Raw genomic sequence first — 230,686 nt, 5'->3', positions numbered from 1 at the left:
TTACTAAATCCGTTGCTTTGGATAATACTTTTTTTCTGCCATTCTTTTTTGCATAATAAAGGCCATCCCAAAGATTTTTTTCAAATAAATCACATAATATTGGTTCAATTTTTGAAAATAAATTCCATTTGAAAATGAATTTTAAAAGATATTCAAAACATAATAATTTGTCTAATCCATTATTATATTTTCCTAATTTTTCAATTTTTCTTTTTGAGGTTAATCCCATAATTGAATTATCTCGTATCGTGTAGTTATATAGCTTTTCATTCATAAAATACACTTTATGAGAAACTAACATGTATGACCAAAAAAAAGGATTGTCTTCGTATAACAAACCATTAGGAAAGCTGATTTTATATTCTTTTATAAGCTCTTGCTTGTAAATTTTATTCCATGCACACACATCCATATTTTTTAAAATCTCGGGAGTTAAACTAATAATCCCATGATATTTATGGATATAATATTTTTCCTGATTCGCATCAGTACATTGAGATTCAAATACTAAATTAGTTGAAAAATAAACTGCATCTATATCATCTGAGTTGAAGTGTTGGAGAGCTAATTCATAAGTATTTATTTCGATATAATCGTCAGAATCAACAAATGTAATAAATTTTCCTGAAGCATTTGATATACCAACATTTCTAGCTACAGATAAACCTTCATTTTGTTTCGAAATGATTTTGATTCTATGATCTATTTCTTGATATTTTTCTAAAATAGATAAAGAATCATCGGTAGATCCGTCATTAATACATATTATTTCAATATCATTTATTGTTTGATTAATGACGCTATCTAAACATCTTTTTAAATAATTAGCTGTATTATATACAGGTATAATCACAGTAAGTATTGGAAACACATCCATAAATTTATCAAAATTTATCTGAGCTAATTAGATTAAACATTATTTTACCTCAATTTCCTGAAATAATCCTTTCAAACCTACAGGGTTAACAGAAACTATTTCAGTATCTGGATAAACATGATTAGCAAAGGTTTTGAAATTTTGCCAACCTTGTAAAATATTTGGCAAATCACCTTTTAAAGAAGGTGATATTGATTTTTTATTATCATCAAAGTAACCATCTTCACTACAATCACATCCAACTAAATAAATTTTCTTAGGATTGGTATATAGGGCAAATGCTAGAGCAGCAAAAACCACCGAACCGAAATCCGGTAACAAGCAAGAAGAAATATCCCTCACAAATGGTGTATGCATTCCACCCGTATAATAACGCTTTGCACCATATTTAATTAAATAGCTTTCAGGTATTGCACAAGTTTCCATTGTTAGTACATCGCCATAAAATTTCTGACATTTACCTTGGCCATACTGATTTATGTTTGCAATTTCATCTTTTAATCCGGAAATATCCTGGATAAATAAAAAATCAAAATCTACTTTATCAAATTTGTACGCTCTATTTACTCCAATGTGGATCACATTAGGGATAGGTACATAATGATTCAAAGATGGACCTGTAGCAAGTATTGCAATTTCTTTACCATTAAACATATTTTTATATGGTAAGAAAGTTTTTTGATGAGTGATAAACACAGAATTATTAATACTTATTTTTTTATCTAAACCCTGCATTCGAACAGTTAGACTTTGTTTTGTATCTAAATTATCAGCTACAAGTTTATTAACTTCAGTTTCAAGGTTTTTATTCAATGAAGCAAAATTTTCTAAACTATTTTTTGATATCAAATCGAACTCATTTTTAATGTCAATAAATTTGTCATTTATATCATTGATTTCATTTTTAATATTTTCAAATTTAGAATTTAATAATTGGTTATATTCGTCATTCATTGTATTTGTTGGATTATCAGAATTATTAATCGCTAAATGAATATCATCTCGCAATCCTTGTAATTGACAATCAACATGATGCATCAATTTATCATATAACCAATCAGCTCTATTTTTTGAGTCTTGAAAATGCCAATTCATGACGTTTTTCACATCTTCAATTTTGAATTCAAACATTTTCTGCAAATTGATTTTTTTAAATTTCAGTCCTAAAATTCGGTAGCATTTGAAATAAGAATTTACTTGTTTCTTAGAATACAAGCGTATACCTAAAAAGTAATATTTTTTCTCATTATATTTAATCTTTTTCTTAAACAGCGGAATAAAATTAAATAATTTAAAAGTTGAACATGAGTTATTTGGATTATTAAGGTTTTTATGCTCATCAGAATTATTTGTATTTGGCGTTGTATTTATTAATTCCTCATGATAGATTTCTTCCGGTTCAGGCTCTGGCAAATCTGACCATGGAGATAAATGACAATATCGCCACCATACTGAATAAAAAAATCTAACTTTTCGATTTATCCAAGGCTTGTTAGCTCCACCATAGTGATAGATCCTAGGATGATTGAAGGCTTCTTGGATATCTTTCTTATCGTAAAAAGCATCATAGTATAAATCAATGTCGTGATGCATATCACAAAACACATTATATGAAGGAGGAAAATGTTCTAATAAGTGTGGATGAGTCTGACCAACAATATAATTAAGTGTATCTTGATCTGCGTACGGAGGATTTGGGTGATTATCTAAAAATTCAAAAGCTTTTTTGAATAATTCTAATTCTTTTGCTTTTTTAACATTTAATAAAAAGAAACCAGCATTGAAATAAGGATATTTTAATGGATTATTCTGAAAATTTTTTAGATCTTTCCATTCCATAAAATGTTTTAAAATACTATCTCTATATTGCATAGCAAGTATTTCAACAACAGCACCCATAACGTTTTCTTCATCAAACTTATCATATAAATAAGAAAGATCAGAATCAATAATCATATCACCATCAATATAAAAACATTTATCAACATCATCTGGTAATATATCTAGCATTAATAATCTATAATAAACAACAAGATTAACATATTGCAAAACAAATTTACTAGTATCGATACAGTCAAAAAGATGAATGTAATCTTCCATCTCGACAAAAATGATTTCGCACGGCCTCACTTTTTTTACATCTTCAAGCCGCTTCTTATCATCTTTAGTAAAACCTTGAACAAATACAAAAAAACGTGCTCGTCTATTCTCAGCTAGGTTAAGCAGAATAGAAGTCATACAAACACCTAATGGAGCTACATAATTATTATCACCAGTTAAAACAAAATTTATATAACTACTTTTCATCGTTAATGTTTTCCTAAAAATTGATATTTTTATCGATAATATTTCTTAGTAATTGTTAAAATAGGTAGGTTGAAAGCATAATATTTCATTTTGTTCTTCTTTTCTTTCCTTTTATAAACCGGAATATATTTGAACAAATGATAATTGATACGCTTATTTTCCTTATTAATTGTTAAGATTGGCAGATTAAAGAAAAAATATGATGATACATTCTTCTTAGATAATTTTTTTAAAACGACTAAATTAGCTATTTTGAATTTATTTTTGATCTGAATTTTATTCTCATATTCAAAATTATACCATTCTTTACAGATTGGAACATATTTTTCATGATTAAAATCAAAAGCATGATTGACATTAGCAAGCATCTTTTTATCTTTTGGAGTGGAAACAGAGCAAAAAATATTTACCCAATCGAAAATATTTTTCCACGTAATGAATGGATTCCAATTTGGAAATGAAGACAATAAATCCTTCGCAAATTCTACTATACCTTCAGACAGAACAGGATAAATTTCACTACGAATTTTGTCATTATTATCTGGCTTTTTATAGATTGGGTTTCCATTTCTAAAATCTTTGATTGGCGGTTCAGGTGATGTCATAAAAAATTCCATGACATCCCAATCTTTTATCCATGAAAATTTATCTTCTCGATAAGCTCTTAATATATAATCATCTAGATTAATATTTGTATTTTCATTAGCTTGTAACAAAAAGTAGTATCCATAAAGTTGCTTCCCTATTATTTTTTCAATCAATCTTTGCGATGATAAATTAATTGAACAGGTATCGATAATAGCGAGATTTTCTTTTAAAGATAAATTTTCTATATAATCTTTATAAGATTTAGTTTCCTCTTCAGCAAGTTTCTTGTATATATCAATATGTTGCTCAATAAAAGCGACACCTTCTTCAGTTGAAGTGATATTAGGTGTTTTTTCTTTTAAAATATCATTTCGTTCTTTATAGTGAGATAATATATTTTTGACTGCTGAAAATTTTTCATTGGGATCAATATACTTATTTTGATTAAAATCTAGATAAAACAGAGTACTCAATACCCTCGGTGCATAAATATAACTCGATTTAACTTCATCATCATTCATTAGATCAAACACTTTTTTTAATGAATATCCATCTCTAGCAACGAAAAGTGCATTATTTATATTATCTTTTTCGAATGACTTTTTTAACCAATAAACATATGAAAATACGGTCGGTCCGGCGTAATTATAACCAAAGTTTTTCCAATAATTTTTATCAAATTTTAGATGATTATAAGCAAGTAATCCAAGCAATATTGAGGCACCAACATCATTAGGATTTTGATCATAGTACATTTTAGTACGTATATTGCTTTCAAATAACTGATCTATTGCTTTTTTGTAATGATAAGCATCAATTCCTTTCTCTATCGCTCTTTCATAATCTGAATAATAATTATCCCCAATATGTAATAGTGTATTAGGAGCAGTTATATTTAAATCATTTAAAATAAGTGTATAAAGTGTGCCATTGTGTTTTGTAACTAAAGTTTCAGAAGATAAATAAAAATGATCATATTTGTTATAACCATTTTTATGTAAAACATTTATTAATATATCTTTTGGCAAGTACATGTCTGAAGTGATAATTATTTTCTTTTTTTTCTTCAAGGCATATTTGTAAACTTGATAAATATCTTTATTGACTTTTAAAGCCGCTATTTCATGCTCTATTTCTTTACATTTAAAGGTTCGGAAATAATCTGGTAATTGTTGATATATCTCATCTAATGTTATTTCTTCTGCTGAAGTGTGGGCTCTAGCATTAGTTTCAGCCGCTATTCGAGCTTTAAAAAAACCAGGAATATTATAAAGCTTTTCCATATGCAAAAATAAATCTGTAGGTTTTGCATATATTCTTAATAATAGAGTGTCAAAAATATCAAACGAAATTATTTCATGAGTGTCAATTAATTTTTTTACTTTATCTAGCATAAGTATTTAAAACCTTTTAAATGTATAAAAATGATATGCATACATATTCTGTTTATGACAATAAGCAATATATATTTGTATATTTAATGTAAATAATTTATATGATTTTGGTAAGTATATCTTTTTAAAATTACTCTGTCATCTTAAGAAAATACATTACTCAAAAACAATAATACACAAAGTAATGCTTAAACTAATTTCTATAAATTATAATTAACAGAATAATGTTTCTAAAAAACGGCAATTTATTTAAAAAGGCATGAAGTAAGAATTTGAGCTGAAACTATTTTCATCATACTCTTACAAATTCACTTAAAAACGATAAATTTTTTCAAACCTATCTCACACTATTATTAAGAAAATAGAGCTTCACTTTTAACAGTGTCGTGAATAAATTTTAACATTATACACACATATTGAAATTGAAACATTAGGTAATCTAAAATTCATCCTATTATTTGTTTGCTATTTAAATATGCTATAACCGTCTTCCTCAACCCACTTTCGAAGTCCTCTTGAGGTTGCCAACCTATTTCTTTCGTTATTTTAGATGAATCGATAGCATATCGATAATCATGGCCCGGTCTGTCAGATACAAATTGAATTAAATCCCGATATTTTATTATTGAACTTTTATATTGGGGAGCGAGTTCATCAAGTATTTTACAAAGTTTTTCAGCTAATGCTATATTGGTTGATTCGTTATTAGCACCAATATTGTATGTTTCGCCTATTTTACCATTGATTAAAACGGAATATAAAGCTTTAGCATTATCTTCCACATAAATCCAATCACGCATTTGCAAGCCTTCACCATAGATAAGTATCGGTCTACCGGCAAGTGCATTTGCAATGACTGATGGAATTAACTTTTCAGGATGTTGGAATGGACCGTAATTATTTGTACTGTGCGTGATGATTGTTGGCAGACCATAGGTTTTATACCAAGATCTGACTAGATGATCGCTTGATGCCTTTGATGCTGAATACGGGCTATTTGGTGCATAAGGGGTTGATTCAGTAAATTTACTCTCGTTTTGTTGCAGTTCGCCATATACTTCATCGGTTGAAACATGAATAAAGCGAAAAGTTTCTTTCAAGTCTTTAGCTAAGTTTTGCCAATAATGATAAGACGATTCTAGCAGTGTGAAGGTTCCAATAACATTGGTTTCAATAAATTTAGCCGGATGATTAATTGAGCGATCTACATGACTTTCAGCCGCCAAATGTATGATTGCATTTGGTTGATACTGCTCAAAAATATGGTCGAGTGCGTGTCGATGACAAATATCCACTTTTTCAAAAAAATATCTGTTGTTGGTGGATACTGATTGCAATGCTTGCAAATTGGCCGCATAAGTCAGTTTATCAAGATTAATAACTTGATGCGCTGTCTGCTCGATAATATATCGAATAACCGCTGAGCCAATGAATCCTGCACCACCCGTTATCAAAATTTTTTTGCTGTCAGACAAAATTATCGCCCTATTCCATAATCTCTTAACTTATTGGCAATCGCTGTATGTGATACCCCTAACCTTTTGGCCAGTTTTCTTGAGCTAGGGTACTTATCATACAGCCTTAATAAAATCTCTTTTTCAAACTGCTTAGTCATTTCATCAAGTGTTTTATTTTCAATATTATTGATCCAAGATAATTGTGACGTAGTTGGAATCGGTAGCACAATATCTTTTGTTGTTAAAACAGATGAAGTAAGTTGAGCTAATGCTGAATAAAGAACATTTTTAAGCTGACGTACATTACCCGGCCAAGAGTAACGAGTTAAAAACTCTATCACATTGTCATCGATCGTTGGTGGGGTGATCCCTTGTTTGTTGGCAAATTCATCGACAAAGATTTTCGTTAAAGGTGCGATATCATCTTGGCGTTCTTGTAATGAAGGTAGATTCAGCGATAAGACATTAAGCCGATAATAAAGATCTTTTCTAAATTTGCCCTGTTCAACTAAACCGGCCAAATCCACTTTAGTGGCACAAATAATTCTTACATCGACATAAACTTCGTTATCATCCCCAACTCGGCGAAAATAACCGTCATTGATGAATCGTAATAATTTTGTTTGCATTTGAAATGACATTTCATCAATGCCATCAAGTAATACCGATCCACCATTCGCCTGCTCAAAAAAGCCTTTTTTACTTTCAGTTACCCCCGGATAAGCACCGGCTGCGTGTCCATATAATTCACTTTCAACGACATCATCGGGCATGGCTGCACAATTTAGCGCTAAGAAGGTTTGATCTCCTCGTGGACTATATTGATGACAAGCATGAGCAAGTAAATCTTTGCCCGTCCCTGTTTCGCCCGATATTAAAAGTGGTTCACGTTGCATTGAAAAAGCTTTAGCTTGTGCAATGAGTTTTTTCATTACCAAACTTTCTGTTGCGAAAATATCAAATGCATGCCGCCCAACAACTTGTATTTTAGATAACCTTTTTTTCAAATATTCAATAGATTGTAAAATAAAGATCGTTTTAGATTGTTCATCGACTTTTTGTAACAGGAAGTATTGAGAATTTAAAACAATTATCGTGTCATCATGGATATCTAAATTTGACGATTCATCTAAATTGAATACTTTTTTATAATTAAATGGTTGATTCAATACTAACGTATTGTGCGTAAATAAAGCTTTTGCTGCACTATTATAGGCAACTAAAAGTTGGTTATTATTAATTTCAATGATTGCCGCTTGCATGATCTGCCCACTTTTCGTTTAGTTTCATTAAATTATTGTGACGAAGTTGCCAATCACGATTATGGATTAATTCATCGTAAGTTACTTTGGTATCGGTCAGTAAGCGTTTAGCTTTTTCTGACTGCAAATTATGCTTTTTATTTAATTCAGCTAGCTGCTGTAAAATAGCTAAAGTACCTTGCCTGTTATTACAAGCTAACAGCAGATCACAGCCGGCCTCTAATGCTGCCTTTGCTCGCTCAGCATGATTCCCCATAATAGAGGCGCCTTCCATTGATAAATCATCGGAAAAGATGATCCCTTTAAACTGCAATTGCTGCCGTAATACCGTTTTAAGCCAGTAAGATGACCCACTTGCAGGTTTATTATCAAAGGCGCTGTAGATAACGTGAGCTGGCATAATAGCGTCGAGTTTGTCATCGGCAATGAGTTTGGCAAAAATTTGCATATCTTGCTCAATAAGCGATTTATCACGATTATCTATTGGTGTTTCTTTATGTGAGTCAGCAATTACATGCCCATGTCCGGGAAAATGCTTACCGGTTGTTTTCATGCCCGCTGCATGCATACCATCAATCATGGCAGAAGCAACTTGATAGGCAATATCAGCATCTTGATGAAATGAGCGAGTCCCAATGGCTAAACACTCGTGCCCGAGATCTAGCACAGGCGCAAAGCTAAGATCGATATCAAAAGCGATTAGCTCCATTGCCAGTACCCAACCCGCATCAAATGCCTGTGATTTGGCTTGTGGTAAATCATTTAAAGCGGCAAAAGATTGTGCCGGAGGAATCAGCGTAAATCCCTGTTTAAAACGCTGAACACGACCACCTTCATGATCGACAGAAATTAAAAGGCGTTGCGAAGAATTATCACGAATCTGTTTTATCAATTCTTTTAACTGATTAGGTTCTTGATAATTGCGACTAAATAAAATCACTCCAGCAAGCAACGGATTTTGCAAAAGTTCTTTTTCCTCTTGGGTTAACGATGTGCCTTCAACATCGATCAACAGCGGTCCCATTATTGATTTACCCCTGTAGTTGTATTGGTTGTAGTTGCATCGGACGTAGTTGGGGCAGAAATTGTTGTATTCGTTTCAGGTTGAGTTTTTGGCTGAGAAGGAAAATCTTTTGATGTGGCACGAGTTAAAATCTCGCCACTTTGGGTTGAAAGAAGTTCCATAGCAACATTGGCATTATCGGTATCAGTCGGTAATTTATAAATGGTGGTAAATAGGACATAACCAGCACTTAATGATTTAGCCAAACCAATCATTTTACTACGTGAAACAAGTTTATCATCGGCTGAAATACCCAATGTTTGTTTAGCTTGATTAACAGCCTTTTTATCTACAACGGTATAAGTATTTTGTTTGCTCATCAATTGATATAAAGCATTATCGATTTGATTAGTAGCAAGATAATCACCACTACGATTTTGGATATCACTAATTAAGATCAAGTTATTAGCGCTTCCGGCTTCTGATGAGTGTAATATCTTATCCACAAACGGAGATAAAATCTGATTCCAGTTTGTCTCTTTAACAATCTTCGGTGGTGTATCAACCACACCAGTACCATCTGGCGTTCTATTAATAATTGGCGGGCTAACTCTGACGTTATCTTTTTGCCCCAAAAGGTGGCAACCTGCTAATAAAAGAATTATTGGACCAATAATGAAAACCTGTTTGATTTTATTCATATTATTAACCTATTAATCGACCTAAATTTTTTCCGCCTAACAAATGCATATGAATATGGAAAACTTCTTGCCCCGCATCTTTATTACAATTCATGATTAAACGATAGCCCGTTTCGTCAATGCCTTCTTGTTTGGCAATTTTAGCAGCGACAAGCATCATATGCCCTAGGGTTGCTTCATCTTCTTCTTTTATATGGTTAATGGTTGGAATAAGTTTATTAGGAATAATTAATATATGTGTGGGAGCTTGAGGAGAGATATCACGAAATGCCGTTACTTTATCATCTTGAAAAACGATATCAGCAGGGATTTCTCGTCGGATGATCTTACTAAATATAGTTTCCTGTGTCATTAAAGTTCTCCTTTCTTTTTTATAAGGCTAATATTTACAAACTGACAATTATTATTGAGCAAGCATACCATATTTTAACAACAATAATGTATAGATATCGTTACATTTTACAGTTAGCGAATGATTTTTTGACAAGAAGTTTCAGAAAATGTATACGTTTCAGTATAAAAAGCGATTATTTACATTATCTAATTAAACTTGTCATATTCATTTGTCAATCAGAATAAGTTGATATATAATGCCCCGTCGATTTCAACCGCCTAATTTTCATGTTCCTTGCTTTCAATGGGTTGCGGTTGCCCCGACAGAAAGCTGATTAATCCGTAGGGAGCGATAATGCGTCATTACGAAATTGTATTTATGGTTCACCCAGATCAAAGTGAACAAGTACCGGGTATGATTGAACGTTATACTGGTACATTAACCACTGATGGTGGAAAAATCCATCGTTTAGAAGATTGGGGTCGTCGTCAATTAGCCTATCCTATCGAAAAACTGCACAAAGCACACTATGTGTTAATGAATGTTGAAGCAACTCAAGAAGCTGTTAATGAACTTGAAGATAACTTCCGTTTTAATGATGCAGTCATTCGCAGTTTAATTATGCGTACTAAACATGCTGTAACTGAAACTTCACCAATGTTAAAAGCTAAAGATGAGCGTCGTAACGCTGAAGATGATTTTAGTGAAGTAAACATGGACGATGATTCGGAAGAATAATCGTTTGGTGTTATCGGGCGTTGTTACCAAAACCCCGATAAGAAAAATGAGTCCAAGTGGGATTTCACATTGCCAATTTTATTTAGAACACGTTTCTGAGCAAATTGAAGCAGAACTCACAAGGCAAGCATGGTGCATAATGCCCGTCATTGCCAGTGGACAACAAGAGTTAAGTTACATAAAAAAAGGCAGCAAAGTTTTAGTTAGTGGTTTTATAAGCACTCATACTAAACGTAATAAAACAAGCCAACTTGTTTTACATGCTGACCAAATTAAACTATTAGGAGAATAGCCAAATGGCACGTTATTTCCGTCGTCGCAAATTCTGCCGTTTTACAGCAGAAGGCGTTAAAGAAATTGATTATAAAGATGTTTCTTTATTAAAAAGCTATATCACAGAAAGTGGTAAAATTGTACCAAGCCGTATCACTGGTACTAGCGCAAAATATCAACGTCAATTAGCTCGCGCTATAAAACGCGCTCGTTACTTGGCATTATTACCATACACTGACAACCATCAGTAATTAGCAACAGAGGGAACATATAATGCAAATTATTCTACTCGATAAAGTTGCTAATTTAGGCAGCTTAGGTGATCAAGTTAATGTTAAAGCGGGTTACGCACGTAACTTCTTAATTCCACAAGGTAAAGCAGTACCGGCAACTAAAAAGAATATCGAATTCTTTGAAGCTCGTCGTGCTGAATTAGAAGCAAAACTTGCTGAAACATTAAAAGCAGCTGAACAACGTGTAGCTGAAATCAATGCTCTAGCTAAAGTGACTATTGCTTCTAAAGCAGGTGACGAAGGCAGATTATTTGGTTCAATTGGTACTCGTGATATCGCTGATGCAGTTAAAGCTCGTGGCGTTCAAGTATCAAAAAGCGAAGTTCGCCTACCAAATGGTGTATTGCGTACCACTGGTGAGCACGAAGTGTTCTTCCAAGTACACAGCGAAGCTTTTGCTAAACTTATTGTTGATATTATCCCAGAATAATTATCAATTAATAATTTTAAAAACCCGTCCACATGGCGGGTTTTTTTATACTTATCATTTAACCTTTTCAGTCAGATAGGATTTAGGGTGTAAAATGCGATATAAGTTAATTATCTATTTTACTATCATTGCTTTACCTCTACCCCGTACATCTGACACAGCTTGAGGTTTATTATCAGTAATTTTTATTACTTGAATATCACCATTAAAATCTTGTTGTTCAAATTGATATCCCATTTGTTCAAGTTTACTCTTTATTGGCTGTGGAACTTTACTTTGAAAAGGTTCGATAAAAATGACATTGCTTGGCAGCAATTGATGATGATAACGTGGTGCATCCACAGCCTCTTTTAATGGCATGTGATTATCAAAAACATTAGTAACCACTTGAAATATTGAAGTAAATATTCTTGAACCACCGGGCGTACCAATGACCATTACAACCTGATTATTTTGAGTAAAAATGCTTGGTGACATCGATGATAATGGACGCTTATTCGGCTCGATTGCATTCGCATCCTTTCCAACGACACCAAACTGATTCGCAACGCCTTGCTTACTACTAAAATCATCCATTTCGTTATTCATTACAATCCCTGTGCCTTCTATGACCACAGCCGATCCAAACCAGCCATTTAGCGTATAAGTATTTGAAACAGCATTTCCCCATTTATCAACAATTGAAAAATGAGTAGTTTGTAGCTTTTCATTCTCATTATCTAACCCTGGTCTAACTTGGTCTGTTGCTGTAATCGCTTTGGCATTAATTTGTTTCGCTCGTTGCGAGAGATAATTGGCATCCATTAAGCGTTCAACCGGCACTGTCACAAAGTCAGGATCGCCCATATATTCTGCCCGATCAGCAAATACACGTTTTTCAATCTCAGCAATTAGATGTATATATGGAGCAGAATTAACCGTTACACCTTTAAATTCATTTGCTAAATCTTGCTTCATTAACAACAATTGAATTAAACCCACGCCTCCAGAGCTCGGCGGTGGTGCGGTAATGATTTGCATATTTTGCCAATTTGCAATTAGCGGAGTTCGCCATTTAGCTTGATAATTGGCTAAATCATCTTCGGTAATTAAGCCGGCATTTTTTGTCATCTGTTTGGCAATTAATTGAGCTGTTTCACCTTTATAAAAACCGTCGCTTCCTTTATCTGCAATACGAGCTAATACTTTCGCTAGTTCAGGCTGCTTAAAAGTTTCGCCTGTTCGCATCGTTCCAAAGTAATGTTTGAAATAACCATTAGCAGGCGCCAAAGCTTCGGCTTCTTGATAGCGCTTGACCAATTGTTTGTCTACCGTGAAACCCTCTTGAGCAAAACGTATCGCCGGTGCCATAACCGCTTTCCAATCCAATTTACCAAAACGTTGGTGTACAGCCCACATCCCGGCAACAGTGCCGGGAACACCGGAAGCTTGATGAGAATATAAGCTTAAATTAGGGATCACATTTTTATCTGCATCAAGATACATATCCTTAGTCGCTTTGCCAGGTGCTACTTCCCGGTAATCAATAAAATAAGGTTTGCCGTCCATCCACAGCGTCATAAATCCTCCACCACCAATATTACCTGCTTCAGGATAGGTGACGGCGAGTGCAAATGCAGTCGCAACAGCTGCATCCACCGCATTTCCGCCTTTAGCTAACATCTCTTGAGCCGCTATAGCGCCGTAATAATCGGGAGAGGCAACTGCGCCAGCTTCAAATAACGGTGGTTTTTGTAAAGTCGCACTAACATGCTGGCTTATGATTAAAAACAATAAAAACCAACAATGTTTTAATGATTTAAGATAAAACATGTTACACCTCCTTAAATTGCTCGTCGCCTTCACGATATAAAAACTAATTAAATACTTGAGCAAAAAAATTATGTAAAGCGTGAAGGAAATCTCAATATAGCATAGAAATGCGGAGGTGGATAAATAATAAACACTCAGGTGGAAATTGCTAAATTTGATGCAAATTCAATGATTATAAAAAAGAGTGTAAATCTTTTAAATCAAAGATCTACACTCCTGTTATAAATGATATTGTTAAGCGGTTTGTTCTTCTACTATCGGTTTACCCTGTTCATCTTTATAAAGTTTATTGTCATATAACTTAATAAAAGGTAAATAAATTAATAGCGCTAAAATAGCCGAAAGAATTGCAACAAAAGCCGCTTTAATATCCCCACCAGTTCCGATGAAGGCACCAAGTCCCATTGGTGATGGCCAAGGAACTAATGCGATAATTGGGTTAATCAGCCCCGAATTAATGGCAAAATAACCTAAAGTACCACATGCCATAGGCGCTAAAAAGAAAGGGATTGCTAAATAAGGATTATAAACAATTGGCATACCAAAAATGATAGGCTCATTGATGTTAAAGATTGCCGGTACAGCTGAAGCACGGCCGAGTATTTTTAGTTGACTGGATTTGGCAAAAAAGGCAATAAAGAACGTCATTAATAGTGTTGATCCCGATCCCCCTAAAATAACCAGTGAATTATTAAACTCACCGGCAAACGGAATATGTGCCCCTAATACGTTTTCATCCATATTGGTTAACATAATTGGGGTAATAAACGCACCAATAATACTTGCACCATGGATCCCAACAACCCATAAAGCGTGAATCAAAAACAGTATTACCATTACACCCAACCAGCTTTTGGTTAAATTAGTAACAAAAGTAAATGGAACTCCAACAATATTAAAAATATCCGTACCTAAAAAGATTAAAATACCATTGAGAATGATTACCGTAAAAGCGATAACAAAAGTTGGTATTAGTGCGGTAAACGATCGCGAAACGCCTAGTGGCACAGTTTCAGGCATTTTAACCACCCAATTGCGTCGAACACATAAAAAGTAGAGATGAGTCGCTAAAATCGCCATGACAATCGCAATAAATATGCCAGAAGTGCCTAAACGAAAAACAAAAGGTTGTAAGCGAAGACCATTGTAAACTGTATTAGGTTCATCTGTGAGTAGCGAAATAATGCCATTTTGCATGACTAATTCGGGTATTGTCATAAAAAAAGCAAAAACAGATAGCATAGCACCATTAAGCGCATTGACTTTAAGCCCGGTCTCTTCAGCTTCAATTTTAGTCAGTTCATAACCGACAACAAAATTAAAATACAGCGCCAAAATACCAATTGTCGCAGTATTCGCAATCATGTACAGGTCACTAACTCTAAAAAAGGTATTTTCAAAAAAGCCTTCTAACCCGGTAAATGTTAATGGTAATGTATTGAATACGAGAAACATTGATCCGACGATTGAAAAAGGAACTGAAGCCATACCTGCCGCCATGACAGCTCTTACAATTTTAAATTGCGAAATTTTTGCCATTGGCGCCATTAAAAATTTCTGCAATATTACAAATCCTGTATTCATTTTGTTATCCTCATTTAATTAATAACCTGTTGGTAAGCCTGAATTTTCTGATAAAGTCGGTCCTCATTACGCTGAATTTTTTTAATCTTTCTGATAATCAAAAAGCTAATTAATAAGCAAGCCGATAGAACTAACATAATTGTGTTTAAAACCTGTTGAGTATTTTTGAAAAATGGAAAAAAGAAATGAAATAATGAGGTATTAACCACAATCATCAAAAAAACACTGGCAATAAAAACCGCAGAGAAAAAGACGTTTGCATAGGGAAGACGATTATCATGATTACGGTACAGCTTAACTTGTTCAAAAGCTGTTAAAGCACCCAGCAAAAACAACGCCACCGGCAAAATACCTGCAATTGAGAATGAACCAAGTAGAAAAACAGACCAATACAGATTAAGAAATAAGAAAAAGGCAGTACTATAACGAATAGCTAAAAACCGATTATAGTAAAGGTTGGTTAAACTAACTTTTTGTTGCATTTTCAATTGTTTCGACGTCATTGCGTTCACCTCGCTAGTTTTTCTGCAAGCTCGTAGTTTTGCTGGTATAGATTAGCCATCTCAATAGCGATTTCTCGCATTGTCATTGTTGTCATTAAATGATCTTGAGCATGAACCATGATAATTTCCATATTGATCTGCATGCCATTGGCATAATTTTGCAGCAATCCTGTCTGCGATTTATGTGCCTCCAAAATTTCCTCATTAGCTTGCTCAAGTAATTGGTTTGCGGTTGTGAAATCAGCTTTTCTCATCGCCTTAAACGCTTCATGGATCTTTGTTTTGGCATTACCACTGTGCAAAATAATATTAAATGCGATAAGTTGAATTTCCTCGGTGCTCATTTCCTCGTTCATAACTATGCCCCTTTTTCAATGAGTTGAATAAAAAGTTGTTTAAATTGGTCAAAATTTTGTGTCTTTAATAATTTTTCTTGCATTTGTTGATCATCAATCAAGTTAACGATGGCTTTAGTCATCATAGCTAGATTGGTATTTTGATAAATTGATGGCGAAATCATAAATATGAAATGAATATTAGGATGATGTTCATCCCAACTTAGACCATTTGGTAAGACGGCGATGCCAATTTTAGATAACCGGCCTACAGCAATTGCCGGATGCGGAACGACAATAGTTGGACTAAAAAATATATCACCTAATGTCATACGATTTTCAATTTGCTTTATCATTTCTTGCCTGTAGCCACATGCTTCATTTACCGCCAACCGATCAAGTAATCGATTAAGTATCTGCTCTTTATTTTTAGCTTGATGACAACATATAAAGTAATCTGCCAATAAATCATCGACAATTTGTTCTATATGTACTAAATGTTCCGGTGTGCTGGTTGGATTAGATGTTGCAATTAGATCTTTACGTGCCGATATTTGCACTCTGCGTGATGCAAGATAGCGGCGAATTTGTTGTACATCTTGTTCGGTTAAAAAGACTGAAACGTGAAATACCGGAACTTTAAAAACTTTTGATGAGAGATCAACCGATGAAATAATAAAGTCAATTTCATCAAGCATTTCTGGCTCTATTTCATAGTAACCACGGGTAGCAACAATTTTAATACGTTCATCAAACTCGTTCTCAATCCGATTTTTGAGTAATTGCGCACTGCCTAAACCGGTAGCGCAAATAATCAATACTTTTGCTTTTTGTTCATTTTTGAGTTTTTCAATGGAAGCTAAAAAGTGCAGTGTTAAATACCCCCATTCATCATCATGAATGGTATAGCGAGCTAAATTACTCAATTGGCTAAGGTAGTGTTTTACCAGTTCAAAGAGCTCCGGCGAACTGGCTTTAATTTCATTTAGCAATGGATTTTCTAACTTAATTTTCTGCTCTAATCGGACTAACATTGGCTTTAAATGTTGAATTAGCCCTTTTTTTAACTGTTCATCTTTATAAAACAGATAACCGGTCTCTTGTTGAATCTTAATAAGTAAATTGCTAAGCGATAAATAGAGTTCTGAATCTAAATCTTGCTGAATTAAATTTGACTTACTCATTAAATGTAAAGTCAAATACATCTGCTCTTCTTTTGGAAAATGAAAACCGATAACCGTTTCAACCCTATCAATAATTTTTTTAGCAACTTGATATTCTAAGCTCTCTTTAGCTTTATCTGGCAGATCAAGATTTTGTATTGAAAGTCCTGATTGTAAACGTTTAATACTCAGTGACAGATGAAGTACAATGTTTTGCATCATAACATCAGATAATTTGATATTCGCTTCACGACATTCATCTAAGATGATAATGGTTAAGGTATCAAAGCAAATTGCATCACCAAACTTATTGAAATACGTTAAGCGTTGCAAAAAGTTAATCGACTCTTCATGAAAAAAATAGCTCATAATAAAGTGTCTTTTTGCTTTTTCGTCGCCTTCAACAGAAAGCAAAGATTTACTCTTTTTTATGGTAAGCTCAAAAGATTGGAGTTGATTTTTAATTTCTTGGATATCTTTATTTAACTGCGATGAACTAATAAATAATTGTTCGGATAAAGTCTCGATATCAATTTTTTGGCATTCTAATAAAAGCAGATTAAGAATATAGTGTCTTCTTTGACTCAATTCACGGTAATTTGATTGTTCCTCACTGCGATCTAACAAATGGTGTTCAATTAAAAATTGATTAAATGCAGTTCTATCTTTAATTTGCAGCTGGTAACCATAACCTTGCTTACTGATTATCAATCCACCATTTTTTTCAATGAGTGATTTAAGATCATTGAGATAAGTACGTACAGTCCGATCGGATAATGATAATTCACTTGCCAATGTAGCACTGCTCTTAAAAAGGTTTTTAGAACGAACTAATAAACTTATAAGATCACGTTGTTTATTTTTGATCATTATCATCCATACCTATAGTCACTAAAACGATATTATCAATAATATTGCAATTACTCTTATCGTTAAGATAAGTTCTCACATCCAGTAAGATAATCAGGCACTGCTATGAAGCATCATCAATAGACAGTGCCCAAATCCTATCGTTAAACTGATAGGATAGTGACAAAGAATTATTTAAGATTTTCCTCTGTTAATTTAGCCAGTTGCTCAATACCTGATTGAATTGGTATATAAGCTTGGAAAGGAATGCTTACCACCGGCTTACCTGCTTCATCTCCCATTTTTTTAAATTTATCGAGCATCATCATCGTTTGGGGGCTAATTAAAAAGAGCGAAAAATCACTGTCTTTAATCATATTTCCACCTTCCGTGGCAGATACTGCGTCCAATACGATTTCTTTGCCTTGACTGGCAAAATATTCTGTTACTTTTTTAGCCATTAATGAGGAAGACATGCCTGCGGCACAAATAATTAACGCTTTTTTCATAGTTTCTCCTAAAAGAGTGATCCATTATAAGATTTCGCCGTTTGATTCAATGACTTTCTTGTACCATGCAAATGAATCTTTACGGCTACGTTTTAACGTTCCATTACCTTTATTATCTTTATCAACATAGATAAATCCGTAACGTTTTTCCATTTCGCCCGTTCCGGCTGATACTAAATCGATGCATCCCCATGGGGTATAGCCCATTAGATCCACGCCGTCTTCTTCCACCGCTAATTTCATTTGTTTAATGTGTTCACGTAAATATTCAATCCGATACGTATCATGGACACTACCGTCGGCTTCGACTTTATCATAAGCACCAAAACCATTTTCCACAATGAAAAGCGGCAAGTGATACATATCAGTTAGCCAGTTTAATGTGTAGCGCAAACCTTCCGGATCGATCTGCCAACCCCAATCAGATTTTTTAACGTATTGATTACCAATTAAATCGGTTTTTTCGTTATATTCATAGTTATCTGATTTTTTTCTAATCGCATTAGACATGTAATAACTAAAACCAATGTAATCGACTGTACCGTTTTCTAATACTTCGAGATCTTGGCTTGTCACGTCTAATTTAAAGCCTTTGCGTTGCCAGTATTTGATAATATGATTAGGATATTGACCATGAACATGAACATCAGTAAAGAAATACTTACGTTCCATGACTTTTTGAGCCATTAAGATATCACCTGGTTTACAGGTTTCCGGATAGATTGGAACAACGGCAATCATACAACCAATTTGAAAATCAGGATTGATAGCATGACCAATTTGGACAGCTTTTGCACTAGCGACCAATTCATAATGTGCTGCTTGATACATTATTTGTTCACGATCATCGCCAGCTTTATAGTAGATACCAGAGTTAGTAAACGGGGCAAAGTCTTCATCAAAATTGGCTTGATTATTGATTTCATTAAACGTCATCCAATATTTGACTTTATTTTTGTAACGATCAAAGCAGACCTCTGCAAAGCGCACAAAGAAATCAATTAATTTACGATTACGAAAACCACCATACTCCGTAACTAAATAGTAAGGTAATTCAAAATGTGAGAGGGTAACAACTGGTTCAATATTGTATTTTAAACATTCATCAAATAAATCATCATAAAATTTTAGGCCTTCTTCATTGGGTGCCAGTTCATCACCTTTAGGAAAAATTCGAGTCCATGCAATCGAAGTTCTAAAACATTTAAAACCCATTTCAGCAAATAGCTTAATATCTTCTTTATAATGATGATAAAAATCGATAGCTTCATGATTGGGATAATACTCACCTTCTATTATCCCTTCGGTAATTTTTCGATAACTTTTTGGGGAACCAACAGTCATGACATCAGCAACGCTGATACCTTTTCCTCCGGCTTGCCATGCGCCTTCTAATTGATGTGCAGCAACCGCACCACCCCATAAAAAATCCTTTGGTAAACCTTTATTATTCATGATCAAATACCTGTATTAAATGAGAGATTAAATTCAGTATAAAAGGAAAAAATTTGAATTACTAACCAACTTTTTCCGTATTGATCAGGAAAATATAAGCAAAGAAAATAGATATAAAAGCGTGATGCTTAAAAAAATTAAATTGCGCTTACCGTAATTATTAACTAAATAAATTGTTCAAAACCAGTGGTATATTTGGACGGTACAAATTCGATAATATCGTACTGGGCAATTTGCTGAATATAAAACGGATCTTTTTGCATTATAGTTAACGCTTGTTCTTTATTCTCAGCAGGACAAAGTATCACACCACCAGTACGTGGCACTTTTCGGCCTGAAGCAATAAAATGTCCCAATCGATAATTCTCTTCAAGGTAATCGATATGCTGCTGTAAAAATTTTTCAACTTCATTAATGGGTTTAATATAAGTGAGGGTGAATATAAACATAATAATTCTCCATATAAAAAACCAGCTTAATAGCTAGTTTTTATTGACTATTCATATTGATAATAAACCCATATCTATAATAACTTAGTTGTGGACTTGAAAGCATTTATAGTATTGAGTTTTTACTTGCGTTCCCATTGACCATTTTCATTTTTGCGGTAAACCTTTTCTACAGCTGACCACGCCACTCTAAATGCGATTTGCTCTGGCGAACTTTTATCTCGTCTTTTCTTGGGATCTTGGTACTCTTTTATGGCATTGTTAAAAGCTTCTTTAAAAATATCTTGAGCATGTTCGGGTAAAACATGGCGTACAGATTCGGGTAAATCATCTCGTGTTTGATATGGCATATAACATTTCCTCTATAAATTAGTCATACATGAATGAAAATTTAAAAACGGTAAAAGTTAAAACTGCTACTAAATCAAAATACGTTTAAAATTTAGTCTCTTTTTGGCGAGAATACAAGTTTTAATTTGCTTTGATTAATCACCCTATCTTTTTCTTTTATCAGCTAGCTCACCATTGCGATATTTTGGCCAAAAATAAGATCCAAATAGCTAACCTTTAGTGTAATTAACAAAACTAGCCAATTGAATAGTTGAAAATGACCAACACATGCAAAGTAGCTAAATACTTGACAGTAAATAATTTAGCTACCATGTTTTGCATAGGTGACGATTTTGCTAATCATAGAAAACCAACAAATCTAAATAAAAAATGAATTACGTTCAATAAAACAGCAAAAATCTGTGTGAAATTCAATATAAAGTTATTTTATTTGTTCACATCTACCACAAAACGACCTTTTGTTTGGCCTGCTATCATGTTCTGCGCAGTATCAACACACTCGTCTAAACGAATAGTATTGCCTATATGAGCCAAAGTTTTATCATCTAAATACTGAGCTAATAAGTTCCATGCGGCAATACGATTATCATAACTTGCCATTACGCTGTCGATACCTGCCAATGTTACCCCGCGCAAAATAAAAGGTGCGACAGTTGCCGGGAAATCCATTCCTTGTGCTAGCCCACAACAGGCTACAATACCACCATATTGAGTTTGGGCACATACATTAGCTAAGGTATGAGAACCAACCACATCGACAACAGCTGACCACTGTTCTTTTTGTAGAGGTTTACCCGCCTCTTTCAACTGTTTACTATCAATAATATTGCTGGCACCAAGTTTGTGTAAATATTCTTTGTCAGTTAATTTACCTGTTGATGCAGTAACTCGATAACCCAATTTGCTTAATAAAGCTACCGCAACTGAGCCAACTCCGCCACTCGCCCCTGTCACAAGTACCGTTCCGCTCTGCGGTTTTATCCCAAAATCAACAATACGTTTTACACATAATGCAGCAGTATATCCGGCGGTGCCAATAATCATCGATTGGTAGGGTGTGATATTTTGGGGTAATGGAATTAACCAATCTGATTTTAAGTAAGCATATTGCGCCAGACACCCCCAATGGGTTTCACCACATCCCCAACCATTTAAAATAACAGCATCACTAGCATGATAACGATCATTGCTAGATTCAATAATTGTACCGACACCATCAATACCCGGCACCATAGGCCATTGCCTAACAACAGGACTTTTATTGGTTAACGCCAAAGCATCTTTATAGTTAATACTTGAATATAGCACCTTAATCAAGGTATCGCCTTGTTGAGTAACAAGGTGTTGTTTATCAATTGTTTTTATAGAGGCCGAAAAACCGGTAGTATCATTTTTATCTAACAAAATAGCTTTAAATGACATGCTTACTCCTTATTACATATCTAAATGTAAAGTTGGTTCATTTGCTTAATTCATCAAGTTAAATATTGAACTAACCTGATGATTTTCCTTATAGACGATCGGTCTAGGAATTATAGACCGATCGTCTAGTAAAAGACAATACAGTAAAAACAATTTATTTCACATAGCGATAGGAATAAACATAACATTCAAAAGATGTATTAAGAAATTATTTTATTTAGAAAAAGCTCTATAAAAAGATCGAGTGGTGTTGAGTTTTTGACCAATTTACTACGCGTTACTGCCCCTTCCCAACCAATCCAAAAAAAAGCGGCCAGTGCTTTACAATCAGTATGAGTATTAATTTCTCCTGATTGCTGCGCAAGTAATAAACAATTTTCAATCTTAGTTTGCCAGCTTTGTAAGATTTGCTCCAACAGCAAAGCATAACCACTGGGAAGTAATGATTCTTCTTGAATCAGTTCACCAATCAAACAGCCTCGATTAAAATCATATTTTTCCATTCCCTTTTTAGCATCTTCATAAAAGGCATGAATTCTTGCTAATGGGGAGTTAATTGACATATTTGTTAAATGTTTATCTAATTTATGAGCAAAAAAGCTATCATAACTGGCTATTATCGTCCGTCCAAATTCTTCTTTACTTTTGAAGTAATAATAGAAAGATCCTTTGGGAACACCGACTTGTTTTAAGATACTTTCAATATTCGATGAAACATAACCGTAAGTTGTCATCATCTCGACACCGCTTCGAATCAATGCCGCTTTTGTTCCATTTTCTTTTTTTGTGGTTGATTGAAATGACATGACAAATAAGATCCACTATCAATAATAATCTTGCGCTCAATAATAAATAGTCACTTTAGCAAAAGCAATGAGTTTATTTATTACCATAAAATGAAGAAGAATTTTGAGTAAAGTTATTACAATGATAATGTTGATAAGCTCTTAAATTAAAGATTGAACGATATTAAAAATGTATTTCAAAATCATTCAATCTTATTAATTGTGATACTATTTTTCGGCGACTTTTTTATTTTTTGATGCTTCGGATACTGCACCAATAAAAACTACATCGCTTGAAGAATTCAGTGCGGTTTCAACCGAGTCTTGAATAACACCAATTGCAATACCGATACCGATAACTTTGGCAGATATTTCATTTGGTATACCGAACATACTACAAGCGACCGGAATCAACAATAATGACCCGCCCGCTATACCAGATGCGCCACAAGCACAAATTGCAGTAATAATACACAGCAATACCGCAGAATAGATATCAACATGAATGTTAGGCATTGAATTAACAGTTGCTAAAGTCAAAACAGTAATGGTTATTGCAGCGCCTGACATATTGATTGCAGCTCCCAAAGGCACGGCTACTGAATAGGTATCTTCATCCATTTTTAATCGTTTACAAATTTCAATATTAACCGGAATATTTGCCGCAGAGCTACGGGTAAAAAATGCAGGTATGGCACTTTCTTTTAATGATGTAAAGACCAATGGGTAAGGGTTTTTACGCATGACTAAGAATGCTAAAAGTGGATTAATCACCAACGCAACAATAAACATACATGATACAAGCACAATTAATAAATGCGCATATTTATATAACTCATCAAAACCGGTTTCTGCCAATGTGGATGAGACTAATCCAAACACACCTAAAGGTGCAAAACGAATAATAATTCTAACAATAAATGAAATGGCATATGAGAGATCATTCATCATGATTTTTGTTGATTCGCTTGCATGTCTTAATGCAAGTCCAATACCGACGCCCCAAATGATTAAACCAATATAATTTGCATTAACAAGCGCATTAACCGGATTATCTATCATTTTATCTAACAAAGTTATTAAAACATCTTTGATGCCACTAGGAGGCTTTAATTTAATTTGCTCAATGTCATTACCTAATGTAATTTGAGATGGAAATAAAAAACTTGCTAAGGTGGCTAATAGCGCAGCATATATCATTCCAGCGAAATAGAGTGATAAAAGTGTCCCCATATTCGCTTTTTTGCCATGTTGATGGTTTGATATTGAAGCGATAACTAAAATCAATACCAATATTGGCGCAACTGATTTTAACGCATTAATGAAAAGCCCACCGAGTAACGACATGTTTAAGGCAGTATCTTTGGAAAAAAAAGCCAGTGTTATACCTAAAATCAGGCCCAATAAGATTTGAGGAATCAACCCTACTTTAAAGTAAAAACGTATCAAAGGATTGGTTGAGTGAGTCATGGTATTTCCCTATTTTTCTAACATGAAGCTCAAACCTTAACACAAATAAGATATAAACTTGTAGAAAAAAAAATTTATCATAATCTTTTTTTATATATAACTTTGGTTAATTATTAAGATTAATTACCTTAAATATGGATCAATAAAAAAACCGATACCTTAATTATATAAAGTATCGGTCAGTTAGATTAAAAACTTAGCTTGCTAGTTATGTTACCAGTTAGCTCTAATACCTATTGAACCATTAATTGGCGCTTTCACATTTGCATCACCACTATTAGACCAAATATGACCAATTTCCGTATAGGCACTGACATCACGATTAAACTCATAACTTCCACCTATAGCAAGTTCCGTACTGGTGTAACCGGCACCACTATTAAACTTAGTAGCAACACTTGGACTTTCAAACGTTACACGATCAGCCCCATCGGGTGAATAGTATAAATTTATACGAGCATAAGGACGCAACGTTCCAGATTCTGTCTGAAAATGATTTTCAAGTCGCGCGCCCACTCGAAAAAGCCAAGAATTGTTATGACTTTGTTTAACGGTAGTGTTACCACTGATATGACTATTATTAATATCTAGCCATTGATGAATAATTTGTAATTGAGGTTCAATTCGCCAATCATAATAATTCAAATTAAATGGTTTACCTGCTTCAGCAGAAACACTTATACCGTAACCTTTTTCAGAGCTGTTCTTGTTGCTATTTGGTTTGATGTCAACTTTATGACGACTGCCTTGTAAGACCAAATCTAAATATGTTCCGTCATCATCCATGTAGTTACCATACGCACCTAAGAAATAGGAATTTAATTTATTCTTGCCTGCATGACCGTTAATAGTACTAGCAAAACCATTTATATCTAAACTACCATGTAAAAATCCGAAATATCCCCCAGCTCGCCAATAACTATTTTCATCTTTCCAAATATCACTACCAACTTGTAATCCGGCGTAATTGCCTTTACTATGGGAATTTGCAATGCCGTTTTGTTTTATATCAGTTCTCTCAGTGATAATTCGCCCCCAACTAATACGAGAATCCCCTAATAAGGTATTACCTATACGTTGATGCATGTTCGCTTGCATAATCAAATCAGCTTGACGTAATTGTGCAGCAACAGCTGCAAACATTGGCACTTCCTTACGATAAGCAACCTTGCTCGGTGAAACCGGGTTAATCGGTGGTTCTGGTTTATCCGGATTAACCGGTGGTTCTGGTTTATCTGGATTTACTGGTGGGTTTGGTTTATCTGGATTTACTGGGTTAACTGGATTTACTGGGTTAACTGGATTCACCGGGTCAACTGGATTTACCGGGTTAACTGGATTTACTGGATTTACTGGATTTACTGGATTAGTTGGATTGGTTGGATTGGTTGGATTGGTTGGATTAGTTGGTTTGTAAGAACGTAAATACCAATTGTTATTTTCTTGATTAATATCACCTTTATGTAAATAGTATTCATAAGCGCCGACATCTAAATGTGTCCCATCTAAATTAAAAGCATCGTTCGAACTCACTCCATTTACATTGACAATTTCAATACCATTAGTTGTGCCTGTATCTGCACCTAATCCACCAATATTGGTTATTTTAACTAATGTGTTTCCTGAAGCATTTCCACCAATTATTAACTTATCGGTTAAGCTATTACTATCTTGCACCACTGTATCAAGCAAAAGCTGTCCATTATCACCAATATAATTACCTGTTATAGTAAGATTATCGCCAGTATAGTTATTATTCAGCGCGATAGTACCACTATTATAAACATCGCCACTTACTGTAGCTTGATGTAACGTTGGGACAAAATCTAAAATAGAGTTCGAACTTAGTGTAAGTTTATCAGTATTTAAATTACCAGTTAATGATAATCTGCCGTTTGTACCAACATTAATATTTTCCCAATCAAGAATCGCTATATCGCCACGGCTACCTACTGAATCAGAAGATCCTGTCAGATGAGTGCTAAAGTTAAGTATATCTATTTCATTTGATGAACCAGCTCGAATATATTGATGCCCACCATCAATCTTGGTTAATTCTGAGATATCGGAGCCTTCATTGATATTAAGCGTATCATTACCGGTTCCTAGCAAAATTTTACCGCTAACTCTAGAACCATTATTAAGATTAATTATAGAATTGGTAACTTCATTTTTTATCGCTGTCCCAAGAACTGAATAAACATTAGCGCCATTGTTAAGGTTAATATTGGTTGTTGTATCCGATTTACCTGTTGTATAGATACCCGCATCGAGATTATTGGCAGCATCTGTCCCATTTGCATATACATTACCATTAATATTAATATTTGTTGAACCTAACCCATTGTTATTAATTTTAATGCCATTGTTTTTACCATAAATTACACCTGCTTTTTGATCAACCTCGATATCATGACTCAAGTTACTGTGAGTTATAACGATACCTGACTCATCTTGACCGATGACGACTCCGCTATGTGCAATAAATTTAGTTTGACCTAATCCTGAGTTTTCAAGTTCTATACCATTTTTTTTTCCTTTGATTAACTCAGTTCCTGTTTGAGAAACTAGCAAGTCAGTTGTATTATTCTGATTTGAAACATAAATTGCATCATCTAGCTCGCCTTCAACTCTATTCGCAATGGCAACTACGGTTTGAGCCGATCCTTTATTAATCAGATTAATACCTTTGCTATGACCTTTTATATAACTATTACTTAAGGTCTCCAGATGTAATTGACCCGTAGTTATATCATTCTCAACAACAATCGCATCAGCATTTTTACCTATAATATTACCGGCCAGAGACAGAGAAGTAGTAGAAATACCCTTGTTAGTAAAATTTAGTCCATTATAATAACCAGAAATCGTACCAGACTGTTGCTCATAAGATAGATTAAGACTGTTGGCTGCATTTACAACAGACATACCATGTTGCTGAATACTTTCAATGACACCCGATGTTGATATCTGGGTTGAGCCAGTACCTCCATTTATAAGTGAAACACCATTTAACATACCGGTGACAATACCAGACGCTTGTATAAAGATTAATTTATTAGCTTCTATGCCATTTTGGACTATTAAACCTTCATTTACTTGACCAGTGATATTACCAAATAAGTTAATATTAGTATTACCTGTCCCACTATTATGAAGGTTAACACCTCTTAATCTACCAGTAATATTACCGGAAGGTTGAATAAAATTTAAATCTCCTGTTTTGTCAGCGTTTACTGCCACGATACCATCGTTTGAAGCGCCAATAACATCCTTAGAAATCTCAAGTGAAGTGATACTACCTTGACCATTATTGACTAGATTTATACCATTTAGGTTACCATGAATTTTACCATTCGACTGAATAATAGATACACCATTCAAGGTTTGACTACTGTTGATAACTTTAATTCCGTCGTTTTGCTCTCCCTCAACAGTTCCTGAAGTTGAGATAAAAGTTGATTTTGTTCCATTATTAAGGATATTTATGCCATTATTATGACCTTTGATCGAGCCTGATGTTTGATTTAATCTTATATTACCGGAATTTGCCGCATTTTGAGCAATAATACCGTCTTGCTGCTCGCCTTGGATACTATTTTTCGTTAAAATGCCAATATCGCCATTACCATTATTCAATAAATTAAGTCCGTTTACATGACCGAAAATACTACCACTCAATTGTTTTAAAGACATAGCCGTTGTAGTATTAGCCTGATTTTTCGCTACAATACCATCTATTTGCTCGCCTGTTACCGAACCAGAAATTGTTATATCGCTAGCTCCCAGGCCATTATTCATAATATTTATACCGTTATTATGACCTTTAATTACAGAATCAACCATTTGTGTTAGAAAAACATCTGAGGCTGTACTAGTCGACTCTGAATAAATAGCATCCATATTACGTCCTTCAACATTACCGGCAATAGTGATATCGGTTTGTTGATTACCATTATTATACGTTGCTAAACCATAACTTTGACCACTTACATTACTATCGTCATATTGATTGATTGTAATATTTTTACTGCCTGTGTTATTTTTTACAAATATACCTTCATTACTTAAACCATTTACTTTACCCGAAACAATAATTTCGGATATACCTTGGCTGTGATTTTCAACACTTATCCCACGATTATGACCTTCAATATTCCCATTTGACTGATTAACCGTCACATCAGATGCTTGATTGCCATTGAGTACAGATATACCATTATCTTGATTACCCACAACTGTACCTGAAGTATTAATGATTGTTGAACCTCTACCGTTATTAGTTGCCGCTATACCGGATTTACTTCCTCTCGATTCACCATTAACTAATTGAGTTATTTTGATATCTTGTGAATTACTACTATTTTGGGCATTAATCCCATCCCCTCCGTTACCAAATATTTTCCCCAGCGTATTGATAGTCAAAATACCATTGCCTTGGTGAATAATCTCGACTCCATTTTGACTACCTGTAATAGAGCCATTAGATTGAATAAAAGTAAAATTTGTGACATTAGAAGGGACTGTATTTTCATATCCATTGCCGTTGGTATTATTTACATCACCTGTACATGCCTGATTATTTGGATCATTAGTTATACATTGAGCAAAACTTGGGTTGGTCATCGCTAATGTAATGCTTGTTGTAGTAATGAAATTAAGTAAAAAAGCTTTGCTTTTAGATTTTGCCTTCCCTGAATTGTCAACAGCACATTGACAACGTGCGCTCCAAATTAACTTATTTATTTTATTCATATTCCCTCTCACTGAATCTTATATTGGTTATGATCCAATTTTTAATTTAAAAACATGAAAAACTGAATTAATTGAATTTTTTGAATAATGTGATCCCTTTAATTTCAAAATAAATACTGGATTTATTTTTTAAGTCACTTGGATAACACGTATATAGATAAAACAATCATTACTTTATTGATAAACAAAGCTCAAAATCATTTATAAACATTAAAGATGGAAAAAAGAAAAGCTAATGACAGTCCAGCAAATAACGGGGGAACTAAACATTTTAAAAGATGAACTATCGGTTAATATTTGTACCATATACCGATAAAAACCGCAATAGAATTATAAAAATTTACATATGATTGTGTAAATTTCGTTTTAATAAACGTGAAAGATCCTATATTTAATTAAACTAGAATATTAAATAAAGATTGATTTAACTTATCGTTGAGCTGAAATAAGCTAACCTGTATGTTTCACTATACCAAGGCTAAAACAGACAATTAGTGACTTTTTATTAAGAATAAAAGGGAGAAAAATTGGCATGAAATGAACTTTCATGCCGATAATTAAAACAAGAAATTATTATAATTATTATTGTCGTCGCTAAACAAACTATTAATAAAAATTAATCAATCTGAGCAATCTTGCAGTCAGCGTTAATATACTCACCTTCTTTGATTGCTTGTTTTAAAGTTCCTGAACGATGAGCAATAACGGTTACTTCCATTTTCATTGCTTCCATTATAGCAATAACTTCGCCTTCATTAACAATTTGCCCATCCTCAACGACCCATTTAAATAAGTTTCCTGAAACAGGTGATACCACAATAATACCGTTATACTTTACATCTAAATGCTCAGAACTGGCAATAGTTGAATTAGTTTGAAATGATAAGCCTGTTAGCAATTTTGATGGTACCCCCAGTTTACAGCGTTTGCCATCAATTTCTATAAAGGTATGCGTTATACTTTCTTCATTTTGCGGGATTTGTCTTTTAGCCGGTTGAATTTCATTATTAAACTCAGTTTCAATCCAACGAGTGTGTACATTAAATTGTTGGCAAAAATCTGGATGTTCAATGACCGCTTGATGAAAAGGTAACACTGAAGCCACTCCTTCTATGTTAAACTCAGTCAAAGCTCGACGTGCTCGTGCAATTGCTTGCTTACGATCATTCCCAGTAATAATAAGTTTAGCCATTAAAGAGTCGAAAGTAGCAGGAATCGTTGAACCTGTTTTAACACCACTATCTAAACGTACTCCAGGACCAGATGGCGGTTCAAATAGGCTTATCATACCTGAAGTAGGTAAAAAACCGTTACCCGCATCTTCAGCATTTATTCGGAATTCAATTGCGTGTGACCGGGGCTTCGGTGTTTGATCTATACTCAGCGGTAAACCTTGTGCGATGCGTAGTTGCTCAACAACGAGATCAACACCTGTCGTTTCTTCAGTTACAGGGTGTTCAACTTGTAAGCGCGTATTTACTTCTAAAAATGATAATTTACCTGACTGGCTTAATAAAAATTCGACAGTACCCGCTCCGAAATAATTAGCTTTGACACAAATGTCTTTCGAAGCTTTAATAATTTGTTGCTCAAGTTGTTCAGAAATAAAAGGTGCAGGAGACTCTTCAATAAGTTTTTGATTACGTCTTTGCAATGAACAATCTCGTGTACCAACGACAACAACATTACCCAATGTATCAGCAAGTATCTGAGCTTCGATATGTCGAGGGTGATATAGAAATTGTTCTAAAAAGCACTCTCCTCGGCCAAATGCAGCTGTCGCTTCACGTACCGCTGAGTGATAAAGCTCTTCAACTTCTTCAATTTGCCATGCAACTTTTAACCCGCGACCACCACCGCCAAAAGCAGCTTTGATCGCAATAGGTAATCCATACTCTTGAGCAAACGCCAATACTTCTTTTACATCTTTAACTGGTTGCTTGGTGCCAGAAACTAACGGAGCACCAACAGATAGGGCTATCTGCCTTGCCTGAACTTTATCACCGAGCATTTCAATTGTTTCAGGATTTGGCCCAATCCATATTAATCCAGCTGCTTGTACCGCTTTGGCAAATTCGGCTCGTTCGGATAAAAAACCATATCCGGGATGCACCATAGTTGCACCGGATTTTTTAGCGATAGTAATTATTTTTTCAATGTTTAAATAACTTTCACTGGGTAAAGTCCCGGATAAACCATAAGCTTCATCTGCCATTTGGACATGTAATGAATCTATATCATTATCAGCATAAATAGCAATCGACTTAAAGCCCAAATCTCGACACGCACGAATAATACGAGTCGCGATTTCACCACGATTAGCAATTAACACTTTATGTGTGATTTTTTTGTAATCAGACATGATCAGAACAACTCCCAATAAATTCTTTAAACATTCCAATAGGATTAAATTTTATTTTAGCATTAACAGGAATTTGACCTGCTAAGTCTAAATGATAATTACAAACTGCACCAATGACGGGATAACCTCCTGTCAATGGATGATCATTCAAAAATAGAACTGGCTGGCCATTAGCTGGAATCTGAATTGCGCCAATACAAGTCCCTTCGCTTGGTAATTCTTGCTGGATTTTACGACTCAATGGCTCTTCACCTAATAATCGTAGCCCAATACGATTAGATGCCGGCGTAACATGCCATAGCTGTGAACAAAGCTTTGTTATCGCCTGTTGAGTAAACCAGTCAGTACGAGGGCCTAATACAATATCTAATTCAACCACATCATCTGAAGTAGGATAATTAACTAAAGGTAATTGAGTTAATGATACAGCATTTAATCGTTTTTTGTGTCTAAGTGCTAAATATTGATTATTTTTCAGTGGTGAAGGTCCCACTTGTGCCAACGTGTCATATGAACAACTGGTTAGAAGAGGGGCTATTTCAAATCCACCACGTACAGCAAAATAACTACGGACGCCACATTGACAATTTCCTAGCTCAATAATATCCCCTTTTTCTAATTGAATCGGCTCATACATTCTTGAGTGATATTTTTCTTGCTTAGCAGTAGTAATCGTAATGTCACATGTAGCACCTGTTACAGCAACTAGCATGGCGCTGTTTATCTGTGCCTTAAATCCACCTTGAGTGATTTCTAAAGCCGGAGTGTTGATTGGATTACCGACTACTCGATTCACGCTATGTAGCGCACTTTTATCCATAGCTCCGGACTCGGAAATGCCTAATGCTGCTTGACCAATTCGACCATCATCTTGCCATAATGTTTGTAAGCCAGTCTGTAGAATTTTAATATCGTGTTGTAGATGATCGGTTTCTTCGACTTTTTTAGATATCGGTAATGAGTATATTTTCCCAGATTTACTGGCATCAATAAAATTAACTCGACTACCGGGCTTTAGTAATGCAGGTTCTTTTCGATGTAGATCCCATACCGCAACATGAGTAATTCCAATTAATTGCCACCCACCAGGACTAGTCTTTGGATAAATACTGCTAAATTCTCCCGCTAAGGCTACCGAACCAGCCGGAATGCGGATACGTGGCGATTGGCGACGTGGCACATTAAGATTAGCACCTTTTGATACCATATAAGCAAAACCAGGCGCAAAGCCACAAAAAGCGACTTGATATTCGTGCTCAGTGTGTCGCTCAATAACGTCACTAATCGTGATACCTAAATAATTAGCAACGTCCGCTAAATCCTCGCCTTGATACTGTACAGGTATAGTAATTAACTCACCTGAAGGCATGACTCCCGCTGAAATATCAAGTTTTGCAACATGTTTGGCAATTGTAGAGGCATTAGTAAGAACAGGATTGAAACGAATCAATATCGTTCTCGCTGCTGGCACAATTTCTTCGATATGCCATTGTTTGAACATATTATGCAACAGATCAGTTAACGCCATTGTTTGTTCAAGGCTATTTAGTTCTACCATTAGTGCATCTAAATTAACCGGTAAAAAACGCATCATACACTCCTAGTGCCTAAAACTGAAAATCCATCAATAATTAAAAGCCAAAATATATAAGGTCGCAGTTTAGATACCTTAAGGAATCTAACCATAAATAATCTAAACAAACGAAGAAACAGTTATACCATTTTGTTGAAATTTATCACGAACACTTTGCGCTATCGCTAACGCAGCAGGACTATCGCCATGAACACAAATTGAACTGGCATCAATCGAAACAAATTTTCCCTCAATTGACATCAGACCACCTTCGTTCACCAATTGTAACATACGTTCGGCTACTAATTGAGGGTCATGCAATACTGCATTTTCTTCATGGCGAGAAACTAAAGTTCCATTAGCATGATATGCACGATCAGCAAACGCTTCGGCTACAACATTTAAACCTTTTTCCTTTGCCCAATTAATAAGTGGAGATCCAGCCAGAGCCACCAGAACAAGATTAGCATCAAGTGAACAAATAGCATCAATGACAGCCATTGCCTGACGCTTATCATGCGCCATAGTATTATACAATGCCCCATGGGGTTTTACATAGTCAACGCTGGTACCAATTGAAGTTGCTAATCCTTTGAGCGCACCAATTTGATAAATCACATCAGCGGTTAATTCGTCTGATGCGATATCCATATTACGCCGACCAAACCCGACTAAATCAGGATAAGCGACATGTGCACCGATCTTAACATTATTGGCTTTAGCAGCTTTAAGCGTCTTTAAAATTCCTTCCGGGGATCCTGCATGAAAACCACATGCTACATTGGCACTACTGACAATTTTGAGTATCGCTTCATCATTACCCATTTTCCATTGACCAAAACTCTCACCAAGATCACTATTTAAATCTATCAATTTATTAACTGGCATGCTGATCCTTTATTTTAAATAATTAAAGATAGTTACAACTGACATTGCGCCCATATACCAAGTCATAATACAAACAATTAAACCAGACCATAATAACCATCTAGGATAATGATAGCCAGACATAAGATCGGATCGCTTCCAACCAATATAAATAAATATTGTTAAGCCTAGTGGTAAGACTAAACCATTAAAACCACCGGCAAAAACCAATAGTGCAACAGGTGCAGTGCCCATTATTAAATAAACAGCCAAAGAGCTGATAATAAATACAATGGTAGCCATTTGACGTTGTTTTTTCGTAATGTTACGTTTAAACGGTGTGATAAATGTCATTGAAGTATAAGCTGCTCCAATAATACTGGTTAATGCCGCAGCCCATAGTATTAAACCAAAAATACGCAAACCAAGCTCACCTAAAGCAGCTTGAAAAGCCTGCGATGCAGGATTGGCAGCGTAACTTGAAATATCGATTGTCACCCCACTTGCCACAACGCCTAAAATTGCTAAAAACAAAATGTAACGCATAATGCCAACAACAATTATACCTCGGGTTGCCGCCGTCGATACTGGCTTAATATTATGCACACCACCCATATTTTTATCCAACAAACGATGTGCGCCGGCATAAGAAATATAACCCCCGACAGTACCACCTACAATGGTTGTAATCGATGCAAAATCAATATTACTAGGAAAGACTGTTTGCGTTAAAGCTTGCCCGATTGGCGGATGCGCTGCAAAGAGCACAAATAATGTTAAGCCAATCATTAATAATCCTAAACCTATCATTAATCGATCAATAAAATGACTGGCCTTACTTGATGAAAAGATATAAACAGCCAATAAAGCACTTATTGCCCCACCCCATTTAGGATCAAGACCAACCAGTGCATTTAAGCCAAGACCTGCTCCAGCGATGTTACCAATATTAAAAACCAAGCCACCAAATATCACCAACACAGCCAATAGGTAACCACTACCGGGAATTGTCGCGTTAGCAATATCTGAAGAGTACATTTTAGTTAACGATACCACTCGCCAAATATTTTGTTGCACAACAAAATCAATAATAATTGATGCCAAAATTCCGAATCCAAAAGCACTACCTAATGTTACGGTAAAAGTGGCGGTTTGCGTGATAAAACCAGGGCCTATAGCCGAGGTTGCCATTAAAAAAATAGCACTGATTAAAGAAGCCCGACGATTTTTTACAAAAGCGGCTGCACTATGGCTATTTTGATTTTCCATATGCCTGTTCCTTCTATAGTTGCTTTGCTTGTTAACAAATAATTGCAATTACCATACCATAGTTATCGCCAATAACTATGAAAATGGTTAACAATGAGTATTGATATAAATTATTAACCACATTGAAGGAATTAACAGCATTTATTAGCTAAAAAACATTCCAAACACTCAATGAAAGCCTACAAAACAGTTTAATTGTAGCCCTGAAAAGCGGCAATAAATATCATTATTTAAATTTTGGTGCAATATTGCTTGTAGAAAGTGCAAAGTAATTTTTTATAACTTTACTCATCCGAAAAGTTATTATAGAAACTTCCCTCAAAAAAACCAGTTTCGAATGTTCATATATTGAAAATTAATAGACAAAATTAATTCAACTATCATTTTTATAATCAATATTTAGAAAGGCTTACACACACACCTAAAATACTAGAAAGAGACATGATGTAAAATTAATGCAAAAACTCATCTCATTTCATCTAAGTGTTTCCAGGAGACCTCGAAAATAATGGTCGTTTTTATAATCAAAATTTTATACACTCAAAAAGTTGTATTAATGACTATTTATATATCTATAAGAACTAAACAAAAATTATAATTAAGGAATATGGGAAATGAAGCATTATTTAGAGTTTAAAGATACCTTGTCGAATAAATTTTGGTATATCACCCAACAAGACGAATCCCTAACAATCGTATTTGGTAAGATAGGTACAAAAGGACAAACACAAGTTAAAATGTTTTCTTCGCCTTACGATGCGGAAAAAGAAGCCAACAAACTGATCAAATCGAAAATCAAAAAGGGCTATGAGGAAAAAGCGATCCCACCAACGCTTGAACAATCAACCTGCACAGAAAAAACAATCATCAAAATGCCCGATGCCCCAAAACCGAAATATCACCCAAAACCGATTCCTCCCAAAGATGTGATTGATGACGGTAAAGAAAAACCATGGTTTTACCTCGACGAATGGGTTGGTGAAGGTCAACCTAACCCATTTGATTTTGACGAGTTACGTAAAATTCCGCCTAAAAAAGTTGCTCCAGTTAAACAACCACCAAAACAAAGTGATGCGCCGATCAAAAAAGAGACAGTCACTAAAACACCACAAGAACAAGAATTTGATAACTTAAAAGTTTTGTTACGAAAATATATTAAAGACGGTGAGCAGTTCGATATCGAAGCGACGTTTGAACAATTAAAAGTGTTGAGTCCAAGTACTAAGGTATTTCAAACGTTAGTTAAAGATACTTTAGAAGTTATTTTTTCAAAATTCATCAATAAAATATCCTCAATGCATTTTGATTGTATAACCTATCTTTTAACAATCAAAGATACCAACATTGTAGTGAAAGATTTTTATGCTCAAGGGGTATTAAAATATATTTATGACAATTATCAAACCCGTCCCGATTCAATTCATCGCCTGGCTGAAGAATATCTTAACGATTATCCAGTACAAATGGCAGATAAAATAGCCAGTACGTTACAACACATTGTTGACTCTATTCGAGCTGGTGGTGAAGATAATATTCCAGCTTTCAAATTACCGAATCATACCTATGGTTTTTATATCACCTTCGATGAAAAATATCTGAAAATATACGCTTTAAATCGAGATAGAAACCCAAAAAGTTATCAATCATTTGCTATTAGTGATATTGAGTATAATGAGCCTCAGTATAGTGATCAGATAAATAATCAATATTTTGTGCCACTACTTACCGAAAAACTCCAGAAAATGCTGGATAATGGTTTTTTTGAAGGTATTACAGATCATTATTTTAGAATTGCTTTTTGCGATGAGGACAATATTTTCATTGAAACACCAATAGAACAAACCTACCGACAAACCAAGATACTTGAGCTTGAAAGAGACCTAAAATATCTGGAGCAATCAGAAGAATATCATGCAGATTTGCTAACTAACACGGTTGAGGAATATTTTGCCTTCAATGGCATTATTGATCATTATGATACCGATAGAATTTTAGCATTATTAAAAAAATATCTTTATTCAGGTGAAAAAGAGGCTGAATCTAAAGGACGTTCTCTGTTATGGAAACACACCCATGTTGATTTTAAAAAATGGTGGTTAGTTTATTTACAGTTTGAATGGGAAAATTTTGGATTTAAATATGCTGATATACATATTCAAGACTTAGTTGATAAAGGATATGAACCAGCAATGCTACAAAAACAAGCGTGGGATAAGTTGGGCATTAGAGATAGCAAGCCAGAAAAAAAAGACGATTCAGACAATCAATCAGAAACCGAACGTTTTTATGATACTTTTATTGAAACTGATGTATTTTGTGAAACTGACACCATTATCGCCAGAGCCATGCCAACGGGTGGTGAAATTTACTTACGCTTCAAACAAGAAAGTGAACAGGCCTATTCGGACGCGCTTGATTATTTAAATGGTCTAATGGCAAAAGGTTATTCAAATATATTTGAGGGGCATTGGCTTCATATTTATTTTATTGCCAAGCCTGAATACTATTCTGAATTCGCTAAATACGTTGAAGAATATGAAGACTTTGAAGAATTAGAGCTAGGGGCAGGAGGAATAGCTTGTTGTTCACATGTTTTTTTCCGCAAAGCAGCGATGTACGAAAGTTTACATGATAAAATTCGAGAGTTTGTTGACTTAACCATGTATGAATTTGATTATAGTTTTGATTTACAAGATGAATATAATTCAGTCGCCGGGGCATTTGCTGCTATTGCCCTGGCAATGACGGATGTGAAACATATGGATTTGGCTATTAAATTTGCACTTGAAACCGATGGTGACCATGAATATTTGGCAGGTAATTTTGGTATTGTTCTTGAAAAATATTGGGGTATTACGCCCGAAACTGCGGTTGCGATTGCTTTATTGCAATTAACTCAAGGTCAACATATGTCTGAATTATCCAGTCAATTTTATAAAATTCCGCAAAATTTAGCTAGTTTGACGGATTATTACAGTATGAACGAGCCAAAAAATCCATATTGTAAATTGACTTATTTAGTAAAATATCTTTTTGGTGAACCTCGTTATAGTCTTAAAAAGTTAAAAAAATTATTTAATAATGCGACGGATCCGCAAGAAAAGTTGATATATGCAGATTTTCATGATTTAGCTTTAGAAGCTCTTAAGGAAGAAGGAGAAGGTAGCGGTCAACCAATTATTTATAATATCTCACCTAAACCAGAAAGCGATTCCGAACCGCTAATCATTAATGAGCAAGATTTTATCGAAAATCCACCTTGTGTCATTACGCCATTGGAAGCTAAAAAACGCGGGTTTGATCTCGATGAATTAGATTCTGATGGTTCATCGTGTGAAGCGTTTGTTTTTGCCCCATTAACGATAACTAATCCTTATCTATTTGACCATCTGATTGAATTTATTAAATCTAGGAAAAAAATAACCGCTAACTCATCTATCATCTGGGGCGCTGGACAAGCGTACCGTTTTGGTAAAAAGGTTGTGATTGATTTCAGTGGCACCCCCTATCAAGTGGGTATGGGAATTTATGGTAAAAACCAAGCTCAGCTAATTTATGGAGTAATGGATTTTGCTAAGATTGCAGATGCAATGAACAAAAAAGAGCCCGATAAAGAAAAATTATACGCACTGCGAAAACAATACTATTACTTCGATAGTCCCAAAGGAAGCCCAAACATTGATTACTCTAAGCCCGGTATGATGTATTTGGATGAGGCTTTAGGCGCTGGGGTTTTGAAGGATGATAATTATCGGGCAATCAAACAGCTTGAAAAAATCACCCCAGATATGGACGAAGTCTATGATGCCTCACTACTGTTTAGGGCATATATGCAGCAAAAAAAACTAGATTATGCCATGGAGAAACTGCAAAGAAAACTCGATACTACTGAACTAAAACAGGTGTACCAAACAGCGCAAAAACGCCTGCCACAATATCAAGAATACTGGCAGGAAAAGTTAGCGAAATTATAAAAAATAGGATTATAGAAAGGGGCTTATGCCCCAAAAAAACAATAGGATAAATTTAATTTATTCTGATAAATATAAAAAAGATAAGTATTAGGAAAACATAACACAATGAAAAAGTATCTAGAATATAGCGATTTACAATCAAACAAATTTTGGTATATCGAGCAAAAAGATAACCTTTACACGGTGCTTTACGGTGCGGTTGGAACCGAAGGGCAAAAGAACACTAAGACCTTTGCCTCGCAGGCGGAAGCAGAAAAAGAAGCTGTCAAAATAATAACATCAAAAATAAAAAAGGGTTATCAAGAAAAAACCATACCAGCAACCCTATTGCCCGCGATAGCCCGATTGAGTCAAATTGTCAAAATGCCTGATGCCCCAAAACCGAAAAACCACCCAAAACTCACACCACCCAAAGATGTGATTGATGACGGTAAAGAAAAACCATGGTTTGATCTTGATGAATGGGCTGATGAAGGTCAACCTAACCCATTTGATTTTGATGAATTACGTAAGGTTCCGCCTAAAAAAGTTGCTCCAGTTAAACAACCACCAAAACAAAGTAATACCCCGATTAAAAAAGAAACAGTCACCAAAACACCACAAGAACAAGAATTTGATAACTTAAAAGTTTTGTTACGAAAATATATAAAGCAAGGTGAGCAGTTCGATATTGAAGCTAAGTTCGAACAATTAAAAGCGTTAAGTCCAAACAATAAGGAATTTCAAATTTTCATCAAAGATATGCTTCAAATGATATTTTCAAAATTTATGAAGAAAATATCACCGATTCACTTTGATTGCATTCCTTATCTTTTGAGAATCAGAGATCCAGAAATTCTTTTCCAAGAAATCTTTGCGCAAGGTGTGATGAAATATATTTATGACCGTTATCAGACTCATGCCGAATCAATCCATCAGCTGGCTGAACAATATCTAACCGATTATCCAATACAAATGGTGGATAAAATAGTTAACGCATTACAGAGTATTTTTGAAACTACCCAGACAGAAGAAAATGAAAAAAATACTCCAGCTAACAAATTCCCTGAAAATGTTTGTGGCTTTAATATCACCTTTGATTATAAAACGCTGGAAATATATGCTTTATTCAATGAACGAAATTCCAAACGCTATTATTCAGAAAGTCTAAATGAGCTAGAATATGATGGGACTAGTTATGGCGTTGAGATAAATAATCAATACTTTGTTCCATTACTTACCAAAAAACTCCAGAAAATGCTGGATGATGGTTTTTTTGGTGGTATGACTGATAAATATTTCAGAATTGCCCTTTTCCAAACAGATAATATTCTTATTGAAATACCACTAGAACAAACCTACCGACAAACAAGGATATTTAAGCTTGAAAGCGACCTAAAATATCTCGAGCAATCAGATGAATATTATGCAGATTTGCTAACTGACACGGTTGAGGAATATTTTGCCCTTAATGGCGTTATTGAGCAATACGATACCGATAGAATTTTAGCATTACTAAAAAAATATCTTTATTCAGGTGAGAAAGAGGCTGAATCGAAAGGACGTTCACTGTTAAGGAAATACGACGATTTTGATTATAACAAATGGCATTTAGTTGATTTACAGTTTGAATGGGCTAATTTTGATTATAGATATGCTTATAACAGTGTTGAATGCTTAGTTGATAAAGGATATGAACCAGCAATTCTACAAAAACAAGCGTGGGATAAACTGGGCATTATTGATAACAAGCCTGATAGCAAGCCAGAAAAAAAAGACGATCCAGACGATCAATCAGAAACCGAACGTTTTTATGATACTTTTACTGAAACTGATGTTTTTTGTGAAACTGAAACCATTATCGCCAGAGCCATGCCAACTGACGGAGAAATTTATTTACGCTTTAAACAAGAAAGCGAACAGGCATATTCCGATGCGCTTGATTATTTAAATAACTTAATGGCAAAAGGTTATTCAAAAATATTTGAGGGGCATTGGCTTCATATTTATTTTGTTGCCAAGCCTGAATACTATTCTGAATTCGCTAAATACGTTAAAAAATATGTACACTTTGAAGAATATGAACTAGGGATGGGGATAGCTTGTTGTTCACATGTTTTTTTCCGCAAAGCAGCGATGTACGAAAGTTTACATGATAAAATTCGAGAGTTTGTTGACTTAACTATGTATGAACTTGATTATAGTTTTGATTTACAAGATGAATATAGTTCAGTCGCCGGGGCATTTGCTGCTATTGCCCTGGCAATGACGGATGTGAAACATATGGATTTGGCTATTAAATTTGCACTTGAAACCGATGGTGACCATGAATATTTGGCAGGTAATTTTGGTATTGTTCTTGAAAAATATTGGGGTATTACGCCCGAAACAGCGGTTGCGATTGCGCTATTGCAATTAACTCAAGGTCAACATATGTCTGAATTATCCAGTCAATTTTATGAAATTCCGCAAAATTTAGCTAGTTTGACCGATTATTACAGTATGAACGAGCCAAAAAATCCATATTGTAAATTGACTTATTTAGTAAAATATCTTTTTGGTAAACCTAGTGATAGTCTTAAAAAGTTAAAAAAATTATTTAATAATGCGACTGATCCGCAAGAGAAATTGATTTATGCTGATTTTTATAATTTAGTTTTAGAAGCTCTTGAGGAAGAAGGAGAAGGTAGCGGTCAACCAATTATTTATAACATCTCACCTAAACCAGAAAGCGATGCCGAATCGCTAATCATTAATGAGCAAGATTTTATCGAAAATCCACCTTGTGTCATTACGCCATTGGAAGCTAAAAAACGCGGGTTTGATGTTGGTGAATTGGTAACATATGATTCCTCATGGAGAGCAATTATTTTTGCGCCATTAACGATAACCAATCCCTACATTTTCGACGCTATTATCCAATTTTATAAAGTGCAAAATAACATAGGTGTCCGCTCTGTTATCATTTGGGGCACTGAACAAGCGTACTGTTTTGGTAAAAGGGTCGTGATTGATTTTAGTGGCACCCCTTATCAAGTGGGTATGGGAATTTATGGTAAAAACCAAGCTCAGCTAATTTATGGAGTAATGGATTTTGCCAAGATTGCTGTTGCAATGAACAAACAAGAGCCCGATAAAGAAAAATTATACGCACTGCGAAAACAATACTATTACTTCGATAGTCCCAAAGGAAGCCCAAACATTGATTACTCTAAGCCCGGTATAATGTATTTGGATGAGGCTTTAAGCGCCGGGATTTATAAGGATGATAATTATCGGGCAATCAAGCAGCTTGAAAAAATCACCCCGGATATGGGCGAAGTGTATGATACCTCACTATTGTTTATGGCATATATACAGCAGAAAAAACTAGATTATGCCATGGAGAAACTGCAAAGAATCGATACTACTGAACTAAAACAGGTATACCAAACAGCACAAAAACGCCTGCCACAATATCAAGAATACTGGCAGGAAAAGTTAGCCAAATTATAATTAATAAAAAGGCTTACTAATTGGGGCTTAAGCCCCAATTAACAGAATAAATTCAAATTATTCTGATAAATATAAAAAAGATAAGTATTAGGAAAACATAACACAATGAAAAAGTATCTAGAATATAGCGATCTACAGTCAAACAAATTTTGGTATATCACCAAACAAAACGAATCACTAACAGTCGTATTTGGTAAGGTAGGGGCAAAAGGACAAACACAAGTTAAAACGTTTTTATCGCCTGCCGATGCGGAAAAAGAAGCCAACAAACTGATCAGATCGAAAATCAAAAAGGGCTATGAGGAAAAAGCAATCCCACCAGCGTTTGAACAATCAACCTGCATAGAAAAGCAAAGCCAAACAATCATCAAAATGCCCGATGCCCCAAAACCGAAATACCACCCCAAACCCACACCACCCAAAGATGTGAAGGATGACGGTAAAGAAAAACCGTGGTTTAATCTTCAAGGATGGTCATATGAAGGTCAACCTAACCCATTTGATTTTGAAGAGTTACGTAAGGTACCTCCCGTTCAACAACCAACAAAAGAAATTAATAACCCGGTTGAAAAAGAAACTTTAACCAAAACAGCACAAGAACTAGAATTTGAAAATCTTAAAAATATGGTTCAAAAACATATTAGACAAGGTGATCAATTTGATGTCGTAGCTACTTTCAATAAACTTAAAGTTCTTAGTGCATCAGAAACAGTATTTCAAACTTTAATAAAAAATATACTTGAAGCTATTTTTTCTGATTTTGTTATTTTGGTTTCTCCAATTCATTTAGATATCTTAGCTTATCTTTTACCTATTAAACATTCAAATATATTGATAAAAGAACAGAATGCTAAGGGAGTTTTGAAATACATTTATGACAATTATCAAAGCAATTTAACAGGTATTCATGGTTTAGTTGATAAATATCTAACCGCTTTTTTTAAAGATGTAGCTGAAGAGGTGGTGATTCAAGTTAAAAAATTAGTCGAGACAATTCGCTCTGGTGGAAGTGAAAATATCCCTGCCTATAAACTTCCCAATGCTACTTACGGATTTTTCATCAGAACGTTCAGTAAAGGATGTTTTAAAATTTGTAGCCTGAACTATGACAATCGCTATATTGATTATACAGAACACAATTGTGATATGCAGTATCATAATTCAATACTTATCATCCAATATTTAACACAATTTTTAAAACCTAAATTACAACAAATGGTTGATCAAGATTTTTTTGATGGTCTTACGGAAAATTACTTTAAAATTGCATTTTTCAATCAATTTCAACCATTAGCGGATAAACGCTTGAATGAGGATCACCTTAATGAATTAGCAAAAAATATAGAGGCAAATCTTCAAAAACTTGAAAAATCGGATGAATATGATATCGAACTCTTATCTGATACAGTTAAAGCGTATTTTGCTTCAGATGGCGTTATTCTGCATCTTAAAACGGATAGAATTTTAGCATTATTAAAAAAATATCTTCATTCTGGTGAAGCAAACCCCCAAAAAATAAGTATAAGTCTTATAGAAGAATATGCTGATTTTGACTTTAATAAATGGCATCTGGCTAACCTCCAATTCAAATGGAAAGATTTTGATTTTAAAGTTGCTTACAAAGGATTAAATCCTCTAATAAATGCTGGATATGAGCCAGCAATAATACAAAAACAAGAGTGGGATCAGCTGGGTGAAATTCATTACACACCCCGTGTAATAGAAGATTCAATAAATCAACATGTAAATACATATTCTTATAACTCTTTTACTGAAAATGATGTTTTTTGTGAAACAGATGCTATTATTGCTAGAGCTATGTCAACAAATGGCAAAATCTATCTGCGTTTCAAAGAAGAAAGTGAGAAGGCATATTCACAAGCACTTGATTATTTAAATAGCTTAATGGCAAAAGGCTATTCTAAAAAATTTGATGGTTATTGGCTTAATGTTTATTTTGTTACCAAGCCTGAATACTATCCTGAATTTGCTCGCATCATCAAACAATATCCTGATCTAGCCAGTAATTCTCATGCTTTTTTCTGCAAAGCAGCGATATACGAAAGTTTACATGATAAAATACGAGAGTTTATTGAATTAACAATGGAGAAATTTCACCATTGTTTAGATCTCCAAGATGAAGATAATTCTGTCGCAGGTACATTCGCTGCCATTGCTTTGGCAATGACGGATGTAAAACATATGGATATGGCAATAAAATTTGCACTTGAGACCGATGATGAACACGAATTTTTGGCAAGTTATTTTGGCAAAATATTGCAAAGACATTGGGGGATTACCCCAGAAACAGCAGTTGCGATTGCATTATTGCAATTGAGCTATCAAGAACAACCTAATTTATCCAGTCAATTTTATATAATACCGCAAAATCTTGCTACGCTAACTGATTATTTTAATGACTGTGATATCCCCTATAAAAGTCGCAAAATCATTACTCTCGCTGCGAGCCTTTTTGGTAACGGAAAATATAGCTTAAGAAAACTAAAAGAGTTGTTTAGTGATGCGACTGATCCTTTGGCAAAAGAGATTTATGCTAATTTTCATAATTTAGTTTTAGACGCTCTTGAGGATGAAGATGAAGTTACCGGCCAACCAATTATCTTTAACATCTCACCTAAACCAGAAAGCGATTCCGAACCGTTAATCATCGATGAACAAGATTTTATCGAAAACCCACGTTGTATCATTACACCATTGCAAGCTAAAAAACGCGGGTTTGATGTTGGTGAATTGGAAACCTATGATTCCTCATGGAGAGCAATTATTTTTGCGCCATTAACGATAACCAATCCCTACATTTTCGACGCTATTATCCAATTTTATAAAGTGCAGAATAAAATAAATCCCAACTCTACTCTTATTTGGGGTGCAGAACAGGCGTATTGCTTTGGAAAAAAAATCGTGATTGATTTCAGTGGCACCCCCTACCAAGTGGGTATGGGAATTTATGCTAAAAACCAAGCTCAGCTAATTTATGGTGTAATGGATTTTGCAAAGATTGCTGTTGCAATGAACAAACAAGCGCCCGATAAAGAAAAATTATACGCACTGCGAAAACAATACTATTACTTTGATAGTCCAAAAGGAAGCCCAAACATTGATAAATCTAAGCCCGGTATAATGTATTTAGATGAGGCTTTAGGAGCCGGGATTTATAAGGATGATAATTATCGGGCAATCAAACAGCTTGAAAAAATCACACCGGATATGGGCGAAGTCTATGATACCTCACTATTGTTTATGGCATATATGCAGCAGAAAAAACTAGATTATGCCATGGAGACACTACAAAGAAAACTCGATACTACTGAACTAAAACAGGTGTACCAAACAGCACAAAAACGCCTGCCACAATATCAAGAATATTGGCAGGAAAAGTTAGCGGAATTATAAAAAATAAAATCATAAAAAGGGGCTTATGCCCCAATAAACAGGATAAATTCAAATTATTCTGATAAATATAAAAAATTAACCATAAGGAAAACATAAAACAATGAACCAATATTTTGAATGCATTGATGAAGTGAATAATAAATTTTGGTATATCGAGCAAAAAGATAACCTTTACACGGTGCTTTACGGTGCGGTTGGAACCGAAGGACAAAAGCACACGAAGACCTTTGCCTCGCAGGCGGAAGCAGAAAAAGAAGCCTGCAAAATAATAAAATCAAAAATCAAAAAGGGTTATCAAGAAAAAACCATACCAGCAACGCTATTGCCAGCGATATCCCGATTGAGTCAAATTGTCAAAATGCCCGATGCCCCAAAACCGAAAAACCACCCCAAACCCACAACACCCAAAGATGTGATTGATGACGGTAAAGAAAAACCATGGTTTTACCTCGACGAATGGGTTGATGAAGGTGAACCTAACCCATTTGATTTTGACGAGTTACGTAAACCCTCTGTAAAAAAAAACATATCAAAATCAACCAATACATCGGTTAGTCCATCATCCGCAAAATCTGTGATTGAGTCGCCGCCAATACACGTGAGTCAATCACCCAAAAGTAGCAAAGAATATCTGGATTTAAGAGAATTATCTCGAAACTATATAAAACAGGGCGTGAATTTTGATGTGGTAGCAACATTTAAAGAATTGAAAACATTAAGTCCGTCTATAGAAGTATTTAATACCTTAGTCAAAAATACTGTAGGAATTATATTTTCAAAATTTATAGAGAAAATAGCTCCGATACATTTTGATTGCATTACTTATTTTTCAACAATTCTTGATCCAAATATTCAAATAGCTGAACGAGAATCTAAAGGTGTATTAAAATATATTTTTAATCGTTATCAAACCTGTCCTGTTTCTATTCATCATCTGGCTGAACAATATCTTACCGATTATCCGGTACAAATGGTGGATAAAATAGTTAGCGCATTACAACACATTGTTGACACAATTCGAGCTGGTGGTGAAGATAATATTCCAGCTTACAAATTACCAAATCATGTTTATGGTTTTTATATTACCTTCGATGAAGGATATCTAAGAATACTCGCTTTAATTCGAGGCGAGAATCCCAAAAGTTATCGATCGTTTGCTATCAATGATCTAGAGTATAATGCGCTTCAGTATAGTGATCAGATAAATAATCAATATTTTATCCCACTACTTACCGAAAAACTCCAGAAAATGCTGGATAGTGGTTTTTTTGAAGGTATTACAGATCATTATTTTAGAATTGCTTTCTGCAATAAGGACAATATTTTTATCGAAACACCAATAGAACAAACCTACCGACAAACCAAGATACTTGAGCTTGAAAGAGACCTAAAATATCTGGAGCAATCAGATGAATATGATGTAGATTTGCTAACTGACACGATTGATGAATATTTTGCCTATAATGGCATTATTGATAATTATGATACCGATAGAATTTTAGCATTAATAAAAAAATATCTTTATTCAGGTGAGAAAGAGGCTGAATCGAAAGGATGTTCTCTGTTAACAAAATACTGCAATCTTGATTATAACAAATGGCGTTTAGTTGATTTACAGTTTGAATGGGAAAATTTTGCATTTAAATATGCAGATGTACATATCAAATACTTAGTTGATAAAGGATATGAACCAGCAATTCTACAAAAACAAACGTGGGATAAGCTGGGCATTAGAGATAGCAAGCCAGGAAAAAAAGACGATTCAGACAATCAATCAGAAACCGAACGTTTTTATGATACTTTTACTGAAAATGATGTTTTTTGTGAAACTGAAACCATTATCGCCAGAGCCATGCCAACGGGTGGTGAAATTTACTTACGCTTTAAACAAGAAAGTGAACAGGCATATTCCGATGCACTTGATTATTTAAATAACTTAATGGCAAAAGGTTATTCAAATATATTCGAGGGGCATTGGCTTCATATTTATTTTGTTGCCAAGCCTGAATACTATTCTGAATTCGCTAAATACGTTAAAAAATATGTACACTTTGAAGAATTAGAGCTAGGGGCAGGAGGAATAGCTTGTTGTTCACATGTCTTTTTCCGCAAAGCAGCCATGTACGAAAGTTTACATGATAAAATAAGAGAGTTTGTTGACTTAACCATGTATGAACTTGATTATAGTTTTGATTTACAAGATGAATATAATTCAGTCGCCGGAGCATTTGCTGCTATTGCCCTGGCAATGACGGATGTGAAACATATGGATTTGGCTATTAAATTTGCACTTGAAACCGATGGTGACCATGAATATTTGGCAGGTAATTTTGGTATTGTTCTTGAAAAATATTGGGGTATTACGCCCGAAACTGCGGTTGCGATTGCTCTATTGCAATTAACTCAAGGCCAACATATGTATGAGTTATCCAGTCAATTTTATAAAATTCCGCAAAATTTAGCTAGTTTGACCGATTATTACAGTATGAACGAGCCAAAAAATCCATATTGTAAATTGAGTTATTTAGTAAAATATCTTTTTGGTGAACCTGGTGATAGTCTTAAAAAGTTAAAAAAATTATTTAATAATGCAACGGATCCGCAAGAAAAGTTGATATATGCAGATTTTCATGATTTAGTTTTAGAAGCTCTTAAGGATGAAGATGAAGTTAGCGGTCAACCAATTATTTATAACATCTCACCTAAGCCAAAAAGCGACTCCGAAACGTTAATCATCGATGAGCAAGATTTTATCGAAAATCCACCTTGTATCATCACGCCATTACAAGCTAAAAAGCGGGAGTTTGATGTTAGAGAATTATATACTTATGATTCATCATGGAAAGCAATTATTTTTGCACCATTAACGATAACGAATCCCTACATTTTCGACGCTATTATCCAATTTTATAAAGTGCAGAATAAAATAAATCCCGACTCTACTATTATTTGGGGTGCAGAACAGGCGTATTGCTTTGGAAAAAAAATCGTGATTGATTTCAGTGGCACCCCTTATAAGGTGGGTATGGGAATTTATGGTAAAAACCAAGCTCAACTAATTTATGGTGTAATGGATTTTGCTAAGATTGCTGTTGCAATGAACAAACAAGCGCCTGATAAAGAAAAATTACTCGCCCTGCGAAAACAATACTATTACTTCGACAGTCCCAAAGGAAGCCCAAACATTGATTACTCCAAGCCCGGTATAATGTATTTAGATGAGGCTTTAGGTGCCGGGATTTATAAGGATGATAATTATCGGGCAATCAAACAGCTTGAAAAAATCACCTCGGATATGGGCGAAGTCTATGATGCCTCACTGCTGTTTATGGCATATATGCAGCAGAAAAAACTAGATTATGCCATGGAGACACTACAAAGAAAACTCGATACTACTGAACTAAAACAGGTGTACCAAACAGCACAAAAACGTCTGCCACAATATCAAGAATATTGGCAGGAAAAGTTAGCGAAATTATAATTAATAAAAAGGCTTACTAATTGGGGCTTATGCCCCAATAAACAGGATAAATTCAAATTATTCTGATAAATATAAAAAAGATAAGTATAAGGAAAACATAAAACAATGAATCAATATTTTGAATGCATTGATGAAGTGAATAATAAATTTTGGTATATCGATCAAAAAGACAATCTTTACACAGTGCTTTATGGTGAAATTGGAACCGAAGGACAAAAGCATACCAAGACCTTTGCTTCGCAGGAGGAAGCAGAAAAAGAAGCAATAAAAATAATAAAATCAAAAATTAAAAAGGGCTATCATGAAAAAACCATACCAGCAACGCTATTGCCAGCGATTGCCCGATTAAGTCAAATTATCAAAATGCCCGATGCCCCAAAACCGAAATATCACCCCAAACCCACACCACCCAAAGATGTGATTGATGACGGTAAAGAAAAACCGTGGTTTGACCTCGATGAATGGGCTGATGAAGGTGAACCGAATCCATTTGATTTTGAAGAGTTACGTAAAACAAACATTAGCAATACGTCTAATTCAACTAATAGTCGAAATATTAATGAATTTAAAAATCTAAAAAATAAAGTACAAATACATATAGAAGAAGGTAATCGCTTTGGTTATCAATTCGAAGTCGTTGCTACTTTAGACAGGCTTAAAGCGTTAAGTTCGTCGGAAAAAGAATTTCAAAATTTAATTAAAGAATTTCTTGAAATGATATTTTCTGATTCTATTTGGCGGGTTTGCCCAATCCATTTAGAGCTATTAGCTTATCTTTTACCACTTAAAGAAGCAAATATTATGGTAAAAGGAAAAAATGCGCAAGGAGTTCTGAAATATCTTTTCTCTCATAATCCAAGCGATTTGAACATGATAAATATGTTGATTGAAGAGTATTTTAAAGGATTATGTGAAAATATTTCCGCTCAAATAATTCACTTTTTGAAAGAAATAGTGAATTGCATCCGCTCGGGAGGAAAAGGTAATATCCCCCCTTATAGACTTTCTAAAAAAAGCTATGGTTTCGGTATAAAAATAGAAAATTTCAGGGATAGTGGTATTTATAATTTAGTTCATAAGAACGATCCAACTTGCTATGCTCAATTCAGCTGTGATACACAAAATCATGAGTCGAAGTTAATTATAAAATATTTAACCCCTATACTTAAACATAAACTTGAAACTATGCTTAATGAAGGCTTTTTTGATGGATTAGCGACAAATTATTTTAAAATTACATTTATAGGCGAAATAGAGCCATTAATTGAAAAACGCATTAACGAAAGTTATCTCAAAGAGCAGTTAGAAAAAATAGATGAATATCTTCAACAACTCGAAAAATCCGATCTGTATGATGTGACGCTATTGTCTATATTATTGAGAAAATATTTAGATACTTCCTGCCTTATTCAAAAATCTTTTACCGATAGGATTCTAGCGTTATTAAAAAAATATCTTTATTCAGGCGATGAAGGTATAGAACACCATACGTGGTCTTTAATACCGACTTATGGATACTCTCAAACAGATTTTGCTAACGAGCTCAAACTCATTTCAGCTCAATATTTGTGGGAAAATTATCGATATGATTATGCTATAATGGAAATTAATGAGCTGGTTCAACGAGGATACCTTCCAGCAATTTATCAAAAAAGAGCATGGGAAAAAAAATTCATCACCGATGGATATAATAATTATAATTATGCTAATCAATCTGAAATAATGTATGATTATGAATCGTTGATAGAACAAGATATTTTTTGTGAAACGGATGCTATTATCGCTCGAGCCATGCCTGATGGTAATATCTATTTACGCTTTAAGTCAGAAAGTGAACAAGCATATTCAGAGGCACTTGATTATTTAAATAGCTTAATGGCAAAAGGCTATTCAAAAATATTTGAGGGTTATTGGCTAAGAATTTATTTCGTCGCAAAACCTCAATTCTACAGTGCATTTAACAATATTATTGAAGAATACCCAGCATTAGCCAGTGACTCTCATGCTTTTTTCCGCAAAGCAGCCATGTACGAAAGTTTACATGATAAAATACGAAAATTTGTTGAATTAACAATGGAGAAATTTCACCATTGTTTAGATCTCCAAGATGAAGATAATTCTGTCGCAGGCACATTCGCTGCCATTGCTTTGGCAATGACGGATGTGAAACATATGGATATGGCAATAAAATTTGCACTTGAGACCGATGATGAACACGAATTTTTGGCAAGTTATTTTGGCAAAATGTTGCAAAGACATTGGGGGATTACTCCAGAAACAGCGGTTGCGATTGCATTATTGCAATTGAGCTATCAAGAACAACCTAATTTATCCAGTCAATTTTATAAAATACCGCAAAATCTTGCGGCGCTGACTGATTATTTTAAAAGTGATGATATCCCTCATAAAAGTCGTAAAATTATTACTCTCGCTTCGAGCCTTTTTGGTAACGAAAAATATAGCTTAAAAAAACTAAAAGAGTTGTTTAGTGATGCGACTGATCCATTGGCAAAAGAAATTTATGCTGATTTTCATAATTTAGTTTTAGACGCTCTTAAGGAGGAAGGAGAAGCTAGCGGTCAGCCAATTATTTATAATATTTCACCTAAACCAGAAAGCGATTCCGAATCGCTAATCATTAATGAGCAAGATTTTATCGAAAATCCACCTTGTATCATTACACCATTGCAAGCTAAAAAGCGCGGGTTTGATGTTAGAGAATTGGAAACTTATGATTCCCCATGGAGAGCAATTATTTTTGCACCATTAACGATAACGAATCCCTACATTTTCGACGCTATAATCCAATTTTATAAAGTGCAGAATAAAATAAATCCCGACTCTACTCTTATTTGGGGTGCAGAACAGGCGTATTGCTTTGGAAAAAAAATCGTGATTGATTTCAGTGGCACCCCCTATCAAGTGGGTATGGGAATTTATGGTAAAAACCAAGCTCAGCTAATTTATGGTGTAATGGATTTTGCTAAGATTGCTGTTGCAATGAATAGACAATCCCCCGATACGGAAAAATTATTTGCACTGCGAAAACAACACTATTACTTCGATAGTCCTAAAGGAAGCCCAAACATTGATTACTCTAAGCCCGGTATAATGTATTTAGATGAGGCTTTAGGTGCCGGGATTTATAAGGATGATAATTATCAGGCAATCAAACAGCTTGAAAAAATTACGCCGGATATGGGCGAAGTGTATGATGCCTCACTACTGTTTAGGGCATACATGATGCAGAAAAAACAAGATTATGCCATGGAGAAACTGCAAAGAAAGCTCGATACTACTGAACTAAAACAGGTATACCAAACAGCACAAAAACGCCTGCCACAATATCAAGAATATTGGCAGGAAAAGTTAGCCAAATTATAATTAATAAAAAGGCTTACTAATTGGGGCTTATGCCCCAATAAACAGGATAAAGTCAAATTATTCTGATAAATATAAAAAAGATAAGTATTAGGAAAACATAACACTATGAATCATTTTTTTAAATGCATTGATGAAGTAAATAATAAATTTTGGTATATTAAGTAATAAGATAATTTAAATACGGCGCTTTAAGGTTGTAATAAGTTTCAACAGAACAGCCCTTTCTAAAAAATTGTTCTTGACATAATAAACATGTAAACAATAAGCAGTAAAATAGCTTCTATCCTCTCAAAATAAAAAAATAAGTTTATCGAAATTCAATTAAATAATACAAACTAATATAATTATTAAAATTTTAAAAAATTTCAGTAAATTAACTCACAATTAAAACTTTCAGTTCTATATATTTCAGAAAATATTTAAGTAGATTTGTATTTTAACTTAAATACAAGACTTATTTTCTAAATCATAAAAAATTCAAGAGAAAGACCCTATAAATAAATTTGTGTATTTGCCTATTTTTGAACTACTCTAACGAGTAAAAAATGGGTAGATATAAATGGACGAAAAAAACTAAGAGAAATGGCCGCAGAGCTCGCCAAAGGCATTAAAACTCAGGAAGATTTAGGCAAATTAACGGGCTTTATGAATAAATTGGTGATTGAAACGGCGTTAAATGAAGAAATGGCACAGCATTTAGGTCATGAAAAACATCAGAAAAAACAAGGTAGCAATACTCGTAACGGTTATAGTAAAAAAACGGTTATAAGTGATGATGGTGAATTAGAGCTAGCCATTCCACGAGATAGTGAAAGTCGTTTTGAACCTCAGCTGGTCAAAAAGCATCAAACACGCATCGATAAAATTAATCATCAAATTCTCTTTTTGTATGCCAAAGGTATGACAACAAAAGAAATTACCAACACATTCAAAGAGATGTATGATGTTGATATCTCTCCGACTCTGATTTCTAAAGTGACAGATTCAGTAAAAGAGCAAGTGGTCGAATGGCAAAATCGCCCACTTGAGAATCTGTATCCAATTATTTATTTGGACTGTATTGTGGTCAAAGTGAAACAAGATGGAAGTATCATCAATAAATCCGTTTTTCTTGCTCTAGCCATCAATATGGAAGATAAAAAGGAACTGCTTGGCTTATGGATGGCAGAAAATGAAGGTGCCAAATTCTGGCTGTCAGTACTCACAGAACTTAAAAATCGAGGTGTTGAAGATATCTTAATTGCTTGTATAGATGGATTAAAGGGCTTTCCGGATGCGATTAATGCAGTGTATCCTGATACTAAAATTCAACTCTGTATCATCCATATGGTGCGAAGTAGTTTGAAATTTGTGAGTTGGAAAGATTACAAAGAACTCACCAAAGATTTAAAGATGATATATCAGGCTTCAACCGAAGAACAGGCATTACAGGCACTGGCTCATTTTGAGGAGAATTGGGATGATAAGTACCCGTATATTGGTCAATCTTGGCGCAGACACTGGGAAAATCTCAGTACCTTCTTTGTTTATCCTCAGGATATTCGCAAAGCGATTTATACCACCAATGCGATAGAGTCTTTAAATAGTGTTATTCGTCATGCTATCAAGAAAAGAAAGGTATTCCCGGCTGATGACTCAGTTAAAAAGGTCATCTATTTAGCGATACAACAAGCATCTAAAAAATGGACTATGCCTATTCAAAACTGGAAGAGTGCGATGAATCGATTTATTATAGAATTTGGTGACAGAATGACTCGCCACCTCTAAATGGCAAATACACAAAATTTAGGATAGGGTCTTCTTTTGTTATTAGTCTTTTTCTTATATCTTTATCTTCAAAACAACTTATTAATCTTTTATTAACTAACTGGTATGCAAGTTGTTGACTTATATTTAGTATTTTCGCAATCTGTGGAATAGTAAAGTACTTGTCACTATAGTTGGTAGCTTGAATCCAGTTATTAAGTTCTTTTTTGGATACCGCTAATGCTTTTATATTATTGTAGTTATTACACTGTACTACCGCTATTTCTTGAGTTCTTATTTTATTTAATAGCTTTGGTAGGGGATTTTCTATTCTTGAACCTATTATTCGCATAGCTTGAGCAATAGTTACTGTTTCTTCTTCTATATCTACATGAACGTCTAGCAATTCTTTTAAATACTTTGATATATCAATTAAAGAAAACAACCATTGGGAACTATAGTCTTTCTTAGGCGGTATTGCTTTAGGAAAATGTCTTTCTATGATTAATTGATTAAGCTGTTTTTTAGTTATACCCTGTATTTGTATTGCCTGTTTAAAGCTTAATTTATCCTTTATTTCTTTTATATTTAATTCGATTGACGGTTTGTATAGTAATATGTATTTCCTAGTTACTTTTTGCTCTTCTAATATGGTAATTAATTTGTCTTTAATTGCCCACCTAATTTCTAATGGACTGATTTTAAATTCTTTAACTGCCTGATCAATGGGTATCCAAGGATGATTTTTTATTAAACTAAGACTAAATAGAATATTTCTATTCGTTAATTGCTTTTTCCAAAATTTCTTTATGTACTTCTCTATTAGGACTTTAAATGGTAAAAACTTATCATCTGTAAACTTTTTATAAAAAAGTTGATAAAATTTTATGAATACCAAGTTGCCCAGCTGATTTTCTAACCTATATTTTTTGTCTAACTTATTTAGTTGATCAATCAAACACCAGAACCCAGAAGCACCTTGTATACACATATCTGCAAAGACTATTATCTGTTCTCTTAATTGATCTAGAGTAAATTTAGTTCGTATATGACTATCTCTTATCTGTATTATAGCTTGTGGCAACCAGCGTAAAATAAATAAACAATAGTCCGTTCTTTCTGTAATTGTTAAGTTCAGGTCTTGTATAAAAGAATTTTTTACTAAGGCCGTTGTATCTAACTTATTTCCAAACAAATAATGTTGTAATACATTGACATTTTTAGGTGCTTTTATTACTGGCTGATACATTAGTTCCACACCGCAAGAACATTTACCCAATAAACCTATACTGTATTTAATATCTCTTTTACAAGAAGGACAGGTATCCATTAACCATACTTGATGTTTTAAACAAATAAATGCTGTTTTCATTTGCCATACTAGACGAAAATAATTATTTTCTTTAAGACATAAAGAGCAATACCGAATACTATTTAAACTCAAGTTCTCAATGGGATAATGATAGATTTTGTTATCTTTAATTACTTCATGAAACCCTGTCCAAGAAAGGTCTTTTAATATATTACAGGCTTCTATATGGCTCAGTATTTTGTTATAGGTAATTAAGCCACCTATAACGATTAACCTTCTGTAGGTATTATAACCATTAATTTCAGCTAATCTAATGAGATACCCCATAGGAGACTCATCTTGATAGCAGGTTGGACTAATAACAGGCTTAAAAATACTAAGTCTGCAACGCTCTTCTATACTTCCCATAAACTACCCTTTTGTTTTGGAATAGATTGCTTATAGAAAGGCATATCTTTTTTATCTAGTCGTTGCCATTTAAACTGGTGATTAAACGGATTAAGCTGTTCTTTACCCTGTATCCAAATACGTTCTGTAAACGCTTGTTCTAAGCAGTATTGAGTAATAGCCAGTAAGTTTTTATCTAGTGCTATCTCAAAAGCACCTAGTAGCAGTTTTACCATATATCTAAGTTGTTTATATTGGTTTTAGATACATTATCAAAACTAGTGTCACCATGCGCTACAAGCTCATAGGTCCCTTTTTGTTTTTCATTTTCTAATTCAAAATAACTGGATAATGTGGGCTGTGTATCTAAATCGATAAGCAGTACTTTCTTACCTACCCCACCCTTGGTTGAAACAATGGAAATAACTTTTGCACGGTTAGTGCTAGATAAAATTGTATTTTGCATGGCTCATGTCTCAATAAACAAATATAAAATTTGTATATTGAGTTTTTCATTACAAATCAAACACATACACTATATCAAATATAATGTACTAGAACAGTTGACTCTTAATCAATTGGTCATAGGTTCGAACCCTGTACGACCCACCAACTGCTACTCTTGACTTTCACGGGATTGCACTCCTGTGAAGTTAAATGAAAGATGTACGTGCGCTCACAATTTACGTACTCTTTCGGAATATACCGCCTACAGAAATTTTGCAAGATATTTCTTGTAATTTTTTTGTAGGCGTTGTTCTTTTCTCTTCTTTTATATCTAGCTAATTACTTACAATAACCTACTACTTATCTGTTATCTAAAGTGTAAGTTTTGGGTTGTATAGGATTCGAACCTATGATCAATTGGTAAAAGGTAACTGCTCTACCAACGGAGCTAACGACCCACATCTGTTTTGATTTGGTTGGAGTAGAAAGACTCGAACTCCAGACATCCTGCTCCCAAAGCAGGCGCTCTATTAAGTGCACTATAACCCACAATAATTCTGCAAACTATTTTTAAATACTTGATAATGAAAAGATGTATTATCCAATACAATTGATTGTAATAGATATAACTTTCCCTTTGTTAACACAAATACATTACCTAATACAATACACTCAAAGTTAAACAACTATGTTCATTACAAATATAGTTAATTAAGAAATTATCATTTTCTAAATAATTCAATGTTAAGTTTTTCAACAGCTTTATTTCCAATACACCTGATCTATTATCTCCTTGTTGGTTGATTATTTTAGCATCAGTAAAATCAAAAAATTGTTTTGCTTTAGGATAAAGCATTTTATATAAAGTTTCTTTGGCTGAAAAAATTAGGGTAACTTTTTTAGTAAAACTAAAATCAACATTAACGTTATTTAATTCCTCTGCTAAACAAATATTGGGCTGAATTTGCGAGGCTACTTCAGGCGTTAACCAACACTCTAAATCAAGCCCTAAACTATTTGCTTGGGTTATCGGTAATACTGCACAAGCGGCAATACCTTTAGCATGCGTAATAGAGCCAACAAAACCTGCTGGCCAAGCGGGTGATCTATCTTGCAAAATATCGACTGACTGCGTGCAACTATATTCTGCTAATAACTGTTTAGCTAACACACGCCCTGCCACAAACTCTGTTAATCTTTTTGGTACAGCATTCTTAAGCTGCGTTGGCATAGTAATTTGATAGATTTTAAATAACTCTTGTTGCCATCGTTCTGGGTAATAATGGCAACGCTTAATTTTTATTTGTTGAATAGTTATCTCATTAAACTGTTCAAGAAACATGGCATTCATTATGGTTATTGCTCTTTATTATCCTTAATATAATCAGCTAACCCAGCAATAATTATCGCTATTTGAAACTCAAAAAACTTTTCAAAATCTAACTGCTGCATTTGTGTGACCAATAAATTATAAGCTGGCTTATCAGCATTGCTGGGTATTGTAAACTGCTGCATTTGCTCAATAACTTTCGCAAAGTTAGCAGGTTGGCGGTAATACTCATACTCCCTACTAACAAAATCTTGCACCGCTTGTGCTAATAAAAAGAATGATTGAACTACAATCTTTTGCGGAAAACCTAATTTAGCTAAGCTTTCTAAACATTGGGTGATAAAATCAGTAGCAGCCCCCGCCACTGGGCCAACCATTTCTACCAACTGCAACCTAATAGGCTCTGCTATTAACCAACCCCTAAACTCATAAGCAAAACCTTTGCACCATTGTTGCCAAGTATCAGCAACGGGTACCCGTAAATCCCACGTTATTTTTTCCACCATTAAAGAGCGTAATTCATCAATGCTTTGAATATGGTAATACAAGGTCGGTGGTTTCACGCCTAAAGCAGCCGCCACACTAGTCATGCTTAATTGTTGTGAGGGTAACTTCATCGCTGCTTCGATAATTTTCTCGCGATTGATCCGTGTTGGCCTGCCCCTTGGCTCTTGCGGTAACTGTTGCTCATTAAGTTCGTATTTAGCCATTTATCTATTATTTTCTATCATTTTTCTAATGTCGTTCTAATGATAATATTTCTCATTATTATCTACAACCTATTTCTTTATGGCAAGCAAATATAGAAGGAGCTACTCCCTTGAAGACAATTATTAATGCTATTCTTCGCTATAGGGTTTTATGTCTTGTTATGGTAGCCATCATAACTGCCCTCGCTTTTCCACAACTTAGCAAGTTAGAAATAGACAACTCGAACGAAAGCTTCTTTCAACAAAATGACCAAACCAAAGTTCGCTTAGAAGAATTTAAAGAAACCTTTGGTAATGACGATTTTATTTTTATTTTAATCGATACCAAACAACCTATCCAAACCCAACACTTAAACCGCATTAAAGAGTTAGTGAGGGAACTGAATGATAAAGTCCCCTACTTAGATAAAATTACTTGGATAGGTAATGTCGAATCCATTACTGGCCAACAAGATACTATTAGTATTAAACCCCTAATTGATAACTTTAACTTATCTCAGCAGGAAATGCAGCAGCTAAGGGATAGCATAATAACTGACCCTGCTTATCATGATCGGTTAATTGCCAAAGATGGAAATACCGTTGGCATTTTACTTGAATTTATAAACTACCCTGACGACAGTGTTAACCCCCGCAAAGAAACACCGCCTATTGTTGAACAGGTGGTGGCTAACTATCCAGACCTAACCACTTATATTGTGGGTGCGCCTGTGATGAGCTATCAAATAGATGCTGATACCGCACAGGAAGGCCCCATCTGGTTACTGATTGCTTTAATAGCGATGACTTGTGTGCTCGCCTTTACCACCCGCAGTGTTATTGGTGTAGTTATTCCATTAATTACGGTGTTTATTGCGATTATTTGGACAATGGCCTTAGTGGCAATATTTGGCTTTAAACTTAATATGTTAATTATTATGCTGCCTACCCTATTACTTTGTGTAGGTATTGGCGATACCATGCATGTGATTGCTGAGTTTATGCATTTTTATCTACAAGGCACTACTCCACACGAAGCTATTCAAAAAACTTTAGCAATTATTTATAAACCACTTATTCTAACCACGGTTACTACAGCGGTTGGTTATTTATCTTTTGTATTTACTGACTTAATTCCCCTTAAGGAATTAGGTTTTCAAGCAGCATTAGGCGCCTTTATTGCGCTATTGGTTACCTTTATTTTTGCGTTACCTTTATTGTCTTTTACAAGGCTAAAACCTTCGAATAAAACCATTGTGGTGGATGGTAAAACTAAACGTTCAAAAGATTTCTTTGATCGCTCGTTAATCTTGATGTGCAAAATGGTTTTGCTCTACCCTAAATCAATTATCATTGGCTTTACTATAGCTATTTTATTGGCTGTCTTTGGTCTAACACAATTAAAAATAGAAACTGCCTTCATTCACGATTTGCCCACAACAGACCCATTACGCCAGTCTTTTGAGTTTGTGGATGAGCGTATGGGTGGCTCCATGTCCATTGAGTTTATGGTTAAAACCCATAAAGAAGATGGCGTAAAAGAATTAGCCACCATAGCAGATATTGAAAAACTACAGCATTATCTCAATAGTCATCCAATGATTATGCAAACCTCTAGTTTTTTAGATCAGCTGAAACAAATGAATCGAGCAGTTCACGAAAACCAACAAGACTTTTATAAACTTCCCCTATCCCAAGCACAAGTAGCAGAATACTTATTACTCTATGAATCAGGCGGTGGCAAATTATTAGATCAGTTTGTTAGTTTTTCTTTTGATATGGCACGTATTCAAGCACGCACTAAGTCACTAAAACTAACCGATATTCAAAAACTAGAAAATGATGTTAACCATTTTGTACAACAGCAAATGCCCAATAGAATGATTGAAGCAACGGGTGGTTTAAGTATTCTTAGTGCAGTAGCCGATTATTTAGCATGGGGGCAATTATTTAGTTTTACCTATGCATTTATTGCCATTGCTATTGTGATGTCGCTGGCATTACGCTCGATTAAATTAGGTTTAATTGCAATGGTGCCTAATTTACTGCCTATTTTATTTAGTCTTGGCCTTATGGGATTAACGGGCGCTAAACTGAATATGATTATGGTAACACTCGCCCCACTTATTCTAGGGGTTTCTATTGATGACACTATCCATTTCTTTAGTCGCTATCAATACTACTTTAAAAAATATGGTTGCTATAAAGAAGCCTATTTGCATACGGTTTCCAGTGTTGGGCGCGTATTATTTTTCACTACTCTAGTGATAAGTGCTGGCTTTATTGGCTTTGCTTACACTAAATATGATGGGCCTTTTATCTTTGCCCTTATCTCTATCTTCGCCTATAGCACCGCATTAGTTACTGATTTTTTAGTAACCCCTCTTTTATTTTCTATTTTTAAACCATTAGGCGCTGAAACCCAAGATAACCAACTTTCAGATAAAGCTTCCCTAGAGCAGCTTGTTATTAATCACTCATAGGAATCAACATGAAAAAATATTTACTTATCTTAATAGCTGTTTGTTTTTCTTTATCTTGTTATGCAGATAACTTAACAGGCCGAGATATTGCGGTATTAGTGGATAATGCGGATAGTTCAAAAGATACCCATCGTTATGCAGTGATGATGATAGAACGGGGTAATCAAAAGCTAATTCGTAAAATGGAAATGTGGGTAAAAAAGTACGGTAAAAACCGACATTCACTTAATAAGTTTATAGAACCGATTGATATTCAAGATACTCAATTTTTATCTTGGTCATATGATGACCCTAAAAAAGAAGATGATTTATGGGTCTACTTTCCTTCAGAAAATATGGTAAGGCGTATTAGTGGTGGTGGTAAAAAAAGTGCCTTTATGCGTAGTGATTTTGCTTTAGAAGATATGGAGTATCGCCATGTAGACAGCGACACCCATCAGTTTATTAAAATGGATACTATCAACAACAGACCAGCTTATGTTATAGAATCCACAGCTATCCCCGAAAAACAACATGAAACTAACTACAGCAAAAGACGTATTTGGGTCGATAAAGAATATAACCTACCAGTAAAAATAGAATATATCGACCAAAACAATAGACTAACCAAAACCCTGCAACAGGGTGATTTTAAACAAATAGATAATATTTGGACGCCCACCAAATTAGTGATGCAAAACAGCTTACGTAATACACGTACCCTTATGCAATATTCAGATACACAATACAACACCAATATTGCGGATAATATTTTTGATCAAAATAAACTAAAACGCTAAAGGAATCGTAATGGTGCTTTGCAAACGACTGCCTTTATATAGTTTTTTTATCTTATTAATAAGCTGTTTTACTGTTTATGCAGATGATACCTTTGATTTTAATTTAAACGAGCAAACAGAATTTAAAAAAAATTGGCGCTTCTCTAATACCCTAGAAAGTCGTAATAGAAAATTTACTAATCAACAGCGTTGGCTATCTACGAGGCAACGCTTAAACAGCAGCTTATTGTATGAGCAAGAGACATGGAAAGCTTATATCAATACTTACCTTGATTACGACCCTAGCACCTATCGTTATCAACCAACCACGCGCGCTGATTTAAATGAAGCCTATATGGTTTTTCATGGTTCAGCTATTGATTTACCTGCTACCCAATTAACCATTGGCAAACAAAGAATCACTTGGGGTACAACAGATGGACGCAGTACTATTGACCTACTAAATGCCACCTATCTACGGGATCCTATTGCCAATGGTAGAACCATTCAAAAGCGCCCTTCCTGGTTAATGCGTTTAGAACAACAGTTTTCCTTTGGTGCAGTTGACTTAGTGGTTATGCCCTTTGGTCGTGAACGCAAACTGCCTAAATACGGTAGCCCTTGGGAACCAGATTCTTTCCACCAGTTAAGAGAATATGAAAAATCAGGTTTAATCCAATTAACTAAAAAATATAACCCCCATAAACCCGAACTAGGAGCTAGATTTACCCAATATAATCAAGGTTATGATTGGGGCTTTGCCTACTTTGAAGGTTATTCTGATTTACCCTCAGCTAAAGTAAAAGGCAACAACCATATTTTATTAGAACCCACTAAACAACGTACATGGAATATTAATGCCGCCATCAGTCAAAATAGTAATACCTACCGTATTGAAGCGGCTTATACAGACCAACTGCCCGTTTATGATAAGCAAGGATTACTTTATTTTTCTGAACTACAGCAAGTTATCTTAGGTTGGGATAGAAACTTTAATGATAATCTGTACGCTAATATTCAATTATTTTGGGATCACTACCCTAACTATAAAGATAACTATGGCGCTACCTTTGCTGTTAATAAACCCTTTTTTAATGACACATTAACATTGGGTGTTAGCGGCTTTTACGGTTATAACAATGAACACTCAGTAGAAACTTATGCGGAATACGCTTATAACGACCATTGGACCTTTATTGCTCGCCTCTATGTACTGGGTGGTGGTCATTCACAAAGCCTATTCCGCTCCTATTCCAATAATGATTTTATTGAACTAGGTTTTAGATATTTCTTTTAAGCAACTGAACTTATCACTTGCTTACTTATCATTTCCTTATCGGGTAATTCTTGTTGTAATTGAGTGATAACTAGAGCCAAAGCATCGGCCACATCAATACTCGGTTGATCTGAACCGATTAATGGATAAAAAGTTAAATATAAGCGATTACTATTGGATAAAGAAGTACAGGCGATAATTTTATTATTCATCATAGCCCCCATTAAATCTAGCGGCTCAGAATTAATAGAGGCAATCATTTCAATAAAAGTAGCCCCTATTAATGTGTTTACTTTTTTAAATAAACGCCTGTTATTAAATGAGGTATGGGTAAAAGAAATAGGATCATCTTTTTTCCCCACTAACTTTTTAGCAATAGCAAACTCTAAAAAACTATACTGACTAACATCTAATTTAGTATCGCGAAATTCCTTTACCCATGCATCTATATTTTGTGCAATATCTATTAATGATTGATTAGCATTCATGGTTACGGGTACATAAGCAATATAGTTACCTAAATACTGGTTACGCATTTTGGGCGTTAAAATATCTGATAACATTCGATAACTAATCATCTCAGCATTGGCTAATTGCTTTTTATGCACATTAAGCCAATAAAAAGTTTTTACTAATAATGCACTAATAAGGCTATTAGTGTTTACGTTAGGATAATATTTTTTGTAGTAATTGATTAAAGAATTTACATCATAGTAACGCATGATAGGGTTACGTAATTTTTGCTGATATTCTGCTAAGTTCTGCTTAATTTGCTCATAAGAAATAGAGTAATTGCCCGTATCTTTTATTTTATAAGTAATAATTTTAAATAGATTAGCCACATGTTTATACCATGGCATTTTTATTAAACAATCTGCCTTAGCAAAGCTATAAACATTCTTACTGGCTAAGGTAGTTAAATTATTTAACTTAGTGATTATTTTTTGCTGCCCTTGTAAATTACCTTCTACTAAGGCGTTATAATAATCTATTAACCAATTTATAATTAGCTCTGCTGCCCTTGCATCACAATAAGTATGATTAACTGTTTGAGCAAAAATATAATTTTTTTCATCGCCATTAGTATCACTTTCTAATAACGTAAAAAACATTGGGAACTCATCAAACTCTTTAGATGTATTAAAAATAGAAGCAGAAAACTCAGCAAAGCGTTGTTCTATATCTGCGCATTGCATATTGATTAATGGGGGTATGTTTATTGATGTTTTTTGCCATAATGGTTCACCATTACTAGCAACTGTGATTTTATATTGAAACTTATTGATGGCACCCAGTATTGCCGTACTACTTTGTTGTAACTTCTGTTTATCAATGGTTCCTTTAAAACGATAACCTTTAGAAAATAAAATACCACAATGGTGCATCATTGCTTCTAAATAAATCTTCCCTACAGCCATAGTTGCTCCCTAGTGTTTACTTGCTATTTAATGATTAATACTTTGAGCTTGCCAGAGTTGTTGATATAACTGGTTATGTTGTAATAGATCGTCGTGCTTACCACAACCAACTATTCTGCCCTGATCCAATACAATAATTTGCTCGGCATAACGAATAGTGTTTAAGCGGTGCGCTATCATTACTACCGTTCGCCCTTGGGCTAATTTGGTAAGTGCTTGCTGAATTTCATATTGCGCAATTGGGTCTACTGAAGCAGTCGCTTCATCTAATAATAAAATAGGGGCATCTTTTAATAATGCTCGAGCTATCGAAATACGTTGTCTTTCGCCACCTGATAAACCACTGCCCGTTTCACCAATAGCTGTTTGATATCCATGCTCAAGATTATTTATAAAACTGTCACAATAAGCCGCTTTACAGGCTTGCTCTATTTGCTGTTGGGATGCAGTAGGATTACCAATGGCCACATTCTCTAAAATACTGCCTTGATGTAATAATACTTGTTGAAAAACTATACTAAGACATTGGTAAAGTCCTTCTGTACCAATGTCACCAATAGCTACCCCACCTATGTTAATTGTCCCCTGTTGTGGTTCATAAAAGCGTGCTAATAAGTTTAATAACGTGGTTTTTCCCGAACCTGATGGACCAACAATAGCCGTTAAAGTACCCTGTGGTACAGTAAAACTTATATCCTGTAAGATTGGTTTTACCTCATAACTAAAACTGACATTTTCTAAGGCTATAGTAAAATCACTAACTTGTTTAGGTGTTTGTGGCTCTTTTAAGAGTGGTGTATCTAACATCTGTTGTAGGCGAGTTTCACTTTCAATCGCATAACGAAAAATAGTAATGCTTTCGGGTAAGGTTAATAGCGGTTGCAGTAGTTTATGGGCAATTAAAATAAATAATAACCAATCCAATGGTGTTATTTGTTTAGCGGTAATTAAGTAAGCCATCACTACTAGCAGAGCTACTAAGCCAAACTCAACCAGTAACCTAAATAACATAACAGCACCACCACCGAAGGCTTCTACCTGCAAATTACTGTCTTTTAATTTAATAAATTGTTGGTTGAGTTTATTAAGCCATAGTTCTGATTTATTAAATAAGCGTAAAGTTCTAATACCCATGATAAACTCAACCAATAAGCCAGAAATCTGCGCAAATAGTTGTTGTTTTTGTTTGCTCTGAATTAAAAAATACTTTTTAACTTTTTCTAAAATAATAACTGCTACAGGCAGAGGGATAATTAAGGCTAATGCCAATTGCCAGTTATAGCAGGCTAATACCATAAACATTACTAAACTGGCACAGCTAGCCGATAAAATATCTGCCACTGAATGGGTGAAAATACCTTCTAACTTTTTAACATCACTGGTTACGACTTCGGTTAATTCACCTACTCGCTGGTTTTGTATTTCACCTAGTGGCATCGCATGTATTTGATCGATTATTCTTTCTCGATAGCCTGCAATAATATGGTAACTACCCACAAAAGATTTTAAATAGCCATAATAACTCGCTAGTAACTGCACTATTAAAACCACTACCAAACTAATTATTACAACCACCAAACTGATAATCAATTGTTGTTGAGTCATACCATTTAGATGCTGATAGATATAGCTAAACCATAGGTAAGCAATAAAGAAAGGCAGTAAATCAAAAATACGTTCTGCTATACGCAGTAATACGCCTTGATAAAACATTTGTGGTTTTCTACCACTGTATTTAATAACACGTTGTAACGGGGTAAACCATTTTATAATCATTGCTGTTTACCCTCTTGACTAACAATACTCCAATCCATTACCGTTTGCTGTTGTTGCCACATGGTTTGATAAAAGGGATTATGGGCGATTAATTGTTGGTGTTGACCTACTTCTTGTATATGCCCTTTTTCCATAATAATAATTTGCTCAGCAGATTCTGCCCCATAGCTATTATGGGCGATAATTAAAATGGTTTTGTGGGGATAATAAGTGCGTAATGCCTGATAAAAGTTCTTTTGGGTAATATTATCAGCAAAGGCGGTAGCTTCATCTAATATCAAAATATTAGTATCCATCAATAATGCCCTTGCAATAGCTAAACGTTGCCGCTCACCTCCCGATAGCTTTAAGCCTTGCTCATTCACTACCGTTTGATAGCCATCAGGTAAACTATTAATTAATGACTCAGCTTGCGCTACTTTTATAGCAGTCGCTAATTGCTGTTCACTAATCTCTTTATTAGCAAAACACAGATTATCTAAAATGGTTCCTTGAAAAAGAAAAGGTTCTTGAGTAACTAATCCTATCAGCTGTGATCGTTGTTGATCAGATAACTGTTGTAGTGGCACACCTGCAATGGTTACTTCTCCCTTGCTAGGTATTAACAAACCTGCCATCAATTGCGCAACGGTAGATTTACCAGAGCCAGAACTACCCACTAATACAGTCACTGTAGCAGGTGCTAACACTATGTTTACATCAGTAATGACTTGCTGTTGTTGATAGCTAAAACTAACATTTGATAACTGCAAGCTAATAGGTTCAGCTAATGATAAAGTGGTGTTATTATTAGCTGATTTTAAGGATAAAATAGGTATTAAACGCCTTAAACCTGCTAATACTTCGGTTAATTCCGAACTAAGCTGATTAACTTTCATTAGCGGTCTTAAAATACCTGCCCCTAACATAATGGTTAAGGCAATGGCTGATAACTCAATATCACCACGGATAAATAAAACAATACCAACAGGTAAAATAAACAGCACATTAGCACTTAACAAAGAGGCAAATACTGACCAGCCACCAATAATTTTATGGGTAATCACTTGGATGGTTTGATAATAATTAGCTAACCGATTACGCATCTGCTCAAAGTGCTTAACGTTTAAATTAAACACTTTCATTACCGCAATATTACGCACATACTCCACAGTGGCACTGTCTAACTCGGCGGCCATGCCCATATAGGTATCGTAATCCTTACTCATACCACGCATTATCCAATTAGAAATTAACATTACCACAGGGGCAATAACTAACGCTGCCAAGCCTAAACGCCAATCAAAATAGAACAGAAAAATACTACTCACCAAAGGGCATACTATTGCAGCAAGTCCCTCTACCGTATGGTGAGCTACAAAAGTTTCAATACGTTCTACATCTTGAATGATGGCTTGTCGTAACTTGCCTGATGGATGCTGTTGTAACCAAGGTAATGAGGCATAAGCGAGTTTATTTACCAGCTTGTAACGTAGCTTAGTAAGGATTGAATAAGCCGCTTGATGGCTAAGGTAATAAGCAATGCAATAAAAAATATAACGCAGTAAAACTACCCCTGCCATAACTAACGACAACTTAATTAAATAATAAGCAGTTACTGGCTGGTAATTGATAATTGCACTAAATACCTTATACAAAATTAAAAAAGGTAGCAACTCTGCAATAGCTGCCAAAATAGTTAACACTACTGTCCACAGTAGATATTTCTTTTGCGAGTTTAATAGCGTAATAGCCTGTTGTTTATCTTGTGATAAACCAGAAATCAACATGATAGGTAATAACCTTAGTAAGACAAAAATAAGCTAAAAAATAGCCCTTTCTAAATAACCATTACTACCCTAAAAAGATTAATTATTATCCAAATCAGAATAATTCTTATTTATAAAATATTTTCAAAAAAATTTATTGTTAAAAAATAATCACTTAAAAACAGAAAAGATATACGCCTTAAAAAAATAGAACCGATAAGGATATTTTTGACTGATAGGGGGAGAACTTTTTTAACGAAACCTTTACCTTATAAATGATAACTATTCTCATTTATAAAATATCTAATTAGCCTAATCAAATGGAATGTTAAATAAATAACGGCTTATTAAATAAAGGTTACCCCTATGACTCAATTATTAGAAGTAACAACTTGGAGTGCAGAGCAGCAAACGCAGTACTTATCACTTGGTTATTGGCATAAACTTTCGCTTAGTGCTGAGTTAACTAATTGGTGTAAACAATATACAGATAATATAGCCATTATAGCTGGTAACAGACAGCTTACCTATCAAGCACTTGGACAGCAGGTTGAGCTATTAGCCGCTGGTTTTTATCAACTAGGCGTTAAACCAAAAGATCGTGTGCTATTACAACTGCCTAATTGCATAGGTTTTGTTACTAGCCTATTTGCCTTAATTCGCATAGGTGCAGTACCTATTCTAGCTATGCCATCACAACGACAACAAGATATTCATGCGCTTTGCGAATTGGCTGAACCAAAACTTTATATTGTTCCTAATAAATTTTTAGGTACTGATTACCAACCATTAGTAGACGATATAACAAGCAGTTTTCCTACCATTCAAGTTATCAATATAGATACTGAGCAAGACCCTGAAATAACGCTAACAAACTATCATAGTTCTCTACCTTATGAAGTTACTGAAGCTTATTATTTAGACCCCGCTATTCTATTATTATCAGGTGGTACTACAGGTACACCAAAACTTATTCCCCGTACCCATGCAGATTACTGCTATAACGCTAGAACCATGGCGGATATATGCCAAATTGATAGTCATAGTGTTTACCTAAATGTGTTACCTATTGCCCACAACTTTTCTTTATCATGTCCTGGTTTATTAGGTGTGCTGTCAAAAGGCGGTAGCATTGTGTTAAGTAAAACCACTAGCTTTGATGAAGCCTTTACCCTAATTGAACAGCATAAAGTAACCATTACCGCGGTAGTGCCTCCCCTCGCCCAACTATGGGCTAATGCGCGCGAGTGGGATGATACAGATATATCCAGTTTGCAACTTATCCAAGTAGGTGGCTCACGTTTAGAAGCCAGTATTGCTAAGCAAATCAAACAGACAATGAACTGCCAACTGCAACAAGTATTTGGTACGGCTGAAGGGCTTATTTGTTGCACCCGCTTAGATGATAGCGATGAAGTTATTTTCAACACGCAAGGTCGCCCTATTTCTCCCCATGATCAAATATTGATTGTTGATGAACATGATCAGCCAGTTGCAGCAGAGGCAACTGGTGAGATGATCACCAAAGGGCCTTATACCATTCATGGCTACTATCGTGCTGCTAAACATAATAAAACCAGTTTTACTAAAGATCATTATTATCGCATGGGGGATTTGGTCAGACTTACCTCAGAAGGCAATGTGGTTGTTGAAGGACGCATTAAAGAACAAATTAATCGTGCTGGTGAAAAAATTGCCGCCGCCGAAATCGAACAAAAATTAATAGATCATCCACAAATAGAAAGTTGCGCGGTTGTCGCTGTGAAAGATGAGCGATTAGGTGAACGCACTTGTGCCTTTATTATTACTGATAACAAACAAATTACTTTAACAAATATTAGAGATTTTCTAAAACAACAGGGAATGGCTCTCTATAAATTACCTGACCAATTAGAGCACCTGACTAGCTGGCCACTGACCTCTGTAGGAAAAATTGATAAACGTCGCTTATCTACTATTGGTGAACAACAAATGAAAATTAATGAATCACAACATTATTTTGAACAAACTATTAACTTAACCACCCCCCCCCTCGATATAGCTGTCGCCCTTATTAATACCAATCTAAATCAACAATATGCAGTTTATGAACACAATGGCGAATGGTCAGTAGGTCTAGGCAATGCCGCTCAACTAATCGTTTATCCCGATAAAACTATTCTGCACTATGATGGGCAACAACAGCAATGGAACAAACTAGAAATTATTGACAATATTAATGATGCACTTGCCACATTACCTATTGCAAACTGGCGGGCCTATGGTGCTAGTAAATTTGAATTAGCACATATTTTTCACGACCCAGATTATCTACCAAATAATGATGAAATAGTATTACAGCTATTTATTCCCGAGCAGGAAGCAAGATTCACCCAAGGCCAAACCCTACTAAGAAGCTTAACAGAGCAAGGCTTAAGCCAATTAACTGCCACCCTTGAGCAGATAGATAAACAAAATCACTCAGCTAGTGATGCTAAAAATACCTTTGCTGATAGTGAAACGACTATTCGCCAAACTGATGCAGCGCTTTATAAAGAAAAAGTAGCTATAGCAGTTAATGAGATCAAAACAGGGCAATATCAAAAAATTATCCTTTCCAGAAAAGTACCTATTCCTGCAGATATTGACTTAATAGCTAGCTACCAACTGGGACGTAAACACAATACCCCTGCTCGCTCGTTTGCTATTAATTTTAATGATCTACAGTTAATCGGCTTTAGCCCAGAAACCGTAGTGGAAGTTAACCACCAAGGCATAGTGACCACCCAACCATTAGCAGGCACTAGAGCCTTAATAAAAGATGATCCTGAACAATCGAATAGGCTTTACAACGAATTAATTAACGATACTAAAGAAATTGCTGAACACGCTGTTTCAGTAAAACTAGCCTTTGAAGAATTAGAACCTGTTTGTGAACAACAAACAGTGACTGTTCCCCAATTTATGACTGTCTCTAAACGAGGCACCGTACAACACTTAGCCTCTCGAGTTAAGGGTAAATTAAAACCTAACTTAACCGCTTGGCACGCTTTTAAATCACTATTCCCCGCAGTTACCGCCTCCGGCATACCGAAGCGTGAAGCACTTGCAGCAATCCGCCAACACGAAACCACTAAACGTGGCTCCTATAGTGGCAGTGTAATGATTGTAGATAGTAATGGTAGCTTAGATGCCGCCTTAGTACTGCGCAGTCTTTATCATCAAAATGGGCAAGTTTGGCTACAGGCAGGTGCAGGGATTATTGACCAATCACAACCTGAGCGTGAATTAGAAGAAACCATAGAAAAACTAAGCTGTATCTCGCGCTACTTAGTAGTCAAGGAGCAACAAGTAATGACAGGGACGGAGGGTTAATTATGTCAATATCACCGATGGATATTAGTTCTGAGGGAATCTACCAACAAATAAAAGGTTTGCTACCACAGGGAACTACTATTATTACAGATACTGACAATCTTATTGAAAGTGGTTTAGATTCGTTACATATCATGCGCCTTGTTAGCCAATGGCGCAAAGTAGGCTATAAAATTACTTTTGCTGAATTAATAGAACAACCTACTTTAAGCCAATGGCAAATATTATTAACTAAAGCTAATAAGCAACCAGCAACTACTACGACTGCCTCCCTATTAGTACCATTAGTGAATAACGAGCCTTTTCCATTAACGGATGTGCAATATGCGTACTGGATTGGTCGGGAAGATAACCGTGAGCTAGGCGGTGTAGCCTGCCATGCTTATTTAGAAATAGATGGTACTATTAATGATGCTGAACGCCTTAACTTAGCCTTTAACCAGTTAATTGCCCATCATCCTATGTTAAGGGCGAGCTTTACCGACAATGGTCAACAACTGATTAATGTAGAAAATCATAACGATCCTCTACAAGTTCACGATCTTCGGCAATTAACAGATGAGCAACGTGAATATAGCTTAAGCGGAATTCGGAAGCGGCTTTCTCACCGCAAACTAGCTATTGAACAAGGCCAAGTAATTGGCCTTGAACTTTCCCTATTAGCTGATAATAAATCCAGACTACACTTTGATGTTGATTTATTGGTGGCTGATGTACAAAGTTTAAATATCTTACTAAGAGATCTAGCTCAGCTTTATCAACAAAATACGCCTTTACAGGCACCACAAGACTGGAACTTTGCTGCTTATTTAACGACTGAAAGCACACGTAAACAAGATGACTACAATAACGCTAAAAGCTATTGGCAAAATCGTCTAGCAGAGTTACCGCTTGGGCCACAACTGCCTGTACTTAATAAACAAATCTCCAAACCAACCTTTAAGCGGCGCACCTTTACCCTAAGTCACCAACAATGGCAAAACCTAAAACAACAATCAGCAAAAGCCAAAGTAACCCCAGCTATGACGTTAGCTTGTGCTTATGGTTATGTATTGGCACGCTGGAGTAATCAGCCTAAATTTTTACTGAATATCCCTTTATTTGATCGCAATACTGAACAACAAACTATTGAACATATAGTTGCAGACTTTACTAACCTGTTATTACTAGAATGTGACTTTTCTAAAAAGCAAAGTTTTGCTGAGCAAGTTAGCCAACTGCAAAAGCAATTTCATAAAGACGTTGCCCATGCCAGCTACTCAGCCGTAGAAGTGCAAAGAGAGATGGCACGCTATAACCAACAACAAGGCATTATCGCGCCTGTAGTTTTTGCTTGTAACCTTGGTACATCCTTACTTGATAAAACAACCGAACAAACCTTAGGTAGCTTGCACTATATGATTTCACAAACTCCACAAGTTTGGTTAGATCATCAAGTTTATGAAATGAGTGATGGTTTACTACTGGCATGGGATAGTGTCGATGAATTATTCCCAGAGGGTTTAATCGATGATATGTTTAATACTTATACTAATTTATTAATCTCACTTAGTGAACAAACAGAAAGCTGGCAACAATACCCTCTTGAACAAATACCTACAAAACAACAACTAATAAGGCAGCAGCTAAACTCAGTTACTGCGCCCTTGCCTACTAAGAGCTTAATTGAGCCTATTTTTGAATATGCTACTAATAATCCGCAACAAGTAGCCCTTATCTTTAATGAGCAGGAATTTAATTATCAACAACTAACAATGCGTGCTCTGCAAATAGCTAATTTATTGCTTAGTTATGGTTTACAACAGGGTGAACCCGTTGCCATTTCCTTACCTCGTGGCCCTATGCAAATTATGGCTGTATTAGGCGTGCTTGCTGCAGGTGGTGCTTATGTACCTGTGTCAGTTACCCAACCTGCTTCAAGACAGCAAAAGATTTTTAATACGGCTGATATTAAATTGGTGTTATGTAATGAGCCTTTATTTGAGGACGGTAATTTAAAATTCTTATCACCTATATTGGCTTTAGATTTAGAACCATTAGCTAAGCCTGTGGCGGTTGATTGTCAGTCGTTGGCTTATATTATTTTTACTTCTGGCTCTACAGGTGAACCTAAAGGGGTAGAGATTAGTCACCAAGCAGCTTTAAATACTATAGTGGATATTTGTCAGCGTTATGCTATTAACTCTGATAGCTGTGCCTTAGCTGTTTCTGCTTTAGATTTTGATTTATCTGTATTTGATATTTTTGGCTTATTAGGTGTTGGTGGACGCTTGGTATTAATCAACGAAGATGAACGTCGAGATGCTGCTAGTTGGTTGCAGTTAGTCCATGAGCATAATGTATCAGTGTGGAACTCAGTACCTATTTTACTGGATATGTTATTGGTAGTAGCTAGCCATGATACTCGTAGCTTACCTTTAAAAACAGTTCTTCTATCAGGCGATTGGATTGGATTAGATTTACCAACTCGGCTTGCGGAATGTTGTAGTGGTCTACCTAAATTAGTAGCTATGGGTGGCGCTACTGAGGGTAGTATCTGGTCAAATGCCTTCGAGATAACTCTTCCTTTACCTAAAGAATGGTCTTCTATCCCTTATGGTTACCCGTTAACGAATCAGTGTTATCGAGTGGTAGATACTTTAGGTAGAGATTGCCCTGATTATGTAGCAGGTGAACTTTGGATTGGTGGGACTGGCGTTGCGCTAGGTTATTGCGCTGCACCTGAATTAACTGCTGAACGCTTTATACAAGCAAATGGACAACGTTGGTATCGCACAGGTGATAGCGGTCGCTATTGGGCAGATGGTACATTGGAGTTTTTAGGGCGCTTAGATCATCAAGTTAAGGTAAGAGGCCATCGTATTGAATTAGGCGAGATTGAATCAGCTCTAGCTAGTCTACCTGAAATTGATAGAGCTATTACAGTAGCGGTTGGTTCGCCTGCTCATTTAACAGCCGCTATTCAACTACAGGAGGATATAACCACTTCAGAACACTATATCAAACAACAATTACAACAACTGCTACCTGATTATATGGTACCTAGTAGCTTAGTTATTTATCAATACTTACCGTTAAGTGCTAATGGTAAAGTTGATCGTAAAACTATTATCGAACAATTAACCACCCAAATAATAAATAGTGAAACCATTTTTGAAGCACCACAAACAGATACTGAACAACGAGTGGCTAAGATATGGCAAAAGGTGCTTAAAGTTTCACAAGTAGGACGCTTTGATAGTTTCTTTGGTTTAGGCGGTGATAGTTTATTAGCAACGCAAGTTATTAGTCAGTTAAAGCAATTAGGCTTAACCACTGAACAACCCTTACGACAACTATTTGCCAAACCCCAATTAGCAGAATTTGCTGCTACGTTAACGGTGAATGAGCAAATTGAACAACAGCAACAGGTGGCAGCTGATTTAGCTAATCGCTACCAACCATTTCCACTCACTGAGGTACAACGTGCTTATTGGATGGGGCAATCGCCTGGTTTACTGTTAAGTTGTGGTACTCACTATATGGTAGAGCTAGATGGGGAAAATGTAGATCTCGCTAAATTTAACCATACATGGAATCAGTTGGTGCAATACCATGAAATGATGCGTGTAACTATAGATAGCGAAGGTAACCAAACTATATTACCCCAAGCTGAGTCTATACAACTGCAAGCGATAAAACTAGCAACCCACGCCCCACAAGAAGCGCAACAAGTTTTATATAAATACTGGCAACAACATCAGTCAGACAAAGATTATCAGCACCATTTATATGCTATTGAATATGCTAATAACCGCTGTCGGATAGGTATTATTTTTAACTACCTAACCCTAGATGGCTTTAGTATTAAACTTATTCTGCAACAACTTGCTGCACTTTATGAAAATAGTGCTACACCACTACCAGCACTTGATGTTTCCTTTAGAGATTATATTACTCAAATAGCAACAGATACTGCTAGCCAAGCCAAAGCTAAAACATTCTGGCTAGAAAAATTAAAGACGTTACCCTTAGCACCACAGCTACCCACTGCACAACAACCTGAACAATTAAAGCAGGTTATTTTCAAACGACGTAGTCATCGGTTGGCTAGTGGGCAATGGGCATTACTAAAAACAAAAGCTAGACAACATCAGCTAACCCCCTCGGTTATTTTATTGGCAACCTATGCCAATGTTTTAGCACAATGGTCAGCTAATCAACCGTTAGCTATTAATTTAACATTGTTTGATCGGGCTAGTGTTCACCCACAAATCAACCAAATAGCTGGCGATTTTACTACCCTTGCTCCTGTTGGTTACTATCCAAATAACCAACAGTCTGTTATTGAACATGCCAAAGCCCTACAGCATGAAATAGCCGATGCTTTAGAGCATAAAGAAATCTCTTCTATTTGGGTACAAAGAGAACGTTCTAAAACAATGGGAATAACTGCTGCTGCATTACCTGTAGTATTCACCAGCACCCTTGGATTAGGCGAAGGTTTATTTGAAACAGCTAATAAAAACTTCCCCGCTTTTGTTAGCGGTGGCCTTTCTGAAACACCACAAGTGTGGTTAGACCATCAGCTATATGAGTTTCATGGTGAACTCGAACTTTCATGGGATGCAGTAGAAGACTTGTTCCCTACTGGCTTACTTGATGAAATGTTTGCTAGTTATATACAACTGTTAAATCAGTTAATAGAGCACGATTGGCAACAACCTTTAGTAGCTCAACTACCTACTTCTCAGCAACAAGTAAGAACTAGGCTTAACTCTATTACTGCACCACTACCTACTACTAGCTTAATTGAGCCTATTTTTGAATATGCTAATCATAACCCACAACAAGTAGCTCTTATCTTTAATGAGCAGGAATTTAATTATCAACAACTAACAATGCGTGCTCTGCAAATAGCTAATTTATTGCTTAGTTATGGTTTACAACAGGGTGAACCCGTTGCCATTTCCTTACCTCGTGGCCCTATGCAAATTATGGCTGTATTAGGCGTGCTTGCTGCAGGTGGTGCTTATGTACCTGTGTCAGTTACCCAACCTGCTTCAAGACAGCAAAAGATTTTTAATACGGCTGATATTAAATTGGTGTTATGTAATGAGCCTTTATTTGAGGACGGTAATTTAAAATTCTTATCACCTATATTGGCTTTAGATTTAGAACCATTAGCTAAGCCTGTGGCGGTTGATTGTCAGTCGTTGGCTTATATTATTTTTACTTCTGGCTCTACAGGTGAACCTAAAGGGGTAGAGATTAGTCACCAAGCAGCTTTAAATACTATAGTGGATATTTGTCAGCGTTATGCTATTAACTCTGATAGCTGTGCCTTAGCTGTTTCTGCTTTAGATTTTGATTTATCTGTATTTGATATTTTTGGCTTATTAGGTGTTGGTGGACGCTTGGTATTAATCAACGAAGATGAACGTCGAGATGCTGCTAGTTGGTTGCAGTTAGTCCATGAGCATAATGTATCAGTGTGGAACTCAGTACCTATTTTACTGGATATGTTATTGGTAGTAGCTAGCCATGATACTCGTAGCTTACCTTTAAAAACAGTTCTTCTATCAGGCGATTGGATTGGATTAGATTTACCAACTCGGCTTGCGGAATGTTGTAGTGGTCTACCTAAATTAGTAGCTATGGGTGGCGCTACTGAGGGTAGTATCTGGTCAAATGCCTTCGAGATAACTCTTCCTTTACCTAAAGAATGGTCTTCTATCCCTTATGGTTACCCGTTAACGAATCAGTGTTATCGAGTGGTAGATACTTTAGGTAGAGATTGCCCTGATTATGTAGCAGGTGAACTTTGGATTGGTGGGACTGGCGTTGCGCTAGGTTATTGCGCTGCACCTGAATTAACTGCTGAACGCTTTATACAAGCAAATGGACAACGTTGGTATCGCACGGGTGATAGAGGTCGCTATTGGGCTGATGGTACGTTGGAGTTTTTAGGTCGTTTAGATCATCAAGTGAAAGTACGAGGCCATCGTATTGAATTAGGCGAGATTGAATCAGCTCTAGCTAGTCTACCTGAAATTGCTAGAGCTATTGCGGTAACGGTTGGTTCGCCTGCTCAGTTAGTAGCAGCTATTCAACTCCAAGAAAACTTAGATACCTCTGAGCAACATATCAAAGAACAGTTACAGCAACTATTACCTGATTATATGGTGCCTATGCATTTGGTAATTTATGAAACTTTACCAACTAGTGCCAATAGTAAAGTTGATCGTAAAACCATTATTGAAGAACTAGCAAACCAAATAAGCCATATCGAAACTATTTTTGAAGCACCACAAACAGACATCGAACAACAGGTGGCTGATATATGGCAAAAAATATTAAAAACTGAACAAGTAGGACGCTCTGATAGTTTCTTTGCTTTGGGTGGTGATAGTTTATTAGCCACCCAAGTTATTAGCCAACTAAAACAATTAGGCTTAACCACTGAGCAACCATTACGACAATTATTTGCCAAACCACAGCTTGCTGAATTTGCTGCTACGTTAACTGTTAATGAGCAAATTGAACATCAGCAACTAGTGATAGCTGATTTAGCTAATCGCTACCAACCATTTCCACTCACTGAGGTACAACGTGCTTATTGGATGGGACAATCACCAGGCTTACCTTTAAATTGTGGCACTCATTATTTGGTAGAGTTAGCTGGCGAAAATATTGATTTACAACGGCTAACCGTAGCGTGGAATAAGTTAGTGGCTCGCCACGATATGTTACATGCCACAGTTACTGAGCAAGCAGAACAACATATTTTGCCTGAGTGGCCGCTTTATACCATTCCACAATCACAACATAACGATCTAGCAGAGATAAAAAGCAAAGTAACTGAATGGTGGCAGCAACAGCAAGCTAAAAAACATTCGCTACCCTTTGCTATGCATGCATTTAATTATGCTGAGCAAGGTTGCTATTTAGCTATTATTTTTAACTATATGAATTTGGATGGCTTTAGTATCAAGTTGCTACTTAAAGAATTAGCAAGTTTTTACCAAGACCTCGATATTCAGTTACCTAAATTAACCCTTTCCTTTAGAGATTACGTTACTCAAGTAAGCCATGCTCCACAAGCAATCCAACGAGCAGAAAGTTACTGGCGTGAACGCATGGCAACTTTACCAGCTGCTCCACAATTACCTGTAGCTATTGATCCGCAACAACTTAAACAAGCAAAATTTATTCGCAAAAGCGCTAAACTCAGTCGTCAAAATTTAGCCACTTTACGCAATATCGCCAAAAATTATGGACTAACCCCCTCCGCTATTATTATGTTGGCCTATGCCGAAGTGTTAAGTCAATGGAGTGGTGGCCAAGTGATCACTATTAATATGACATTGTTTGATAGACAAGAGGTACATCCAGAAATCTATCAAATAACAGGGGATTTTACCTCTTTATTACCTATTGCTTATCATCCTAATGTTAATAAGTCTTTATTAGAACAAGTACAGTCTCTACAACAAGAGCTTGCTAGCGCTTTAGATCATCGCGAAATATCTTCTATTTGGGTGCAACGAGAGTTAGCACGTAATAAAGGGATTAATTCCGCCTCTTTACCCATAGTCTTTACTAGTACCTTAGGAATTGCAGATGACTTACTGGCAGATAGTGAGCAACAAGGTTTCTTACAGCTAGCAGGGGGTGGCCTCTCAGAAACGCCACAAGTTTGGTTAGACCACCAACTTTATGAACATCAAGGTGGTTTATTAATCTCTTGGGATGCAGTAGAAGAGCTATTTCCTACGGGTTTACTTGATGCAATGTTCGATAGTTATATGCAACTGTTAAATCAGTTACTAGAACACGATTGGCAACAACCTTTAATAGCGCAACTACCTACTACTCAACAACAAATTAGAAAGCAAGTTAACTCAGTTACCGCTCCGTTACCTACCACTAGCTTAATTGCGCCTATCTTTGAGTATGCTGCTAATAACCCACAACAAGTAGCCCTTATCTTTAATGAGCAACAGTTTAGTTATGAAGAACTAACAATGCGTGCTTTGCAAATAGCTAACCTATTGCTTAGTTATGGTCTACAACAAGGTGAACCTGTCGCTATTTCATTGCCTCGTGGCCCTATGCAAATTATGGCAGTATTAGGTGTGCTTGCTGCGGGTGGTGCTTATGTACCTATATCAATCACTCAACCTCCTGCAAGACAGCAAAAGATTTTTAATACTGCAGGGATTAGCTTAGTTCTATCTAATCAACCTCTATTTGAAAGTGATAACTTTAAATTTATATCACCATTCTTAGCAATGGATTTAGAGCCACTAGCTAAACCTATAGCAGTAGCAACCAATTCATTGGCTTATATTATCTTTACCTCTGGCTCTACGGGCGAACCTAAAGGGGTAGAGATTAGCCACCAAGCGGCTTTAAATACTATTGTCGATATTAATCAGCGTTATGCCATTGACGACAATAGCTGTGCCTTAACTGTTTCAGCGCTTGATTTTGATTTATCAGTATTTGATATCTTTGGCTTATTGGGCGTTGGTGGACGGTTAGTGTTAATCAGTGAAGATGAACGCCGAGATGCTGCTAGTTGGTTGCAGTTAGTCCATGAGCATCAAGTATCGGTTTGGAACTCAGTACCTATTCTACTTGATATGTTATTGGTAGTGGCTAGCCATGATAGTCGCTGTTTACCTTTAAAAACAGTATTACTTTCAGGTGACTGGATTGGTTTAGATTTACCTGTGCATTTAGCTGAGTGTTGTGATGGTCTTCCTAAACTAATCGCTATGGGTGGTGCTACCGAGGGTAGTATCTGGTCAAATGCCTTTGAGGTAACCCTCCCCTTACCGAAAGAGTGGTCTTCTATTCCTTATGGTTACCCTTTAACTAACCAATGCTACCGAGTAGTAGATGCATTAGGTAGAGATTGCCCTGATTATGTAGCAGGTGAACTTTGGATTGGGGGTGCTGGGGTTGCCTTAGGTTATTGTGCTGCTCCTACGTTAACCGCTGAACGCTTTATAGAAGCAGATGGACAACGTTGGTATCGCACTGGTGATCGTGGTCGCTATTGGGCTGATGGTACCTTAGAATTTTTAGGGCGTGTTGACCATCAAGTAAAAGTGCGAGGCCATCGGATTGAATTAGGCGAGATTGAATCCGCCTTAGCGAGTTTACCTGAAATTGCTCGAGCTATTGCGGTAACGGTTGGCAATCCCGTGCATCTAGCAGCAGCTATTCAGTTACAACAAGATGTGACCATAGCAGAGCAGCATATCAAGGAGAAGTTACAGCAATTATTACCTGATTATATGGTGCCTACTAATTTAGTGATTTACCAAACTTTACCGCTGAGTGCTAATGGTAAAGTTGATCGTAAAACCATTATTGAGGAATTAGCTAACCACAGCACCTTAACCCTAGTTAAAGAACCTCCTCGAGATGAACTAGAACAGCAAATAGCTAATTTGTGGCAAGAAGTATTAAATTGCCACACCTTATCACGTGATGATGATTTCTTTTTAAATGGTGGCGATAGCTTAACCGCTACCCAAATCGTACAACTACTGCATAAACGCCATATTACTCCAGAGCTTATTCCACTAAGGGTACTTTTTTCTGCGCCAACTATCGCCAGTTTAAGTGACTATATTAAACAACAATGGCAAACCAATACATTCGACGAAGACAATTTATTTGAGGAAGGAACGCTATGAATAAAGCAATAATGGTAGAAACATTAGTAACAGAATTATCCTCGCAAGGTGTTTTACTCTGGGCAGAAGGTGAACAGCTAAAATTTAAAGCGCCAGCAGGGGTGATTACTGACCACCACAAACAACATTTAACTGCCAATAAACTAGCCATTATTGAATATCTACAAAATATCAATAACAGCGCTATTGTGCATGATGCTGACGGGCGCTATCAACCCTTCCCGCTCACTGATCTCCAGTTAGCCTATATGGTGGGTCGCAGTAATCTTTATGAATATGGTGGTGTAGGTTGCCATAGTTATATTGAACTAGCCTTGCCGAAAACAGATGCTAGCAAACTACAAGCAGCTTGGCATGGCCTTATTATGCGCCATGATATGTTAAGGGCGATTATTCTGGCTGATGGTACCCAACAAGTGTTAGCTGAAGTCACCCTGCCCCCATTAATTGAAAATGATTTTACTCAGCTAGACACACAACATACCGAACAGCAGTTATTAACTATTAGAGAACAACTTTCTCATCGCTGTTATGACCCTGCTAACTGGCCATTGTTTGACTTGCGCTTAAGCCATACCGCAGAAGGTGCTATTTTACATTTTTCTATCGACTTATTAATTGCCGATTTTGCTAGCATTCAAGTTTTACTGGCTGAACTTGGTGAGGCTTATCAACATGGAGTTGCAAGCTTACCAGAACTACCCATTACTTTTCGTGATGTAGTATTGGCTAAAAAACAAGCCTTTAATAACCCCCTCTATAAACAGCGTTATGAAAAACATCAACAATACTGGCTTGAGCAATTAGCTACTATGCCTCTTCCGCCAGAATTACCTGTAACCACTAATAACAAACAACAAACTGACCCCGTACGCTTTGATCGCTATCACTTTGCATTAACCAATCAACGGTGGCAAGCGCTTAGCCATAAAGCTACTAGCCGTAAGCTCACTCCCTCAAGTGTGGTATTAACTGCTTTCACGGATATATTGGCGCGCTGGTCACGCCATCCAGAGCTTTGTATTAATCTAACCTTATTTAATAGACCCATTGATTACGCAGGGGTACATAATATTGTTGGTGACTTTATTGCAGTTAATGTACTGGGTGTTAGAAATGACCCCCAACAGAGTTTTAGCGAGCGCAGCCAGGTCTTGCAACAGCAACTATGGCAAGATCTTGAGCATAACGAATTTACAGGGATAGATGTACTACGGGCAATGAACCAACAACGGCAACAGAATATCTTAGTGCCTGTAGTTTATACCAGTACCCTAGGCGTTAAAGCAGACAAACTCTCAGCCAATGAATTTATGCAGAATGCTAAACTGCATTATGGCATTACCCAAACCCCACAAGTATGGCTAGATTGCCAAACCACTGAACGCTATGGCACCCTACAGCTTGATTGGGATGTTAGGCAAGGTATTTTTCCAGAAGGAATGGCCGAAGCAGCCTTTAGCGCGCTAACCGAGCTATTAAATAATCTAGCTGACGATGATAGCTTATGGCAGCAAAGCTCGGTAGTTAAATTACCAAGTGCCATGCAACAGCGCCACACGCAATTAAACGATACCTTTACCGCCTATCAACCACAATTGCTACATGCTGACTTTTGCCAACAGGTATTGATTAGACCTAATGCAATAGCCGTTATTGCAAGTGACTATCAGCTCACCTATTTACAACTGGCAGAACAGGCGCTAGCAGTTAGCCAGGAGCTACAACAAGCAGGTTGTCAAGCAGGTGATAATATTGCCATTGTAATGGAAAAATCAGCCGCGCAAATAGCGGCGGTACTAGGCGTATTACTAGCAGATGCCACTTATGTGCCTATTGAAAGCCACCAACCCATGGCACGAAAACAAGCTATTTTAGAAGATGCTACTATAAAATTAATTATCACCAATAGTAACCACCTTGCTGAAAGCTGGCCAACTAATATTAAGCCGCTATTAATTACTCAACCAAAAGCCATGGCTGATATTGACCAAGCAACTATTACTAGCGCCTTTAAACAATTTATAAACAACTACCAACAACAACCCGAAGCTACTAAAAGAACGGGCTATATTATTTTTACCTCAGGCACCACGGGTAGACCTAAAGGGGTTATGGTTAGCCACTTTGCGGCGTGGAATACGGTAGCTGAAATTAATAAACGTTTTGCTGTTAACCATCAGGATAAAACTCTCGGCCTTGCCAGTTTTAGTTTTGATTTATCGGTATGGGATATATTCGGCACTTTAGCAGCAGGCGCTTGTTTAGTGTTACCTAATGCTGAGCAAAGAACTAGCCCAGAACATTGGGGCAAGTTAATTGAACAGCATCAAATTACCCGTTGGAATTCTGTACCTGCACAAATGCAGATGTTAATTAACTGGTTGGAATGGGATGCCCATTTAAATTTAAGCAGTCTGCATAGTGCATTTTTATCAGGCGATAAAATCCCTGTTACGTTGCCTGCCTTAGTTAATGAATATTTACCAAAACTACAACTGATTAGTTTAGGTGGCCCTACGGAAACGTCTATTTGGTGTGTTAACTACCCCATCCAACAAAGTTTTACTAAGCAAACTATTCGTATTCCTTATGGTAAACCACTGACTAACCATCAAATCTATATTTTAAATGAGCGCCTTGAACAATGCCCTGATTATGTAGTGGGCGAAATGTATATTGCAGGCCATGGTTTAGCAGATAGCTATGTGGCAGATAACGAGCAAACCGCTTATCGGTTTATTAGCCACCCTATTACAGGGCAAAGGCTTTATAAATCGGGCGATATCGGTTTTTACACAGCATCAGGTTTAATTGAGATTTTAGGTCGTGAAGATAATCAAACTAAAATTAGGGGATATCGTATCGAGCTAGGTGAGATCGAAGCAGCCCTCACTCATATCCCCGCTATTAAACAAGCGGTTGCCATACCTATTGCTGATGCTAGCAGTTTAGCCGCTGCTATAGTTATTGAAGAATCAGCAGCCACAGCGCAACAAGATTTTATAGCCCACGTTAAACAACAACTGGCTGCCGATTTACCTGATTATATGATTCCTGAGCGAATTGATATTTACCAACAATTACCACTCAGTAGCAACGGTAAAGTAGATCGTAAGCAGCTAGCTAAACTATTTGCTGAAACCCATACCACCACTAGCCAACTGTTTGAAGAACCTACGGATGATCCAATAGAGCAAGATTTAGCCAGTGTTTGGCAAGAGCTATTAAAAATAACGCAAGTCTCAAGGCAAGATGACTTTTTCCAAGTAGGCGGCTCTAGCTTATCGGCGATTAACTTACTTAGCATCTTACTAGCTAGAGGTTACCCTGCTACTTTAGAGCTTATTTTTAATAATAGTGTCTTCGCTAATATGGCAACCGCCTTAAGAAATAGTAATGATACAAAAAATAAATGGTTAGAAAGTATTGATTTAACCGCGATGGCTAACCAAGCCATGAGTAATCTTGCTGACGCTAGCCCTTTTAACCTTGCCCATAGCCCACAAAACATCTTACTCACGGGCGCTTCAGGCTATTTAGGTATTTATACCTTAAGTACTCTATTACAAAAAACCAATTATACCATCTACTGTTTATTACGGGCAGAAGATGAGGCGCAAGGGTTTAATCGTCTTTTTAAAGCTGCTGCGGAAAAAGGTGTAGCACTGTCTGATGCAGAAAACCGTATTAAGGTATTTTGTGGTGCGGTGGATAAAGATAACTTAGGGCTAACGGCAGAGCATTATCAACGATTAGCTAATGAGATTGATATTATTATCCATAATGCCTCCATTATTAATTTAATGGATCCATTAAGTAGCCTGTTCCCTACCAATGTGCAAGGCGCTACCAATATTCTACAACTAGCTACTACCAGTAAAGTTAAACAAATTAACTATGTTTCCACTATTGCGGTACATCATGCCTTAACTGAACATGATGAAAATCAGCCTGTAGCTGAAACAACCACTATTACTCGCTGGCGTGATCTTGAATTAACTTACGAGCAATCCAAGATTATGGCAGAAAATATTTTCTATCTAGCAAGAGAGCAAGGTGTTCCTATTAATATTATGCGCCCTGCCACCATCACATGGGCAGATACTGAGACGCCATTTATTAATGATGACGCTTTCTTAAAATTCTATAAAGCGTGTTTGGATATTGCTGCCTACCCACACTCCAGCCTAAAAGTTAATTTAGTGCCCGTTGATTTTGTAGCACAGAGTATAACCGCCATTACCCAAACCAACTACGGCAATAGTAAGAACTTCCATTTAGTTTCAGCGGATAGTTTAAATGTAGAACAAATCTACCATTGGTTTATTGAGCTAGGCTGCCAATTACAAGGCTTTGAATTTACTGAATGGCAACAAAAGTTGCAGGATAACTTTGTGGCAGGATTTATTAACCTCTACTTTAAAGAGGGTATGGATAACGGTGGCCATCACCAATATGGTATGGAAAATTTAATCGAAGCTAACCAATCATTCGATATCACAGCTTTTAAAGTGAGCAAAGATTACTTTATCCCACTGATTAATAAGTTTAATAACAAGGAGTCACAATGAATAGTGTGGCCTCATTCAATGTGACTAAACAAAAAGCGGCATGGTGGCGAATTTACCAACCACAGCCTCAAGCTAAACAACGGATTATCTGCTTACCCCATGCAGGTGGCTGTGCTAGCTTCTTTAAAAAATGGACGATGACCTTGCCTAGCTCGATAGAGCTAGTGACTATTCAATATCCAGGCCGTGAAGAACGCTTAGCAGAGCCGCTAATCAACAATATGGATGAACTAATCGATGGCTTAATAATCGCCTTAACTGAACAGCAGCTATTAGATAAACCCTATCTATTATTCGGTCACAGTATGGGCGGTTATATTGTTTATGAACTGTGTTTAGCACTACGTGAATGCAACTTACCACTGCCCTATCAGCTCGTGATATCAGCCAGTGAAGCACCTACTCATAAGAATACAAGTTCATTACACCTCGATTCTGATCAAGCATTATTAGATGAGTTAGAAAAACTAAATGGCACCCAGTTTTCGTTAGCTACTCACCCTGAACTAGCACAAATGCTATTACCTATTATTAGAAATGATTACCAGTTAATTGAATCATGGCGACCAAAGCCAAACAGTCTCCCGCTTGATATCCCGCTAACCACTTTTATCGCTAGACAGGATACCGAACTTACTGAGGAGCAAGCACTCGCTTGGCAACAACAAACTACCAAAAACTTTCATTGTGAATATTTTCAGGGCAACCATTTCTATCTAATAGAGGAACAAGCAAAGGTTATTCAAGCACTACTCAAAATAGCTAAGCAACAAATGACAAGCCACTACCAATGGACGATGACCCCTTAAATACAAAGCATTGCAGTAACACTTTTATGTGTGATTTTAGGAGAAATATATGAGATACAAACTAGCTTTAACTAACACCTTAACCAACCAGTCTTTAGTTTGTTTTAATAAAAGTAAAGTAACCAATAATTTGCTATTGGCCAGTGCCTTTTGCTTATCCTTTAGTGCGGTAGCAGAAACTATTGACGAAGAAGATGAAGCTATTCATTTAGATCAACTTACTGTTACTGCGCGGCATGTTAAAGAGTCTGCCAAAGATATTCCCTTTACCATTAACATTATTGATGACAAACAAATTACTGAAAAAAGAGAAACCACCTTAGAAAAAGCGTTAAACGATACGGTGGGGGTACAGGTAATTAGTAATATGGGTGGGGCTAAATCTATTCGAATGCGTGGTGTAGGTTCTATTCTGCCAATGAGTGGTGATGACAGCTCAGTGAGTATCAATGTTGATGGCATGCCACAATCCATTAACAATACCACCCTCAACTTACTCGATGTAGAACGTATAGAAGTACTAAAAGGTCCACAAGGAACACTATTTGGTCGCAATAGTGAAGCAGGTGCGATTAATATTATTTCTAATAAACCAACCCGTTATTTAGAAGCAGGCTTTAGAACAGAGCTAGGACAGGACCACCAGAAGCTAACTGAAGGAGTTATTAGCGGCCCTTTAAACGATATGTTAAGTGGTCGTTTTGCGGTTCGTTATGATGAAGCAGACAGTATCTTAGATAATCGTTACGATAATAAGCCTGTTAGTATTCTTAGAAATAAAATGGCAAGAGGCTCATTATTATGGGAGCCATCGGTGGCTACTTCTGTATTATTCACCACCGAAGTAGAAGATGCGATGGGTATGGATAATATGTATATGATGCGTCCTTATAGCCATCACCCTAAAATCGATATTCCTAACGGTAGTGATAAAAGCGAAAAAAATATCTATCGCTTTAATTTAAAAGTAGAACATGAACTTGATAATACCCTATTAACTTCTATTACGGGCTATTCTTATACCAAGCATGATACTAAATCTCCAATTTATGAAGGCGATTTATACAACCATTTAGTCGGTATGAGACCACCTTCTAACTGGTCATTTTTAACTAAAGAAAATCTTTTTAACCAAGAGTTAAGAATCTCTTCTAAACCAGAAGCACCTATTTTCTGGGTAGCAGGTATTAACTACTACACTAATCACCGCCATAGAGAAACCTATGACGTAGCAGATGTTTTTTACACTACTAACCCAATGAACGCCAATATTAGAAGAAAATTTAAAACTGATAATATCGGCGTATTTGGCGAGGTAACTTACCCCATCACCGATAAATTTAAAGTGACTGCGGGTATTCGCCAATCTTACGAAAAGAAAAACTATCAAGCCAAATGGAATGCTAACGCTATCTATGCAGGTGCGACACCTCCTGGTACACCATTGATGGCTTTTGATAAACAGAAATTAACCGATCACTATACTACTGGTCGCTTAGGTTTTAACTACCTATTAAACGATAACGCCACCCTTTATGCACTCTACTCAAGAGGTTATAAAACAGGCGGTTTTAATGACGAAGGAACCGACTTTGCGGCCTTAGGCATATCAGATCAAGCGTATAAATCAGCCTATGTAAATGCTTATGAAGTAGGCCTAAAACTTGAAAATGACACCAGTACATTAGGACTAAATACTGCCCTATTCTATAACGATACCAAACGTGAGCATCTAATGGCCTATAACCCTGCTACCTTTGTTTCGGTAGTTGAAAATTATGACACTCGCAGCTTTGGTGCAGAGTTAGATGGCTTTTGGAAAACACCTTGGAATTTAGAAATTATAGGCGGCATAGGCTACACCAACGCTAAAATTGTAGGCACTCCTACCGAAAGTTTAGCCGAAGTTAAAAAACATAACTATGTACCCGATACAGCCAAATGGAATGCCAACTTAACGGTGCTGCACAGCGTGCCACTCAATATAGCTGGGCTAACATTAGAAACCAGAATAACCAACCGCTATATCGGTTCACGTAAAGCAGATGTGCAAAATAACTTTGGTTTAAAACCTTATAACAAACTCGATGCACGAATTTCGGTTAAAGGTGATAACGCCGAGGTTTATGTATGGGGCGACAACCTCTTAAATAAAACCTATGACCTATGGGGCTACTACATACCTGCCATGTTCCCAGACGGCCCAGATGCCACTATTGGCTCGCCAGGCAGGGGTATAACCTTGGGCGTTGGTTTTGCCTACACCTATTAACACTTAATCTCCGCTAGCTACAGCATTAGCTAGCGGCCTATGCAAGGAATAACATATATGCAAAATAATCCCCCGCAAATTTTAATTCTTGGTGGTACGGGCAAAGTAGGTAAAACAGTTTGTGAATATTTATTAAAACATACCTTATGCCAGCTCAGCATTGTTACACGCCATACTAAACCAGATTTAACCGAATATGCCGCTTATGCAACGCGATTAAACTCCCTTAATTTCGATGCATTAAACAAGGAACAACTTAGCCAACACTGCAAGGAAGCAGACCTTGTTATTTCCTGTATCGGTCCCTCACAAATAATCGGCTCAAGCATTGCTGATGTTTGTTACCAAACCGCTACTCCCTATATTGATGCAGGTGGTTATGATCCATTATTAAAGCATCTTAATAATCTAGTGGCTAATGAGCCTGCTAAAGCACCACTAATTATTAATGCGGGGTTATTACCAGGGCTATCAGGTGTTTACCCTAAATACCTAATAGAGCAATATACCGCTGGCGAAATAATAGTTAGCCTACAAGTGTCTTATGTAGGTTGTGATGCTTGGAGCTATAACTCAGCATGGGATATTATCGTTGGCTTAGGCGATTTTGGTGAACAACGGGGCTTTTGTTATATTGCTGAAAAGCAGCTTATAAAAGTACCCTTTTATAAAGCTACCCAAAAGAAAACTTTTCCAGCCCCCATTGGCAAAGTGGGTACCATGTTAATCTACTCCGAAGAATTGCGTAGATTAATTAACCAATACCATATTCCCAACCTAAAAGTATATGGCGCTAATATTGGCCCTAAAGCTGCTTTTAGTTGCGCCATTGCTAAAATATTTGGTCAATATAAAACTCCTGAAAAATTGGCTAAAGCTGCTAAACGTCTAGCTTCGGCTTCGGCTAAAGATATGCTTAAGCGTGAGCCTATCTATGCTATTCAAGCTGAAATTAAGCTTACTAATGGTCAGCAAATAACAGGTTCTTTATTAACGGGCGACACCTACTATGCAACAGGTACAGTCATTGCCATTGCTGCTAAATACATGTTAGAAAATAATATTACTGCGGGGGCTTATAGCTTGCACGAAGCTATTCCAAGTGAAGTGATTATCGACCAACTACAAGCACAACAAATTATTCAACTAACCACAACCACCAATAATACCTTAAAAGCATCGGAGGCTACTTAATGACAACCTCTACCATAACAACAGCCAAAATTATTGTTATTGGCGGTACAGGCGAAACGGGGCAACGTATTTTAAACTACTTAAAACAAACTTATCCTGAGTTATTACTCACCTGTGCCAGTCGCCAAAACACTTCTAAGCTACAGGATATACCCTTTGTTAGTATTGATATTAATAACGCACAACAAAGCATAGCGCTATTAAAAGATTATGACCTTGCTATTCTAGCCATCGGCCCTATGGAACGATTACAAGCTAGCCCACACAAACTCTGTTTAGAAGCAGGTATTGATTGTATTGATATTAATGATAGCGCTAGCGCCAGCAAGGCTATTTTAGCGTTACATGAAGCAGCTCAACAAAAGCAATGCAGCATCTATACTGGCATGGGCTTAGCACCTGGTATTACTACCCTAATGTTAATGCAACTGGCTGAGCAAAAACGCTCTAAAAATGCTGTTTATCGTTCTAGGCTTTATATGGGCGCTGCCTATGGTGGTGGTAAAACTAGCCCTTACTCTATGCTGGCTAATTTCTCCAAGAAAATTACGGTATTCCAACAAGGTAAATCACAAACTATTGCTACTCCTTGGAAGAAAGCCCCTTATAAGTTTCATTTCTTTGGTCAAGAAAAACCATTAGCCATGATCCCTTATGGTACACCCGAAGTTATCTCCCTAAGTAATGAGCGCTACGATCAACAAGCTGCTCCTATTAATACGTTAGATAGCCGCTTTCATATTCAGTTTTTCCCAATGGGTATGGCAAAAGCGATTGCTGCTTTTAACCCTAGTGAAAAAACGATTAACTTTTTAGCCAATAAATTTTATAACAGTGGTCAATCGATTAAAAACAAACCTAAAGCAGACCCTGATACTTATATTAATATCTTCCCAGATAACGCCCCCGAACAAGGCTTAATGTTACAAGGTAGTATTTCATCCTACGACCTAACTGCCTTAATGACTTGTGCAGTGACTGACTGTTGGCTAAATAACTGCTTAATTGAGAAAAATGGTGTTTATTCAGTAGAGTTTTTATCTACTACCACCAGAAACAATCTAGCCAAAGCGTTAAATACAAGGGGCATCACTTGGCAAGAAGCTGATACTAAAAAGTTACAAGCAGAAAATAATTACTTTGGTTGGTTAGAATCAAATACACACCAAGTACAAACACTGCGCCATTATGGTAAAAATTGGTATACCGTGGCCAAACAACATCCACGCATGGCCTACTTACAAAAGCATTTCTTATTCCAATCCGAAGTATGGCAAACATTAACAAAACAACTTAATATACTACAACTAACAAAGTTTATTATTAACATGTTAATACGTTGGCAACAACACGGTAAGCAACTAGCGCAATATGCAGCAAAAAGTAATGAATGGAAAAAACTTACCAAAGATCTTAGTATGTTTACTTCTGGTTATAGTTTATTACGTGAAACCATAGGCCAACAACTTGCTTATTCCTATTATCGCAAAATGTTTTTAGAAACGGGCGATATGGAAATGCAATGGTTATGGCCACAAGCAACAGCCTTTGCATTACTAGAAAATCCTGCCCAAGCTGTTTACCAATACTGGTTAGCTTTTTTAGAAAGCTACCAACAATGGGGGCTACTCAATTTTACCCAAACTAAACTAGCAGACGGCAGTTACCATGTGCATATTAACCAATGTATCTATGCTGAAGTTTTTACTAAATTAGATTGCCCTGAACTAGCTAATTTAGTACGTGAAATGGAGCATTATGCCTTTACTAGAATAGCTTCTAAAACCAATTTAATGATCGATTGGCAACAAAAGGATAATGGTGAAACAGCGGTTAATTTAACCATACCAACTGCTACCCTTTGCCAAACTTTAGATAAGGTAAGTAATGGCTAAACTAAATGTGTGCTGTCACTATTCAATAAAGCTATAAGAGTGTTGGCGGCGCACCTCTTTGGGCAATACCCCAAACTGCTTTCGGAAAGCTGAGCTAAAATGACTAATATTACTATAGCCCATAATAATAGCCGTTTCCGTTACACTATTATCCACCAATAACTGTTTAGCTTTGCTCATTCGCTCCGCCAAAAAATAGGCATAGATACTTTTACCAAAAACCTTTTTAAAGCCTTTTTTTAGTTTACTTTGGTTAAGCCCTACTTGTTTAGCTAACCAATCAATGGTCGGGGCATTACTTAAATCACTCACCAAATAATCACGGGCACTAGTAATTTGCTTATATTCTCGATGAGTAAATTCTTGCTTTTCTAAATGACTATCAAAGGTTTTAAAATACCAATTTAGATACTCTAAAACGTTGGCATATAACAGTAAACGATTAGTCACTTTACAATCAGTGTTTTGCATTAAGTGAAATAACTGGCACGCACATGAAAGTACATTAACATTTTGTTCTATTTGCTGATGATGTAGAAAGAAATTAACTTTTTTATCAAGACAAGAAAATTGAAAATCCATGTCTCCCAGTAAAACATCTAGCAATTCGGGCATTATCATTACTTCTAAATTACAGAAGTCTGCTGAGTGTTGTAAATGAAAAGTCTCACCATCACTAAAGCCAAATGTTAAATCACCTTTTGAGGTAACAAATTTTCTACCTTTAACTTGCATGCTCAACTTACCTTGCAACTGACAACTAAAACATAAGCAATTATCACTGCTAGGAAACTCTTTGCTAGTATCAATTGCATTTAATTCATCTGCGGTAACAACACATACAGCTAAGCCTGGTTGTAACTCAATATATGAGCAACCTTTACTATCACTATTGAAATTATTACTGGTTAATAGATCATCCAAATGCATACGTCCTCCTTCAAAGAATTCAAACAATAACAAATATCATTTGCATTTACAACAAAATAAAGCTACTATTCGCATGCTGTAAGCATTAGGAATACTGGCTTTTTAATAAATTTATTATAAATAAAAGACTTATAAAAATATCTCATGGATAACAAAATCATCCACAATCGTAAACAAAGAAACTATTTTTTATTTATTATTGCTCAACTGTATATCATCCAAGGAATTCCTGTTGGCTTGGCTTTTGATGCCTATCCTATTTTATTACGCAATGCAGGCGTTTCTCTAGCAGTGATAGCATTGATCCCCTTAGCTGGTCTACCTTGGGTAGTTAAATTCTTATGGGCACCTGTAGTAGAAAATCATTGGATAAATAAAATAGGTTATAGAAAAAGCTGGTTACTGCCTATGCAGTGTTTGTTAGCACTGTTTATTACCATTATTGCCTTTATCCCCTTTACCCCAGAAACTACCAATTACCTACTTGGCATTATCATTCTATCTTGTATAGTTTCTGCCACACAGGATATTGCCACTGATGGATTGGCTGCTGATCTTTCTCAAAGTAATACCATTACTCAAGTAAATAGTATTCAAGTAATGTGCAATATAATAGGTATGCTAATAGGTGGTGCTGGAGTAACCGTTTGCTATGATTATCTAGGAAAAACTAACAGTATCTTACTGTTAGTGGGGCTGATTGTACTTTCTATAATACAGCTCCTGATATGGAAAGAGCCTAACTTATTTCACACCTCACAACCAAAACCACGGGCAAGAATCAGTCATTTTTTCAAAAGACAAAATGCCTACCATATGCTATTACTTGCTCTATTGGTTCCTTTTGCTGGCTCGGTAATTTTAGCGATGACTAAATTTATTCTACTTGATCATGGCTTATCTGTTAGCGATATAGGTATCTATACAGGTATTGGTGGTTATCTAACTATGTTATTAGGTTGTGGAATTGCTGCTTATTTATTAAAAACTAAATATCCTTACCAAACATTAAAACTAGGCTTTGGTTTATTTACCTTATTGATTATTTTATGGAGCATACTTTACTATCTACCCAATTACATCAATCAGCTAACGATTATTCTCATTATGACCATTTTAGGCATTGGGATTGGGATTATTAATGTGAGTATCTACACCATCACCATGATCTATGCCAAAAATGGTAAACAATCAGCGACTGATTACGCAATTTTTCAAAGTAGCTTGTTACTCTCTGAAATAGTAGCCTCTTCAGTTTCTATGACCATAGCCGAATATTTTAATTACTTAACCGCTTTTATAATCGCCTTAATCACAATTATCATTATTCATATTAATCTAAATAAAAACAAGATCATTGAGTACTGTACCAATAATTACTAAATCTATCCATATTTCCAACCTTCGTTTAGCACAGTGACTAATAAAAATAGTTAAAACTTATTGGAGAAATAATATTAATGAAGCTAAGTTATTCTGGTATCGCATGGTAAGCACATGTAAAAGCCTTTTTAAAAGCTAGCTATGGTAAAAAAGAGTATGTGAATGATGCATACATTACATTTACCCCACTCCGTTGAAGCAGAACAAGCGGTTCTAGGTGGATTAATTAAAGAAATTGTTAGTTTCAGTATTATTTTGTCACATTAGTTCAACACCTAATAGATAGCCTATAATAGTTGACAGACTATTTTTTTAAATTAAATAATATTAACGGGCATAAATATTGTTCCAACTTTTCCTTTTTTAGTTCAGTTAATACCTGTTGAGGTAATGTAACTGAGAACGTAACATGACCATTAAAACCACCCAAATGAAGATTTAAGATGCAGCAGTAGTCAATATAATTATACAATGCCAATCCTGCAAAACCTACTGTTCCAAAAAGCCATAAATTTAATGTTTTTCCTTCTGTCTTAAAACTTTTTTTTCCTTCTGTGAAAAATAAAACAAAACTTACCAAAATAGCACCAAGAACATAACGTATTAAAGTGAGATAATAACCATCAATACCTGATGATACAGCATGCTTAGAGGAGGGATACATAATACCCCAACCAAAAACAGTGATTAATAAATACAATGTATATTTTAAGTTTTTTATTTGGATATTGTTCATAAAAATTGTACTCAATCATTTATAATTTATTTTGTGAACTTCATATTATTTTTTTGAGAAAAGATCATTATAGAAAAAGTAATATCATTTATTACATGATGTTAATATTTTATTATTTGATAATTAGCGGCTCCAAAACAGGTATACCAAACAGCACAAAAACACCTGCCACAATATCAAGAATACTGGCAGGAAAAGTTAGCGAAGTTATAAAAACGCTAATGAAATTAAAATTGATCTCCTTCTGGGCTTATAGGACTAGGAGGAGGTCAAATAAAGGCAATATTTAATAATTATCACAAACAAAAATTTATAACATTAATAAAATAAGCATATCTTATTAAGATTTCTGTATTTTCATTTTGAAAATGTCTTGACAAGTGTTTGTAGCCTTGGTTACTCTAACAATAGTTAGATATCTAACTATTTTCTTGTAAATTATTAGATACTCAACAAATAAGGGAAAATTTGATCTTATGAATTTAGAGAAAAAATATAAATCTTTAGCAAAAATCATTAATAAAGATAATTTAGCTAATAAATTGGCAGTAGATGCATGTTTTAGTTTACTTTCAGCTGCTAATAAAATTGATAAAGAATGTGCCTCAAGGTTAGGAGATTATCAACTTTCAGAAGGTCGTTTCATGGTATTAGTTTTATTACTTGAGTACGAAGTACTTTCTCCACAAGAAATTGCAAAATTAAGTGGAGTAACTAAACCAACTATAACTACGTTCATATCTTCTCTATTAAAGAAAGGATTGATCAATAAAACTGAGGCCGAAAGTGACGGTAGAAAAATGAATATTACATTGACAGAGGATGGTCGTGAACTCATTACTAAATTATTTAAATCCCATAGCCAATGGATTACTAACATTACAAATAAACTGACTAATTCTGAAATGGAAAATCTTATATTTTTATTAAATAAAATGTTTCAGCATAAAGGGGATTGACAACTTTTATCATTTGAAGGATGGCTATTATACTTCAGTAAGGAAAAATTCTTTTAGCCGTTTCACATTTAAATAAACAGTCTGAATGCAAGGATAATTAAAAAAATAAATAGAGTGTAGGTATTTAGAGTTTACCAGAAAAACAATGGGTTATTATTACATGGTGATATCTAACCCTTAATTAAGAATTCATTATGTTTCTTAAATTATTAACTTTCGTTGCAAGGAAAGTTTTTTTGCCCAAATTTTTATGGTTGTAAAAAAAACACCTCTTATACTTTTAAAGTTAAACAACTTGTCATGTTAGTAAACAGCAGAGTTTAAAGCTTGAACCAGATTATAGAACGACACTCAATTAACACAACGTTTTGTTAAAAAGCACTACCTTCAATTGGTAAACAAAAGAAAGGAATATAATTATGAAATTAAATGAAAAATTTAAACATATTCAAGAAGAAATGGCGCAACAATTACCTAGAGATATTTTAAATATCTTCGGAAAATCACTACAAGAACTTCTAGCACAAAAATTAGAAACTAACGCACTTAAAGTAGGAGATATTGCTCCAGATTTTACTTTACTTGATACAAACGGTTTACCTGTTTCGCTTTATGATGTCTTGAAAGATCATCTGGTAATACTTAGTTTTTTCCGGGGTAACTGGTGTCCATTTTGTATAGCAGAATTAAGACATTATCAAGAGGCTATAAACAACGATAAAATAAATAGCAGTACAGTTATTGCCGTTTCACCTCAAACAGTTAATTACAATTCTCAAGTTTCTAAACAAAATGATCTTCAATTTAAGATACTATGTGATCAAGGTAATAAGATTGCTGAAAAATATGGACTTGTATTCGTACTTCCTGAAAACGTCAGAGATCTTTATAAGAGTGTAGGTGCAGATTTAGAAATATTTAATAATGATAATACTTATAAGTTACCTATTCCTGCAACTTATGTAATTGATCAAAACAAGAAGATTATCTTTGCTTCGGTTGATGCAAACTATATGGAAAGAGCTGATGTCTGCGATATTCAATTTAAATAATGATTATACAGTTCATTAAGCTCTCCTAGGGTTATTCGTCTACTTTCTTATAATTTAAATTGTTTTACTTTTGATAAAGATTTACGTGAAATTAACTCAAAAGGAAATGTTACCGTTAGCAACAGTATTGTTATTGATGTTTGATTAATAATGCAGGACAAAAGAATCAGATTTATGATATTGAAGCTGATTAAAAAATTTAAAGATCGAATACGACTGGATTACTCTGTTATATTGGAAATTGAAAACGTAATATCATTTTTAAATTTTAATTTTTGTAGACTTTAAAGGACTATACTCGAAGTAATATTGGAGCGGGAAACGAGGTTCGAACTCGCGACCTCAACCTTGGCAAGGTTGCGCTCTACCAACTGAGCTATTCCCGCTTATTGAACTCTTCGAAAGAAGAGGTGTGCATTATACAAAAATTTTGATAACTAGCAACCTCTTTTCTGCACTATTTTTTATTTTTCCAGCTAAGTGTTTCAAAAACACCAAAAATAAAAAGTCTAACTGCTTTAAATTTGTCCTCTTGTTTTTCTTGATTAGTCATTGTTGTCTGCAAAATCAATGCTTGTAAACCATGAATAATAACAAAAGCCGCTAAGCCAACATAGGCAACAACATTTGCAGGTTTTGGATAAGGGAAGATCAAATTGAATAATAAAAATAACCACATGAAAGCGTAGATAACTTTACCAACAAATATAAACATATTAACTGTTTTCTCTAATAAAAAGATAACTATGAACCTGACCAGCTGTTTTTTCTCGGTGTAGATGCCAATTACTCGGAATCTTGTTTAACAAGTTTAACCCAATTTCAGCCTCAATATAAATATAACTATTATCATTAAGCCAATCATTATCCTCCAATTGACTAATTGTTGTGGCGACTAATGATTGATGAAACGGCGGATCAATAAATACTATATCAAATTTCTTGTGTGCTGGCTTCGAGAGCCAAAGTAACGTATCAGTATGAAAAACTTCTATACCTTCCGCAACAACAAGCTGTTTGTTTTTAATTAATTGATTGGCAACTTGCTTATCTTTTTCCAGCATAGTGACATTTTTAGCGCCTCGAGAAGCAGCTTCAAAGCCCAGAGAGCCACTTCCTGAAAAGCAATCTAAACATTCACTATCATGCATAACAGGCATTAACCAATTAAACAAAGTTTCTTTGACACGATCTGTTGTTGGACGCAAACCCTGTTTGTCCAGTACTGATAATTTGCGTCCACGCCATTTTCCAGCAATGATTCTTATAAAACCATTCATATTGTACCCTTGATTAGAATAGTTCCGTTGTACCGCCTTGTGAATCAGTGACACTGGTACCCACTTCTTGTGTTGCATAAGTAGTTGGCTCAGTACCTTTTATAAAGTACTCAGACATCGTTTTGGAACCAGATTGTGGTAATAATCCTGTTCGTTGATCAATAGTGACGCTAACAACATTAGCAGGTTGCTTATCTTGCACAACTGGAACATCTTGTAGCGCAACTTTCATATAATCAACCCATACAGGATTAGCGGTCACTGCACCGGCTTCAGCACGATATGTGCGCCCTAGTTCGCGGCGATGATCATCAAAGCCCATCCAAACAGTTGTCACAATATTGCCACCGAATCCAGAAAACCAAACGTCTTTTGAAGCATTTGTTGTACCGGTTTTACCACCGACATCTTTTCTACCTAATGCTTTTACCCGCCAAGCTGTGCCATTCCAATCTGAGCCACCAAATACAATTGAGCGCAGGCCATCTTTCATAATAAAGGCTATTCCACTGTTAACAGTGTGCGGTGCATATTTTGGTGTAACATTTGTTGAATTTTCACCATTAATATCAGGTAAAATAAGATTATCTTCTGGATTAAGGTTCGCTTGTTCAGGTTCCTCGTTGCCAGATTCATTTGATTCATTTTCAACATTATCTAACGATACAGGCATTGTTCCAATTGCGATATCATCATTATCACAATCATGACAAGCAATGAGTGGTTGATGCTGATAAATCACGTCATTACGATCGTCGTATTCTATTCGTTCAATTAAATATGGTTTGATTAAGTAACCACCATTAACAATGACCGAATATGCCCTAGCAACTTGTAATGGCGTAAAGGATGCTGAACCTAAAGCTAACGATTCATTGTATGAAATATTTTCTTTAGGAAATCCAAAACGCTCTAAATAAGTTGCCGCATAATTAAGTCCAACTGCTCGTAATGCTCTAACCATCATTACATTTTTAGACATGCCTAAACCAATTCGCATACGCAGTGGACCGGCATAAGTTGGTGGTGAATTTTTAGGGCGCCAAGTTACACTTCCGGTTGTTCTAACAATTGGCGCATCATTAAGCAATGTTGCCATTGTTAAGCCTTGTTCTAACGCTGAAGTATAGATGAAAGGTTTAATGTTAGAACCTAACTGACGAAGAGCTTGTGTAGCACGATTGAATTTACTGAGATTAAAATCATACCCACCAACAATCGCTTTAATTGCACCATTATCAGAATCTAATGAAACCAATGCCGCATTAACCGCTGGTATTTGCGCCAGTTCCCAAATATCGTTATTTTTTTTAACCCAAATAAGTTGGCCTGCTTTTAACACATCAGTGACTTTTTTAGGTGATGCGCCTTGTCGTGTATCACTAATAAAACGTCGTGCCCACTTCATTCCTTGAAAGTTAATGGTGATATTACTTTTATCCGTCAAAACTGCCGTTGCTTGTGTATCATTAGATTCGGTGACAACTGCAGGACACATACCAACATGACAAGGGTATTTATTTAAAATAGCTTGAATTTGCTCAGCATTCCATGGTGTTTCATTTTTTTGCCATAACTCTTTTTCTGGCCCACGATAACCGTGTCGAATATCGTAATCAACGATATGTTTTTGTACAGCTTCGTTAGCTGCTACTTGGTCGGTTTTGGAGATCGTTGTATAAACTTTATAACCATCTGTATAAGCATTCTCCCCAAATTTGTCATACATAAATTGTCTTGCCATTTCAGCGACATAAGGAGCGGAAAATTCAATTTGAGGTTCATGATAACTTACGTTTAAAGGTTTTTTAATTGCTTCATCATATTCAGCTTGAGTAATGTAAGATTGATCTAACATTCGCCCTAATACCCAATTACGTCTTGTTAAGGCACGTTCTGGGTGCGCAATTGGATTGAAAGCAGATGGTGCATTAGGTAGCCCTGCAAGCAACGCTGCTTCATCAACAGTAAGCTGATCAGGTGTTTTACCAAAAAATGTATAAGACGCTGCCCCAACACCATATGCTCGAGATCCAAAATTAATCATGTTTAAATACAACGTCATGATCTCTTCTTTGGATAATTCTTTTTCCATACGTATAGCTAAAATCATTTCTTTAACTTTACGGGCAATACTTTTTTCAGGCGTTAGGAAGAAATTTTTCGCAACTTGTTGAGTTATCGTACTTCCACCTTGTGAAAAGCCATGTTGGGTTACCCCAATGTACATAGCTCGCATAATACCAATAGGATCGATACCGAAATGCTCATTAAAACGTGCATCCTCAGTTGCAATAACCGCATTTACAACTTGTGGAGGAATTTGGTTATACTGTAAAGGCGTTCGGCGACGTTCACCAAAAATAGCAATTAATTCTCCGTCTTTACTTAACACTTGCATTGGAGTTTGTAATTTTACGTCTTTTAAGGTAGCTACATCCGGTAAATCTTTGGAATAATAAGCATACCCAGCTATGCCTATTATTAAGCCACAAATAAATAGCGCGAAGAAAATTTTCAGAAAAAATTTCAAGATTTTAAGTAATATCACAAAATATTCCTATCCAATTGATTTTATTTCAAAAATAGTACAAGTATCTATTTTATATTGCTTTATATATTTTTAAACGACGAGTATATACTAGTTATGATAAAAGACGCAAAATAAAAACGAGTAATTATTATTTTAATCATGACAAATATTTACACCTGTTCAAGACATTGAGGTTATAAAGGTAACGTCGGTAAACAGGTTACTTGCTTTACACAATTAAAGCAGTTATGCTTTGGTAGCGCTTAAATATCATCAAGTTAAAAAGTAACTCGTTTCTGCGTATTATCTCACAATATTTATTGATATTAAAAAATTTCTTAAAATTATCTGACATCATTCCATTTTATTAGTCTTTTGAATTTCGATTATGTGGAGCACACAACTTAATATCTCTTACTTACAGATATATATGAGTACTGCATTTTATTGTTTATTAACCTGCGCTAGTTTAATAATATTTGCAAATACCGCTCTTAATGCCTATACGTTTGTCATTGTACTTCTATTAATTACTCAATGGTGGCGTAGTATTTGTTACTTTAGGACGATCAAAGGAGAATTAGCACTTTTTGATTATATACACCAAATTTACTGGCATAATCAACGCTGGCATATAATGCGTAAGCCCCTACTGTTTCGTTATGTGATCATTTTAAATTTAAAATCCCGCCATGACGGTAAAAGGCATACACTTTTTTTAATGGTTGATAACTTAATGCCTAATGATTGGCGAACGTTGCATTACCATTTAAATATCATTGATTTAAGTTAAACAGATAGCGTTTCAATTTTTAATTGATAACAACTATTGTGATTTTTTTATCCAATATTGGAAAGGTTTTGTTTCGATTTGTGAATTGATTAACTCATGATCCATATGTCGACAAAAACTAGGAATATCACGAGTCGTTGCTAAATCATCCGCAATAACATAGAGAACTTGCCCAACAGCAAGCTCTCTAATTGTTTTGCGGACCAACATGATTGGTTCGGGGCAACGTAAGCCCAATGTATTAAGCTCTTTATCAAATTTCATCATTTATAACTTTGCTTAATTATTTATAAAAATAGCTTTTCCAAGTAATGTGGCACAGCATCATCAGCATTTGAGCCAATAACTTCATGAGTTGGTAATAAAGATTTTAACTCTGAACTACCGTCTTTCATAATACATCCCTTACCGGCCATTTTTAACATTTCATAGTCATTCATACCGTCACCAAATGCAATGCTATCATTAAGGGTAAAACCTAATTTTTCAACAACTTGTTTTAATGCACTACCTTTAGAAACATTTTCAGCCATAACTTCAAGGCAGTTGAGTGTAGAAAATGCGGTACTTACTTTATTACCAAATTTTTGCTCTATTCGATTTTTTAACTTCACTAAGTGAGGATATAAAGCATCATCAGTAGTGGTAAAATAAATTTTCGCAATATCATTGGTATCAAAATCATGTGGATTAAAAAACTGATAAGTAAAATGAGTATCTCTATGAAAACTCAATGAAAACTCATCTTCCTTATTGATCAACCAATTGTCTCCATGATAAATATGTGTGTAAACTAATGGATCATCAACACACTCTTTAGCAAGTTCACTTGCGATACTTGGCTCAATACTATGGCTGACGATTAAATTACCTGCACTATCATGAACTCTGGCACCATTAGAAGTTATCATAAAGGCATCAATTTCCATATTTTCTCGCATTTGAGCAACATCAATATGATGCCGGCCTGTTGCAAAAACAAAATGAATATCCTTATTGCGTAATGCTTGAAGAATCTTTTTCGTATAAGGTGATAAGCTATGCTCAGGAGTTAATAATGTGCCATCTAAATCAGAAGCTACAACACGAAACATAATATTTCTCTACTTTGGTAATCAATTGAAATCCTACCGATAAAACTGTACTTTGAAGCAATATAAAAGTAAATCAAAGTAAAACGGTAAAAATGAGATTGATTATGATACAACTCTGCTGAGATTTACTCAACTAATTGTGGTGTTATAAAGATAACTAATTCTCTTTTTTGCTGCTTTTTACTTTTATTATTGAATAAATTACCAATTATAGGCAGTTTACTTACTCCAGGCACCTTACGGGTATGACTGTTATTAATCTGCTGAAAAATTCCGCCTAACACAACTGTTTCACCACTTTTTACCATTACTTGAGTTTTGATTTCTTGCGTTTCAATTGCTAATGCTTCGCCACCATCTCGCCTTTTTATCGATTGCCCTGCTGTATTTTGGGTAATGAAAAGATCTAAAATCATTTTATCATCGGCAATAATTTTCGGTGTTACTTCTAAACCTAAAACCGCTTGTTTAAATTCAATTGATGTTGCCCCATTACTACCACTTGATACTTCATAAGGAATATCCGTTCCTTGTTTAATGGATGCTGTATTTTGATTGGCTGTGAGTAAGTTTGGGCTAGCAATAATTTCTAGCTGATTTTCAGCCTCTAAGGCAGATAGCTCTAAGTTGAGTAAACCGCTTGAAAGTTTAGCTAAATTAAATCCCACGGTAGAAGTTGCACTTGCTACATCAAGCCCGACATCAAACTTATTTAAACCCAGCGAAGATCCACCCGAATATCCCCATTTAATTCCTAATTCATTCATGCTCTCTTCACTCATTGTCACAATATGCGCTGATATATGAACTTGAGAAATGGGTTTATCAAACGCTTTTACCAATTTTTTTATACCTTCAAAACGTTCAGTTATATCAGTAATAATCAGTGAATTCGTTCTTTTATCAATAACGACTTTGCCTCGTGGTGACAATAATTCTTGCTGTTCTATTGCTTCAATTAAAGTCATTGGTTGCGCATGATTTACGGCAATAGACATTATCTCTAATGGTTGTTTTAACTGTTGTTCTTTCAGCTCTTGTTGTTGTCTTTCTAACAAAATCTGAGGGTCAACCGCTTTTGATACAAATAAAATATTATCTTCTATTTGAGCTTGTAACTTAGCCGAATGTAAAACAATATCTAACGCTCTTTGCCAATCAATATTTTGTAGTTTGATTGTTTGTTTAATTGATACATCATCATCCAACACTAAATTCAACTGTTTATTGTCAGCCAAAGCTTGCAAGATAATTGCAACATCAGTTTGATAAAAGTTGATTGAAATTAAGTTGTTTTGTTGCTCATCAAGGGGAAGCTCGGTTTGTGCCAAACTAAGCGGTATGCTAAATAAGAAAAAAAGTGAAATCATAAAGAATTTTGAGATAACACTTTTCAATATTGACCTGAAATTAACCATTTCTATAAACCTTTTAGCTGATAAATAAAACATTATTTATGAATCGGCATGATCCATGTCACCTTATCGGGACAATAATGAGCTAGCTGAGCTTGCCAAAAAATCTTATTATGTTGCAAAGATTCAATTGACCATGGAAAAAGTTCATTGGGGATCAGATTGTCAGTTATAGCTAGCCACTGGTTGTCTTTAGTTAACCAGATCTGTCGATATTGATTATTTGATTGCTGGACCATACCAATAAACTGCCAATCTTGTATTTGACTAATTAGCATTTGAGTTTGCGCTTGGCAGGTTAATCGATCGGATTGATGAAAGGGATCACGTAAAACTGCAATGACTAAGGTTGCATAGCTATTTATAAATAGAAACAATACTATTTTAAATGCGTTACTCTTCACTCTAATTCCTCTTTAAATGATAAAGTAAATGTTATTTGTAAATAAGTTTCTTGATTGGTAATTTTCAAATTCTGAAAATCTAAATAGTAGTAATTATCATCAAATGATGAAATTAAGCTGATAAAGTCAGCAAATTGACCATGTAATTGTATGTCCCAGTTAACCGTCGATTCAGCTTGATAACGTTTAAAGGAAATTAATTTTAATCGGTTAGACTCGAAAGCGAGAGCTAATTCATTTTCTGAAATAAGACTTAATAAACTCTCTTTGCTGGCTTGATAACGCCGTAATTTCGATTCTAATAATTCTATTTCGGCTTTCTTTTCGTGGTATAAATTGGCTTGTTGTTCAATCTGTTGCTTAATGTCTTGAATAAATAAAAAATATCCTATTAACACCACTGTTATTGACAACATAATGATGATTAAATACTGTTGCCAGATAGGTCGACTTAAAAAATCACTCATCATTTAGTTTAATATCCATTTCAAATGAGAGCATATCTTCATGATTGGTTAAAGTTATTATTTGGCTTTTACTTATATTTTCTAACTGCAATAACACCTGATTAAAATGGATAATTTCAATATAACTTAAGCTATGTCCTGTTATGGCAATATTTTGAGGGATATATTGATATGAATTCAACCAAACCATGTCAGGTAGCTTTTCGGAAAGTGTCAATAACGACTGTTTAATTTGCCGTTGACTTGGTGAAGGATTGGGTATGTAAGTTGACAATTCTGCCAAATACTGTTGCTTGATAAGTTGCTGCTTTGACAGCTTAGCTTCATAATCATTTAGTTGAGTTTGCGCGTTTATCCACCAAAAGATAAATTGACAGATAAGCACGCCAATGAGGCAAACAGTCATCAGGGTTAGCTGGAATTTGTGCCTGCTTAACTTAGTTTGACGCCATGGTAAAAAATTGAAGCGAATATTGTCATTAACATAGCCGATAAAAACCAGATTCAATTCATTTTTGTCGAACAATTCAATCCAATAATTAACATCACTACGTTCACAGACTGTTACTTGAACGCTATTTTTCGGGCGCCTAAAATAAACATAATCAAAAAAAAACTCTTTTGCTGAGCGCCCAAACAACTTATACATTGAAGCTTCAATATATAAAGCCAGTTCATTTGAGTTGAGCTTAACATCGGGTAGTGTCAATGTTTGTGACTGTACATAGCTTTCACTAAGATTTAGTTCATATTTACTCTGTTTAGGGTATTGGTTTTGTAATTCAGCGACAAATTGTTCAATCTCATCTGGCGATTGGTAATAATACTCCCCCTGCCCTTTATGATCGCTTAGGTTTAAATGAGTTTTAGGCTTAACAATTTTATGACGCAAAATGTTAGGTTCAATATTGATAACAATACGGCTTTTATTAAAAATCATGATCGACTGTCTTTTTTTGAGCTAATGATATTTTTTAATGCTAATGCTATTTAGCAAAATAAAAGCTTAAAAAAGGCATTTTTGAGAACTAACATCCAAAAAATGTTTAAAATTACACCGAACGGGGCTAATTTCGTAGAAATATAAAAAAAAAGGTTGACTGAAATAAGACGTGCCTTATAATGCACATCCACACGGTAAGGGTGATTAGCTCAGTTGGGAGAGCACCTCCCTTACAAGGAGGGGGTCACTGGTTCGAACCCGGTATCACCCACCAATCTTTACCGTGACGTTTTAGAAATAAAACATGGGGTGATTAGCTCAGTTGGGAGAGCACCTCCCTTACAAGGAGGGGGTCACTGGTTCGAACCCGGTATCACCCACCACTTTTGTTTACTTTTTCTATATGGGTTGTTAGCTCAGTCGGTAGAGCAGCGGACTTTTAATCCGTTTGTCGAGCGTTCGAATCGCTCACGACCCACCATTTTCTTCTCGTTATTTTTAACACCAACTTGAAAAACATTGCCTTAAACAAATACTACGATACCTTTACGTCTCATATAACATAAAGTGATGAGATAAAAAATTCTAGCAACAAAAAGCGATTAAGGTAAAACAGGAAGTCAAGAGAGAATAGCTTGTAAAAACAGGATTACTATGGCTGGATAATCATCATCAACCACAGTAAATATTTAAGAATGCGTTAACTTCCTAAAAAGACATACATGATTAATCGATAAGCAATATAAAACATTACTAAACCAACGATACAATCTAATATCACCCACATTCTTTTTTGTTTAAATAATGGGGTTAAAAGTCTGGCACCATAACCAATTCCAAAAAACCAAAGAAACGAAACACAAACCGCACCAATTAAAAATGCCATTTTTTGTTCGCTACTTAATGTGCCGGCAATGCCACCAACAATAACCACCGTATCTAAATAGACATGTGGGTTTAATAACGTCACAGCTAATGTCGCAAGCACAACTTTCATTAGGCTATTATTTTTATTATCTTGCGATTCAACTTGCATGCTGCTTGTCCCTTTTAAGGCACTTTTAAAAGCATTATATCCGTACCAGATTAAAAATATTGCGCCTAATATAGCAAGTATATTGGTGATTAATGGATTGGCACTGATAAATGAGCCCACACCTAAAATCCCAATTGACATTAAGGTAAAATCACAAATAAAGCAGATTGCTGACACAAAAAAGATATGATTTTTTAATAAACCTTGTTTTAGTACAAATAAATTTTGCGCACCAATTGCGATAATCAAGCTAGCTGAAATTAATGCGCCTCGCATTATCTCTGAAATCATGTTTTTATAACACCCTAAATAAATTGAAAAATATTAGCATATTATTACCAGCTTAAAAAGGTGACTCAACGACAATTTCAATGATCAAAATGCGTTACTTTTTCCAATCAGTCAAGAAGCGTTGATGACGATTAAATAATAACATGACACCACCAACAATAAGCCATAGTAAGCCGACGATTTTTGCATCGTTATCAATATTTAGTAGTACCGGTAATAAAACTAAAATACCAATAACAGGTAAAATAATATCGAAAATCAAAGAAGCCACGCCATTATGACCTTTAACGAATTTAAAATAGCCTATCACTGAAACATGTAACATGATAAATGCCGTCAGTGCCCCTATATCGACAAAGGAAACTAACGTAGGGAGTCCTCGAACACTATTTGCTGCAATGGCAGCTATGCATAAATTAAAAGTGGCAGCAAAAACAATAGCGATTGTTGGCACGCCCGTTTTCTTTCCTACTTTAGATAATATTGAAGGTAAGCGTTTATCTCTGCCCATACTAAATAATAAACGACTAGCAGCAGCTTGCCCAACCATAGCAGCGAAAGAAGCGCCAATTGCTTTCATTAACCCTAAAGCCCAGCCAAGGTAAATACTAATTTCATCGTTGACGATAGTGTAGTATGCCTTTCCTTGTAATTCTGGATGATTATTTAAATATTCCGGCGTATAAGGGCTGAGAAGCGCGCCGATATAAATTTGTAAGACAAACAAGCCACCGGCTAAAATTAGACAGCAGATAATCGCTTTACTTACTAAACTCGGTTTACCACTGTTCTCTTCGGCAAAAGCAGCAATCGCATCAAAGCCTAAGAAAGATAAAACTGCCACTGAAACACCAGAAAATAGGTTTCTCCAAGTAAATAGGTCGCCGCCAATTAATGGTTGTAACCAATCTCGTTTAATTCCCGTGGTTGCCAGTATCCAGATACCGGCAATGAGCACACAAGCCAGTACCGTGATTTCAAGTATTAATATAATTAAGGTGATTTTTGCCGATTTTTTAAAACCAATAAGGTTTAAACAAGTGGTGACAACCACAGCCAAAAAAGTCCAGATCCATACAGGAATTTCAGGAATTAGCGCATTGAGCGAGATACCGCTAAAGAGATAAGCTACCGCAGGAATAAACATGTAATCGAGTAACAACAACCAGCCAACCAAAAATCCCGCATTAGGATGAATGCCGGCTGAGCAATAGGCATAAACAGCACCAGCATGAGGTAATGCCTTAACCATTCTCGCATATGAACATGCCGTTAATGCCATAACAAGTGTTGCCACTATGTATACTAAGACAACAGCACCATCTGTCGACGCATCTAAAATACCATACAAACCAACTGGCGCAGCAGGTCCAATAAAGAGCAATCCCAAGATCACCAGATCTCTAAATCGCATGGTTTTATTTAACTGTTGCATAATCATTTCCATATATAGATCAATTGAAGTGATCAAAATGTTAAATGATTATTAAAATAATGACTAATATCAACTTGTTATAAATATATAACCATTTGATTTAAGCATGGTTCTTAACATGACGCTCTAATTTCATAGCTATAAACCATTTTTGCTGTTTTTCCCAGCATAATTGATGCACTACAATATTTTTCTGAGGCAAGCTTTAAAGCTTTTTCAACAGACTCGGTTGCAATATTTTTTCCGCTTATAACAATATGAAAACGAATTTCAGTATAAACTTTAGGATGAGTCTGTGCTTGTACTTTTTCGATATCAATCCAAAAATCAGAAACATATTGTTTGGCATTTTTCAAAATAGCGAGAATATCATAAGACATACAGCCAGCAGCGCCATGTAGAAGTAGCTCCATGGGGCGTGCGCCTCGATTTCGTCCACCATGCTCAATGCCACCATCCATGACTAAAGCATGACCACTTGCTGTTTCACCAATAAAACCAAAGTCATCAATCCATTTCAAACGATCTTTCACTTTTTTATTCCTTCTATATCAAGTTAATGGTTAAAGTTTAAATACTAACATAATTTATTTTATTAATTATGTCACTGATTTACTGATGATGTTGCCATTAAGTTAACTTACTGCTGTTTTATTTTTAAAAGTATTAATTGAAAAAAAGTAATAAATGCAATTAATATAGGATAATTCATTCAATGCTCACAATAAATACTCAGTTGTTTTATCTATTGTTTTTCATAATAATTAAAAACTTTAACAGCAATTAATAGGCATTATTCAAAGGCTTTATTATGATTCTTGAATTTTTGATCTTAATTTTTATCGGCGCAGTAGCCGGGCTATTAGCGGGTATGCTCGGTATTGGTGGAGGCGCATTAATTGTTCCGGCTCTTATTTTCTCCCTTGATTATTTCGATCTGGGTGGGCATTGGACGAGTCATATCGCTGTGGCATCATCGTTAGCGACAATTATCGGCACGAGTTTGTCTTCCAGTTGGTTGCATAATAAAAATCATAATATTGAATGGTCAATTTTAAAGAAAATGGTGTTAGGTTGCATTATCGGAACCATTGGCGGTTCATATTTGACGCCTTACATTCCCGGAATGTGGCTAAGAATGATATTTGTTATTTTTCTAACTTATATAGGTTTAAAGTTTATTTTTAAAACTCGCAATGTTGCTAACAATCAGACTAATGAAGTGGCTTTATTGGGTAATCATATTTATGTTATTGTTGGTGCGCTTATCGGTATTTTTGCTGCGCTGGTCGGCATTGGTGGTGGAATTTTAGTTGTGCCCTTTTTGAAAAAATGTGGTGTTAATATGCGTAAAGCAATAGGCACCTCAGCAGCCTTTACACTACCTGTAGCAATTGGTGGGACAATTGGCTATATCGTTGCGGGCTGGAATATTGCTGATTTACCGCCTTACAGTCTTGGTTTTGTCTATTTGCCGGCTGTTATTGCTATTATGTTGGCAAGTATACCCATGGCCAAAGTGGGGGTGCAACTTGGGGAAAAATTATCAATCGATAAGCTAATTAAGTTTTTTGGGGTATTTTTGCTGTTAATTGCAGTTAAATTATTGTTATCTTAAAAAAGCATAATTGTTTAACAAAACGAAACGAATTTAAAGCAAAAAAGGTCGCAATGCGACCTTTTTAAGTTCAATAGTGCTAACTAGTAATTGCTATCTAGCATCTTTAACAGCTAAACCTAAATGCCATACTGCCATTGCATAATGCGTGCTGTGATTATAACGGGTTATCACATAAAAATTCGGTAAACCATACCAATATTGATAACGATCACCCATATCAAGGCTTAATAAGCTCACTTCTTTATGTCCATCGATTGAACTTTGCGCTTTCAGCCCTGCTTTATTGAGTTTCTCTACTGAATATTTAGTACTAAAGCCTGTTTCTAAAGAAGGAGCTTGACCATCAGCTTTTACCGCCACTTTTTTATCTTTTTGCCAGCCGTGTGCTTTAAAATAGTTGGCAACACTTCCAATTGCATCTACCGGATCCCATAAATCAATATGACCGTCGTTATTGAAATCAACCGCATGATTTCTAAATGCTGACGGCATGAACTGACCATACCCCATTGCACCAGCAAATGAGCCACTTAAATCGAAAGGATCCACTCCTTCATCCCGACACATAATTAGATAATCTTCCAGTTCGTTAGAAAAGTATTGAGCACGTCTTGGGTAGTAAAATGCCAATGTAGTTAAGGCGTCGATGATTCTCGTTTTACCCATTACTCTACCCCAACCTGTTTCAACACCGATAATACCAACAATAATTTCTGGCGGTACACCATATTGTTTATATGCTTGTTGCAACTCTTTATTGTATTTATTCCAAAAATCTACACCTTTAGGTAGATTACTTGGGGTAATAAATTTATTTTGGTAACGAATCCATGCACCATTTGGTCCCGTTACTGGCCCCGATTTTGGGGCTTGTTTATCCATTAAATTAATCACCCAATCAAGCTTATTGGCTTGCGCCAGCACATCACGTAATTGTTGGCGATCGAAACCATGTTTTTTCACCATTTTATCGATAAATTTTTCTTTATCTGTCGCTAATTGAGCGTTTTTCGGTTCAGGCCGATTATGATCTTTTTCTAAATAGACACCACCGGAGACATTTGAATGCCCGCGGTGCGCAACCATTGGTGACGTTTGTGTTTTCTGGCTACTACAAGCAGCAAGCGATAAAATCATAACTACACTAATAATGAGACGTTGCATAAATTATCCAAAATTAAATTAATTAAGAAATCGACAATATCATAAATTATTACTTGTTATTCAACAATATTCGGACAAGATTTTCCTTCCGATACTTGTTCAATATTGGTTAACGTTGTCTCTGAAATATTTAATAAGGCTTCTTGAGTTAAGAAAGCTTGATGACCGGTAAAAATAACATTATGACAGGCTGATAAACGACGGAATACATCATCTAAAATGACATCATTGGATTTATCTTCAAAAAAGAGGTCTCGCTCATTTTCGTAAACATCCATACCTAGCGCACCGATTTTGGTCTGTTTTAAAGCATCAATTGCCGCAGTTGAGTCAAGTAAACCACCACGGCTGGTGTTGATAATCATCACGCCATTTTTCATTTTGTTGAAAGATTCTTTATTTAATAAATGATAATTTTCTGGTGACATCGGGCAATGTAAGGTAATCACATCTGAATTTGCATATAATTCATCTAATTCGACATACTTTGCACCGAGTTGAACTGCTGCATCATTAGGATAGGGGTCGTGCGCTAATATGTGCATGCCGAAACCTTTTAAAATCCGAATGACCGCTAAACCAATTTTACCGGTGCCAATTACGCCGGCAGTGCGATTATGCATATTAAATCCGGTTAACCCGTCTAATGAGAAGTTAGCATCACGAGTACGTTGATAAGCTTTGTGTGTACGACGGTTCAGGGTCATCATTAAAGCAACCGCATGTTCAGCAACAGCTTCTGGTGAATAAGCTGGCACGCGAACAACGGTAATGCCCAATTTTTTGGCTTCAGCTAAATCAACATTATCAAAACCCGCACAACGTAATGCTAAAATTTTAACGCCATAATGGGCTAATTTTTGTAATACTTGTTTATTTACTTCATCATTTACAAACACACACACCGCATCGTAATCTTGCGCAGTCACAGCCGTTTTATGACTTAATTTGTGCTCATAAAACTCAAGATCGAATTTAAACTTTTTATTCGCAATTTCTAAGTATTCTTTGTCGTAATGTTTACTGCTAAATACAGCAACTCTTATTGTTTGTTTCATTTTACTGCCTCTCTTATAGCGTAACGGTTAATGTTGACTAGTTTGATTTTCCATTTTTATACTGAAACGTATACATTTTCTGAAACTTCTTGACAAACATAAAATTTGAATAGGTATTGAAAAATTGGTTACAGATTGGCAAAACTAGTTTTTAATTGATTCTTTACAGTAATAACGCTTTATGCCGGCTTTAGCAATTATTTTTTTTATTACTGTGTTATCATAGCACTTTGCTAAAAACTAACCAATAAAGTTAAATAATGAATGATACGCAACATTCCATTTTAAAAACTGTTTTTACCACTAAAATGCTGATCTGTATTTTTACTGGTTTTGCTTCAGGGCTTCCTTTTTATATATTATTACAACTCTTACCGGCTTGGCTGGAAAGTGAAGGGATTAATATACAAACAATCGGCGTTTTTTCTTTGACCCAAATTCCTTATATCTTTAAGTTTGTTTGGGCTCCATTTATGGACAGAATCTCACTTTTTGGCTTAGGACGGCGACGAGGTTGGATGTTAGCGTCCCAGATGACATTACTAGCCTTTATTGCGATATTAGGTTTTTTATCGCCCTCATTAAATATCTGGTTAATCGCTCTTATCAGTTTTATTATAGCCCTTTTTTCAGCGACACAAGATATCGCACTTGATGCATTTAGGCGAGAGTTATTGCTGGATAATGAATTGGGTCTTGGCAATAGTATCCATACCAATGCTTATCGTATTGCAGGCTTAGTACCGGGTACATTATCGCTGATATTATCCAATTATTTACCTTGGAATAGTGTGTTTATTATCACTGCACTTTTTATGCTTCCGGCCATTATCATGACTTTAATGGTTAAAGAGCCCCCTAATCAAGCACCGAAAAATCAAAGTATTGAAGATATTATTACCAAACCATTTAGCGAATTTATTACCCGTAATGGTTTAAAATCGGCCATGTTAATTTTAGCCTTCATTTTTCTCTATAAATTAGGGGATAGCATGGCTACTTCGTTGGCAACACCTTTTTATTTAAAAATGGGCTTTAGCCGTTTAGACCTAGGCTTGATTGCCAAAAATGCATCGTTATGGCCAAGTGTATTTGGCGCTTTAATCGGTGGTATACTGATGATTAAAATTGGCATTAACCGTGCGCTCTGGTGTTTTGGCGTAGTTCAAGTTGTTTCTATTTTTGGTTTTATTTGGCTATCTATTGAAGGACCATATACAGTCATAAATTTAGAGCAAAAAATTTCATTAGCTTTAGTTATAGGGTTTGAGGCATTAGGAGTAGGTTTAGGCTCAGCAGCATTTGTTGCATTTATCGCCAAAACAACAAATCCTCTTTATACAGCAACCCAATATGCTTTATTTTCCAGTATTGCATCTGTCCCCAGAACGTTAATTAACTCAACCACCGGATTTATGGTCGCCTATTTAGGATGGACGACATTTTTTATTTTATGTGCAATTTTAGCTATACCCGGTATGTTATTATTATTTAAAGTTGCCCCATGGAATACAAAATCTCAGGAGAATAATAATGGACAAATTAACTCAAGCATTTAATTTTAGACACGCATGTAAAAAGTTTGATACGACTAAAAAAATAAGCCGTGAAAACATTGAATATATCTTAGAAGCCGGGCGACAATCTCCTTCAGCATTTGGGCTTGAGCCTTGGCACTTTGTTATTATCGACAATGACAAAATAAAAAAAGAGTTGCGCACGGTGTGTTATAATCAGGAGCAAGTCACAAGTTGCTCACATTTTGTTATCGTGCTTTATCGTAAAGCAAATAATTTCACGCTACAAAGCGAGTACTTTCGCCGAACAGTTGCACGCACACTACCCGATAGTGATGATCAAACAGCGATTGATAACACCTGCCAATCAATTATAAATTTTTATAATCATGGATTAGCCAATGGCTTAACGATTGATCATGCTTGTGAAATGCAAGATTATATCGCTTGCGCAAACATGTTAACAGCCGCAGCCTATCGAGAAATTGATTCTTGCACAATCGGTGGATTCCAATATGACGGTATTGTTCAAATATTAGAAAAATATATGCCTAAATTTAGCGCTGAAACCTTTGGTATTGGACTTTGTTTAGCTTTTGGTTATCGTATCAATGAGCCAACCGAGAACGTGCGTTGGTCTCTTTCTGAAATCACAACCCACTTATCTGAATAATTGACTGGTAACTTTCCCGGTCGTCGCAAGGCGACTCGGAAAGACTCATCAATGACCAATAACCGATTTCTACTTTTAAGTTATTAATGACCAATTCATACATACGCTAAAAATCTAAAGCTCAACATAATATTTCAATTTTCTGGCGAAAATGGTTAATAATGTCAAAACAATAATGGCTCTGGCATAAGTTGTTTTGGATTGTAAATATGACTTTTGTTTTTAAGCCTATATCACTTCCTATGATTACAGTCGAAGAGTCAAATAGACGGGTTAGTAAAACTTTATGTTTGGAAAAGTAGAGATGAATCTTAAATCTAAAAAATAAATCAAATTTATGTTGTTAATCAATTACTATTGCCCTAGCCTATTGCTGCAATAATCATTTTTTTTGCACGAAAGAGCTTGATAATGTTAGACTTATCAACCACTAATCGTTTCAATTTTGCTTAATAATGCCGGAATGTTTGAAAGGAAGGAATTAACATAATGAAAACTAAACATGCACGTTTATTAATACTTGGTTCTGGCCCTGCCGGTTATACAGCTGCTGTCTATGCCGCACGCGCTAATTTATCGCCAGTACTCATAACCGGTACGCAACAAGGTGGGCAACTTACCACCACGACAGAAATCGAAAACTGGCCAGCAGGCGCTCCTGAATTAACCGGCCCGGAATTAATGGTAAAAATGAAAGAGCATGCAGAAAGATTTAATACTGAAATTATTTTAGACCATATAGATCGGGTTGATTTTAGTCGCAAACCATTCAAACTTTTCGGCAGTGAAACCCAATACAGTTGCGATGCACTTATTATTGCAACTGGTGCATCAGCACAATACCTTGGCTTACCCTCAGAAGAAGCGTTTAAAAGTAAAGGCGTTTCAGCCTGTGCAACTTGTGACGGATTTTTTTATCGAAATCAAAAAGTCGCTGTTGTTGGTGGTGGTAATACAGCCGTTGAAGAAACACTATATTTGGCAAATATCGCCAGCGAAGTCCATTTAATTCACCGCCGTGGTAGCTTTAGAGCTGAAAAAATCCTAATGGATCGATTGGCTGAAAAGGTCAAAGAAGGCAAAGTTATTTTACATACTCATCAAATTGTTGATGAAGTACTTGGTGATAATATGGGCGTAACGGGTGTAAGACTGCGAAGCACGCAAGATCCTAACTTAACCGAAGAGTTAGCGGTATTAGGTCTATTTATTGCAATTGGGCATAAACCCAATACCGATATTTTCGAAGGTCAACTTGAATTGAAAGATGGTTACATTAAAGTTAAGTCGGGCACACATGGTAATGCAACCCAAACAAGTATAGAAGGAATTTTTGCCGCTGGCGATGTAATGGATAATATCTATCGTCAAGCGATTACTTCGGCAGGAACAGGTTGCATGGCTGCCTTAGATGCTGAACTTTATTTGGATAATATTAAGTAAATAAAACAGTCATGTCATTAGATAAAAAACGTCAAACTTACTTACTTAGCTGGTTGAAACAACACGCAAAAAAATACCAATCAAATCTGCGTGCCTCGATTTTAACCGGCTTTATCTTGACTCTTTTCATGATTGCTCAAGCTGCATTGCTTGCCACTATTTTACAAAAAATAATCATTGAACAAGTCAATTTCTCAGAAGTTTTAATCTACTTCTTGCTATTAATTGTCATCCTATTAGCGCGAGCAATATTGATCTATTTTCGGGAAAAAATTAATTTTGCTTTGGGCAGAAAAGTGCGTAATCAAATTCGGCAGGATTTAATTAATCAATTTGAATCACTGGGTCCAGCTTATTTAAATCAAAGTACTACTGGTGCCTTAAGTACTTTAGTTATTGAACAAGTTGATAATCTGCAAGATTTCTTTGCGCGTTATTTACCACAAATGCGATTAGCCAGTATGGCGCCTATCATAATTTGTATCGCAATTTTACCTTTTAATTGGGCTGCTGCGGCTATTTTATTTTGCACTGCCCCACTTATCCCAATCTTTATGATTTTGGTTGGTATGGGCGCTGCCGATATTAATCGCCGGCACTTCAAAGCATTAGCCTATTTAAGCGGACATTTTTTAGACCGGTTAAAAGGTTTAAGCACTATCCGATTATTTAATCAAGGTGAAAAACAGGCGAACGAAATTAAAAAAGCGTCAGAAGATTTTCGAGTTAAAACCATGCAAGTGCTTAAAATGGCATTCTTATCTTCAGCCGTTCTAGAGTTTTTTGCCTCTATCTCAATAGCTGTTGTGGCGGTTTATTTTGGTTTTTCCTATTTAGGCGAGTTCGATTTTGGCTCATATAGTGGCAGCGTAACCCTCTTTGCCGGTTTTTTTGCCTTAATTTTAGCACCTGAGTTTTTTCAACCATTACGCGATCTTGGTACCTATTATCACGCAAAAGCTGAGGCGATTGCCGCGGCAGACAATATTGAAACTTTTTTAACGCAAAAATCAGCTAAACAGCAATTTGATAATGCTAAAGCAACAATTGATTTTAATGATTCACTACAAACCATTGAAGCAGATAACTTAATTGTGTTATCAAGTGAGAATAAGCCGATTGTTGGTCCATTATCTTTTACGCTTAAAGCGCCGTTTAAATTGGCTTTAATCGGTACCAGCGGTGAAGGTAAAACGTCGTTGATGCAGGTGTTATTAGGATTTTTACCCTATCAAGGCTCATTAAAAATTAATGGAATTGAGTTTAATCAGTTAACATTGTCAAGTTGGCAAAAGCAGATAAGTTGGATTGGTCAAAATCCTTATTTAATTAACGGCTCAATACGTGAAAATATTTTACTTGGTAATCCAAATGCCACCGATCAGCAGCTGGCATCTGTCATTTCACAAGCGCAATTAGCGGAAGTTATTGCTAAATTACCCAATGGATTAGATACTCAAGTGGGCGAAGATGCCATTCGTTTATCGGTAGGGCAAGCACAACGTATCGCACTGGCAAGAGCGATGCTAAAACCATGTCAACTACTTATTCTTGATGAGCCGACCGCCAGTTTAGATAAACAAACGGTGCAAAATTTAGAACATCATAATATTGCAACAAACAGTATAACAATTACTCACCAAAATGAGGATTTGCATTCGTATGATTCAATTTGGCAACTTTCTAAAGGGCTTTTACATTGTCATATCAAGGAGAGTTTATGATAGCAACATTACGCCCCTATATTGCACTTTATAAACACTATTTTTGGCAAATTTTACTCGGTTTGTCGTTGTCGATACTTACCCTTTTTGCCAGCGTATTTTTACTTTCGTTATCTGGCTGGTTTTTAGCCTCTACGGCTTTTGTTGGGGTCGCTGGACTCTATACTTTTAACTATATGCTACCGGCTGCCGGGGTACGTGGCGCTGCAATCACTCGTACAGCTTCACGTTATATGGAGCGGTTAGTTGATCATAATACGACTTTTCAAATTTTGTCCTATTTAAGAACGCTAGCTTTTCAAAAGATTTTACCTCTTAGTGCAAACCAATTATCTCAGTACCAACGTGCCGATTTACTCAATCGCTTTATTGTCGATATCGATGCGCTTGATCACTTATATTTAAAACTTTTCTCACCGATTATCACTGCTCTAATCACTATTGGCGTGATGTTTATTGCACTTAGTCAGATTAATCTACCTGTTGCATTAATTATTACCATTGTGCTGACACTTACTTTACTGGTCGTGCCGGTGGTTTTTTATTATGCAGGTAAGCAATTAGGTGAAACGCTTGCTAAGCAACAAAGTGAATATCGCTTATTGCTGATCAATTATTTACAAGGACAAGCTGAGTTGACACTATTTAACGCTCAGCCTCGATACCGCACTAAATTAGATCAATTAGAATCAAGCTGGCTAAATAACCAGCAAAAACAGTCAGCATTAATGGCATTATCAAGCGCATTAGTCCTACTTATTACCGGAATTTTAACACTGCTCGTACTGTGGTTAATTACTCAATATACTCTATCACCTATAGTTGCGCTATTTGTGTTTGTCTGCCTTGCCAGCTCGGAAATTTTAGCTCCAATCCCAACTGCCTTTATTTTTTTAGGGCAAGTATTAACTTCTGCGAAACGTACAACGGCAATATTTAACCAAAAACCGGAAATTGAATTTATCCCGCATGGGCAATCGCTGGATTTAAGCACAGCTAAAGTCCAATTTGATAACATCAGTTTCAGTTACCCTAATCAACCATTTGCCGTATTGAGCAATTTTTCATTAACCGTCAATGCCGGTGAACATGTTGGCTTAATAGGCAAAACAGGCTGCGGAAAATCGACTTTGCTAAATTTAGTTACCCGCAGTTGGCAACCCAATACTGGGCAGATCTACATCAACGATGTCGCAATTGATGAGCTCGATGAGCCAACGCTTAGACAGGCCATAGCAGTTGTTCCGCAAATTATCACGATTTTTAGCGATAGTTTACGTCAAAATTTATTAATTGGTAACAGCTCAGCTTCTGATCAGCAGTTAATAGAAGTCTTACAGCAAGTTGAGCTCGATAAGCTTCTTACTACTGAGCATGGTTTAGATTTACCCCTTGGACAGGGGGGGCGCTCGCTATCGGGGGGCGAAATTCGCCGCATCGGTATTGCCAGAGCACTACTGCATAATTCACCATTAATATTAATGGATGAACCGACAGAAAGTTTGGATCAGCACACTGAACAACAAATTATTCAATTAATTAAACAGGTTTGCCATGATAAAACATTGCTAATGGTCACGCATCGTTTGACTGATAATCCGTTATTTGATCGAGTCATTTCGCTCTAATGGAATAGAATGCAAAACAGCGGTTTTATACTTTAACGTATAGTAAATCTGAAACTTCTTGTCAAAAAAATGATTGCTTAGGCTGATCTGCTCGCTATTTTTAAAAATATGCTATACTAGCGCTTTATTTATTCGAATAGAGAGTTTATTTTGCAACAATCGTTACAAGATTTTATTATAGATAAAATTGATGATCTAAAAGGTCAAGATATCGTAACTCTTGATGTACGTGGTAAATCAAGTATTACTGATTATATGATTATTTGTACTGGCACATCTAATCGTCATGTAGCATCAATCGCCGGTCATTTACTTGACGAAGCGAAGAAACACGGGCACCTTGTATTAGGTAGTGAAGGTCAAAACGATGCCGATTGGGTCGTGGTTGATATGGATTCAGTTATTGTACATATCATGCAAGAACAGAGCCGCCAACTTTACGAACTCGAAAAACTTTGGAGTTAATGGCGTGAAAATACAGCTTATTGCTGTTGGCAATAAAATGCCGAGTTGGGTCATTACCGCATTTGATGATTATCGTTCTCGATTTCCTAAAGATATGCCATTAGAGCTTATTGAAATACCAGCCGGCAAACGTACTAAAAATGCTGATATTGCCCGTATACTAGACAAAGAAGGCGAACTTATGTTAAGCGCATGCGGCAAAAGTAACCGTATTGTGACTTTGGATATTCCGGGTAAACCTTATACCACCCACAATCTAGCTGAGCAGTTGGAACGCTGGAAAACAGACGGTCGAGATGTTAGTTTATTAATTGGTGGCCCTGAAGGTCTATCACCTGCATGTAAAGCTGCAGCTGAACAAAGTTGGTCACTCTCACCACTTACTTTACCACATCCTTTGGTGCGGGTGATTGTTGCTGAAAGCTTGTATCGAGCATGGAGTTTAACCACTAATCATCCTTATCATCGGGAATAAGAGCAATAAAATGAGCGCAGTTATTTTAGATTTGCAAATTGCCACCGAGCATAATGAAAATTTACCCACCGAGCAGCAGATTATGCAGTGGTTGGAAGTCATTTTGCCACAATTTAAGGAAAATGCTGAAATTACCATTCGTATCGTTGATGAGCAAGAAAGTCAGCAATTAAACAATACTTATCGTCATAAAGACAAACCAACTAATGTGCTATCTTTCCCTTTCGAGTCACCGATTGAAATTGATATACCTTTGCTTGGCGATTTAGTTATTTGTAAACAAGTGGTTGAAGCCGAAGCGAAAGAACAACACAAATCATTATCTTCACATTGGGCACATATGATCGTTCATGGCTGTTTGCATTTATTAGGCTATGATCATATCCTTGACGAAGAAGCTGAAGAAATGGAAAATATCGAAATTGATATTATGAATCAATTAGGATTTGATAATCCTTATCAACCAATTGACTAAATAAAATTTTTAATACTATTTCTATCAACTAAATAGAATCTTTAAAACAACAAGACAGAAAGGAAAAGAGCAAATGAGTGATGACAATCACCGGAGCCCAAAAAAAGGGTTTACTTTATGGTTAAGTCAGTTATTCCATTCAGAACCAAAAGATAAAGAAGAACTGATTGAAGTGATTCGTGAAGCAGAAGAAAACGAGCTTATCGATCCTGACACCCTTGATATGATTGAAGGTGTAATGGATATAGCCGAACAGCGAGTTCGCGATATCATGATTCCCCGCTCTCAAATTGTAACAATTAAAGATAATTATACACTTGATGAATGTTTAGATATTATTTCTGAACATGGTCACTCCCGATATCCGGTAATTAGTGAAGATAGAGATCATATTGAAGGTGTTTTATTAGCCAAAGACTTACTTATCTATATACGCCAAGGCGTTAATGATTTTGATTTAAAAAAGATCTTAAGACCAACTGTAGTTGTGCCGGAAAGTAAGCGTGTCGATCATATGCTCAAAGAGTTTCGTATGCAGCGCTACCATATGGCAATGGCGATTGACGAATTTGGCGGGGTATCGGGACTTGTCACTATCGAAGATATTTTAGAGCTTATTGTCGGTGATATTGAAGATGAATACGATGAAATTGAAGATCGTGATATCCGTCGCTTAAGCCAATCGGTTTACACCGTGCGCGCACTTACACCAGTTGAAGATTTCAACGAAATTTTCGCCACTTCATTTAGTGATGATGAAATGGATACAATTGGTGGATTGGTGATGCAACATTTCGGTCGTTTACCTTTACGTGGTGAAAGTATCACAATTGACGGCTATCAATTTAAGGTCACAATTGTTGATAGAAGACGAATAATTCAATTACATGTGACCATACCTGATGGCGCAACCGTGCCAAATTTAGAGATGCCGGAGCATGCTTAAACAGATTTTATACAGTCTAGTATTCGGTGCCATTGCTGTTTTTAGCTATGCGCCTTTTCACATCTGGCCTTTGGCGTTTGTGTCATTTGCCGGACTGCTATGGTTAATAGCAAACAAATCCAAAAAACAAGCTTTAGTTCTAGGACTTTGCTGGGGTATTGGATATTTCTCAGCTGGCATTCACTGGATATATTTCAGTATTAAACAGTATGGCGAACTCCCCTCCTTTATTGCCGTTATTATTTTAGGTTTTTTAGTTTTATATTTATCACTCTTTCCAATGCTGTTTGCTTTCCTTATTCGCTCAGCTGATAGAGTGGCTAAACCATTTACGTTTAAACAACTGGTACTGATAATGCCAATTGTTTGGCAAATAACCGAATTTTTACGTGGTTATATTCTTACTGGTTTTGCTTGGCTACAATTCGGTTACAGCCAACTTGATAGCCCATTACGGAACTATTTTCCAATTGTGGGGATTGACGGGCTTAATCTTATTTTCACCATTTTATGTGGATTATTAGTTTTTAGCTTACATAAGCTGATTAAAACAGTCCAAAAATGGCACGCATTTGGTGCAATTATTGCACTGTTAGTGATCTTAATTGCACCAACTTCACTCAAAAATATTCAATGGACAACTATTGATAATCAGCGTTCAGCCAATTTTGTTTTAGTGCAAGCAAACATTGCTCAGTCAATACGTTGGTCATCTGAGCAACTGAATAATACATTACTAACCTACGCTAAGCTGACCGAAGACAACTTAGATAAAAACAAAATTATTATTTGGTCTGAAGCCAGTATCACCGATTATGAACTCAACCAGCAACCCTATTTGCAATATATTGATAATCAAGCCAGAGCGAATGATTCAGAGGTCGCTGTAGGGATTATTGATTACCGCTTTAGTCACTTTGGAAACAGTCCAACTAGCGAAGTTTATAATAGCTTGATCGTGTTAGGAGAACCAAAACCTTATCAATATCCAACTACTAATCGCTATCAAAAACACCATTTAGTACCATTTGGTGAATTCACGCCTTTAGAATCCGTACTTCAACCTTTGACCAATATGCTCGATATTCCTATGTCCTCGATGCAACCGGGGGGAGTAAACCAACCGCCACTGACCATGAAAGGATTTAAATTTACCACTGCTATCTGTTATGAAATCATCTTATCTGATTTAATGTGGCAGAATTTCACGCCTGATACTGATTTTTTATTAACCGTTTCCAACGATGCGTGGTTTGGTGACAGCATTGGGCCTAAGCAGCATTTGCAAATGGCGCAAGCTAGAGCATTAGAGTTTGGTAGACCGCTAATTCGCAGTACCAATAATGGTATTACAGCGATAATAGACCATAAAGGTAATATCATTAAACAATTACCTCAATTTAAAACTGATGTATTAATCGACACGATTTCACCCACCACTGGTCTAACTCCTTATGCCAAATGGGGAAATAAACTCTATTTTTTAATCATATCTTTAATGCTTATCTCACTTTTTATAAAAAAACGTCATAATTAGTAAGACTGGCACAATTATTGCTTATATGTAATTGGTTTCTAAAGAAATTGGGTAAAAATCTATTGTTAAAATGCCAGAATCTGACGTTGTATCTAGCTCCAATTATCTACAAATAAATAGTAAAAAGTACTTTTATGCTAAAAAATAAGTTATAATATACGCCCTTTGTAAAAATATTAAATAAATTTAATATGATACAAATTAAACAGTAGGAGATGAGTATGAACAAGAAGACAAAATTAACCAAATTAGTATTATCATTTGCAATGTTAGGTCTAATTAGCGGATCAGCGGTTGCAGAAGAACTAACTGGTACTTTAGCCAAAATTAAAGATAGTGGTGTGATTGTTGTTGGTCATCGTGAATCTTCTATTCCATTTTCCTACTATGGTGAAAAACAAGAAGTCATTGGCTATTCACAAGATTATTCGAATCTGATTGTAGAAGCAGTTAAAAAAGAGTTAAATTTACCAGATCTAAAAGTAAAATATTTACCTGTTACTTCTAAGACTCGTATTCAACTACTTAATAACTACACTTATGATTTTGAATGCGGTTCGACCACTAACAATCTTGAACGCCAAAAAACGGTTGATTTTTCAAACAGCATCTTTATTGTTGGTACACGTTTTTTAGTGAAAGCTGATAGCGACATTAAAAGTATTGAAGATCTTAAAGGTAAAAATGTCGTTACCACAGCAGGTACAACTTCTGAAATTCGTTTAAATCAAATCAATAGTAAAGAAGACTTAGGCATTCGTATTATTACGCCAAAAGATCATGGTGATGCATTTAATGCTCTTGAAACTGGTCGTGCAGTAGCATTTTTAATGGATGATGCTTTGCTTGCTGGTGAACGTTCTCGCGCAATTAACCCAACAGAATGGAAAATTGTTGGCGAACCGTTATCTTATGAATCTTATGGCTGTATGTTAAGAAAAGGCGATACTCAATTTAAACAATTAATGGATAAAACCATTGCTGATGCTCAAAAATCAGGAAAAGCACTGGAATCATATAACAAATGGTTTACTCAACCAGTACCGCCAAAAGGCGCAAATATGGATCTGGAAATTTCACCTAAAATGGTTGAGCTTTTTGCAAATCCTAACGATAAAGCATTAGATTAATACTTTTCTTATTCTTTCTAATCCTGTGTACTAAATGTAATTGGCATTTAGTACATAATCTAATTTAGTGAATTAAATATATTATGAGTTTTAATTGGATACTATTTTTTGAACCCACCCCTTATGGTGACGGAATTTACCTAAACTGGTTGTTGGACGGTATTTTTGTCACAGTTTCATTAGCCGTTACCGCATGGATTATTGCATTTGTGTTAGGGTCTTTTGTCGGTATATGCAGAACATTGGACAACAAATTTTTAAATAAATTTGCCGCTGGCTACATTCAGCTGTTTCGTAATATTCCCTTACTTGTTCAAATGTTTTTATGGTACATGATACTACCTGAATTATTGACCGGGAGTTTAAAAACTTGGTTTATTTCGGGATTATCACCAAATATCAGTTCATTTATTACAGCATCAATTGCTTTAGGTTTATTTACCTCTGCTCGTATTGCTGAACAGGTCAGAACCGGTATTCAAACTTTGCCAAAAGGACAAAGATATGCCGCAATTGCGCTTGGCTTAACAAACCGACAAGCTTATCAGTACGTATTATTACCAAATGCTTACAGGCGTATTATTCCACCATTAACTTCGGAAATGACCAATATTATTAAAAATTCCTCTGTTGCATCAACCATTGGGTTAATTGACTTGATTGGGCAAATTGATCGCATCAATGAATCGACCAATAGTATTGTTGAAATATTGTGTGGTGTAACAATTGCCTTTATGCTTATTAACTATGCTGTACTTACCATTATGCGAATTGTTGAGAAACATACTCGTTTGCCAAACATGAGTCACGGAGGATAATATGCAGTTATATACTTGGATTGCCAATATACCTTCACTGGTAAGCGATAATTATCATCTATTATTAAGCGGATTATGGTTAACGACTAAAATTACCTTGATTGCTGTTATTTTCGGCATTATTTGGGGAACAGTCTTAGCATTAATGCGCCTATCAAATAATAAATTTCTTAATATTTTTGCAAAATGTTATGTTAATTTATTTCGTTCCATTCCATTATTATTAGTATTGTTATGGTTCTATTTAGCGTTACCACAAGTAATAAAATTCGTCTTTAATCTGCCGCCTTATGCAGATGTACGGATTGTCTCAGCGATGATCGCTTTTGCCCTTTTCGAAGCGGCATATTATTCAGAGATCATTCGTGCTGGTATCAATGCAGTTACTAAAGGCCAATATCACGCCGCCTATGCACTCGGTATGACAAAAGGTCAGGCTATGCGTTTAATTATTCTGCCGCAAGCATTTAGATCGATGGTACCACTATTATTAACTCAAGGTATTATCTTGTTCCAGGATACTTCGCTTGTTTATGTCATGAGTTTAATAGACTTATTTGGTGCCAGTGTGACACAAATCGGTAATGTACAAGGCGGTACAGTTAAATATTCAATGATTATATTTGCAGCGGCAAGTTACTTTATAATTTGTTTTACTGCTTCACGTTTAGTTAATTATTTCAAGAAAGGGATAAGTCGATGATCTCCTTAGAAAATGTATCAAAATGGTATGGACAATTTCAAGTTTTAAAAAACTGTAGTACCAAAGTCGGTAAAGGCGAAGTTGTTGTTGTTTGTGGGCCTTCAGGTTCTGGAAAATCCACACTAATAAAAACGGTAAATGGTTTAGAGCCAGTTCAACAAGGTAAAATCATTATTGATGGAACAGAAGTAACGAGCAAATCCACTAATTTAGCTAAATTACGTTCTAAAGTGGGTATGGTATTCCAACATTTTGAACTGTTTCCACATTTAACAATTTTAAAAAATCTTACGCTTGCTCAAATCAAAGTATTAGGTAGAGCTGAGGATGAAGCTCGTGAGAAAGCCCTAAACCTTCTTGAACGAGTCGGCTTACTTGCCCACGCTGATAAATACCCTGCACAGCTATCGGGTGGTCAGCAACAACGTGTTGCTATTGCTCGCGCACTTTGCATGGATCCAATCGTTATGTTATTTGATGAACCAACATCAGCGCTCGATCCAGAAATGGTTAACGAAGTACTTGATGTTATGGTTGAGCTTGCGTATGAAGGCATGACAATGATGGTTGTAACCCACGAAATGGGCTTTGCTCGAAAAGTTGCGCATCGTGTCATTTTTATGGATGCCGGTGAAATTATTGAAGATACCTCTAAAGAGCAATTCTTTACCAATCCTCAATCTGATCGTGCTAAAGACTTTTTAGCCAAGATTATTCACTAATCAATTACACAGGGCAAATTGCCCTGTTTTTTTATATCTCGCAATATTTGTAGTTTTTAGTTCGCCGTTGGGATTGTGCTACAAGCCTCAAAACGTAATATTACGATTGTTTATTTTCTAATAAATTAACTAATCCGCTATGTCTAACGGTTTGTGTTTTGATTGCTTGTGATAAGATCTGTTCATTAGCGTAAATGGATACAGATTTTTTAGCACGTGTAATTGCTGTATAAAGCAATGAACGATTGAGCAGTGGTGAATAATCGGTAGGTAAAATAATATTGACCTTATCAAACTCTGAACCTTGAGATTTATGAATCGTCATCGCATAAGCTGTTTCATGTTCCGGTAGTCGAAAAGGCGAAAATCCCTTAATCGATCCGTCAGCAAAAGGAAAATAGACTCGCAGTTTAGTATTATCATGTTCTGCCATTAACGTAATGCCAATATCGCCATTATATAAGCCTAACGATGAGCTATTACGCAAGATCATAATTGGGCGGCCAACATACCAAGCTTCTTTGTTTTTCAAATGAATTAATCTTTTTTTGGCTAACAGTGATTCGATTTGTTTGTTTAATCCTTCAACACCAAACATGCCTTCACGTACCGCGCAAAGTAACCGGTACTGAGCAAATTTTTCTAAAATGTCAGCAATATCATTATTGCCTCTAGGATTGATAGCAGTTAAATAACTTTTATAATGGTCAACACAATCATGCAATACTGCTTCATATGTGTGCTGGGAAGTCAAAAGGTGGTAATGAATATCATGAAATAATCTATCAGCTAAAAGCTTTTTAGCAGCGGCTACTTGCCCTTCTTTAACCGCATTAGCCAGTAATCCTATTCCGGATGATTCATTGAATCGATAGCTCTTTTGTAATAAACAAATACTATCGGTTATTATGGCCACTTGTTGGCTCGATGGAATAGCAAAACCCGTTAGTTGGCTTAATTGTTCTGCACGAGCGGGGCTATACCCGGTTGAGATAAATTCACATAAGTCACCAAATACTGCGCCGGCTTCAACTGAGGAGAGCTGATCTTTATCACCTAATAATATCAAGCGTGCGTTTTTAGGCAAAGCATCGATAATTCTTGCCATCATATTTAAATCAACCATTGATGCTTCATCTACCACTAACACATCAATATTCAAGGGATTATTTTTATTATAACTAAATTCACGATTATCTGCCTTCGCACCAAGTAATCGATGTAGCGTCACTGCTTCAGCTTTAATGTTTAAATGATCAAAGGAGAGTTGCGAAATAGCACGACTAAGTGATTCTGTCAGTCTTGAAGCAGCTTTACCCGTCGGTGCAGCGGTCACAATTCTTGCACTCGGTTGAGTTAAGACGATTCCGGCTAAAATTTTTGCTACCGTGGTGGTTTTACCGGTTCCCGGCCCGCCGGATATAATAGCAACTTTACGAGTCAATGCCACCGCAACGGCAACTTTTTGCCAATCAATAAAAGTTTGGCGGTCGGTAAAAAGTTGGTCTAATATTAACTTTAAATCAACATTGTTCCCTGAATTTTCAGTCAACTCATTACAATTAAAATACTGTGCTACTTGCTTTTCATCGTGCCACATTCGTTGAAAATAAAGTTTATTATCGATAAGAATAAGGGGGGAAAGTTTAGAGCCATCACTCACAACTTGTGTATGTTGAGCATGATCTAATGCATCTAGCCAATCCTTTGTTGTAGGTGAAGCTAAATCCAGCCAGACATCTGGCGCTATAGTTTGTTGGTTCAAGTTGGTAAGATCAAGGCAGACATGCCCTGACCTTACCTCTTTACTCAGTGATAGCACCAAAAAGCTAAAACGTTTGAGGATTAACTCATCATGCAACTTAGCTTTGTTAGTTAAAAACACAACCAAATGAATATCAAGCAAACTGATTTGGCTGTCTTGTTTAAATTGGTTTAACCACTGATTTAGCATACTTTGTTTCTGTTTTAATGAAATTATAACCCTATTATATCGTCAACTCGATCTTTAGGATAAGTCAGTTTGAAACTTAAATTTAGAGTTTTACTTTCACTTGGGTTTAACTTCAATTGCCACGAGAGTTTGCCTGTTGTTTGGTCATATTCAGCGCCATCATATTTGGTATCATTAAGTGATATAATTTTATCTCTAATTACCGGTAGTTGGTCATAAACCATAATATCTATCGGTAATGATTTAGCATTTTTTACATCTATAGTATAAGCATATTTTTGTGTAATATCGTTACCAAAAAATGAAGGTTTAGATGTTTCATTCACATTGCGATTACGTGAAACATAAATATTTTTATCATGTCCCAGAGCAATATCAAGTGTATCTGGCAAATCCTCAGTATTAATAGAACTCTCACCAATATAATTACCCGCAAAAAATACTGTTAATTTACCTGGTAGGAGATTAAGTTTTTCCCAATCTGCGACTTTTGCTTGCAAATAAACACCATTATCCAATTTTGGTAATGCAACATATTGATATTTTGCTTCAACTTCTTTAGTTTGCAAAGTTAGCATATTATTTTTAGAATTGGATTTTATAGTATTGGGTAAATTAACCTTAAAAATGGTATTAATACCTAAAGTATTAACCGTAACATTATTTACATTTGAATTAACTTGATTCGAATAACTCCTGTAACGATTGCTGTCGTCCAAGACGACGTCAGCTGCCAGTTTTTTATACCCTTTACTGCTCACCGTTTCAATATACCATGGAAGGAAAAAAGGAGCAGTTATCCCTTTACTTGGATTAGATGTGGATAAAATAAAATCAACATCTTTCCAATCCAGGCCACTATTTTGATAAATATCAGCTTTATATGTTAAATACATTGGTGAATTTATATCATCAACTCGTACGTCATATGCAGGACTCCAACCAGCAACATTGGTGACATAAGATAATCTAATTGGTAAAGTGATATCTTTATTCGAATAAACCGTCACATTAATTGCATTAGTTGAGTTTTTGGTTGATTCTTCTAAATTCGTAATCTCCTCTTGGCATTTTAGAATTTGCTCTTTCAATTGGTCGATTTCTTTCTGTAATTTGTATTCTTCACTTAAAGCAGTAATTAAATTAGTTTTAATAAACTCCAACATATTTTTTAATTCAGTTACATTACTATTTGCCCCTTTTGATAGCAATTCCAAATGATTTCCACGTAAAAGAGTGACTTGTTCGGTTGTTGCTTGCAGTTGAATTTCAGTGTTATCGTATTTTTCTTGTAACTGTTTTAACTTTTCAAGTAATGGCTTTGCATCGTCGTTTTGTTTATTATCAATATAATTTTCGTTTAATGACGTTGATAAAACTTTTACGTCATTATCGTCAAATCCTACATTAATGGAGTTAGCTCTTGTGCCATTTGCAATATTGGTTAAAACTAATTGATTTTCACCTTTTTTTAATGAGACTCTAGACTCTCCTTCCAATTCTGCACCTTTCAAAAATAATGTTACTTTATTTAGTGTCACATTATTATCTGCAAAAGCACTTCCGGAGAAGCAAGCGATCAAAAGCACAACTGTTTTAATTTTCATGTAATTCCTTTCCTTAAATATAATCATAATAATAAAGTTGATAAGAACATTTTTATCAACAAAATGAATAAAGAGCTAGAACACAAAATCATTGTATGTCTAATTCCCTAAAAACACAAAATCATTAATATTAATTATTTTTGTTTAATATATTGAACATTTAATAAAAATAATGTAAATTTTGTTACAAATAAAAAACAGAGAAGGAAACAAAATGAATAGCTTCAGTTATTTAAAAAAAGCAATAAAACGCAAAAATTTATCCCTACAAACTGTTGCTGATGCCTGTCAAATGACAAAAGGTTATTTAAGTCAACTTGTTAATGACAAAATTAAGAATCCTAGCGCACAAAAACTACATTCACTTCATCAGTACTTACAAGTCGAAGAATCCGCCAAAGATAAAAAAATTGGTGTTATTTTTGGTAAATTTTATCCTTTGCATACCGGACACATCTATCTTATTCAACGAGCAATTAGTCAAGTAGATGAACTTTACGTTGTTCTCTGCTCTGATACTAACCGAGATATGGCATTGTTTGAACAAAGTGCGATGTCTCGCCAACCAACAATTAACGATAGAATTCGGTGGCTGTTACAAACGTTTAAGTATCAGAAAAACATCCATATAGAGCTTTTAGAAGAAGACGGTATTCCTGCTTACCCTAACGGTTGGCATCAATGGAGTGAACGTGTTAAAAAATTATTTAGAGAAAAAGGCATTAAACCTAACTGTGTTTACTCGAGCGAACCGCAAGATGTTTCGATGTATAAAGACTTATTTGATTTAGAGACAGTGCTAATCGATCCTACGCGGCAATTTATGCAAGTGAGCGGCACTCAAATCAGGCGAGCACCATTAAAAAATTGGCAATATATTCCAACTGAAGTAAGACCCTTTTTTGTAAGAACTGTCGCAATACTAGGTGGTGAATCAAGTGGTAAATCAACCTTGGTCAATAAATTAGCAAACGTATTTAATACTACCAGTGCTTGGGAATACGGCCGAGATTACGTTTTTTCTCAACTTGGTGGGGATGAAAGAGCTTTACAATATGCCGATTATGATAAAATTGCGCTTGGTCACGCTCAATACATTGATTTTGCAATAAAACATGCAAATAAGGTTTCGTTTATCGACACCGATTTTGTCACCACTCAAGCCTTTTGTAAAAAATATGAAGGCAAAGAGCATCCTTTCCTACAAGCAATGATCAACAACTATCGTTTCGATTTGGTCATTTTATTGGGCAACAATACCCCTTGGGTCGCAGACGGTTTACGACATTTAGGCAGTCCAAAACAACGTAAAGATTTTCAACAATTGCTTATTACATTGTTAGAAAAAAATAATATTAACTATATTCAAATAGATTCACCCGATTATGAAGAACGTTACTTACGCAGTATCGAATTGGTTAATCAACTTATTAATGATGAAGAGTATTAATTATGAATAAATTAAGCCAAATAGTTATATCAGTAGGACGCAACAAGTTATATCCGTACTTTTGTATACTTTGTGTCACTATCGCCTTTTTATTTACCGACCCTTTTGAACAATTAGATTTACGTTACTCTGTTTCTTACATAGGTGCTGTGTGTGGTTTATTATGTGTTATTTTATTAGCCAAACGTAAGAATATGGGCAACGTTGTTGGAATGCTGGCTGTGATGGCTGAGTGTTGTGCCAACTTTTTAGGTGGCAATATCGGGGCTGGGTTACCAACATTTTATTATTTTGGTTCACATATTTATGGCTTGTTCACTTGGAATAAAAATCAAGACAATAATGACAAGGTCAAAGTACGTTCGTTAAATGAACAAATATTTCTTTGCTCCATAATTTTCCTGATTGCTGCTGTGTTTTTCAATGTTTATTTGACCAACACATTAAGTGTTGATAACACAATCTATCAACTTATTACCAACAGTTTTATTTTTGGTTTAGGCGTGGTTGCTCAGTTACTGTTAATGATGCGATATGCTTTTAACTGGTATTTATGGGTAATATTAAATGTGTTAGTCATTGGATTAAATATTTATACCAATAATATTGTGATAGCGACCCAGTATCTGATTTACTTATTTAATGCGATTTATGGTATCTGCGAATGGAAATTATCAGAACAAAAAAATAGCTGATTTAAGTTAATACTGCTAGCGATACTCAAAAGAAAAAAGTACTAACACTAAAAGAGTAAAAACTAAGTTATTAGCATAGTCATAAAAGCCATCATTCTAACTGGTGGCTAGTTTATGCAATATCGCCTTTAACTAAGGGAACAAACCTTACATCCCCCATATTTTTAGAAATAAAGTTATCACCATCACGTTCAATCAATTGCAAAATCTGCTTATTCTCACCAACAGGAATCACTAGTCGGCCTTTATTAGCGAGCTGTGCTAACAAGTTTTGCGGTACTTCTGAAGCGGCAGCTGTAACAATTATGCCATCGAATGGTCCTCTTTCTGCCCACCCTAACCAGCCATTACCATGACGTGTTGAAATATTATGAATATCAAGTTGTTTTAAGCGACGCTTAGTGTTCCATTGTAGGCTTTTAATTCTTTCAACCGAACATACATGATCGACTAATTTAGCTAATATCGCTGTTTGATAGCCGGAACCTGTTCCAATTTCAAGGACTTTAGAATTTGGCTCTAATCTAAGCAGTTCAGTCATTCGGGCGACAATATAAGGCTGAGAAATAGTTTGACCACTACCAATTGGCAGTGAACGATTATCGTAAGCTTGATGAGAAAGCGCTTCGTCAACAAATAATTCACGCGGAATTGAAGCAATTGCACTCAAAACACGATTATCTTTTATCCCTTGCTGCTTAAGTAATTTAATTAAAGACTGCATTTTCAAACTTTGCATTTGTGTTACTCATTTCTTATTATCAATTCACGTATCACACTTGTTGCGTAACTACCAGATGGCAAATAAAAACTAATTTCAAGACTATGTTCTCCCAACCATTGCCAGTTTAATTGCTCCGGACGTAGTAATAATGATCGTCTTGCCGTTTCAAGACGCTCTTTTTTAAACAGATCAGCAAAATTAGACCATTTGTTCAAACAGCTTTGCTCAAATTGTAAAGCAACACCTTGCGTATTTAAAGATGAGTCACCAACCATTGGAGCAGTAATATTGATCTCTCCTTGTTGCAAGCGTTGTTGTAATGTTGCTATTTCATCCGCTTTAGAAACAAACCAACTGCCACGATTGGCAAGCTGCAATATATCACCTTCAAGCACATTTTGATGAATGTTCTGTTCAATTCGTTGACTAACAATATCATTAAAGATAGCACTACGTGCCGCAGACAAATAAAAACTACGTTTCTTTCTATCTTTAACCGATATTTCTCCTTGTGCCCATTTGATAGCTTGTTCAATATTATTTTGGTCACGCCCAAATCGTTGTTCACCAAAATAGTTAGGAACGCCATGCTGTTTTATTAATGCTAGTTTTGTTTCTATCTCAGCATGCTGACTTAACTCTTTTAAAATAATCTTAAAATGATTGCCCTGTAAAGCACCAATCTTGAGTTTTTTGTTATGTCGAGTCACTCGCTTTATCTGACAACCCGCTAAGTCAAAATTGGTAAAATCGGGCGTTTCTTGTCCTGGCATATGTAAACTAAACCATTGTTCAGTCACTGCCTGGCGATCTTTTAATCCAGCGTAACTTACTTGTTTAGCGGCAATACCAACATATTTTGCCAATTGCTCTGCAACAAAAACCGTATTGCAATCTCTTTTTTGAAGATAAACAAGAACATGTTCACCTTCCCCAGTAAGCTCAAAGCCTAGCTCTTCTTGAACAATAAAATCTTCATATTGTTGCTTATAAATTCCAGCTGTGGTTGGTTTTCCATAAAAATAATTTAGTTCTGCTAACACGTATAATGCCTACTTTTAGGTTGGATTTTTTGTTGATTTTTTTATTAACAATACTACCGCTTCACAAGCTATACCTTCTTTACGTCCGGTAAAACCTAATTGCTCAGTTGTGGTTGCTTTTACACTGATTTGATCATAATGAACGTTAAGATCTTCAGCAATGTTGACTCGCATCTGATCAACATATGGGCGCATCTTAGGCTCTTGAGCAATAATTGTTGTATCCAAATTCGCAAGCACAAAACCTTTTGCTTGAATAATAGAGTAAACTTCTTTTAATAATATTCGGCTATCAATGCCTTTATATTTAGAATCGGTATCGGGAAAAAGTTTACCTATATCACCTAAAGCGAGTGCACCAATTAAAGCATCAGTAATGGCATGTAAAACGACATCACCGTCAGAGTGTGCAATTAACCCATATTGATAAGGAATTTTAACTCCTCCTAGGGTAATCGGTCCTTCACCACCAAATTTATGCACATCAAATCCATGACCTATTCTCATATTTTACCTATTTTAAATCTGCTCAGTTAAATAAAAAGAGGCTAAGAGTAAATCTTCTGGTCGAGTTATTTTTATATTATCTCGACGGCACTCAACCAATAAAGGATGGCCACCACAATACTCAATAGCTGAAGCTTCGTCAGTTATTGCCACTTGATGAGTTAAAGCTTTTTTTAAGCAAGATTTCAACTCAGCGGTTTTAAATAATTGTGGCGTTGCCGCTCCCCATAAAATAGTACGATCAATTGATTGCTCAATGATTGTATCGTTATCTTGATAAGCTCGTTTAATGGTATCACTAACACGAGTTGCTAAGATGCCGCCTTGTTGTTGTCTTGTAACTGTTTCAATCAAACGAGTGATATCTTGGTGAGCAACACAAGGTCTTGCAGCATCATGCACTAATGCCCATTGATCATCATGTAGTAATTGTAAACCAGCTAAAACCGAATCCGCTCGGGTTTTACCGCCAATAGTGACACTAATTTTCGGATGCGATGCAATTGACAGTGTATTAAATAATTCATCCTTAGAACTAATAACAACAATAATTTTGGCTATTTGGGGATGTGTTAATAATTTATTTAACGTATGTTCTAAAACTGTCATTGTTCCTATTTTTAAATATTGTTTAGGTGTTTGGCTATTCATACGGGAACCTATACCCGCAGCAGGAACAATCGCAATAATATTACTTGTATTTGTCACGTAAAGCCTTATTGTTGTTGAGTGTTAGAATCAATGATAATTCGATAAAAATATTCGTCTGGTTTAACCATTCCTAAATGACTGCGTGCTCGCTCTTCTACCGCCTCAAAACCACGCTGTAAATCATTAATTTCAGCAAACATTTGTTCATTGCGGCTTTTCAATTTTTCATTTTCCTGATGAAGATTGGCTAACATCTGCAAGTTATCTTGATAATCATGAATATTATTCTTACCGTACCATAATGAGTATTGCAAGTAACCCAGCACGATCAATAATATTAATGGTAGTTTCCATCTCATCATCTGTTTTCCCTTAACCTAAATACATTTAACTGGTTTAGGTAGACCTGCAAGTTTTGTCGCTTGTTTTGCAGGACCATCCGGAAATAATTTATACAAATAACGGCTGTTGCCTTTTTCAGCACCAAATTTTTTTTCCATAGCTTTGACTAAAGCTCGAATTGCGGGAGAAGTTTTATATTCTAAATAAAATTCACGAACAAATAAGATAACTTCCCAATGTGCATCAGTTAATTCAATCGACTCTTTTTCAGCTAATTGAGGTACTAAATCAGCAGTCCAATCCTGCCAATTTTTTAAGTAACCTTTATCATCAGTATCAATTTGCGTTAACATTTTTTCAATACGTTATTTTATTTGCGCTGTATTATACTCAATTAATTTGATTCCAACACTATTTTTGATGAGCAAAGCATCATCAAGTGCGCAATTTTCACAAAATATGATGAAATTTAGAGCGATCAACAAAAAATATTAAAAAAGCTATTTACAAATAACTCCGTCTCCTTTAATATTCACAGCCATTGCGGAAGTGTGGCTGAGCGGTTGAAAGCACCGGTCTTGAAAACCGGCGAGGGGCGACCCTCCCAGAGTTCGAATCTCTGCGCTTCCGCCATCTATTTTTTATTCAAAATTCACATTATTATAAAGTTATCCATTTTTATCTTTTACATTTTAGATCGGATTTTATTTTTCCTTCAATTACTCACTCTTTAAGAGTTACCTAAGTCAATATTAGGATGAGAAAGCCAACTGAAAAATATCATAGCCGTTTTGTATTTATTATTAAATAAGTCTTTCCCTACCTGCAGAATTCAATACATAAAAACTTATTGGAGAATTATTAATTGCAAGGCTAATTGAAAAACTTGCAACATTATTTGTAAAAAATAAAGTGTGCAATTACAGCGCTGGAAATGGTCTTTCACTTCTCATTAAGGATTCAGGGGCTAAGTCTTGGATATTTCGTTTTAGCTTAGATAAAGCATAAAATTGGTCTTTGAGTCAAGCGTATCATATTTAAATTGATTAGTTGATGCTTTATAACATAGCTAAGATTGTCTCTTAGAAAGGCATATTATTTACCGTCCTCATTCCGCAAGCAGTAGAATATCGCTAGAGGTATATGAACATTAGCATCAACAATGCTATTAAGGTGTGTACTTTTCTTATTTTGCCAGGGATCAAGAAGCCAAGCAGAAGTACATTATGAAATTGATAAATGGTGCAAAGATTACAACCATTTTCAAACTAGGCCTCATAGTGCATTAAATTATTTTTAACCCATTAAATATACTATAAAAACGGCTAAGTATATAATCTCATTTGTGGAAAGGTACTGTTACCAGATAAAGCTTAGAGGGATTATAACCCAAAATCGATAAAATCCATTAAATTCATTTTTTTGGCTTGTTCAATTATTTTATTCCAATTATTTAAGAGGTTAGCGTGTAAGAGGTATTCTTCATTACATTCAGCAATACATTTTGCAGTGACTTTCCTTAATTCTTGTCCTATCTTTGAATAATTTTCATCAAAATCTAATAAAACTTCATCAATAATTCTGACTATACGCTCTTCCCTTTTAGTCTCATTAGAAACAAATGATGTTATTTTTTCAGAAAGAGTTTCACACATTTGTTGAGAAACGAAGCAATCATCATAATCACAAAAGTTATCAATAAGCTTATCGTTGTAAATACTCCCATACAGTGAAAAATAATCTGCAAATTTCAACATCCCATACCAATATTTTAGTTTTTTATCATAGTCAAATCTTTCGTCATGATATTCATGAAACACAGGCCTAGTATGATGTACAGATGGGTAACCTAATGCAGTCGAAGTATCAAAAGCGAAATAATCCGCTGCTAATGTATTTTTACCAGGTAAGTTTGGTAGAAATTCAAATAGTCGATAGACACTAACATTACCACAGTCAGGATTGCATCCATCGTTAACAGAAGTAACTAAGGAAATAACATCATTTTTAGGAATTGGTTGATCTAATTTGAATATATCATCGCAAATATCAACAATATGCTCAGATTTAAAACCAAGTAGTTCATATATTTTATATACATAGTCATACGAGATTTTTGCAAAATCTTTTACATCAAGATTCCATTCACCTAAATAATTTCCACCAACTACAAGTATTCGTCTTTTATCGTCTATATCTTGCTTATTAATTTTGATACCTAGCTCATTAGCTATTTCTATTATTTGTTTACCCAAATACTTTAACTCAAACTCAATTGGATAAACCTTTCTGGCTTCACTTCTTCTATCAAATAATAAACAAGTATCTGAATCTCTTCTATGATAGGCATCTGCCCCCATTGAACAAGCAAATAAACCCAATTTATTTGTTGCCGTAGCATAATCAGTACCTGTATAAGTAAAAATCTTATAAAAATCATCATTCATATTTTTAAAAAGTGACTTAAAATACTTTTTCTGTATATCTACAGAAAGATGTAGAATATTTAATTCAGGATATTGATTCTTTAATGATTCAATAATTTTATGATTTTCAATATATGAAAATTCATTAGTTTCAACTATAATGAGAGGAATATTAACTTGTAAAACCTCATTCGCATATAAAACCTCCTTTATATAACTACTAACACTATCTTTAATACTTCTATTTGTTGGTATAAAAAATACTGATTTCACATTAACTCCTTAATTAACTGAATTAATAATTAATTTTTCAACGAACGATAATAGCTAAAATAATTTTTCAAACACATAATATTTAAAATCTTTAGCTCCCCATGTTTTTTTAAATTGCCTTAATGTATCACTATGTGAAAACCCTAAATTGATATAATCCATATCAGAATACTCATTAATAATATGTGAAAGTACTTTATGATTTGGTTTAAATTTTAATGAAATACTATCACTAGCGTTTATCCAGTAAAAAATATTATTCTTTGATTTTAGAATAATACTGCCAGATACAATTTTGTCATTATAGTGAGCTAAATATAATTCTGCATTTCTCTCATCATTAAGCAAATCTTCGATCAAAGGTAAACTGATACAATATTTTGCTTGAACTTTTTCCATGGTTTTTATATATAAATCATAAAAAAGCATTAGATCTCTACGATTACTTTTATTATAACGATGAACTGTTATTTGATTTTTTTCTGCACATCTAATATCTGTTCGAACACTACCTTTAAACAAGTTATGACCTAACTCTCTAAATTCTTGCATTACAATTATTTGAGTAGTCATTTCGGTTTTCATATAATCTTTTATGTTTTCTACAGAAAGTTCGCAAGGAAAAAGAGGAGGGATTATTATTTTTTTTATGTCTATGTCGTGAATAATTTTTAGATTAGAAATTATTTCTTCAAGAACAAAACAATTTGGTGGTGCGGGGAATATACCACCATAACCTATGACACCAATTTGGTATATTTTATCGATTTCATTGTAAAATAGATCAATCTTGTAATTTCTATTTGCGACATTAATTACTATATCTATATAATTAAATTGAAAATATTTAGTTATGATGTTTTAAAATAATTCTCATAAAAACAGCAATGATACGATTGTGGTTTATTTATCATTCTCTCCACTCCATCGTTAAAAAAACACTTTATCTAAATAATATTTGTTTTTAAATTTCTTAAATAAAAAGCTATAAATAACATTTAATTGTATTACAAAAAATAAATAGATTTACTTTTTTACGCTAAACATATTATCTATATATAGTAATTTCAAATCTTAGTAAATATAAAAGATCAATATTTGAGAGCCAGATCAAAAAAATAGTTTACTGTCAAATTAATTATAAATGAGAGTTGTTAAAAACAACATTTGTACTAAGGTAATATAACTGAACTTTTCCCAATAACAGTACCACTGCTTAAATGAGATTATTCATACTAAGTAAGCCACTTGTTTAGCATATTCAACAGATGACAAATAATTTAATAAACTATGAGGTGGAAGATAATTGTAATGTTCGCGCCATTTATCAGTTTCATAACGTGCTTCATTTACCCCCCTAAACCAATGCCGATTTAGGTATTCATTTCTGAATTTGCCATTTAAACTTTCAACAAAGGCATTTTGCGTCGGTTTTCCAGATTGAATAAAATTTAACGTTGTGTCTGTTTCTTTAGCCCCCCATAAAATAGCTTTGCTTGTAAGCTCGCTGCCATTATCACAAGTAATATATTGAGGTTTATTCCTTATTTCTATCCACTGGTTTAAAATCTTGCCACTTGCTGACCACTGATTGAGATTGAAATTAGTTGACCTATCAACCATCGTTCATTTACATTTGATGGTAATAATAATGGCACTCTTTGACGATGAATTTTACCTCTCTTTTTGGTTCTAACTTGCCGTTTTTCTTCACAATATAACCGATAAGTTTTCTTTTTATTTTTAATTAGGTCCTCTGATTTTAATAAGCTGTATAACATTAAATTCCCATATCTTCGATACTAACTAGCCAGCTCTTTTGTATGAGCTCTTAGCCCGTCATCTAACTTTGCTTTGGGCTTAAACCGATAGACGATCCGACTCAAATTAGACAAATAACATGCTCTACCCTCGGCTAATTTAGAAGTATCAATTAGATGTGTTGCAACCCATAGCCGTTTTGCAACAATATCCACTTTTTTGATAACACATCTTTCATCGTTTCTACTTTTAGAATTCTTTCAGTAAGGAGATTTTTTAATTTATTATTTCTAATTCAAGCTCTTTCAATCGCTTAGCTTCATTCACTTCAAGCCCGGCATATTTACTACGCAAGTTATAAATGTACCCGATGGAATACCTAACTCTCGACATAAGTCGTCAAGCTTGGTTCCCACTTCATGGCACTTAATTGCTTTGATGATTTGTTCTTCGGTGAATCGTTTTTTCATAATATGATCTCCTTGTTTGGTTAATTCTAATGAAATTTCATTTAAGTTCTGGTATTTATTTCGGGGGAAAGGTCAGTGGTTATGCTTGTTGGAAAATCCAAATGATAAAAAAGATTTAGAAGCAGTAAATTATTGATATTGAGCGCACCATTCATTTAGTGAAGCAATTTTCTCTTGCTTATTATTAAAAAACGAGCGAAGAAAAGAAACTTTATTTAATAAAACTCTTAATGATTACTATAGACCCTATAAATAAATTTGTGTATTTGCCTATTTTTGAACTACGATAACGAGTAAAAAATGGGTAGATATAAATGGACGAAAAAAAATAAGAGAAATGGCCGCAGAGCTCGCCAAAGGCATTAAAACTCAGGAAGATTTAGGAAAATTAGACGGCGGATCTGTGCGGGTTCCGGTAATTACAGGATCAATGATAGATCTTACTTTAAATCTAGAGAAAGAAGTGACAGAACAACTAGTAAATGATACTATTAAACAAGCAACTAGCTCTAAAACAATAGATGGTATTCTCGTTTATATAGAAGATGAAATTGTTTCATCTGATGTTATTAAAAATCCAGCTTCATCTATTTTCGACTCTAAGCTCACTAAGGTCATCGATGGCAAATTACTCAAAGTTGTTAGTTGGTATGACAATGAATGGGGTTTTTCAAATCGTTTAGTAGATACTATTTTACAGATTGAATAAATAATTATAATCATACCATCGACTGGTGGTATGGTGTTTTATGGTGAAAATGAATAACAAACAAAATTCTAAAGAAAAGTTGATCAAAGCTATGGCTGAGCTCCTATTAGAAAAAGGTCTAGCTGCTACTAGCCCAAGAGATATTTTGACTCGTGCTGAAGTCGGTCAAGGTAGCCTCTATCATTATTTTAATGGTAAAGAGGATCTGTGCCTACATGCAATAAAATATAATGTCGATCAACTTATAAGTTTTAATGCTTCAGTGCTAAATACAGATAAAAATGCATATAATAAACTTTCAGATCTGTTATTTAAAGCTCGTAATATAGATAGAGGATGTGTGGTTGGTCAAATGGCTCGAGATAGAGCTATTATGGAAAACAAAAAGTTAGCGTCAGAGGTTAATCGTGGATTTGAGTCTATGAAGAAAACGCTAGAAAGTCTTATAAAAATTGGGATTGCTGATGGTAGTATTTCTAATATTCTTGCACCATTAGAAGCAGCAACGCTCTTAATGTCTACTTTGCAAGGTGCTTATATTTCTGCAAAAGGATTGCAAGATGACTCTTATTTCCATATAACTATTAATACATTATTGAAGATATTTACTCCACAACATAAGTTTCACAATTAGGTTTGTTTTTATACTTACCATTTATCAATTTTACAAATTACCAGTCGTTGATTATCTGAGAGCTTCTCACTAAAAAAGTGAACAGATGTCGTTTCTAGGAATTAGATAAAAATCGTAGGAGAAAATTTTATAGTTATTTTAAATTTAGCATTCTTATTTGTGTACTGAATTCCTATCCAACAACTCTAACACTAAATTAATAGCATCTTGTTCAATCTGATCATTAAGATTCTTATCATTTTTATACTCCACACCAATATTAATAAGTCCTTCAAGAATCACCATCAGTTTATTTGTCAAAGACTCTTTATCAGAATAATCTTCAAGTTTTGAATAAATTAGGCCTCTAACAAATTCTTTATGTTCTTTAAGTATATCTGATATGCAAGGCAAGGTTTCACGCATTTCCTCTACTGCTCGCGTGAATAAACAGCCGTTATAATCCACTTCGGAAAACCATTTTTTATGCCATTTAAATATTCCCAAAATAGCATTTTTTCCATTAAGCCCAGTAATAGAATCCTCAAGCTTTGAACGGAATATTAAGTCTCTATGTTTTAATACTTCCACTATAAGTTTATCTTTACTTCCAAAATGATTGTATAAAGTGGTTTTAGAGCAGCCTGACATATCCCTAATTTCATCAACGCCTACACTCGAAAAACCAGTTCGATAAAACAGTTTTTCAGCAGTCTTTATAATTAATTCATATGTTTTTTTCAAAATAAATCACCTAAATAAATTGTAAAATGAACAGATCTGTACTACCATTGAATTTGCGTACAGATCTGTTCACATTATTATCTTGTCATACATTATAACTTACAAGGAAAAACAATTAATGAAATTCTTTTTTTGGGGTAGTGAAAAACTACCTAGTAGGCCTAAATTACTTGAATTATTTCAAGGACTGTTAGGCGGGACTTTGGCAATTTTAACGCTGGAGTGTCTGACGATCTATTCAGGCTGTTATTTTATAATGGCTCCGTTTGGGGCTTCGTGTGTCATTTTATTTGCTGTTTCTCAGTCTCCTCTTGCACAACCAAGAAATGTAATTTTAGGGCATCTTATATCAGCATTTATTGGTTTAGTATTTTTGAAATTGTTTGGTGATTCAGCTTTTGTTACTGCTTTAGCTGTAGGTTGCGCTATTGCAGCAATGCAATTCTTTAGATGTGTACATCCACCAGCAGGCGCTAATCCATTGGTTATATTGTTAACAGCAAATCAGGTTAATTACGATTTCAACTTTTTGTTGTTTCCTGTGCTCTCAGGTTCCCTTTCTTTAGTAATAATAGCCTATGTGGTTAACAATCTACTATCAAAAAGTAAGTGGCCAGTTTATTGGTTAGCATTTTTCAATAATAAAAAGAACGAGTAATAAATATGCCTTTAATTGAGATAAATATTTATTGGATAGCTTAGCAAAAGGTGCAAAGACTATAGCTAATAGTGATATCGATGCAGCGGTTAACATTTCGGAAAAGACAAAGCAGTAACCACTGTTGTTTTAAATAATTTTTAAAATAGCTCGCGCGAATATTTACATGTTAGATTGAATAAAATTCAATCTCCTCTATTTCTTGAGATAAATAGGCATACATTTGCAAAAATTGTATATTTAAGTAATTTGATAGACGACTATAATTTTCCTCATATTAAATTTTATTCATATTTGATTAAAGCCGATTAATTTTAGGTTTTAATCAATATAAAGAGGAAATAAAAATGATTAAAAAAATGGTTATGGCAACGGTTGTTTCAGCCTCATTAGCTGGTGGTGCAGTCGCTGATGATTATCGAAAAAATCCATTTACATTGACTTATCAAGGTGCGATTACTGAAAATATAAAAGGTAAAGTTAATATTCATCCTGTTACCTACCAACTTCATGGCATTAAAATAGTTGCTAATATTTATACCCCTCCTAATTATGACCCGACAAAAAAATATCCTGTAGTAGTTGTTGCTCATCCAAATGGTGGAGTTAAAGAACAAGTCGCAGGGCTTTATGCTCAACGCTTAGCTGAGCTTGATTATATAACTATTGCAGCTGACGCTGCTTATCAAGGTGGTAGCGGAGGTGAGCCACGTTATGTGGATAAACCAGCTAATAGAATTGAAGATATTCATGGTATGGCAGACTATATAAGCCAATACGCAGGTGCCGATACCGATCGAATTGGTTTGCTTGGAATCTGCGGTGGAGGCGGTTATTCAATCAAAGCTGCACAAACTGATAAACGGTTTAAAGCTGTGGCTACATTAAGTATGTTTGATTCAGGTTTAGTTCGCCGTAATGGTTATATGGATTCTCAGTTAGATACTATTCAACAGCGATTAAAACAAGCTACTGATGCAAGAGCTCAAGAAGCCGCTGGGGGTAATGTTATTTACGTTGGTGGAGATAATAAGTTAACTAAAAACCAAATTGCGAGTTTGCCTTTCGAACTCTATCGTCAAGGAATGGAATATTATCAATATACTCACGCCCATCCAAATTCAAGTTCTAAATACACTATGAGCAGTTTACTTGATTTGATGCGTTTTGATGCGGCCAGCAATATGGATCTAATAAATCAACCATTATTGATGATGGCTGGTAGTAAAGCTGATTCTTTATATATGACAGAAAAAGCGTTCAAAGGTGCTACGGGAACAAAAAACAAAGAACTCTATCTTATCCCTGACGCAACACATATCGAAACCTATTGGGTACCTAAATATGTTGATCAAGCTGTAGATAAATTAATTCAATTTTACGGTAAAAATCTCTAAACATTAATTCTAATACATTTTAAAAACGGTACAAAGTGTTCAATTTTTTGTAACGATGAGTGAGTTACGATGCATTGTACCGTCTATTTTACAGGAACAACGATATGTTTAATAAGTTTCGATTATTTTTTGCCAGCATTCTGCTGGCAATATTTAGTAGTGGTTCAAATGCCAATACTTTACCGGAGAGTGAAAGTTCAACTCTTACACCAAAACAACAAAGTATCATATTAATTGCTGCTTTAACCGCTCAAGGTGATTTGGAGTCATTAGCTGCGGCATTAGATGAAAGGCTGACGCGCGATTTAACAATTAATGAAATAAAGGAAATATTGATTCAAATGTATGCTTATACAGGTTTTCCTCGTAGTTTAAATGGTATTATTACTTTTGAAAAAGTTCTTAAAAGTCGTCAAGAAAAAGGGATTTATGATGAGATTGGCGTAGAACCTAATCAAGTTCGTACAGACAAAAGTAAATACGAGATAGGCAAAGAAAATTTAGCCTTACTAACTGGCGTTCTTCCATCTGGTCATTCAGCTGGCTATGCTGCATTTGTGCCTACCATTGAAGTTTTTTTAAAAGAGCATCTATTTGCAGATATTTTTGAACGTGGTGTATTAGATTATCAGACTCGTGAATTAATAACGGTATCTGCCTTAACCAGTTTAGGTAATGTAAACGCACAACTCAAATCACATATTAATGTAAGCATGCATAATGGTATAACTGAGTCACAATTACGAGATTTAATTGCTTTAATTAATAATCATATTGATAAAGATATAGCCAACAATGCAACAACAGTGCTTAACCAAGTCTTGAGCAATCGTCAACAATAACTTCAATCTGGAAAACAACATGAAAAGTACATGGCTAACAACACTCTTTTTGTTTACTTTCAGCTTTAGCGCTCCTAATGTTGTAGCTAACGATCAGGAGGAAATTAAGGTGGATGATAAGATTTATATTATTCGACATAACATAAATACAATGGTTAAAGGCTCAGAAAATAATTTTACCGGATATGTCACTATCTCACCATTAATTACAGCTAAAGATCCATTAGATAAATCCGCTGGATATGTTACTTTTCAAGCAGGTGCAAGAACCAATTGGCATACTCATCCTAATGGCCAGATGCTAATTGGCGTAGCCGGTAAAGGACGTGTTCAAAAATGGGGTGATGACATAATTGAGATTAATCCGGGTGAAGTTGTATGGGTACCTGCTGGCGTCAAACATTGGCATGGTGCGTCACCTGACTATTATTTTACCCATTTTGCTCTTGCCGATATTGTCGATGGTAAAAGTAGTGATTGGCTTGAAAAAGTAACTGAATCACAATATCAGAGTAAATAAAATTAACTCAGGTTTAGGATGAAAATCATCTAAAACACTCTGTTGTTAATGCCGCACATTCATTATTTGTATATTGTTTATCTAATATTGTTAAGGTCGTTTTAATGGTTGGCTTATATTGCTCCAGTGAGGCATCATCTTTGTTTCGGGTTTCCGCTTTTTTCGCACTCAGGTAAAATTCTTTTAAACTGCTGGTTTCTATAATCTCTTTAAAATCAAACCAGTCCCAACAACTGACTTTTTTTACGCCTTCATGGCCGATGGCTGCCCAACCAAGGACAGGTAAATTGTTACTGCCTAAGGCATCTTTTTGGATTAAAATCCATAACGTACCTTTGTCGTCAACTGCGCGGGCATTTTCTGCTTGAAATTCTTTATCATCCAGAGTAAATATCATCGGCATTTGAACCACGTTTTGGCTGCTGGTTAATTCACTCTACTGTAGAGATGTTGGCTCCAGGCCGAGGGTGCTTCGACTAATTCTATATTCCCTTCAGCTTTGGCTTTTTCGGCTATCTTTTTACTATTTTCTACCCATAACTTTTTAATTTCGGTCTCCGATGTGTTAATCTCAATTTGTAACCAGTTAATATTAATTTGTTTACTCAATACTTTTATTTTGGTGTCTTTAAGTACTTTACCTACCGTTGTATCCGATTTTGACGATGACGCCAGTAATTTTGCACCTTTTGTTATGCCAACCAATGTTTTATCTTCATCAGGAATTTTGCTTGCCTCTGTCTGCGTTTGGGTGATGAACGTCGGCAAATCTTCACAAGTAAAACATTCAACATGTAAACTTGGTTTAAATTGACTTGCTGTTAAACCTCTTTTAGCGGTAAAGCCCCATATCTATATAATTAACATCTTTTTTTGTTAGTGTTTTCATTTTTTAATTGAGATTTTGTGACAATACACCCTTTAGTAAAAAAACAGATTTAAAATATATCTCTACTTAGCATAATATATTTATAGGGTTACTTACTATTAGGTGTATGAGGAAAAATTGTTAATTATAGCATTTATCGATAATGGTTTTTCGTTCAATTGATTTATCCAGATTATTACTCAGATAATCAATAATATCAGTTAAGCACTCAATACGTTGTTTACTAATAAGCAACATGTTTTTTTCTTTGGTATCTAATATACCTTTTTTTTCTAGCATAGAAGATAAAATTTTAAATTGTTTAAGCATAAAGGAGTAATATAAACAATCCGAACATGTTGGATCATCCCAATTTATTTGTTTACTATCATATTCATTTGTTCTGCTAACTTTTTCATCTATTTGTAATTTAGTAAACAGTATTTTTGATGTTGGATAATCCTTAAAAAGATAAGAAAGCTCCTCAGCTATAACCCATACAGGTACTGTCCTTTTGTTATCTACAATTCTTTTAAACTCATCTTCAAAATATTGCTTTTGCGTTACCGTCAATGATGAAATTTTCTTTTCATATAAATCTGTGCATTCTTCAATAGGATGCTCTACCATCCAATTCAAATCACAGTCATGAAAACTCTTAGCAATAGCTTGACTTGCACTGCAGCTAAAAAAACAAATAAATAAAAATTTACTTAATAACTTCCAAAAGTGCGACAATATCATCATTATTTTTTCCTTTTCCTCTATGTTTAACTAAATAATCATGTAATTTCTGGATATTTATCATAATTTAATAAAGTTTTTATATTTACAAACCAAATAAAGAGAGTTATTTTCATATAGAATTTAAAGGACAGGGTGATCTTCCTTATTTTGCTCATTACTATCTTTCTAATACTCGACACTCTTTGTACAATCCTCTTCTAATTTCTGTATATTCACATCTCTAAAGAAGGTGTCTCCTTGATAACTTTTATTGATATTATACAATGCACTATTTGCATAAAAGCTAACCAAGTATAAAATAAGATACAATAAACCTTTCATTACCAATCTTTGAAAAAGGAAGCATCGCGTGAAAGAGAGAATTAATTAAAGTTGCGTCATTTTTTACGCCAGATAATCTGAAAAACAATCTTTCCGCACAGTATTTGCATTAAAATTGACGCTTAATATCATCAAAGCTTATAATACAAATATGGTTATCGCTATAATTTTTGGGGTAATTTCTTTTTTGAAGTTAACTCTTTTTTCTTTTAATATTTATTGAGAATTCGACATATTAAATGGGTGTTGTCATATATAACATGTTTCTTGATCCTATTTAATATAAATAAGAATTATGAAGAGTAACTTTGTTAATTGAAAATATTGTTCTCATGCTAAATACTACTCAAATTCACCATTTTTATTAATATAAAACTGATAATTATTTTTTTTACCGGAATCCTCTGTTATAACTAATTCAATAACCATATTTTTATCGATATTAAACTCAATTTTTTGGTTATGATTGGGTGAATTATGATAAACCGGTAACATTTCTTTTACCTGATGATCCTTAACAGTAACTAAATAACCTATACCATAATAGCTATTTGAATTCCCATCCATTTGCCATCCAATATCATCATGCCCAGTAAAAAATAAACATAATTTTCAGTAACATTAGGTAAGCGAACATAGTATCCAGCTAACGTCTGGCAGTAAGTCGGATTTCCTCTACCTTCTGGTTCAAAATTATCCGTAATAAAGCTAAAATTATTACTATTAATAGGTAGATCCAAAGGTAAATTTAACTCAGCTATTTCATTGGAAATAGAAGCTATTTTTTGAAAACAATTATCGGGAATAGTGGGATTATAGTTAGTTTCAATGTTTGGAAATTGTTTACTACTGATTAAGTCAATTTTTCCATTATCCAAAATTTGTAACTTCTGCTCTGTCAGTTTTTGGTTTGTTAAATACATAGCATTGACTTCACTATATCTGACAGTTTCTACAGTACTTTTAATATTTAAGGATTTATCAATGATAAATGTACGCCATTGATGATTATTAACCATATTTGCTATTTTTTGAAAGGATAAAACTTTACCTTGCTTGGAAATATTCAATAAAACAAAATCATTTAATGATTTAACAATAAATGTGTCAAATGTTTTCTTTGTTTCTAATTTAATGTAAATAGCATCATTCAAATTCAAATTATTTTCTTTGTAAAAATTCGTTAAAACAGGATTATCTTTAACAAAATAAGTGAATAATTTTATATTATCCGTAAACTCATAATCTATCTTAGCATGATTAAAAAAATAACCTTCATTACTAATTCCCCTCTCAGCTTTATCCCATAAACTAAAATCGAATGGTAAAGGTGTTTCGATTAAAATTTGATGTTCTTTTTTTAAATTTGCCACAGCAGTGTTATGACAAACAAATATAAATATTAGAATAAAGAACAAAGATATTTGTTTTTTTGTTTTCATCTTATTTCCATAAAATCTTCAAATTCAACTAGTTAGTTTTACATATTTTGGATAGGAATAATTTCATCAAAACGCTTCAATTATTTGCATATCCACAAAATCAGTTTCTTCAACATCCATATATTTCGCTTTTTTTAAGTTTGTTTTATTTTTTATTTAATTATTATTGTTTTTTTCTTCAATGTATCCATTATCGTTTAAATAGTAATGCTTAATTGTTAACTTATTATCATATTCAGTTGTAACGGTAATGATAAAATCTTTTGAGATGTTAAAATGCGTTTTCTCAATCATATCTTCATTGTATCCTGACTCATACCACTCTCCTTCAACATATAATTCTGAGCGGATTTGATGATCTTTTATTGTTATTAAATATAACCTATACGGGAAATCGCCACAATCCATTGGTACTAATAACATATCAATACTATTTTTTGATGGTAAAGGTATATAACGAAAATCTATTTCACAATTCCATAATTCCAAATCTTCAACTTGACAACTTTCCATATTTGTTTGCTTATACTTTGAATTTCTATGACTTTTATTTAATGGTAAACGATCTTCACTTTTTACAAAACAAACATTTTTGTTATTGTGACGGAAAATTTTATTTGAATCTTTTTCTATATACGGTTCTTGCGCATAAGTAAAAAAAGAAATTATATAAAATAACAAACAAATCAATAAACATTTATTTTTCATATACTTATTACTCATTAATTATTAATGATACTAGAGGTTTGCCATTTAATGTTTCTGAATCTTTACAAAAATATTCATCTTTTAGGAAAATTTGATCAAATTGCCGTACATCATAGTGCACCCAGCTTTTTGCACCTTTTTTCGCAGACTCCAAATTGAAGATATTATTTTGTCCAGCTAACCAATCCCACTTAGCTCCTAAATAATTATTAAAAATATCTTTTCTCAACTTATCCATATCTTCGCATGATCTTGTTCTAACACCATTTTTATTAAAATGTATATCTAAAGCTTTACCTTTATGGTTTGTAGTCCGTCTATTTTTTTGAAGATTTCTATCATAGCATCTATATCCCGATGAAATTTTTCTGAAACTATAAACTGAATTTTCTTTTTTTAAATAAAATATTACAGCTTTTAGTGCCCATAAAAGTGACCTATGTATACCAGGATATTCATATCTATGCGTTGATTCTAACTGTGCTCCATAATACAGATCTTTATGTCTATTTTGACCAAATCCATCACACAAACCACATGGACAAAACATTTGTTGATCATCAGAAGAAGGCTTCTTTACCCATTCATCGCTTGGTAAATCGTATTCAACAGAAAATTCATCAATTGCCGTTATTACATCCATATCAACAACACCCGTTTCTTCAACTTTCATATAGTCACGTTGAAACTGTTTGATCATGTTTTCCGTTCTTTCCGTAAACTCATCAGTCGGGACATTGCCACCAAAACCGGCAAGGCGGATATTGATTTCTCGAATTATTTCATCTTTATCGCCTTTTTGAAAAAGAACCTTATTATCAGAGAAATAATTTATCATAGATACAGGATGCATAAACCACACCCTTCCATTTTGACTCAAGGTGGCTGGCGTTGATGAAGTTTCTGTTTGTTGCTTTGAGCTGTCTTCTGCCTCTTTCATTGCCGGGCTATAATCTTTTAAATCGAGTTTAGCCATTTAATCTACACAACTTAGTTCACAAACCTAAAATTTTCTTCTAAGGTAGCAAAACTTTAACGAAGACATTCTTAATCTTTGTGACATTTTACAACTCTTTGTCTATCACGATATTTACATGAAATCGATTCCAATAACTTGAAGTGCCCACTATTATCTATTTTATAATGTCTCCATTTTTCAATATATTGTGTATAGTGATCACCAACATAATTTAATAACCAAACATTTTTTAAATTTTTATCAATGTAGTAATACTGTGAAAAAGCAGCCGATTCTAAAATTTTTTCTTTAAAAATTGATAATTTATCTATTAATTTATTATTTTTTTCAATATTCAAAAATATTTCGAAATCAAACTCTCCATGCTGCTTTTTAGTTAAATTGTATCGATATTCTCCTTTTTGATATATCTCTTTCTTTTTGTTAAATAAAGTGTCACTAACTTTACCAAAATATTGACCTAATTCGTTTAAATCACATTCATTGGCAAAGTAAGAATTATAATAAGATCCATCATCGGGAAAATCACACTTCTTATTCATATCCTCTACAAATTTTTTATTTGTCAACATGGGATGACCAAACCAACTAAATTCCCGATTTGGTATCTTATAATTAAATCCTCGATAAGTTATGGGCGATTCATTATTTTTTTTCAATTGCTTCGAAAATATTAATAAGTAATCTGACTTAGTTAGAAAAACAAAATAATTATCGATCTTTATTAAATCAGTTAAACCCTCTTCCAAGCATAATTTATCTTCATGATTATTAGGAAATTTTATTGCCTCAAATTGATCTCCTAAAAGGATCCCTTCTTCTGAAAAAATTTTTTTATATTTTTCTACTTTTTCTGGAGTTTTCCAATAAGATAAAGGTGTAGTAAGATTTGTTGATGTTTCATAGTGAATAAGACAAATTGTATCAACTATAATATTTCCATCAATTAATATTAGTTTAATTCGCGGATACTTTTGCGTTAAAAATTCTCTGCTATAACCTGATTTATTACCAGAAACAGAATTTTTTGAAACTTTATAATAATCCCAAATATCCGGTGATTCATTTGAATGAACAATTCCTATAGAGAAAATAAACAATAAAATCAAAGTTAAAAAATTTTTTTTCATTCCCTTTATCCTTCTAATTTAACTCTTCGATTATCCAATTATTTTAATGGTATTAAAATCAAAATTTTCTGTATGCAAATGGCTATTATGTAATCTGTATCCATTTACTGCTCCTGATATATCTTTAAATAAGTCATAAATATCTTCTCCTATTCGAAACGTTCCAAAATGGAATTTAGCCAAAGCCTTAACAAATTCTTTATCTTTTTCCCAATCAGTTAAATTTTTAACTTTTCTAATGTATTTTGTGGCAATACTTTTTCCATTTACATGTCAAGCACTAGTAAAACAGTATTACTAAACGATCAAAATTGTAGAAGTTATTACTATTTAATATTTTGGTGTGGATAATATTCCGCCAATTTTTGATCTATGTCCTCTATTTTTTGATGTAGTTGTTCTGTTAAGCATTTGGTAATCTTATAGGTAAAATTCTTCGTTTCATCCTGATAATTTGGAGGTTGTGAAGTTAAACACACCATATTGATTTCTTTATCTATTATTTCCATGAGCTCGTTAGCATGAGGATTTTTAGTTTTAAGAAAATTTAATTTTTGAGATAAAATATTATGATAGAAACGATAAGATTCTATACTACAACTAGTTGAGTATTCTTCTTGATAACAAGTTTTTAGTTTATTAATTTGATATTTTGAAGTTTCAAGCGAACCTTCGAGAATTTTAAATTGATCAGGATAAATAATTTGATATTTATAACCTTCGTCAATTAATAATGCTTTTAGTTGAAACTGTAAACTTTTTTTATCTATTTGGTAATGCTTCCAAAATATTGGTTTTATACTGGTTTCGACATCTTTTGCCAATAATATATAAATATCCATATTAGGTGATATATAATAGTATTGGTTACTTAACCAATAATAACCTTCAACATCATAAGAACTATTTGCCAGTATAATTTTATCTTCAAGGTTTCCTTCATGAATAAGAGATAAGTTAAGCTCTTTAACTGGATATATTTTATTATTAACGGTTTTATTATAGATTTTTTTATTAATAGTAAGCTTTAAATCATCATCATCATATATAACAATATTATTTCTAATAACGTCATATAAATTATCAAAATATGAAGCCATTTGATTAATTGGACAACGCTCAAGTATTTCTTCTCGTTCAGTATTTGAAATATGCCAAAAATTATCGTTTTTTTCGCAATCTTTTGTTAGTTTAGTGATATCTATCGCGTTAAGAAAAGATTTACCTTTATAGTTCTCAATAACATTAATTTCCTCTCCATAACAACAAAAACTGACAAAAAATAAAACTATTTGGATAAACAATAAATTTTTCATTACTTAATCCTTTATTGTGTTAAAAAAGCCTGAAGAACTCATTTGATATTTCTTTTCTTTGGTATAAATTTTTTTATCTTTTGGATTTTCATCTAGCTCAAATAGATTTTGTTGTTGATGTTGTTTTATTAATATTTTACCATCAGGCTTTATTACAAAATCATTCCAATAGGATATTTCGCCATTTTGAATTTTGTACAAAAGTATAGCATCAATCAAATTTCCGTTATTACCATAACTATATAATTGAAAAGTAAAAACTTTCTCATCATTTTCACCTATAGCCATTTGAATAATGCCTTTATATAAAATGTCCTTATAATAAAAATAACAATGAGGAAAATAAAAAGTTGTTTTAGTAAGATATTCAAATAATTTTGGTTTAAATGAAAATTCTTTATTGGTAAATCTTAATGGAAATGGCATATTAGGGGAAAGATATAAGCCATATTCTCCCCAATAATAATATTTTTTTAACTGATTGGAAGAATAGGGTAATTTAATTTTATGATAGTAAGGTAAATCACTCTTAAAATTTTCTGACAATGCAATATTTACATTAAATAATGATAATAGACAGATTATGATAAATCTTTGAATAAATTTCATTATTAAATTTCCTCAATGTTATTCACGCTTAATACAACATTTTAATTAATATTGTATTTTTTATTAGAATATTATTTAATATAAAAAATAAAGGTGATGAAAAAATGCCTTTGATTAGTCTAATTTAAACTTTGTCACAATCGTTATTCAAAATTAATATTACCCATATTATCAATTAAATAATAACTTACCTTATGTTGTTCAGTCATAAGCTTGTCTGTTTCTATATCAATGCAATATTCTGATTCTATTATTTCAAATTTCTTATTTTTATAAATACGTGTTCTTTTATTGATTGAGCACTCTGCTTGTGCACCATCCACAACAATCATTTTACTAATCAGTTGATTACTTTTATCAAAAATCTGTAATTCAAGAGATGGAAGGTTATAATATGAATCTTGATCATTACGATCCCAATAAGCAAAAAGGTACACATTTAGCTTGTTATCAAGCGGAAGCTTTTTAAATAATATAGCTTCACCTGTGTAAGGTTTTCTATGCTCAACCATGCTTAATAAAGGTGTATTGGGATCAAAAAGCGCATTCAATGGATTTTTTTCATCATATATTTGATTATTATCCGCAAAAAAGTCTTTCAAAGAATGATAAGAAGATGTTTTTTTTGAATACCCTTTAAATTCATAAAGGATATTATTGAGATCTTTATTTTTATCTTCTGCAAAAGAAAAAAATGAGAAAAATAATATGCATATATAGAAAAATGGATATCTGATCATTTTTAATCCTGTACATTTATAATTAAGTTAAAATCAAAACCGCATATATGTAAATGGTGATAGTGATCATATCCATTTGGCGGAGCCTTCTTCATATGCTTCGTATATTTAAGTAAAGTATTTGATTGTTTCTTATATGTAAAATATTCCGAATACATTAACGATGTTCTAGCCCAACCAAATTTATATAATGCAGTATTAAATTTTTCTTGCTCATCAAAATCAAAAGTTGAATAAGATAGCCATGTTAGCTCACCATTTCTCTTTTCTGATATATACCTTAGGTCTCCTGCAATCCCATTAATATGAGATTGGCTCTCTACAGACTTAGCGTCATGAGTGCTAAATCCGTTAAAGCCTAAATAATCAGCATTTAGTTCTAACATAGCGCCGAGCAACCCAGCAAAACAACTAGGATTTATATACCATCTATTATGATCACTATTAAATGTTGCAAATTTTGCTTTAACACTACCATCAGATGAAATGTATCCATTTTCAAATTCCTTAACATTAATTAATTCTACGTCATGTTCTTGCGGAATATTTCCTCTCGCCATAGCCTTAGTCACATAAACAGTAAAAATACCTAACTCATGTATTTTTTTATTCTTATCATGATAGACATATTTGTATTTTTGTTCATAGCCGGGCAGTATTTTTTCAGGTATATGCTTTTCGATTTTTCCATCATGATAGATCTGATAAGTCACAATTCCCGCTCCGGGAAAATAATCTACCATTGCGACGGGGTGAATAAACCAAGCTTTACCGTCTTTTGATAAATTAGTTAGTGTCGGTGCATTATTGTTTGTATTCAGAGTTTGAGAGGATTGTTTGTCGGCAACGCCTTTCCACCATAACGAAGGTTTTATTCGCTTTTCTTTTTCGATTTGCCAGACTCTTTTAATATGTTCAAGCTCTTCGTCTACTTTATCGAATGCAAATTTTCTCTGATGTTCTTTATCTATACCCAGCTCGTCTAAAAGTTTAGATATAAAATCTTTCTTTTCGTCTTTTTCTTCTTCAAACAGCTCATCTATCTCATTCCACTTTGTTAGCGCTTCATCCGCATACCATTCACCTTCATATTTAACTAACAGGCGCCCTATACGCTCTGCATATCCAACTTTTTCGTAGTGCTGATTATAAATATTCATCAATGGAGGCAATGTTTTGTACTAAACAGCTGATTAGATCAAATTGATTATCATATGATGAAGTTATTAACAATAAAGCTAAAACCAAAAGTTTTGTTGTAAATTAGTTGCATATATTTCTATCAAGATTATTATCAAAATAACACTCAAATGAATCCTCTAATGTAAATTTTCCATTATTATTGATAGAATATTTTTTCCAAAAATTAACTAACGGTCCATATTCATCAGTACCATAGTTTAAAACGTATATAAAATTATCAATATAATATTTTTGATACTCTACATAAAAACCATCATAGTCATTTTTTTGATAATAAATGGTAAGATTGTCTTGTATTTCATCATTGATTTTTGTAAAAAGCTTCATTTCTTCGATGGTTATACTTTCTAAGCTTTGAGGATCAATTTCTTTCATCTTTTCAAAATAAAGATCAATACCATTTATTGAATACAAATATACTTTTTCTCTTAATTTCATTTGACTAATCATTTCATCAAAATCATATGTCATCTTCGATAATACGCATCTTTCTCTGCGTTCATTTATTTCTTTTTTTGCCGCACTAAAAGAATGTTTAATCTTACAAGAATCATCTATTTTTTTTGCATAATTCTTAATTGATATATGCTTATCTCCCTGATATTTTTCTAATACTTTACTTAGCTGTTTAGAATAGATATCATTATCCTTTGTTTTAGCATCCACCGAATTTAAAACAAGACAACTAAAAAAGAAAATTATAATTAAATTAAATCTCATAAATTGTATCCTTATATAATAGTTTATATTCTTATAATCAAATAGTTATTATCTTCACTTGTGTTTCATCAAAATCACCTGAATGTAAATGAGAATTATGAAGTTCATCATGATGTTCTGCATTAGATAATTTCTTACAATATTGATTTATACCTATCAATCTTTTTATGAAATGAAATTTAGCCATAGCATCTATAATTTTCTGATCTTTATCTACATTTTTAATATAAGTCGTATCCACACTAGTTCCATTCACATGTTCAGAACTAGGAAAGCAAGAAGCTTCGTAAAAGCAACTTCCTGTCGTTATCAATTCAAAACCTACCTCAGCTAGAGCGCCTATAAATCCAGCTAAAGGATCTGGTCCTGTATATCGCCTTTTAGTATTACTAAATTGATATTTAATTATAATGTTATCTTTCACATAATTAATCTCATCAGGCATTCGAACTATTTCAATTTCTTCATCTAACGCTACATACTTTCGCCAAATCAATCCTTTTGTTGGATGCTGCCCATATTCAGCAATATCACCATTCTTATATTTAACTCTTTTTTGGGTATCGCCTTCATTAACATTTTCTTTATACTCAAGAATATTTGCGTCATTTCGATTTGGTTCACTCACAGTAACACCATCTTTTTTCTTTTTCGTTGTATGCCAATCGACTATACATACTTCATGCTCATTATCATCTTTATCATGATAAACATATTTGTATTTTTGTTCATAGCCTATTAAGATTTCTTGTGGAATATACTTCACGATTTTTCCATCATGATAGATATGATAAGTCACAATTCCCGCTCCAGGAAAATAATCCACCATTGCGACGGGGTGAATAAACCAGGCTTTACCGTCTTCTGATAGATTAGTTAGTGTCGGTGCATTATTGTTAGTATTGGTTGATTGAGAGGATTGTTTGTCGGCAACGCCTTTCCACCATAACGAGGGTTTTATTCGCTTTTCTTTTTCGATTTGCCAGTTTTTCTTTGCATTTTTATGAGCTTCATCTAACTTTTGTAATGCAATATTTCGTTCAAATGGATTAGTTATTCCAATCTTATCTAACTCTTTTGATATGAAATCTTTTTTCTCTTGTTTTTCTTTTTCAAACAAATCATCTATTTGATTCCATTTCGATAGCGCTTCGTCTGCATACCATTCACTTTCATATTTAACTAACAGATGCCCTATCAGCTCTGCTGTCCAAGCGTTACGTAATCCCTCTTTTAGATTTTTGCGATTAAAAGGAGGCGGTTGTTGTCCTAGTATTACTAAATTTAATGGTAATTGAGTCAAGATTTCATGTAATGCAAACATTATTGGTGTGTAATCGGCTAAATCCAATTTTGCCACTTTATTCTTACTAACTTTATTGGATAACTCACCAATAGTGGCTTTTTCTTCAATAGTATTAAACCCTGGCCAATGCCATGGTGTAACGAGTTTTATGTGCTGTTGTGCACCTTTTTTTGTGTTTATCCAACCTTGTATAGGTATACCTTGATTGTTTCCCGCTTGGATATATCGCCAAATAACATCAGGCTCAGCATCATCGATCGCCATAAAACTTTCATCGTATTCTAATGAAGAATTGAGAGAAATTGTTTTAGGATAATAAACAGTATTATAGTCGGTCGCTGCTGGTAAATTATTTAATGATAATGGAAAATTATTCCAATAATCTATTGTGCTATTTAATTGCCCGTCTAGACCTTTAAGGTGGGAAACATCTTTTGATGCTATCCAGTAATACACGTTTTCAGGACTAAAACGTATTTTAATAGATGATGTCGTCATATCTTTATTAAGGATTATACTATATGCAAAAACATCATTGACAATTTCCACTTTATCAGGAATATCGCTTTCGATTAATTGGGGATATTCTAGTTTGTAACATTCAGACAGATTCTTTTTATCTTCCTGCGTTAAATAGTACCTTTTACCATTACCTTTTATAATCTCTCCAGTTTTAGTGTCCAAAGAGGAGATGATGGATAAATTTAAAGTATATTCTGGTTTGATTTTTACGTAATAACTATTGGTATGACTAATAAATTTTACTCCCAATCCTTTATGTAAAAAACCACTGGGTTGGGTAGCTTGAATTAATTGAGCATTTTTTTCGACTAAAATAATTGTTTTTTCATATTCAGGTAAATTGTTGGCTAACGCTTTTGTTTTTTCGATAAAAGCCGGCAAATCATCACAGGTAAATAATTCAATATGTGTTAATATGGGCAATTTATCATCTGATGTGCGCTTAACGGTTGATAATGCAGGTTCTTTGAACTCATCAAAACGCTGGCTTTGGCTTACATTATGTCCAAGATAACCAATAAAATCACCTTTTTTTATTGCTATGGGTTGTTTTAGTACAATGACTTCATTCAAATTTTCAGGTTTTAGCGCTGTTAAAGTCACTGATTCCATCTTAACATAGCCTTTATGAGGTGCATCCTCTTCACCATTTTCAGCGACTAAAGCAGGCGGAATCGAACAACCCTCAATTTTCCGAATTTTAGCATAGCCATTTTCTTGACCATCGAATTCGAAAGTCGCTGTTATTGGCAAATATGTTAATTTTTGTTTATCATCGGCAGCCTCATAAACGGCAATTCCTTTCACTTCTTTTTCAGGGGCATCTACCTTGTAATTATCTTCCCGACATACTTCATAATCTTTATCAGCTTCCGCTTTATTTCCGGTCGGTCTGTCTGTATCGCTCGTTCCTATATCCCCTTTCCATACATAACCCGAAGTAGACCCTAATTCATTTTTAAATTCATTTGTCGTAACCAATATACCTTGAGTTATTGAAGTGATTTTATACCATCCAGACTTCCCTTTTTTTTGTTCACCTAAACGCACTTTACTACCTTTCAGTAATAATCCAACAGCCTTTGAATCCTTACCATTTTCTCGTATCACACTACCATAAATAGCTTCTGCTTTTTCTTCATTGACTTTGCCTGACACAGGTTGCCAGTAATGCGGATATTTAATTTCACCATAGTCTTTTTTCTTTTGCTCATAACCATACCAGTCAAGCTGGTGCATATATAAACTGTATAAAGTCAATGCTGGTCCAGTCTCATTTGAATCGGCAACTTTAGGCATCTGCAAGTAGTGCCTAACTAAGGTGAAGCCAGAGGAAAAATAGGCAACTTTTTGGAGATCTTTATAAGGAGTTTGTACTTGAACATTATCGTTGTACACTATTTTAGGATAAACTTCATTAACGCGATAAGCTATAACCTCACCGTTAGCCATGCATACTAGCTTTTCATCATTACCGATTTTATTTAAAACTGATTGATCAATATGAATACCACCATGCCATATTCCATTGTCACCAAACGGGTAAAATCCACTGTCGGCCTCAGATAGTGCTTTATAGTAAGCATCTTGGGTGAGCTGTTTTGTGCCAACGGGAAAAATAAAGCTAGTTACTTTTTTTATAGCCATTTCTTATTTCCTTATAACTTATTCCGAAAAGCTTTTTGAATTAAAACTTATATGTTTTTTTAGCAATAATTCAAGCTCTTTATTATCATTATTCAATTTTGCTGTTAGATCATTACTCGCCGGCCCCATCTTCTGCATCACATTACATTTAAGCTTAACGTTATCTGGTGTACCAAGCTCTATGCCTTTACTGCTGATTTTGATATACGAGCCGCCACAGATTAAGGTTAACTCTTTGCTGGCGGTAATGGTCAGTTTGCCGTCAACACTGTCAATGTTGATATCTTGCTTTGCGGCCATATTCAGGTTGGCATTTTGGGCTTGCAGGTTGATATCCCCTTGATTGGCAAAAACCTTCATCCCTGATTTGTGGGCAAATAACCCTATTGCTTCTCCCGATGATACCGTGATGTTTTTTAATGCCGTGATGTCGGTTTGGTTTTCCGCCGTGATACTCACGCTGTTACCGGTTGATAGCTGAATGTTTTCCGGGCTGGTTAATGCAATGCCTTCTTGCGCATAAGCTAAGATGCCACTTTGTGCCAGTTCAGTTAAGTTGGCCTTGAGCTGGTCCTGACTGTCGGTGTCGGCATCGTGGGCTTCCGATTGCTTTGCGGCTTGCTGGAGTGATTTGGCTATCGATAAGGCATTTTCCAGCTGGGTAATCGCACCTTGCATATCCAGTTGTTTGCCTTGCGCTTTTGGCTCGGTTTGGCTGGTCAGGTATAAGCCCTTTTCAGCTGCAATGGCACCCCAGTCATCCGTGCGAAGTTCAAACCCTTCACCCCGTGGTGTTTTGTTTTGGTCAACTAAGTGACCCAGATTAAGTTGCGTTTTACCGTATTCGGTTGCCAGTTTGATATGCTCCTGCCCCCGTTTGTCATCCATCCGCAATTTATTATTGGCCGGGGTGCGTATTACATTACGATGTTTGTTTATCGTGGTGACATGGTCAGGGTGGGCACTGTCGTGCATGGCATGGGCGATATACGGGCGGTCGGGGTTGCTGTCGGTAAAGGCTATCGCCACTTCTGTGCCGTCAATTAACGGAAAGTGAAAGCCATAGGTGTTGCCGGCATACGGTTTGGCTAATCTGACCCACAGGCTCTCTTCACCGTTTTTCCAGTTTTTTAAGTCAAAGTTGAATTTGACCCGATAGCGACCTTGCGTATCGATATAACCATAAGTGTCATTATCCGGACTGGTGACCCGTGCCGGTAATGTTCCGCCGACTGTCGGCCAGGCTATCGGTTTTGGCCGGTAAGGTTTAAAGGCTTGATACGGTATCGCCGTAAAGCGTAGCTCATAAGCATCGGTGCGGTTGCCATGTCCTTCCGCACTTAAAATAATCACGCCGTCATCGATATCAGCCAGCGGGCTGCCTTTTATGTGAATCCGTTGTCCCGGTGCCAGATTGTAGTGGTTGCTGGCGCCGCTGATGATGATTTTTTCACTGATTGCACGTTCATGACGAATACGTGCATACCATTGCCCGCTTTCAATATGGCGGCTATTTTCTTTTTCATCAGCGCTGCCATCATTGTCACTTGCTTGGCTTTCATCATCACCCTGCGCGGTTTTTTCGCCATTTGCATTTAAGCCTTTATAGTGCTCAGCATAGCGGTAATCTGTTCCGTAGGTGGTGGTCTCTTTCGGTTGACTGTTGACATCACTGAGTAAACTGGCTTTGGCATCCCGGTAGTTATAATCCTGCACCTTGACTGAGGACTCGACTACCTGACTGTCTAACCGGATATCCCATACGCTTTCAACACCGTCATCGGTCATACCGCTCGGCTGTTTGTACTCAATATCGGCCGCCTGATGATAACCTTGTTCATCATCACTGATAACAAGGACATCACAATGATGCTCGGTATGCGTTTCAAAACGAAACCAGACACCGATATCGGCTAACAGTCGCTGAATAAAGGCTAAATCACTCTCCTGCCATTGGGTGATAAATTCTCTTTCCGGATAGGCCGCTTTTAATTCCAAACGGTAATCAACACCGGTAAATTCATGGCTGCGTAACACTGTTTCAATCACACTAATGACACTTTGGTTTTGAAAGATAGCGCTGTTACGGCTCAGTGACAGTCGGGCTAATCTTGGCGATAACACCACCCGATAATGCGCTTCATCCCGGCTGACCGACAGCAGACTAAATGCAGTAATTACCCCATAAAGAGTGCGGGCTTGTCCTGTTGTCGGTAAGTCCGTTAAGGAGCGTATCGCTGTATTAAGCAAATTACCGGTAAACGGATTAAAGCAGAACGAAGCTTTTTGATTCAGCAGGGTTTCAATCGATAGTTGTTTATCAGTACAGGTAAATTCTATTGTGTATTGCCACGGCTGGTTTAACTGCTCTTCACCATTAACCTTTAATACTGAAACAGGTGCATTTAACCCGTCAACCGTTAAGGTATAACGGTTATGACTGACAGCTAAGCCTGTCAGTCCATGGAGTAACTCTTGACCCAATGGGCCAATGAATTTGGCTAATTCCTTTTTCATATTACATCCCTTAATATCCCTGACCATTTCTTGGCAGTTTTTAATTTTTTAGTTATTAACCGCTAACTTTTATACGCTTTATATTTTAGAGTTTTTTAATCATTAAACATTAAAAATCTAATTAATACCTTGTTGCTTTTTTGGTATATTTTAAACGAGCTTTACCATCTGGCATAAAATAGGTTCCATATTTAACCAATCCACCTTCTTTGAAATAACAAACTAATTCATAACTTAATACCATAGAATCATTAATTTTTTCATCAATATTAATACTAACTGATTCTAATCTTGGCTCATAAATCAGAAGCGTTTTCTCTATTGCTCGCATTAATACATAAGCAGAAGAAGGCAAAGCCTGAAAGATTGTTGACATATCGGGAAGCCCATAATCTGGCAGATGTTTTATCGCACCTGCCCGGCTATTTAAAATTCGCTCAATATTATCCATAACACTGATTATGGTTTGTTCATTTTCTGATACATCATCAATATCAATTCCGGATTCAAAATAACCGTATAATATGTCATATAGTGAAGCACTCATTTACTTTTCTTCCACTAGTTCAATTGAATATTTATTTGCAATAATTTCACGTGGATCGGTGATATGTAAATCATCTCGAGATAAGACTAATCGCCAACTGTCATCTTTCAAATTGGGTTCTTTATAAAGTGCAACGATTCCAACCTTTTCGGCCTTCTTATCAAAAGGTGTGTCTATCGAAATTGAAGTATTTGGTTTTAAGACAACTTCTTTACTTTCAATGAGAGAATCTTTTAATATCTCGCTATCTTGATCAACCAGATCTTGATAAGAAGCTGAGATAAAAGAATCTTCTTCTTTTAACTGATATATGCGAATTACCACCGGAGATGAGCGGCTTTCATCATCTAAATTTAATTCAGCTCTGGCTGTAATATCTAAATGTAACGTTCTAATGTTCCACTTGAAAACGGAATCGCTTATCCCTGTTACGGTTTCTGTCACACTCTGAGCAATACCACACCCTGTTAACCAAATCATTAATAAGCAAGTAGTTATCGATTTTATTATTCTCATTTCAATTCCTTTTTTAATATGCCTGATAATCAATACCAGAATAAAATCCTATATTTACCAATACATCTTCAATGGCGTCTTTATTGGTATTGGTTTTAGTAAATGATGCAGTTAATCCCAATCGACTATTGTTGGAGGTCAATTGGCTTTTCGGTAAAAATTTTCTTTTTATACGTAATGTGATTTTGGCATCAACCTGATAACCTAAATAAACACGTAATAAAGCCAAAATATCATGAAAGGTTTGACCATCCGGCAGAAGATCCGTAATTTGATTTTCATGTTGAGGGGTGATAATGATATGTATACACTGATTACACTCTTTAAAGCGAGATCCAAGGATAGCACCACCATCTAATCCAATTTTTTGCTGACCTTGCCCACCTAATTTTGCAGGCTGGTCGATCGATTGCCATATAGGATAAAACTCAATAACATCTACTTTGGCATCTTCAACCAATAATCGAATTAAGCCAGCGACTCCCTGTGCAGTACGTGTTTTTTGAGACATAGTCCCAAGCAGTGCAAAGAAACGAGATAACGGTGTACCAATCTGTTTACTCGTTCCTTTAATACCCAAACCAATTAGCCCGAATAAACATTGTGATATCGGATCTCGCCCACCACTTAAATAGCTTGCTGGATAATGGTATTTTAACCAGATTCGGTAAAACTGAGTAATCACCCTATGGTTAAAAATATCCAAAAAGTCAGTCATAGCCTGATAATTTTCTTCTCGGCGAATGATATTATCAAGCAACCCCAGTGGCAATATTGCATCGACACCATATAAACCCAAAAACCGTGTCCTTACTGTTGTTGGTCGATTTAAATAAGGTGACTTTTCAATACACTTCAATTCGCTCGCAGGAAAAGACATATCGACCGAAGGTGCAAATCTTAATGGGTCAGATACAGGTGATTCGAATCGACCTAAAGATGGCTCTTTATCATATAATTGCTCGAGTAACTGACAAAAACGATAAAAGTTAATTTTTGGCAGATTTTTTTCAAGCATTTGCATTAAAGGGCTATTTTCGATGCTTTGCTCTGATTCCATACAATTTTATTTCCTGTTGGTAAAATAATCATAACCAATTGAGTGAAAAGATTTACATCAGCATATAATGCGAAAAATTGATGTAATAATTCACCAAAAAGTCGCACATCACCTTCACCGGTAAATTGATAACTATTGATTGTCACTTCTATTTCTATCCCTCGTTGCAACATACCTTTTACTGTGCGTTTTATCATCCTATGCGTTACTTCTACAATCCCCTCTAAACGGCGGCGATTAAGTTCGTTATCTGTCCAATCATATAAAGCAAGCGTTCCACGCAAAACTTCTGCATTCATGAGTGAAAGATAATTTGGTGCAAGATGAGATAATACTCGCCAATAAAAACGATCCTCCGTTGGCGGATAACAAGGCATGGTTGGAGAGCAAAGATTGCGCACTTTAGCGATATTACTATTTGAATCTTTAAGATCATTAATTCGTGCATTACGTAAAGATTTACGTGGTAACATCCCATTGGTACCAGTGACACGCAAAGATAAGGTTTCAGTTTCAAGCAACTCATTTTTATCCCAAATCTTTCCGCCTAAAATTAACCATGTATCATGTAAACCGGATGCACCTTTTCTAACACGGGTATGATAGTATCTTTCCGGAGCATCATGTCTTAACATACCACCACGATGTTTGAAGCTAGTGAATGGCACATAACGATATCGCCCATCACGCGTAATTGATTCTACATGTTCAACTGAGTAGACCTCAATATGACCATCTTGACGAAGTAATGGACGAAGCAAATATTCACTCTCTAATTGATTTACAACAATCGGATCAGCTTCCATATCAAACAAGTTGATAACAGGTACGCAATGCAAACAAATATTATCATTTTGCAACGGCATATCGCTTGGCCAGGTCTGATTAAGAACTATTTCAATATCTATATAAGAACAAGAGTCTGATAACTGACAACTATCTAAACCATGTAAATCCACAAACATGAATTTTTCACGGAAAGCAAAATATTCTAGTAATAATTGATAACCGGAAAACGCATTATCCGCTTTTAACCATAAGCGGTCTTCATCACTAAAACCAACCGGAGTGATCTTGCCATTTAACTCGAATTTGTTTTCGGGATTATTCGAATAACGAATAGACATTGATGCAATTTGTTGCGTTAATGCCAGATGCAAATTTGAGGCTATTGGCGCATCCGCATTTAAATACAAACGTAAACAAGATAGATCTAACTGCTCCAAATCGGCAAGTTCACTAAAACTTAAACGAATGGTTATCATGCTTCGACCATCATGATTAATACCAAGGTTAACTTGACTGATTTTAATTGGCTGTAATGTTACCGCCTGAGTTGTTCTAAATGGACATTTAGTGCCAACCTGCCCAACAGGTTCAGTCTGCATTTGTAAACCTTTTGGGATTAACTCTTGACGTGATAATGTCGAAAAATTAGGCGTTAATTCAACGATTGATAATGACGGAATTAAACGTAAATAGTGAGGCCAAAGTAAAGTCACTAGGCTTTCAGTTAACTCAGGTAAATCATCATCAATCTTTTGACGTAATCGTCCTGTTAAAAAAGCAAATCCTTCAAATAATCGCTCCACATAAGGGTCTCTGTCCCCGACATTATCTAAATTTAATAAATTCGCTCTATCAGGATGTATTTTTGCAAATTCCTTTCCGGCCTCTCGCAAATATCGCATTTCCGATTCATAGTAGCCTAAAATTAAATCATCCATTGTTTATCTCTTTTATTGTAACGTTATATTTTATTGAATTTATTTCGCCTGTTTTTATTCAGACCGTTAGTTGAATTTATTCTTAAATAAAACTCAATGCTCGAGCAGGGTCAAGCTGCATTAATTCATGTTGTAATAAGTCTATTTTTTCCAACAGCTCTATTTTTGTGTTATCTTTAGATTTATTTTTCTGCTTCAATAACCTTAACAGACAACGTTTAACATCAAATAGTAATTCAGGTTCCCACTCCAAAAATGAGATACCTTGCTGTTGGCCATTTAAGCCTGTCAATAAATTTAAGGCAACATCATGTTTGCCAAATTGTTCAGCAACTCTTGCTTGTGTATATTGAACTAGATACCGCTGCTTTGCTGTTCTGATTGACGGCATATTTTGTAACCATTGAAAGGCTTGCTCTAAACTTTCACTATGAGCTAATTCTAATGCTTGCGTTTCTATTTCACTCCAGTTGTTCTCACCAGATATAGAAATGGGGGCGATACTATCACCTTCATCTAAATGGTGAATACGGGCATTACTGGCTATCCAACTGAGTGTTTCATCATCGGCAAAAGGCATACCATTTTCGTAGCTCAGTCTCTCAATTCCATTTAACCGTTCAAGCATTAAGCCAATATCTGTTAAAAATATATCAGCCCATGCTTGATATTGTCCGCCCATTTTTTGGAAAGAAAGCACGGTTGCACGTTGAAGATCTAACCAAAAATGATTAGCCCCTTCCATAAAAGCAGCTTCTACACGTTCGAAAAGATCTAACCATTGCTGCTGAATAATTAATCGGCTGATATTTTGTTTTAGCTCAGCTCTTGGTGCAGGTAAACGTGTTCTTCCTCGATGATCAGTAGGTGGTAACTCCAAAACGGTATCCCAGCGCAAAATTCGTAAAAAGCGAGCTGCCGCAAGATAACCTTCTGGTTTCTCACGTAAGAAAACCGCCATTTTACGTGCTTGATCGAGTAATTCTCGTTGCGATCCAATTTTAACCTCGACTATTTTAGGTGTTGATTCCGATGCAGGTATGACTTGAGGCTCACTTGCGGTAGCAACTTCAACTTGAGAATTTTTGGCTTCATGCTTCAAGTTATTACTAAAAAAGCTGACCAGTGCGGATAGGTCTGGTGCTTCGATAAATTGTTCAGATGTTTCACTTACAAATAGTGATTGGCATGTCGTTTCAATCAAATTTAAAGCAAAAATGATTCGTGTTAGATTAGCTTCGGGTAGTGGTCTTAAATTAGCTAATAACTCTATAAATCTAGCGTTTGCTAACCACTCAATAGCATTTTTCCGAATATTATGCCGTGAAGGGTAAATTATTGTTCCAAATTTATCGAGTAATCCAGCCAGTAATTCAACCCCATCGGTGTAGCCGTCAACACCATCTAAATTTAGGCGAGCTAAACAATAATAAGTTGCAACTCGAATATCTTTACTATTTTGTTTTAGTATATTTTCGCTTTCAATAGCAACCATTTGATAATCAATACCAGAAAGTTTAGCAATCTCCTCTTTTATCTCCTGAAAAGTATCATGATAAGTTAAATCTTCACCAGTTGGTTTTTCCAAACTAATTGGCTCTAACCAATCAGCCCACTTTTGATTTAACTCTTTTTTTATTGATTCATCTGGGTCTTGTGTACCAAATAAACGGCTTAGTAGCTGACTAAACATAATCGTATTCCATTATCTATTTCTTATAAATACTTACTCAAATACCCTATCTGGTAAGTTAAAGTTACGTAATTTTAATAAAGTCAATGGACCGCTACCTAACTGTGTCCTTAAAATATAGCGTAACCTTTTGCCATCTGATGTTTTCCAAACCACTTCAAAACGGCTGGAATCAAGTTGTTTAACTGACGCTTTTTCTAATAGGCGTATCCATGCCCAGTCACCATGGTAATAATTAAAAAGCTTCAAGCCAGTTTCATCTGTGCTCCAGCTAAGTTGTGAATAAGGAGAATAACCATCGCCCGGCCAATTAAACCGTTGCCATGTCGGGGCTTGATTAAAATATTCTGATCTTTGTTTATTAATAATTAATTCTGTACGAACAATCTGATTACCACTACGCGGCATTAAATCGAAAGATAATGCGACATCACCTGAAGTTATTAGTTCCGAGGAAATATCATTAAATAATTCTAATGTTTCTAGAAATGCTGGTGAAAAATTAAGCCCTTGAGCATTAACCGCATTAACTACCCATCTTCCCCCTTTCTTTTCTAATACACCATTAAGCTCATTGACAATAAAGTTATCGATAATACCTGTATCACTCCTTAAAAAACGAGCAACTTCTGATAAAGAAGCTTCATTATCACTATTTTTGAACGGGTAACGACCGGCGAAAGATTTTTCCCATTGATTAACAACATAATTTTGCCAAACACTATTAAAACTATCAGCGGCAGGAGTTAAAACTACTTGCCAAGATTGTTCTAGGGGTTGTTTAAATAAGCTGTGGCCAAATCCAGACCATTCATCACCCAAATTAGCGGCGATTAAATTGCCATAATCTCGTGTTTCAGTTAGATCAACGGAAGAACCTTTGAAAACACTTTTTGCCAGACCTTGCATCATAGCTTGAGGATCTTGACTGTTAGTTACATTTTGTAATTTTAAGCGCACTTGAGTAACACGAGATAGATAAGTTTGTAGCGATAATCCATTGTTGTTATCATTTTTAAGCAAACTCAATACGGGTGCAAAAGTGGCAGTTAAAGGCCCTGATGACTCATTTTCTTCTGGCATTGGTAAAACTGATTGATTCTTTTTACCCATAATTTGTTGTGCTGTACGCATTAAATTATCTGATATGCCATTGCCTTTATATTCAACTTCTGACTGATATTTAATAACATTGATCAATGCAATTAAGGGAGACTGGCGATTATCGGCGAGTAAGGTTAATTGTGCAATTACATCTGAAACATTATCTGCTTGTTGCCATTTAATTGTGTTTAAAAAATCAAGCCATGCAGCACTATATTCACTGAAATATTGATCTGTCAGCTGTTTTTTTAAAATTTCAGGCGCAATCGAAGCAGTTAAGTTGCTTTGATTATCATCACCTAATACCCAATCTATTTGTTCTTGTCGCATTTTTGCAGCATCTTCAATTTCTTCTTTTATTAACCCTTCCCAAGCTTTACGAGTATAGACACCTGGAATTTCGGTCTCATTAGAAAACAACAAATGGCTATCAATTCCTTCAAGCAATTGATCTAAACTTTGATTAGAATATTGTTGGCTTGCTCGCTGAATTATCTCTTGATACAACGTGTTAACGGCATTTTTTACGCCAATTTTATTTATCAGTATTTTTTGTGTACTTTTGACAAGTTGTTTATCTTCAAAAAGGCTCCACTCCGGGTGCAAATTCAGCATTTGTCCCCAAAAACGAACTAATTCTGGCATTATTTGTTGCCAGTCACCATCTTTTATCTCTTTTGGTGCTCGCCAATTTTGAGCGGCAAAATCACTTAAATAGTGTCCATCACTTTTATCAGGATGACTTAGCATTAAATAAGCTTTCAAATAGTCGTAAGCTGAATCAACTAATTTTTTTCGTTCCGGACTTTCAGGCGGTAGCGTTGTTAATGAAACTAAATAGTTGGTCAAAAGATCATGAAACGGCGTTGCAATATTACGTGAATTAGTCACTTTATAAGTAAGCCATAATTTTTGTAACAATTCATCATTATGGTTTAACCCAAAACGGTGTGATAATGGCGAGCCATGTTGCTGACGGTGAAGCAATTGCTCTACACGCTGCTGTAATTGAAATTGTGTTTGCAATTTGGACAGATAATCTTGCTTAACAGAATTATCAGCTTGTTTTGCCAATTCAATTGTACTATCAATAAGCGAGGCATTATTAAAGTAAGAAGTGACAATACCTATACCGCTAATGACTAAAAGCCCCAAAAAGGCGCAAACTGAAACCATTCCCCATTGAATTCCCATGCGTCGCCCTTGCTGTTGATTAGCGTCATCACTAATCGACTGCCATGTCGGTGTCATTAATAGATAATTATCATAAAATGGGCTATCTTCCATTAATGAGGTTTGATTAGGTATAAAAAACAACCCTCTCACCTGTGGTGAAAAAGGCAGAGAGGTTAATGTTAATAGGTAATTTTCAATCTTATTGATATCACCTTTAACAAGTTTTTGGCTAAGATTTAAAAGAAAAGAATAGTTACTGTTTACTTTAATTTGTTGAACGCCACGCTTACTACACAATATCGAAAGCTCATTAAGAGACGATACAACGGATGCCATTGTATCTTTTTTTAATGTTGGTAAAAGTAAACCGACACTTTGCTCAATGCGATCCTTTTGTGGCCACTCACTATTTTCTGTAGCAACAAGATAAACTGGCGCTGACCATTTTAACAACTTATCACGAGATTTAAATTGTGTTATCGCTTTTTCAATGGTCAATTGTTGCCAAGGAGTTTCATTAAGATAGTTATTAGGTACAACCCAAATTATTGCATTTAAAGGTTTACGAAAAAACGGAATAATTCTTGATAATTGCTTTTTTAACGCCAGTAACCAAGGTGTATTGAGTGGATCTTCTATGTTTCCACCATAAATCATTAAAGTTTTATCGTTTAACTGCCATTGATTTTGTTGTAGACGAGGAAATGCCGACTCCACATCCGATGATGCACCTATGACTAAACATTTTCTAATTTTATAACGCCAGAAAAGCCCCGAAATATAGCGGCATTTTTTTTGAATTTCTGCAAATTCAGGGAAAGGGGTTACTTTCATTGGTTTTGCTGTTTCATTAGGATTAAGCGCTTCACGCTTGATTTTATCTTTTGCTGCAATACGAAGGCTATTGGTAATGATTGCGGGAATTAAAAGTAAGCCTAATATAAACAGCATACAATAGACCCACATTTCCAATTTACGTCCAAATGTAGTAAAACCTAATTCATCACCCCAGAAAAAAAGACCTAAGGCTATAGATACAGCACTTAATAAAATAATGAAAATTAATCCAGCACGTTTCCATTTGTGACTCATTTACAACTCCATTTCCCTTTTTTACATTCCCTTGACTACTGAAAGTAACTTTTGATTCATACTTTGCGAAGCAATTAAGTTATTTTGATTAGTTATCGTTATCATTTCACAGGCTAATGCCAATGCAAGCCAATAAGAAAGTTCGGTTTGATTTCCAACAAAAATCTCAAGCATATATAGATGTTCAGGAACAATCTGATAATCAGCTAACTGTTTTATAATATTAACTTTTTCCTTACTGTCGATGTTTGTGAACCAAAGCTGATTGATCTCTTCTAATGCACATTGCATATCAACCATCTGTTTTAAATCAGTGGTCAAATCATTCGATATCATCGGTCTTAAAATTTCACTTTTCGCAAAACTAATGTTTAGCTCTTGATAATAAGTTTTGTTGGTCAACAAAAAAGCAGCAACAAACGCTGAACCATTTGATTTAGCGTTATTAATGATAATTAATTGGACTCCTGGCTGAGATGAATCAATATTTTCAATTAAATTTTCTATATTTGTATTTTGCAAAATCTGATGAGATAGATTATAACCTAACGATATTTGGGCATTTTTATAGGCATGACTAATAGCTTGATCTATATAGCTAAAACTATCTGGTGAAGACAAAACTTTAATGTCCAGCTCTTCTGTCGAAGGTAATTGAATTAGTGTATCTTTTATCGCGAAAAAAAGATCCTCAATGTACCTTTCGGCTTTTACATCCCCTTCAAATTCTAGTGACTTATTAACTTGAGAGTCTATATTCGATGCATTACTATAGATTTCCATACTAGTTATATGTGTTGGTATGGAGTAATAACTATCGAGAACAACTAATGACTGCATTGCCCATTTTTGCCAGTTTTGATCGACCTTTTGCTGTTCCTGTTGCCATATTTCATATTCTTCTTGAGATAATCCATAAAGATATAATCGTATGCCAAAAGCGGAACCACCGATCAAAGTTGGTATAAATATTGCCACCGCCCAATACATCCACTGAGAGTGAAAATTTTTACTTGGCCAAATTGCAGCAAGAATTAAACAAGTAATAATAAATAATACAATAAAGAAAAGAAACCACCTTCCACGGTTTAACTTTACCGGTGGTTTTATAATATTTAGAGTATTTGGTTTAGGCCAAGACATAATTTTAATCAATCTCCGATGTAGTGGTTGTTGCAATAACCTTGCAGCCACAAGCACAGGCACATTGATCCATAACAACAGGTTTACCGTCTGAGAATGTATAAGTGGAAGCTTCAATAATTGGGTTTACACCATGACCGGGTAAAGGGCAACTGACTAAATCCCCTAATAGCGCTACTAACTTACCTTCTATATTCGTTTTTGACGATACAGAAATCACCCTACCTCCATGTGTTGTTGGATCACCCAATCGTACGACGTTTCTACCCATTTATATTCCTTTATGATTCTAGGTTATTTTCCGCTTTTTGAATTAAAGATTTTAGATTCATTAAAATAGTATTAAAACTGATAATCTTTTTTAATCATTACTTTGTTAGAGTATGTTTAATCTGAAGATCAAACATAAATAAAGCAATTTATCTAAAATGATTTATAACAAGTTCACTTCGAATAAAACAGTCAAATAGCCTAGTTATATTCTTAGTTTTGTTGTTAATCACCATTAAAATGGACAAATAACTATGAGAAAACTAACCTCATCATCCGCCAGAAAAGTTGAGCAACGTTAGCTAACCTAAACTGTTAGCTAATTAGTCTTTACTAACAAATATCATGAGATCAGTTAACTCATTTTCCATGTTATGTCCCCCTTTTATTCCTTAAAAGGTATTTATCTTTATATTTTATTTATCCTTTTTAATTGGTTTACTTTTTTTATTTATTTTTTCTGTTGATTGAGCCTTCACCTTTGTCGCTTTTTGAGACTTATTTTTTTTAATCTCAGCCTTACTTTGTTCATTCGCCCACTCAAGCACAATACCTTCTGACTCGTTAAAATCGAGTATTAGTTTTGGTACTTCACTATCTGTGCTATTACTTCTTTGTAAAAGTAAATTTGAAACCACAGGTAAAATTTGCTGATTTAATATGCTATCAATATTTCTAGCACCAGTGTCAGGTAAAAGACAAGCCGACACTAATGTGTCATATAATTTTTCACCAACTTCAAACACTATCTTGTAATGTTTTTGTAGTCGGCTAGCAACTTTATTGAGTTTCATTTCAACAATTTTACGTAAAGCTTGTTGACCTAGTGTCGTATAAATCACAGTTTGAAAACGAGCTAATAACGCAGGTTGGAAATGTTCTCGTATAATTGGGCGTAATAGTTCTTGCTGAGTAGCTGTATCTGCATCTGGCATTTCATCAAAAAGCGCCATTAGTTCATCACTACCCAAATTAGAGGTCATTAATATCAAAGTATTACGGAAATCAATTTCACGTCCTTCACCATCACGCATAAACCCACGGTCGAATACTTGATAAAATAAATTAAGAACATCACGATGTGCTTTTTCAACTTCATCCAGTAATACAACACTATAAGGTCTTTTGCGAACAGCTTCGGTTAACACACCTCCCTGTCCATATCCTACATATCCTGGTGGTGACCCCTTAAGCTGTGATACAGTATGTGACTCCTGATATTCCGACATATTAATCGTTACAATTGATTGTTCTCCACCAAATAAAGTATCAGCAAGTGCTAATGCCGTTTCTGTTTTACCTACACCTGAAGGACCAACTAATAAAAATACGCCCATAGGAGCATCTTCTGAAGTTAGTCCTGTTTTTGCTGCACGAATTCGTTTAGCGATTTCAAAAAGTGCATTATCTTGGCCTACAACTCGTTTTCCTAAATCTTCCTCGAGAGAAAGCAAGTGGCTTTGTTCATCTTTTAATAAACTTTCTAAAGGTACACCAGTCCAGTCAGAAATAACAGCAGAGACCACCCGACTGTCAACATCAAGTGATAATAACGGCATGTTACCTTGTAGATCGGCTAATTCTTTTTGCATATCACTTAATTGACTAAGTACTTTTTTATCAGATTTATTGGTAAGTTTTTGTCTCAATGCTATTAATTTTTCAACTATTTTTTTCTCTTTTTCAAATTGCTGCTGTTTGTTATTCAAAAGATCTGTCAATTGGGTTAACTGCAACGCTATTTCATTTAGACGTTCATCTGATATTTTTTCACCTAGCGCAAAATCTGCTTCGATAGCTTGTTTTTCTATGTTAAGTGATGCAATTTTAGCTTCGAGTTCAGTGATCGATTCAGGGATAGTATCAAGCCCCATGCGAACACGAGCAGATGCAGTGTCGAGTAAATCGACTGCTTTATCCGGCAATTGGCGGCCACTAATATATCGACGAGATAGCGAAACGGCCGTTTTCACTGCTTCATCTAAAATATGCACGCCATGATGCTTAGCGTATCTTGATTTCAAGCCTCGTAACATAAGGGATGCTTTTTCATCATCCGGTTCATCCACTTTAACCATTTGAAATCGGCGTTCTAATGCAGCATCTTTTTCAAAATATTGTTTGTATTCAGACCAAGTTGTGGCTGCGATAGTGCGTAATTCACCCCTTGCTAATGCTGGCTTTAATAAATTAGCAGCATCTGCTCCTCCGGCTGAATTACCTGCGCCAATAATAGTATGTGCTTCATCGATAAAAAGGAGTACCGGAGTTGGTGATTGTTGTACTGCATCAATCACATTTTTTAATCTCTGTTCAAATTCACCTTTAACGCCTGCTCCAGCCTGTAGTAAACCTAAATCAAGCGTTAGTATGCTTACATTTTCAAGATTTTTGGGGATATTTCCTTCAGCTATACGAAGTGCTAATCCTTCCACAAGAGCTGTTTTACCCACACCTGGTTCACCAACTAAAATAGGATTATTTTTACGGCGACGTGATAATATGTCTACCATTTGTCGGATTTCACTATCACGACCAAAAACTGGGTCAATTTTTCCGGCTTTGGCTTTTTCAGTTACATTTTCTGTAAAGCGCTCAAGGGCAGCTTTATGATGATTTGCCTGTGTATTCGGTTTGTCACTATTTATTGTATTTTCGAATGATCCAGATTTTTCATTTCTGTTCATTGCTGTTTCTTTATTAACTTGTGTATTAATATCTAAAGTTTCAGCAGATGTTGAGGTTGAATCTGAATAATAGTTGTATTGATATAGTGGGTTTTCATCAGATACCGTATCTAATTTCGAACGAATTTTTTTTAATGAAACAGCTGGTAAACTCAATAATTGCCATGCATCTTGAGCTTTAAGACAGTGTGGCATTTCAACTAAAGCTTGTAAAATATGGACAGAACGGATCATCTCTTCTTGATCTTCTAATGATGCCTTCAGCCATGCTGATTGAATTACCGCTATTAATGATGATGATAAACTAGGTTTGGAATCGATTGTATGTGGTAAGAAATCCAGATATTTAAGTAATCCAGACCAGACTTTATCCATATCAAGTTGATAATGTCTAGCTATGATTGTTATATCGCCTGAACCCTGCTCTAATAATTTCAATAACCAATGTTCAAGTGTAACTTCTGTATGAGCTCTTGTTTGGCATAATCCAGCAGCCGCTTCTAAAGATTTTGCACAATAAGAATTTAGTCGTCTCAATAAGATAGAGGGGTCAGTAATCATTTGCAGTCCTTTTCTAATTACATTATTAGTATTATTATGACAGCCCCTATTAATGGCTAATAAGGGCTGTGTTAATTAAATTAACCTCGGCTTTCTACCCAGCTGTCTGAGTGAATGATGTTGCCATCTTTATAAGTCCAGGTAATTTTTTCGTAACGAAGTTCAATACGCTCAAGGTGATTGTATTGTTCTTTTGTTGGATCTTTGATGTTGTGCATTTCTGGTTTAACAGAAACAACTTTAACGCCATCCATTAAAGTATTGAAATACTCAACTTCTTGACCCGCATCGTTAATTTTGTACCACTTGATCTCAACTGATTGTAAGTTTTGACCGGTAGTAACGGCTTTGTAAAGGTAAGGCGATGAAGCATCAACTTCTTTAACAAATTCAAGTGCTTTATGTACACGTGTACCTGTTAATTTACCTGTATTACCATCTGTAGGGATGTATACTCGGTGGTCAAACTCAACCACTTCAACACTACCCTCGCGCCCAACAACGGTTACAGAACCTTTGATTTCAGCACCGCCATCATCCTTTAAAAACATATAAGCTGGAACAGCCATTGTTTGTCTCCTTTTTGTTGTTTTTGCTTTACATATTTAGTTTTCTCTCGACCAAATACAATTTGACGATTGAGGAACTAAATTAATTTCTACCCTTCGATTTTTAGCACGACCCTCTAGCGTGTCGTTACTCACTAAAGGTTTTTTGGCTCCATGCCCTTGAATGGCAAAACAGGTCTCCGGTAAGTCACTGGCTTTTAAAATCCAATCACGTACCGACATTGCACGATTAAATGATAATTGTTCATTTTTTAACTCATCACCGACCGAATCGGTATGACCTGCAATGATAATTAGCCAGCCTGTTTCCGGATTGGTATTCATCTGTTTTTTGATATCAACTAAAGCATTAATTAATACTTTTTCAGATCCCGTTTTTAAATTTGCTTGTCCACTTTCAAACAAAGCTAAACTATCAAGACGAATGGACGGAGGTGGCTCTTTGAAGATAACTTCCGTTTTTTCGACTATTACTTTCTCAGGTTCTGGTGGTTTTGCCACATAGTCACTCATTGATACATTTAAAGGCTCCACAAGTTGTGAACCACGGTATAACCCCATTCCTAAACGGATAGGTTCTCCTTGCGTAAAATATTCATTTAATAATGACTTATCGTTTTTTAATACATCCAATGCTTGTCGTTTTTCTTCATAGTTATTCATTGGAATTAAACGATAGTGATGAATATCATTTTGGATTTGACTAATAAACTTAACATTATTACAAAATGAAGCGCCTAAACAGCCCATGATAAACAGTGAAGTAATCATGATTAAACCACAAACCATTGAACACATATGAGAAAATGGATACGCTATTGGCATAAACTTAATCAAACTATCTGGTGGAGTAATACCGCCTTGAATAGTGTGAGTATTAGGAAGTGATAAGGTAGTCGCACTTTCCCATAGTTTTTGCATTATATTTTCATTTATAAGCGTTTTATTCGTTGGGTAAATCACCACTCCTGATGGCACACATTTAGCAATCGGTTGTTTGTCACTAATTAACGTCGTTAAAACATTAGTTTCAAACCATGATTGAGTTTCATTGAGAAATGGACGAAGTCGTAAGCGCCTTTCCCTTTCATCACTTGGGATCTTGATATCATTAACCCAATTATTGATTGGTGATAAATAACTATCGAGTAAATATAACTTTTGATTAACTGACTGAAACCAGTAAACCGGTAAAGGATTATACTCATCATAAATCAGGTCATTTAGCCCAATATGTACCGATAAATAAACAGGTAATTGATATTTTGCTATACGACAAGTATCAACCCAAGACTGCCGAAATGCTTGCAATTTTGCAACAAATAAACCTTGTTTATCTTCTATTTCAGGATTTAATGCCAAAAATACCCCGACACGACCTAACATGTCAGGCCATTTAGCAATCAATGAATCATAGACTATTGGTAAATGTGAGAACTCATCAACATATATCCAAACTGCTTCCGAAGAGACTAAGACATTTGATTGAGCTAATGTTAAATCTTCAGGAAAAAAATCTTTTGCTGCACTACCAGTCACTAATAAAATGGGTAAACGATAACGTTGTCTTGCAGGTAATAAATCAAGTTTTTCCGTTAAAAATTGAATATTTGCCGTAGAGGCCGCTAACACACGCCGATAACGAAGCATCTGCCAAAAACATCCACCTGCAATAGCGAAAACTATAATTGAACCTAATATCTTCCAACCTATTGTAATTGGCAAAAAAACGAATAATAACAATAGGCTTAAGACTAATGCATATATTATTTGAATATACTTTGGATAATCGCTCATAATAAACCTTTCTAACCAACAAGTTGCTTAACTAATTTATCGAGTTGATTATCCAACACAAAGTAAAGTCCAATAACAGCCATAACTGACAAGGCGGTACATGCTAACAAAATGGCTTTACGACCTTGATAACGATACGTTTTCGGCTGTTCTATAATTGGATAAGATTGATCTGGTTCGTATTCACGTAATGATTCACGTAAAGCTAAAATTAGATGTTCTCGTTCCATTTGCGGTTTATCCAGATAACAACCTTGAAAACCTAGCCCTAAAACTCTATCAAAACAAGCCAACACTAACTCTGCTTTTTTATCAGCCTTAAGTCTGGAACGTATTTTTTCAAACAGATCATAACCTGCATTATGAGTATTAAAATAAATAACTTGCAACGGCGATCCTAACCACTCATCATAATCTTGATTTTTGGGGTTATCACGATGGCAAAGTAGCACTGTTTCATCCAATAAGGCACATAAAGCATAACAAATGTCATCAATGACATCTTGAGAGTATTGCGCATTATGTAACTGCTCTTGAACGTTCAAAACTTGCTGTTTACAAAGCTCATACAATTTATGACCTGAGGGAATATCAGCTTTAGCTTTTAACTGAACTACAACCAAAATCGAATCACGTAGTAGCTGATCAATATTAATTGGGTTAGATTCTATACTCATAATTCGTCCCTATGATCGTAAAACTGCAAACAGCTCTAATGAAATATCAGGCATTGCTCTTGGCACATAAAATTCACAACAACGGGCAGTCAACATATTTTTTGCTGCTTCATGTGAAAGATCTAATGCAAAATATTGATTGTCTAAACGTACTGGTATTGCAGCAGGCACATGACTTAATGCTTTAATTGGTATTCCTGATAATGCAGAATGAATAATTTGTCTGACATCATCTGGCGCACCTGCTTTACACAAGATTGGAAATCTTGATTGTAATTGATGCCCAGGCATACTCGAGCGAACTGACAAATAAAAGTCAGCTTCCTCAACTAGCCGAGAATCATTTAATTGTCCTGTCCACAAGGTATCTTTATCATGAACTAATTCAATTTTAACGACTCGAGACGGCAAGCTCTCTTCAAGCAAGTTACGTACTAGCCCAAACAAAGGAGGGAAAACTTCATTAAGATTGTTATGTTGGTATGCAGGAATACCATCAACATCATTGAGTAATGAAAATGTTAACAATGCACCAGTAAGCGCAGTTAGTGTTTGGTATAGCTTTTCAGGATGAACTGATGGATTATCCCGAAAAAATCTAATCTGAGGTTCATAAGTATTTAACGCATTTAAAAGCCAAAACAAAGACACATCTGCAGTAGCAAATTCTGCAATTTGCTGATTACGTTCATGTCGCATTCCCATTAAATGGTGACGTTTTGCTTGCATTTGAATACATAAAAGTTCTAACTCTTTGACAAGAGTACCACTTTGCGTAAATAAATTTAGCGATGGTGGAAGGTATTCTAAATCAAGCACAAATCGCCCATTAAGATCACGTTTTAAACGAGCAACAGGACAAGTTAAATAATCACTCTGATTTTCAAAATCAAATAAGAATGTTAACGCATAGTGCTCGACAGCAATACTTTGGACATTTTGGCCAAGCAAATCTGGAACTTCAACCCATTCTTGCCGAAAACGAAGTGGTCTTTCAAGACGCTGGTTTTCTTGTAAACAGTTCCCACCATTGGCTTGCAAAAGTGGAATACCGATAAAAACGGTTACTTCATCAAGCTCCGGCGGAACATCGATATTTAATATTCTGGCCTCAGGTAATTTATCAGCAACATCCGTATTGATGACAACACCATCAGGAAAACGAATATTGATTGATTCAGCTTGCAACCTATCTACAGAAAGCGCATAAGTATCAATTGTAAGACTTTCAATCCCCCAAGGATTAGCTACGGCTAAAGTAGCTAATTTTTGTAAAGAGAATTGTTGCCACAACGTTTGCTGCTGGAATTGTTGAGGCGTCAAAAAGACGCCTTCGTTCCATAATGGACGAAATAGTTTCATCAGGTCTAACACTCCTTATTAGATATTAATGAAATCAGGCTAAAACACTTATGCTTTAGCTTTTGGCATCTGAGATACCATTGATAAATTAATATCCATTCCTTCAATTTGGAAATGAGGAATTAAGAAGGTTTTAACGCGGAAGAATCCTGGATTATCTTCAATATCTTCTACAATAACGTTAGCTTCTTTTAATGGATGAGAAGCTTGTACTTCATCACTAGGATCTGTCATTTCAGTCACTAAATTGCTTACCCATTTATTCAATTCAAGTTCAAGCAAACGACGATCTTTTGTTGCACCAATATTTTCACGCTGAATAACTTTCAGATAATGCGCAATACGTGATAACAAGAAGATATAAGGCAAACGGGCGTTAATACGACTGTTAGCAGTTGCTTCTTTTGTGTCATAAAGAGCCGGTTTTTGCGTTGAGTTTGCCGAGAAGAAACATGCATAATCTCTATTTTTATAGAATGATAATGGAATAAATCCTAAATTAGCAAATTCAAACTCACGTGTTTCCGGAATAAGCACTTCGGTTGGAATTTTAACTTGATTACCGGTACCTAAATCATAAAGGTGAATAGGTAAGTCTTCAACCAATCCGCCAGCTTGAGGTCCTCTGATTTGAACACACCAACCATTACGAATGAAACTTTTCGCCATATTAGCTGCAAAAGCATAAGATGCATTAGCCCATAAATAACGGTTATGATCTAAACCTTTAACATTTTCAATATAATTAAAACTACGGACAGGAATGGTATCTGGACCATATGGTAAACGCGCAAGAACTCTTGGCAAAGTTAATCCGATATAACGAGAATCATCAGTTTCACGGAAACTATTCCATTTAGTGTATTCAGCACGGTCAAAATAATTAGCAATATCCTTGATTGCTGCGACCTCTTCCATGGTTTCTTTACCAAAGAATTTAGGACCAACAGAGCTAATAAATGGCATGTGCGCAGCGGCCGCTACTTTGGAAACATTACGTAACAAGGCGATATCTTGTGGGTTACGATCAAATTCATAATTTGAAATCGTTACACCAATTGGCTCACCACCCGGTGTATCATATTCTTGGATATAGGTATGTCGATAGAAACCAGTTTGAATTATTTCCGGTGCATCTTCAAAATCTTGTCGTAGTTCTTCTTTTGAGACGTCTAATAATTCAATTTTTACATTACGACGAAAATCAGTACGATCAACTAGGAATTTAAGCCCACGCCAAGTACCTTCGATCTCCTGGAATGTTTCGTGATGCATAATCTCATCAAGTTGACGGCTTAATTTTTGGTCTATTTGGCTAATATGATAATCTAATAAATGTTTATCTAGCTTCTCAATTTTTTGCGATGAACTTTGGATCAATTTAAGTAAAATATTGATCGCCATTGTAACACGTTCATCTTGCGAAGATTCAAATAGTACTTCGTTATCTTCAAACTTATCAATTTCACCAGCTTTTTCAATTGGATTTAAATTGATTTTATCAAACAAAGATTGGTAAACACTGCCATTCTCATGTACAACAGTTTTAGTTGTGCTGTCTTGCTTTTTAATGTTCATAACTCTATTCTCTTAATTGCTACCAAAACTTTATATTTTGTCCAAAAAATAAAGTTTTAATTTATTGAATTTCTACTTTTCACTTTCAGATACAATTGACTCTAACTCAGCTCGAAGCTCATCAGTTAATTGTTCGTTTTTCACTATTTTTTCAAGCTCATAACGGAAAGTAGCGTTATCTAATAAGTTTGATTTTAAATCTCTTAAAAGGTTACGCATTGCAAGTAAAGAACGGAGTTGTGGTATTTTTTTAGCAACTTGTTCGGGGGAAAAATCTTTCATATCTTCAAAAGATAAATCAACATTAAATTCACTGCCATCATCTGCAAGTGTGTTACGAACACTAATTTTGGCTTGCGGATTAAAATCTTTAAGAACTGCATTGAAATTATTTTTGTTAATAGATACCTTTTCTTTTTCTGAAAGAGGGCGTTTATCCTTGCCACGACCATAATCGCCAATAGATAAAATTTTGAGGGGTAATTCGACTTTCTTTTTCGCACCGCCAGTATGTAAATCTAAACTAATATTAACACGAGCAGCAGGGACTTCGTTTTGAAAACTGTTTGACATAACTTCTCCTGAATTTCCATTTCCTTTTTTTAAGGATGATCAATAAACAACCTTAAGTAGAAAATAAATTACACGATTAAAGTTTAAATTACAAACTTAAGCCGGATAACTAATTAACGCTCTTTTAGAAACTAGGAGAACTTAATAGAAACTATAAGCACATTACCTCATTTTTCTAATTAAATTAAAAATGAATAAAAAAATCTTAAGTAAAAATTAAATTAATTTAAAGGATTAAAAAATTATTAATTACATAATTTTGTATATAAATCAATAAGGAATATTAGGATAAATTAACGATTAAATTTTTTTGGAAAGCACCATTTATCAACTGCTAAAAAATATACAATAATGGTAACCTATGTCATGTATTTTTTTTATCAAAAAAATTAAGAACACAAAAAATGCATTTATATCTACAAACAGAAACCACACAAGCGCACAAATTTTCGCCGATTGTTAAAGAATTTAAATAAAATTTACAATTAAAAATGCAAAATTTCATCATAAAAACGGGTTATTCTGTAAATTTTAGCGCTTAAAAAAGTATCGTTTAATACAATTGATAACACGTTATCCAGATATCAACGATAATAAAACGTTGGCAACTCAAATAAATATGAAACCGATAGTTGGTTAAAAGACAAATGATAATAATTAAATTACAGTTGATTTAAATTGTTTTATTTATTGATTTATTTGTTGTTTTAAGCTGGTTATACAATGAAAAATCATCAAAACGTTCCAAAAAATATCAGCTCTCTATAAAATGACTTTTTTTATCAAATAAATAAAGGGAATTGATATTTTCAATCTTCCTTTTATTTTGCTCTTGTGTACTATAGCGATATTTTTGTGGGCTAAGACCAATTCTTTTTTTGAAAATACGAGAAAAATAGAGTTGATCTTCAAAACCACAACAGAGCCCTATTTCAGCAATATTCATTTGTGTTGTTTGTAATAAAATCTTTGCACGACTTATTCTTTGTTCTTGTCGCCATTCACCAATCGACATGCCCATCTGATCTTTAAAAATATGTGCAATTCTCGATGTTGACAAACAAACTTTATCAGCAACGTTATCTAACAAAAATTTATTTTGATCCAGAGTATCAATCAGATAGTTACACACTTGCAATACACGATTATCAATACTTAGTGCAAACGTATCTGAACTTTCTTGAGCACGCCTTATTAAAAATTGCTCAAGCATACTCATAGCTAAATTTTCAGAATAAATAATCGTGGATTGTCCCACTTCGACAATTTTAATAAATAATTGCTCCAGCTCCTCTTTAACTTTAATGCTAGGGCGATAAAAACCTGTATTTTCTAATCGATTTTCCCAAGTTAACAAATATTTCCATGTTGATCTTGGTCTAAAATAGATCCAGAAGTGAAACCAATTATTTTCATCGTCTTTACGTCCATATAGATGAGGCTCTTTTGGTGGAAATAGGACAAAATCACCGGGATGACAATTAAAAAATTCCTGATTACGATAAATAGTTCCCTGACCTGCGTAAGTTAGATTGATGATATAACCATTTAATCCCTTTGGGCGATCAATAAAAAAATCAAATTTCCCTGCTTTTTCTATAGGTGTTAACCCCGATACAAGATGAACATTAAATGAATAGCCTGGAAGCAGAGGATCATTTTGTTGAAAAGTATTCATCTTTTACCGCCCTTTTTTTCTAAGATTTTTTATTTTTACATAAAAATTCTTTTTGAATAGTAGCAATAGTGAGATCTCTATCACAAAACAAAATACCTAGACAGAATCGTCTATATTTATAGCAATAAATAACCTACTGGATAAAACTTAAATTAATTATTCTTCCGTAAAAGTTCCATTTAATTTGTTTTTGAGGTGGTATCGGATGAATAAAAAAATAGCAATTGGATTAGATTTTGGCAGCGATTCAGTCAGGGCTTTAGCGGTTGATTGTCAAAATGGTCAAGAATTAGCAACAGAAGTTGTGTATTACTCACGTTGGGCAAAAGGTGAATTTTGTGATCCAAAAAAGAATCAATTCAGGCATCACCCACTTGATTATATTGAATCAATGACCCTATCAATTCAATCTGTAGTCAAACAACTTGACACTTATGCTAACAATGTAGTTGCTATTGGTGTTGACTCGACAGGATCAACTCCCGCCCCAATTGATGATAATGGTGATGTACTAGCCCTGAAACCAGAGTTTGCCAATAATCCTAATGCCATGTTTGTATTATGGAAAGATCATACCTCAGTGAACGAGGCAGAAGAAATTAATCAGCTATGTGCAACGTCCGACTATTCTCAGTATTTAGAATATTGTGGTGGTGTATATTCTTCTGAATGGTTTTGGGCGAAAATCATGCATATTTTCCGCCATGATAATGCCGTGAACAATTCAACTGCATCATGGATTGAATTATGTGATTGGATCCCAGCTTTATTATCCGGAACGACAGCGCCCAATAAAATTAAACGCGGGCGATGCGCAGCCGGCCATAAATGTTTTTGGAGTGAACAATGGAATGGCTTACCGCCGTATGAATTTTTTGAAAAGCTTGACCCTTCACTTGTCAATGTACTGCCTTATCCATTGTTTAAAGAGACCTATACTGCCGATAAGCAAGTGGGAGTCATCACATCACACTGGGCAGACAAATTAGGATTGCCGACATCAGTTGTTATTGCCGGAGGCGCTTTTGACTGCCATATGGGTGCGGTTGGTGCAGGTGCTGAGCCTTATACTTTAGTAAAAGTAATTGGCACTTCAACATGCGATATATTACTGGCAGAAAAAGAAGTCATTAAAGATCGTTCAATCAAAGGTATTTGTGGTCAAGTTGATGGTAGCGTAATGCCTAATTATATTGGATTAGAGGCTGGCCAATCAGCTTTTGGTGATATGTATGCTTGGTATCAAACATTACTAGGTTGGCCGCTTAACCAATTAACCAAACAATTACCCGAAATACAATATGAAGTTGACCAATTAAAACAAACATTATTGAACCAGCTGGCCACGCAATGGTCTCAAAACCCTAATTTAGACAATATCCCAATAATCCTTGATTGGTTTAATGGACGTAGAACTCCATTTGCTAATCAACGGCTCAAAGGAGTTATCTCCAATTTAACGATTGCAACCGATGCTTTAACACTTTTTGGTGGTTTAATTTTATCAACAGCATTTGGTGCTAAAGCAATTATGGAATGTTTTATTGAACAACAAGTCCCTGTAAATAATATTGTTACATTAGGTGGAATAGCCAAAAAATCCCCTGTTATTATGCAAGTTTGTGCTGATGTTATGAATCGTCAATTAAAAGTTGTCAAATCAGAACAATGCTGTGCATTAGGTGCAGCAATTTTTGCAGCCGTTTCAGCCAATATTTATCCCGACATTCCAACCGCTCAAAAAATAATGTCTAGTAAGATCGAAACAACGTTTATTCCAAATGCCGAAAGAGCCGCCAAATACCAGCAGCTGTATGGCAAGTATCTAACTTGGTCTACCTCTTGCGAACCTAATTACCACGTTTAGATTTGCACCCAACTTATCAATTAAATTTAAAGGAGTGAAATATGTTTGTTTATGAAGAAGCAGAAATTTGGTTTGTCGCTGGAAGTCAACATTTATATGGCCCGGAATCACTTGAGCAAATCAAAAAAAATATCCAATTAGTCTCAGAGTATTTCAATAAAGAAGCCAATCTACCAGTAAGAATAGTTCTTAAACCGCTAGCCACTAAACCGGATGAAATATATCGCTTATGCCAAGAAGTTAATTATTCGCAAAATTGTGTCGGTTTAATCACATGGTTACACACCTTCTCTCCAGCAAAAATGTGGATTAATGGATTAACCCAGTTACAAAAACCATTGCTACAACTTCATACGCAGTTTAATGAACTAGTACCATGGGATTCAATGGATATGGATTTTATGAATCTTAATCAAACTGCACATGGTGGGCGTGAATTTGGTTTTATTGGGTCTCGTATGCGTTTAGCTCATTCCATTGTCACTGGTTATTGGAAGGACAAGGAGGTACATGAAAAAATTGCAAAATGGATGAGAGTTTGTGTAGCCATACATGAAGAAAAAACAATGAAAGTGGTGCGATTTGGCGACAATATGCGAGAAGTTGCAGTAACCGAAGGCAATAAAGTATCGGCACAAATAAAATTTGGCTACTCAGTCAATACACATGCAGTGGGCGATCTGGTTTCGGTAATTAATTCAATCAATAATAGTGATATTGCCCAATTAATTGAGGAATATGAAACACTTTACCAAATTAGCCCTGTTGCTCAAGTTAATGGTCCAAAAAGACAAAATTTAATTGAAGCAGCAAAAATTGAATTAGGTATCAAAACGTTTCTTGAACAAGGCAATTATTCAGCATTTACCACTACATTTGAAGATTTATATGGTTTAGCACAATTGCCCGGTCTTGCCGTCCAACGGTTAATGGAAAAAGGTTATGGATTTGCCGCAGAAGGGGACTGGAAAACAGCCGCATTACTTCGAACAATGAAAGCAATGGCAAAAGACCTGTCTGGTGGAACGGCTTTCATGGAAGATTATACTTATGATTTCACCAAAGGCAATGAACTAGTTATCGGTTCACACATGTTGGAAGTTTGCCCGTCTATCACTGATGATGAAGTTAAACCGTTATTGGATATTCAACCGTTAGGGATTGGTAATAAAGCCGATCCAGCACGCCTTATTTTTGCATCCAAACCTGGCTACGCTATCAATGCAAGTTTGATCGATATTGGTAATCGTTTCAGACTGATAACTAATACATTACAAACCATTAAACAACCGTACCCATTACCCAACTTGCCTGTAGCTTGTACAGTATGGAAACCACTACCTTCATTAGATATTTCAGCCGAAGCGTGGATTCTTGCCGGCGGAGCTCACCACTCAGTTTATACCCAAGCATTATCAATGGATTATTTTAGACTCTATGCGCAACTGCACAATATTGAATTACTTGTGATTGATGAAAACACAGAAATGTGTAATTTCAGAAATGAACTGCGCTGGAATGAAATCGCCTATGGTAACACTAATGCATAACATTCTGATTTGGTACATAAAATTAAAGAAGTTATAACCGATAATTTTTAAAATAGATATAAATAAGGGGTAAATAGATGGATATCAATACACCTATACCAATGGATAAAAAGGCAAACAGTTCCGCAAAAAAAATGACATTTTTAATCGGTTTTTCAGCTGCCATGGCTGGATTATTATTTGGTTTAGATATTGGCGTAATTGCCGGTGCTTTACCGTTTATCACCATCCAATTCCAACTTACCACACAACTTCAGGAATGGGTGGTTAGTTCCATGATGTTAGGCGCAGCCTTAGGTGCCATATCAAATGGTTGGTTATCTTTTTATCTAGGAAGAAAATATAGTTTGCTAGCGGGCGCTTTATTTTTTATTGTCAGCTGTTTTGGCTCGGCTTTAGCGCCGAATGTCGAAGTACTGCTCGTTTGGCGGGTGATCTTAGGGTTTGCTGTTGGAATAGCTTCGTATACGGCACCATTATATCTTTCTGAAATGGCACCAGAAACAATCAGGGGAAAAATGATAGCTGCATATCAATTATTAGTAACAATTGGTATTTTATTAGCTTTCTTATCTGATACCTATTTCAGTTTCACCGGAAACTGGCGAATGATGCTTGGTATTATCGCTATACCAGCAATTATTTTATTTTTGGTAGTCATTTTCCTTCCTAATAGCCCTCGTTGGCTAGCTTCCAAAGGTCGATTAAAGGAAACCCAACAAGTTCTTCGATTAATTCGGAACGATCCAAACAAAATTCAACAAGAATTTGATGATATTACCGAAAGCTTAAAAGAGAAACAAGAAGGATGGACTCTTTTCAAAGCAAATAAAAATGTCCGTCGCACGGTTTACCTTGGTATGGCATTGCAAGCAATGCAACAATTTACCGGCATGAACATTATTATGTATTATGCACCGAAAATTTTTAGTCTTGCTGGCTTTCAAACAACGGAGCAACAAATGGTTGCAACCATAATTGTTGGACTCACTTTTGTATTAGCCACCTTTATTGCAATTTTTACCGTCGATAAATTAGGACGAAAACCTATTTTAAAAGTTGGATTTGGTATTATTGCAATAGGAACACTAATACTTGGTATTTGCCTGCAATTAATTGAAAACGGAAACACATCCTCAATCACATCTTATGCTGCTGTCGGTATGGCTATTATGTGTATAGGAGGATATGCCATGAGTGCTGCACCTGTGGTATGGATCCTTTGTTCAGAAATTCAGCCATTAAAAAGCCGTGATTTTGGTGTAACTTGTTCCACCACAACCAACTGGATATCCAATATGATTATTGGCGCAACTTTCCTCACTTTATTAAATCACATTGGTGTAGCACAAACATTTTGGCTGTACACCGCAATGAATATCTTATTCATTTTTGTTGTTATCTTGTTTGTGCCTGAAACTAAAAATATTTCGTTAGAACATATCGAAAAAAACCTAATGTCAGGAAAAAAACTGCGCCATATTGGTGTTGATAAATAAACAAATAAAGGCTAATTGAAGGACAATTTAAATTAAATTGTCCTTACTTATTATTCAATGACTTCTTTATTAATAGGATTTTATATGTTTACGTCATTAAAACAACGGGTACTAGCTGCCAACTTATTATTGCCGCATTATCAACTTGTCACCTTTACATGGGGCAATGTATCAGAAATTGACAGGCAAAAAGGCGTGATTGCCATTAAACCTTCAGGCGTTGCTTATGAACAACTGAACGAAGATGATATTGTTATCGTCGATCTGAACGGAAACAAAATAGAAGGCCGGCTAAATCCTTCAAGTGATACCAACACACATCTAGCACTTTATAGAGCTTTTGAGCAGATAGGCGGAGTCATTCACACGCATTCACGTTATGCAACTATCTGGTCGCAAGCTGGTTTAGATATTCCAGCATTAGGAACAACACATGCTGACTATTTTTATGGTGATATTCCTTGTACAAGAGCGTTAAGCCCAACCGAAATCGCAACAGATTATGAACTCAATACGGGCAAAGTAATTATTGAAGAATTTGCCAAACGTTCATTAGAGCCAATGGCAATTCCAGGTGTGCTAGTTATGGGTCATGGCCCTTTTGCTTGGGGCATTACTGCACATGATGCAGTACAAAACGCCGTAGTACTTGAGGAAGTCGCAACAATGGCATTAGCCACCCGTAATCTCAATATCGGTATTAAAATACAATCAGAATTATTAAATAAACACTATTACCGCAAGCATGGAAAAAATGCCTATTATGGTCAAGGATAAACAATGTCATTTCCATTGATTTGATACTGAAAATTAATGCAGTTTAAATAACCTTAAATTAAAACGTTAACCACTATTTTCAATTTTTAAAGCAAAATATTTAATAATTCAAAAAATATAAAAAAGCCCTGCACTAATCAGGGCTTTTTATTTGTATTAATTAAAGATAATTATGCTGTTATTTTTTCTTACCTTTATACTCATTATAATACTCTTGAGCAAGTTTACGCATTGATAAGCCAATTGCAGCATATTGATACTCATTTAAATTTGCTAAAGAAGCACGTGCTGAAGGGTGTTGAACAGCAAAACCTTTACCAGGTAACAGAACCACACCTGCTTCATCAGCAATTCTAAACAACATCTCTGAAGGATTTTTATTTTTCAAAATCCACTTAGCAAATTTATCATCGTAAAGTTCACGACAAATATGCTCTAAATCAATCAATGTATAATAATCAACGCTATTTTCATCTGTATTATGTTTAAGACCTAAATGCTGATAGAGCGATGCTGCACGTCGACGTATAAGCGATTTTAATGCCGCTTTATAACTTTGATCGTTATCCATCATTTCACATAGAGCAAACAGAACCATTTGTACTTGTTGTGGTGTTGATAGCCCGGCAGTATGATTCAAGGCAACAGCACGACTATCGGCAACTAAGCGATCAATAAATTTAAGATTTTGCGGATCAGTGACAATAGAGCTATAACGTTTATTTAAAACCTGTTTAGCTTTACTAGGTAAAGCTTTAATGGTTTTATCAATGACATTGTCACGAGTGGTAGCAATTACCCCTAAACGCCAGCCGGTTGCACCAAAGTATTTTGAAAATGAATACACCAAAATAGTATTTTTAGGGCAAATTGCGAATAAAGATTGAAAATCATCAGCAAAAGTACCATAAACATCATCGGTTAAGATGATTAAATCAGGGCGCTTTTTCACTATATCAGCAATGATTTTTAAACTTTTATCATCGATCTTAACTGACGGTGGATTCGATGGATTGACTAAATAGAAAGCTTTTATTGATGGGTCTTCAAGTTTACGCAATTCAGACTCTGGATATTGCCAATTTGCATCCGGATCGGCATTAATCAATACTTCAACTAATTGATAATCATTAAGAGCTGGGATTTCCAAATATGGGGTAAAAATTGGCGCACCTATTGCAATTTTATCCCCTTTTTGAATCAAACCATTCTCTTTCATTGAATTAAATATATAAGCCATTGCGGCGGTACCACCTTCAACGGCAAACAAATCAAGATCATCACGATCAAGATACTGCGCTCCCATTTGTTGCAAAACATAGGATTTCACTATTTCTTCACTAAAACGCAACATTCTGTCGGGTACAGGATAGTTACATCCCAAAATACCTTCAACCATTTCTTGTAAAAAAGCGTTTTCATCAAGTCCTAGTTGATCACGAATATAGGAAAATGCTTTACCTAAAAAAGCGACACCAGGCGTTTCATAATTTTGGCGAACAAAATGCTCAAAGCGCCCTGTTAATCCAGCTTTTATTGGAAATCCACCTACACCTTCATTCAAATAAGAATAAGACATTTCTGATTCTTGAATTGCGAAAACACCCAGTTGGAAGAAAGCTTGACGCGGCCAAGTAGCAAGAAAGTTAGGATTACCACGACCAGCATTTAACATAGTTCGGTCGGCGTGGCTTTGAGCTAGTTTAATTAAGTTATCTTTCAATTCAAAAGGGCTTAAATTAGCGTACTTTGCATACTCTGTTTTAATTTTTTTCATAATTTGTACCTTTAATCTGATATTACAATTAAACAAAAGCCACAACTAATGGTCCTAGTAATGTTAGGAACACATTAGCTAAAGCATAAGTAATAGCAAAAGAGTTAGTCGGGGTAGAATTACCTGCTTTGTTTAGCACTTCCCCAAAAGCTGGGTTAGCACTACGAGAACCTGCTAACGCACCGGCAAATACCGCTGAGTTTTTATAACCCAATACATATTTACCAAAATAGATAGCAAGCAACATAGGTAAAATAGTTACCACCACGCCAATTAAAAATAGAGACAGACCTTGTTCTCGAATGGTATCAATAGCTTGAAGACCAGAACTTAATCCAACAACCGCAACAAAACCAGCCAGACCAAAATCTTTTAATAGTTGCAATGCCCCTGTTGGAATATTACCAACAGTTTGATGAAGCGAGCGATACCAACCAAACAATAGGCCGGATAACAATGCACCACCACCAGCACCTAAAGTAATAGGAATATCACTAACACGGATAACGATTAATCCAATAATTAACCCCACAACCAAGCCCAAACCATGGAATATCCAGTCTGTCTTTTCGCTTTTAGTGATGGGTGCCCCAATTTTATCCACAACACGACGTAAATCGCTATCAGCACCATAAATTGTAATCACATCACCTAATTTTAAATTGATGTCATTATTGAGTGGTAGTTGCTGTCCGTCTCGATGAATAGCCGTTAAATAGATGCCATGTTTTAACTTCATCACTTCTTCAGACGATAAAACTTGCGTTAAATTTTGACCAACATAACGTGTATTACGCATTTCAACATCTTGTGTATTCATCACCACATCCATGCCAGAAGCGGAATTGACTTCAGTACCAAGCAAATCACTCGCTTTAATCATCGAATCACGGTGACCAACAACCAATATAATATCCCTTGCTTTCAATAAAGTATCAGGACTAGCTTCGAGGATATTATTACCCCGTTTGATACGTTCGATACTGATACCATCGACAAGCTTTTCAACACTCTCAACAGTTTGATTAATTTTATTGGTAATGCGATATAAACGGCCTGTAACATCTGATAGCGCTAAATTTTGGTTGCTACCTAATAGAAGTGAACCATGAAGTTGCTCAGCTTGTGCCTTCATCGCATCATCGTTAATATCACTGCCCATAATTTTAGGAAGGATATTGACACAAACAATAATGGCACCAAGCGAACCAAAAATATAAGTCACAGCATAACCTATTGTGACATTACCTTGCATTTTACTGAGTTCTTCAGCACTCAGACCTAATTGACTTAAAGCATCAGAAGCGGTACCCATAATTGCAGATTGGGTTAATCCACCAGCCGCTAAACCAGCTGCAAGGCCTTTATCTAAATGGAATAATTTTGCCAATATAACCACCGTTGCAAAGCCAGCAACAGCAATAAACAATGCTAAAAATATTTCACGTAAAGTTTTTACACCCAGTGAACGGAAAAACTGCGGACCACTTTCAAAGCCAACAGCATAAATAAATAGCGCAAATAGCACAGCTTTAACGCCAGCGTCAACTGTGACGCCAAAAACACTTAGTGCTACTGCCACGAGTAATGAACCTGCAACGCCACCCAATTGAAATTTACCAATGCGAATAGCACCGATTAAATACCCTAAACTCAGAGAGAGAAATAATAGAATTTCCGGTGAGTGTCTAAGTCCATCTAAAATCCAGTCAGAAAGCCATTGAAACATAATAATTGTCCTCAAGTGCTAAGATTTATGATTTAAGAATATGAAAAGATATTTGTCAGATTGGAGCAATATTCACAAAAGAATATGAATACAATTACATATTAAACTGCAATGAAAAGAATAGATATTCAATTTTAACGATTAATATTATTGTTAGAATATGGTAGTTGAAGAAATTAACATTATCAATAAGATTTTAAAGTATGCACACAGTTAAACTAAATGTGGAACTTAATTTATAAGCTCAGTAAAAAACTGAGCTTATAAACTGCTTGATTTTTAATATTCAGCATTGACAAAGAAGCTGAATAATTTAACTTTCGTAAAATTATTTTGTTTTAAAAATATTTTCTCTAATTCTCGCATCTAAATTGTTGATCCAACGATTATAGTTACGATGAACATTGCCACGTTTATCTTTTAAATTATCACTAGCTGAAACATATTCGATAGAATATCCATTAGCTGAATAAGGAATATTTACAACAACCTCAAATTTACGGTTGAACAAACTACCTCGAATATTGTTATTATCTACTGATTGAAATTTCCAAGTACCAAAAGCTGAACGACCATTAGTTGAAGTATTCAAAATCGCTTGTTTAACTTGCTCTTTTGTGACTCCTTGTACAGGTGTAGTGACATTTTTGGGTGCTTGAAATTTACTAGCACAACCGAGTAATGTGGTAATAAATAGCGTGGTTATAATTAACTTAATAATTTTCATTGTTAACTCCTTTAATCTAAATTATATTATTTAACGTTTTTTACATATCAACAAAGTATGACCGTATCCTAAGCCATCAATATCCTTTTCAACGTGAAAACCGGCGCTATTTAAACACTGATAAAAAACCTTCGAATGATAAAAACGGCTATTACCATTTGCTAAACACGTAAAGTATAAAGATGAAGCATTTAAACTTAATGCCCCTGCTTCAAAAGCTTGTCTGTCCCAAAAAAGATCCATAATACATAAAACTGCATCCTCTCTCATGCTACCATGAATCAACGACAAAATATGGGTAATTTGTTCTACACTAAAACAATCTAAAAACTGGCTCATCCACCAAACATCAGCTTCATTCGGCAGTTGTTTGGCTAATAATAAGTCAACGGCAAAACCATTAATTCGATCATCAAAACCGGCTGCTTTAATATTATTTTGGGCAACGGCTATTTGTTGAGGTAAATCTAAGAGCGTTATCTTAAGATCTGCACATTGCTGGGCACAAAAAATAGCCCATTTACCGGTATTTCCGCCAACATCATAAATATGCTTAGGATTGAGATCTTTAATATGAGAATAAGCAACTGGAAATGAATGATCAGAATAGAAGTGGTCAAAGGCGAACCAGCTTTTTTTTGCTTGTTCAGGTAATTCTTGTAATGCGGGGTAAATAGTATTCCAATCACCAAATACTTTTAATCCTTCAGGTTTACCATTTGCTAATGAGTCTTGAAGATAAAACATACTTTGATAACACACGTCTTTCACAAAATCGAAGTTTACCTTCGTCATCGTGTCATGTAGCAAATAATGACCAACCTTACCTAAAATAAAATGATCATTATCTTGATAAACAATATGCATACTCAATCCAATATCTAATAAAAGCTGAAGAGAATAAGATGACAACGAAACTTTATCCATTAAATCATCTAAACTCATACCAGTTTTACCGGCATTATCGAGTTGAGCTAATATGCCTTCATTTTTCATACACGCAACAGCTTGAAACATTAATGGTGCAAATGCTATTTTTTGTGCTTCAGTTATTGCTTCTAAGGCAGTATAAATATCCTTATCATAATTAAATTTTTTTGTGTTGAGTCCTTTCAATCTATTGCCTTTTTGAAGTTTTACTGTATTTTATAAACAGCCCCATATTAGGGATTGGTAAAAATAAATAATATTACAATTTATTATTAAGTAAAGAGTTAATTGAAACATTATCAAGATGAATTTTTCTTTTTCCATAAAAAACTGGTTTGCTCTCTCTTCTGGTCTATCTAATCAATCGGATTGGGAAAATTGGTCTAAAAATTCCAACCATGATTGGAATTTGCCTTTGCCAAAGCTAGTCAATTTACCCATGATGCAAGCTCGCAGGATGAGTGTTCAATCACGTCTAGCGGTAGAAGTTGGAATGGAATTAATTAAACAATCTCAAGTTCCCGATCTCGCGGTATTTACCAGTCAACATGGAGAGATAGATAAAACATATAAAATTTTATCAATGCTCAATCAAAATAGTGATATTTCGCCCACTGATTTTGCTTTATCAGTTCATAATACCGCATCAGGTTTGTTAACTATTATTGCCAAAAAACCAATCCCAATCACTTCTATTTCTGCTCATTATGACAGTTTTCAACAAGGATTAATTGAAGCAATATCTGTATTAACGCAAGAAGATAAAACAGTATTACTAATAGACTTCGACGGAACCATTCCCGATACATATCACAGTTATATAAAGTCATCGGTTCCAACTTACGCTGTTGGCTATATAATAACAAGAGGTAATGAGATCAGTTGCCAGAATATAACGCAAACAACAACTGTTCCTGCTGAAAAATACCCACAATCGCTTGCTTTTTTACGTGCTTATTTAAATAAGCAACAGCGCTTCATAGTAAAAGGAAATACTCAAGATTGGTTATGGACGATGAACGAGAAGTAATTAAACAACGCCGTCAAATCAATATATTTTGGCGTCTTATTGCTACCACATTTGGATTTATATTATTTGGATCTTATGGATTATTCATACTATCGCTATTGTGGTTTACGTTATTAAGATTATTTGTTTGGAACGAAGCTAAAAGAATCGCTATTGCGCAAAAAAGTATTAGTTTCAGCTTTAAGATTTTTTTATGGATTGTCAAATCGCTAGGTATTATCGATTATCAGTTTTACGGTCTTGAAAAACTTAAACAAGATAAAAATTGTTTAATCGTTGCAAATCATCCCTCCTTACTTGATGTCGTACTGTTAGCGTCAGTTATGCCTCGCTGTGATTGTTTAGTAAAAGGTGCATTGTTACAAAATATTTTTATCAGTGGAATTATCAAAACGGCAGGTTACATTTTAAATCAGGAGTCTGAAAAAATATTGCCTCAATGTCAGCAAATTCTGGCAAATGGCGGACGAATTTTAATATTTCCTGAAGGAACAAGAAGTGTACCGAATGAACCGATCAAATTACAAAGAGGGGCGGCTAATATCGCATTAAGGTGTCATGCAGATTTGAGAGTCATCCACATCCAATGTAACCCTCCTTTACTGTTCAAAAAACAAAAATGGTACCGAATACCATATAAAAAACCCTGTTTCACTATTACAATTGGCGAAAAAATAGCGATTAACGAATTTTCTGAATTTAGTACTACGATAGCGGCACGGAAATTAACCCAGCGCTTAACATCAATTTTTAACGAAAAAAGTGAGATAATTTAAAAAGGAAACTTATGGAAAAGCTACAAAATGAAATTAAGCAGATAATTATAGATGTACTTAATTTGGAGGATATCACACCGGCTGACATAGATACAAAAGCCCCGCTGTTTGGTGATGGATTAGGTCTGGATTCTATTGATGCTTTAGAGCTAGGACTTGCGATAAAAAGCAATTATGGTATTGTTTTATCTTCTGAAAGTGAAGAGACCAAAAAAGCGTTTTATTCCGTTCAAACATTAGCAGATTTTATTTCAGCACAACAATAAAAAGGAGCTTAATAACATGGATAAACAACAAATCTTTGAGCAAGTTAAATCTGCACTTGTCCAACTTTTTGAACTTTCATCTGAAGATATCACACCCGAATCAAAACTTTTTGAAGAGCTAGATTTAGATAGTATTGATGCGGTTGATTTAGTCGTTCATCTACAAAAGAAGATCGGTAAAAAAGTTGATCCTGAAACATTCAAATCAGTCAGAACTGTTCAAGACGTTGTTGATGCGGTTGATAACTTAATTAATAGTAAATAATTAATTATGAGTAAAGTTAAGTTAATTATTAAATGTTTAACAAATATCTCTTTTGTCTGTTACCCATTTATCATTTACTTATCTTTACGCTACCAGGAAATTAAACTAGCCATTTTCTATTTAGCTGCATTATTTATTCTACGGTTATTAACTCTACCCAATATCTTAGTAAGCATGCGTTGGCTTGCCAAAATTACTGCGTTTATTGGATTATCATTATTATTAAGTAGCTGGTTGTTTTCTCAACATCAAATACTTTTTTACTACCCCGTTATGGTCAATGTGGTATTTTTGATTACCTTCGGTTATTCCTTATCACAACCGCAAACAATTGTTGAAAAATTTGCCAGAATTAAAGATGCTAACTTACCCACTAAAGCAATAAAATATACCCGTAAAGTCACGATTTGTTGGTGCCTTTTTTTTATGCTTAATGGAAGCATTGCATTAATTACCTGTTTAATAAACAATCTTTACTGGTGGACAATGTACAATGGCTTAATTAGTTATATTTTGATTGGCACACTTATGGTGGGAGAATGGCTGATACGTCAACAAATCAAACAATAGTCTCGCTATCTAAACAGTTATTACGGCCTGATCATGAAATTATCGCTTTTAGAAAAAAGCAACCTCTGTCTGTACTTGAATTAAAAAAACAAGTTTTACTGTTGAGTCAGCAGCTTTCTAAAAGTCCTGAAAAATATTGGGCTTTAACCATGCAAGATAGTTTTAATTTTGTTGTGGGTTTATTTGCTCTTTTCTATTCAGGTAAACATCCCAAATTATTTAGCGCTTATCATCAAGAAATTAAAGATGATTATGATGCATTATTAACTGATAATCAGGCTATTCATCAGTATGATACTCATAAACGTCTAATAAATATCAATCAACTGTTTAACGTAAATTCCGTTGAAATTGCTGACTTTATAAATAAAGATTTTAGCTATAGCACATTAACAATATTCACATCAGGTTCAACCGGTTTACCAAAACCAATTGAAAAAACAGTCAATCAGTTCGAAATAGAGATCCAACAGCTTGAATCTAACTGGGGAAAATTATCCGCTGATCTTATTGTCGCATCAGTTTCTCATCAACATATGTATGGCTTAACTTTCAAAATCATGTTATCGCTAATGATGAAAATTCCCTTTGTTTGTGAGCCGATAATTTATCAAGAACAACTATATCAATATAATGAAAAAAAATTGTTATATATAACAAGCCCTTCAATCATCAAAACGTTAGATGTCAAATTACCGACAATCAATTGTGAAAAAGTAATTTCTGCGGGTGGAAGTCTAAACTATGACGAAGCTTTATCATGTAAACAAAATTTTAATGTCTTGCCCGATGAGATATATGGATCGACTGAAACAGGTATCATTGCGACTCGTAAACAACTTCACCCAAATATGCCTTGGCAGTTATTTTCTGAAATGGAACTTCAACAAAATGGCGATCAAAAGACATGCCTTATTTCTCCGCTGTTAACGCAACCAGAGCTGTTGAATGATAAAATAACGATAGTTGATGCACAGTATTTTCACTTAAATGGTCGATCAGATAAGATTATTAAAATCTCAGAAAACCGTGTATCACTGACATATATTGAGAATAAAATTAATCAATTACCTGAAGTAGAAGAAGCAATTGTCATTCCTTTAATTCAAAATAACAGAACTATTTTGGGTGCTATAGTTAAACTATCTACATCACATAGCGAACTATCTAAAGAACACAATTCTTATAATTTAACACAATATTTTCGACTTTTTTTGAAAGATGAATTATCATTGATTGAATTACCAAAGAAATGGCGATTTGTGGAAAACCTGCCAAAAAATATGCAAGGTAAAACCACTTACATGGAATTGAAATCATTATTTGAAACTAATGAGAAAGTAATGAATAAAGTGTTTGCAAATGAATTAAGCGTCGATAAAGATACTCATCATGTTAATATTGAGTTAGTCATACCTACTGATCTATTTTGGTTTAAAGGACATTTCCCTTCCCAACCATTATTGCCAGGGGTCGTACAACTTAATTGGGTAATTTACTATACCCAAAAATACTTTAATGCAAATTTATCATTATCATCGATAGATGTGATCAAATTCCAATGTCCGATACTTCCTCAAGACCGACTTAAATTAAATTTGAAGTGGAATGAAAAAGAGCAAAGAATAGATTTCTCCTATTCTTTTATCAAGCCAGATAACACGCTAAAAATAGCTAGCTCCGGAAAACTTACATTATGTCAATAAACACGATTAATCTATCGGCAAATTATTGTTTTGTAATTCCATGTTATAACCACAGCCATGCGTTACCAAAAGTCCTCAAAAGTATTGAACAATACCAACTCAAGTGCATCGTCATTGATGACGGTAGTTCGATTGAACAAGCTCAAAAGATAAAACTTATTACCGACCAATATGCTTGGGTGATCTTAATTCGTCTAGCAACCAATCAAGGTAAAGGTGCAGCTGTAATCAATGGGCTTAAATATGCCTATAATCAAGGCTATAATTATGCCATTCAAATCGATGCTGACGGACAGCACGACAGCAATAGCATCACACAGTTAATCGAACAATCACAATTAAACCCATATTCCTTAATTTCAGGCTGTCCGATATATGATAGTTCCGTACCCAAACATCGGCTGATCGCAAGATACATTACCCATTTCTGGGTATGGATTGAAACGCTATCATTGAGTATAAAAGATAGCATGTGTGGCTTTCGTATCTACCCACTACAAGCTACCAATAAATTATTAAGGCGTTGCAAAATCGGGAAACGCATGGATTTTGATACAGACATTATGGTGAAATTATACTGGCAAGGTACCAATAGCGTTTTTGTACCAACTAAAGTCACTTACCCCGAAGATGGTGTCTCACATTTTAAAGCGGTGAAAGATAATTTATTAATATCATGGATGCACACTAAACTATTTTTCGGCATGTTTCCACGAATGGTTTCGCTAATAAAAAGAAATTTCAAAAAAAAGAAAGATCAACAACACTGGTCACAAATTCAAGAACGAAAAGGACTTTGGGGTCTTAGGTTTATTTTAAAGTTTTACCGTTTGTTAGGTAGAAGAGCAGCCAAGGCTATCATGTTTCCGGTTATTTGTTATTTTTGGCTGACCGGTAAAAAACAACGTCAGGCATCACAACAATATTTGCAAAGAATAAAAAATCATTATGACAAAATACCTTTTGTTGAAAAGAAAAGGCTAACCTCTTTTAATCACTTTTTAAGATTTGGAGAGGCATTACTAGATAAACTTGCGTGCTGGCAAGGCGATATAAAAATTAACGATATATACATTCCCAATAACCAAGAGTTCTTAAACCTCATCGATAAAAAAAAAGGAATAGTATTAATAGGTTCACATTTAGGTGATATTGAAATGTGTCGAGCGCTTGCGCAGCTTTCTCATGATGTAAAAATTAATGCATTAGTCTTTAATAAAAATTCAAGCCGTTTCAAGCAAGTATTAAGTGAAGCCAATAATGCTTCAACGGTTAATCTTATTCAAGTCGATACCTTAGGCGCCGACACTGCAATTATGCTTAAACAAAAACTAGATGCAGGTGAATGGATTGCCATTGTTGGTGATAGAACCTCGACCAATCCGCATCAAAGGATGCAAGAAAACGCGGTCAGTTGGGCGAATTTTTTAGGATCGCCAGCACCTTTTCCTAAAGGCCCTTTCATCCTCTCATCTGCATTAAGTGCGCCGGTTTATCTTTTTTGGGGATTAAAACCAAATGGGCGTTTTCAAATACACTTTGAACTTTTTTCAGATAATCTCAAATTCTCTCGAAAAAATCGTCAAGCTGAAATCGACTTAATCATCCAAAAATATGCAAAAAGGTTGGAACACTATTGTTTAGTGTCACCATTAGACTGGTTTAACTTTTATGATTTTTGGGATTTTAATAAGCCTGAATTAAACGAAGCAACAACAAAAGTAGATAAAAATGAATAACAACGCTAGCCATAATGCAATCATCGAATATACCACTTCATTTCACGATACAGATGCCATGGGCGTTGTATGGCATGGAAACTATTTAAAATTTTTTGAAAAAGCACGTGAAGCCTTGTTTCAGAAATTCAACTATGGTTATAAAGATATGATTGACTCCGGTTACCTATGGCCGATAGTCGATACACGAGTCAAGTACATTGCACCGATAATTGCAGAGCAAAAAATCCAGATTATGGCTAAGTTAGAAGAGTATGAACATCGAATAAAAATTAGTTATCTCATAACCGACAGTCAAGGAAGAAAAACGACTTGCGGTTATACAATTCAAGTTGCGGTATTAGCAACAACCCAAGAAATGAGTTTTGTTACCCCTCATATTTTTTTAGAACGATTTGGATTATTAAAATGAAAAAATATTTTGTCATTGTCATCACCCTATTTTTGATATTTTCAAGTGGCATAACTCAGGCAATAACACTCGAAAACTTGCAGCAACAATTTAGTCAAAATAAAGTTGTTCGAGCAGATTTCAAACAAGATCGTTTTATCAATGGATTAAGTCATCCCCTACATTCGACAGGTAAAATGATTATATCTCAACAAGATGGATTATGGTGGCAACAACTCAGTCCTTTTAAAATGACCTTAAAAATGAATCAAGTTAGAATGGAACAGAATATTGACGGAGGAACACCACAAATAATAACAGCTGAAAATCAACCTCAACTGTTTCAATTCAATCATTTACTATCTGCGATTTTTACTGCTGACGCACAAATGCTAAAAAATAACTTTAAATTAACACTCACAGAACATGATAAGCAGTGGAATTTAACATTGATCCCAATATCAGCCCCACTAAATAAAATTTTCAAGCAGATACAGCTAAGCGGAAATGTATATCTTGAAAAGATCACGCTTGATGATATGCAAAATGATAAAACGGAAATTACATTTTTCAACCACAAGACAACTAAATTAACACAACATGAACAGTCGTTATTCAAATAACAAAAAGTTACTTAAAATAAGAGCCATTTTATGGCTTTTTGTTGTGATAAGCATACTCTTAACTGCTGGCTATCTGATACAACATAGCAAACTCAACACAAGCGTACTGTCACTACTGCCTAACGAACAAACTAACGATGTTCCAGTAGAAATTATTGATGGCTTTCAAGATAGATTGGATAAACAGCTGGTTTGGTTAATCAAACCTCAGCAAGCAACCAATTTAGAGCCAGTAAATTGGTGGTATGAACATTTACAAAAGCAGCCTTTTATTCATAGTGTTAATGGGTATTTTGATGAACAATTTCAGCAAAATTGGGGCAAATTTGCCTATCAATACCGATATCAATTGTTAGACGAAACTACCGCCAATCGAATTGAAATGCACAATCAATTTGCATGGATTGAGAGCCAAATTTATTCACCATTTAGCGGGGTTAGTGCCACAGAATTAAATAATGACCCACTCTTACTGACGCGATCTTCACAGCTTAATCAGCTCAATAGTGCCGGAAAACTGGCAATTAAAAATAAATGGCTATCAGTTCAAGATAGTTTGGGTAATGACTGGTACATGATTTATGCTGATCTTAAAGATTCCTCATTTAACATTAGCCAATCACATCAAATTGTCGAACAGTTAGATGCGCTTATTGAACAACTACAAATTAACTGGCCTGAAACTAACATTTTAAAACGAGGCGTTCTTTTTTACAGCGATTATGCTAGTGAACAAGCCCAAAATGATATATCGACTATTGGAAGCATTTCAGTTATCGGCATTATTTTATTAATTATGTCTATATTTCGTTCCGTCATACCCATTTTTCTTTCATTACTTTCAATTTTTATTGGTATTGTTTGCGGTTTAGTTGCGGTATTGGCTTCATTTGGCCAAATCCACATTATGACTTTAGTCATGAGTACAAGTATTATCGGAATAGCGATAGATTATTCATTACACTATTTAACTGAACGACTTTTGCATGGTGATCAAGAATCACCTTATGCAAGCTTAAAAAAATTAATATCAACATTATTCATTGCATTATGCACAAGTTTTATTGCCTATTTGGTACTGTTAATTGCACCTTTCCCGGGGTTAAAACAGTTATCCATGTTTGCTATTTTTGGATTAATTGGCGCATTTATGACAGTTATTTGCTGGTACCCTATTTTGGTCAATAAATTACCTGTACGCCAACAAGTCGGCCACCGTATATTGACTCGCTGGCTGGATATATGGCAAAACAAAAAAACACAGTGGCTATTAGTATCATCAGCCCTGATATTTATCGGTATCGGGTTATCCAATTTAAAAATTGATGACGATATTGGCAAATTGCAAGCATTACCTGCAGAACTACAACAACAAGAACAGCAGATAATCGATATTACAGGGCAAACAAGCGACCAAAAATGGTTTATTGTCTTTGGTGATAATGCAGAGCAGACATTACAACGGCTTGAAAATTTTATACCTAAATTAGAACAGGCAAAATCAAATGGCTGGTTTACGCAATATCAAAGTATCAATTTACCTTCTATTGGCAAACAGAAGCGAAACATTGCATTGATAGAGCAATATACCCCCGAAATTATCGCAAAACTCAACCAAATTGGTTTTGCAATTAAAACACCAAGTCTTCAAGAAACAAACACATTTATTACACCTAATTTATGGGAACAAAGTGAAATCAGCCATGGGAAAAAGCTACTTTGGCTATCATTAAAAACCGGTGAAAGTGCAACTTTAATTCCAATAAGTGGTATAAATAATTTAACCGAAATTTCTCAAATGTCTCAAATTGACGAGGGTATTTATTGGTTAGATCGACGTTCAGAATTTACAACCATGTTTACACATTATCGAGTTTATCTGACAAAGCTCATTATCGGATCAGTTATTGCGATTTGTATATGTTTTATGGTTTATAATCGTAAGCATGGGATAAAAACCGGTTTGAAAAGCACACTTCCAACACTTTTATCCATTGGCATTGCGCTATCAGTACATGGCATGATTGATCAAACGTTGAATCTTTTTTCAATGTTGGCACTTATCCTTGTGATTGGTATTGGTATCGATTATAGTCTGTTTTTAAGTAATCGCAAAAGCCAAACCCAAAGTGCCCTGTTAGCCGTAACAATGGCAGCGATAACGACACTTTTATCATTTGGGTTACTGATAATTAGTCACACAACTGCTATTATGGGATTTGGTTTAGTACTAACTAGTGGCATTTTTGGCGCATTTGTATTTGCCCCTTTAGCAATCAATAATCGCCTTGTATTAAAAAAGGATTAGGTAATTAAGGATGAAAAAATATATTGTTTTAATTATGGTTATCGTTGGTTTCTTAGCAACCGGATGCGCTAGCAAAACAAAATCCGAAGCTTGGTTTACTAAAGATACAAAAGTGAGTATTCCCAAACCTAATTTTGAAAATAACTATCATGATCAACAGCTATTAAAATTTAAATATAATGACCAAGAGCACTCTTTAATTATCCTTTTAGACGCTAAAGATGATCAACTCAAGGTTATAGGGCTTTCGGCACTTGGAATACGCTTATTTGAATTGAGCTATACAGGCGAAAGTATCAAAACCAAACAAAATATTTTTATCAAGCAACTCCCTCCGCCCGAACAAGTGCTATCTGATATCTTATTAAGCATTCTGCCTCTTAAGCAATGGCAAGCGGTTTTACCACAAGGGTGGAAACTTATTGATAATGACTATCACAGACAATTAATCGATGATCAACAAAACATCATTATTGATATTAGTTATAATCAAACAACATCGAATCAGATTAGAAAACCTACACAGATAAAACATAATATATTTGGTTATCAAATTTCAATACAGAGCATGGAAGCAAAATAGATGGTTTATGTAGCAGCATTTGGTGCAATTAATAGTTTAGGTAGTTCTCAAGACGAAATTAAACATAATTTAAGTCAAAATTATTGTGCTAAGCATTGTTTAATTCAACAAGAAGGATGGTTATTAAACGGCAAAAAAACTTGGTTAGGAAAAGTTAATAATCAGACACTTCCTGCTATTCCTAAACATTTATCGCCATATTCAACCCGAAATAATCAACTACTTTATGCTGCCTATTTACAGATTCAGACAGAAATAAACAAAGCGATAAAAAAATATAACGCTGATCGCATTGCCATTGTGATAGGAACAAGCACATCAGGTATTGATGAAGGCGATAAGTATATAAAACAACTGACGCAAACAGGCAACCATAATCAAAATTTCACTTATGCTCAACAAGAGTTAGGCAACCCTTCTTGTTTTTTAACCATGTTACTAGGGTTAACCGGGCCAAGTTACACAATATCAACAGCTTGTACTTCAAGTGCGAAAGCAATAATAAGTGGCAAAAGATTAATTGAGCTTGGTATTGTTGATGCCGCAATTGTGGGTGGTGCCGACAGCTTAAGCAGAATGCCAATCAACGGATTCAACGCTCTTGAAGCACTTTCAGAAAAACCCTGTACCCCATTTGCTGAAAAACGAGATGGCATCAATATTGGTGAAGCCGGTGCTCTATTTTTATTAACTAAAGAACCGACCAGTGATATTAGGCTATTAGGCATAGGTGAATCATCAGATGCTTACCATATCTCTTCACCGCATCCCGAAGGAATAGGCGCTCAACAGGCCATGCAAATGGCGTTAGATACGGCTAAATTGACGATCAATGATATTGGTTATATCAATTTACATGGCACCGCAACCAAATTAAATGATTTAGCTGAAAGCAAAGCTGTCTATCGATTATTTAAACAAAACTTACCGCCTTGCAGTTCAACTAAACATCTTACCGGACACACATTAGGCAGTGCGGCTATAACTGAACTTGCGCTTAGTTGCCTGTTGCTCGATCAAAATATCTATCTACCTCAACAAGACTTTTCCCAATCACCTTATGATGAAAGTCTGGATAAAATTAATATAATTACTAAAAAAATGATGTTAGAAAAACGGATTATAATGTCGAATTCGTTCGCATTTGGCGGTAATAATGCATCACTAATTATCGGAAAAATATGATGAACTATCACCCAGCAAGCTATTATTTACCTCATCAAACGCCAATGGTCATGGTGGAAAACATTCATTTAATCAATGAAGAAAAGTGTATTTGTAGTGTTCGAACTCATGAAACAGGTATTTTAGCGCCTTTTTTGAATGAAGATAAATTACTACCCAATTTTTATGCGATTGAAATAATGGCGCAAACCATTGGCGTTTGGAATGGCTATCACAGTCTGTTAAACAACAAAATACCCTCTTTAGGTATGTTAATCGGTGGACGAGCAATAAAAACAACTTTACCTGCATTTCCCTATGATAGTCACTTAATGATCCACGCCAATTTAGTTCTGAATGATTCAAAATTGGCTAACTTTGATTGTCAAATTTTTATTGACCAACAATGTGTTGTCAAAGGAAAACTTAATGTATATGAGCCAGATGAGTCCGAATTAGAAGACTTATTTGGTGACAATCGATTAGGAGAAAAATAATGGACAAAACAGTACTTGTTACTGGCGCAAGTAAAGGAATTGGTAAAGCGATTGCTTGTCAGTTAGCGCAAGATGGATTTAACCTCGTGATTCATTACCATAGCGATAAACAAGGTGCGCTTGATACTAAGGCAATAATCGAAAATTTAGGTGGTCAGGCTCGTTTGATTCAGTTTGATGTAAGCAATCAAATGCAATGTAAACAAAGAATAGAAGAAGATATCGAATTACATGGCGGTTATTATGGCGTCGTGAATAATGCCGGGATAATACGCGACGGTGCTTTTCCTGCATTAACGCAAGATGATTGGCAAAGTGTCATTCATACCGATCTCGATAGTTTTTACAATGTACTTCATCCTTGTATTATGCCAATGATTGGACTGCGCAGTGGTGGGCGTATTATTGTTATCTCATCTGTATCGGGAATTGCAGGCAACCGAGGACAAGTAAATTATAGTGCCGCAAAAGCAGGCGTCATTGGCGCAAGTAAAGCGCTGGCACTTGAGCTAGCTAAACGAAAAATTACCGTTAATTGCATTGCACCGGGATTAATTGATACCGGCATATTAGATATGGAGCCGATTGCGCTACAAGAAGCTATGAAAATGATTCCATTAAAACGAATGGGACAAGTTGAAGAAGTTGCCGGACTGGCGAGCTATTTAATGTCAGATATTGCGGGTTACATCACTCGCCAAGTCATTTCAATCAATGGAGGGATGATATGACAAAAAGAGTTGTCATAACAGGTATGGGCGGCGTTACAGCATTGGGTAATGACTGGTTAAATGTGCAAAACACCCTAAAACAGTTACAAAATGCGGTTAGATATATGCCCGAATGGGAAATCTATGATGGCTTACACACAAAATTGGGTGCGCCTATCGACAATTTCATAATACCGGAACACTATACGCGTAAAAAAATTCGCTCTATGGGTAGAGTATCATTGCTATCGACTAAAGCGACTGAAATAGCATTAGAAAAGGCAGGCTTATTAGATGATCCTATTCTTACCGGTGGTGAAACAGGGATTGCTTTTGGTTCATCAACCGGCAGTACTCAACCGGTTGCCGAATTCGCCACAATGTTAAACGAAAAGCATACAAATAACATAACAGCGACCACCTATATACAAATGATGCCTCACACCACAGCGGTTAACACAGGCTTATTTTTTGGATTAAAAGGAAGATTAATCACCACTTCCAGCGCTTGTACCTCCGGCAGTCAAGCGATTGGCTATGCTTATGAAGCCATTAAATACGGCATGCAAACCATTATGGTAGCAGGCGGTGCTGAAGAGTTATGCCCTTCTGAGGCCGCAGTATTTGATACCCTATTTGCCACCAGCCAATTAAACGACACACCTAAGCTATCACCTCGTCCTTATGATCGAGATAGAGACGGGCTTGTTATTGGTGAAGGCGCAGGTGCATTAATACTTGAAGAGTACGAACATGCCAAAGCCCGAGGCGCTAAAATATATGGCGAAATTATCAGTTTTAAAACCAATTGTGATGCTAGTCATATTACACAACCACGCCAAGAAACTATCCAAATTTGTATGGAAGAAGCGTTAAAACAAGCCAAATTAGATGCTAAACAAATTGGTTACATTAGTGCGCACGGAACAGCAACAGCCCGAGGCGATATAGCTGAAAGCAATGCAGTAGCAAACATCTATGGCAACCAAACGCCAATATCATCATTAAAAAGTTATTTTGGTCATACCCTAGGGGCTTGCGGTGCAATAGAAGCCTGGTTATCTGTCGAAATGATGCACAGTGGTTGGTTCAACCCTACCATTAATCTTGAAAATGTCGATCCTGCCTGTGGAGACTTAGATTATATTGTCGGTTCAGGTCGAAATTTGGATATTGAATATATGCAAACCAATAATTTTGCTTTTGGTGGCATCAACACTTCAATTATTATTAAACGTCTTTAATTTTTCTAGAAATAACAACTGTATAACTTAATTACAGTTGTTATTTTCTAGGTGTGTTCAACCAAGTCTTAAAAAAATCTACTTGTTCTTTTGTGGAAACAATATTTTCATCTTCAAAATCAAAAATGGGCACAAGATCTTTCTGAGCAGCAGGTTTGCCAATAGTTAATTGATAAGCGACTAAACCACCACCCATATCCCTCGCCATTCTCGATGGGTAAACGTTTTCTTTAGCCCCTTTACAAAGAAAGGTAATATCGGGAAAATGATCCCTAATTTGACAAAAACAGCTGAAATAATCATTATCAGTTACTTCAAAACTGTCATTGTTACTAAACAAGATTTTTAACTTGTATTTATCAGATTGTATTGTTTTAAAATAAATTTCAGCTTTTTCAGTTTTTCCTTGGCGGATTAAGGTTATCTGCACAGGCGCTTCTTTTTTCATTTTTATCATCACCCACCCCCCAGTTTCTGACCAGTAAAAAGGGCATTACAGCCCATTTCCTTGCTTGAAAAACAATCTTTCAACGCTTTTTACGACATTTTTTGAGATTTTCTCTGAAAGTTTTTGTTTACGTTGATAACTAACAGAAATAATTTTATGTGAATCTAAATGAGATAAAATAAAATCATCACTGGTACTGATTTCGTCAACTAAACCTTTATCTTTTGCCTGAGTTGCAAACCAATGTTCACCCGTTGCCACTTGCTCGATATCAATATTTGGTCGATACTCTTTAACAAAATCTTTAAATAACAAATGCGTTTGCTCAAGCTCTTGTTTAAATTTTTGGCGACCTTCATCGGTGTTTTCACCAAACATAGTTAAAGTACGTTTATATTCCCCAGCTGTTTGTAACTCAATATCCACATCATGCTTTTTAAGTAAACGATTAAAATTAGGAATCTGAGCGACCACACCAATTGAGCCTACAATTGCAAACGGCGCTGCAACAATTTTTGAGGCAGTACATGCCATCATATACCCACCGCTTGCTGCAACTTTATCAACAACCGCAGTAAAAGGAATATCACGTTGTCTGAATCTTAACAACTGCGATGCGGCAAGTCCATAACCATGAACCACACCACCAGGGCTTTCAAGTTTTATCACAACATCATCTTCAGGTTTTATTACAGCAAGCACCGCGGTAATTTCTTGACGTAATTCTTCCACTTCATGAGCATCCATACTACCATTGAAGGATAAGACAAAGAGTTTAGGTTTAGCGTTATCCTGATTACTATTTTCAGCTGACAGTTGACCTTCAGCCGGTTGTTCATTGCTCTGATCGCTATTTTGTTGCTGCTTATTTTTTTCTTTAGCGGCTAATTTAGCTTGTTTTTTCTCAAGCTTTTTCTGTTTTTTTAGATCTTTGGCAAACTGTTTAGCTTCCAGCTCATCCATACTCAACATTAACATGTCATCTTTGACTTGCTCATACTCATGACTGATATCTTTAACACTAAGACGTCCTGCTGCTGTTGAAGATTTTCGGCGTTGACTAATGATAAAAACTAAAATCGCCAATATTGCGATTACAACTGTTACTGTTTCAGCTAAAAAAAGTGAATACTGAGAAAACCAATTCATCTAACTATTATCCTTTGATTGAAAATTTAAATTATTATAACAATATAAATGAGGATTGTGCTTAAAATCAATAAAGATAAAATTGGCGCTTTATTCGGCAATTCAAATTATTTATACTGATACCCCAATTAAAAGTAATATGAGAACAAATATGTCGTTACGCCCAATTACCGAAATTGCAAAACAGTGCAATATACCTGACGAATTTGTCCTGCCTTATGGCAAACATGTGGCAAAAATCGATCTTTCAATTATTAAAGCAAATGAAAATAAACCAAATGGCAAATTAGTGCTTGTGACAGCTATTACCCCTACTCCACTTGGTGAAGGTAAAACGGTAAATACTATCGGGCTTAGTGAAGGTTTAAATTATATCGGCAAAAAAGCCATCGCCTGTATTCGCCAGCCTAGCTTAGGGCCAGTTTTTGGCGTTAAAGGTGGCGCAGCTGGTGGAGGTCAAGCGGAAGTATTACCAATGGAAACGCTAAATCTCCATTTAACTGGTGATATTCATGCCATAACTGCCGCCCATGATTTAGCATCAGCGGCTTTAGACTCTCGCCTTTATCATGAAGAGCGACTTGGTAATGAATTTACCGAGCAAACTGGATTGCAACGATTAAACATTGATGTCAATCGTATTGTATGGAAAAGAGTGATAGATCATAACGACCGTGCTTTACGAAACATTATTGTCGGTGTGGGCGGTGGTGTAAATGGTATAGAGCGCCGTGATGGTTTTGAAATTACCGCCGCTTCTGAATTAATGGCGATACTAGCCTTGTCATCAGATCTACAAGACATGCGCACTCGTATTGGCAAGATTATTTTAGCCTACAATACTCAAGGCGAACCCATTACAGCTGAACAACTTGAAGTTGCCGGCGCCATGACTGTACTGTTAAAAAATGCGATTAATCCTAATATGATGCAAACCGTTGAAAACACCCCTGTGCTTATCCATGCGGGTCCTTTTGCCAATATTGCCCACGGCAACTCATCAGTAATTGCCGATCGCATTGCTTTAAAACTGGCAGACTATGTGGTAACCGAAGCTGGCTTTGGATCGGATATGGGTATGGAAAAATTCTTTAATATCAAATATCGCCAAGCAGGAATTAAAGCTGATTGTATTGTGTTAGTTGCAACTGTGCGTAGCTTAAAATCGAATAGTGGCAAATATAACATCAAACCAGGGCAAGCCATTCCTAAAGAGATCTCTGAATCGAATGTAGAACTACTTGAGATTGGCGCAGCAAATTTAGCATGGCATATTAACAACGCTAAAAGTTACGGTTTACAAGTGATTGTAGCGATAAACCGCTTCCCGCATGATAGCGAAGAAGAACTGGCTTTCTTACAAAAATATGCTGTTGAACATGGTGCATTTGCCTGTGAAGTGAGTGAAGTATTTACTCAAGGTGGTAAAGGTGCTGAAAAACTGGCGCAACATGTTATTCAAGCGTGCGCTATGCCAAGTTCGATCACATTACCTTATCCGGATAATATGCCGCTAATCGACAAAATACAAACCATGGTCAAAAAATATGGTGCCAATAAAGCCAATTTATCGGAAAGAGCGCTGGAAAACATCAAAGAAATTGAAGCACTAAAACTCGATACTCTACCGCTTTGTATTGCCAAAACACCTATGTCGATAAGTGCTGATGCTAACCTTAAAAATGTACCAACTAACTTTGATGTTGATATTAGCCACTTAGCTATATCAGCTGGGGCTGGCTTTATTCGTGTTTATGCTGGTAATGTAATGACCATGCCAGGGCTTGGTACTAATCCTGCATATCGACAAATCGATATTGACAAAGATGGTAATATTGTAGGTTTAAGTTAAAACAAGAAGTGATTATGCAAAACCAACAACAATATAAAGCTTTTATTGATGAAGAAAACTGTATTGGTTGTGGCAAATGTATTCGTGTTTGCCCAACTGATGCTATTGTCGGTAGCAAACAAGTATTGCACACCATTTTGCCTCAACTTTGCACCTCGTGCAGTAATTGCATCAATACTTGTCCAACAGACTGTATTAGCCTTAGTACGCTAGGCGTCGCTTTAAGTGAAGATGAAGAGCTAAGATTAACGCAGAAGAAACAACAACGCTTAAACCATAATCAACTGGTACCACCGACCATTTTATTTCCTCGTTCAATACCGGTTAATCCCGCGCCTATCAGCACGCAAAAGGATCGCAAACAGTCTATTGCAGATGCTATTGCCAGAGTAAAAGCCAAAAAAAACCTCGCTAATAAGTAGCGAGGTTTTTGTTTAACAGCTGTAAACTAATGTGACAGACACTTAGTCTTTATTGCCACTTCTGAACGCACGTTTACGATCATTTTCAGTTAAATGACGTTTACGTAAGCGAATTGATAATGGCGTAACTTCAACTAATTCATCATCATCAATAAACTCTAACGCTTGCTCTAATGACATTTTAACCGGTGGAGATAACGTGGTTGCCTCATCAGTACCCGATGCTCGCATATTGGTTAGTTTTTTACCGGTTAAACAGTTAACGGTTAAGTCGTTTGAACGGGTATGAATACCAATAATTTGACCTTCATAAACTTCAGCACCATGACCAAGGAATAATTTACCACGATCTTGTAAACTGTATAAAGCATAAGCTAACGCTTTACCTGTACCATTAGAAATCATCACACCGTTATTACGTTGACCAATTTCACCCGGGCGCACATCATCATAATGACTAAATGTAGAGTAAAGTAAACCTGTACCCGACGTCATTGTCATAAACTCTGTTCTAAAGCCAATCAAACCACGGCTAGGAATCACATAATCTAAACGCACACGACCTTTACCGTCAGGCAACATATTGGTTAAATCGCCTTTACGTAAGCCAAGCGCTTCCATTACTGAGCCTTGATGTTGCTCTTCAATATCAAGCGTCACTTGTTCAAATGGCTCTTGTTTTTTACCATCAATCTCACGATAAATAACTTTAGGACGTGAAACCCCAAGTTCATAACCTTCACGACGCATATTCTCGATTAACACCGACAAATGCAATTCACCACGACCAGACACTCTAAACGCATCAGGATCAGGCGTTTCTTCAACACGAAGTGCTACGTTATGTACCAATTCTTTATTTAAACGTTCAAGAATTTGACGTGAAGTAACATACTTACCTTCTTTACCGGCAAAAGGTGAACTGTTTACATTAAAGAACATGGTGACCGTTGGTTCATCAACGCTCAATGCCGGTAATGCTTCAACACAACTATTGTCACAAATTGTGTCAGAAATGCCTAATTCACCAAGCCCGGTCAAGGCAATAATATCACCCGCTTCAGCTTCTTGCGCTTCATAACGCTGTAAGCCTAAATGACCTAATACTTGACCCACTTTTCCGGTGCGTTTGTTACCTTCACTATCAACGATAGTGACTTGTTGATTAGGTTTAACTCGACCACGTTTAATACGACCAATACCAATAACACCAACATAATTGTTATAATCAAGTTGTGAAATTTGCATTTGGAATGGACCATCTAAATCAACTTTAGGGGGTTCAACATATTTAACAATCGCTTCAAACAATGGCGTCATATCTTCAGCCATATGCTCGTGATCTAAACCAGCAATACCCATTAAAGCAGATGCATAAACAATTGGAAAATCTAATTGTTCATCAGTTGCACCTAGATTGACAAATAAGTCGAATACTTGATCGACAACCCAATCCGGGCGAGCACCTGGTCGGTCAACTTTGTTAATAACGACAATTGGTTTTAAACCATGAGCAAACGCTTTTTGCGTAACAAAACGTGTTTGTGGCATTGGTCCGTCCATTGCATCAACCAGCAAAAGAACAGAGTCAACCATTGACATAACACGTTCAACTTCACCACCGAAATCGGCATGTCCCGGGGTGTCAACAATATTGATACGGTAACCATTCCAGTCGATAGCTGTATTTTTAGCTAAAATGGTAATACCACGCTCTTTTTCAAGCGCATTAGAATCCATTATTCGTTCATTGTCATCGCCACGCAAATTATCTAGCGTGCCTGATTGTTTTAATAACTTATCAACCAAAGTCGTTTTACCATGGTCAACGTGAGCAATAATGGCTATATTTCTTAAATTTTCAATCACAATTAAAATCCCAATTAGGAGATAGATTCTTTAGGCGCAATATTGTACACCTTTTTATTAAAAATGTTGATCTATATCACAAAATTTCTTGAAAAGAACTTTATAACACAATAACTAAAGGAAAATCTTAAATTTAGCGTTTAAGATCTTTAAGACAAAGTACATGTTTTAATATAAAACTGCTGAGCAAATTCATTAACCTGATCCCAATTGGTATATTCAATGATTTCCTTAGTCACATCGGTATCCCCTTTACCTAACCACATAATAAAGCGAATCATATTACGATCAAACCAATTATATTTAGGATAATAAAGCGCACCGGCAAAAACGGCTGTAATAGTTGGCTTCCAAGCAATTTTGGCTAAAAACTTTTTAGTATATAAATTGGTTTCCGGCGTATTTTTATTTGGCTTTCTAGCCACCACATTCACCCCAAAAAAACCTGATTTAATTTTGTTTAATTGTTGGTAATTTTCGTCAATAAACTTCTTCATCACTTTACTGTAAAAACCATATCGAATCGAACAGCCTAACAACACTGCTTGATATTGGCTTAGGTCAATTTTGCTATCTGATTTTAACTCAATAAGATCACAATCACATTTCCCTTCGAGTTGTGCTTTAATACGTTGCATGATTTTAAGTGTTTGTTTTTCGTGTGTGGTATAGAGTAATAAAACTTTTATAATGCTGTTCATAACGATGCTTCCTTTTAATAAACACTTAGTTAATTGCACGATAACTTTTTTTATGAGAAAAATTAATTCATTCGGGATGATTTCATACCAAACTTTGATTATAGTATTAAACTATTTTCAACCAGACCGGAACTGATTATGGCAATTTCACCTCCAAAACTTAGTGCTATTATTTTGGCGGCAGGAAAAGGCACACGGATGTATTCTAACCTACCTAAAGTATTACATACAATCGGCGCTAAGCCGATGTTACAACATGTTATCGACACAGTACAACAACTTAATATCAATCATATTAATATTGTCTATGGGCATGGTAAAACACAGCTTGAAGATGCCTTACAAAAGCAAGATTTACAACTGGTTTACCAAGCTGAGCAGCTCGGCACCGGACATGCGGTTTTACAAGCGATACCCAATATACAAGATGATGAAGATGTGTTGATTCTTTATGGCGATACCCCGTTAATTTCGGCAGCTACACTACAAAACTTAATTGCCAGTAAGCCTAAACAAGGTATTGCACTATTGACGGTAATACTTGATGATCCTACCGGCTACGGGCGCATTGAGCGACAAAACGGTAAAGTGGTTGCTATTGTCGAACAAAAAGATGCCACAAAGGAGCAGCAAAAAATTAATGAAGTCAACACAGGCATTATGGTAGTAACAGGAAAACTACTTAAAAATTGGTTATCCAGACTTACCAATAACAATGCACAAAATGAGTTCTATTTAACTGATATTATTGGCTTTGCTCATCAAGATGGTTATGAAATTCTCACATCTCATCCGACCGATCAGTTTGAAGTGGAAGGTGTGAATAATCGATTACAATTAGCAACATTAGAGCGCCATTATCAGCTTAAGCAAGCCCAAAACCTATTGCAAGCAGGCGTCACGTTAAAAGATCCAAGTCGCTTCGATTTACGAGGCACGCTTACTCATGGTAAAGATGTCATTATCGACTGCAATGTCATCATTGAAGGAGAAGTTAAATTAGGCAATAACGTGACAATTGGTGCCGGCTCAATTTTAAAAAATTGCACCATAGATGATAATTGCGATATCAGCCCTTATAGCATCATTGACAACGCTAACATCGCTCAGCATTGTACAGTTGGACCTTTCGCCAGATTAAGACCCGGTTCCACCCTTGACGAGCAAGCCCATGTAGGTAACTTTGTCGAACTGAAAAAAGCGCATTTAGGTAAAGGCACTAAAGCAGGCCACTTAACTTATCTGGGCGATAGTGAAATTGGTGATAATGTCAATATTGGCGCAGGTACAATCACCTGTAATTATGACGGTGCCAATAAATTTAAAACGATTATTGAAGATGATGTTTTCGTTGGATCTGACAGCCAATTGATTGCCCCGGTGAAAATTGGCAAAGGTGCAACCATAGCTGCCGGAACGACGGTAACAAGCGATGTAAACGAAAACGAGTTAGTCGTAAGCCGGGTTAAACAAAAACAACTTGCTGGTTGGAAAAGACCGTCTAAGTTATCGAACGAGGAATAAACAATGTGTGGAATTGTTGGCGCCATTGCCAAACGTGATGTTGCAGAAATTCTATTAGAAGGATTAAAACGACTTGAGTATCGTGGTTATGATTCAGCAGGACTTGCAATTATTTCCCCGGCAGGCGAGTTACAACGCGTTCGACGTGTTGGTAAAGTGCAAGCACTAAAAGATGCCGTCGAACAGCATCCTATTAAAGGTGCCACCGGTATTGCCCACACACGCTGGGCAACCCATGGAGAACCGGCCGAACACAATGCCCATCCACATGTATCTGATTTTATCGCTGTTGTACATAATGGCATTATTGAAAACTTTGAGCCACTACGTGAACAGTTAATTGCTAAAGGCTATCAGTTTCGTTCTGAAACAGACACCGAAGTGATTGCCCACCTAATTCATCACATTATTACCACTGAAGATTGCCCGTTATTAGAAGCCGTACAAAAAGCCATACCGCAACTAAGAGGCGCCTATGGTACGGTAATTATGGATACCCGCAATCCAGATATCCTTGTGGCTGCTCGCTCAGGTAGTCCATTGGTGATTGGTTGTGGTGTGGGTGAAAATTTTATCGCCTCTGATCAACTTGCGCTTTTACCGGTTACTCGTCAATTTATCTATTTAGAAGAAGACGATATTGCCCTTATTACTCACCGCACGGTCACAATTTTAGATAAAAATCATAATGAAGTTACCCGCCCCTGTATTGAGTCAGAAGCAAAATACGATGCGGGGAGTAAAGCGGGTTATAACCATTACATGCAAAAAGAGATCTACGAACAACCTAACGCCATAAAAAATACTTTGGAAGGACGCATGGCACATGGCGAAGTGGATTTATCAGAGCTAGGCGAAGAAGCGCAAGCAATCCTTAATCAAATTGAGCATGTGCAAATTGTTGCCTGTGGCACTGCTTATAACGCCGGAATGGTTGCTCGTTATTGGTTTGAAGCTTTGGCCGGAATCCCGTGTGATGTCGAAATTGCCTCAGAATTTCGCTATCGCAAACCGGCTCGGCGCAAAAACAGTTTATTTATCACCCTTTCTCAGTCAGGCGAAACAGCCGATACACTGGCAGCACTAAGACTTGCCAAAGAAAATAACTATCTTTGCACTTTAGCGATTTGTAACGTCGCTGCCTCTACGCTAGTACGTGAAGCCGATTTAGTTTTGCTCACTAAAGCTGGGGTTGAAATTGGTGTAGCATCAACCAAAGCTTTTACCACGCAATTGACTGTATTACTGTTATTAGTGGCTAAATTGGGACGCTTAAATAACATGGCGCAAATCACTGAACAAGCGATTGTCCATGCCTTACAAACCTTACCTAATCGCATCGAACAAGTATTAATGGCGGAGCCTGAAATTAAAAAACTTGCTGAAAAGTTTGTTGATAAAAATCATGCACTATTTTTAGGTCGTGGGGATGAGTACCCAATTGCCATGGAAGCAGCGTTAAAACTTAAAGAGATCTCTTATATCCATGCCGAAGCTTATGCCGCTGGCGAACTTAAACATGGTCCTTTAGCGTTGATTGATGCCAATATGCCAGTCATTGTTATGGCACCGACCAATGAAATGCTGGAAAAATTAAAATCCAACATTGAAGAGGTGCGAGCACGTGGCGGTCAACTTTACGTTTTTGCAGAGCAAGACGCCGGTTTTGTCAGCGACGACACTATGCATATCATCAATTTACCTCATATCGAAGAGCTTACCGCACCAATCTACTACACGGTACCAACCCAATTACTGGCATATCACGTCGCCTTAATTAAAGGTACCGATGTCGATCAGCCAAGAAATTTAGCAAAATCGGTGACAGTAGAGTAAATTTCGCTATATAAAATGTGAGGACTGAGTGTATGGTTTTGATATCATCATCAAAACCAACGTTCTCACATTAAATCAATTAGATAAAGATGAAAAACTATTCTAAAGCTAGAATTGAATAACAAATTAGAATTTTTAAATCAAAAACCAAGTTTAAAAGGTTTAGCTACGAACACAAAACTACCATTATCTTATCAGGTTACTGAAACTTTATTTTTAAATTTCAATTACACTAATACCATTGAGCAATACCTATCACCTGAGATTAAAGCAAAACATCTCCAAATACATGGCAAACTGGGCAATCTAGATAATCCGATTGTATTTGGATATGGCGATGAATTAGATAATTCATATTAGAATTAGAAAATAAAAATGATAATCGATATTTGAAATATTCAAAATCACTGCATTATTTATTGAATTCTAATGATAAAGATTTATTAACTTTTCTAAAGCAAGATATGTATCAAGTTTATATTTGGGGTCATTCTTGTGCCACCTCAGACGGTGTTTTATTAGAAACAATATTTGAACATGAAAATTATGTAAGTATTAAACCATTTTTCTATAAATCAAATAATGACACAGATAATTTTACGGATTTATGTACTAATATTAGTCGAAGTTTTACTGATAAAAAGAAGTTTAGAGATGTAGTTGTTAATAAAAAATATTGCGAACCTTTATAGGTTAAATTATTAACTAGGTACAAAAATTCGAGTACCTAGTTTTTTCATCTATATTCTTTTTTATTATTAATATTCTAATTTTCGCGTAATAGTACCTAAATCAATATTACCATTTTTAATACATTGGCCTTTTGTCCAATCTCCATATTCATTATAATCAGAGAAAGAGCAAGTTATTGTCTTGTCTATTTTTGAATTGTTTTCATCTGAATAATTGGTTTGTATTGTTTCTTTTAGTTTATTGTCATCATCATAAATAAAATCTATTTTTCTATTGTTGGGTCGATTAGAGACATTTGCTTTAAAATCAATAGATTTTACTAAATTATTATTTGTATAGAAAAATTCAATTTTTGCCTTTGTGGTCATTCCTTCACCCATGGACATTACTAATCTTTTGAGTTCATCATAATTATAGCGATAATGGAAATTGAAACTATTTAATGATGACAATTCAATAATGTTTTCATCTTCATTGCGAGTTATCTTAATTTGAGTAAAAGGTTTATTATTTATATCCCATTTAAAAAGACCTTCAACATAATCATAAAACTGTACTGTTTTATATTTCTCGCTCTCACTAAAAATTATTAAACCATCACTATTAGATTTAATAATTAATTATCCATCAACGAATCTCATGGCATCCATGTAATTAACAGTTGTATAAATTTCTTGTTGTTTTATTAACTTTGAATAAGGTGCTATTTCTGGTATATATAATCCGATGTAGCTGTTGTATACTTTTGTGTTTACTTCGGCATACGAATAATTACTAAGAATACATAGAACGAATAATATTAATTTTTTCATACCTACTTGTTTCCTATATCCACTATTTTTACGCTATAAATGATAGAGAATCTTTATTGATTATACACACAATTGATTAATTAAAATATTGTCATTTTGAAATGCGTTCAAAGTTGGCATAAATGTCAACTTATCTATAACTTGAAACAATAAAAATATGCTTGATTTCCTGTTTTGTACTATTCTTTAGTAACATACTGACTTAAACCAATTGGAGCACTGATATTTTGTATGTCAGTTGTACCATCTAAAACTCTTTTCTTGCAAAAACCTATCACATAATCGTTTTAAGTAATCTTTATATTTTGGATTAATACTAATCATTAAATGATAGTGATAATATTGTTTTTCATTTGATTTTAAAAATGCTAAAAAGTTTATACTACCTTCACTAAGTTTATCGCTATGAAATCTAAAAAGATGAAAAAAAAATATTATTTAATCAATCAGTTATTGCTATTTGTATATGATATAACAAGTGTTCTTTATTTGATGCTAAGGTGAAAAATAAACAATTATTGACACCCTATAATGATTTGAAATCTTCAATCCATTTCAACGACATAAAATAACCCAATGAACACTGTGGATTCATTGGGTTATTTTAATATCTATTTTTTATCGTTTGTCGAATCGATTATGCTTTGTTTTTATCTTTTTTTCATGATGAAGAAATAAACAAATGCAATTAACATTGCAACAACATGAAAACCGACATAGAACGCATAAGTACCCACGCCTTCTTGACCTTGAGCGCCAGATGCGATTAATAATGATGGGGATAGAAATGCAGTACTGATTATATTAACCCCAAAAGTAATGCCGGAAATGGTAGGTTGTCCACGAAAACTAATTAATGCTAAAACACTACAACCCATAGCAATAAATAGCCCAACAATAGGAACAAAAATAGAAATGATAGCGAAAATTAACGCTACAATAGATAGTGCTTTCATTTTTACCTCAATGTAAAAGAATGATCCTTCATCGAATCCTTTATCAAATAATAACTTACTTTAGTAAGTGCTTTCCCAAAGCGTCGGTTATGATATCAAAATACAGATAAAAGTAAATTAAATTTGATATAAAAATCAGAGCATTAGTTATATTGTTTAGTTAATTTTTGTAAACAAACGAATTATTTTTGTCAAGAAGTTTCAGAAAATGTATACGTTTAAGCAAAAAAATAATGTCATCTGATAGTATCATCCAAAATTACCTAATTAGCAGAAAATAAAATGTGTCATACATATTTAACTATTCTTGCTCAAGCATGTGAATGAAGTATTTAGAACGTTTTATTGCAAAAAATAGCGAAACAATTAAAACAGCAATGTATTTATCTTTTACTCATTTTTGATTGGCAGCAAAAGGAAGTAAAACTATATAAATCACGGATAACGCTTAAAATTAATTTAAGTTTGTGGCAATACATAACCTTATCTAAATCGCAAGCCCCCAATTCAAACAACCAACAAATTTAGTAAAACTTACCTTAAAAACAGCCTATCGCCACATTGGCGTGATCTCGATCACAAAAAATAAAAATACCCTACTCTTAGGTGTGTGATATTGGTCACATTTATCAATTATTTTTGATGAATCCGATAAGTGAATACTTCTACAATAACAGCATTATGATTATATCAATCAACAAGGAAAGATTAATTTATGAGTACCTCAAATATCAAATTAAAAGTCCAAAATTTCGGACGCTTTCTCAGTAATATGGTGATGCCAAACATCGGCGCATTTATTGCTTGGGGTTTTATTACAGCCATATTTTTATTCAACGCCAAAGATCCTAGCGCAGGCGGATGGCTGCCTAACGAAGCGATTTCTACTTCATTCATTGGACCGATGATTACCTACCTCCTTCCATTACTCATTGGTTATACCGGTGGTAAACTTGTCTATGGTGAGCGTGGAGGAGTGGTAGGTGCTATCACAACATTTGGTGTTATTGTTGGTGCATCAATTCCGATGTTTTTAGGTGCCATGATATCAGGACCATTAGGTGGCTGGACAATTAAAATCTTTGACAAAGCCGTAGAAGGCAAAGTCAAAAGTGGTTTTGAGATGCTGGTCAATAACTTTTCAGCGGGCATACTGGGCATGATTCTTGCGTTGATTGCTTTTTTCGCAATTGGTCCGTCGGTGACTTGGTTAACCGGTATATTGATTGTCGCAGTGCAATTTATGGTCGATCATGGTTTATTACCGCTTACCTCAATCCTTGTCGAGCCGGCAAAAGTATTATTTCTTAACAATGCCATTAATCACGGTGTATTTACCTCATTAGGCGTAACACAAGTTGCAGAAACCGGTAAATCAATCTTCTTTTTAATCGAAGCAAATCCGGGTCCGGGCTTAGGTTTATTGATCGCTTACATGTTCTTTGGTAAAGGTGCGGCAAAAGGTTCAGCTAGTGGCGCAGCAATCATTCACTTCTTTGGCGGTATTCATGAAATTTACTTCCCATATGTGTTGATGAATCCTCGCTTAATTATTGCAGTTATTTTAGGTGGCATGACCGGTATCTTCACTTTAACCGTATTTGATGCCGGATTAACTGCGCCAGCTTCGCCGGGTTCAATATTTGCAGTGATGAGTATGGCAAAAGGGTCATATTTAGGTGTAACACTATCAGTTATTGCCGCAACAGCAGTATCATTTGTAGTTTCAGCAATTTTATTAAAAACCACAAAAAATAACGATAAAAGTTTTGAAGATGCTAAATCTGATGTCTCCATGATGAAAAACGAGGCAAAAGGCTCAGAAAATAAAACCTTTACCCTTACCGAGGTGAAAAAAATTATTGTCGCTTGTGATGCCGGCATGGGGTCAAGTGCAATGGGTGCTGGCGTATTACGTAAAAAAGTACAAGATGCCAATTTAGATATTAACGTCATTAATTTAGCCATTAACAATTTACCTAATGATGCTGATATCGTTATTACACACAAAGATCTCACTGAACGGGCAAAACAGTATGCGCCAGATGCACACCATATTTCTTTAACTAACTTTTTAGATAGTGACTTATACAGCCGATTGGTTGTTGAATTAACCGATGCGCAAACTAACCATTTATCTGATACCCAACAAAATCGCCAATCTGCGGTTGAAAACACACCACTATTTAAACTCACTGAAAAGAATATCTTTTTAGGTCTAACGGCAAACAGTAAAGAAGAGGCGATTCGCTATGTCGGGCAAAAATTAGTCGATAATGGCTATGTTAAACCGGCTTATATTGAAGCAATGCTTGAACGTGAACGGTTAACCTCTACCTTTTTAGGTGAATCGATTGCCGTACCGCATGGCACGATTGAAGCAAAAGATGATGTTATTACAACCGGTATTGTATTTTGCCAGTATCCAGCAGGCGTACAATTTGGTGAGGAAGAACAAGATCAGGCAAGAATTGTTATTGGTATTGCAGCGCGTAATAACGAACATTTAGATGTTATCGCCAAACTCACTAATGCACTGGATGATCCAAAAATCATCGCACAACTTGCAACGACTTGTAACATCGAAGAAGTTTTAACAATACTGAGTTAACAAGCGTAAATATTACCCACATTTTGAAATCAGGATGTGGGTAATGAATAATAAAACAGTTAAATAATTAAAATTAAATAAGAAGGTCAATTATTATGCAAGCATTACATTTTGGCGCCGGGAACATTGGACGTGGTTTTATTGGCAAATTATTATCAGATGCGGGAATACATGTTACTTTTGCTGATGTCAATCAACAAGTTATCGACGAATTGGCAAAGCGCCATCAATATCCTGTCAATGTAGTTGGTGAAAACTCAACCACGGAAATTGTCCGCAATGTTGATGCAATTAACAGCACTTCCGATGAAGTGATAAATTACATTGCTAAAGTCGATCTAGTCACAACCGCCGTAGGTCCACAAATACTAGCTCGCATAGCGCCGACAGTAGCTAAAGGCATTATCGCAAGACATCAACAAGGTAATAACGCACCATTAAATATCATCGCATGTGAAAATATGGTTCGAGGTACCAGCCAATTTAAACAAGAAATTTTTAAAACAATACCCGACGATCTTCATCATTGGGTCAATAGCCATATTGGCTTTGTCGATTCTGCCGTCGATCGCATCGTGCCGCCTGCAACGTCAAAAACGGGTGATATATTAGAAGTCACCGTTGAAACTTTTTGCGAATGGATTGTCGATAAAAATCAATTTATTGGCCCTATTCCAGCAATCAAAGGCATGGAGCCTGTCGATAATTTAATGGCGTTTGTCGAACGCAAACTATTTACCCTCAATACCGGTCATGCCATTACAGCCTATTTAGGGTACTACCATAATATCGCCACAATTCGTGAAGCCATTTTAGTAGATCGAATTCGAGATGTAGTACGTGGCGCAATGGAAGAAAGCGGTCAAGTTTTAATCAAACGATATCAATTTGATCCAACCAAACATCAAGCTTATATCGAAAAGATTCTTACTCGATTTGAAAACCCGTACTTGCATGACGATACCGCCCGAGTGGGTCGCCAGCCAATGCGAAAATTAGCTACCGGTGACCGTTTGATTAAACCTTTATTAGGCACATTTGAGCATCAACTAACCAATAGCAATTTATTAATTGGTATTGCCGCTGCGCTCAATTATCGAAATCATGAAGACGAACAAGCCGTTGATTTAGCCAATCAAATTGCACAGCATGGCATTACGCAAGCTTTTTGTTCGATTTCTGGCATTGAAAACGATAATCCTATTGTTCCGCAAATTGAACAACTTTATACTGCTATGCAAAATCATCAATATTAAGCAAAGATGCCCGACACGATATTAGCAGAAGACACGATACTTGAAAAACTCAATCAGCAAGCTGATATTTACAGCTTGCTGACGGTTGCAATTAAGCTCATTAACCAAAGTGTTAATCAATTAATTTTAACTGTTTTTCGTAAAGATACGCACGCCATTAAATTTGTTATCCCCACTTTAGTCGGCAAAAACGGCCCACTTAATGATACTTCGGTTTGCTTAAAACTGCTTTATGCGCTGGGCATTATTACCCGTGAAGATTATGAAGATATCGAACTGCTGATAGCGATTTTAGAAGAATTAGAACAAGACGATAAAAAATACACCTTTCTGGATGATGAAATATTAGGGCCGATTAGTTTACTCCATGATATGGTACTCCCCCCCAATTGGGCTGATCAGCATGAACAAGTAAAAGAACTGGGTATTGTCGATACGTTAAAATCAACCATGTATCAACACCGCTATCAACAAATGATCCGTTCGGCTCTAATTATTGCCATTACCGATCTCACACTTAGAATTGTAAATAAACAAAAAATCGATTATTTTGCCTAAAGCTTAATGAATCGATAATAAGTGCAGTGCAATTAACAGCAAAATAACGATAAAAACAGAACAGTTAAGCAACTGAGCCTATTTGATTGTCGTAAAAAAATGGTTAAATATCGGCTTTATTTCCCACTGCATTAATAAGTCGGTATAATGCCAGCAATTTTATTTTTAAGTGGATTATGCATGAAAGCACTATTTGCCAGCACATCGCGCGGGCTTGAAGAGTTATTAAAAAAAGAGTTAGAACACATCGGCGCTGCCAATTGTAAAATTGCTCAAGGCGGCGTCTATTTTGATGCTGATGAACAGACCTTATATCAATCGCTATTATGGTCACGCTTAGCATCACGCATCTTACTGCCGATTGCAGAGTTTGATATCTATAGTGATTTAGATCTTTACTCTTGCGTATTTAATATAAAATGGACCGATATTTTTGCTGTCGATAATTCATTTGTGATCAATTTCGTTGGCGTTAATGACTTTATTCGTAATAGCCAATATGGCGCATTAAAAATCAAAGATGCCATTGTTGATAACTTCTCTCGTCATACCGATTTAAGACCGAGTGTTGCAAAGCAAGATCCTGATATTCGTATTCATGCTTATTTGCATAAAAACCGAGTAACGCTATCATTAGATTTAAGTGGTAATAGCTTACACCAACGTGGTTATCGCCAGCAAACCGGTCAAGCTCCGCTGAAAGAAAACCTAGCGGCGGCGATTATTCAGCGTTCTGGCTGGCAAACCGACGAGCCATTACTCGATCCGATGTGTGGTTCGGGCACCTTATTGATCGAGGCCGCCATGATTGCATCGAAAATCCCACCGGGTTTACATCGTAAACAATGGGGATTTTTTGCCTGGAAAGGATTTAATCCGACACTTTGGAACGACATACTTTTTACGGCCAAACATAATATTTGTAAATCAACAACGCCATTTATCGGCTACGATAACAACCCGGCAGTACTTGAGCGAGCAAAACAAAATGCATTACAAGCTGGCGTTGCTGACTTAATCACCTTTGCCTCGCAAGATGTGACACAATTAACCAACCCGTTACCGAACACAACAACAGGGATGATTATTAGTAATCCGCCTTACGGCGAACGTTTAGAGAGCGAACCGGCACTGATTGCTTTACATTCGGCCTTAGGACAGCAAATAAAACAAAACTTTGCCGGCTGGAGACTGTCACTTTTTAGCGGCGCACCCCAATTGTTAGATTGCCTACAAATGCGTGCAGATAAACAGTTCAAAGCCAAAAATGGTCCGTTAGACTGTGTGCAAAAAAATTATGCTATTGCTAAACGTGATAATGCCGAATCGACACCAGTACAAACCATTGCGGCAAGTGATTTTGCCAATCGCTTACGCAAAAACAGGCAAAAACTTGAAAAATGGGCTTCGCTTGAACAACTTGAATGTTATCGACTTTACGATGCTGATCTGCCCGAATACAATGTTGCAATCGACCGTTATAAAGATAAAGTTGTCATTCAAGAGTACGCAGCACCGAAAAATATCGATCCTCAAAAAACACGGCAGCGCCTATTTGATATCATTAACGCCACGATGTCAGTGCTTGAATTGACAGCGGATCAACTTATCTTAAAAACACGGGAAAAACAAAAAGGCAAACAACAGTATCAAAAATTGGGGCAAAAACAGGACTACTTCTTAGTTCACGAATATTCTATCGGTGGGCGTAAAACCCAATTTTGGGTTAATGTGACCGATTACTTAGATACAGGGCTGTTTTTAGATCATCGTTTAGCGCGTAAAATGATTGGCGAAATGAGCGCAGGCAAAGACTTTTTAAACCTGTTTGCTTATACCGGCACGGCAACTGTTTATGCCGGTCTTGGCGGGGCAAAAACCACCACGACTGTCGACATGTCGAGAACCTATTTACAATGGGCGGATCGCAATTTAAAGCAAAATGGTTTAACCGGCAAAAAACACCGATTAATTCAAGCTGACTGCCTACTTTATTTAGCCCAAAGTGAGGATCAATTTGACTTAATATTTATCGATCCACCGACATTTTCAAACTCAAAACGCATGGACAATACCTTTGATGTTCAGCGGGATCACTTAAAATTAATGGCAGATCTAAAACGTTTATTAAGACCTAATGGCACAATTATTTTTTCAAATAATAAGCGTGGTTTTAAAATGGATGCCGAAGGTATGCAAAAGCTAGGGCTAACTTATCAAGATATAACCAACAAAACGCTCTCATTAGATTTTAAGCGTAACAAACAGATACACTGCTGTTTTATTGTTAAACATCAATAGTCTGCAACGTTATTAAAAAACATCACTGTAACAAAGAGGGGGATGATTTAATCACTCCCCTGCTTTATAGCTTAAAACGCATTGTTGACAATCGCTATCTTACCACCAGCACCGAGGTTTGAGCGCCACGCACCACCCCCGAGGCATTGGAGCCGAGTAAGTGGGTTGTGATATTTGGGCGTCTTGAGCCTAAGATGATGAGATCAGGCTTAATTTCATTGGCCAACGATAAAATTTCATCTCTAGGATTGCCAAAAGCGATCGAAAAAGATAAATTTTCCTGTGGTAAATTAATCGATTCCATTAATTTATGTAAGTATTGCTCAGTCTGAACGGTAGCTTTGTCTTTAAACTCATCAAAACCAAAGGAGTAAGCATTGACGATAGCCGAAGCAACCGGCAAAGCATGAAAAAAGATCACTTGAGCATTAGCTAGTTTTGCTAAGCGCTCAACATGCGGAATAACTTTTTTAGTTAAATCCTCTTCGGTGATATCAATTGGCACCAAAATTTTATTGTACATAATACTCCCCCCAACTCGATAAATGTAAACTTGAATCATTAACCTGCGTTAACGCTTTTACTCAACTATTATGCTACTAGTTTAGGATTGATACACCCATTATTTTATATTGTCATATGCTCAATTAACCTATAATGATATCCTAAAATTAATTGAGAAAATTGAAATAAGTTTTTATTCATTATATGACGGAGATCAAAATGCACAGTATTATTTATCGTTCAGATGTTAAGCCAACACTTGAACAAACCCAAATACTTTATCAAAACTGTTCATTAGGTGAACGTCGACCAATTGACGATGCAAAGCGTTTTCAAGCTATGTTAGATAATGCAAATCTCATTATCACCGCATGGCATGAAAAGCAATTAGTCGGTATCGCCCGTTGTTTAACCGATTTTGTCTATATCACTTATTTAGCCGATCTCGCCGTTGATAAAAATTATCAAAAACAGGGAATTGGCAAACAATTAATTCATCAAATTAAGCAAAATACCGACAAGCAGTGTTCAATAACCTTACTGGCCGCGCCTTCGGCAGTTGATTATTATGGTCACATAGGGTTTAATGCTCACCCTTCAGCTTGGATATTAAATAAGAAGCCTTAACATGAAAATCATATTAGCCTCAACTTCACTATCACGTAAGAAAGTACTGGAAAAGTTAGCGATACCCTTTGAGTGTGTTCCGCCAGTTTGTGATGAAACCCCGCTACCGGGTGAATCGGCAGAGCAATTGGTTGTACGACTAGCAAAGCTTAAAGCACAATCATTAGTTGCAAAGTATCCCAATAGTTTAATTATTGGTTCTGATCAAGTGGGTGTGCTTAATGATCAAATTGTGGGTAAGCCTCACACGGTTGAAAACGCTCGTATACAATTGAAAAAAAGCAGTGGCAACACTTTTTATTTTTTTACCGGCATGACAGTAATTGATACCCAATCGATGCAATCAACCACTATTTGCGAACCATTTAAAGTCACTTTTCGACAATTGTCTGATGCCGAAATTGATGCTTACATTGCTAAAGAGATGCCTTTGCAATGTGCAGGTAGTTTTAAATGTGATGAACTGGGTATTACCCTGTTTGACAAGCTCGAAGGCAATGATATTAATTCGCTTATTGGTTTACCATTGTTAACATTGAATAAAATCATGATAAAAATGGGGCATAACCCGCTTTTAATCGCCTAAGTCAGTGTTTACTTAATCATTAAACTGACTTATTTGATTGGTCAATTAAGCGACCTGATGACATTTTCACAATTTTTTGGCTATAGCTTGCCACATCATTATCATGGGTAACAATTAATAAAGCCGTACCTTGCTGATGAATATCTGACAAAAGTTGCATAATTTCAGTGGCGCTCTCTTCATCCAAATCGCTTGTCGGTTCATCAGCGATAATGATTTTGGGCTGACAAATCAGTGCACGTAATATGGCAATGCGCCGCATCTCTCCACCTGACATATTTGCCGGATAAGCATTTTGTAAATCAGCGACTTTCGCTTTTTCCAGCAATTGTTTAGCTAAATTTAATGTGCTTTGATTTGGGCGCTTAGTCAGAT

182 protein-coding genes, 6 tRNA genes and 2 pseudogenes (2 of these 190 cut by a window edge) are annotated in these 230,686 nt (G+C 35.3%); 84 read left to right on the top strand and 106 right to left on the bottom strand.

Going from position 1 to position 230,686, the window contains the following annotated elements; genetic code table 11:
• The 8 genes from GYM74_RS04115 to GYM74_RS04080 all read right to left on the bottom strand — a co-directional run.
• A protein-coding gene (locus GYM74_RS04115; RefSeq protein ID WP_220219221.1) for a glycosyltransferase crosses the window boundary here: on the bottom strand, positions 1 to 877 show its 5' portion. It extends 215 nt beyond the left edge of the window; 877 of the gene's 1,092 nt are visible here — the first part of the coding sequence; the start codon lies at positions 875 to 877; its stop codon lies beyond the left edge, outside the window.
• Positions 878 to 916: 39 nt separating this feature from the next.
• Entirely contained in the window at positions 917 to 3,184 is a 2,268-nt protein-coding gene (locus GYM74_RS04110) for a glycosyltransferase family 8 protein (RefSeq protein WP_220219220.1), read from the bottom strand.
• A 29-nt stretch (positions 3,185 to 3,213) separates the two neighbouring features.
• Positions 3,214 to 5,166, bottom strand: a complete 1,953-nt coding sequence (locus tag GYM74_RS04105) for a hypothetical protein (RefSeq protein ID WP_220219219.1) — start codon at positions 5,164 to 5,166, stop codon at positions 3,214 to 3,216.
• A 446-nt stretch (positions 5,167 to 5,612) separates the two neighbouring features.
• Positions 5,613 to 6,641, bottom strand: a complete 1,029-nt coding sequence (gene rfbB / locus GYM74_RS04100) for a dTDP-glucose 4,6-dehydratase (RefSeq protein WP_220219218.1) — start codon at positions 6,639 to 6,641, stop codon at positions 5,613 to 5,615.
• Positions 6,642 to 6,643: 2 nt separating this feature from the next.
• The gene (locus GYM74_RS04095; protein ID WP_220219217.1) at positions 6,644 to 7,885 is read right to left on the bottom strand and encodes a sigma 54-interacting transcriptional regulator; all 1,242 of its coding nucleotides are present in this window, start codon (positions 7,883 to 7,885) and stop codon (positions 6,644 to 6,646) included.
• Positions 7,866 to 8,909, bottom strand: a complete 1,044-nt coding sequence (gene nagZ, locus GYM74_RS04090) for a beta-N-acetylhexosaminidase (protein ID WP_220219216.1) — start codon at positions 8,907 to 8,909, stop codon at positions 7,866 to 7,868. The genes GYM74_RS04095 and nagZ overlap by 20 nt, the downstream gene beginning before the upstream one ends.
• The gene (locus GYM74_RS04085) at positions 8,909 to 9,589 is read right to left on the bottom strand and encodes a hypothetical protein (RefSeq protein ID WP_220219215.1); all 681 of its coding nucleotides are present in this window, start codon (positions 9,587 to 9,589) and stop codon (positions 8,909 to 8,911) included. Before GYM74_RS04085 ends, nagZ begins: the two co-directional genes overlap by 1 nt.
• 4 nt (positions 9,590 to 9,593) lie before the next feature.
• Positions 9,594 to 9,941 carry an HIT domain-containing protein gene (locus tag GYM74_RS04080; RefSeq protein WP_220219214.1) on the bottom strand — a complete coding sequence of 116 codons (348 nt, stop codon included), beginning with the start codon at positions 9,939 to 9,941 and terminating at the stop codon, positions 9,594 to 9,596.
• A 336-nt stretch (positions 9,942 to 10,277) separates the two neighbouring features.
• Between GYM74_RS04080 and rpsF the strand changes: the two genes are divergently transcribed.
• The 4 genes from rpsF to rplI are packed head-to-tail and all read left to right on the top strand — an operon-like array spanning position 10,278 to position 11,657.
• Positions 10,278 to 10,661 carry a 30S ribosomal protein S6 gene (rpsF, locus tag GYM74_RS04075; RefSeq protein ID WP_220219213.1) on the top strand — a complete coding sequence of 128 codons (384 nt, stop codon included), beginning with the start codon at positions 10,278 to 10,280 and terminating at the stop codon, positions 10,659 to 10,661.
• Positions 10,648 to 10,953 carry a primosomal replication protein N gene (priB, locus tag GYM74_RS04070; RefSeq protein ID WP_366518690.1) on the top strand — a complete coding sequence of 102 codons (306 nt, stop codon included), beginning with the start codon at positions 10,648 to 10,650 and terminating at the stop codon, positions 10,951 to 10,953. Before rpsF ends, priB begins: the two co-directional genes overlap by 14 nt.
• 4 nt (positions 10,954 to 10,957) lie before the next feature.
• Positions 10,958 to 11,185 carry a 30S ribosomal protein S18 gene (rpsR, locus tag GYM74_RS04065; protein WP_025314965.1) on the top strand — a complete coding sequence of 76 codons (228 nt, stop codon included), beginning with the start codon at positions 10,958 to 10,960 and terminating at the stop codon, positions 11,183 to 11,185.
• Between the two features lie 22 nt (positions 11,186 to 11,207).
• Complete coding sequence (gene rplI / locus GYM74_RS04060; RefSeq protein WP_220219211.1) at positions 11,208 to 11,657, top strand: 50S ribosomal protein L9; 450 nt, start codon at positions 11,208 to 11,210, stop codon at positions 11,655 to 11,657.
• A 114-nt stretch (positions 11,658 to 11,771) separates the two neighbouring features.
• On the opposite strand, the gene ggt is transcribed toward rplI, so the two are convergent.
• The 17 genes from ggt to GYM74_RS03975 form a co-directional block, all read right to left on the bottom strand.
• Positions 11,772 to 13,469 carry a gamma-glutamyltransferase gene (gene ggt / locus GYM74_RS04055; RefSeq protein WP_220219210.1) on the bottom strand — a complete coding sequence of 566 codons (1,698 nt, stop codon included), beginning with the start codon at positions 13,467 to 13,469 and terminating at the stop codon, positions 11,772 to 11,774.
• Positions 13,470 to 13,703: 234 nt separating this feature from the next.
• Positions 13,704 to 15,053: a PTS cellobiose transporter subunit IIC gene (celB, locus tag GYM74_RS04050; protein ID WP_220219209.1), complete on the bottom strand. Its 1,350-nt coding sequence runs from the start codon at positions 15,051 to 15,053 to the stop codon at positions 13,704 to 13,706.
• Positions 15,054 to 15,067: 14 nt separating this feature from the next.
• Complete coding sequence (locus GYM74_RS04045) at positions 15,068 to 15,556, bottom strand: hypothetical protein (RefSeq protein WP_220219208.1); 489 nt, start codon at positions 15,554 to 15,556, stop codon at positions 15,068 to 15,070.
• Between the two features lie 5 nt (positions 15,557 to 15,561).
• On the bottom strand, positions 15,562 to 15,912 hold the full coding sequence (locus tag GYM74_RS04040) for a PTS cellobiose transporter subunit IIA (protein ID WP_255556201.1): 351 nt from the start codon (positions 15,910 to 15,912) through the stop codon (positions 15,562 to 15,564).
• Between the two features lie 2 nt (positions 15,913 to 15,914).
• On the bottom strand, positions 15,915 to 17,924 hold the full coding sequence (locus GYM74_RS04035) for a transcription antiterminator (RefSeq protein WP_220219207.1): 2,010 nt from the start codon (positions 17,922 to 17,924) through the stop codon (positions 15,915 to 15,917).
• A gap of 170 nt (positions 17,925 to 18,094) precedes the next feature.
• Positions 18,095 to 18,412: a PTS cellobiose transporter subunit IIB gene (locus tag GYM74_RS04030; protein WP_220219206.1), complete on the bottom strand. Its 318-nt coding sequence runs from the start codon at positions 18,410 to 18,412 to the stop codon at positions 18,095 to 18,097.
• A gap of 24 nt (positions 18,413 to 18,436) precedes the next feature.
• Positions 18,437 to 19,867 carry a 6-phospho-beta-glucosidase gene (locus GYM74_RS04025; protein WP_220219205.1) on the bottom strand — a complete coding sequence of 477 codons (1,431 nt, stop codon included), beginning with the start codon at positions 19,865 to 19,867 and terminating at the stop codon, positions 18,437 to 18,439.
• A gap of 164 nt (positions 19,868 to 20,031) precedes the next feature.
• Entirely contained in the window at positions 20,032 to 20,316 is a 285-nt protein-coding gene (locus GYM74_RS04020; protein ID WP_220219204.1) for a YciI family protein, read from the bottom strand.
• A 122-nt stretch (positions 20,317 to 20,438) separates the two neighbouring features.
• Positions 20,439 to 20,666 carry a ChaB family protein gene (locus tag GYM74_RS04015; protein ID WP_065563083.1) on the bottom strand — a complete coding sequence of 76 codons (228 nt, stop codon included), beginning with the start codon at positions 20,664 to 20,666 and terminating at the stop codon, positions 20,439 to 20,441.
• Positions 20,667 to 21,093: 427 nt separating this feature from the next.
• Positions 21,094 to 22,089: an MDR family oxidoreductase gene (locus GYM74_RS04010; protein WP_220219203.1), complete on the bottom strand. Its 996-nt coding sequence runs from the start codon at positions 22,087 to 22,089 to the stop codon at positions 21,094 to 21,096.
• A 200-nt stretch (positions 22,090 to 22,289) separates the two neighbouring features.
• Complete coding sequence (locus tag GYM74_RS04005; RefSeq protein ID WP_220219202.1) at positions 22,290 to 22,895, bottom strand: TetR/AcrR family transcriptional regulator; 606 nt, start codon at positions 22,893 to 22,895, stop codon at positions 22,290 to 22,292.
• A 207-nt stretch (positions 22,896 to 23,102) separates the two neighbouring features.
• Positions 23,103 to 24,344, bottom strand: a complete 1,242-nt coding sequence (gene sstT, locus GYM74_RS04000) for a serine/threonine transporter SstT (RefSeq protein ID WP_220219201.1) — start codon at positions 24,342 to 24,344, stop codon at positions 23,103 to 23,105.
• A 213-nt stretch (positions 24,345 to 24,557) separates the two neighbouring features.
• Positions 24,558 to 29,099 carry an autotransporter outer membrane beta-barrel domain-containing protein gene (locus tag GYM74_RS03995; RefSeq protein WP_220219200.1) on the bottom strand — a complete coding sequence of 1,514 codons (4,542 nt, stop codon included), beginning with the start codon at positions 29,097 to 29,099 and terminating at the stop codon, positions 24,558 to 24,560.
• Positions 29,100 to 29,715: 616 nt separating this feature from the next.
• The gene (locus GYM74_RS03990) at positions 29,716 to 31,461 is read right to left on the bottom strand and encodes a biotin carboxylase N-terminal domain-containing protein (RefSeq protein ID WP_220219199.1); all 1,746 of its coding nucleotides are present in this window, start codon (positions 31,459 to 31,461) and stop codon (positions 29,716 to 29,718) included.
• Positions 31,454 to 33,052 (bottom strand): 5-oxoprolinase/urea amidolyase family protein, encoded by a 1,599-nt coding sequence (locus tag GYM74_RS03985; RefSeq protein ID WP_366518691.1) that lies wholly within the window; start codon positions 33,050 to 33,052, stop codon positions 31,454 to 31,456. The genes GYM74_RS03990 and GYM74_RS03985 overlap by 8 nt, the downstream gene beginning before the upstream one ends.
• 102 nt (positions 33,053 to 33,154) lie before the next feature.
• Complete coding sequence (locus tag GYM74_RS03980; protein ID WP_220219197.1) at positions 33,155 to 33,922, bottom strand: LamB/YcsF family protein; 768 nt, start codon at positions 33,920 to 33,922, stop codon at positions 33,155 to 33,157.
• 9 nt (positions 33,923 to 33,931) lie between these two features.
• Positions 33,932 to 35,170, bottom strand: coding sequence for an NRAMP family divalent metal transporter (locus GYM74_RS03975; RefSeq protein WP_220219196.1), 1,239 nt, complete (start codon positions 35,168 to 35,170; stop codon positions 33,932 to 33,934).
• A 614-nt stretch (positions 35,171 to 35,784) separates the two neighbouring features.
• Between GYM74_RS03975 and GYM74_RS03970 the strand changes: the two genes are divergently transcribed.
• From GYM74_RS03970 to GYM74_RS03945, 7 genes and pseudogenes are all read left to right on the top strand, one after another.
• The gene (locus GYM74_RS03970) at positions 35,785 to 39,144 is read left to right on the top strand and encodes a DUF6138 family protein (protein WP_220219195.1); all 3,360 of its coding nucleotides are present in this window, start codon (positions 35,785 to 35,787) and stop codon (positions 39,142 to 39,144) included.
• A 105-nt stretch (positions 39,145 to 39,249) separates the two neighbouring features.
• Positions 39,250 to 42,618: a DUF6138 family protein gene (locus tag GYM74_RS03965; protein WP_220219194.1), complete on the top strand. Its 3,369-nt coding sequence runs from the start codon at positions 39,250 to 39,252 to the stop codon at positions 42,616 to 42,618.
• 105 nt (positions 42,619 to 42,723) lie between these two features.
• Positions 42,724 to 46,032 (top strand): DUF6138 family protein, encoded by a 3,309-nt coding sequence (locus tag GYM74_RS03960; protein WP_220219193.1) that lies wholly within the window; start codon positions 42,724 to 42,726, stop codon positions 46,030 to 46,032.
• Between the two features lie 100 nt (positions 46,033 to 46,132).
• Positions 46,133 to 49,513, top strand: coding sequence for a DUF6138 family protein (locus GYM74_RS03955; RefSeq protein WP_220219192.1), 3,381 nt, complete (start codon positions 46,133 to 46,135; stop codon positions 49,511 to 49,513).
• 105 nt (positions 49,514 to 49,618) lie between these two features.
• Positions 49,619 to 49,810 (top strand): annotated as a pseudogene (locus GYM74_RS12370) (WGR domain-containing protein); the annotation flags it as partial.
• Positions 49,811 to 49,930: 120 nt separating this feature from the next.
• The gene (locus GYM74_RS03950; RefSeq protein WP_255556200.1) at positions 49,931 to 52,897 is read left to right on the top strand and encodes a DUF6138 family protein; all 2,967 of its coding nucleotides are present in this window, start codon (positions 49,931 to 49,933) and stop codon (positions 52,895 to 52,897) included.
• Between the two features lie 582 nt (positions 52,898 to 53,479).
• A complete protein-coding gene (locus GYM74_RS03945; RefSeq protein WP_220219190.1) occupies positions 53,480 to 54,664 on the top strand; it encodes an IS256 family transposase in 1,185 nt (394 codons plus the stop codon).
• On the opposite strand, the gene GYM74_RS03940 is transcribed toward GYM74_RS03945, so the two are convergent.
• From GYM74_RS03940 to GYM74_RS03915, 6 genes are all read right to left on the bottom strand, one after another.
• Positions 54,627 to 56,363, bottom strand: coding sequence for a TniQ family protein (locus GYM74_RS03940; RefSeq protein ID WP_220219189.1), 1,737 nt, complete (start codon positions 56,361 to 56,363; stop codon positions 54,627 to 54,629). The genes GYM74_RS03945 and GYM74_RS03940 overlap by 38 nt on opposite strands.
• Complete coding sequence (locus GYM74_RS03935) at positions 56,351 to 56,578, bottom strand: hypothetical protein (protein ID WP_220219188.1); 228 nt, start codon at positions 56,576 to 56,578, stop codon at positions 56,351 to 56,353. Before GYM74_RS03935 ends, GYM74_RS03940 begins: the two co-directional genes overlap by 13 nt.
• Complete coding sequence (locus tag GYM74_RS03930) at positions 56,572 to 56,808, bottom strand: ParA family protein (protein WP_220219187.1); 237 nt, start codon at positions 56,806 to 56,808, stop codon at positions 56,572 to 56,574. Before GYM74_RS03930 ends, GYM74_RS03935 begins: the two co-directional genes overlap by 7 nt.
• Positions 56,809 to 57,175: 367 nt before the next feature.
• Positions 57,176 to 57,247: transfer RNA gene (locus tag GYM74_RS03925), tRNA-OTHER, on the bottom strand.
• Positions 57,248 to 57,447: 200 nt separating this feature from the next.
• Positions 57,448 to 58,140 (bottom strand): 4'-phosphopantetheinyl transferase, encoded by a 693-nt coding sequence (locus GYM74_RS03920; protein ID WP_220219186.1) that lies wholly within the window; start codon positions 58,138 to 58,140, stop codon positions 57,448 to 57,450.
• Between the two features lie 5 nt (positions 58,141 to 58,145).
• Complete coding sequence (locus GYM74_RS03915) at positions 58,146 to 58,829, bottom strand: TetR/AcrR family transcriptional regulator (RefSeq protein ID WP_220219185.1); 684 nt, start codon at positions 58,827 to 58,829, stop codon at positions 58,146 to 58,148.
• Positions 58,830 to 58,939: 110 nt separating this feature from the next.
• On the opposite strand from GYM74_RS03915, the gene GYM74_RS03910 reads away from it, so the two are divergent.
• From GYM74_RS03910 to GYM74_RS03900, 3 genes are read left to right on the top strand one after another with little or no spacing between them, the layout of a single operon-like run.
• A complete protein-coding gene (locus GYM74_RS03910) occupies positions 58,940 to 61,291 on the top strand; it encodes an RND family transporter (protein ID WP_220219184.1) in 2,352 nt (783 codons plus the stop codon).
• Between the two features lie 8 nt (positions 61,292 to 61,299).
• Complete coding sequence (locus tag GYM74_RS03905) at positions 61,300 to 62,070, top strand: outer membrane lipoprotein-sorting protein (protein ID WP_220219183.1); 771 nt, start codon at positions 61,300 to 61,302, stop codon at positions 62,068 to 62,070.
• Positions 62,071 to 62,080: 10 nt separating this feature from the next.
• Positions 62,081 to 63,346 (top strand): hypothetical protein, encoded by a 1,266-nt coding sequence (locus GYM74_RS03900; protein ID WP_220219182.1) that lies wholly within the window; start codon positions 62,081 to 62,083, stop codon positions 63,344 to 63,346.
• Here the strand turns inward: GYM74_RS03900 and GYM74_RS03895 are convergent.
• The 3 genes from GYM74_RS03895 to GYM74_RS03885 are packed head-to-tail and all read right to left on the bottom strand — an operon-like array spanning position 63,343 to position 68,288.
• A complete protein-coding gene (locus GYM74_RS03895) occupies positions 63,343 to 64,743 on the bottom strand; it encodes a hypothetical protein (RefSeq protein ID WP_220219181.1) in 1,401 nt (466 codons plus the stop codon). The genes GYM74_RS03900 and GYM74_RS03895 overlap by 4 nt on opposite strands.
• Positions 64,744 to 64,770: 27 nt before the next feature.
• Positions 64,771 to 66,519 carry an ABC transporter ATP-binding protein gene (locus tag GYM74_RS03890; protein WP_220219180.1) on the bottom strand — a complete coding sequence of 583 codons (1,749 nt, stop codon included), beginning with the start codon at positions 66,517 to 66,519 and terminating at the stop codon, positions 64,771 to 64,773.
• Complete coding sequence (locus GYM74_RS03885; RefSeq protein ID WP_220219179.1) at positions 66,516 to 68,288, bottom strand: ABC transporter ATP-binding protein; 1,773 nt, start codon at positions 68,286 to 68,288, stop codon at positions 66,516 to 66,518. The genes GYM74_RS03890 and GYM74_RS03885 overlap by 4 nt, the downstream gene beginning before the upstream one ends.
• A 345-nt stretch (positions 68,289 to 68,633) precedes the next feature.
• Here GYM74_RS03885 and GYM74_RS03880 point away from each other — a divergent pair, with 345 nt between their 5' ends.
• The 7 genes from GYM74_RS03880 to GYM74_RS03850 are packed head-to-tail and all read left to right on the top strand — an operon-like array spanning position 68,634 to position 92,057.
• Positions 68,634 to 71,621: a salicylate synthase gene (locus GYM74_RS03880; RefSeq protein WP_220219178.1), complete on the top strand. Its 2,988-nt coding sequence runs from the start codon at positions 68,634 to 68,636 to the stop codon at positions 71,619 to 71,621.
• Between the two features lie 2 nt (positions 71,622 to 71,623).
• Positions 71,624 to 81,313, top strand: coding sequence for a non-ribosomal peptide synthetase (locus GYM74_RS03875; protein WP_220219177.1), 9,690 nt, complete (start codon positions 71,624 to 71,626; stop codon positions 81,311 to 81,313).
• Positions 81,310 to 85,887 carry a non-ribosomal peptide synthetase gene (locus GYM74_RS03870; RefSeq protein ID WP_220219176.1) on the top strand — a complete coding sequence of 1,526 codons (4,578 nt, stop codon included), beginning with the start codon at positions 81,310 to 81,312 and terminating at the stop codon, positions 85,885 to 85,887. Before GYM74_RS03875 ends, GYM74_RS03870 begins: the two co-directional genes overlap by 4 nt.
• On the top strand, positions 85,884 to 86,696 hold the full coding sequence (locus GYM74_RS03865; RefSeq protein WP_220219175.1) for a thioesterase II family protein: 813 nt from the start codon (positions 85,884 to 85,886) through the stop codon (positions 86,694 to 86,696). Before GYM74_RS03870 ends, GYM74_RS03865 begins: the two co-directional genes overlap by 4 nt.
• 49 nt (positions 86,697 to 86,745) lie before the next feature.
• Positions 86,746 to 88,968, top strand: a complete 2,223-nt coding sequence (locus GYM74_RS03860; RefSeq protein WP_220219174.1) for a TonB-dependent receptor — start codon at positions 86,746 to 86,748, stop codon at positions 88,966 to 88,968.
• A 57-nt stretch (positions 88,969 to 89,025) separates the two neighbouring features.
• Complete coding sequence (locus GYM74_RS03855) at positions 89,026 to 90,162, top strand: saccharopine dehydrogenase NADP-binding domain-containing protein (protein WP_220219173.1); 1,137 nt, start codon at positions 89,026 to 89,028, stop codon at positions 90,160 to 90,162.
• Positions 90,162 to 92,057, top strand: coding sequence for a saccharopine dehydrogenase NADP-binding domain-containing protein (locus GYM74_RS03850; RefSeq protein ID WP_220219172.1), 1,896 nt, complete (start codon positions 90,162 to 90,164; stop codon positions 92,055 to 92,057). Before GYM74_RS03855 ends, GYM74_RS03850 begins: the two co-directional genes overlap by 1 nt.
• Positions 92,058 to 92,075: 18 nt before the next feature.
• Here the strand turns inward: GYM74_RS03850 and GYM74_RS03845 are convergent, their stop codons facing one another.
• Complete coding sequence (locus GYM74_RS03845; RefSeq protein ID WP_220219171.1) at positions 92,076 to 92,987, bottom strand: AraC family transcriptional regulator; 912 nt, start codon at positions 92,985 to 92,987, stop codon at positions 92,076 to 92,078.
• A 144-nt stretch (positions 92,988 to 93,131) separates the two neighbouring features.
• On the opposite strand from GYM74_RS03845, the gene GYM74_RS03840 reads away from it, so the two are divergent.
• Positions 93,132 to 94,370 (top strand): MFS transporter, encoded by a 1,239-nt coding sequence (locus tag GYM74_RS03840; RefSeq protein ID WP_220219170.1) that lies wholly within the window; start codon positions 93,132 to 93,134, stop codon positions 94,368 to 94,370.
• Positions 94,371 to 94,674: 304 nt separating this feature from the next.
• On the opposite strand, the gene GYM74_RS03835 is transcribed toward GYM74_RS03840, so the two are convergent.
• A complete protein-coding gene (locus GYM74_RS03835; protein WP_220219169.1) occupies positions 94,675 to 95,106 on the bottom strand; it encodes an EamA family transporter in 432 nt (143 codons plus the stop codon).
• A gap of 476 nt (positions 95,107 to 95,582) precedes the next feature.
• On the opposite strand from GYM74_RS03835, the gene GYM74_RS03830 reads away from it, so the two are divergent.
• On the top strand, positions 95,583 to 96,065 hold the full coding sequence (locus GYM74_RS03830) for a MarR family winged helix-turn-helix transcriptional regulator (protein ID WP_220219168.1): 483 nt from the start codon (positions 95,583 to 95,585) through the stop codon (positions 96,063 to 96,065).
• 419 nt (positions 96,066 to 96,484) lie between these two features.
• Entirely contained in the window at positions 96,485 to 97,117 is a 633-nt protein-coding gene (locus GYM74_RS03825; RefSeq protein WP_220219167.1) for a peroxiredoxin-like family protein, read from the top strand.
• A gap of 310 nt (positions 97,118 to 97,427) precedes the next feature.
• On the opposite strand, the gene GYM74_RS03820 is transcribed toward GYM74_RS03825, so the two are convergent.
• The 4 genes from GYM74_RS03820 to GYM74_RS03805 all read right to left on the bottom strand — a co-directional run bounded on the left by GYM74_RS03820 (position 97,428) and on the right by GYM74_RS03805 (position 100,948).
• Positions 97,428 to 97,503 (bottom strand) — tRNA-Gly (locus GYM74_RS03820).
• Between the two features lie 71 nt (positions 97,504 to 97,574).
• Entirely contained in the window at positions 97,575 to 97,832 is a 258-nt protein-coding gene (locus GYM74_RS03815; RefSeq protein ID WP_220219166.1) for a DUF1145 domain-containing protein, read from the bottom strand.
• Between the two features lies 1 nt (position 97,833).
• Positions 97,834 to 98,397 (bottom strand): 16S rRNA (guanine(966)-N(2))-methyltransferase RsmD, encoded by a 564-nt coding sequence (gene rsmD / locus GYM74_RS03810; protein WP_220219165.1) that lies wholly within the window; start codon positions 98,395 to 98,397, stop codon positions 97,834 to 97,836.
• A 13-nt stretch (positions 98,398 to 98,410) separates the two neighbouring features.
• Positions 98,411 to 100,948 carry a penicillin-binding protein 1A gene (locus GYM74_RS03805; protein ID WP_220219164.1) on the bottom strand — a complete coding sequence of 846 codons (2,538 nt, stop codon included), beginning with the start codon at positions 100,946 to 100,948 and terminating at the stop codon, positions 98,411 to 98,413.
• Between the two features lie 370 nt (positions 100,949 to 101,318).
• On the opposite strand from GYM74_RS03805, the gene GYM74_RS03800 reads away from it, so the two are divergent.
• The gene (locus GYM74_RS03800) at positions 101,319 to 101,723 is read left to right on the top strand and encodes a protein YgfX (RefSeq protein ID WP_220219163.1); all 405 of its coding nucleotides are present in this window, start codon (positions 101,319 to 101,321) and stop codon (positions 101,721 to 101,723) included.
• Between the two features lie 33 nt (positions 101,724 to 101,756).
• Here the strand turns inward: GYM74_RS03800 and tusA are convergent, their stop codons facing one another.
• The 6 genes from tusA to GYM74_RS03770 form a co-directional block, all read right to left on the bottom strand.
• The gene (tusA, locus tag GYM74_RS03795; RefSeq protein ID WP_366915714.1) at positions 101,757 to 101,990 is read right to left on the bottom strand and encodes a sulfurtransferase TusA; all 234 of its coding nucleotides are present in this window, start codon (positions 101,988 to 101,990) and stop codon (positions 101,757 to 101,759) included.
• A gap of 20 nt (positions 101,991 to 102,010) precedes the next feature.
• Positions 102,011 to 102,817, bottom strand: coding sequence for a Cof-type HAD-IIB family hydrolase (locus GYM74_RS03790; RefSeq protein ID WP_220219162.1), 807 nt, complete (start codon positions 102,815 to 102,817; stop codon positions 102,011 to 102,013).
• Between the two features lie 125 nt (positions 102,818 to 102,942).
• Entirely contained in the window at positions 102,943 to 104,235 is a 1,293-nt protein-coding gene (locus tag GYM74_RS03785; RefSeq protein WP_220219161.1) for a secretin N-terminal domain-containing protein, read from the bottom strand.
• A 32-nt stretch (positions 104,236 to 104,267) separates the two neighbouring features.
• Positions 104,268 to 104,636 (bottom strand): hypothetical protein, encoded by a 369-nt coding sequence (locus tag GYM74_RS03780; protein ID WP_220219160.1) that lies wholly within the window; start codon positions 104,634 to 104,636, stop codon positions 104,268 to 104,270.
• The gene (locus tag GYM74_RS03775) at positions 104,633 to 105,106 is read right to left on the bottom strand and encodes a hypothetical protein (RefSeq protein WP_220219159.1); all 474 of its coding nucleotides are present in this window, start codon (positions 105,104 to 105,106) and stop codon (positions 104,633 to 104,635) included. Before GYM74_RS03775 ends, GYM74_RS03780 begins: the two co-directional genes overlap by 4 nt.
• On the bottom strand, positions 105,096 to 106,043 hold the full coding sequence (locus GYM74_RS03770; protein ID WP_220219158.1) for a PilN domain-containing protein: 948 nt from the start codon (positions 106,041 to 106,043) through the stop codon (positions 105,096 to 105,098). Before GYM74_RS03770 ends, GYM74_RS03775 begins: the two co-directional genes overlap by 11 nt.
• Before the next feature lie 201 nt (positions 106,044 to 106,244).
• Between GYM74_RS03770 and GYM74_RS03765 the strand changes: the two genes are divergently transcribed.
• The 3 genes from GYM74_RS03765 to GYM74_RS03755 all read left to right on the top strand — a co-directional run bounded on the left by GYM74_RS03765 (position 106,245) and on the right by GYM74_RS03755 (position 106,527).
• Positions 106,245 to 106,320: transfer RNA gene (locus tag GYM74_RS03765), tRNA-Val, on the top strand.
• 33 nt (positions 106,321 to 106,353) lie between these two features.
• Positions 106,354 to 106,429 (top strand) — tRNA-Val (locus GYM74_RS03760).
• A gap of 22 nt (positions 106,430 to 106,451) precedes the next feature.
• Positions 106,452 to 106,527 (top strand) — tRNA-Lys (locus tag GYM74_RS03755).
• A gap of 219 nt (positions 106,528 to 106,746) precedes the next feature.
• Here GYM74_RS03755 and GYM74_RS03750 read toward each other — a convergent pair.
• The 3 genes from GYM74_RS03750 to GYM74_RS03740 form a co-directional block, all read right to left on the bottom strand.
• Complete coding sequence (locus GYM74_RS03750; protein WP_220219157.1) at positions 106,747 to 107,373, bottom strand: LysE/ArgO family amino acid transporter; 627 nt, start codon at positions 107,371 to 107,373, stop codon at positions 106,747 to 106,749.
• Positions 107,374 to 107,467: 94 nt separating this feature from the next.
• A complete protein-coding gene (locus tag GYM74_RS03745; protein WP_220219156.1) occupies positions 107,468 to 108,808 on the bottom strand; it encodes an APC family permease in 1,341 nt (446 codons plus the stop codon).
• Positions 108,809 to 108,921: 113 nt separating this feature from the next.
• Positions 108,922 to 109,341, bottom strand: a complete 420-nt coding sequence (locus GYM74_RS03740; protein ID WP_220219155.1) for an OsmC family protein — start codon at positions 109,339 to 109,341, stop codon at positions 108,922 to 108,924.
• 278 nt (positions 109,342 to 109,619) lie between these two features.
• Here GYM74_RS03740 and GYM74_RS03735 point away from each other — a divergent pair, with 278 nt between their 5' ends.
• Positions 109,620 to 110,426 (top strand): sulfite exporter TauE/SafE family protein, encoded by an 807-nt coding sequence (locus GYM74_RS03735; protein ID WP_220219154.1) that lies wholly within the window; start codon positions 109,620 to 109,622, stop codon positions 110,424 to 110,426.
• A 93-nt stretch (positions 110,427 to 110,519) separates the two neighbouring features.
• On the opposite strand, the gene mltB is transcribed toward GYM74_RS03735, so the two are convergent.
• Together mltB and GYM74_RS03725 are read right to left on the bottom strand one after the other, a co-directional pair.
• Positions 110,520 to 111,593 carry a lytic murein transglycosylase B gene (mltB, locus tag GYM74_RS03730; protein ID WP_220219153.1) on the bottom strand — a complete coding sequence of 358 codons (1,074 nt, stop codon included), beginning with the start codon at positions 111,591 to 111,593 and terminating at the stop codon, positions 110,520 to 110,522.
• A gap of 56 nt (positions 111,594 to 111,649) precedes the next feature.
• Positions 111,650 to 112,639, bottom strand: a complete 990-nt coding sequence (locus tag GYM74_RS03725; protein ID WP_220219620.1) for a 2-hydroxyacid dehydrogenase — start codon at positions 112,637 to 112,639, stop codon at positions 111,650 to 111,652.
• Positions 112,640 to 112,911: 272 nt separating this feature from the next.
• Here GYM74_RS03725 and GYM74_RS03720 point away from each other — a divergent pair, with 272 nt between their 5' ends.
• The 14 genes from GYM74_RS03720 to GYM74_RS03655 all read left to right on the top strand — a co-directional run bounded on the left by GYM74_RS03720 (position 112,912) and on the right by GYM74_RS03655 (position 126,907).
• Positions 112,912 to 114,210: an AmpG family muropeptide MFS transporter gene (locus GYM74_RS03720; RefSeq protein WP_220219152.1), complete on the top strand. Its 1,299-nt coding sequence runs from the start codon at positions 112,912 to 112,914 to the stop codon at positions 114,208 to 114,210.
• Positions 114,185 to 114,841, top strand: a complete 657-nt coding sequence (locus GYM74_RS03715) for an NAD(P)H-dependent oxidoreductase (RefSeq protein WP_220219151.1) — start codon at positions 114,185 to 114,187, stop codon at positions 114,839 to 114,841. The genes GYM74_RS03720 and GYM74_RS03715 overlap by 26 nt, the downstream gene beginning before the upstream one ends.
• 489 nt (positions 114,842 to 115,330) lie before the next feature.
• Positions 115,331 to 116,284, top strand: coding sequence for a thioredoxin-disulfide reductase (trxB, locus tag GYM74_RS03710; protein ID WP_220219150.1), 954 nt, complete (start codon positions 115,331 to 115,333; stop codon positions 116,282 to 116,284).
• Between the two features lie 11 nt (positions 116,285 to 116,295).
• Positions 116,296 to 118,008, top strand: a complete 1,713-nt coding sequence (cydD, locus tag GYM74_RS03705; RefSeq protein WP_220219149.1) for a cysteine/glutathione ABC transporter permease/ATP-binding protein CydD — start codon at positions 116,296 to 116,298, stop codon at positions 118,006 to 118,008.
• Entirely contained in the window at positions 118,005 to 119,636 is a 1,632-nt protein-coding gene (gene cydC / locus GYM74_RS03700; RefSeq protein ID WP_220219148.1) for a cysteine/glutathione ABC transporter ATP-binding protein/permease CydC, read from the top strand. The genes cydD and cydC overlap by 4 nt, the downstream gene beginning before the upstream one ends.
• Before the next feature lie 150 nt (positions 119,637 to 119,786).
• Positions 119,787 to 120,101, top strand: a complete 315-nt coding sequence (gene rsfS, locus GYM74_RS03695) for a ribosome silencing factor (RefSeq protein ID WP_324099755.1) — start codon at positions 119,787 to 119,789, stop codon at positions 120,099 to 120,101.
• 4 nt (positions 120,102 to 120,105) lie between these two features.
• Entirely contained in the window at positions 120,106 to 120,576 is a 471-nt protein-coding gene (rlmH, locus tag GYM74_RS03690) for a 23S rRNA (pseudouridine(1915)-N(3))-methyltransferase RlmH (RefSeq protein WP_220219147.1), read from the top strand.
• A 10-nt stretch (positions 120,577 to 120,586) separates the two neighbouring features.
• Positions 120,587 to 121,051: an rRNA maturation RNase YbeY gene (ybeY, locus tag GYM74_RS03685; protein WP_220219146.1), complete on the top strand. Its 465-nt coding sequence runs from the start codon at positions 120,587 to 120,589 to the stop codon at positions 121,049 to 121,051.
• Between the two features lie 73 nt (positions 121,052 to 121,124).
• Positions 121,125 to 121,997 carry a CNNM family magnesium/cobalt transport protein CorC gene (gene corC, locus GYM74_RS03680; protein ID WP_220219145.1) on the top strand — a complete coding sequence of 291 codons (873 nt, stop codon included), beginning with the start codon at positions 121,125 to 121,127 and terminating at the stop codon, positions 121,995 to 121,997.
• Positions 121,990 to 123,534 carry an apolipoprotein N-acyltransferase gene (gene lnt / locus GYM74_RS03675; RefSeq protein WP_220219144.1) on the top strand — a complete coding sequence of 515 codons (1,545 nt, stop codon included), beginning with the start codon at positions 121,990 to 121,992 and terminating at the stop codon, positions 123,532 to 123,534. The genes corC and lnt overlap by 8 nt, the downstream gene beginning before the upstream one ends.
• Before the next feature lie 221 nt (positions 123,535 to 123,755).
• Positions 123,756 to 124,664 carry a glutamate/aspartate ABC transporter substrate-binding protein gene (locus GYM74_RS03670; protein ID WP_220219143.1) on the top strand — a complete coding sequence of 303 codons (909 nt, stop codon included), beginning with the start codon at positions 123,756 to 123,758 and terminating at the stop codon, positions 124,662 to 124,664.
• A gap of 83 nt (positions 124,665 to 124,747) precedes the next feature.
• Positions 124,748 to 125,482, top strand: coding sequence for an amino acid ABC transporter permease (locus GYM74_RS03665; protein WP_220219142.1), 735 nt, complete (start codon positions 124,748 to 124,750; stop codon positions 125,480 to 125,482).
• A gap of 1 nt (position 125,483) precedes the next feature.
• A complete protein-coding gene (locus tag GYM74_RS03660) occupies positions 125,484 to 126,185 on the top strand; it encodes an ABC transporter permease subunit (RefSeq protein ID WP_220219141.1) in 702 nt (233 codons plus the stop codon).
• A complete protein-coding gene (locus GYM74_RS03655) occupies positions 126,182 to 126,907 on the top strand; it encodes an amino acid ABC transporter ATP-binding protein (RefSeq protein ID WP_220219140.1) in 726 nt (241 codons plus the stop codon). The genes GYM74_RS03660 and GYM74_RS03655 overlap by 4 nt, the downstream gene beginning before the upstream one ends.
• A gap of 100 nt (positions 126,908 to 127,007) precedes the next feature.
• Here the strand turns inward: GYM74_RS03655 and recD are convergent, their stop codons facing one another.
• Together recD and GYM74_RS03645 are read right to left on the bottom strand one after the other, a co-directional pair.
• Positions 127,008 to 128,861 (bottom strand): exodeoxyribonuclease V subunit alpha, encoded by a 1,854-nt coding sequence (gene recD, locus GYM74_RS03650; RefSeq protein ID WP_220219139.1) that lies wholly within the window; start codon positions 128,859 to 128,861, stop codon positions 127,008 to 127,010.
• Between the two features lie 23 nt (positions 128,862 to 128,884).
• Entirely contained in the window at positions 128,885 to 130,468 is a 1,584-nt protein-coding gene (locus GYM74_RS03645) for a mucoidy inhibitor MuiA family protein (RefSeq protein WP_220219138.1), read from the bottom strand.
• Between the two features lie 214 nt (positions 130,469 to 130,682).
• Between GYM74_RS03645 and nadR the strand changes: the two genes are divergently transcribed.
• On the top strand, positions 130,683 to 131,918 hold the full coding sequence (nadR, locus tag GYM74_RS03640) for a multifunctional transcriptional regulator/nicotinamide-nucleotide adenylyltransferase/ribosylnicotinamide kinase NadR (RefSeq protein ID WP_220219137.1): 1,236 nt from the start codon (positions 130,683 to 130,685) through the stop codon (positions 131,916 to 131,918).
• Between the two features lie 2 nt (positions 131,919 to 131,920).
• Positions 131,921 to 132,613, top strand: a complete 693-nt coding sequence (gene pnuC / locus GYM74_RS03635) for a nicotinamide riboside transporter PnuC (RefSeq protein ID WP_220219136.1) — start codon at positions 131,921 to 131,923, stop codon at positions 132,611 to 132,613.
• A gap of 112 nt (positions 132,614 to 132,725) precedes the next feature.
• Here the strand turns inward: pnuC and GYM74_RS03630 are convergent, their stop codons facing one another.
• From GYM74_RS03630 to GYM74_RS03605, 6 genes are read right to left on the bottom strand one after another with little or no spacing between them, the layout of a single operon-like run.
• Entirely contained in the window at positions 132,726 to 133,352 is a 627-nt protein-coding gene (locus tag GYM74_RS03630) for a protein-L-isoaspartate(D-aspartate) O-methyltransferase (RefSeq protein ID WP_220219135.1), read from the bottom strand.
• 5 nt (positions 133,353 to 133,357) lie between these two features.
• Positions 133,358 to 134,380 (bottom strand): tRNA pseudouridine(13) synthase TruD, encoded by a 1,023-nt coding sequence (gene truD / locus GYM74_RS03625; RefSeq protein WP_220219134.1) that lies wholly within the window; start codon positions 134,378 to 134,380, stop codon positions 133,358 to 133,360.
• Between the two features lie 15 nt (positions 134,381 to 134,395).
• Positions 134,396 to 134,887, bottom strand: a complete 492-nt coding sequence (gene ispF, locus GYM74_RS03620) for a 2-C-methyl-D-erythritol 2,4-cyclodiphosphate synthase (RefSeq protein WP_220219133.1) — start codon at positions 134,885 to 134,887, stop codon at positions 134,396 to 134,398.
• A gap of 12 nt (positions 134,888 to 134,899) precedes the next feature.
• Entirely contained in the window at positions 134,900 to 135,595 is a 696-nt protein-coding gene (ispD, locus tag GYM74_RS03615) for a 2-C-methyl-D-erythritol 4-phosphate cytidylyltransferase (protein ID WP_255556199.1), read from the bottom strand.
• Positions 135,596 to 135,603: 8 nt separating this feature from the next.
• Entirely contained in the window at positions 135,604 to 135,900 is a 297-nt protein-coding gene (gene ftsB / locus GYM74_RS03610; RefSeq protein WP_366915713.1) for a cell division protein FtsB, read from the bottom strand.
• A gap of 15 nt (positions 135,901 to 135,915) precedes the next feature.
• Positions 135,916 to 136,233 (bottom strand): TusE/DsrC/DsvC family sulfur relay protein, encoded by a 318-nt coding sequence (locus GYM74_RS03605; protein ID WP_220219132.1) that lies wholly within the window; start codon positions 136,231 to 136,233, stop codon positions 135,916 to 135,918.
• 192 nt (positions 136,234 to 136,425) lie between these two features.
• On the opposite strand from GYM74_RS03605, the gene GYM74_RS03600 reads away from it, so the two are divergent.
• A tRNA-Ser gene (locus GYM74_RS03600) sits at positions 136,426 to 136,513 on the top strand.
• A 529-nt stretch (positions 136,514 to 137,042) separates the two neighbouring features.
• Positions 137,043 to 137,180 (top strand): integrase core domain-containing protein, encoded by a 138-nt coding sequence (locus tag GYM74_RS12365; RefSeq protein WP_220219131.1) that lies wholly within the window; start codon positions 137,043 to 137,045, stop codon positions 137,178 to 137,180.
• Between the two features lie 82 nt (positions 137,181 to 137,262).
• On the opposite strand, the gene GYM74_RS03590 is transcribed toward GYM74_RS12365, so the two are convergent.
• From GYM74_RS03590 to GYM74_RS03580, 3 genes and pseudogenes are all read right to left on the bottom strand, one after another.
• A complete protein-coding gene (locus GYM74_RS03590; RefSeq protein ID WP_220219130.1) occupies positions 137,263 to 138,579 on the bottom strand; it encodes a DUF6271 family protein in 1,317 nt (438 codons plus the stop codon).
• Between the two features lie 54 nt (positions 138,580 to 138,633).
• Positions 138,634 to 139,152 (bottom strand): GNAT family N-acetyltransferase, encoded by a 519-nt coding sequence (locus tag GYM74_RS03585; protein ID WP_220219129.1) that lies wholly within the window; start codon positions 139,150 to 139,152, stop codon positions 138,634 to 138,636.
• 657 nt (positions 139,153 to 139,809) lie between these two features.
• Positions 139,810 to 140,810, bottom strand: a pseudogene (locus GYM74_RS03580) (integrase core domain-containing protein).
• A 337-nt stretch (positions 140,811 to 141,147) separates the two neighbouring features.
• On the opposite strand from GYM74_RS03580, the gene GYM74_RS03575 reads away from it, so the two are divergent.
• Both GYM74_RS03575 and GYM74_RS03570 read left to right on the top strand, forming a co-directional pair.
• Positions 141,148 to 141,519: a hypothetical protein gene (locus GYM74_RS03575; protein WP_220219128.1), complete on the top strand. Its 372-nt coding sequence runs from the start codon at positions 141,148 to 141,150 to the stop codon at positions 141,517 to 141,519.
• Between the two features lie 49 nt (positions 141,520 to 141,568).
• On the top strand, positions 141,569 to 142,153 hold the full coding sequence (locus GYM74_RS03570; protein WP_220219127.1) for a TetR/AcrR family transcriptional regulator: 585 nt from the start codon (positions 141,569 to 141,571) through the stop codon (positions 142,151 to 142,153).
• A 153-nt stretch (positions 142,154 to 142,306) separates the two neighbouring features.
• Here the strand turns inward: GYM74_RS03570 and GYM74_RS03565 are convergent, their stop codons facing one another.
• Complete coding sequence (locus GYM74_RS03565) at positions 142,307 to 142,876, bottom strand: TetR/AcrR family transcriptional regulator (RefSeq protein WP_220219126.1); 570 nt, start codon at positions 142,874 to 142,876, stop codon at positions 142,307 to 142,309.
• 118 nt (positions 142,877 to 142,994) lie between these two features.
• On the opposite strand from GYM74_RS03565, the gene GYM74_RS03560 reads away from it, so the two are divergent.
• The 4 genes from GYM74_RS03560 to GYM74_RS03545 all read left to right on the top strand — a co-directional run bounded on the left by GYM74_RS03560 (position 142,995) and on the right by GYM74_RS03545 (position 146,293).
• Positions 142,995 to 143,534, top strand: a complete 540-nt coding sequence (locus tag GYM74_RS03560; RefSeq protein WP_220219125.1) for an HPP family protein — start codon at positions 142,995 to 142,997, stop codon at positions 143,532 to 143,534.
• Between the two features lie 359 nt (positions 143,535 to 143,893).
• Positions 143,894 to 144,931 carry an alpha/beta hydrolase gene (locus tag GYM74_RS03555; protein ID WP_370634050.1) on the top strand — a complete coding sequence of 346 codons (1,038 nt, stop codon included), beginning with the start codon at positions 143,894 to 143,896 and terminating at the stop codon, positions 144,929 to 144,931.
• Positions 144,932 to 145,035: 104 nt separating this feature from the next.
• Positions 145,036 to 145,773 carry a carboxymuconolactone decarboxylase family protein gene (locus tag GYM74_RS03550; RefSeq protein WP_220219123.1) on the top strand — a complete coding sequence of 246 codons (738 nt, stop codon included), beginning with the start codon at positions 145,036 to 145,038 and terminating at the stop codon, positions 145,771 to 145,773.
• A gap of 19 nt (positions 145,774 to 145,792) precedes the next feature.
• Entirely contained in the window at positions 145,793 to 146,293 is a 501-nt protein-coding gene (locus tag GYM74_RS03545) for a cupin domain-containing protein (RefSeq protein WP_220219122.1), read from the top strand.
• A gap of 25 nt (positions 146,294 to 146,318) precedes the next feature.
• Here the strand turns inward: GYM74_RS03545 and GYM74_RS03540 are convergent, their stop codons facing one another.
• The 31 genes from GYM74_RS03540 to araC form a co-directional block, all read right to left on the bottom strand.
• On the bottom strand, positions 146,319 to 146,696 hold the full coding sequence (locus GYM74_RS03540) for a hypothetical protein (RefSeq protein WP_220219121.1): 378 nt from the start codon (positions 146,694 to 146,696) through the stop codon (positions 146,319 to 146,321).
• 23 nt (positions 146,697 to 146,719) lie between these two features.
• On the bottom strand, positions 146,720 to 147,061 hold the full coding sequence (locus GYM74_RS03535) for a hypothetical protein (RefSeq protein ID WP_220219120.1): 342 nt from the start codon (positions 147,059 to 147,061) through the stop codon (positions 146,720 to 146,722).
• A gap of 241 nt (positions 147,062 to 147,302) precedes the next feature.
• A complete protein-coding gene (locus tag GYM74_RS03530; protein WP_220219119.1) occupies positions 147,303 to 147,908 on the bottom strand; it encodes a hypothetical protein in 606 nt (201 codons plus the stop codon).
• A gap of 663 nt (positions 147,909 to 148,571) precedes the next feature.
• Complete coding sequence (locus GYM74_RS03525; RefSeq protein WP_220219118.1) at positions 148,572 to 148,796, bottom strand: hypothetical protein; 225 nt, start codon at positions 148,794 to 148,796, stop codon at positions 148,572 to 148,574.
• Complete coding sequence (locus tag GYM74_RS03520; protein WP_220219117.1) at positions 148,763 to 149,671, bottom strand: hypothetical protein; 909 nt, start codon at positions 149,669 to 149,671, stop codon at positions 148,763 to 148,765. Before GYM74_RS03520 ends, GYM74_RS03525 begins: the two co-directional genes overlap by 34 nt.
• A 156-nt stretch (positions 149,672 to 149,827) precedes the next feature.
• Positions 149,828 to 150,379, bottom strand: coding sequence for a hypothetical protein (locus GYM74_RS03515; RefSeq protein ID WP_220219116.1), 552 nt, complete (start codon positions 150,377 to 150,379; stop codon positions 149,828 to 149,830).
• A 7-nt stretch (positions 150,380 to 150,386) separates the two neighbouring features.
• Positions 150,387 to 151,355 (bottom strand): peptidoglycan-binding protein, encoded by a 969-nt coding sequence (locus tag GYM74_RS03510; protein ID WP_220219115.1) that lies wholly within the window; start codon positions 151,353 to 151,355, stop codon positions 150,387 to 150,389.
• Between the two features lie 71 nt (positions 151,356 to 151,426).
• Positions 151,427 to 152,488, bottom strand: coding sequence for a hypothetical protein (locus tag GYM74_RS03505; RefSeq protein WP_220219114.1), 1,062 nt, complete (start codon positions 152,486 to 152,488; stop codon positions 151,427 to 151,429).
• Between the two features lie 326 nt (positions 152,489 to 152,814).
• Positions 152,815 to 153,804 carry a hypothetical protein gene (locus GYM74_RS03500; protein WP_220219113.1) on the bottom strand — a complete coding sequence of 330 codons (990 nt, stop codon included), beginning with the start codon at positions 153,802 to 153,804 and terminating at the stop codon, positions 152,815 to 152,817.
• Between the two features lie 3 nt (positions 153,805 to 153,807).
• Positions 153,808 to 154,413: a hypothetical protein gene (locus GYM74_RS03495; RefSeq protein WP_220219112.1), complete on the bottom strand. Its 606-nt coding sequence runs from the start codon at positions 154,411 to 154,413 to the stop codon at positions 153,808 to 153,810.
• 143 nt (positions 154,414 to 154,556) lie between these two features.
• On the bottom strand, positions 154,557 to 155,153 hold the full coding sequence (locus GYM74_RS03490) for a hypothetical protein (protein ID WP_220219111.1): 597 nt from the start codon (positions 155,151 to 155,153) through the stop codon (positions 154,557 to 154,559).
• Between the two features lie 2 nt (positions 155,154 to 155,155).
• Entirely contained in the window at positions 155,156 to 156,313 is a 1,158-nt protein-coding gene (locus tag GYM74_RS03485; RefSeq protein WP_220219110.1) for a hypothetical protein, read from the bottom strand.
• Between the two features lie 103 nt (positions 156,314 to 156,416).
• Entirely contained in the window at positions 156,417 to 157,076 is a 660-nt protein-coding gene (locus tag GYM74_RS03480) for a hypothetical protein (protein ID WP_220219109.1), read from the bottom strand.
• A 37-nt stretch (positions 157,077 to 157,113) separates the two neighbouring features.
• The gene (locus tag GYM74_RS03475) at positions 157,114 to 160,551 is read right to left on the bottom strand and encodes a hypothetical protein (protein WP_220219108.1); all 3,438 of its coding nucleotides are present in this window, start codon (positions 160,549 to 160,551) and stop codon (positions 157,114 to 157,116) included.
• Positions 160,552 to 160,569: 18 nt separating this feature from the next.
• Positions 160,570 to 163,068, bottom strand: a complete 2,499-nt coding sequence (locus GYM74_RS03470; protein WP_220219107.1) for a type VI secretion system Vgr family protein — start codon at positions 163,066 to 163,068, stop codon at positions 160,570 to 160,572.
• A gap of 121 nt (positions 163,069 to 163,189) precedes the next feature.
• Positions 163,190 to 163,615 (bottom strand): type VI secretion system baseplate subunit TssE, encoded by a 426-nt coding sequence (tssE, locus tag GYM74_RS03465; RefSeq protein ID WP_220219106.1) that lies wholly within the window; start codon positions 163,613 to 163,615, stop codon positions 163,190 to 163,192.
• Positions 163,616 to 164,131: a type VI secretion system lipoprotein TssJ gene (gene tssJ / locus GYM74_RS03460; RefSeq protein WP_220219105.1), complete on the bottom strand. Its 516-nt coding sequence runs from the start codon at positions 164,129 to 164,131 to the stop codon at positions 163,616 to 163,618.
• Positions 164,132 to 164,144: 13 nt separating this feature from the next.
• Positions 164,145 to 165,191: a type VI secretion system baseplate subunit TssG gene (gene tssG, locus GYM74_RS03455; RefSeq protein ID WP_220219104.1), complete on the bottom strand. Its 1,047-nt coding sequence runs from the start codon at positions 165,189 to 165,191 to the stop codon at positions 164,145 to 164,147.
• Positions 165,155 to 166,918 carry a type VI secretion system baseplate subunit TssF gene (tssF, locus tag GYM74_RS03450; protein ID WP_220219103.1) on the bottom strand — a complete coding sequence of 588 codons (1,764 nt, stop codon included), beginning with the start codon at positions 166,916 to 166,918 and terminating at the stop codon, positions 165,155 to 165,157. Before tssF ends, tssG begins: the two co-directional genes overlap by 37 nt.
• Before the next feature lie 82 nt (positions 166,919 to 167,000).
• Positions 167,001 to 168,611 (bottom strand): type VI secretion system protein TssA, encoded by a 1,611-nt coding sequence (gene tssA / locus GYM74_RS03445; protein WP_220219102.1) that lies wholly within the window; start codon positions 168,609 to 168,611, stop codon positions 167,001 to 167,003.
• A gap of 33 nt (positions 168,612 to 168,644) precedes the next feature.
• Positions 168,645 to 171,983 (bottom strand): ImcF-related family protein, encoded by a 3,339-nt coding sequence (locus GYM74_RS03440; protein ID WP_220219101.1) that lies wholly within the window; start codon positions 171,981 to 171,983, stop codon positions 168,645 to 168,647.
• 21 nt (positions 171,984 to 172,004) lie between these two features.
• On the bottom strand, positions 172,005 to 173,183 hold the full coding sequence (locus GYM74_RS03435) for a hypothetical protein (protein ID WP_220219100.1): 1,179 nt from the start codon (positions 173,181 to 173,183) through the stop codon (positions 172,005 to 172,007).
• Positions 173,131 to 173,397 (bottom strand): PAAR domain-containing protein, encoded by a 267-nt coding sequence (locus GYM74_RS03430; RefSeq protein WP_220219099.1) that lies wholly within the window; start codon positions 173,395 to 173,397, stop codon positions 173,131 to 173,133. Before GYM74_RS03430 ends, GYM74_RS03435 begins: the two co-directional genes overlap by 53 nt.
• Before the next feature lie 415 nt (positions 173,398 to 173,812).
• Positions 173,813 to 176,644 (bottom strand): type VI secretion system ATPase TssH, encoded by a 2,832-nt coding sequence (gene tssH / locus GYM74_RS03425; protein WP_220219098.1) that lies wholly within the window; start codon positions 176,642 to 176,644, stop codon positions 173,813 to 173,815.
• An 80-nt stretch (positions 176,645 to 176,724) separates the two neighbouring features.
• Positions 176,725 to 177,213, bottom strand: coding sequence for an Hcp family type VI secretion system effector (locus GYM74_RS03420; RefSeq protein WP_220219097.1), 489 nt, complete (start codon positions 177,211 to 177,213; stop codon positions 176,725 to 176,727).
• 36 nt (positions 177,214 to 177,249) lie between these two features.
• Positions 177,250 to 179,010, bottom strand: coding sequence for an OmpA family protein (locus GYM74_RS03415; protein WP_220219096.1), 1,761 nt, complete (start codon positions 179,008 to 179,010; stop codon positions 177,250 to 177,252).
• Between the two features lie 11 nt (positions 179,011 to 179,021).
• A complete protein-coding gene (gene tssL / locus GYM74_RS03410) occupies positions 179,022 to 179,687 on the bottom strand; it encodes a type VI secretion system protein TssL, short form (protein WP_220219095.1) in 666 nt (221 codons plus the stop codon).
• A 9-nt stretch (positions 179,688 to 179,696) separates the two neighbouring features.
• A complete protein-coding gene (gene tssK, locus GYM74_RS03405; protein ID WP_220219094.1) occupies positions 179,697 to 181,049 on the bottom strand; it encodes a type VI secretion system baseplate subunit TssK in 1,353 nt (450 codons plus the stop codon).
• 48 nt (positions 181,050 to 181,097) lie between these two features.
• Positions 181,098 to 182,627 carry a type VI secretion system contractile sheath large subunit gene (gene tssC / locus GYM74_RS03400; protein WP_220219093.1) on the bottom strand — a complete coding sequence of 510 codons (1,530 nt, stop codon included), beginning with the start codon at positions 182,625 to 182,627 and terminating at the stop codon, positions 181,098 to 181,100.
• Positions 182,628 to 182,699: 72 nt separating this feature from the next.
• The gene (gene tssB / locus GYM74_RS03395; RefSeq protein WP_220219092.1) at positions 182,700 to 183,200 is read right to left on the bottom strand and encodes a type VI secretion system contractile sheath small subunit; all 501 of its coding nucleotides are present in this window, start codon (positions 183,198 to 183,200) and stop codon (positions 182,700 to 182,702) included.
• 754 nt (positions 183,201 to 183,954) lie between these two features.
• Positions 183,955 to 184,878 (bottom strand): arabinose operon transcriptional regulator AraC, encoded by a 924-nt coding sequence (gene araC / locus GYM74_RS03390; protein WP_220219091.1) that lies wholly within the window; start codon positions 184,876 to 184,878, stop codon positions 183,955 to 183,957.
• A gap of 205 nt (positions 184,879 to 185,083) precedes the next feature.
• Between araC and GYM74_RS03385 the strand changes: the two genes are divergently transcribed.
• The 4 genes from GYM74_RS03385 (at position 185,084) to GYM74_RS03370 (ending at position 190,571) form a co-directional block, all read left to right on the top strand.
• Positions 185,084 to 186,745 carry a ribulokinase gene (locus GYM74_RS03385; protein WP_220219090.1) on the top strand — a complete coding sequence of 554 codons (1,662 nt, stop codon included), beginning with the start codon at positions 185,084 to 185,086 and terminating at the stop codon, positions 186,743 to 186,745.
• Between the two features lie 41 nt (positions 186,746 to 186,786).
• Positions 186,787 to 188,295 (top strand): L-arabinose isomerase, encoded by a 1,509-nt coding sequence (gene araA, locus GYM74_RS03380; RefSeq protein WP_220219089.1) that lies wholly within the window; start codon positions 186,787 to 186,789, stop codon positions 188,293 to 188,295.
• Between the two features lie 101 nt (positions 188,296 to 188,396).
• Complete coding sequence (locus GYM74_RS03375) at positions 188,397 to 189,794, top strand: sugar porter family MFS transporter (protein WP_220219616.1); 1,398 nt, start codon at positions 188,397 to 188,399, stop codon at positions 189,792 to 189,794.
• 84 nt (positions 189,795 to 189,878) lie between these two features.
• The gene (locus tag GYM74_RS03370) at positions 189,879 to 190,571 is read left to right on the top strand and encodes an L-ribulose-5-phosphate 4-epimerase (RefSeq protein WP_220219088.1); all 693 of its coding nucleotides are present in this window, start codon (positions 189,879 to 189,881) and stop codon (positions 190,569 to 190,571) included.
• A 178-nt stretch (positions 190,572 to 190,749) separates the two neighbouring features.
• On the opposite strand, the gene GYM74_RS03365 is transcribed toward GYM74_RS03370, so the two are convergent.
• From GYM74_RS03365 to GYM74_RS03350, 4 genes are all read right to left on the bottom strand, one after another.
• On the bottom strand, positions 190,750 to 192,348 hold the full coding sequence (locus GYM74_RS03365; protein ID WP_220219087.1) for a bifunctional aspartate transaminase/aspartate 4-decarboxylase: 1,599 nt from the start codon (positions 192,346 to 192,348) through the stop codon (positions 190,750 to 190,752).
• A 28-nt stretch (positions 192,349 to 192,376) separates the two neighbouring features.
• Positions 192,377 to 194,077, bottom strand: coding sequence for an aspartate-alanine antiporter (gene aspT / locus GYM74_RS03360; protein ID WP_220219086.1), 1,701 nt, complete (start codon positions 194,075 to 194,077; stop codon positions 192,377 to 192,379).
• A gap of 328 nt (positions 194,078 to 194,405) precedes the next feature.
• Complete coding sequence (locus GYM74_RS03355; RefSeq protein WP_220219085.1) at positions 194,406 to 194,804, bottom strand: hypothetical protein; 399 nt, start codon at positions 194,802 to 194,804, stop codon at positions 194,406 to 194,408.
• A 30-nt stretch (positions 194,805 to 194,834) separates the two neighbouring features.
• Positions 194,835 to 195,920, bottom strand: coding sequence for a class I SAM-dependent methyltransferase (locus tag GYM74_RS03350; protein ID WP_255556198.1), 1,086 nt, complete (start codon positions 195,918 to 195,920; stop codon positions 194,835 to 194,837).
• A 118-nt stretch (positions 195,921 to 196,038) separates the two neighbouring features.
• Here GYM74_RS03350 and GYM74_RS03345 point away from each other — a divergent pair, with 118 nt between their 5' ends.
• From GYM74_RS03345 to GYM74_RS03275, 15 genes are read left to right on the top strand one after another with little or no spacing between them, the layout of a single operon-like run.
• Entirely contained in the window at positions 196,039 to 196,764 is a 726-nt protein-coding gene (locus tag GYM74_RS03345; protein ID WP_220219084.1) for a beta-ketoacyl synthase chain length factor, read from the top strand.
• Positions 196,743 to 197,540: a 1-acyl-sn-glycerol-3-phosphate acyltransferase gene (locus GYM74_RS03340; protein ID WP_220219083.1), complete on the top strand. Its 798-nt coding sequence runs from the start codon at positions 196,743 to 196,745 to the stop codon at positions 197,538 to 197,540. The genes GYM74_RS03345 and GYM74_RS03340 overlap by 22 nt, the downstream gene beginning before the upstream one ends.
• Before the next feature lie 11 nt (positions 197,541 to 197,551).
• Positions 197,552 to 197,806: a phosphopantetheine-binding protein gene (locus tag GYM74_RS03335; RefSeq protein ID WP_220219082.1), complete on the top strand. Its 255-nt coding sequence runs from the start codon at positions 197,552 to 197,554 to the stop codon at positions 197,804 to 197,806.
• Between the two features lie 16 nt (positions 197,807 to 197,822).
• On the top strand, positions 197,823 to 198,071 hold the full coding sequence (locus GYM74_RS03330) for an acyl carrier protein (protein WP_220219081.1): 249 nt from the start codon (positions 197,823 to 197,825) through the stop codon (positions 198,069 to 198,071).
• 6 nt (positions 198,072 to 198,077) lie between these two features.
• Positions 198,078 to 198,641 carry a hypothetical protein gene (locus tag GYM74_RS03325; RefSeq protein ID WP_220219080.1) on the top strand — a complete coding sequence of 188 codons (564 nt, stop codon included), beginning with the start codon at positions 198,078 to 198,080 and terminating at the stop codon, positions 198,639 to 198,641.
• Positions 198,611 to 200,347, top strand: coding sequence for a hypothetical protein (locus GYM74_RS03320; RefSeq protein WP_220219079.1), 1,737 nt, complete (start codon positions 198,611 to 198,613; stop codon positions 200,345 to 200,347). Before GYM74_RS03325 ends, GYM74_RS03320 begins: the two co-directional genes overlap by 31 nt.
• Positions 200,338 to 202,086 carry a glycosyltransferase gene (locus GYM74_RS03315; RefSeq protein ID WP_220219078.1) on the top strand — a complete coding sequence of 583 codons (1,749 nt, stop codon included), beginning with the start codon at positions 200,338 to 200,340 and terminating at the stop codon, positions 202,084 to 202,086. The genes GYM74_RS03320 and GYM74_RS03315 overlap by 10 nt, the downstream gene beginning before the upstream one ends.
• On the top strand, positions 202,079 to 202,498 hold the full coding sequence (locus GYM74_RS03310; protein ID WP_220219077.1) for a thioesterase family protein: 420 nt from the start codon (positions 202,079 to 202,081) through the stop codon (positions 202,496 to 202,498). Before GYM74_RS03315 ends, GYM74_RS03310 begins: the two co-directional genes overlap by 8 nt.
• Positions 202,495 to 203,100, top strand: coding sequence for an outer membrane lipoprotein carrier protein LolA (locus GYM74_RS03305; RefSeq protein WP_220219076.1), 606 nt, complete (start codon positions 202,495 to 202,497; stop codon positions 203,098 to 203,100). The genes GYM74_RS03310 and GYM74_RS03305 overlap by 4 nt, the downstream gene beginning before the upstream one ends.
• Positions 203,078 to 205,408 (top strand): MMPL family transporter, encoded by a 2,331-nt coding sequence (locus tag GYM74_RS03300; protein WP_220219075.1) that lies wholly within the window; start codon positions 203,078 to 203,080, stop codon positions 205,406 to 205,408. The genes GYM74_RS03305 and GYM74_RS03300 overlap by 23 nt, the downstream gene beginning before the upstream one ends.
• A 10-nt stretch (positions 205,409 to 205,418) precedes the next feature.
• Positions 205,419 to 205,991 (top strand): DUF3261 domain-containing protein, encoded by a 573-nt coding sequence (locus GYM74_RS03295; RefSeq protein ID WP_220219074.1) that lies wholly within the window; start codon positions 205,419 to 205,421, stop codon positions 205,989 to 205,991.
• Positions 205,992 to 207,176 (top strand): beta-ketoacyl-[acyl-carrier-protein] synthase family protein, encoded by a 1,185-nt coding sequence (locus GYM74_RS03290; protein ID WP_220219073.1) that lies wholly within the window; start codon positions 205,992 to 205,994, stop codon positions 207,174 to 207,176.
• The gene (locus GYM74_RS03285) at positions 207,173 to 207,652 is read left to right on the top strand and encodes a 3-hydroxy-fatty acyl-ACP dehydratase (RefSeq protein WP_220219072.1); all 480 of its coding nucleotides are present in this window, start codon (positions 207,173 to 207,175) and stop codon (positions 207,650 to 207,652) included. The genes GYM74_RS03290 and GYM74_RS03285 overlap by 4 nt, the downstream gene beginning before the upstream one ends.
• Positions 207,652 to 208,383: a 3-ketoacyl-ACP reductase FabG2 gene (locus GYM74_RS03280; protein WP_220219071.1), complete on the top strand. Its 732-nt coding sequence runs from the start codon at positions 207,652 to 207,654 to the stop codon at positions 208,381 to 208,383. Before GYM74_RS03285 ends, GYM74_RS03280 begins: the two co-directional genes overlap by 1 nt.
• A complete protein-coding gene (locus tag GYM74_RS03275; protein ID WP_220219070.1) occupies positions 208,380 to 209,606 on the top strand; it encodes a beta-ketoacyl-ACP synthase in 1,227 nt (408 codons plus the stop codon). The genes GYM74_RS03280 and GYM74_RS03275 overlap by 4 nt, the downstream gene beginning before the upstream one ends.
• Positions 209,607 to 209,646: 40 nt before the next feature.
• On the opposite strand, the gene GYM74_RS03270 is transcribed toward GYM74_RS03275, so the two are convergent.
• Positions 209,647 to 210,054 carry a hypothetical protein gene (locus GYM74_RS03270; protein WP_220219069.1) on the bottom strand — a complete coding sequence of 136 codons (408 nt, stop codon included), beginning with the start codon at positions 210,052 to 210,054 and terminating at the stop codon, positions 209,647 to 209,649.
• A 45-nt stretch (positions 210,055 to 210,099) separates the two neighbouring features.
• On the bottom strand, positions 210,100 to 211,203 hold the full coding sequence (gene sohB, locus GYM74_RS03265) for a protease SohB (protein WP_220219068.1): 1,104 nt from the start codon (positions 211,201 to 211,203) through the stop codon (positions 210,100 to 210,102).
• A gap of 151 nt (positions 211,204 to 211,354) precedes the next feature.
• Here sohB and GYM74_RS03260 point away from each other — a divergent pair, with 151 nt between their 5' ends.
• Both GYM74_RS03260 and GYM74_RS03255 read left to right on the top strand, forming a co-directional pair.
• The gene (locus tag GYM74_RS03260) at positions 211,355 to 213,055 is read left to right on the top strand and encodes a formate--tetrahydrofolate ligase (RefSeq protein WP_220219067.1); all 1,701 of its coding nucleotides are present in this window, start codon (positions 211,355 to 211,357) and stop codon (positions 213,053 to 213,055) included.
• Positions 213,056 to 213,069: 14 nt separating this feature from the next.
• The gene (locus GYM74_RS03255; RefSeq protein ID WP_220219066.1) at positions 213,070 to 213,477 is read left to right on the top strand and encodes an RnfABCDGE type electron transport complex subunit B; all 408 of its coding nucleotides are present in this window, start codon (positions 213,070 to 213,072) and stop codon (positions 213,475 to 213,477) included.
• Positions 213,478 to 213,519: 42 nt separating this feature from the next.
• Here GYM74_RS03255 and typA read toward each other — a convergent pair whose 3' ends face one another.
• Complete coding sequence (gene typA, locus GYM74_RS03250; protein ID WP_220219065.1) at positions 213,520 to 215,346, bottom strand: translational GTPase TypA; 1,827 nt, start codon at positions 215,344 to 215,346, stop codon at positions 213,520 to 213,522.
• 149 nt (positions 215,347 to 215,495) lie between these two features.
• Positions 215,496 to 216,047 (bottom strand): menaquinone-dependent protoporphyrinogen IX dehydrogenase, encoded by a 552-nt coding sequence (gene hemG / locus GYM74_RS03245; RefSeq protein ID WP_220219064.1) that lies wholly within the window; start codon positions 216,045 to 216,047, stop codon positions 215,496 to 215,498.
• A gap of 138 nt (positions 216,048 to 216,185) precedes the next feature.
• Between hemG and glmU the strand changes: the two genes are divergently transcribed.
• The 4 genes from glmU (at position 216,186) to GYM74_RS03225 (ending at position 220,099) form a co-directional block, all read left to right on the top strand.
• On the top strand, positions 216,186 to 217,571 hold the full coding sequence (gene glmU, locus GYM74_RS03240; RefSeq protein ID WP_220219063.1) for a bifunctional UDP-N-acetylglucosamine diphosphorylase/glucosamine-1-phosphate N-acetyltransferase GlmU: 1,386 nt from the start codon (positions 216,186 to 216,188) through the stop codon (positions 217,569 to 217,571).
• A 3-nt stretch (positions 217,572 to 217,574) separates the two neighbouring features.
• On the top strand, positions 217,575 to 219,407 hold the full coding sequence (gene glmS, locus GYM74_RS03235; RefSeq protein WP_220219062.1) for a glutamine--fructose-6-phosphate transaminase (isomerizing): 1,833 nt from the start codon (positions 217,575 to 217,577) through the stop codon (positions 219,405 to 219,407).
• A gap of 114 nt (positions 219,408 to 219,521) precedes the next feature.
• On the top strand, positions 219,522 to 219,767 hold the full coding sequence (locus GYM74_RS12360; RefSeq protein WP_220219061.1) for an AbiH family protein: 246 nt from the start codon (positions 219,522 to 219,524) through the stop codon (positions 219,765 to 219,767).
• Positions 219,768 to 219,796: 29 nt separating this feature from the next.
• Positions 219,797 to 220,099 (top strand): hypothetical protein, encoded by a 303-nt coding sequence (locus GYM74_RS03225; protein WP_220219060.1) that lies wholly within the window; start codon positions 219,797 to 219,799, stop codon positions 220,097 to 220,099.
• A 66-nt stretch (positions 220,100 to 220,165) separates the two neighbouring features.
• Here the strand turns inward: GYM74_RS03225 and GYM74_RS03220 are convergent, their stop codons facing one another.
• Both GYM74_RS03220 and GYM74_RS03215 read right to left on the bottom strand, forming a co-directional pair.
• On the bottom strand, positions 220,166 to 220,480 hold the full coding sequence (locus GYM74_RS03220) for a hypothetical protein (protein WP_220219059.1): 315 nt from the start codon (positions 220,478 to 220,480) through the stop codon (positions 220,166 to 220,168).
• 1,082 nt (positions 220,481 to 221,562) lie between these two features.
• Positions 221,563 to 221,868, bottom strand: a complete 306-nt coding sequence (locus GYM74_RS03215; protein WP_220219058.1) for a hypothetical protein — start codon at positions 221,866 to 221,868, stop codon at positions 221,563 to 221,565.
• Positions 221,869 to 222,583: 715 nt separating this feature from the next.
• Between GYM74_RS03215 and GYM74_RS03210 the strand changes: the two genes are divergently transcribed.
• The 4 genes from GYM74_RS03210 to rlmKL all read left to right on the top strand — a co-directional run bounded on the left by GYM74_RS03210 (position 222,584) and on the right by rlmKL (position 228,594).
• Complete coding sequence (locus GYM74_RS03210) at positions 222,584 to 224,479, top strand: PTS mannitol transporter subunit IICBA (protein WP_220219057.1); 1,896 nt, start codon at positions 222,584 to 222,586, stop codon at positions 224,477 to 224,479.
• Between the two features lie 95 nt (positions 224,480 to 224,574).
• Positions 224,575 to 225,735, top strand: coding sequence for a mannitol-1-phosphate 5-dehydrogenase (locus GYM74_RS03205; protein WP_220219056.1), 1,161 nt, complete (start codon positions 224,575 to 224,577; stop codon positions 225,733 to 225,735).
• Positions 225,736 to 225,741: 6 nt separating this feature from the next.
• Positions 225,742 to 226,293 carry an MltR family transcriptional regulator gene (locus tag GYM74_RS03200; RefSeq protein ID WP_220219055.1) on the top strand — a complete coding sequence of 184 codons (552 nt, stop codon included), beginning with the start codon at positions 225,742 to 225,744 and terminating at the stop codon, positions 226,291 to 226,293.
• Positions 226,294 to 226,473: 180 nt separating this feature from the next.
• Entirely contained in the window at positions 226,474 to 228,594 is a 2,121-nt protein-coding gene (rlmKL, locus tag GYM74_RS03195; RefSeq protein ID WP_220219054.1) for a bifunctional 23S rRNA (guanine(2069)-N(7))-methyltransferase RlmK/23S rRNA (guanine(2445)-N(2))-methyltransferase RlmL, read from the top strand.
• A 94-nt stretch (positions 228,595 to 228,688) separates the two neighbouring features.
• Here the strand turns inward: rlmKL and GYM74_RS03190 are convergent, their stop codons facing one another.
• Positions 228,689 to 229,117 (bottom strand): universal stress protein, encoded by a 429-nt coding sequence (locus tag GYM74_RS03190; protein WP_220219053.1) that lies wholly within the window; start codon positions 229,115 to 229,117, stop codon positions 228,689 to 228,691.
• Positions 229,118 to 229,317: 200 nt separating this feature from the next.
• Here GYM74_RS03190 and GYM74_RS03185 point away from each other — a divergent pair, with 200 nt between their 5' ends.
• Together GYM74_RS03185 and GYM74_RS03180 are read left to right on the top strand one after the other, a co-directional pair.
• Positions 229,318 to 229,725 carry a GNAT family N-acetyltransferase gene (locus GYM74_RS03185; protein ID WP_220219052.1) on the top strand — a complete coding sequence of 136 codons (408 nt, stop codon included), beginning with the start codon at positions 229,318 to 229,320 and terminating at the stop codon, positions 229,723 to 229,725.
• A 1-nt stretch (position 229,726) separates the two neighbouring features.
• A complete protein-coding gene (locus GYM74_RS03180; RefSeq protein ID WP_220219051.1) occupies positions 229,727 to 230,311 on the top strand; it encodes a nucleoside triphosphate pyrophosphatase in 585 nt (194 codons plus the stop codon).
• 19 nt (positions 230,312 to 230,330) lie between these two features.
• Here the strand turns inward: GYM74_RS03180 and GYM74_RS03175 are convergent, their stop codons facing one another.
• Positions 230,331 to 230,686: the 3' portion of an ABC transporter ATP-binding protein gene (locus tag GYM74_RS03175; RefSeq protein ID WP_220219050.1), read on the bottom strand. Its footprint extends 328 nt past the window's final position; the window shows 356 of its 684 coding nt (coding positions 329-684); the start codon falls outside the window, past its right edge; it ends in the stop codon at positions 230,331 to 230,333.

The organism is Gilliamella sp. ESL0405 (genome assembly GCF_019469205.1).
In the GTDB taxonomy this organism is placed as follows: Bacteria; Pseudomonadota; Gammaproteobacteria; order Enterobacterales; family Orbaceae; genus Gilliamella.
This window is presented reverse-complemented; position numbering and strand designations above follow the sequence as displayed.

Bases quoted from the DNA above. Each gene is read 5' to 3' on its own strand.
- GYM74_RS04110 (WP_220219220.1), bottom strand. From the start codon at position 3,184: ATGAAAAGTAGTTATATAAATTTTGTTTTAACTGGTGATAATAATTAT.
- GYM74_RS04105 (WP_220219219.1), bottom strand. From the start codon at position 5,166: ATGCTAGATAAAGTAAAAAAATTAATTGACACTCATGAAATAATTTCG.
- GYM74_RS04095 (WP_220219217.1), bottom strand. From the start codon at position 7,885: ATGCAAGCGGCAATCATTGAAATTAATAATAACCAACTTTTAGTTGCC.
- nagZ (WP_220219216.1), bottom strand. From the start codon at position 8,909: ATGGGACCGCTGTTGATCGATGTTGAAGGCACATCGTTAACCCAAGAG.
- GYM74_RS04085 (WP_220219215.1), bottom strand. From the start codon at position 9,589: ATGAATAAAATCAAACAGGTTTTCATTATTGGTCCAATAATTCTTTTA.
- GYM74_RS04080 (WP_220219214.1), bottom strand. From the start codon at position 9,941: ATGACACAGGAAACTATATTTAGTAAGATCATCCGACGAGAAATCCCT.
- rpsF (WP_220219213.1), top strand. From the start codon at position 10,278: ATGCGTCATTACGAAATTGTATTTATGGTTCACCCAGATCAAAGTGAA.
- rpsR (WP_025314965.1), top strand. From the start codon at position 10,958: ATGGCACGTTATTTCCGTCGTCGCAAATTCTGCCGTTTTACAGCAGAA.
- rplI (WP_220219211.1), top strand. From the start codon at position 11,208: ATGCAAATTATTCTACTCGATAAAGTTGCTAATTTAGGCAGCTTAGGT.
- ggt (WP_220219210.1), bottom strand. From the start codon at position 13,469: ATGTTTTATCTTAAATCATTAAAACATTGTTGGTTTTTATTGTTTTTA.
- celB (WP_220219209.1), bottom strand. From the start codon at position 15,053: ATGAATACAGGATTTGTAATATTGCAGAAATTTTTAATGGCGCCAATG.
- GYM74_RS04045 (WP_220219208.1), bottom strand. From the start codon at position 15,556: ATGACGTCGAAACAATTGAAAATGCAACAAAAAGTTAGTTTAACCAAC.
- GYM74_RS04040 (WP_255556201.1), bottom strand. From the start codon at position 15,912: ATGAACGAGGAAATGAGCACCGAGGAAATTCAACTTATCGCATTTAAT.
- GYM74_RS04035 (WP_220219207.1), bottom strand. From the start codon at position 17,924: ATGATCAAAAATAAACAACGTGATCTTATAAGTTTATTAGTTCGTTCT.
- GYM74_RS04030 (WP_220219206.1), bottom strand. From the start codon at position 18,412: ATGAAAAAAGCGTTAATTATTTGTGCCGCAGGCATGTCTTCCTCATTA.
- GYM74_RS04025 (WP_220219205.1), bottom strand. From the start codon at position 19,867: ATGAATAATAAAGGTTTACCAAAGGATTTTTTATGGGGTGGTGCGGTT.
- GYM74_RS04020 (WP_220219204.1), bottom strand. From the start codon at position 20,316: ATGTTTATATTCACCCTCACTTATATTAAACCCATTAATGAAGTTGAA.
- GYM74_RS04015 (WP_065563083.1), bottom strand. From the start codon at position 20,666: ATGCCATATCAAACACGAGATGATTTACCCGAATCTGTACGCCATGTT.
- GYM74_RS04010 (WP_220219203.1), bottom strand. From the start codon at position 22,089: ATGTCATTTAAAGCTATTTTGTTAGATAAAAATGATACTACCGGTTTT.
- GYM74_RS04005 (WP_220219202.1), bottom strand. From the start codon at position 22,895: ATGTCATTTCAATCAACCACAAAAAAAGAAAATGGAACAAAAGCGGCA.
- sstT (WP_220219201.1), bottom strand. From the start codon at position 24,344: ATGACTCACTCAACCAATCCTTTGATACGTTTTTACTTTAAAGTAGGG.
- GYM74_RS03995 (WP_220219200.1), bottom strand. From the start codon at position 29,099: ATGAATAAAATAAATAAGTTAATTTGGAGCGCACGTTGTCAATGTGCT.
- GYM74_RS03990 (WP_220219199.1), bottom strand. From the start codon at position 31,461: ATGTCTGATTACAAAAAAATCACACATAAAGTGTTAATTGCTAATCGT.
- GYM74_RS03985 (WP_366518691.1), bottom strand. From the start codon at position 33,052: ATGCGTTTTTTACCGGTTAATTTAGATGCACTAATGGTAGAACTAAAT.
- GYM74_RS03980 (WP_220219197.1), bottom strand. From the start codon at position 33,922: ATGCCAGTTAATAAATTGATAGATTTAAATAGTGATCTTGGTGAGAGT.
- GYM74_RS03975 (WP_220219196.1), bottom strand. From the start codon at position 35,170: ATGGAAAATCAAAATAGCCATAGTGCAGCCGCTTTTGTAAAAAATCGT.
- GYM74_RS03970 (WP_220219195.1), top strand. From the start codon at position 35,785: ATGAAGCATTATTTAGAGTTTAAAGATACCTTGTCGAATAAATTTTGG.
- GYM74_RS03965 (WP_220219194.1), top strand. From the start codon at position 39,250: ATGAAAAAGTATCTAGAATATAGCGATTTACAATCAAACAAATTTTGG.
- GYM74_RS03960 (WP_220219193.1), top strand. From the start codon at position 42,724: ATGAAAAAGTATCTAGAATATAGCGATCTACAGTCAAACAAATTTTGG.
- GYM74_RS03955 (WP_220219192.1), top strand. From the start codon at position 46,133: ATGAACCAATATTTTGAATGCATTGATGAAGTGAATAATAAATTTTGG.
- GYM74_RS03945 (WP_220219190.1), top strand. From the start codon at position 53,480: ATGGCCGCAGAGCTCGCCAAAGGCATTAAAACTCAGGAAGATTTAGGC.
- GYM74_RS03940 (WP_220219189.1), bottom strand. From the start codon at position 56,363: ATGGGAAGTATAGAAGAGCGTTGCAGACTTAGTATTTTTAAGCCTGTT.
- GYM74_RS03935 (WP_220219188.1), bottom strand. From the start codon at position 56,578: ATGGTAAAACTGCTACTAGGTGCTTTTGAGATAGCACTAGATAAAAAC.
- GYM74_RS03930 (WP_220219187.1), bottom strand. From the start codon at position 56,808: ATGCAAAATACAATTTTATCTAGCACTAACCGTGCAAAAGTTATTTCC.
- GYM74_RS03920 (WP_220219186.1), bottom strand. From the start codon at position 58,140: ATGAATGCCATGTTTCTTGAACAGTTTAATGAGATAACTATTCAACAA.
- GYM74_RS03915 (WP_220219185.1), bottom strand. From the start codon at position 58,829: ATGGCTAAATACGAACTTAATGAGCAACAGTTACCGCAAGAGCCAAGG.
- GYM74_RS03905 (WP_220219183.1), top strand. From the start codon at position 61,300: ATGAAAAAATATTTACTTATCTTAATAGCTGTTTGTTTTTCTTTATCT.
- GYM74_RS03900 (WP_220219182.1), top strand. From the start codon at position 62,081: ATGGTGCTTTGCAAACGACTGCCTTTATATAGTTTTTTTATCTTATTA.
- GYM74_RS03895 (WP_220219181.1), bottom strand. From the start codon at position 64,743: ATGGCTGTAGGGAAGATTTATTTAGAAGCAATGATGCACCATTGTGGT.
- GYM74_RS03890 (WP_220219180.1), bottom strand. From the start codon at position 66,519: ATGATTATAAAATGGTTTACCCCGTTACAACGTGTTATTAAATACAGT.
- GYM74_RS03885 (WP_220219179.1), bottom strand. From the start codon at position 68,288: ATGTTGATTTCTGGTTTATCACAAGATAAACAACAGGCTATTACGCTA.
- GYM74_RS03880 (WP_220219178.1), top strand. From the start codon at position 68,634: ATGACTCAATTATTAGAAGTAACAACTTGGAGTGCAGAGCAGCAAACG.
- GYM74_RS03875 (WP_220219177.1), top strand. From the start codon at position 71,624: ATGTCAATATCACCGATGGATATTAGTTCTGAGGGAATCTACCAACAA.
- GYM74_RS03870 (WP_220219176.1), top strand. From the start codon at position 81,310: ATGAATAAAGCAATAATGGTAGAAACATTAGTAACAGAATTATCCTCG.
- GYM74_RS03865 (WP_220219175.1), top strand. From the start codon at position 85,884: ATGAATAGTGTGGCCTCATTCAATGTGACTAAACAAAAAGCGGCATGG.
- GYM74_RS03860 (WP_220219174.1), top strand. From the start codon at position 86,746: ATGAGATACAAACTAGCTTTAACTAACACCTTAACCAACCAGTCTTTA.
- GYM74_RS03855 (WP_220219173.1), top strand. From the start codon at position 89,026: ATGCAAAATAATCCCCCGCAAATTTTAATTCTTGGTGGTACGGGCAAA.
- GYM74_RS03850 (WP_220219172.1), top strand. From the start codon at position 90,162: ATGACAACCTCTACCATAACAACAGCCAAAATTATTGTTATTGGCGGT.
- GYM74_RS03845 (WP_220219171.1), bottom strand. From the start codon at position 92,987: ATGCATTTGGATGATCTATTAACCAGTAATAATTTCAATAGTGATAGT.
- GYM74_RS03840 (WP_220219170.1), top strand. From the start codon at position 93,132: ATGGATAACAAAATCATCCACAATCGTAAACAAAGAAACTATTTTTTA.
- GYM74_RS03835 (WP_220219169.1), bottom strand. From the start codon at position 95,106: ATGAACAATATCCAAATAAAAAACTTAAAATATACATTGTATTTATTA.
- GYM74_RS03830 (WP_220219168.1), top strand. From the start codon at position 95,583: ATGAATTTAGAGAAAAAATATAAATCTTTAGCAAAAATCATTAATAAA.
- GYM74_RS03825 (WP_220219167.1), top strand. From the start codon at position 96,485: ATGAAATTAAATGAAAAATTTAAACATATTCAAGAAGAAATGGCGCAA.
- GYM74_RS03815 (WP_220219166.1), bottom strand. From the start codon at position 97,832: ATGTTTATATTTGTTGGTAAAGTTATCTACGCTTTCATGTGGTTATTT.
- rsmD (WP_220219165.1), bottom strand. From the start codon at position 98,397: ATGAATGGTTTTATAAGAATCATTGCTGGAAAATGGCGTGGACGCAAA.
- GYM74_RS03800 (WP_220219163.1), top strand. From the start codon at position 101,319: ATGTGGAGCACACAACTTAATATCTCTTACTTACAGATATATATGAGT.
- tusA (WP_366915714.1), bottom strand. From the start codon at position 101,990: ATGATGAAATTTGATAAAGAGCTTAATACATTGGGCTTACGTTGCCCC.
- GYM74_RS03790 (WP_220219162.1), bottom strand. From the start codon at position 102,817: ATGTTTCGTGTTGTAGCTTCTGATTTAGATGGCACATTATTAACTCCT.
- GYM74_RS03785 (WP_220219161.1), bottom strand. From the start codon at position 104,235: ATGGTTAATTTCAGGTCAATATTGAAAAGTGTTATCTCAAAATTCTTT.
- GYM74_RS03775 (WP_220219159.1), bottom strand. From the start codon at position 105,106: ATGATGAGTGATTTTTTAAGTCGACCTATCTGGCAACAGTATTTAATC.
- GYM74_RS03770 (WP_220219158.1), bottom strand. From the start codon at position 106,043: ATGATTTTTAATAAAAGCCGTATTGTTATCAATATTGAACCTAACATT.
- GYM74_RS03750 (WP_220219157.1), bottom strand. From the start codon at position 107,373: ATGATTTCAGAGATAATGCGAGGCGCATTAATTTCAGCTAGCTTGATT.
- GYM74_RS03745 (WP_220219156.1), bottom strand. From the start codon at position 108,808: ATGCAACAGTTAAATAAAACCATGCGATTTAGAGATCTGGTGATCTTG.
- GYM74_RS03735 (WP_220219154.1), top strand. From the start codon at position 109,620: ATGATTCTTGAATTTTTGATCTTAATTTTTATCGGCGCAGTAGCCGGG.
- mltB (WP_220219153.1), bottom strand. From the start codon at position 111,593: ATGCAACGTCTCATTATTAGTGTAGTTATGATTTTATCGCTTGCTGCT.
- GYM74_RS03720 (WP_220219152.1), top strand. From the start codon at position 112,912: ATGAATGATACGCAACATTCCATTTTAAAAACTGTTTTTACCACTAAA.
- GYM74_RS03715 (WP_220219151.1), top strand. From the start codon at position 114,185: ATGGACAAATTAACTCAAGCATTTAATTTTAGACACGCATGTAAAAAG.
- trxB (WP_220219150.1), top strand. From the start codon at position 115,331: ATGAAAACTAAACATGCACGTTTATTAATACTTGGTTCTGGCCCTGCC.
- cydD (WP_220219149.1), top strand. From the start codon at position 116,296: ATGTCATTAGATAAAAAACGTCAAACTTACTTACTTAGCTGGTTGAAA.
- cydC (WP_220219148.1), top strand. From the start codon at position 118,005: ATGATAGCAACATTACGCCCCTATATTGCACTTTATAAACACTATTTT.
- ybeY (WP_220219146.1), top strand. From the start codon at position 120,587: ATGAGCGCAGTTATTTTAGATTTGCAAATTGCCACCGAGCATAATGAA.
- corC (WP_220219145.1), top strand. From the start codon at position 121,125: ATGAGTGATGACAATCACCGGAGCCCAAAAAAAGGGTTTACTTTATGG.
- lnt (WP_220219144.1), top strand. From the start codon at position 121,990: ATGCTTAAACAGATTTTATACAGTCTAGTATTCGGTGCCATTGCTGTT.
- GYM74_RS03670 (WP_220219143.1), top strand. From the start codon at position 123,756: ATGAACAAGAAGACAAAATTAACCAAATTAGTATTATCATTTGCAATG.
- GYM74_RS03665 (WP_220219142.1), top strand. From the start codon at position 124,748: ATGAGTTTTAATTGGATACTATTTTTTGAACCCACCCCTTATGGTGAC.
- GYM74_RS03660 (WP_220219141.1), top strand. From the start codon at position 125,484: ATGCAGTTATATACTTGGATTGCCAATATACCTTCACTGGTAAGCGAT.
- GYM74_RS03655 (WP_220219140.1), top strand. From the start codon at position 126,182: ATGATCTCCTTAGAAAATGTATCAAAATGGTATGGACAATTTCAAGTT.
- recD (WP_220219139.1), bottom strand. From the start codon at position 128,861: ATGCTAAATCAGTGGTTAAACCAATTTAAACAAGACAGCCAAATCAGT.
- GYM74_RS03645 (WP_220219138.1), bottom strand. From the start codon at position 130,468: ATGAAAATTAAAACAGTTGTGCTTTTGATCGCTTGCTTCTCCGGAAGT.
- nadR (WP_220219137.1), top strand. From the start codon at position 130,683: ATGAATAGCTTCAGTTATTTAAAAAAAGCAATAAAACGCAAAAATTTA.
- pnuC (WP_220219136.1), top strand. From the start codon at position 131,921: ATGAATAAATTAAGCCAAATAGTTATATCAGTAGGACGCAACAAGTTA.
- GYM74_RS03630 (WP_220219135.1), bottom strand. From the start codon at position 133,352: ATGCAAAGTTTGAAAATGCAGTCTTTAATTAAATTACTTAAGCAGCAA.
- ispF (WP_220219133.1), bottom strand. From the start codon at position 134,887: ATGAGAATAGGTCATGGATTTGATGTGCATAAATTTGGTGGTGAAGGA.
- ftsB (WP_366915713.1), bottom strand. From the start codon at position 135,900: ATGATGAGATGGAAACTACCATTAATATTATTGATCGTGCTGGGTTAC.
- GYM74_RS03605 (WP_220219132.1), bottom strand. From the start codon at position 136,233: ATGTTAACGCAAATTGATACTGATGATAAAGGTTACTTAAAAAATTGG.
- GYM74_RS12365 (WP_220219131.1), top strand. From the start codon at position 137,043: ATGCTATTAAGGTGTGTACTTTTCTTATTTTGCCAGGGATCAAGAAGC.
- GYM74_RS03585 (WP_220219129.1), bottom strand. From the start codon at position 139,152: ATGACTACTCAAATAATTGTAATGCAAGAATTTAGAGAGTTAGGTCAT.
- GYM74_RS03575 (WP_220219128.1), top strand. From the start codon at position 141,148: ATGGCCGCAGAGCTCGCCAAAGGCATTAAAACTCAGGAAGATTTAGGA.
- GYM74_RS03570 (WP_220219127.1), top strand. From the start codon at position 141,569: ATGAATAACAAACAAAATTCTAAAGAAAAGTTGATCAAAGCTATGGCT.
- GYM74_RS03560 (WP_220219125.1), top strand. From the start codon at position 142,995: ATGAAATTCTTTTTTTGGGGTAGTGAAAAACTACCTAGTAGGCCTAAA.
- GYM74_RS03555 (WP_370634050.1), top strand. From the start codon at position 143,894: ATGGTTATGGCAACGGTTGTTTCAGCCTCATTAGCTGGTGGTGCAGTC.
- GYM74_RS03550 (WP_220219123.1), top strand. From the start codon at position 145,036: ATGTTTAATAAGTTTCGATTATTTTTTGCCAGCATTCTGCTGGCAATA.
- GYM74_RS03545 (WP_220219122.1), top strand. From the start codon at position 145,793: ATGAAAAGTACATGGCTAACAACACTCTTTTTGTTTACTTTCAGCTTT.
- GYM74_RS03540 (WP_220219121.1), bottom strand. From the start codon at position 146,696: ATGCCGATGATATTTACTCTGGATGATAAAGAATTTCAAGCAGAAAAT.
- GYM74_RS03530 (WP_220219119.1), bottom strand. From the start codon at position 147,908: ATGATGATATTGTCGCACTTTTGGAAGTTATTAAGTAAATTTTTATTT.
- GYM74_RS03525 (WP_220219118.1), bottom strand. From the start codon at position 148,796: ATGGATGGGAATTCAAATAGCTATTATGGTATAGGTTATTTAGTTACT.
- GYM74_RS03520 (WP_220219117.1), bottom strand. From the start codon at position 149,671: ATGAAAACAAAAAAACAAATATCTTTGTTCTTTATTCTAATATTTATA.
- GYM74_RS03515 (WP_220219116.1), bottom strand. From the start codon at position 150,379: ATGAAAAATAAATGTTTATTGATTTGTTTGTTATTTTATATAATTTCT.
- GYM74_RS03510 (WP_220219115.1), bottom strand. From the start codon at position 151,355: ATGGCTAAACTCGATTTAAAAGATTATAGCCCGGCAATGAAAGAGGCA.
- GYM74_RS03505 (WP_220219114.1), bottom strand. From the start codon at position 152,488: ATGAAAAAAAATTTTTTAACTTTGATTTTATTGTTTATTTTCTCTATA.
- GYM74_RS03500 (WP_220219113.1), bottom strand. From the start codon at position 153,804: ATGAAAAATTTATTGTTTATCCAAATAGTTTTATTTTTTGTCAGTTTT.
- GYM74_RS03495 (WP_220219112.1), bottom strand. From the start codon at position 154,413: ATGAAATTTATTCAAAGATTTATCATAATCTGTCTATTATCATTATTT.
- GYM74_RS03490 (WP_220219111.1), bottom strand. From the start codon at position 155,153: ATGATCAGATATCCATTTTTCTATATATGCATATTATTTTTCTCATTT.
- GYM74_RS03485 (WP_220219110.1), bottom strand. From the start codon at position 156,313: ATGAATATTTATAATCAGCACTACGAAAAAGTTGGATATGCAGAGCGT.
- GYM74_RS03480 (WP_220219109.1), bottom strand. From the start codon at position 157,076: ATGAGATTTAATTTAATTATAATTTTCTTTTTTAGTTGTCTTGTTTTA.
- GYM74_RS03475 (WP_220219108.1), bottom strand. From the start codon at position 160,551: ATGGCTATAAAAAAAGTAACTAGCTTTATTTTTCCCGTTGGCACAAAA.
- GYM74_RS03470 (WP_220219107.1), bottom strand. From the start codon at position 163,068: ATGAAAAAGGAATTAGCCAAATTCATTGGCCCATTGGGTCAAGAGTTA.
- tssE (WP_220219106.1), bottom strand. From the start codon at position 163,615: ATGAGTGCTTCACTATATGACATATTATACGGTTATTTTGAATCCGGA.
- tssJ (WP_220219105.1), bottom strand. From the start codon at position 164,131: ATGAGAATAATAAAATCGATAACTACTTGCTTATTAATGATTTGGTTA.
- tssG (WP_220219104.1), bottom strand. From the start codon at position 165,191: ATGGAATCAGAGCAAAGCATCGAAAATAGCCCTTTAATGCAAATGCTT.
- tssF (WP_220219103.1), bottom strand. From the start codon at position 166,918: ATGGATGATTTAATTTTAGGCTACTATGAATCGGAAATGCGATATTTG.
- tssA (WP_220219102.1), bottom strand. From the start codon at position 168,611: ATGTTTAGTCAGCTACTAAGCCGTTTATTTGGTACACAAGACCCAGAT.
- GYM74_RS03440 (WP_220219101.1), bottom strand. From the start codon at position 171,983: ATGAGTCACAAATGGAAACGTGCTGGATTAATTTTCATTATTTTATTA.
- GYM74_RS03430 (WP_220219099.1), bottom strand. From the start codon at position 173,397: ATGGGTAGAAACGTCGTACGATTGGGTGATCCAACAACACATGGAGGT.
- tssH (WP_220219098.1), bottom strand. From the start codon at position 176,644: ATGATTACTGACCCCTCTATCTTATTGAGACGACTAAATTCTTATTGT.
- GYM74_RS03420 (WP_220219097.1), bottom strand. From the start codon at position 177,213: ATGGCTGTTCCAGCTTATATGTTTTTAAAGGATGATGGCGGTGCTGAA.
- GYM74_RS03415 (WP_220219096.1), bottom strand. From the start codon at position 179,010: ATGAGCGATTATCCAAAGTATATTCAAATAATATATGCATTAGTCTTA.
- tssL (WP_220219095.1), bottom strand. From the start codon at position 179,687: ATGAGTATAGAATCTAACCCAATTAATATTGATCAGCTACTACGTGAT.
- tssK (WP_220219094.1), bottom strand. From the start codon at position 181,049: ATGAAACTATTTCGTCCATTATGGAACGAAGGCGTCTTTTTGACGCCT.
- tssC (WP_220219093.1), bottom strand. From the start codon at position 182,627: ATGAACATTAAAAAGCAAGACAGCACAACTAAAACTGTTGTACATGAG.
- tssB (WP_220219092.1), bottom strand. From the start codon at position 183,200: ATGTCAAACAGTTTTCAAAACGAAGTCCCTGCTGCTCGTGTTAATATT.
- araC (WP_220219091.1), bottom strand. From the start codon at position 184,878: ATGAATACTTTTCAACAAAATGATCCTCTGCTTCCAGGCTATTCATTT.
- GYM74_RS03385 (WP_220219090.1), top strand. From the start codon at position 185,084: ATGAATAAAAAAATAGCAATTGGATTAGATTTTGGCAGCGATTCAGTC.
- araA (WP_220219089.1), top strand. From the start codon at position 186,787: ATGTTTGTTTATGAAGAAGCAGAAATTTGGTTTGTCGCTGGAAGTCAA.
- GYM74_RS03375 (WP_220219616.1), top strand. From the start codon at position 188,397: ATGGATAAAAAGGCAAACAGTTCCGCAAAAAAAATGACATTTTTAATC.
- GYM74_RS03370 (WP_220219088.1), top strand. From the start codon at position 189,879: ATGTTTACGTCATTAAAACAACGGGTACTAGCTGCCAACTTATTATTG.
- GYM74_RS03365 (WP_220219087.1), bottom strand. From the start codon at position 192,348: ATGAAAAAAATTAAAACAGAGTATGCAAAGTACGCTAATTTAAGCCCT.
- aspT (WP_220219086.1), bottom strand. From the start codon at position 194,077: ATGTTTCAATGGCTTTCTGACTGGATTTTAGATGGACTTAGACACTCA.
- GYM74_RS03355 (WP_220219085.1), bottom strand. From the start codon at position 194,804: ATGAAAATTATTAAGTTAATTATAACCACGCTATTTATTACCACATTA.
- GYM74_RS03345 (WP_220219084.1), top strand. From the start codon at position 196,039: ATGAATTTTTCTTTTTCCATAAAAAACTGGTTTGCTCTCTCTTCTGGT.
- GYM74_RS03340 (WP_220219083.1), top strand. From the start codon at position 196,743: ATGGACGATGAACGAGAAGTAATTAAACAACGCCGTCAAATCAATATA.
- GYM74_RS03335 (WP_220219082.1), top strand. From the start codon at position 197,552: ATGGAAAAGCTACAAAATGAAATTAAGCAGATAATTATAGATGTACTT.
- GYM74_RS03330 (WP_220219081.1), top strand. From the start codon at position 197,823: ATGGATAAACAACAAATCTTTGAGCAAGTTAAATCTGCACTTGTCCAA.
- GYM74_RS03325 (WP_220219080.1), top strand. From the start codon at position 198,078: ATGAGTAAAGTTAAGTTAATTATTAAATGTTTAACAAATATCTCTTTT.
- GYM74_RS03320 (WP_220219079.1), top strand. From the start codon at position 198,611: ATGGCTGATACGTCAACAAATCAAACAATAGTCTCGCTATCTAAACAG.
- GYM74_RS03315 (WP_220219078.1), top strand. From the start codon at position 200,338: ATGTCAATAAACACGATTAATCTATCGGCAAATTATTGTTTTGTAATT.
- GYM74_RS03310 (WP_220219077.1), top strand. From the start codon at position 202,079: ATGAATAACAACGCTAGCCATAATGCAATCATCGAATATACCACTTCA.
- GYM74_RS03305 (WP_220219076.1), top strand. From the start codon at position 202,495: ATGAAAAAATATTTTGTCATTGTCATCACCCTATTTTTGATATTTTCA.
- GYM74_RS03300 (WP_220219075.1), top strand. From the start codon at position 203,078: ATGAACAGTCGTTATTCAAATAACAAAAAGTTACTTAAAATAAGAGCC.
- GYM74_RS03295 (WP_220219074.1), top strand. From the start codon at position 205,419: ATGAAAAAATATATTGTTTTAATTATGGTTATCGTTGGTTTCTTAGCA.
- GYM74_RS03290 (WP_220219073.1), top strand. From the start codon at position 205,992: ATGGTTTATGTAGCAGCATTTGGTGCAATTAATAGTTTAGGTAGTTCT.
- GYM74_RS03285 (WP_220219072.1), top strand. From the start codon at position 207,173: ATGATGAACTATCACCCAGCAAGCTATTATTTACCTCATCAAACGCCA.
- GYM74_RS03280 (WP_220219071.1), top strand. From the start codon at position 207,652: ATGGACAAAACAGTACTTGTTACTGGCGCAAGTAAAGGAATTGGTAAA.
- GYM74_RS03275 (WP_220219070.1), top strand. From the start codon at position 208,380: ATGACAAAAAGAGTTGTCATAACAGGTATGGGCGGCGTTACAGCATTG.
- GYM74_RS03270 (WP_220219069.1), bottom strand. From the start codon at position 210,054: ATGAAAAAAGAAGCGCCTGTGCAGATAACCTTAATCCGCCAAGGAAAA.
- sohB (WP_220219068.1), bottom strand. From the start codon at position 211,203: ATGAATTGGTTTTCTCAGTATTCACTTTTTTTAGCTGAAACAGTAACA.
- GYM74_RS03260 (WP_220219067.1), top strand. From the start codon at position 211,355: ATGTCGTTACGCCCAATTACCGAAATTGCAAAACAGTGCAATATACCT.
- GYM74_RS03255 (WP_220219066.1), top strand. From the start codon at position 213,070: ATGCAAAACCAACAACAATATAAAGCTTTTATTGATGAAGAAAACTGT.
- hemG (WP_220219064.1), bottom strand. From the start codon at position 216,047: ATGAACAGCATTATAAAAGTTTTATTACTCTATACCACACACGAAAAA.
- glmU (WP_220219063.1), top strand. From the start codon at position 216,186: ATGGCAATTTCACCTCCAAAACTTAGTGCTATTATTTTGGCGGCAGGA.
- glmS (WP_220219062.1), top strand. From the start codon at position 217,575: ATGTGTGGAATTGTTGGCGCCATTGCCAAACGTGATGTTGCAGAAATT.
- GYM74_RS03220 (WP_220219059.1), bottom strand. From the start codon at position 220,480: ATGGGTGAAGGAATGACCACAAAGGCAAAAATTGAATTTTTCTATACA.
- GYM74_RS03215 (WP_220219058.1), bottom strand. From the start codon at position 221,868: ATGAAAGCACTATCTATTGTAGCGTTAATTTTCGCTATCATTTCTATT.
- GYM74_RS03210 (WP_220219057.1), top strand. From the start codon at position 222,584: ATGAGTACCTCAAATATCAAATTAAAAGTCCAAAATTTCGGACGCTTT.
- GYM74_RS03205 (WP_220219056.1), top strand. From the start codon at position 224,575: ATGCAAGCATTACATTTTGGCGCCGGGAACATTGGACGTGGTTTTATT.
- GYM74_RS03200 (WP_220219055.1), top strand. From the start codon at position 225,742: ATGCCCGACACGATATTAGCAGAAGACACGATACTTGAAAAACTCAAT.
- rlmKL (WP_220219054.1), top strand. From the start codon at position 226,474: ATGAAAGCACTATTTGCCAGCACATCGCGCGGGCTTGAAGAGTTATTA.
- GYM74_RS03190 (WP_220219053.1), bottom strand. From the start codon at position 229,117: ATGTACAATAAAATTTTGGTGCCAATTGATATCACCGAAGAGGATTTA.
- GYM74_RS03185 (WP_220219052.1), top strand. From the start codon at position 229,318: ATGCACAGTATTATTTATCGTTCAGATGTTAAGCCAACACTTGAACAA.
- GYM74_RS03180 (WP_220219051.1), top strand. From the start codon at position 229,727: ATGAAAATCATATTAGCCTCAACTTCACTATCACGTAAGAAAGTACTG.